General features: G+C 73.5%; 212 protein-coding genes (2 of these 212 only partly in view). 117 read left to right on the top strand and 95 right to left on the bottom strand.

The genetic code is table 11. The features are described from left to right. From mdlC to B9W62_RS37070, 3 genes are all read left to right on the top strand, one after another. Window positions 1-1,388, top strand: partial view of a benzoylformate decarboxylase gene (gene mdlC, locus B9W62_RS37080; protein ID WP_087811282.1) — the 3' portion only. It extends 193 nt beyond the left edge of the window; 1,388 of the gene's 1,581 nt are visible here — the last part of the coding sequence; the start codon falls outside the window, past its left edge; the stop codon is at window positions 1,386-1,388. A 137-nt stretch (window positions 1,389-1,525) separates the two neighbouring features. Continuing rightward, window positions 1,526-2,980 carry a benzaldehyde dehydrogenase gene (locus B9W62_RS37075; protein ID WP_087811281.1) on the top strand — a complete coding sequence of 485 codons (1,455 nt, stop codon included), beginning with the start codon at window positions 1,526-1,528 and terminating at the stop codon, window positions 2,978-2,980. Window positions 2,981-3,069: 89 nt separating this feature from the next. Next, complete coding sequence (locus B9W62_RS37070) at window positions 3,070-4,341, top strand: MFS transporter (protein ID WP_087811280.1); 1,272 nt, start codon at window positions 3,070-3,072, stop codon at window positions 4,339-4,341. Between the two features lie 92 nt (window positions 4,342-4,433). Here B9W62_RS37070 and B9W62_RS37065 read toward each other — a convergent pair whose 3' ends face one another. Further along, window positions 4,434-5,195 carry a PepSY domain-containing protein gene (locus tag B9W62_RS37065; RefSeq protein ID WP_087811279.1) on the bottom strand — a complete coding sequence of 254 codons (762 nt, stop codon included), beginning with the start codon at window positions 5,193-5,195 and terminating at the stop codon, window positions 4,434-4,436. 66 nt (window positions 5,196-5,261) lie between these two features. After that, a complete protein-coding gene (locus B9W62_RS37060) occupies window positions 5,262-6,248 on the bottom strand; it encodes a LysR family transcriptional regulator (protein WP_087811278.1) in 987 nt (328 codons plus the stop codon). Window positions 6,249-6,476: 228 nt separating this feature from the next. Between B9W62_RS37060 and snpA the strand changes: the two genes are divergently transcribed. Further along, entirely contained in the window at window positions 6,477-7,160 is a 684-nt protein-coding gene (gene snpA / locus B9W62_RS37055) for a snapalysin (RefSeq protein ID WP_087811277.1), read from the top strand. A gap of 73 nt (window positions 7,161-7,233) precedes the next feature. Here the strand turns inward: snpA and B9W62_RS37050 are convergent, their stop codons facing one another. Beyond that, entirely contained in the window at window positions 7,234-7,953 is a 720-nt protein-coding gene (locus tag B9W62_RS37050) for an adenosylcobinamide amidohydrolase (protein WP_087811276.1), read from the bottom strand. 176 nt (window positions 7,954-8,129) lie between these two features. On the opposite strand from B9W62_RS37050, the gene B9W62_RS37045 reads away from it, so the two are divergent. After that, window positions 8,130-8,480, top strand: coding sequence for a hypothetical protein (locus B9W62_RS37045; RefSeq protein ID WP_087811275.1), 351 nt, complete (start codon window positions 8,130-8,132; stop codon window positions 8,478-8,480). A gap of 51 nt (window positions 8,481-8,531) precedes the next feature. Here B9W62_RS37045 and B9W62_RS37040 read toward each other — a convergent pair whose 3' ends face one another. Together B9W62_RS37040 and nsrR are read right to left on the bottom strand one after the other, a co-directional pair. Continuing rightward, window positions 8,532-9,728: a globin domain-containing protein gene (locus tag B9W62_RS37040; RefSeq protein WP_087811274.1), complete on the bottom strand. Its 1,197-nt coding sequence runs from the start codon at window positions 9,726-9,728 to the stop codon at window positions 8,532-8,534. Between the two features lie 72 nt (window positions 9,729-9,800). Beyond that, window positions 9,801-10,247, bottom strand: coding sequence for a nitric oxide-sensing transcriptional repressor NsrR (nsrR, locus tag B9W62_RS37035; protein WP_087811273.1), 447 nt, complete (start codon window positions 10,245-10,247; stop codon window positions 9,801-9,803). Between the two features lie 151 nt (window positions 10,248-10,398). On the opposite strand from nsrR, the gene B9W62_RS37030 reads away from it, so the two are divergent. Then, complete coding sequence (locus tag B9W62_RS37030; RefSeq protein WP_087811272.1) at window positions 10,399-10,839, top strand: hypothetical protein; 441 nt, start codon at window positions 10,399-10,401, stop codon at window positions 10,837-10,839. Here B9W62_RS37030 and B9W62_RS37025 read toward each other — a convergent pair whose 3' ends face one another. Next, window positions 10,840-11,700 (bottom strand): helix-turn-helix domain-containing protein, encoded by an 861-nt coding sequence (locus B9W62_RS37025; RefSeq protein ID WP_087811271.1) that lies wholly within the window; start codon window positions 11,698-11,700, stop codon window positions 10,840-10,842. Window positions 11,701-11,813: 113 nt separating this feature from the next. Between B9W62_RS37025 and B9W62_RS37020 the strand changes: the two genes are divergently transcribed. After that, the gene (locus B9W62_RS37020) at window positions 11,814-12,713 is read left to right on the top strand and encodes an oxidoreductase (protein WP_087811270.1); all 900 of its coding nucleotides are present in this window, start codon (window positions 11,814-11,816) and stop codon (window positions 12,711-12,713) included. An 11-nt stretch (window positions 12,714-12,724) separates the two neighbouring features. Here the strand turns inward: B9W62_RS37020 and B9W62_RS37015 are convergent, their stop codons facing one another. Then, window positions 12,725-14,446: an MFS transporter gene (locus B9W62_RS37015; RefSeq protein WP_087811269.1), complete on the bottom strand. Its 1,722-nt coding sequence runs from the start codon at window positions 14,444-14,446 to the stop codon at window positions 12,725-12,727. Beyond that, entirely contained in the window at window positions 14,443-14,931 is a 489-nt protein-coding gene (locus B9W62_RS37010) for a MarR family winged helix-turn-helix transcriptional regulator (protein WP_087811268.1), read from the bottom strand. The genes B9W62_RS37015 and B9W62_RS37010 overlap by 4 nt, the downstream gene beginning before the upstream one ends. 112 nt (window positions 14,932-15,043) lie before the next feature. Here B9W62_RS37010 and B9W62_RS37005 point away from each other — a divergent pair, with 112 nt between their 5' ends. Next, the gene (locus tag B9W62_RS37005; protein WP_087811267.1) at window positions 15,044-15,736 is read left to right on the top strand and encodes a GAF and ANTAR domain-containing protein; all 693 of its coding nucleotides are present in this window, start codon (window positions 15,044-15,046) and stop codon (window positions 15,734-15,736) included. A gap of 73 nt (window positions 15,737-15,809) precedes the next feature. Continuing rightward, window positions 15,810-16,214: a hypothetical protein gene (locus B9W62_RS37000; RefSeq protein WP_087811266.1), complete on the top strand. Its 405-nt coding sequence runs from the start codon at window positions 15,810-15,812 to the stop codon at window positions 16,212-16,214. 56 nt (window positions 16,215-16,270) lie between these two features. Here B9W62_RS37000 and B9W62_RS36995 read toward each other — a convergent pair whose 3' ends face one another. Beyond that, complete coding sequence (locus B9W62_RS36995) at window positions 16,271-17,428, bottom strand: enolase C-terminal domain-like protein (protein WP_087811265.1); 1,158 nt, start codon at window positions 17,426-17,428, stop codon at window positions 16,271-16,273. Between the two features lie 151 nt (window positions 17,429-17,579). On the opposite strand from B9W62_RS36995, the gene B9W62_RS36990 reads away from it, so the two are divergent. Then, window positions 17,580-18,386, top strand: a complete 807-nt coding sequence (locus B9W62_RS36990) for a ribonuclease BN (RefSeq protein WP_087811264.1) — start codon at window positions 17,580-17,582, stop codon at window positions 18,384-18,386. Window positions 18,387-18,389: 3 nt separating this feature from the next. On the opposite strand, the gene B9W62_RS36985 is transcribed toward B9W62_RS36990, so the two are convergent. The 3 genes from B9W62_RS36985 to B9W62_RS36975 form a co-directional block, all read right to left on the bottom strand. Continuing rightward, window positions 18,390-19,433 (bottom strand): SDR family oxidoreductase, encoded by a 1,044-nt coding sequence (locus B9W62_RS36985; RefSeq protein WP_087811263.1) that lies wholly within the window; start codon window positions 19,431-19,433, stop codon window positions 18,390-18,392. Continuing rightward, on the bottom strand, window positions 19,430-21,232 hold the full coding sequence (locus B9W62_RS36980; RefSeq protein ID WP_087811262.1) for a thiamine pyrophosphate-requiring protein: 1,803 nt from the start codon (window positions 21,230-21,232) through the stop codon (window positions 19,430-19,432). Before B9W62_RS36980 ends, B9W62_RS36985 begins: the two co-directional genes overlap by 4 nt. A 138-nt stretch (window positions 21,233-21,370) precedes the next feature. After that, a complete protein-coding gene (locus tag B9W62_RS36975; RefSeq protein WP_087811261.1) occupies window positions 21,371-22,429 on the bottom strand; it encodes a LacI family DNA-binding transcriptional regulator in 1,059 nt (352 codons plus the stop codon). A 190-nt stretch (window positions 22,430-22,619) separates the two neighbouring features. On the opposite strand from B9W62_RS36975, the gene B9W62_RS36970 reads away from it, so the two are divergent. The 6 genes from B9W62_RS36970 to B9W62_RS36945 all read left to right on the top strand — a co-directional run bounded on the left by B9W62_RS36970 (window position 22,620) and on the right by B9W62_RS36945 (window position 29,663). Beyond that, window positions 22,620-23,546 carry a carbohydrate ABC transporter permease gene (locus B9W62_RS36970; RefSeq protein WP_087811260.1) on the top strand — a complete coding sequence of 309 codons (927 nt, stop codon included), beginning with the start codon at window positions 22,620-22,622 and terminating at the stop codon, window positions 23,544-23,546. Between the two features lie 7 nt (window positions 23,547-23,553). Beyond that, window positions 23,554-24,504, top strand: coding sequence for a carbohydrate ABC transporter permease (locus tag B9W62_RS36965; RefSeq protein ID WP_087811259.1), 951 nt, complete (start codon window positions 23,554-23,556; stop codon window positions 24,502-24,504). Window positions 24,505-24,589: 85 nt separating this feature from the next. Next, complete coding sequence (locus B9W62_RS36960) at window positions 24,590-25,945, top strand: ABC transporter substrate-binding protein (protein WP_087811258.1); 1,356 nt, start codon at window positions 24,590-24,592, stop codon at window positions 25,943-25,945. Window positions 25,946-25,971: 26 nt separating this feature from the next. Further along, window positions 25,972-28,017 (top strand): beta-galactosidase, encoded by a 2,046-nt coding sequence (locus B9W62_RS36955; RefSeq protein WP_087811257.1) that lies wholly within the window; start codon window positions 25,972-25,974, stop codon window positions 28,015-28,017. A gap of 93 nt (window positions 28,018-28,110) precedes the next feature. Beyond that, entirely contained in the window at window positions 28,111-28,758 is a 648-nt protein-coding gene (locus tag B9W62_RS36950) for a sugar O-acetyltransferase (protein WP_087811256.1), read from the top strand. Between the two features lie 113 nt (window positions 28,759-28,871). After that, on the top strand, window positions 28,872-29,663 hold the full coding sequence (locus B9W62_RS36945; protein WP_087811255.1) for an SAM-dependent methyltransferase: 792 nt from the start codon (window positions 28,872-28,874) through the stop codon (window positions 29,661-29,663). A gap of 24 nt (window positions 29,664-29,687) precedes the next feature. On the opposite strand, the gene B9W62_RS36940 is transcribed toward B9W62_RS36945, so the two are convergent. Further along, complete coding sequence (locus B9W62_RS36940) at window positions 29,688-29,864, bottom strand: hypothetical protein (protein ID WP_179235857.1); 177 nt, start codon at window positions 29,862-29,864, stop codon at window positions 29,688-29,690. A 165-nt stretch (window positions 29,865-30,029) separates the two neighbouring features. Between B9W62_RS36940 and B9W62_RS36935 the strand changes: the two genes are divergently transcribed. The 8 genes from B9W62_RS36935 (at window position 30,030) to proP (ending at window position 39,679) form a co-directional block, all read left to right on the top strand. Then, complete coding sequence (locus tag B9W62_RS36935) at window positions 30,030-31,205, top strand: spore photoproduct lyase family protein (RefSeq protein WP_087811254.1); 1,176 nt, start codon at window positions 30,030-30,032, stop codon at window positions 31,203-31,205. Between the two features lie 85 nt (window positions 31,206-31,290). Continuing rightward, a complete protein-coding gene (locus tag B9W62_RS36930) occupies window positions 31,291-31,863 on the top strand; it encodes an MSMEG_1061 family FMN-dependent PPOX-type flavoprotein (RefSeq protein WP_087811253.1) in 573 nt (190 codons plus the stop codon). Window positions 31,864-31,966: 103 nt separating this feature from the next. Beyond that, window positions 31,967-32,830: a siderophore ABC transporter ATP-binding protein CdtA gene (cdtA, locus tag B9W62_RS36925; RefSeq protein WP_087811252.1), complete on the top strand. Its 864-nt coding sequence runs from the start codon at window positions 31,967-31,969 to the stop codon at window positions 32,828-32,830. Beyond that, window positions 32,827-33,810 (top strand): siderophore ABC transporter substrate-binding protein CdtB, encoded by a 984-nt coding sequence (gene cdtB, locus B9W62_RS36920; protein WP_087811251.1) that lies wholly within the window; start codon window positions 32,827-32,829, stop codon window positions 33,808-33,810. The genes cdtA and cdtB overlap by 4 nt, the downstream gene beginning before the upstream one ends. 7 nt (window positions 33,811-33,817) lie before the next feature. Next, the gene (cdtC, locus tag B9W62_RS36915; RefSeq protein WP_087811250.1) at window positions 33,818-35,890 is read left to right on the top strand and encodes a siderophore ABC transporter permease CdtC; all 2,073 of its coding nucleotides are present in this window, start codon (window positions 33,818-33,820) and stop codon (window positions 35,888-35,890) included. Window positions 35,891-35,950: 60 nt separating this feature from the next. Continuing rightward, entirely contained in the window at window positions 35,951-36,547 is a 597-nt protein-coding gene (locus B9W62_RS36910; RefSeq protein WP_087811249.1) for a 3'-5' exonuclease, read from the top strand. Window positions 36,548-36,705: 158 nt separating this feature from the next. Then, complete coding sequence (locus B9W62_RS36905) at window positions 36,706-38,043, top strand: lipase family protein (protein ID WP_087811248.1); 1,338 nt, start codon at window positions 36,706-36,708, stop codon at window positions 38,041-38,043. A 148-nt stretch (window positions 38,044-38,191) separates the two neighbouring features. Then, a complete protein-coding gene (gene proP / locus B9W62_RS36900) occupies window positions 38,192-39,679 on the top strand; it encodes a glycine betaine/L-proline transporter ProP (protein ID WP_087812278.1) in 1,488 nt (495 codons plus the stop codon). Here proP and B9W62_RS36895 read toward each other — a convergent pair. Further along, window positions 39,643-40,581 (bottom strand): EamA family transporter, encoded by a 939-nt coding sequence (locus tag B9W62_RS36895; protein WP_087811247.1) that lies wholly within the window; start codon window positions 40,579-40,581, stop codon window positions 39,643-39,645. The two genes, proP and B9W62_RS36895, sit on opposite strands and share 37 nt — an antisense overlap. A 215-nt stretch (window positions 40,582-40,796) precedes the next feature. On the opposite strand from B9W62_RS36895, the gene B9W62_RS36890 reads away from it, so the two are divergent. Then, window positions 40,797-41,546, top strand: a complete 750-nt coding sequence (locus B9W62_RS36890; protein ID WP_087811246.1) for a hypothetical protein — start codon at window positions 40,797-40,799, stop codon at window positions 41,544-41,546. A gap of 5 nt (window positions 41,547-41,551) precedes the next feature. Here B9W62_RS36890 and B9W62_RS36885 read toward each other — a convergent pair whose 3' ends face one another. From B9W62_RS36885 to crtI, 4 genes are read right to left on the bottom strand one after another with little or no spacing between them, the layout of a single operon-like run. Next, entirely contained in the window at window positions 41,552-42,040 is a 489-nt protein-coding gene (locus tag B9W62_RS36885) for an MSMEG_6728 family protein (RefSeq protein ID WP_087811245.1), read from the bottom strand. A gap of 16 nt (window positions 42,041-42,056) precedes the next feature. Continuing rightward, on the bottom strand, window positions 42,057-43,079 hold the full coding sequence (locus tag B9W62_RS36880; protein WP_087811244.1) for a DUF5914 domain-containing protein: 1,023 nt from the start codon (window positions 43,077-43,079) through the stop codon (window positions 42,057-42,059). Further along, window positions 43,076-44,143 carry a phytoene/squalene synthase family protein gene (locus B9W62_RS36875; RefSeq protein WP_087811243.1) on the bottom strand — a complete coding sequence of 356 codons (1,068 nt, stop codon included), beginning with the start codon at window positions 44,141-44,143 and terminating at the stop codon, window positions 43,076-43,078. The genes B9W62_RS36880 and B9W62_RS36875 overlap by 4 nt, the downstream gene beginning before the upstream one ends. After that, window positions 44,140-45,657 carry a phytoene desaturase family protein gene (gene crtI, locus B9W62_RS36870; RefSeq protein ID WP_087811242.1) on the bottom strand — a complete coding sequence of 506 codons (1,518 nt, stop codon included), beginning with the start codon at window positions 45,655-45,657 and terminating at the stop codon, window positions 44,140-44,142. Before crtI ends, B9W62_RS36875 begins: the two co-directional genes overlap by 4 nt. 326 nt (window positions 45,658-45,983) lie before the next feature. On the opposite strand from crtI, the gene B9W62_RS36865 reads away from it, so the two are divergent. Then, on the top strand, window positions 45,984-47,186 hold the full coding sequence (locus tag B9W62_RS36865) for a lycopene cyclase family protein (RefSeq protein ID WP_087812277.1): 1,203 nt from the start codon (window positions 45,984-45,986) through the stop codon (window positions 47,184-47,186). Between the two features lie 282 nt (window positions 47,187-47,468). Then, the gene (locus B9W62_RS36860; protein ID WP_087811241.1) at window positions 47,469-49,040 is read left to right on the top strand and encodes an FAD-dependent oxidoreductase; all 1,572 of its coding nucleotides are present in this window, start codon (window positions 47,469-47,471) and stop codon (window positions 49,038-49,040) included. A 34-nt stretch (window positions 49,041-49,074) separates the two neighbouring features. Here B9W62_RS36860 and B9W62_RS36855 read toward each other — a convergent pair whose 3' ends face one another. From B9W62_RS36855 to B9W62_RS36845, 3 genes are all read right to left on the bottom strand, one after another. Further along, entirely contained in the window at window positions 49,075-49,965 is an 891-nt protein-coding gene (locus B9W62_RS36855; protein WP_087811240.1) for an SDR family oxidoreductase, read from the bottom strand. A 61-nt stretch (window positions 49,966-50,026) separates the two neighbouring features. Further along, window positions 50,027-51,646, bottom strand: coding sequence for a phytoene desaturase family protein (locus B9W62_RS36850; RefSeq protein ID WP_087811239.1), 1,620 nt, complete (start codon window positions 51,644-51,646; stop codon window positions 50,027-50,029). Then, window positions 51,639-52,145 (bottom strand): SRPBCC family protein, encoded by a 507-nt coding sequence (locus B9W62_RS36845; RefSeq protein WP_087811238.1) that lies wholly within the window; start codon window positions 52,143-52,145, stop codon window positions 51,639-51,641. The genes B9W62_RS36850 and B9W62_RS36845 overlap by 8 nt, the downstream gene beginning before the upstream one ends. Before the next feature lie 289 nt (window positions 52,146-52,434). Between B9W62_RS36845 and B9W62_RS36840 the strand changes: the two genes are divergently transcribed. Next, on the top strand, window positions 52,435-53,619 hold the full coding sequence (locus tag B9W62_RS36840) for a S1 family peptidase (protein ID WP_087811237.1): 1,185 nt from the start codon (window positions 52,435-52,437) through the stop codon (window positions 53,617-53,619). A gap of 96 nt (window positions 53,620-53,715) precedes the next feature. On the opposite strand, the gene B9W62_RS36835 is transcribed toward B9W62_RS36840, so the two are convergent. The 4 genes from B9W62_RS36835 to B9W62_RS36810 all read right to left on the bottom strand — a co-directional run bounded on the left by B9W62_RS36835 (window position 53,716) and on the right by B9W62_RS36810 (window position 60,162). Beyond that, complete coding sequence (locus B9W62_RS36835) at window positions 53,716-54,159, bottom strand: hypothetical protein (RefSeq protein ID WP_087811236.1); 444 nt, start codon at window positions 54,157-54,159, stop codon at window positions 53,716-53,718. A 276-nt stretch (window positions 54,160-54,435) separates the two neighbouring features. Further along, a complete protein-coding gene (locus tag B9W62_RS36830) occupies window positions 54,436-55,767 on the bottom strand; it encodes a cation:proton antiporter (protein WP_087811235.1) in 1,332 nt (443 codons plus the stop codon). Between the two features lie 1,461 nt (window positions 55,768-57,228). Beyond that, window positions 57,229-58,272 (bottom strand): polyprenyl synthetase family protein, encoded by a 1,044-nt coding sequence (locus B9W62_RS36820; protein WP_087811234.1) that lies wholly within the window; start codon window positions 58,270-58,272, stop codon window positions 57,229-57,231. A 648-nt stretch (window positions 58,273-58,920) separates the two neighbouring features. After that, window positions 58,921-60,162, bottom strand: a complete 1,242-nt coding sequence (locus tag B9W62_RS36810) for a cytochrome P450 (RefSeq protein WP_087811232.1) — start codon at window positions 60,160-60,162, stop codon at window positions 58,921-58,923. Between the two features lie 177 nt (window positions 60,163-60,339). On the opposite strand from B9W62_RS36810, the gene B9W62_RS36805 reads away from it, so the two are divergent. Both B9W62_RS36805 and B9W62_RS36800 read left to right on the top strand, forming a co-directional pair. After that, complete coding sequence (locus tag B9W62_RS36805; protein WP_087811231.1) at window positions 60,340-60,714, top strand: SH3 domain-containing protein; 375 nt, start codon at window positions 60,340-60,342, stop codon at window positions 60,712-60,714. A gap of 40 nt (window positions 60,715-60,754) precedes the next feature. Further along, a complete protein-coding gene (locus B9W62_RS36800) occupies window positions 60,755-61,129 on the top strand; it encodes a peptidase M23 (protein WP_087811230.1) in 375 nt (124 codons plus the stop codon). A 31-nt stretch (window positions 61,130-61,160) separates the two neighbouring features. Here B9W62_RS36800 and B9W62_RS36795 read toward each other — a convergent pair whose 3' ends face one another. Further along, window positions 61,161-61,574, bottom strand: coding sequence for an SRPBCC family protein (locus tag B9W62_RS36795; protein WP_087811229.1), 414 nt, complete (start codon window positions 61,572-61,574; stop codon window positions 61,161-61,163). A 197-nt stretch (window positions 61,575-61,771) separates the two neighbouring features. Here B9W62_RS36795 and B9W62_RS36790 point away from each other — a divergent pair, with 197 nt between their 5' ends. Continuing rightward, entirely contained in the window at window positions 61,772-62,923 is a 1,152-nt protein-coding gene (locus B9W62_RS36790; protein WP_373433752.1) for a PP2C family protein-serine/threonine phosphatase, read from the top strand. A gap of 19 nt (window positions 62,924-62,942) precedes the next feature. Here B9W62_RS36790 and B9W62_RS36785 read toward each other — a convergent pair whose 3' ends face one another. Next, entirely contained in the window at window positions 62,943-63,254 is a 312-nt protein-coding gene (locus tag B9W62_RS36785) for a hypothetical protein (protein ID WP_087811227.1), read from the bottom strand. 147 nt (window positions 63,255-63,401) lie between these two features. On the opposite strand from B9W62_RS36785, the gene B9W62_RS36780 reads away from it, so the two are divergent. The 3 genes from B9W62_RS36780 to B9W62_RS36770 are packed head-to-tail and all read left to right on the top strand — an operon-like array spanning window position 63,402 to window position 65,166. Further along, window positions 63,402-64,112, top strand: coding sequence for a nucleotidyltransferase family protein (locus tag B9W62_RS36780; protein WP_087811226.1), 711 nt, complete (start codon window positions 63,402-63,404; stop codon window positions 64,110-64,112). Next, window positions 64,109-64,441: a BON domain-containing protein gene (locus tag B9W62_RS36775; RefSeq protein WP_256976709.1), complete on the top strand. Its 333-nt coding sequence runs from the start codon at window positions 64,109-64,111 to the stop codon at window positions 64,439-64,441. Before B9W62_RS36780 ends, B9W62_RS36775 begins: the two co-directional genes overlap by 4 nt. Continuing rightward, a complete protein-coding gene (locus B9W62_RS36770; RefSeq protein ID WP_087811225.1) occupies window positions 64,438-65,166 on the top strand; it encodes a metallophosphoesterase family protein in 729 nt (242 codons plus the stop codon). The genes B9W62_RS36775 and B9W62_RS36770 overlap by 4 nt, the downstream gene beginning before the upstream one ends. Window positions 65,167-65,188: 22 nt before the next feature. On the opposite strand, the gene B9W62_RS36765 is transcribed toward B9W62_RS36770, so the two are convergent. Further along, window positions 65,189-65,833 (bottom strand): GNAT family N-acetyltransferase, encoded by a 645-nt coding sequence (locus B9W62_RS36765; RefSeq protein WP_179235855.1) that lies wholly within the window; start codon window positions 65,831-65,833, stop codon window positions 65,189-65,191. 109 nt (window positions 65,834-65,942) lie between these two features. Between B9W62_RS36765 and B9W62_RS36760 the strand changes: the two genes are divergently transcribed. From B9W62_RS36760 to B9W62_RS36745, 4 genes are all read left to right on the top strand, one after another. Continuing rightward, window positions 65,943-68,435: a nitrate reductase gene (locus tag B9W62_RS36760; protein WP_087811223.1), complete on the top strand. Its 2,493-nt coding sequence runs from the start codon at window positions 65,943-65,945 to the stop codon at window positions 68,433-68,435. Then, window positions 68,432-68,923: a hypothetical protein gene (locus B9W62_RS36755; protein WP_087811222.1), complete on the top strand. Its 492-nt coding sequence runs from the start codon at window positions 68,432-68,434 to the stop codon at window positions 68,921-68,923. Before B9W62_RS36760 ends, B9W62_RS36755 begins: the two co-directional genes overlap by 4 nt. A gap of 186 nt (window positions 68,924-69,109) precedes the next feature. Further along, window positions 69,110-69,643: a DoxX family protein gene (locus tag B9W62_RS36750; protein ID WP_087811221.1), complete on the top strand. Its 534-nt coding sequence runs from the start codon at window positions 69,110-69,112 to the stop codon at window positions 69,641-69,643. 84 nt (window positions 69,644-69,727) lie between these two features. After that, the gene (locus B9W62_RS36745) at window positions 69,728-70,291 is read left to right on the top strand and encodes a hemerythrin domain-containing protein (RefSeq protein WP_087811220.1); all 564 of its coding nucleotides are present in this window, start codon (window positions 69,728-69,730) and stop codon (window positions 70,289-70,291) included. A gap of 109 nt (window positions 70,292-70,400) precedes the next feature. Here the strand turns inward: B9W62_RS36745 and B9W62_RS36740 are convergent, their stop codons facing one another. Next, a complete protein-coding gene (locus B9W62_RS36740; protein WP_087811219.1) occupies window positions 70,401-71,510 on the bottom strand; it encodes an NAD-dependent epimerase/dehydratase family protein in 1,110 nt (369 codons plus the stop codon). A 474-nt stretch (window positions 71,511-71,984) separates the two neighbouring features. On the opposite strand from B9W62_RS36740, the gene B9W62_RS36735 reads away from it, so the two are divergent. Next, window positions 71,985-73,205 carry an MFS transporter gene (locus B9W62_RS36735; RefSeq protein WP_373433726.1) on the top strand — a complete coding sequence of 407 codons (1,221 nt, stop codon included), beginning with the start codon at window positions 71,985-71,987 and terminating at the stop codon, window positions 73,203-73,205. An 85-nt stretch (window positions 73,206-73,290) separates the two neighbouring features. Here the strand turns inward: B9W62_RS36735 and B9W62_RS36730 are convergent, their stop codons facing one another. Then, entirely contained in the window at window positions 73,291-73,821 is a 531-nt protein-coding gene (locus tag B9W62_RS36730) for a hypothetical protein (RefSeq protein ID WP_179235854.1), read from the bottom strand. Window positions 73,822-74,063: 242 nt separating this feature from the next. On the opposite strand from B9W62_RS36730, the gene B9W62_RS36725 reads away from it, so the two are divergent. After that, entirely contained in the window at window positions 74,064-75,410 is a 1,347-nt protein-coding gene (locus B9W62_RS36725; RefSeq protein ID WP_087811216.1) for an SLC13 family permease, read from the top strand. 33 nt (window positions 75,411-75,443) lie between these two features. On the opposite strand, the gene B9W62_RS36720 is transcribed toward B9W62_RS36725, so the two are convergent. Together B9W62_RS36720 and B9W62_RS36715 are read right to left on the bottom strand one after the other, a co-directional pair. Then, a complete protein-coding gene (locus B9W62_RS36720) occupies window positions 75,444-76,208 on the bottom strand; it encodes a maleylpyruvate isomerase family mycothiol-dependent enzyme (RefSeq protein ID WP_087811215.1) in 765 nt (254 codons plus the stop codon). Window positions 76,209-76,272: 64 nt separating this feature from the next. Next, complete coding sequence (locus tag B9W62_RS36715) at window positions 76,273-76,596, bottom strand: hypothetical protein (RefSeq protein ID WP_087811214.1); 324 nt, start codon at window positions 76,594-76,596, stop codon at window positions 76,273-76,275. Window positions 76,597-76,768: 172 nt separating this feature from the next. On the opposite strand from B9W62_RS36715, the gene B9W62_RS36710 reads away from it, so the two are divergent. Genes B9W62_RS36710 through B9W62_RS36700 form a run of 3 tightly spaced genes read left to right on the top strand, consistent with a single transcriptional unit; the run spans window position 76,769 to window position 79,342 of the window. Continuing rightward, window positions 76,769-77,437: a TetR/AcrR family transcriptional regulator gene (locus B9W62_RS36710; protein ID WP_179235853.1), complete on the top strand. Its 669-nt coding sequence runs from the start codon at window positions 76,769-76,771 to the stop codon at window positions 77,435-77,437. A gap of 10 nt (window positions 77,438-77,447) precedes the next feature. Further along, a complete protein-coding gene (locus B9W62_RS36705) occupies window positions 77,448-78,254 on the top strand; it encodes an SDR family NAD(P)-dependent oxidoreductase (protein ID WP_087811212.1) in 807 nt (268 codons plus the stop codon). Between the two features lie 47 nt (window positions 78,255-78,301). After that, window positions 78,302-79,342: an NAD(P)-dependent alcohol dehydrogenase gene (locus B9W62_RS36700; RefSeq protein WP_087811211.1), complete on the top strand. Its 1,041-nt coding sequence runs from the start codon at window positions 78,302-78,304 to the stop codon at window positions 79,340-79,342. 116 nt (window positions 79,343-79,458) lie between these two features. Here B9W62_RS36700 and B9W62_RS36695 read toward each other — a convergent pair whose 3' ends face one another. After that, window positions 79,459-80,988, bottom strand: coding sequence for a helix-turn-helix domain-containing protein (locus B9W62_RS36695; protein ID WP_087811210.1), 1,530 nt, complete (start codon window positions 80,986-80,988; stop codon window positions 79,459-79,461). 146 nt (window positions 80,989-81,134) lie between these two features. On the opposite strand from B9W62_RS36695, the gene B9W62_RS36690 reads away from it, so the two are divergent. From B9W62_RS36690 to B9W62_RS36680, 3 genes are all read left to right on the top strand, one after another. Continuing rightward, the gene (locus B9W62_RS36690; protein WP_179235852.1) at window positions 81,135-81,755 is read left to right on the top strand and encodes an L-threonylcarbamoyladenylate synthase; all 621 of its coding nucleotides are present in this window, start codon (window positions 81,135-81,137) and stop codon (window positions 81,753-81,755) included. A 48-nt stretch (window positions 81,756-81,803) separates the two neighbouring features. Further along, window positions 81,804-82,559, top strand: a complete 756-nt coding sequence (locus tag B9W62_RS36685; RefSeq protein WP_087811209.1) for a dienelactone hydrolase family protein — start codon at window positions 81,804-81,806, stop codon at window positions 82,557-82,559. Between the two features lie 91 nt (window positions 82,560-82,650). Then, window positions 82,651-84,153, top strand: a complete 1,503-nt coding sequence (locus B9W62_RS36680; protein WP_087811208.1) for a metallophosphoesterase family protein — start codon at window positions 82,651-82,653, stop codon at window positions 84,151-84,153. 28 nt (window positions 84,154-84,181) lie between these two features. Here B9W62_RS36680 and B9W62_RS36675 read toward each other — a convergent pair whose 3' ends face one another. Continuing rightward, window positions 84,182-85,195 carry a TauD/TfdA dioxygenase family protein gene (locus B9W62_RS36675; protein WP_087811207.1) on the bottom strand — a complete coding sequence of 338 codons (1,014 nt, stop codon included), beginning with the start codon at window positions 85,193-85,195 and terminating at the stop codon, window positions 84,182-84,184. A gap of 112 nt (window positions 85,196-85,307) precedes the next feature. Between B9W62_RS36675 and B9W62_RS36670 the strand changes: the two genes are divergently transcribed. After that, window positions 85,308-86,138: an aldo/keto reductase gene (locus B9W62_RS36670; protein ID WP_087811206.1), complete on the top strand. Its 831-nt coding sequence runs from the start codon at window positions 85,308-85,310 to the stop codon at window positions 86,136-86,138. A 53-nt stretch (window positions 86,139-86,191) separates the two neighbouring features. After that, complete coding sequence (locus B9W62_RS36665; RefSeq protein ID WP_087811205.1) at window positions 86,192-86,836, top strand: DNA polymerase ligase N-terminal domain-containing protein; 645 nt, start codon at window positions 86,192-86,194, stop codon at window positions 86,834-86,836. A 61-nt stretch (window positions 86,837-86,897) separates the two neighbouring features. Here the strand turns inward: B9W62_RS36665 and B9W62_RS36660 are convergent, their stop codons facing one another. The 5 genes from B9W62_RS36660 to B9W62_RS36640 all read right to left on the bottom strand — a co-directional run bounded on the left by B9W62_RS36660 (window position 86,898) and on the right by B9W62_RS36640 (window position 91,381). Continuing rightward, complete coding sequence (locus tag B9W62_RS36660; protein ID WP_179235851.1) at window positions 86,898-89,270, bottom strand: SpoIIE family protein phosphatase; 2,373 nt, start codon at window positions 89,268-89,270, stop codon at window positions 86,898-86,900. A 61-nt stretch (window positions 89,271-89,331) separates the two neighbouring features. Beyond that, a complete protein-coding gene (locus tag B9W62_RS36655; RefSeq protein WP_087811203.1) occupies window positions 89,332-89,799 on the bottom strand; it encodes a peroxiredoxin in 468 nt (155 codons plus the stop codon). After that, a complete protein-coding gene (locus B9W62_RS36650; RefSeq protein WP_087811202.1) occupies window positions 89,796-90,176 on the bottom strand; it encodes a DoxX family protein in 381 nt (126 codons plus the stop codon). The genes B9W62_RS36655 and B9W62_RS36650 overlap by 4 nt, the downstream gene beginning before the upstream one ends. A 9-nt stretch (window positions 90,177-90,185) precedes the next feature. Further along, window positions 90,186-90,650, bottom strand: coding sequence for an iron chelate uptake ABC transporter family permease subunit (locus B9W62_RS36645; protein WP_087811201.1), 465 nt, complete (start codon window positions 90,648-90,650; stop codon window positions 90,186-90,188). 74 nt (window positions 90,651-90,724) lie between these two features. After that, window positions 90,725-91,381, bottom strand: a complete 657-nt coding sequence (locus tag B9W62_RS36640) for a TetR/AcrR family transcriptional regulator (RefSeq protein ID WP_087812274.1) — start codon at window positions 91,379-91,381, stop codon at window positions 90,725-90,727. 246 nt (window positions 91,382-91,627) lie between these two features. Here B9W62_RS36640 and B9W62_RS36635 point away from each other — a divergent pair, with 246 nt between their 5' ends. The 4 genes from B9W62_RS36635 to hemC all read left to right on the top strand — a co-directional run bounded on the left by B9W62_RS36635 (window position 91,628) and on the right by hemC (window position 96,085). Beyond that, on the top strand, window positions 91,628-93,082 hold the full coding sequence (locus B9W62_RS36635) for an MFS transporter (RefSeq protein WP_087811200.1): 1,455 nt from the start codon (window positions 91,628-91,630) through the stop codon (window positions 93,080-93,082). Window positions 93,083-93,178: 96 nt separating this feature from the next. Then, entirely contained in the window at window positions 93,179-94,159 is a 981-nt protein-coding gene (ligD, locus tag B9W62_RS36630) for a non-homologous end-joining DNA ligase (RefSeq protein WP_087811199.1), read from the top strand. A 141-nt stretch (window positions 94,160-94,300) separates the two neighbouring features. Then, window positions 94,301-95,077, top strand: coding sequence for an NPP1 family protein (locus B9W62_RS36625; protein WP_087811198.1), 777 nt, complete (start codon window positions 94,301-94,303; stop codon window positions 95,075-95,077). Window positions 95,078-95,149: 72 nt separating this feature from the next. Then, complete coding sequence (gene hemC / locus B9W62_RS36620) at window positions 95,150-96,085, top strand: hydroxymethylbilane synthase (protein WP_087811197.1); 936 nt, start codon at window positions 95,150-95,152, stop codon at window positions 96,083-96,085. Between the two features lie 42 nt (window positions 96,086-96,127). Here hemC and B9W62_RS36615 read toward each other — a convergent pair whose 3' ends face one another. Further along, window positions 96,128-96,652 carry a hypothetical protein gene (locus B9W62_RS36615; RefSeq protein WP_087811196.1) on the bottom strand — a complete coding sequence of 175 codons (525 nt, stop codon included), beginning with the start codon at window positions 96,650-96,652 and terminating at the stop codon, window positions 96,128-96,130. Window positions 96,653-96,954: 302 nt separating this feature from the next. On the opposite strand from B9W62_RS36615, the gene B9W62_RS36610 reads away from it, so the two are divergent. Continuing rightward, on the top strand, window positions 96,955-97,746 hold the full coding sequence (locus tag B9W62_RS36610) for a SigB/SigF/SigG family RNA polymerase sigma factor (RefSeq protein WP_087811195.1): 792 nt from the start codon (window positions 96,955-96,957) through the stop codon (window positions 97,744-97,746). Here B9W62_RS36610 and B9W62_RS36605 read toward each other — a convergent pair. After that, complete coding sequence (locus tag B9W62_RS36605) at window positions 97,694-98,080, bottom strand: ANTAR domain-containing protein (protein WP_087812273.1); 387 nt, start codon at window positions 98,078-98,080, stop codon at window positions 97,694-97,696. The two genes, B9W62_RS36610 and B9W62_RS36605, sit on opposite strands and share 53 nt — an antisense overlap. Before the next feature lie 182 nt (window positions 98,081-98,262). Here B9W62_RS36605 and B9W62_RS36600 point away from each other — a divergent pair, with 182 nt between their 5' ends. Beyond that, window positions 98,263-99,066 carry a VOC family protein gene (locus tag B9W62_RS36600; RefSeq protein WP_179235850.1) on the top strand — a complete coding sequence of 268 codons (804 nt, stop codon included), beginning with the start codon at window positions 98,263-98,265 and terminating at the stop codon, window positions 99,064-99,066. Window positions 99,067-99,076: 10 nt separating this feature from the next. On the opposite strand, the gene glgX is transcribed toward B9W62_RS36600, so the two are convergent. Further along, on the bottom strand, window positions 99,077-101,224 hold the full coding sequence (gene glgX, locus B9W62_RS36595; protein WP_087811194.1) for a glycogen debranching protein GlgX: 2,148 nt from the start codon (window positions 101,222-101,224) through the stop codon (window positions 99,077-99,079). After that, the gene (locus B9W62_RS36590; RefSeq protein ID WP_087811193.1) at window positions 101,221-101,736 is read right to left on the bottom strand and encodes a pep a2; all 516 of its coding nucleotides are present in this window, start codon (window positions 101,734-101,736) and stop codon (window positions 101,221-101,223) included. The genes glgX and B9W62_RS36590 overlap by 4 nt, the downstream gene beginning before the upstream one ends. A gap of 292 nt (window positions 101,737-102,028) precedes the next feature. On the opposite strand from B9W62_RS36590, the gene B9W62_RS36585 reads away from it, so the two are divergent. From B9W62_RS36585 to B9W62_RS36560, 6 genes are all read left to right on the top strand, one after another. Beyond that, window positions 102,029-102,301, top strand: coding sequence for a DUF5133 domain-containing protein (locus B9W62_RS36585; protein WP_087811192.1), 273 nt, complete (start codon window positions 102,029-102,031; stop codon window positions 102,299-102,301). A gap of 61 nt (window positions 102,302-102,362) precedes the next feature. Beyond that, window positions 102,363-104,369, top strand: a complete 2,007-nt coding sequence (locus B9W62_RS36580) for an alpha-1,4-glucan--maltose-1-phosphate maltosyltransferase (RefSeq protein WP_087811191.1) — start codon at window positions 102,363-102,365, stop codon at window positions 104,367-104,369. Next, window positions 104,366-106,084 (top strand): maltose alpha-D-glucosyltransferase, encoded by a 1,719-nt coding sequence (gene treS, locus B9W62_RS36575; protein WP_087811190.1) that lies wholly within the window; start codon window positions 104,366-104,368, stop codon window positions 106,082-106,084. The genes B9W62_RS36580 and treS overlap by 4 nt, the downstream gene beginning before the upstream one ends. Before the next feature lie 28 nt (window positions 106,085-106,112). Further along, on the top strand, window positions 106,113-107,474 hold the full coding sequence (locus B9W62_RS36570) for a maltokinase N-terminal cap-like domain-containing protein (RefSeq protein WP_087811189.1): 1,362 nt from the start codon (window positions 106,113-106,115) through the stop codon (window positions 107,472-107,474). Window positions 107,475-107,477: 3 nt separating this feature from the next. Continuing rightward, window positions 107,478-109,703 (top strand): 1,4-alpha-glucan branching protein GlgB, encoded by a 2,226-nt coding sequence (glgB, locus tag B9W62_RS36565; RefSeq protein WP_087811188.1) that lies wholly within the window; start codon window positions 107,478-107,480, stop codon window positions 109,701-109,703. Between the two features lie 72 nt (window positions 109,704-109,775). Beyond that, complete coding sequence (locus B9W62_RS36560; RefSeq protein WP_087811187.1) at window positions 109,776-110,867, top strand: glutamate--cysteine ligase; 1,092 nt, start codon at window positions 109,776-109,778, stop codon at window positions 110,865-110,867. Between the two features lie 40 nt (window positions 110,868-110,907). Here the strand turns inward: B9W62_RS36560 and B9W62_RS36555 are convergent, their stop codons facing one another. After that, window positions 110,908-111,144, bottom strand: a complete 237-nt coding sequence (locus B9W62_RS36555) for a DUF6480 family protein (RefSeq protein WP_087811186.1) — start codon at window positions 111,142-111,144, stop codon at window positions 110,908-110,910. Window positions 111,145-111,298: 154 nt separating this feature from the next. Between B9W62_RS36555 and B9W62_RS36550 the strand changes: the two genes are divergently transcribed. Together B9W62_RS36550 and B9W62_RS36545 are read left to right on the top strand one after the other, a co-directional pair. Next, a complete protein-coding gene (locus tag B9W62_RS36550) occupies window positions 111,299-113,206 on the top strand; it encodes an AMP-dependent synthetase/ligase (RefSeq protein ID WP_087811185.1) in 1,908 nt (635 codons plus the stop codon). Between the two features lie 130 nt (window positions 113,207-113,336). Further along, a complete protein-coding gene (locus B9W62_RS36545) occupies window positions 113,337-113,771 on the top strand; it encodes an ATP-binding protein (protein ID WP_087811184.1) in 435 nt (144 codons plus the stop codon). Between the two features lie 10 nt (window positions 113,772-113,781). Here the strand turns inward: B9W62_RS36545 and B9W62_RS36540 are convergent, their stop codons facing one another. Further along, window positions 113,782-114,252: an ATP-binding protein gene (locus B9W62_RS36540; RefSeq protein WP_087812271.1), complete on the bottom strand. Its 471-nt coding sequence runs from the start codon at window positions 114,250-114,252 to the stop codon at window positions 113,782-113,784. A 423-nt stretch (window positions 114,253-114,675) separates the two neighbouring features. On the opposite strand from B9W62_RS36540, the gene B9W62_RS36535 reads away from it, so the two are divergent. The 10 genes from B9W62_RS36535 to B9W62_RS36490 all read left to right on the top strand — a co-directional run bounded on the left by B9W62_RS36535 (window position 114,676) and on the right by B9W62_RS36490 (window position 130,056). Continuing rightward, complete coding sequence (locus B9W62_RS36535; RefSeq protein ID WP_087811183.1) at window positions 114,676-118,395, top strand: HAMP domain-containing protein; 3,720 nt, start codon at window positions 114,676-114,678, stop codon at window positions 118,393-118,395. Then, window positions 118,392-120,857, top strand: coding sequence for a SpoIIE family protein phosphatase (locus B9W62_RS36530; protein ID WP_087811182.1), 2,466 nt, complete (start codon window positions 118,392-118,394; stop codon window positions 120,855-120,857). The genes B9W62_RS36535 and B9W62_RS36530 overlap by 4 nt, the downstream gene beginning before the upstream one ends. A gap of 130 nt (window positions 120,858-120,987) precedes the next feature. Further along, window positions 120,988-121,380, top strand: coding sequence for an STAS domain-containing protein (locus B9W62_RS36525; RefSeq protein WP_087811181.1), 393 nt, complete (start codon window positions 120,988-120,990; stop codon window positions 121,378-121,380). Between the two features lie 156 nt (window positions 121,381-121,536). Next, complete coding sequence (locus B9W62_RS36520) at window positions 121,537-122,436, top strand: STAS domain-containing protein (protein WP_087811180.1); 900 nt, start codon at window positions 121,537-121,539, stop codon at window positions 122,434-122,436. Then, window positions 122,433-122,864, top strand: a complete 432-nt coding sequence (locus B9W62_RS36515) for an STAS domain-containing protein (RefSeq protein ID WP_087811179.1) — start codon at window positions 122,433-122,435, stop codon at window positions 122,862-122,864. Before B9W62_RS36520 ends, B9W62_RS36515 begins: the two co-directional genes overlap by 4 nt. Next, a complete protein-coding gene (locus tag B9W62_RS36510; RefSeq protein WP_087811178.1) occupies window positions 122,864-123,304 on the top strand; it encodes an anti-sigma regulatory factor in 441 nt (146 codons plus the stop codon). Before B9W62_RS36515 ends, B9W62_RS36510 begins: the two co-directional genes overlap by 1 nt. Beyond that, window positions 123,304-124,365 carry an ATP-binding SpoIIE family protein phosphatase gene (locus tag B9W62_RS36505; RefSeq protein ID WP_087811177.1) on the top strand — a complete coding sequence of 354 codons (1,062 nt, stop codon included), beginning with the start codon at window positions 123,304-123,306 and terminating at the stop codon, window positions 124,363-124,365. The genes B9W62_RS36510 and B9W62_RS36505 overlap by 1 nt, the downstream gene beginning before the upstream one ends. After that, window positions 124,362-126,095: a PP2C family protein-serine/threonine phosphatase gene (locus B9W62_RS36500; protein ID WP_087811176.1), complete on the top strand. Its 1,734-nt coding sequence runs from the start codon at window positions 124,362-124,364 to the stop codon at window positions 126,093-126,095. The genes B9W62_RS36505 and B9W62_RS36500 overlap by 4 nt, the downstream gene beginning before the upstream one ends. Window positions 126,096-126,298: 203 nt before the next feature. Next, the gene (locus B9W62_RS36495; RefSeq protein ID WP_179235849.1) at window positions 126,299-127,675 is read left to right on the top strand and encodes an NAD(P)/FAD-dependent oxidoreductase; all 1,377 of its coding nucleotides are present in this window, start codon (window positions 126,299-126,301) and stop codon (window positions 127,673-127,675) included. A 134-nt stretch (window positions 127,676-127,809) separates the two neighbouring features. Further along, the gene (locus B9W62_RS36490) at window positions 127,810-130,056 is read left to right on the top strand and encodes an FUSC family protein (protein ID WP_179235848.1); all 2,247 of its coding nucleotides are present in this window, start codon (window positions 127,810-127,812) and stop codon (window positions 130,054-130,056) included. A 23-nt stretch (window positions 130,057-130,079) separates the two neighbouring features. Here the strand turns inward: B9W62_RS36490 and B9W62_RS36485 are convergent, their stop codons facing one another. The 5 genes from B9W62_RS36485 to B9W62_RS36465 form a co-directional block, all read right to left on the bottom strand. Further along, window positions 130,080-130,514 carry a hypothetical protein gene (locus B9W62_RS36485; RefSeq protein ID WP_087811174.1) on the bottom strand — a complete coding sequence of 145 codons (435 nt, stop codon included), beginning with the start codon at window positions 130,512-130,514 and terminating at the stop codon, window positions 130,080-130,082. 28 nt (window positions 130,515-130,542) lie between these two features. Further along, window positions 130,543-131,376 carry a DUF1206 domain-containing protein gene (locus tag B9W62_RS36480; RefSeq protein ID WP_087811173.1) on the bottom strand — a complete coding sequence of 278 codons (834 nt, stop codon included), beginning with the start codon at window positions 131,374-131,376 and terminating at the stop codon, window positions 130,543-130,545. A 168-nt stretch (window positions 131,377-131,544) separates the two neighbouring features. Next, window positions 131,545-131,796: a DUF5133 domain-containing protein gene (locus tag B9W62_RS36475; RefSeq protein WP_087811172.1), complete on the bottom strand. Its 252-nt coding sequence runs from the start codon at window positions 131,794-131,796 to the stop codon at window positions 131,545-131,547. 65 nt (window positions 131,797-131,861) lie between these two features. After that, the gene (locus tag B9W62_RS36470; RefSeq protein ID WP_087811171.1) at window positions 131,862-132,731 is read right to left on the bottom strand and encodes a SigB/SigF/SigG family RNA polymerase sigma factor; all 870 of its coding nucleotides are present in this window, start codon (window positions 132,729-132,731) and stop codon (window positions 131,862-131,864) included. Window positions 132,732-132,915: 184 nt separating this feature from the next. After that, window positions 132,916-133,374, bottom strand: coding sequence for an ATP-binding protein (locus B9W62_RS36465; protein WP_087811170.1), 459 nt, complete (start codon window positions 133,372-133,374; stop codon window positions 132,916-132,918). Between the two features lie 155 nt (window positions 133,375-133,529). Here B9W62_RS36465 and B9W62_RS36460 point away from each other — a divergent pair, with 155 nt between their 5' ends. The 3 genes from B9W62_RS36460 (at window position 133,530) to B9W62_RS36450 (ending at window position 136,022) form a co-directional block, all read left to right on the top strand. Next, window positions 133,530-133,745 (top strand): hypothetical protein, encoded by a 216-nt coding sequence (locus B9W62_RS36460; protein WP_087811169.1) that lies wholly within the window; start codon window positions 133,530-133,532, stop codon window positions 133,743-133,745. A gap of 48 nt (window positions 133,746-133,793) precedes the next feature. Further along, window positions 133,794-135,272: an aminotransferase class I/II-fold pyridoxal phosphate-dependent enzyme gene (locus B9W62_RS36455; RefSeq protein ID WP_087811168.1), complete on the top strand. Its 1,479-nt coding sequence runs from the start codon at window positions 133,794-133,796 to the stop codon at window positions 135,270-135,272. 294 nt (window positions 135,273-135,566) lie between these two features. Then, window positions 135,567-136,022 (top strand): cyclic nucleotide-binding domain-containing protein, encoded by a 456-nt coding sequence (locus B9W62_RS36450; RefSeq protein ID WP_087811167.1) that lies wholly within the window; start codon window positions 135,567-135,569, stop codon window positions 136,020-136,022. 7 nt (window positions 136,023-136,029) lie between these two features. Here B9W62_RS36450 and B9W62_RS36445 read toward each other — a convergent pair whose 3' ends face one another. Both B9W62_RS36445 and B9W62_RS36440 read right to left on the bottom strand, forming a co-directional pair. After that, the gene (locus B9W62_RS36445; protein WP_087811166.1) at window positions 136,030-137,364 is read right to left on the bottom strand and encodes an MFS transporter; all 1,335 of its coding nucleotides are present in this window, start codon (window positions 137,362-137,364) and stop codon (window positions 136,030-136,032) included. Between the two features lie 70 nt (window positions 137,365-137,434). Beyond that, complete coding sequence (locus B9W62_RS36440) at window positions 137,435-138,049, bottom strand: LysE/ArgO family amino acid transporter (RefSeq protein ID WP_087811165.1); 615 nt, start codon at window positions 138,047-138,049, stop codon at window positions 137,435-137,437. Between the two features lie 80 nt (window positions 138,050-138,129). On the opposite strand from B9W62_RS36440, the gene B9W62_RS36435 reads away from it, so the two are divergent. Together B9W62_RS36435 and B9W62_RS36430 are read left to right on the top strand one after the other, a co-directional pair. Next, window positions 138,130-139,029 (top strand): LysR family transcriptional regulator ArgP, encoded by a 900-nt coding sequence (locus B9W62_RS36435; protein ID WP_179235847.1) that lies wholly within the window; start codon window positions 138,130-138,132, stop codon window positions 139,027-139,029. A gap of 124 nt (window positions 139,030-139,153) precedes the next feature. Continuing rightward, window positions 139,154-139,405, top strand: a complete 252-nt coding sequence (locus tag B9W62_RS36430) for a WhiB family transcriptional regulator (RefSeq protein WP_087811163.1) — start codon at window positions 139,154-139,156, stop codon at window positions 139,403-139,405. 93 nt (window positions 139,406-139,498) lie between these two features. Here B9W62_RS36430 and B9W62_RS36425 read toward each other — a convergent pair whose 3' ends face one another. Both B9W62_RS36425 and B9W62_RS36420 read right to left on the bottom strand, forming a co-directional pair. After that, window positions 139,499-141,172, bottom strand: a complete 1,674-nt coding sequence (locus B9W62_RS36425) for an FAD-binding dehydrogenase (protein WP_087811162.1) — start codon at window positions 141,170-141,172, stop codon at window positions 139,499-139,501. A 24-nt stretch (window positions 141,173-141,196) separates the two neighbouring features. Further along, window positions 141,197-141,820, bottom strand: a complete 624-nt coding sequence (locus tag B9W62_RS36420; RefSeq protein ID WP_179235846.1) for a TetR/AcrR family transcriptional regulator — start codon at window positions 141,818-141,820, stop codon at window positions 141,197-141,199. 171 nt (window positions 141,821-141,991) lie between these two features. On the opposite strand from B9W62_RS36420, the gene B9W62_RS36415 reads away from it, so the two are divergent. The 3 genes from B9W62_RS36415 (at window position 141,992) to B9W62_RS36405 (ending at window position 144,686) form a co-directional block, all read left to right on the top strand. Beyond that, window positions 141,992-142,621, top strand: a complete 630-nt coding sequence (locus B9W62_RS36415) for an alpha-ketoglutarate-dependent dioxygenase AlkB (RefSeq protein ID WP_087811161.1) — start codon at window positions 141,992-141,994, stop codon at window positions 142,619-142,621. 76 nt (window positions 142,622-142,697) lie between these two features. Next, on the top strand, window positions 142,698-143,444 hold the full coding sequence (locus B9W62_RS36410) for an MBL fold metallo-hydrolase (protein WP_087811160.1): 747 nt from the start codon (window positions 142,698-142,700) through the stop codon (window positions 143,442-143,444). A gap of 9 nt (window positions 143,445-143,453) precedes the next feature. Beyond that, complete coding sequence (locus B9W62_RS36405; protein WP_087811159.1) at window positions 143,454-144,686, top strand: DUF4032 domain-containing protein; 1,233 nt, start codon at window positions 143,454-143,456, stop codon at window positions 144,684-144,686. Window positions 144,687-144,702: 16 nt separating this feature from the next. On the opposite strand, the gene B9W62_RS36400 is transcribed toward B9W62_RS36405, so the two are convergent. After that, window positions 144,703-145,575, bottom strand: a complete 873-nt coding sequence (locus B9W62_RS36400; protein WP_087811158.1) for a universal stress protein — start codon at window positions 145,573-145,575, stop codon at window positions 144,703-144,705. Window positions 145,576-145,787: 212 nt separating this feature from the next. Here B9W62_RS36400 and B9W62_RS36395 point away from each other — a divergent pair, with 212 nt between their 5' ends. From B9W62_RS36395 to B9W62_RS36350, 10 genes are all read left to right on the top strand, one after another. Further along, entirely contained in the window at window positions 145,788-147,464 is a 1,677-nt protein-coding gene (locus tag B9W62_RS36395) for an NAD(P)/FAD-dependent oxidoreductase (protein WP_087811157.1), read from the top strand. A gap of 11 nt (window positions 147,465-147,475) precedes the next feature. Further along, complete coding sequence (locus tag B9W62_RS36390) at window positions 147,476-148,963, top strand: ATP-binding protein (protein ID WP_256976708.1); 1,488 nt, start codon at window positions 147,476-147,478, stop codon at window positions 148,961-148,963. Next, window positions 148,960-149,313, top strand: coding sequence for a UBP-type zinc finger domain-containing protein (locus tag B9W62_RS36385; protein ID WP_087811155.1), 354 nt, complete (start codon window positions 148,960-148,962; stop codon window positions 149,311-149,313). The genes B9W62_RS36390 and B9W62_RS36385 overlap by 4 nt, the downstream gene beginning before the upstream one ends. Before the next feature lie 55 nt (window positions 149,314-149,368). Then, complete coding sequence (locus B9W62_RS41030; protein ID WP_087811154.1) at window positions 149,369-152,338, top strand: helix-turn-helix transcriptional regulator; 2,970 nt, start codon at window positions 149,369-149,371, stop codon at window positions 152,336-152,338. Between the two features lie 85 nt (window positions 152,339-152,423). Beyond that, window positions 152,424-153,728, top strand: coding sequence for a CAP domain-containing protein (locus B9W62_RS36375; RefSeq protein WP_087811153.1), 1,305 nt, complete (start codon window positions 152,424-152,426; stop codon window positions 153,726-153,728). Between the two features lie 11 nt (window positions 153,729-153,739). Next, window positions 153,740-154,417, top strand: coding sequence for an AIM24 family protein (locus B9W62_RS36370; RefSeq protein WP_087811152.1), 678 nt, complete (start codon window positions 153,740-153,742; stop codon window positions 154,415-154,417). 109 nt (window positions 154,418-154,526) lie between these two features. After that, on the top strand, window positions 154,527-155,486 hold the full coding sequence (locus B9W62_RS36365; RefSeq protein WP_087811151.1) for a threonine/serine dehydratase family protein: 960 nt from the start codon (window positions 154,527-154,529) through the stop codon (window positions 155,484-155,486). A gap of 175 nt (window positions 155,487-155,661) precedes the next feature. Beyond that, on the top strand, window positions 155,662-157,269 hold the full coding sequence (locus B9W62_RS36360; RefSeq protein WP_087811150.1) for a protein kinase domain-containing protein: 1,608 nt from the start codon (window positions 155,662-155,664) through the stop codon (window positions 157,267-157,269). Window positions 157,270-157,337: 68 nt separating this feature from the next. Beyond that, window positions 157,338-158,315: an LLM class F420-dependent oxidoreductase gene (locus B9W62_RS36355; protein ID WP_087811149.1), complete on the top strand. Its 978-nt coding sequence runs from the start codon at window positions 157,338-157,340 to the stop codon at window positions 158,313-158,315. A 93-nt stretch (window positions 158,316-158,408) separates the two neighbouring features. Further along, a complete protein-coding gene (locus tag B9W62_RS36350; RefSeq protein ID WP_087811148.1) occupies window positions 158,409-158,837 on the top strand; it encodes an SsgA family sporulation/cell division regulator in 429 nt (142 codons plus the stop codon). A 13-nt stretch (window positions 158,838-158,850) separates the two neighbouring features. Here the strand turns inward: B9W62_RS36350 and B9W62_RS36345 are convergent, their stop codons facing one another. Then, on the bottom strand, window positions 158,851-159,360 hold the full coding sequence (locus B9W62_RS36345; protein WP_087811147.1) for a DUF6328 family protein: 510 nt from the start codon (window positions 159,358-159,360) through the stop codon (window positions 158,851-158,853). 157 nt (window positions 159,361-159,517) lie between these two features. On the opposite strand from B9W62_RS36345, the gene B9W62_RS36340 reads away from it, so the two are divergent. Beyond that, entirely contained in the window at window positions 159,518-159,868 is a 351-nt protein-coding gene (locus B9W62_RS36340) for a hypothetical protein (RefSeq protein WP_087811146.1), read from the top strand. A gap of 27 nt (window positions 159,869-159,895) precedes the next feature. Here B9W62_RS36340 and B9W62_RS36335 read toward each other — a convergent pair whose 3' ends face one another. From B9W62_RS36335 to B9W62_RS36315, 5 genes are all read right to left on the bottom strand, one after another. Next, the gene (locus tag B9W62_RS36335) at window positions 159,896-160,879 is read right to left on the bottom strand and encodes an aldo/keto reductase (RefSeq protein WP_087811145.1); all 984 of its coding nucleotides are present in this window, start codon (window positions 160,877-160,879) and stop codon (window positions 159,896-159,898) included. 12 nt (window positions 160,880-160,891) lie between these two features. Beyond that, on the bottom strand, window positions 160,892-162,151 hold the full coding sequence (locus tag B9W62_RS36330; RefSeq protein ID WP_179235845.1) for an FAD-dependent monooxygenase: 1,260 nt from the start codon (window positions 162,149-162,151) through the stop codon (window positions 160,892-160,894). A gap of 115 nt (window positions 162,152-162,266) precedes the next feature. Then, window positions 162,267-162,968: a ribonuclease H family protein gene (locus tag B9W62_RS36325; RefSeq protein ID WP_087811143.1), complete on the bottom strand. Its 702-nt coding sequence runs from the start codon at window positions 162,966-162,968 to the stop codon at window positions 162,267-162,269. A 31-nt stretch (window positions 162,969-162,999) separates the two neighbouring features. Beyond that, the gene (locus B9W62_RS36320; protein WP_087811142.1) at window positions 163,000-163,797 is read right to left on the bottom strand and encodes a VOC family protein; all 798 of its coding nucleotides are present in this window, start codon (window positions 163,795-163,797) and stop codon (window positions 163,000-163,002) included. 34 nt (window positions 163,798-163,831) lie between these two features. Next, complete coding sequence (locus B9W62_RS36315; protein WP_087812268.1) at window positions 163,832-164,314, bottom strand: VOC family protein; 483 nt, start codon at window positions 164,312-164,314, stop codon at window positions 163,832-163,834. Between the two features lie 200 nt (window positions 164,315-164,514). On the opposite strand from B9W62_RS36315, the gene B9W62_RS36310 reads away from it, so the two are divergent. Together B9W62_RS36310 and B9W62_RS36305 are read left to right on the top strand one after the other, a co-directional pair. Beyond that, complete coding sequence (locus tag B9W62_RS36310; RefSeq protein WP_087811141.1) at window positions 164,515-165,168, top strand: ATP-dependent Clp protease proteolytic subunit; 654 nt, start codon at window positions 164,515-164,517, stop codon at window positions 165,166-165,168. A 1-nt stretch (window position 165,169) separates the two neighbouring features. Continuing rightward, window positions 165,170-165,772 carry a ClpP family protease gene (locus B9W62_RS36305; RefSeq protein WP_087811140.1) on the top strand — a complete coding sequence of 201 codons (603 nt, stop codon included), beginning with the start codon at window positions 165,170-165,172 and terminating at the stop codon, window positions 165,770-165,772. Window positions 165,773-165,823: 51 nt separating this feature from the next. Here the strand turns inward: B9W62_RS36305 and B9W62_RS36300 are convergent, their stop codons facing one another. After that, complete coding sequence (locus tag B9W62_RS36300) at window positions 165,824-166,264, bottom strand: helix-turn-helix domain-containing protein (protein WP_087811139.1); 441 nt, start codon at window positions 166,262-166,264, stop codon at window positions 165,824-165,826. 229 nt (window positions 166,265-166,493) lie between these two features. Between B9W62_RS36300 and B9W62_RS36295 the strand changes: the two genes are divergently transcribed. Next, window positions 166,494-167,369, top strand: a complete 876-nt coding sequence (locus tag B9W62_RS36295) for an RNA polymerase sigma factor SigF (protein WP_087811138.1) — start codon at window positions 166,494-166,496, stop codon at window positions 167,367-167,369. A gap of 40 nt (window positions 167,370-167,409) precedes the next feature. On the opposite strand, the gene B9W62_RS36290 is transcribed toward B9W62_RS36295, so the two are convergent. Next, a complete protein-coding gene (locus B9W62_RS36290; RefSeq protein ID WP_087811137.1) occupies window positions 167,410-167,865 on the bottom strand; it encodes an ATP-binding protein in 456 nt (151 codons plus the stop codon). Window positions 167,866-168,032: 167 nt separating this feature from the next. On the opposite strand from B9W62_RS36290, the gene B9W62_RS36285 reads away from it, so the two are divergent. The 3 genes from B9W62_RS36285 (at window position 168,033) to B9W62_RS36275 (ending at window position 170,438) form a co-directional block, all read left to right on the top strand. Further along, window positions 168,033-168,617 (top strand): PRC-barrel domain-containing protein, encoded by a 585-nt coding sequence (locus B9W62_RS36285; RefSeq protein WP_087811136.1) that lies wholly within the window; start codon window positions 168,033-168,035, stop codon window positions 168,615-168,617. Beyond that, window positions 168,614-169,030 carry a PRC-barrel domain-containing protein gene (locus B9W62_RS36280; protein ID WP_087812267.1) on the top strand — a complete coding sequence of 139 codons (417 nt, stop codon included), beginning with the start codon at window positions 168,614-168,616 and terminating at the stop codon, window positions 169,028-169,030. Before B9W62_RS36285 ends, B9W62_RS36280 begins: the two co-directional genes overlap by 4 nt. 133 nt (window positions 169,031-169,163) lie before the next feature. Continuing rightward, window positions 169,164-170,438, top strand: coding sequence for a streptophobe family protein (locus tag B9W62_RS36275; protein WP_179235844.1), 1,275 nt, complete (start codon window positions 169,164-169,166; stop codon window positions 170,436-170,438). 41 nt (window positions 170,439-170,479) lie between these two features. Here the strand turns inward: B9W62_RS36275 and B9W62_RS36270 are convergent, their stop codons facing one another. Then, window positions 170,480-170,890: a hypothetical protein gene (locus tag B9W62_RS36270; RefSeq protein WP_087811135.1), complete on the bottom strand. Its 411-nt coding sequence runs from the start codon at window positions 170,888-170,890 to the stop codon at window positions 170,480-170,482. Between the two features lie 364 nt (window positions 170,891-171,254). Here B9W62_RS36270 and B9W62_RS36265 point away from each other — a divergent pair, with 364 nt between their 5' ends. Further along, window positions 171,255-171,635 carry a nuclear transport factor 2 family protein gene (locus tag B9W62_RS36265; protein ID WP_087811134.1) on the top strand — a complete coding sequence of 127 codons (381 nt, stop codon included), beginning with the start codon at window positions 171,255-171,257 and terminating at the stop codon, window positions 171,633-171,635. Window positions 171,636-171,719: 84 nt separating this feature from the next. On the opposite strand, the gene mgrA is transcribed toward B9W62_RS36265, so the two are convergent. Then, on the bottom strand, window positions 171,720-172,712 hold the full coding sequence (gene mgrA / locus B9W62_RS36260; RefSeq protein WP_087811133.1) for an L-glyceraldehyde 3-phosphate reductase: 993 nt from the start codon (window positions 172,710-172,712) through the stop codon (window positions 171,720-171,722). Between the two features lie 128 nt (window positions 172,713-172,840). On the opposite strand from mgrA, the gene B9W62_RS36255 reads away from it, so the two are divergent. Both B9W62_RS36255 and B9W62_RS36250 read left to right on the top strand, forming a co-directional pair. Next, on the top strand, window positions 172,841-173,725 hold the full coding sequence (locus tag B9W62_RS36255) for a LysR family transcriptional regulator (protein WP_087811132.1): 885 nt from the start codon (window positions 172,841-172,843) through the stop codon (window positions 173,723-173,725). Window positions 173,726-173,765: 40 nt separating this feature from the next. Further along, on the top strand, window positions 173,766-174,281 hold the full coding sequence (locus B9W62_RS36250) for a mycothiol transferase (RefSeq protein ID WP_087811131.1): 516 nt from the start codon (window positions 173,766-173,768) through the stop codon (window positions 174,279-174,281). On the opposite strand, the gene B9W62_RS36245 is transcribed toward B9W62_RS36250, so the two are convergent. From B9W62_RS36245 to B9W62_RS41280, 6 genes are all read right to left on the bottom strand, one after another. Further along, entirely contained in the window at window positions 174,245-175,342 is a 1,098-nt protein-coding gene (locus B9W62_RS36245; protein WP_087811130.1) for an adenosine deaminase, read from the bottom strand. The two genes, B9W62_RS36250 and B9W62_RS36245, sit on opposite strands and share 37 nt — an antisense overlap. Before the next feature lie 112 nt (window positions 175,343-175,454). Continuing rightward, on the bottom strand, window positions 175,455-175,850 hold the full coding sequence (locus tag B9W62_RS36240) for a VOC family protein (protein ID WP_087811129.1): 396 nt from the start codon (window positions 175,848-175,850) through the stop codon (window positions 175,455-175,457). A 115-nt stretch (window positions 175,851-175,965) separates the two neighbouring features. Continuing rightward, window positions 175,966-176,865: an aldo/keto reductase gene (locus tag B9W62_RS36235; RefSeq protein WP_179235843.1), complete on the bottom strand. Its 900-nt coding sequence runs from the start codon at window positions 176,863-176,865 to the stop codon at window positions 175,966-175,968. Window positions 176,866-176,893: 28 nt separating this feature from the next. Then, on the bottom strand, window positions 176,894-177,784 hold the full coding sequence (locus B9W62_RS36230; RefSeq protein ID WP_087811127.1) for a glycoside hydrolase family 19 protein: 891 nt from the start codon (window positions 177,782-177,784) through the stop codon (window positions 176,894-176,896). A 219-nt stretch (window positions 177,785-178,003) separates the two neighbouring features. Further along, entirely contained in the window at window positions 178,004-178,570 is a 567-nt protein-coding gene (gene ssuE / locus B9W62_RS36225) for an NADPH-dependent FMN reductase (protein ID WP_087812265.1), read from the bottom strand. 315 nt (window positions 178,571-178,885) lie between these two features. Further along, complete coding sequence (locus B9W62_RS41280; protein ID WP_350891961.1) at window positions 178,886-178,969, bottom strand: putative leader peptide; 84 nt, start codon at window positions 178,967-178,969, stop codon at window positions 178,886-178,888. A gap of 222 nt (window positions 178,970-179,191) precedes the next feature. Between B9W62_RS41280 and B9W62_RS36220 the strand changes: the two genes are divergently transcribed. Then, the gene (locus B9W62_RS36220; RefSeq protein ID WP_087811126.1) at window positions 179,192-179,635 is read left to right on the top strand and encodes an SPW repeat protein; all 444 of its coding nucleotides are present in this window, start codon (window positions 179,192-179,194) and stop codon (window positions 179,633-179,635) included. Window positions 179,636-179,774: 139 nt separating this feature from the next. Continuing rightward, on the top strand, window positions 179,775-180,044 hold the full coding sequence (locus tag B9W62_RS36215; RefSeq protein ID WP_087812264.1) for a GlsB/YeaQ/YmgE family stress response membrane protein: 270 nt from the start codon (window positions 179,775-179,777) through the stop codon (window positions 180,042-180,044). Between the two features lie 11 nt (window positions 180,045-180,055). Here B9W62_RS36215 and B9W62_RS36210 read toward each other — a convergent pair whose 3' ends face one another. Next, the gene (locus tag B9W62_RS36210; RefSeq protein ID WP_087811125.1) at window positions 180,056-181,015 is read right to left on the bottom strand and encodes an SDR family oxidoreductase; all 960 of its coding nucleotides are present in this window, start codon (window positions 181,013-181,015) and stop codon (window positions 180,056-180,058) included. 141 nt (window positions 181,016-181,156) lie between these two features. Between B9W62_RS36210 and B9W62_RS36205 the strand changes: the two genes are divergently transcribed. After that, window positions 181,157-181,642 (top strand): nucleoside deaminase, encoded by a 486-nt coding sequence (locus tag B9W62_RS36205; RefSeq protein ID WP_087811124.1) that lies wholly within the window; start codon window positions 181,157-181,159, stop codon window positions 181,640-181,642. Window positions 181,643-181,687: 45 nt separating this feature from the next. Here the strand turns inward: B9W62_RS36205 and B9W62_RS41150 are convergent, their stop codons facing one another. Then, entirely contained in the window at window positions 181,688-182,416 is a 729-nt protein-coding gene (locus B9W62_RS41150; protein ID WP_087811123.1) for a chaplin, read from the bottom strand. A gap of 232 nt (window positions 182,417-182,648) precedes the next feature. Here B9W62_RS41150 and B9W62_RS36195 point away from each other — a divergent pair, with 232 nt between their 5' ends. From B9W62_RS36195 to B9W62_RS36180, 4 genes are all read left to right on the top strand, one after another. Beyond that, the gene (locus B9W62_RS36195) at window positions 182,649-184,280 is read left to right on the top strand and encodes an alpha/beta hydrolase (protein ID WP_087811122.1); all 1,632 of its coding nucleotides are present in this window, start codon (window positions 182,649-182,651) and stop codon (window positions 184,278-184,280) included. A 52-nt stretch (window positions 184,281-184,332) separates the two neighbouring features. Then, the gene (locus B9W62_RS36190; protein ID WP_087811121.1) at window positions 184,333-185,427 is read left to right on the top strand and encodes a baeRF3 domain-containing protein; all 1,095 of its coding nucleotides are present in this window, start codon (window positions 184,333-184,335) and stop codon (window positions 185,425-185,427) included. Between the two features lie 127 nt (window positions 185,428-185,554). After that, the gene (locus tag B9W62_RS36185; protein WP_087811120.1) at window positions 185,555-186,574 is read left to right on the top strand and encodes a Gfo/Idh/MocA family protein; all 1,020 of its coding nucleotides are present in this window, start codon (window positions 185,555-185,557) and stop codon (window positions 186,572-186,574) included. Between the two features lie 272 nt (window positions 186,575-186,846). Further along, a complete protein-coding gene (locus tag B9W62_RS36180; RefSeq protein ID WP_087811119.1) occupies window positions 186,847-188,127 on the top strand; it encodes a PAS domain-containing protein in 1,281 nt (426 codons plus the stop codon). Between the two features lie 35 nt (window positions 188,128-188,162). Here the strand turns inward: B9W62_RS36180 and B9W62_RS36175 are convergent, their stop codons facing one another. Continuing rightward, entirely contained in the window at window positions 188,163-189,671 is a 1,509-nt protein-coding gene (locus B9W62_RS36175; RefSeq protein WP_087811118.1) for a DNA-binding protein NsdB, read from the bottom strand. A gap of 297 nt (window positions 189,672-189,968) precedes the next feature. Here B9W62_RS36175 and B9W62_RS36170 point away from each other — a divergent pair, with 297 nt between their 5' ends. Both B9W62_RS36170 and B9W62_RS36165 read left to right on the top strand, forming a co-directional pair. Continuing rightward, the gene (locus B9W62_RS36170) at window positions 189,969-191,111 is read left to right on the top strand and encodes an aminoglycoside phosphotransferase family protein (protein WP_179235842.1); all 1,143 of its coding nucleotides are present in this window, start codon (window positions 189,969-189,971) and stop codon (window positions 191,109-191,111) included. Window positions 191,112-191,424: 313 nt separating this feature from the next. Further along, a complete protein-coding gene (locus B9W62_RS36165; RefSeq protein WP_087812262.1) occupies window positions 191,425-193,344 on the top strand; it encodes an N-acetylmuramoyl-L-alanine amidase in 1,920 nt (639 codons plus the stop codon). A 22-nt stretch (window positions 193,345-193,366) separates the two neighbouring features. Here B9W62_RS36165 and B9W62_RS36160 read toward each other — a convergent pair whose 3' ends face one another. From B9W62_RS36160 to B9W62_RS36140, 5 genes are all read right to left on the bottom strand, one after another. Beyond that, window positions 193,367-193,864: a hypothetical protein gene (locus B9W62_RS36160; protein WP_059297308.1), complete on the bottom strand. Its 498-nt coding sequence runs from the start codon at window positions 193,862-193,864 to the stop codon at window positions 193,367-193,369. Between the two features lie 58 nt (window positions 193,865-193,922). After that, the gene (locus tag B9W62_RS36155; protein ID WP_179235841.1) at window positions 193,923-194,525 is read right to left on the bottom strand and encodes an ABATE domain-containing protein; all 603 of its coding nucleotides are present in this window, start codon (window positions 194,523-194,525) and stop codon (window positions 193,923-193,925) included. 37 nt (window positions 194,526-194,562) lie between these two features. Next, window positions 194,563-195,465, bottom strand: coding sequence for a universal stress protein (locus B9W62_RS36150; RefSeq protein WP_087811116.1), 903 nt, complete (start codon window positions 195,463-195,465; stop codon window positions 194,563-194,565). A gap of 83 nt (window positions 195,466-195,548) precedes the next feature. Beyond that, the gene (locus B9W62_RS36145) at window positions 195,549-195,791 is read right to left on the bottom strand and encodes a DUF397 domain-containing protein (protein WP_030182473.1); all 243 of its coding nucleotides are present in this window, start codon (window positions 195,789-195,791) and stop codon (window positions 195,549-195,551) included. A 76-nt stretch (window positions 195,792-195,867) separates the two neighbouring features. Beyond that, window positions 195,868-197,367 (bottom strand): acyl-CoA synthetase, encoded by a 1,500-nt coding sequence (locus B9W62_RS36140; protein WP_087811115.1) that lies wholly within the window; start codon window positions 197,365-197,367, stop codon window positions 195,868-195,870. A gap of 172 nt (window positions 197,368-197,539) precedes the next feature. Between B9W62_RS36140 and B9W62_RS36135 the strand changes: the two genes are divergently transcribed. Then, window positions 197,540-199,318: a serine hydrolase domain-containing protein gene (locus tag B9W62_RS36135; RefSeq protein WP_087811114.1), complete on the top strand. Its 1,779-nt coding sequence runs from the start codon at window positions 197,540-197,542 to the stop codon at window positions 199,316-199,318. 45 nt (window positions 199,319-199,363) lie between these two features. Here the strand turns inward: B9W62_RS36135 and B9W62_RS36130 are convergent, their stop codons facing one another. The 5 genes from B9W62_RS36130 to B9W62_RS36110 all read right to left on the bottom strand — a co-directional run bounded on the left by B9W62_RS36130 (window position 199,364) and on the right by B9W62_RS36110 (window position 204,874). Next, entirely contained in the window at window positions 199,364-199,555 is a 192-nt protein-coding gene (locus B9W62_RS36130; protein ID WP_087811113.1) for a DUF2795 domain-containing protein, read from the bottom strand. Window positions 199,556-199,652: 97 nt separating this feature from the next. Further along, entirely contained in the window at window positions 199,653-201,224 is a 1,572-nt protein-coding gene (locus B9W62_RS36125; RefSeq protein ID WP_179235840.1) for a phytoene desaturase family protein, read from the bottom strand. Window positions 201,225-201,284: 60 nt separating this feature from the next. Then, a complete protein-coding gene (locus B9W62_RS36120; RefSeq protein WP_087811111.1) occupies window positions 201,285-203,537 on the bottom strand; it encodes a serine/threonine-protein kinase in 2,253 nt (750 codons plus the stop codon). A 22-nt stretch (window positions 203,538-203,559) separates the two neighbouring features. Beyond that, on the bottom strand, window positions 203,560-204,456 hold the full coding sequence (locus B9W62_RS36115) for an oxygenase MpaB family protein (RefSeq protein ID WP_087811110.1): 897 nt from the start codon (window positions 204,454-204,456) through the stop codon (window positions 203,560-203,562). 40 nt (window positions 204,457-204,496) lie between these two features. Beyond that, complete coding sequence (locus tag B9W62_RS36110) at window positions 204,497-204,874, bottom strand: four-helix bundle copper-binding protein (RefSeq protein ID WP_087811109.1); 378 nt, start codon at window positions 204,872-204,874, stop codon at window positions 204,497-204,499. 124 nt (window positions 204,875-204,998) lie between these two features. Here B9W62_RS36110 and B9W62_RS36105 point away from each other — a divergent pair, with 124 nt between their 5' ends. Both B9W62_RS36105 and B9W62_RS36100 read left to right on the top strand, forming a co-directional pair. Beyond that, the gene (locus B9W62_RS36105) at window positions 204,999-205,361 is read left to right on the top strand and encodes a DUF6479 family protein (protein WP_087811108.1); all 363 of its coding nucleotides are present in this window, start codon (window positions 204,999-205,001) and stop codon (window positions 205,359-205,361) included. Window positions 205,362-205,506: 145 nt separating this feature from the next. Continuing rightward, complete coding sequence (locus tag B9W62_RS36100) at window positions 205,507-207,177, top strand: cytochrome bc1 complex cytochrome b subunit (protein WP_087811107.1); 1,671 nt, start codon at window positions 205,507-205,509, stop codon at window positions 207,175-207,177. Here B9W62_RS36100 and B9W62_RS36095 read toward each other — a convergent pair. The 6 genes from B9W62_RS36095 to B9W62_RS36070 all read right to left on the bottom strand — a co-directional run bounded on the left by B9W62_RS36095 (window position 207,153) and on the right by B9W62_RS36070 (window position 215,148). Continuing rightward, window positions 207,153-207,563, bottom strand: a complete 411-nt coding sequence (locus B9W62_RS36095) for a cytochrome c oxidase subunit 4 (protein WP_087811106.1) — start codon at window positions 207,561-207,563, stop codon at window positions 207,153-207,155. The two genes, B9W62_RS36100 and B9W62_RS36095, sit on opposite strands and share 25 nt — an antisense overlap. Beyond that, entirely contained in the window at window positions 207,560-209,281 is a 1,722-nt protein-coding gene (ctaD, locus tag B9W62_RS36090) for an aa3-type cytochrome oxidase subunit I (RefSeq protein WP_087812261.1), read from the bottom strand. The genes B9W62_RS36095 and ctaD overlap by 4 nt, the downstream gene beginning before the upstream one ends. Before the next feature lie 94 nt (window positions 209,282-209,375). Further along, window positions 209,376-212,180, bottom strand: coding sequence for a hypothetical protein (locus B9W62_RS36085; protein WP_087811105.1), 2,805 nt, complete (start codon window positions 212,178-212,180; stop codon window positions 209,376-209,378). 135 nt (window positions 212,181-212,315) lie between these two features. Next, window positions 212,316-212,954: a GerMN domain-containing protein gene (locus tag B9W62_RS36080; RefSeq protein WP_087811104.1), complete on the bottom strand. Its 639-nt coding sequence runs from the start codon at window positions 212,952-212,954 to the stop codon at window positions 212,316-212,318. Beyond that, window positions 212,951-214,432 (bottom strand): sensor histidine kinase, encoded by a 1,482-nt coding sequence (locus B9W62_RS36075; protein WP_179236183.1) that lies wholly within the window; start codon window positions 214,430-214,432, stop codon window positions 212,951-212,953. The genes B9W62_RS36080 and B9W62_RS36075 overlap by 4 nt, the downstream gene beginning before the upstream one ends. Window positions 214,433-214,458: 26 nt before the next feature. Beyond that, window positions 214,459-215,148, bottom strand: a complete 690-nt coding sequence (locus B9W62_RS36070; protein ID WP_087811102.1) for a response regulator transcription factor — start codon at window positions 215,146-215,148, stop codon at window positions 214,459-214,461. A 113-nt stretch (window positions 215,149-215,261) separates the two neighbouring features. On the opposite strand from B9W62_RS36070, the gene B9W62_RS36065 reads away from it, so the two are divergent. Then, window positions 215,262-216,197: a DUF3152 domain-containing protein gene (locus B9W62_RS36065; protein WP_087812260.1), complete on the top strand. Its 936-nt coding sequence runs from the start codon at window positions 215,262-215,264 to the stop codon at window positions 216,195-216,197. On the opposite strand, the gene B9W62_RS36060 is transcribed toward B9W62_RS36065, so the two are convergent. The 4 genes from B9W62_RS36060 to B9W62_RS36045 are packed head-to-tail and all read right to left on the bottom strand — an operon-like array spanning window position 216,175 to window position 218,962. After that, a complete protein-coding gene (locus B9W62_RS36060; protein WP_087812259.1) occupies window positions 216,175-216,387 on the bottom strand; it encodes a hypothetical protein in 213 nt (70 codons plus the stop codon). The two genes, B9W62_RS36065 and B9W62_RS36060, sit on opposite strands and share 23 nt — an antisense overlap. Before the next feature lie 47 nt (window positions 216,388-216,434). Continuing rightward, the gene (locus tag B9W62_RS36055; protein ID WP_087811101.1) at window positions 216,435-217,454 is read right to left on the bottom strand and encodes a TerC family protein; all 1,020 of its coding nucleotides are present in this window, start codon (window positions 217,452-217,454) and stop codon (window positions 216,435-216,437) included. Between the two features lie 27 nt (window positions 217,455-217,481). Next, entirely contained in the window at window positions 217,482-218,528 is a 1,047-nt protein-coding gene (locus B9W62_RS36050; RefSeq protein ID WP_179235839.1) for an SPFH domain-containing protein, read from the bottom strand. 2 nt (window positions 218,529-218,530) lie between these two features. Continuing rightward, the gene (locus tag B9W62_RS36045; RefSeq protein ID WP_087812258.1) at window positions 218,531-218,962 is read right to left on the bottom strand and encodes an NfeD family protein; all 432 of its coding nucleotides are present in this window, start codon (window positions 218,960-218,962) and stop codon (window positions 218,531-218,533) included. A 612-nt stretch (window positions 218,963-219,574) separates the two neighbouring features. Here B9W62_RS36045 and B9W62_RS36035 point away from each other — a divergent pair. Then, window positions 219,575-220,030 (top strand): DoxX family protein, encoded by a 456-nt coding sequence (locus tag B9W62_RS36035; RefSeq protein ID WP_087811099.1) that lies wholly within the window; start codon window positions 219,575-219,577, stop codon window positions 220,028-220,030. 60 nt (window positions 220,031-220,090) lie between these two features. Here B9W62_RS36035 and B9W62_RS36030 read toward each other — a convergent pair whose 3' ends face one another. Continuing rightward, a complete protein-coding gene (locus B9W62_RS36030) occupies window positions 220,091-221,212 on the bottom strand; it encodes an FAD-dependent oxidoreductase (protein WP_087812257.1) in 1,122 nt (373 codons plus the stop codon). 149 nt (window positions 221,213-221,361) lie between these two features. On the opposite strand from B9W62_RS36030, the gene B9W62_RS36025 reads away from it, so the two are divergent. From B9W62_RS36025 to B9W62_RS36015, 3 genes are all read left to right on the top strand, one after another. Next, window positions 221,362-222,081 (top strand): TetR/AcrR family transcriptional regulator, encoded by a 720-nt coding sequence (locus tag B9W62_RS36025; RefSeq protein WP_087812256.1) that lies wholly within the window; start codon window positions 221,362-221,364, stop codon window positions 222,079-222,081. Between the two features lie 318 nt (window positions 222,082-222,399). Then, window positions 222,400-223,584 (top strand): beta-ketoacyl-[acyl-carrier-protein] synthase family protein, encoded by a 1,185-nt coding sequence (locus B9W62_RS36020; protein WP_087812255.1) that lies wholly within the window; start codon window positions 222,400-222,402, stop codon window positions 223,582-223,584. Window positions 223,585-223,755: 171 nt separating this feature from the next. Beyond that, window positions 223,756-224,010, top strand: partial view of a SpoIIE family protein phosphatase gene (locus tag B9W62_RS36015; protein ID WP_087811098.1) — the 5' end (the start) only. Its footprint extends 1,905 nt past the window's final position; only the first 255 of its 2,160 coding nucleotides appear in the window; its start codon is at window positions 223,756-223,758; its stop codon lies beyond the right edge, outside the window.

Below are 224,010 nucleotides of genomic sequence, written 5' to 3'. Positions count from 1 at the left end.
TGCTGGTCAACCTGCACGCCGCCTCCGGCTCGGGCAACGCGATGGGCGCCCTGACGAACGCCGTCGCCTCCCGGACGCCGCTCGTGGTGGTGGCCGGACAGCAGGTGCGCCCCGCCATCGGCCCGGAGGCCAACCTGGCCAGCGTCGACGCCCCCGCCCTGATGAAGCCGCTGGTCGGCTGGGCTGCGGAACCGGCGTGCGCCGGGGACGTGCCGCGGGCGCTCGCCCAGGCCGTCTTCGAGGCGCGGCTCCAGCGCCGGCCCACCTACCTGTCCGTGCCGTACGACGACTGGTCGGCCGAGGTCGACGACAACGCCCTGGCCGTGCTCGACCGGCGGGTCGTCCGGGGCTCGGTGCCGGGGGACGAGCAGCGCCGGTGGCTCGTGAAGCAGGTCGCCTCGGCCCGGCGCCCCGCGCTCGTGCTGGGCGGGGACATCGACTCGGCCGGCCGCTTCGACGACGCCGTGCGGCTGGCCGAGCGGCTGGGCGGCCCGGTGTGGGCGGCGCCCTCGCAGTTCCGGCTGCCGTTCCCGAACCGGCACCCGCGGTTCCGGGGCGTGCTGCCCGCCGGGATCGCGCCGATCTCGGCGGCGTTCGAGGGCCACGACCTGGTGCTCGTGCTGGGCGCGCCGGTCTTCCGCTACCACGAGCACCTGCCCGGCCGGTACCTGCCCGAGGGCACCCGGCTGATCCAGGTGACCGACGACGCCTCCGCCGCCGCGCGGGCGCCGATGGGCGAGGCGCTGGTCGCCGACCCCGGCGCCGTCGTGGACGTACTCCTGGAGGCGCTCGACGCCGCCGACGGGCCCGCGGAGGCGTACCGGCCCGTGCCCGAGCCGCTCACCGCCGAGGGACCCGCGCTCCATCCGGAGCAGGTCTTCGCCGCGCTGCGCGAGGAGATGCCCGGGGACACCGCGTACGTCGTCGAGTCGACGTCGACCAACGCGGCGTGGTGGCGCCAGATGGACCTGCGCCGCCAGGGCTCCTACTACTTCCCGGCGGCCGGCGGCCTCGGTTTCGGGCTGCCCGGCGCGGTCGGCGTCGCGATGGCCCAGCCCGGCCGTCCGGTGGTCGGCGTGATCGGGGACGGCTCGGCCAACTACGGCATCACCGCGCTGTGGACGGCCGCGCAGCACCGGGTCCCGCTCACCGTCGTCCTGCTGCGCAACGGCACGTACGGGGCGCTGCGCTGGTTCGGCGGGCTGCTCGGCGTGCCGGACGCGCCGGGCCTCGACATCCCCGGCCTCGACTTCACCCGCATCGCGGAGGGCTACGGCGTCCGCGCCCAGCACGTCGGCGAGGTGGCGGAGCTGCGCGCCGCGCTCGCCGAGACACCGGACCACCCCCGGCTGATCCAGGTGGACACGGCGCTCACCACGCCCTCCTGAACCGACGCGAACCCGACTCGAAGCCGACTCGAACCCGACGCGACCGAAGAACGCGATCGAAGCCCCCGGCCGAAGACCCCGACCGACCGAAGACCGGCCGAAGACCCCGACCGAAGATCCCGACGAGAGGGAAGACGATGACACTCCTGGACAGCGCCGTCTGGGGCGGGAAGTTCCACAGCGACGGCTGGCAGGACTCCCCCACCGAGCAGCCGGTGACCGAGCCCGCCACCGGCGACCGGCTCGGCACGGTGGGCCTGGCCACCGCCGAGGACGTGAACCGCGCCGCCGCCCGGGCCGCCGAGGCCCAGCGCGCGTGGGCGGCGACCTCGCCGCAGCAGCGGGCCGCCGTGCTGCGGCGCGCGGGCGAGCTGTTCACCGAGCACGCCGCCGAGATCGAGGACTGGCTGGTGCGCGAGGCCGGCTCGGTGCGGTCCAAGGCGGGCTTCGAGGCGGGGCTGGCGATCGGCGAGTGCTTCGAGTGCGCCGGGCTGCCCACGCATCCCCAGGGCGAAGTGCTCACCTCCGAGGACGCCCGCTGGTCGCTCGCCCGGCGCCGCCCCGCCGGTGTCGTCAGCGTCATCGCGCCCTTCAACTTCCCGCTCATCCTCGGCCTGCGTTCGGTGGCCCCCGCGCTGGCGCTCGGCAACGCCGTGCTGCTGAAGCCGGACCCGCGCACCGCGGTGAGCGGCGGCGTCGTCATCGCCCGGATCTTCGAGGAGGCGGGTCTTCCGGCCGGTGTCCTGCACCTGCTGCCGGGCGACGGGTCGGTCGGCCGGGCAGTGGTGGAGGCGCCCGAGGTCCGGGTGATCTCGTTCACCGGTTCCACTCCGGTCGGGCGGGCCATCGGCGAGCAGGCCGGACGGCTGCTGAAGCGGGCGCACCTGGAGCTGGGCGGCAACAACGCCCTGGTCGTGCTGCCCGGCGCGGACGTGGCGAAGGCGGCCTCGGCGGGCGCGTTCGGCTCCTATCTGCACCAGGGGCAGATTTGCATGACGACCGGCCGGCACATCGTGCACGAGTCGCTGGTGGAGGAGTACACCGCCGCACTCGCCGCGAAGGCCGAGGCGCTCCCGGTGGGCGACCCGGCGCGGGAGGACGTGGCGCTGGGGCCGATCATCGACCGCCGGCAGCTGGAGCGGGTGCACGGCATCGTCACCGACAGCGTCGCGGCGGGCGCCAAGGTCGCCGCGGGCGGCGAGATCGACGGCGCGGGCTACCGTGCCACCGTGCTGACCGGTCTGACGACGGACATGCCGGCCTGGCGCGAGGAGATCTTCGGCCCGGTCGCCCCCGTCATCTCCTTCTCCACGACGGAGGAGGCCGCGCGGATCGTCAACGACTGCGAGTACGGGCTGTCCGTCGGCATCCTCGGCGACGTGGGTACGGCGATGAAGCTCGCCGACCGGATCGACTCCGGCAAGGTGCACATCAACGAGCAGACGGTCAGCGACGAGCCGAACGCGCCCTTCGGCGGGGTCAAGGCCTCCGGCACCGGCTCCCGGTTCGGCGGCGCCGCGGCCAACCTCGAGGCGTTCACCGAGACCCAGTGGCTCACGGTCCGCCCGGACATCGCCGACTACCCGTTCTGATCCCTCCGGTCACCCGTACCGGTCCCGCCCGGCCGCCCCGGCCGGTCCGGCTCCGCTCACTCACACCCGTCCCCGGGGGGAGAGTCGTCATGGCTTCCACCACCACGTCCGGCGCGCCCGCGCAGACCGGCCGCGCCGTCAGCGGCACCTGGACGGTGGTCCTGTGCTGGATCACCGTTCTGCTCGAGGGCTACGACCTCGTCGTCCTCGGCGCCATCATCCCCACCCTGCTCAAGACCCACCATCTCGGCATGACCGCGGGTGACGCGACCACGATCGCGACGCTCTCCCTGGTGGGCGTCGCCATCGGCGCGGTCTGCGTCGGTCCGCTGGCCGACCGGCTGGGCCGGCGCCGCCTGCTCATCGGCTCGGTCGTGCTCTTCTCGGTCCTCACGATCGTGGTGCCGCTGGCGAACTCCGTCGCCATGTTCGCCGCGCTGCGCCTCCTCGCCGGTCTGGGTCTGGGCGCCTGCATGCCGGTCTCGCTCACGATGATGGCCGAGCACATGCCGGCCAGCCGCCGGGCGCGGGCCAGCACCCTGACGATGACCGGCTACCACACCGGTGCGGTGATCACCTCGCTGCTGGCGCTCCAGGTGACGGACAACTGGGAGATCCTCTTCTACCTGCTCGGCGTCGTCGGCCTGGTGATCGCCGCGATCCAGTGGTTCAAGCTGCCGGAGTCGGAGGCCTTCGTGCGGGCCAAGCAGGACGGGGCGCAGCGGGTGCCGTTCACCGAGCTGCTCAAGCCGGCGTACCTGCGTGCGGGCATCGGCATCTGGGTCGCCTCGTTCATGGGGCTGCTGCTGGTCTACGGCCTCAACACCTGGCTGCCGAAGCTGATGAACGACGCCGGCTACCCCGTGCCGACGGCCGTGACCCAGCTCCTGGTGCTCAACATCGGCGGCGTCGTCGGCCTGGTCCTCGGCGGGTACGTCGCCGACCGGCGGGGCATCAAGGGCACCACCATGGTCTGGTTCGCCGTCTCGGTGCTGATGCTGGGGTGTCTGAGCATCAAGATGGAGAGCGACCTGCTGCTCAACGTCGTGGTCTTCTTCACCGGTGTGTTCGTCTTCTCGGCCATGGTGCTGGTCTACGCCTACGTGACGCACTACTACCCGGCGTCCGTGCGCGGCACCGCGCTCGGGTCGGCGTCCGGGATCGGCCGGATCGGCTCGATCGTGGGCCCGTCGATCACCGGCGCGCTGGTCGCCTCGGGAGTCGGTCACCCGTGGGGCTTCTACTTCTTCGCCGCGGTGGCGGTCCTCGGCTTCCTGGCCGTACTGACGCTGCCGCGCGGCGGCGGGAGCGAGCCGGCCGGGGCCACCGCGACCGCGGCGCCCGCCGCGCCGGCCGGGTGACGCCCTGACGGCATGAGGAACGGGAGCAGTGGGCCGCGCGGCCCGCTGCTCCCGTCGGTGTCCGTGGGGGTGGTGTCTCAGGGGCTGATGTCTCAGTCCTTGTCGACCTTCTGGCTCAGCACCTTGCCGTTGGCCGCGTCGACCTCGACGGTGGTCTTGTTCCAGTTGCCCTTGTCGACCACGTCGACGCCCCAGACGGCCTGCTGGTTGTCGTTGTCGCCGAGTTCGACGTGGGTGACCGTGCCCTTGGCCTTGGCGGTGGCCGCCTTGACCGCCTGCTCCGGCGTCTGCTTGGCCTTGTCCAGCCACTCGCTGATCTGGGTCTTGTCGTCGGGGTCCTGGTCCGGGTCGACCATGGTGCGGAAGACCTTGCCGTTCACCGCGTCGATGTCGATGCGGTGCAGGGTGCCGTCGGACTGGGCGACCTTGGCCTCCCACTCCGGGGCGCCCTCGCTGGGCGCGGGGTTCGGCATGCTGGGGCTCGGGGAACCGGTCGGCGAGCCCGTCGGCGACGCGGTGGCGTCGGCCTCCACGCGCTTGAGTTCGAGGTCCACGAGCTTGCCCTCGGGGACCTCCTTGACGGCGGTGTCGGCGGCCTTGTCCCAGGTGACCTTCGTCGCGGAGACGAGGTCCTTGCGCTCGGTCTGGTCCTCGTTCATCGAGGGAGAGCCGGTGGGGGACGGGGACTGGGTATCGGTGCCGGTCGGGGAGGGGGACTCGGTCTGGGCCGCCTCCGCGACGCTGGAACGGGTCGTATCGGCGTTCGTGCAGGCCGTCAGCAGCAGGACGGAGGCGCCCAGGGCACCGGTCACGGCCAGCGAACGCAAGGGGGGAAGTCGTCGTGCAGAGCTCATGCTGCTGTCCGTAACCGATCCGTCACGCAGACACACCGGACCGGTGTGAAAATCACCCTATTGGCTTCAGCGGGCCCGCACGAACTCCACCCGGCCAGTTCCGGCGGCGGCCACCGGGCTCGGCGGCAGCGTCCGGATCCCGCCCCCTTCCAGCCACTCCCGGTAGGCGGTGGACTGGCGGGCTACCTCCCAGTAGGCGTCCTCCAGCGCCGGGAAGACGGCGTCCAGCTCGGCGCGGGTGCGGGCCGCCAGCAGCAGGCGTACGCCGAGGGGGTCGCCGCTCAGGCGCCGTACCGCCATGTCGGGGCGGGACTGGGAGCTGGGCTGGCAGACCGTGACGACCTCGCCGGTGGCGACCAGGGAGGCCGCGGTGTGGTAATCGCCGTGCAGCACCCGGGGATTGAGGCCGACGGCGCGCAGCATGCGGTGCACACCGTCCCATTCGCCGTCGACGGTGGGGTCGACCATCCACCGGTCGTCGGCCAGGTCGGCGAGCCGGACGACGGGCCGGACGGCCGCGGGGTGGTCGGCGGGCAGCATGACGAACTGCGGTTCGCGCTCGACCAGGACCCGCAGCCGCAGACCTTCGGGGATGTGCAGCGCGCTGCCCTCGACCTCGTGCACGAAGGCGACGTCGAGCTGCCCTTCGGTGACGCGGCGCAGCAGCGCGTTGGCGGAGACGTCCATTTGCAGGGTCGGTTCCAGACCCGGCCGTCTGAGCCGGCGCAGCCAGCCGGCCAGGGCGCGGCTGGCCGTGGAGCCGACCCGCAGTCTGCTGTCGCCGCCGGCCGCCGCGGCGCGGGCCTCGCGGACCAGGGTGCTCATGTCGGACAGCAGCGGCCTGGCCCGGCCGAGGACCGTCCGGCCGAGCGGGGTGGGGCGGCAGCCGGTGCGCTCGCGGGTGAACAGGGGGCCGCCCAGGGCCTGTTCGATGCGGGTCAGCTGGGTGCTCAACGTGGGCTGGGCGACACCCAGTTGACGTGCCGCCCGGTGCAGGCTGCCGGCGTCGGCGATGGCGCACAGTGCGCGTAGGTGCCTCACCTCGAGCTCCATGCAGGGAGCGTAAAGCGGAACAGTTGGTTGCGCCAGGTGAACAAAACGCGGCGGAACAGGGCGAGTTCTGCACACTGGGCAAAGCCGCAACGGGTGGCCGGCCCGGGCGGCCGGACGGTGGGTGATAGCCCGGCCCTATCACCTGTTGCCATCATCACAGCGGGCTCATGGCCGCCCCACACTCACCGATGACGACTTCTCCCCACTCCCCCACTCAAGGAGTCATCGATGCGTATCAGCCTGCCCCTGCTGTCCACCGCGGTCGGTCTCGGACTGACGGCGGCCGTGCTCGGCACCGGCCCCGCCGCGACGGCCGCGGCGCCCCAGGAGCCGGTCCGGGCGGCCCAGCTCGGCTACCAGCCCTCGGCCGGCTCGGGCGAGGACGCGGCCGCCAACCGCGCGTTCTTCGAGGCGGTCGTCAAGTCCGTCGCCGAGAAGCGCGCCGCCAACCCGTCGGCCGCCGCGGCCGTCACGGTCTACTACAGCGCCACCAACGCGCCGAGCTTCCGTTCGCAGATATCCCGCTCGGCCCAGATCTGGAACAGCTCGGTGTCCAACGTGCGGCTCGCGGAGTCGAGTTCGGGCGCGGACTTCGCGTACTACGAGGGCAACGACTCGCGCGGCTCGTACGCCTCCACCGACGGGCACGGCAGCGGGTACATCTTCCTCGACTACCGGCAGAACCAGCAGTACGACTCGACCCGGGTGACCGCCCACGAGACCGGGCACGTGCTCGGGCTTCCCGACCACTACTCCGGGCCGTGCAGCGAGCTGATGTCGGGCGGCGGCCCCGGCCCGTCCTGCACCAACCCCTACCCGAACTCCACCGAGCGCAGCCGGGTGAACCAGCTGTGGGCCAACGGCTTCCAGGCCGCCCTCGACAAGGCACTGGAGAAGGCCTCCCAGCGCTGACGTCCGCGGCGGACAACCGTGTGGGCGGCCCGGCCGGGCCGCCCACACCCGCGTGTGCCCGGGCCCGCCCCGCTCAGGGGTGCGCGACGGCGGGAAGCGCCGCGCCCACGGCCCGGTGGACGGCCCGGGCGAGCCGGGCGCCCCACTCGGACCGGGGCCCCGCGAAGGCGTGCACGTCGGCGCCGTCGCGTGGGGCCCGCGCCGCCACGCACACCGCGTCGGTGGGGGTGCCGGAGCAGTCGAGACCGGCGTCCAGAAGTGCCTGGACCTTGGCCTCGGTCGCCGTCATCACCGCGTTGACCAGGGCGGCGTCGCTCAGCGCGACGGGCAGCGCGACGACGATGTTGACGGTCCCGGGCGGCACGGCCCCGGTGGCGCACTCCTGCGGCGCGGCCCCGGTCGTGCACTCCTGCGGCGCGGCCGCCCAGCCGCGTACCGAGATGCCGGCGGTCGCCACGGCCTCCGTCCCGCCGTCCCGCGCCCGGCCGTGGGCGGACACGTCGGCGGCGGTCATCAGGCCCACGCCGGGTCCGCGGGCACCGGCGGCACGGGCCAGGCCGGCCAGGTGCCGTGCCGGGTCGGTGCGCCGGTAGCCGTGGGCGACCTGGGCGTTGAGCACCCACGCGCGCTCGGCGATCCCGCCGCCCAGCACCGCGCTGCTGACCATCCGCCAGCCCGGCCCCGGGCGCCACAGCAGCGCGTGCAGCCGTTCGCCGTCCTCCACCCGCGTCAGGTGTTCCGGGTCCAGCAGACGGGCGGCCCCGGTGCGGGGCGGCGGCAGGAGGGCGGGCACGGGTCGGGGTCTCCCAGCGGCGATCGGCGGAGGTCGGGGGCGGTCCGGACGATCGTACTCAGTGCCGGTGCCCGGGCGGCCGCCCGCCCGGTCCGTCGCGGGGCGCGTTGCGGACCCGGATCCGGGCACCTTCACTGAACACAACGTCGCCGCCGGGCGACGGATCGGAGGCCGCGATGCTGTCCCACACCCTGGAGCACGGGGTCCTGGTCATCACGGTGGACCGGGACCCGGGAATCGACGGGCGGGCCGCGCTGACCACGTACATCACCAACCTGGTCGACGCCCATCAGCCGACCCCCGTCGTCATCGTCCTGACCGAGCCGGCGGGCGGCCACGCCGCGGTCAGCGCGGTGCTCCGGGCGCACCAGTGGTGCGGGCGGCTCGGCGTCCTGATGTCCGTGGTCACCCACAGCGCGCCGGTCCGGCGGCTGCTGGAGGACAACGCCGACACCTCGGGCCCGCGCCTGGTGGTGCACGCCCGCGTCGACACCGCGATCAGCACCGCGTTCACCGCGGCGGCCTAACGCCCGTACCGGAGTTCCGCGCCGGCCGGCGGGGGCCGTCCGGCGCCTCGGCTACTGCCGTCCGAGCCAGAGGTCGGGGCCGAAGACCTCGTAGTGGATGGCCTCGGCGGGCACCCCGCGGTCCAGCAGCTGACCGCGGAGCGCGCGCATGAAGGGCACCGGGCCGCACAGGTAGGCCGTGAGGTGTTCGGGCAGGTCGAGACCGGTGAGGTCGGCGCGGCCGGTGGACGCCTCCGGTGCCTGGTCGCCGGGCTCCTCGTACCACAGGTGCAGCCGGGCGCCGGGCAGCGCGCGCACCAGGTCGAGCTGCTCCTGCCGGTGGGCGTGGCCGTCGGGGGTGCGGTCGGCGTGCACGACGGTCACCGGGCGGGTGGCGCCGCGCGCGGCCAGGTGGTCGAGCATGGAGAGGATCGGCGTGACGCCGATGCCGGCGGAGGCCAGCAGCAGCGGGCCGTCGTGCTCCGCCAGGGCCAGGTCGCCGGCCGGCAGTGACACGCTGAGCACGTCGCCCTTGCGGGCGTTCGCGTACAGCCAGGAGGAGACCTCGCCGTCCGGCTGCCCGTCGCCCCGGACGCGCTTGACGGTGATGCGCCGGCCGGACCTGCCGGGCGCGGCGGACAGGCTGTACTGGCGGATCTGCCGGGCGCCGTCGGGCAGTTCGACCTGGACGCTGACGTACTGCCCCGGCCGGAACGGTACGGCGGGACGGTCGTCGGCCGGTTCCAGGACGAGGGAGACCGCGTCGGCGCTCTCCTCGATCCGGTCGGCGACCGCCATGGACCGCCAGACGTCTCCCCCTTCGACGCCCTGGCGCTCGTAGAGGCGCGCCTCCAGGGCGATGAGCGCGTTGGCCATCAGCCAGTAGACCTCGTCCCAGGCCCGGGCGACCTCGGGGGTGACGGCGTCGCCGAGCACGTCGGCGACGGCGGCCATGAGGTGCCGGTGGACGATCGTGTACTGGTCGGGGGTGATGCCGAGCGAGACGTGCTTGTGGGCTATGCGCGAGAGCATCACGTCGGCGCGTTCGTCCGGGTGCTCCAGCAGCATGCCGGCGAACGCGGCGACGGAGCCCGCCAGGGCCCGCTGCTGCTCGCCGTTGGCCTGGTTCCCGCGGTTGAACAGGTCCCGCAGCAGCTCGGGGTGGGCGTCGAAGAGTTTGCGGTAGAACAGGTCGGCGATGTCGCCGATGGCCGCTCCAACGGCGGGAAGAGTGGCTCGGACCACGGGAACGGACTGTTCGGAGAGCACAGCGACTCCTTAATTGGTAGCTGAGATGCGTATTTTTGGTCGCGGCTGGACGTACTGCCGGGCCGCCGCCCGTCACCCCGAGGGGCGGTCCGTCAGGCCGATCAGGACCGGGCCGGTCGGCGAGGCCACCAGGTCGGTCACGGTCAGCGGGTCGAGCGCGGCGTAGAACGCCTCCTGGGCGTCGCGGAGCGCCCCGCGCAGCCGGCAGGCCCCGCGCAGCGGGCAGGGACTCTCCCCCTCGCAGTCGACCACCTCGCCGTCACCCTCGAGTTGGCGCACCAGCCAGCCCACCGAGGCGTTGCGCCCCCGGTCGGTCAGGGTCAGCCCGCCGCCGCGACCGCGCCGCGCCTCCACCACACCCAGGTGTTGCAGGCGGGTGATGGCCTTCGCCGCGTGCGTGTACGGCACACCGACCACCTCGGCCACCTCTCGGGTGGCCAGGGGATCGTCACCGTCTCTCACCACTGCCAGGCGCATGACCGAACGCAGCGCCAGGTCGGTGAACTTCGTCAACCGCACACCAGGACGCTATCAAATACGCATGCTAGGTTCGCGTTTACCCGGGCTGTCGGCCCTGTGCGGTGCGTCACCGGACGGCCGAACCCGGAGCGGACCGCTCAACAGGGCGGCGTACCGGAACGGTTGGGCACACGGAACGGCGGAACACCCGATGGCAGCGGAAGACGGCGACTCCCAGGGCCCGGCGGGCCCTCCCCTCCCCCGGGTGCTGTGCGACACGGCGCGGCTGCTGTCCCCGGGCGGCGACGCGCCGGCCGGCGCCCTGTGGAAGCTGGCGGAACCGGGACGGCAGCTCGACGCCAACGTCGTCCGCCTCCCCGCCGGAGGACGGGTGGACACCCACACCGAGCCCGACCTCGACGTCCTGCTCCTCGTCCTCGACGGAGCGGCCCGGCTGGAATCGGCCGACGGCGTGCACGCCCTGCGCGCGGGCGTCCTGACCTGGCTGCCGCACGGCTCGACCCGGGCCGTCCTCGCCGGGCCGGACGGGGTGACGTACCTGACCGTGCACCGCCGCCGTCCCGGCATGCGCATCCAGCCCCCGGAGGCCGCCGCCCGGCTGAGGCTGCCCCTCGGGGACGGCGACGCCTGATCAGACCTCGGGCGACGTCGGCGGACCGGCGGTCTCCGCGCGCGCGAGGGCCCGCAGCGCCGTGTCGTCCGCGCTGCCCGGCCGCGGGAAGTACACGTACAGCACCTGTCCTTCGGGGCCGGCGAGCGCGAACGTCTCGAAGTCGAGGCAGAGGATCCCGACGCCGTCGACCGCGAGGCGCTTGCGGCCCGTCACGCGGTCGTACACGTCGTGGGAGTCCCACAGGGCCCGGAATGCCTCGCTGCGCTCGCGCAGGGCCGCCACGAAGCCGGCGAGCTCCGCGGGCCTGGCGGCGGCGGTGGTGCGCAGGCCCGCGACCGCCTGGAGGCCGATCTCCTCCCAGTCCGGGTACACCTGCCGGGCCCGCGGGTCGAGGAAGGTGAATTCGACGAGGTTGTGTCCCGGGCTCCACGCCGGGTTGACGCGGTGCGCGAGAGCGGTGGCGGCCAGGACGTCGCGGTGCGGACCGACGACGAAGGCGGGCAGGTCGCACCAGCGGTCCAGCAGAATCCGCACCCCCGGTCGGACGGTGTCGGCCGGGGCCGGCGCCCTGCCGTTCGCGGGCGCGAGGGACGGCGCGACCAGGGACCAGAGGTAGGTCCGCTCGGTGTCGTCCAGGCGCAGCACGTCGGCCAGGGCCTGGAGAATCTCGCGGGAGGGATGCCGGTCCCGGCCCTGCTCGATACGGCTGTAGTAGGAGGGGCTCACCCCGGCGAGCAGCGCCAGCTCCTCGCGGCGCAGGCCCTTGACCCGCCGCCGCGTGTTGTCGACGACGCCCGCGGAAGCGGGGTCGATCCGCTCCCGGCGGCTGCGCAGGAAGGAACCGATCGGATTGCCGTCGGTGTGGTCGTCACGGGACATCGGCCCGACTGTACCGGTGCCGGACCACCGCGACGACGCCGCCGCCAGACCCTCCGGGGGCCACCCTCGAGGAGGTGTGGCACCGTCGTCCCGCGTCCGGCTGCAATGGGGGCATGAGAAATCGAACCACCGCACCGGACGACGACCCGGCCCGCACCTCCGGCGAGTTTGGTGGAACGCCGGTCTGGCTGATCACCGGATGCTCGGGCGGCCTGGGGCGCGCTCTTGCCCGGCACGCACTGGAGCGCGGCGACCGGGTCGCCGTCACCGCCCGTGACACGGCGGGCATCGCCGCCCTCGTGGACGCCCACGGCGACCGCGCGCTCGCCCTCCGCCTGGACGTCACCGACCCCGCCTCGGTCGCGGCCGCCGTCGAGGGGGCCGAGCAGGCGTTCGGACGCATCGACGTCCTGGTCAACAACGCCGGATACGGCTACCTCGCCGCCGTCGAGGAAGGTGAGGACGACGCGGTGCGCACCCTGTACGACACCAACGTGCACGGCGTGGTCACCGTCCTGAAGGCCGTGCTGCCCGGCATGCGGCGGCGCCGCTCGGGGCGGATCGTGAACATCTCGTCCTTCGGCGGTCTCGCGGCCTTCGCGGCGACGGGTCACTACCACGCGACCAAGTTCGCCCTGGAGGGACTGTCCGAGTCGCTGGCCGCGGAAGTCGCGCCGCTCGGCATCGCGGTCACCATCGTCGAACCCGGGGGTCTGCGCACGCAGTGGGCCGGAACGTCGATGCGGCAGTCGCCGACACGGCTCCAGGACTACGAGCAGACCGCGGGCAGGCGCCGGGCGGCGACCCTGGCGGTCTCCGGCCGCCAGCCCGGCGATCCCGTCCGCGCCGCCGCCGCGATCGCCACCGCCGTGGACTCGGCGACTCCGCCGCTGCGGCTCCTGCTCGGTTCGGACGCGCTCGCCGGTGCCCGCGCCCGCCTGGAACGGCTGCGGCACGAGATCGACGCCAACGAGGCCCTCACCCGCACCACCGACCTGGAGCGGACCTCCTGAACCGGGACCGCTCACCGTGCTTCGGTACGCAGCTCCGTGAGGGACCGCGCCGTCAGGGGGCGCGGCTCCTCGTCGGGGTCGACGAGGACGACGGTGCAGGTGGCGGTGTGGGTGAGGGCGCTGGTGAAGCTGCCGTCGGCGAACTGGGTGAGCGGTCCGCGCGGGGAGCGGCCGACCGCGACCGTGCGGGCGCCGACCTCGGCGGCGTGCCGGGCCAGGGCGCGGCCCGCGGCGGCGTGGTCGCCGACGCCGGTGAGGATCTGGCCGGTGGCGGCCACACCGAGGCCGACCAGCCGGTCGAGGTGCGCGGTGACGGCGGCCCTCGCCTCCGCTTCGGTCTCGGTGTCGGCGGCCTGTTCCTCGACGACGGCGGTCTGCCGTACGTGGACGACCTCGAGCGGGCTGCCGGTGTCGCGGGCGAGGCGTGCCGCGGCGTCCACGACGGCGGCGGCCCCGGGGTGGGCGCCGACCGCCACGACCACAGGTGGCGCGCCGGCCGGGACCGGGGTGCCGACGGGGGTCAGCGTCGGGGGCACGGATTCTCCCTCGCCGGTGTCCGTCTCGGCCCGGCGGAGCAGCCGGTGCCCGCTGGCCAGGACGGGGATGGCGAGGAGGAAGGTGGCGGCGCCGAGGTAGAAGGGGACGCTCAGGTCGGTGGCGTCGGCGAGCTTCCCGGCGACGTAGGGGGCCAGTCCGCCGCCGATGAAGCGCAGGAAGCCGTACGCCGAGGAGGCCACGGGACGCTCGACCGGGGAGACGAGCATGACGGCCTGGGTGGTGAGGGTGTTGTTGATGCCGATGAAGGCGCCGCTGACGACGACCGCGACGATCACGGTGGTGGGGTCGGCGACACCGGCGGCTATGACGGCCATGACGATGCCGAGGCCGAGCAGGTTGGCGTAGAGGACGGGCGCGGTGCCCCAGCGGGCCTGGAGACGGGGCGCGAAGAAGACGCTGAAGGCGGCGACCAGCAGGCCCCAGGCGGTGAAGACCAGGCCGAGTTCGTGGGCGTCCAGCTCCATCGGGTACGGGGCGTAGCCGAGCATGGTGAAGAAGCCCCAGTTGTACAGCAGGGCCATGATGCCCATGGTGAGCAGGCCGCGATGGCGCAGCGCCTTCAGCGGGGCGAGCGGTGAGGTGACCTTCTTGGGCCTCGGCAGGTCGGGGACAAGGGCGAGGGTGGCGATCAGGGCGACGGCCATCAGGGCGGCGACGCCGAAGAACGGGCCGCGCCAGCTGATGCCGCCCAGCTCGCCGCCGAGCAGGGGGCCTACGGCGATGCCGAGTCCGAGAGCGGTCTCGTAGAGGATGATCGCGCCGCTGAAGCCGCCGCTGGCGGAGGCCACGATGACCGCCAGGGAGGTGGCGATGAACAGGGCGTTGCCCAGTCCCCAGCCGGCCCGGAAGCCGACGATGCCGTTGATGGAGTCGGTGGCGCCCGCCAGTGCGGCGAAGACGACGATGACGGCGAGGCCGGTGACCAGGGTGCGCTTGGCGCCGATGCGGCTGGAGACCCAGCCGACGAAGAGCATGGCGACGGCGGTGACGATCAGGTAGCTGCTGAACAGCAGGGAGACCTGACTGGGGGTGGCGTCGAGGTTCTCGGCCAGCGCCGGCAGGATCGGGTCGACCAGGCCGATGCCCATGAACGAGATGACGCAGGCGAAGGCGACGGCCCAGACTGCCTTGGGCTGCCGGAAGGGACTGGCGGCCTTTCCGCGGGGTGCACTCATGCGCGGTCTTCCTCCGGGGGGTACGGGCGATTGCGGATGACCCGGGCCAGCGCCAGGAGCGCGGTGGTGGTGGCCTGCTGCTCCGGTCCGGTCATGTCCTCCATGAGCCGCTCAAGGGCCCGGGCACGCTCGGTGCGCCGCGCGGCCAGGACCTCGCGGCCGGTGGGCGTCACCGCCACGAGCACGCCCCGTCCGTCGCTCGCGTCGGCGGTGCGCCGGACCAGGCCCGCGCGTTCCAGACGCGTGACCAGCTGGGTCATGTTCGGCTGGGAGACGCCCTCGGCCCTGGCCAGCTCGGTCAGCCGCTCGGGGCCCTCGCGGCTCAGCCTGGCCAGGGCCGAGGAGGCGGCGGTGCTCAGCCCGCCGGTCCGGGCGCTCTGCCGCACGTACCGGATCATCTGCTCGACGGCGATGATCAGGTCGTCCGCGCTCGGGTCGTCCGGGGGCGGACCGTTCGGGCCGCGGCCCTGGGCCGGTGCGTCCATAAGCGCATTATGCATTTACGTGTACCGTGAAACAAGATGTGCCGCGGCAGCGTCCCCCGTTGCGTCCGGCCGCCCCCGGGGCACTCGTCAGGAGAGCTAGGGAGGAAGCGGTATGGACGACTGGCGCCAGTTCTCACAGCAGATGGCCTCTTTGGCACGCGATCTGCTGGCACAGGAATCGGTGAACGACACCCTGCGGCGGATCACCGCCTCGGCCACCGAGCTGGTGGCGGACTGCGACGCCGCCGGCATTCTCATCCTGCGCGGCGGCAAGGTGCAGTCGCTGGCTCCCACGGAGCAGGTGGTGATCGACAGCGACGAGTTGCAGGGCCGCGTCGGAGAGGGCCCCTGTTTCGACGCCGCCCGCACCTCCACCGGGGAGCGCCAGTTCCGGATCGTCGACTTCACCGACGAGGCGGTGCGCTGGCCCAAGTACGTCCCGGAGGCGCGCAAGCTGAACCTCGGCAGCATGATGGGCTTCCTGCTGTTCACCGAGGACGAGGACCTCGGCGCCCTGAACATGTACTCCTACCGGCCCGGCGCCTTCAGCGAGGCCGACGAGACGGCCGGCTGGCTGCTGGCCTCCCACGCGGCGGTCGCGTTCTCCAGCGCCCGCACCCACGCGCAGATGCAGGAGGCCATCGGCACCCGGCACACCATCGGGGAGGCCATGGGCATCCTCATGGGCAGGCACCGCCTCACCGAGGACCAGGCCTTCGCCACGCTGCGCCGGTACTCGCAGGACCACAACGTCAAACTCCGGGACGTGGCGGCCCGGGTCTGCGAGCGGGGCGCGCTGCCGTGAGCGGGCGCGGGGCGTTTGCTTCCCGCCCCGCGGGTAACTCCGGCATTCCGGACACCGATCCCCGGGAGTCGCCATGTGGAAGCGCAAGGGCAGGAAGGACCGCCGGACCGCCAAGCCGGTCCCCATGGAGCTGTGCGACCTGTGCGCCAGGGTCTTCCCCGAGGACGAGGCGGTGAGCGGCTACGTGCCGGACTCCTCCGCGGTGCACGAGACCAACGAGTGGTTCGACGGGCTGCGGCTCATCACCACGTGTTCCGACGACCACTTCGACGTGATCAAGGACGGGTACGCGCACCGGCCCTTCGTGGACGAGGAGCTGTGGGCGGCGAAGCTGACCCGGGCCCTGACCACCGGTCCGCCGGCCCTGTCCATGGACCAGCTCGGGTGCCGGACGGGCCTCCAGGAGCCCCAGATACGCGCGGCCGTCGCCTGGCACAACGAGCGCGTGCGGGAGGCGCAGGAGCGCAGCGACCCCTGAGGGCCGAAGCGCAGCGCCCCTGAGGGGCCGAGGTCAGCGCGGCCGCCGCACCCGGGTCAGCGCGGCGGCCGCACCCCGTGCACCCGGTAGGGCTCCGCGTCGGCCCACCTCACCTCCAGGCCGAGGCCCGGCCGGGAGGTGTCGGGGCGCAGTTCCCCGCCCTCGGGCGACAGGGTGCCGTCGAACAGCAGCCGCTCGACGCGGACGTGGTCGTGGAAATACTCCAGGTGCCGCAGCCGCCGCACGGCGCAGAAGGCGTGGGCGGACACCGCGGGCGCGCAGTGCGCGGACAGGTCCAGGTGCCGGACGGCGGACAGGCCGGCGACCTCCAGCACGCCGGTGATGCCGCCGCACCGGGTGACGTCGGCCTGGAGGCAGTCCACCGCGGGCGGCTCGGTCAGGTTGGCGAAGTCCTGGGCGGTGAAGGCGTACTCCCCCGCGGCGATCTCCAGCCGTGCCGGGCCGCGCTCGCGCAGCATCCGCAGTCCCTCCAGGTCAGCGGAGCCGACCGGTTCCTCGAACCACCGCACGTCCCACTCGTCGTGGAACCGGTGCGCCCAGTACAGCGCCTCCTTGCGGCCGAGCGCGCCGTTGGCGTCGGTGAACAGCTCCGTCCCGTCGCCCACCGCCCGCCGTACGGCGGTCAGGCGCCGCGGGTCGGCGTCCGGATCCCGTGAGGTCTTCAGCTTCACGCGTGCGATGCCCTGCCCGGCCCATCCGGCGAGCTGATCGGTGAGGCGGTCCAGGGGGTAGTTGGTGAAGCCGCCGCTGCCGTAGACGGGCACCCGGTCGTGGTGGGCCGGCAGGAGCTGGACCAGCGCAAGCCCCAGCAGCCGTGCCTTGAGGTCCCACAGCGCCACGTCCACGGCGGACCGGGCCATGGCGCCGACGCCCGGACGGCCGGCGTTGCGCATCCGCGCGCCCATCCGGTCCCAGAGGGCGGGCGGCGAGGAGACGGGGCGGCCCTCGACGACCGGCGCGAGCACGGAGTGGACGAAGGCCGCCACCGAGACGTCCCCGAAGGTGTAGCCGAGTCCGGTGCGGCCGCCGGCGTGCACGCGCACCAGGACCAGGGTCGTGGCGTCCCACTCCAGGGTGCCGTCCTGCTCGCGGCCCCCGGGGCCGTCGGTGGGGATCTCGAAGGCGTGCACGTCGACCGCGTCGATCACGCACTCGTCCAGGGTCCCGGTCTCCGGGCCGGTCAGCGGCGTCATCGCGCACTCCCTCGGCTTCGCGTACCCGGGCCGGTTCCCCACGCCGTCCGGTCCATGCGGGCCGTCCGGGTCAACCGACGTTTGTCCGGGCGCCGGCCGGGTCACTCAGTTCCCCGTCGCGAGCCATCGAAAGGACGCCCGAGGAGCACCCGTGAACCGGTTGTGGCGGCCGTTCCACCGTGTGTGGGACTGGCTGGCCGCGTCCGCCCTGGTCCGGCGCGGCCGGGACCTGGAGCTGATGCACCGGGCCATGGGCTTCGCCACCCTCGCCCTGGTCACGCTCGCTCCGCTGCTGATCGTGGTGGCCGCGGCCGACCCGCTGGGACGCGGGGGTTTCGCCTCCTGGCTGGCCGACGGCATGGGGCTGTCCGGGCGGTCGGCCAAGGTGCTGACCGACATCATCAGCCCGCCGACCAAGGTCGTCGGCACGACGAGCGTGTGGGGCGGGATCCTGCTCGGCGTGTTCGGCGTGTCCTTCGCGGCGAGCGTCCAGAACGGCTACGAGCGCATCTGGGAACTGCCCGCCGGCCCGTGGCACCGGATCTGGCGCCAGATGACCTGGGTGATCATGCTGACCGCCTACCTCTACCAGGAGGTGCAGACGCGGACCGCGCTGCACGGTTCGGCGCGGATCGCGCTGTCGACCGCCAGCGGCATGCTGTTCTTCTGGTGGGGCCAGCACTTCCTGCTGGGCGGTCAGGTCCGCTGGCGCGACCTGCTGCCGGGAGCGTTCGCCACGATGGTGGGCCTGATCGGCCTGCGCGGCTTCTCGTACCTCTTCTTCACCCCGCTCATCCTCGACAACGCCTTCAGCTACGGCGCGGTCGGCATCGTGCTGGTGGTGGAGTCCTGGCTGATCGGGGTCGGGTTCGTCGTCTTCGGCGGCGCGATGGTCGGGCACTGGTTCTGCGAGCACCACTGGTGGGCGCGGAACATCGACCGGAGACCGCCGGACTGACGGTCAGCCCGCGCGCCGGCGCAGGCTCCCGGCCAGGGTGGCGGCGACGGCCCCGGTCACGGCCGCGGCCAGGGCCAGCGGGCGGCGGTTGCGGGAGATCCAGAACTGGACGCTGCGCGGATGGGCCTCGTCGTCGAAGATCCCGTGTGCGCCGTAGTCGTCGGGGGCGGTGTCGTCCGGCGGCTTCCAGAGGTTGACGGGCCGCGACGGGTCGACGGGCTCGTCCGTCTGCTGCCCGTCGTAGCCGGTGCGGGCCAGGTAGCGGTCGAGGAGCCCCGGGGCGAACTTCTGGCCCAGCAGCGTGGCGACGGTGGAGCCGCCGACCCAGTACATGCGCCGCTCGGGATGGTCCGCGGCGTGCAGCACGGCCCGGGCGGCCACCTCCGGCTGGTAGACGGGGGCCACCGGGCGCGGATGGCGGGGCAGCCGGGTCAGGACCCAGCTGAACTGGGGCGTGTTGAGCCCGGGCATCTGCACCATGGTCACCCGCACCCCGCTGCGGTCGTGCAGCAGCTCGCAGCGCAGCGACTCGGTGAACCCCTGGATGGCGTGCTTGGCCCCGCAGTAGACGGCCTGGAGCGGGACGCTGCGTTCGGCCAGGGCGGAACCGACCTGGACGATGGTGCCGCGGTCGCGCGGTGTCATGCGCCGCAGGGCGGCCTGGGTGCCGTGGACGAAGCCGAAGTAGGTGACCTCGGTGGCCCGCCTCAGCTCCTCGGGCCGGATCTCCGCCACGGGCGCGAAGACGGTGGAGAACGCGGCGTTCACCCACACGTCGATCGGCCCGAACTCCTCCTCGACACGGGTGGCCGCCGCGTCCACGGCCTCCGCGTCGGCGACGTCCACGACCAGCGGCAGCGCGCGCCCGCCGGCCGCCTCGACCTCCTCGGCGGCCCGCCGAAGGGCGTGTTCGCCCCGCGCGAGCAGGGCCACCGCGGCCCCACGGGCACCGAAGGCGCGGGCGGTGGCCCGGCCGACGCCGCCGGTCGCGCCGGTGACGACGACGACCTCGGTGCCGTTCGCGCCCCGGTCCCGGGTGCCGCTCACTTCCTGCCCCGGCCGGGGAGGTGCTCCGCGTACTCGGTGAGCTTCTGCCGTACGCCCTTGGTGGCGATGCCGGTCAGCTCGGGGTCGTGCAGCGCCGCCTTGATGGCCTTCTTGCCCTGGTCCTTCATGATGTGCGGCGGGATCGGCGCGATCTCCGCGTCGACCTTGAACTCCAGGACCACGGGCCGGTCGGCGGCGAGCGCCTCGTCCCAGGCGGAGCCGACCTTCTTGGGGTCGGCGCAGACGATGCCCTTGAGGCCGAGGAGTTCGGCGTAGGCGGCGTAGGGGACGTCGGGGATGTCCTGGGAGCCCGGGTACTTGGGGTCGCCGGCCATGGCGCGCTGCTCCCAGGTGACCTGGTTGAGGTCCTGGTTGTTGAACACGCAGAAGATCAGCGGCGCCGACCCGGACAGGCGGTCCAGATAGCGCTTGACGGTGATCATCTCGTTCATGCCGTTCATCTGGAACGCGCCGTCCCCGATGAAGGCGATCACCGGGCGCTCGGGGTAGGCGAACCGCGCCGCGATGGCGTACGGCGTCCCCGGGCCCATCGTGGCCAGGGTGCCGGAGAGCGAGGCCCGCATGCCGTCGCGCAGCAGGAGGTGGCGCGCCCACCAGTTGGTGCCCGAGCCGGAGTCGGCCGTCAGGATGACGTCGTCCGGCAGCCGCGGCGAGAGTTCGGCGGCGACGGCCTGCGGGTTGATGGTCTTGCCGAAGTGCTCGCCCGCCCAGCGGTCGCACAGGTCGTGCCACTCCCCGACGTCCTTCTCGATCTTCTCCCGCCAGCCGCGGTCCTCCTTGCGCTGGAGCATCGGGATCAGGGCGCGCAGGGTCTCCCTGGAGTCGCCGACGAGGTGGGCGTCCATGGGGTAGCGGATGCCGATCATGCGGCCGTCGATGTCGATCTCGACGCCCCGGGCCTGCCCCTCCTCGGGCAGCCACTCCGAGTACGGGAAGCTGCTGCCGACCATGAGCAGGGTGTCGCAGCCCTGGATCATGTTGTCGCTGGCCTTGCTGCCCAGCAGGCCGATCGGCCCGGTGACGTAGGGCAGGTCGTCGGGCAGGACCTCGCGGCCGAGCAGGGCCTTGGCGACACCGGCGCCGAGCAGTTCGGCGACCTCCATCACCTCGGCCTCCGCGTTGGCCGCGCCCTGGCCGACGAGCATGGCGACCTTCTTGCCCGCGTTGAGGACGTCGGCGGCCTTGCGCAGTTCGTCGAGGTCGGGCAGGACCCGGGGCCTGCTCCAGCCGACACTGGAGAAGACGGAGCCGTGCTCCCTGGGCGGGGAGGGCTGGGCCTCCTCCTCCTGGATGTCGTTGGGGATGATGATCGTGGCGACGCCCCGGGTGGTCAGCGCGGTCTTGAAGGCCCGGTCGATGACGTGCCGGGCCTGGCCCGGGTGGACGACCATCTGGCAGTACTCGGAGACGTCCGCGAAGAGCTGGTCGAGCGCGATCTCCTGCTGGTAGTGGGTGCCCAGGGAGAGCCGTTTCTGCTGGCCCACCACCGCCACCACGGGCTGGTGGTCGAGCTTCGCGTCGTACAGCCCGTTGAGCAGATGCACGGCGCCCGGACCCGACGTGGCGACGCAACAGCCCACCTCGCCGGTGAACTTGGCGTGGCCGCAGGCCATGAAGGCGGCCATCTCCTCGTGCCTGGCCTGGATGAACTCCGGGTCGCCGTCGGCCCGGTCGAACGCGCCGAGCAGACCGTTGATGCCGTCGCCCGGATAGCCGTACACCCGCTTGACGCCCCACTCGGACAGGCGCTGGAGCACATAGTCGGCGACTTGGGTCATGGAGCTCTCCCAGGCGTGGGGGGACGACGGTCGGCTTGTGGGGTTACCTCCCCGGCTCCCTCTAAACCGCCGTGCCGCCCCCGGGGGCGCTTGGTGAACCGGCCGTCCGTCGCCTCCGGCCGCTCGCCCGCCCGCCCGCTACGCCGGCGGCGGTGCCGTGCTGGCCCGGGTCACCAGCCGGGTCGGCACCAGTGTCGTGCCCCGCTCCGGGCCGGCCGCGCGCATCTTGCGCAGCACGGCCCGCACGCACTGCCGTCCGACCTCGGCGAAGTCCTGGTGGACGGTGGTCAGCGGGGGCAGGAAGGAGCCGGCCTCGGCGATGTCGTCGAAGCCGATGACGCTGACGTCCTCGGGCACGCGCCGGCCGCGTTCGTGCAGGGCGCGCAGCAGGCCGAGGGCCATCTGGTCGTTGGCCGCGAAGACGGCGGTGCACTCCTCGCGCGCGGCGAGTTCCAGGCCCGCCCGGTAGCCGGACTCCGCCGACCAGTCGCCCCGGACGAGGGGCGGCGGGGTGCGGCCGGCCTCGGTGAGCGTCCGCCGCCAGGCGTCGGTGCGGCGCTGGGCGGCGAAGGAGCCCTCGGGGCCGCCCAGGTGCCACACCGTGTCGTGCCCTAGGTCGAGCAGGTGGCGCACGGCGGCGCGGCTGCCGCCCGCCTGGTCGGTGTCGACGACCGTGTAGGTGTCGCCGGCGTCGGAGTCGACCACGACGACCTGGACGTGCGGGGGCAGCGTGAGGGACGCCGCGTCCAGGAGGTGGACCTCCATGATGACGATGACCGCGTCGACGGCCAGTTCCTCCAGGCGCGAGAACGCGCCGCGCACCTCGTCCTGGGTGGGGACGGCGACCGGCAGCAGCGTCACCGCGTACCCCTCGCGCGCCGCGGAGGTCGCGATGGCCTCCAGGGTGCGCACGTTGCCGGTGGTGGCCAGTGTGAAGGTGATGACGCCGATGGTGCGGAACTCGCCGCGCTTGAGGGCGCGGGCGGCGCTGTTGGGCCGGTAGCCCAGCTCCTTCATGGCCGCCAGCACCTGCCGCCGGGTCTCCTCGGTCACGCCCGCGTAGCCGTTGGAGACGCGGGAGACGGTCTGCGAGGAGACACCGGCCAGCCGGGCCACGTCCGCCATGGAGGCCGTGCGGTCCCGGCCGCGGCGGCCACCCGTGGGTGTGCTCGTCGGGACTTCCTCAGCCGTGCTCACTCGCCGTCAGCCGCCTCTCCGTCGCTGTCGGGTCCCGGTGCGCGAGGACCCTTGACCGTCGTCATCGGGGCAGTGTAGACATGCCGCCATCAGATGTTTACGTAAACATAACAGCTCGGCACCTCTTCGCGGTGCGTGATGTTTACGCAAACATCAGCGAGGTTCCGGGACGCGGACGAGCGAGGACGACATGACGACGCTGCAACCACCGGCCGCCACCGAGGCGCCGCCGGTCCCGCCCCCGGTACGGCGGGACCGCCGGTCCTGGACGGGGTGGGGCTTCCTCGGTCCCTTCGTGGCCGTGTTCGCCCTGGTGTTCCTCGCGCCGATCGCCTACTCGGTCTACCTCAGCCTCTTCCGCGACCAGCTGATCGGCGGGACCACCTTCGTCGGCCTCGACAACTACGGCGAGGCGCTGAAGGACGAACGGTTCTGGGCCTCGCTCGGCCGGGTCTCGCTCTTCCTGGCCGTACAGGTGCCGGTCATGCTCGGCATCGCGCTGCTCGTGGCGCTGGCGCTGGACAGCGGCCGCCTCTACGGCCGGGACTTCTTCCGCATCTCGATCTTCCTGCCGTACGCCGTGCCCGCCGTGGTGGCCACCCTGATGTGGGGCTTCATGTACGGCACCCGCTTCGGCCTGGTCGGTGACATCAACGGCGCGCTGGGCGTCTCCCTGCCCGACCCGCTCTCCCCCGACCTGGTGCTGGCCTCCATCGGCAACATCGTGACCTGGGAGTTCGTCGGCTACAACATGCTGATCTTCTACGCGGCACTGCGTGTGGTCCCGCACTCGCTCTACGAGGCGGCCCAGATCGACGGCGCCGGCCAGATCCGCGTGATCACCGCCATCAAGCTCCCGGCCATCCGCGGGGCCCTGGTGATCGCCACCATCTTCTCGATCATCGGCAGCTTCCAGCTCTTCAACGAGCCGAGCATCCTCCAGCCCCTGGCGCGCAACGCCATCACCACGGACTACACGCCGAACTACTACACCTACGCGCTGTCCTTCAACGGACAGCAGCACAACTACTCCGCGACGGTCGCCATCGTCATGGGGCTGATCACCATGGTCGTCGCCTACGCCGTGCAGCTGCGCGGCATGCGCAAGGGAGTGTGAGACAGCGATGACCAGTCCCGTCGCCACCGTTTCCGACCGTCGTGCGACCGCGCCGTCCGGCACGTCGGGCTCCGTGCCCCGGCTGCGGACGCCCCGGCGCCGGCACTCGGCCGACCGGCCCCGGCGCAGCGTGCTGCTGACCGCGCTCACCTCTCTCGTGCTGCTGTACAGCCTGGTGCCGCTGGTCTGGCTCGCCATCAGCGCCACCAAGACGCAGGAGGGGCTGGCCCGTTCCGCGGGCCTCTGGTTCGACGGCGACTTCGCGCTGTGGGACAACATCACCGAGACGTTCACCTACGACGGCGGCGTCTTCACCCGCTGGCTGCTCAACACCCTGCTGTACGTGGGCCTCGGCGCGGGCGGCGCCACCCTCCTCGCCGTGCTCGGCGGCTACGCGCTCGCCAAGTTCGACTTCCCCGGCCGGCGTGCCGTCTTCGCCGTCGTCATCGGCGCGGTGGCGGTGCCGGGGACGGCACTGGCGGTGCCGACCTTCCTCATGTTCAGCGAGATGGGACTCACCAACACCCCCTGGGCGGTGATCGTCCCGTCCCTGATCTCGCCGTTCGGCCTCTATCTGATGTGGGTGTTCGCCACCGAGGCCATCCCCACCGAGCTGATGGAGGCCGCCCGCATCGACGGGGCGGGCGAGGTGCGCACCTTCTTCCGGGTCGCGCTGCCGCTGCTGGCGCCCGGCATCGTCACCGTCCTGCTGTTCACCATGGTCGCGACCTGGAACAACTACTTCCTGCCGCTGGTCATGCTCAAGGACCCCGACTGGTATCCGCTGACGCTCGGCCTCAACAGCTGGAACCAGCAGGCCGCGACGGCGGGCGGCGAGCCCGTCTTCAACCTGGTCGTCACCGGGTCGCTCCTCACCATCCTGCCGCTGATCGCCGCGTTCCTGCTGCTCCAGAGGTACTGGCAGTCCGGCCTCGCCGCCGGAAGCGTCAAGGAGTAGCCCTCCCCCGTTCCCGCCCCTCACCGACAACCCCGCCGACCCTCAACGGTGCCGGTCCCGGCCACGAAGAAGTGGAAGCACGCCCATGCCCACACATCTGTCCACGCACTCGCGCCGCCTCCTGCGCGGCACGGCCCTCCTCTGCGCCCTCGCCCTGGGGGCGAGTGCCTGCGGCGACTCCGACGACGGGGGGTCGGACCAGAAGGCGGTCTCCGAGGCGGACGTCCAGGCGGCCCTGAAGGAGGGCGGCACCATCACGGTCTGGGCCTGGGAGCCCACGCTCAAGCAGGTCGCCACCGACTTCGAGAAGGCACACCCGGGCGTCAAGGTGAACCTCGTCAACGCCGGGACCAACAAGGACCAGTACACGGCGTTGCAGAACGCGATCTCGGCGAAGAAGGGTGTCCCGGACGTCGCCCAGGTCGAGTACTACGCGATGGGCCAGTTCGCCCTGACCGAGCAGCTCACCGACCTCAAGTCCTTCGGCGCCGAGAAGCTGTCCGCCCAGTTCTCCCCCGGCCCGTGGAACGGGGTGAAGGCCGGTTCGGACGGCGTCTACGCGCTGCCCATGGACTCCGGTCCGATGGCGCTGTTCTACAACAAGAAGGTCTTCGACAAGTACCACATCAAGGTGCCCACCACCTGGGCCGAGTACCTGGACGCCGCCCGCGACCTGCACAAGGCCGACCCGAAGGCGTACATCACCGCCGACAACGGCGACGCCGGGTTCGCCACCAGCATGCTCTGGCAGGCCGGTTCGCGGCCGTACACGGTCGACGGCACCAAGGTGAAGATCGACTTCTCCGACCAGGGCGCCAAGACCTTCACCGGCACCTGGCAGCAGCTGATCGACGAGAAGCTGCTCGCCTCGGTCCCCGCCTGGACCGACGAGTGGTACAAGGGCCTCGGCGACGGCAGCATCGCGACGCTGGCGACCGGTGCCTGGATGCCCGCCAACCTGGAGTCCGGCGCGAAGTCCGCCTCCGGCGACTGGCGCGTCGCCCCGATGCCCCTGTGGAAGGCGGGCGACAAGGTCAGCGCCGAGAACGGCGGCAGCGCGCTCGCGCTCCCGGAGCTGGGCAAGAACGAGGCACTGGCGTACGCCTTCGTCGAGTACGCGAACGCGGGTGACGGCGTGCAGACCCGGCTGAAGAACGGCGCCTTCCCGGCGACCACCGCCGACCTTCAGTCCACGAAGTTCCAGGACACCGCGTTCCCGTACTTCGGCGGCCAGAAGGCCAACAAGATCTTCGCCGAGTCGGCCGCGGACGTTCCCGACGACTGGTCGTACCTGCCCTACCAGGTCTACGCCAACTCGGTCTTCAACGACACCGTCGGCAAGGCCTACGTCTCCGGCACCACGCTGGCCGAGGGCCTCGAGTCCTGGCAGGAGGCCTCGGTCAAGTACGGCGAGGAGCAGGGCTTCACCGTCGAGAAGTAGCGCACGCCCCCACCGGAAGGACCGCCATGATCTCCACCCTCCACTCCCGCCGGCACCGCGGGACGGACGGTGCGCCCGCCCCGCGTCTCGCCTACGGCGCCGACTACAACCCCGAGCAGTGGCCGCGTGAGGTGTGGGCGCAGGACGTACGGCTGATGCGGGAGGCCGGCGTGAACATCGTGTCGCTCGGCATCTTCTCCTGGGCCCGCATCCAGCCGGGCCCGGACACCTGGGACTTCGCCTGGCTCGACGAGGTGATGGACCTGCTGCACGAGCACGGGGTCGGCGTCGACCTGGCGACGGCCACCGCGTCCCCGCCGCCCTGGCTGACCACCGCGCACCCGGAGATCCTCCCGGTCACCGACCGGGGCGAGACGCTGTGGCCGGGAGCGCGCCAGCACTGGCGCCCGACCTCGCCCGTCTTCCGGGAGCACGCCCTGCGCCTGGTCCGGAAGCTGGCGACCCGCTACGCCGACCACCCGGCGCTCGTCGCCTGGCACGTCAACAACGAGCTGGGCTGCCACAACGTCTACGACTACTCCGACGACGCCGCCCGTGCCTTCCGGGACTGGCTGCGTGCGCGGTACGGCACGACGGACGCCCTCAACCACGCCTGGGGCACGGCGTTCTGGTCGCAGCGCTACGGCGCCTGGGAGGAAGTCCTGCCGCCGCGGCTGGCCGCGTCCCATCCCAACCCGACCCAGCAGCTGGACTTCAAGCGGTTCTCCTCGGACGCGCTCAAGGACCACCTGCGCGCGGAGCGGGACCTGCTGCGGGAGCTGACCCCGGACGTCCCGGTCACCACCAACTTCATGGTGATGCCCGGCACCAAGGGCATGAACTACGCGGACTGGGCCGGCGAGGTCGACTTCGTCGCCAACGACCACTACGTCGTCCCGCACCCGCAGGCCCGTGACGAGCTGTCGTTCTCGGCGAACCTCACCAGCGGCATCGCGGGCGGCCGCCCCTGGTTCCTGATGGAGCACTCCACCAGCGCCGTGAACTGGCAGCCGGTCAACCTGGCCAAGCGGCCGGGCGAGATGGCCCGGGACTCGCTGACGCACGTGGCGCACGGCGCGGACGCGGTCTGCTTCTTCCAGTGGCGCCAGTCGGCGGCCGGTGCCGAGAAGTACCACTCGGCGATGGTCCCGCACGCCGGTGCGGACAGCGACCTGTTCCGTTCGGTCGTCGCGCTCGGCGACACGCTGAAGACGCTCGCGCCGGTCGCCGGGAGCGAGCGGGAGCCCGCCGAGGTGGGCATCCTCTTCGACTGGGAGTCGTGGTGGGCGAGCGAGCAGGACTCGCACCCCACCTCGCTGCTCGACTACCACCGGGAGGCGCTCGACTGGTACTCGGCGCTGCTCTCGCTGGGCGTCCGCGCCGACGTCGTCACCACCGGCGCCGACCTGAGCCGCCACCGGGTGCTGATCGCGCCGGTGCTGCACCTGGTCCCGGCCGAGCTGGCCAAGGACCTCACGCGCTACGCCGAGCAGGGCGGGCACCTGGTCACCACGTACTTCTCGGGCATCGTGGACGAGAACGACCACGTCTGGCTGGGCGGCTACCCGGGCGCGCTGCGGGACCTGCTGGGCATCCGCGTCGAGGAGTTCGGCCCGCTGCCCGCCGGGCGGAGCGTGGAGCTGGACGGCGCGGGCAGCGGAAGCCTGTGGACCGACCGGATCACCGCGACCGCGCCGGAGACCGAGGTCCTGGCGCACTACCGCACCGGCGCCCAGGCGGGGCGCCCCGCCGTCACCCGGCGTCCCACGGGCGCCGGTTCGGCCGCCTACGTCTCCACCCGGCTCGGCGCCGACGGGCTCGCCGCGCTGCTGCCGCGGCTGCTCGGCCCGGCCGGGGTGGCGAGCGAACTGCCCGCCGGGGTGCGGGGACGGGTCGAGACCACGGTGCGCCGGGGCCCCGGCGGACGGTTCCTGTTCCTGGTCAACCGGACCGACGAGGCGGTGACCGTCCCGGGTCTCACCGGAGAGGTCCTGGTGGGCTCCGCCGGCGAGGACGGCGCCGTCGTCCTCGCGCCCGGGGGCGTCGCCGTCCTGCGCACGCCCACCGACTGAGCGCACCCATGCCCCCGCGGCCCTCGGAGCGGTACGCACGCCGCTCCGAGGGCCGTGCCTCCGGCCCACCCCGTACGGACACGAGGAGACCGCATGACCACCGACCCCCGTGAGCGCGAGGTCCGTCGCAGGATGGCGGCCCGGGAGCTGTACGCGGACGGCGCCCCGGGCCTGGAGGGCCTGGCGGAGGAGCGGCTGCGCGGCAAGGAGCTGGCCGACGCCTACAACCGGACCGGCGCGCGGGACGAGGAGGGCCGCCGGGCGCTCCTGAAGGAGCTGCAAGCGGCGCTGGGCACGGGCGTGTGGATCGAGCCGCCGCTGCACGTGGCCTACGGCAACCGGGTCCACCTGGGCGACGACGTGTACGCCAACTTCGGCCTCACCCTCGTCGACGACGTCGAGGTCTTCGTCGGCGACCGGGTGATGTTCGCCCCGCACGTGACGGTCAGCACCACCGGCCACCCCGTCCACCCGGACCTGCGCCGGGACGGCACGCAGTTCTCGGCGCCGGTGCGCATCGAGGATGACGTGTGGATCGGGGCCGGCGCGCTGATCATGCCGGGGGTGACCGTCGGCCGTGGCTCGGTGGTCGGGGCGGGCAGTGTGGTGACGGCCCACGTGCCGCCGATGACGGTCGTCGCCGGGACACCGGCCCGGGTGCTGCGCGAGATCACCGACGCCGACCGCGAGTGGACCTACCGTCCGCCCCGCACCCTGGGGGCCGGTCCGGGGCCGGGGTGACCGACCCGGGGTCCGGCAACTTCCGGCGGCCGTCCGGCACATGGCACGGCGGCACCGCAGTACGATGATCGAAAACTGCGGCGAGCGTCACCTCCCGGACCACGGAGCCTGCCATGACCACCGACCACACCCAGCCTCCCCAGATCGACACCGGCCGGGCCCACCCCGCGCGGGTCTACGACTGGCTGCTGGGCGGCAAGGACAACTACCCGGTCGACGAGGCGGTGGGCGAGACCCTGCCGCCCGAGGCCCGGGACGCGGCGCGGCAGAACCGCGCGTTCATGAACCGCGCGGTGGCGCACCTCGCCGCGCGGGGCATCGACCAGTTCCTGGACATCGGCACGGGCATCCCGACCGAGCCCAACCTGCACCAGATCGTCCAGCGGACGGTGCCGACGGCCCGCGTCGTCTACGCCGACAACGACCCGATCGTGCTGCGGCACGCGGAGGCGCTGCTGGTCAGCAGCCCCGAGGGCGCCACGGACTACATCCAGGCCGATGTCCGGGAGCCGGAGGAGATCGTGCGGCACGCGCGCGGGATCCTGGACTTCGACCGGCCGATCGCCCTGTCGCTGATCGCGCTGATGCACTTCGTCCCCGACGACCAGGACGCTCACGGCATCGTGCGGGGACTGGTCGAGACCCTCCCCGCGGGCAGCCACCTGGTCCTCTCGCACGCCGCGCTCGACCTCTTCCCCGAGCTGGCGGAGCAGGTGATCGCCCAGTACGCCAAGGGCGGCATCCGGCTCGGCTTCCGTACCCGGGCGGAGGTGGCCCGCTTCTTCGACGGTCTGGAGCTGGTGCCGCCCGGCCTGGTCACGGCCACCGAGTGGTACGGCGAGGGCCAGGAGCCGCCCGCGCGGGAGGAGAGCGGAATCTACGCGGGCGTGGCGCGCATTCCCTGACGGGTCACGAGAAGGCGGCAGTGGCTAGCGGCGGCGTCCGCGCGTCGCCCAGCCGCTGCCGATCCCCGCGACGTGCAGGGCCAGCAGGGCGAGGCCGATGAGCATGACGTTGGTGGAGGTGAAGACGTCGTTGGTCGACACCTCCGCCGCGTTGATCAGCCAGGCGATGAGGAACAGGACCGCCGCGATGATGGCGAGCACGGTGTACACCCCTTCGGATCGGCGGCACCGGGGCGGTGCCGTGTCTCGCGTATGCCCCCGACGGGCCGCGTGACACGGCGCAGGACACCGCGCGCTTCGTACAGTGGAGGAGGCGGCCCGCCCCGAGGCCGCCCGGTCACTCCCCCACACCGTCCCGGAGCCCTCATGCACGACCCGTCCACCGCGCCGGACGACGACGGTTTTGGCACGCTGTTCGGCCTGGACGCCCTCACGCCCGGTCCGCCGCCCGCCGCCGGGCCGCGCTTCCGGGACTCCGCCGCCGCCCGCCGGCTGCTGCCGGTACGGGAGATCCACGCCGAGCCGGCCGCGGCCGCGTCCCCGCGCGGCCGGCAGGTCCTCGCCCGGTTCCCCGGCGCCCGCGTGGTCGAGGTGGACTCCCACTGGGGCATCCCCGGGCTGCACGGCAACGAGGGCAACGTCGAGCGCTGGGTGCGGGTCAAGGGTGAGACGCTGGTCCTGGGCGAGCGGAAGACGCTCACCACCCGGCCCAACGGCCGTTCCGCGGACTGGATCGCGCCGGGCGCCTCCAACGGCTGCGCCATGGCCTGCGCCTACTGCTACGTGCCGCGCCGCAAGGGGTACGCCAACCCCGTCACCGTGTTCACCAACGTCGACCGGATCATCGCCCACCTCGGCCGCCACATCGCCCGGCAGGGACCCAAGCGCGAGCCGAACCAGTGCGACGCCGACGCCTGGGTCTACGACGTCGGTGAAAACGGCGACTGCTCGGTGGACGCCCTGATCTGCGACAACACCGCGGACCTGGTGCACGCCTTCCGGCAGTGGCCGACGGCGAAGGCGTCCTTCGCGACGAAGTTCGTCAATCCCGACCTGCTCGCCCTGGACCCGCGCGGCCGGACCCGGATCCGCTTCTCCCTGATGCCGCCGGACGACTCCCGGCTGCTGGACGTGCGCACCTCCCCCGTGGCCGAGCGCATCGCCGCGGCCGGCGACTTCCTGGACGCCGGCTACGAGGTGCACTTCAACCTCTCCCCCGTGGTGGTGCGGCCGGGGTGGGAGGAGGCCTGGACGGAGCTGCTGCGGCACCTCGACGACGTGCTGCCCGACCGGGTCAAGCGGCAGGCCGCCGCCGAGGTGATCATGCTGACGCACAACCGGGAGCTGCACGAGGTCAACCTGGGCTGGCACCCGCGGGCCGAGGAGGTGCTGTGGCGACCGGAGATCCAGCAGGCCAAGCGCTCGGAGAACGGCGCGCTCAACGTGCGCTACCGGGCGGACGTCAAGGCCGCGGCGGTCGCCCGGCTCCGTGCGCTGGCCGCCGCCCACACGCCCTGGCTGCGGATCCGCTACGCCTTCTGAGAGCGGCCCCCGATAATGTTGCGTGCGCAACAACCGCCGGAGGCGATGCTTCCGGCAGTTCCGCGAGCACACTGGGGAGCCGGCCTTGCCGCAGACGATCGACACGCACGCACACCGGCCGGACGCCGCCACCGCCACCACCGCAGAGGGCTGGGTCGAACTCGGCTCGCACGCCCAACTGCGCGAGGTGCTGGGCGAACCCTGGCCCGTCGTCATCGACAAGGTGCACGACCGGCTCACGGACGACGACCGGGACATCCTGACCCGCTCCTCCTTCTGCCTCCTGGCGACCTCCGACGCGGGCGGCAACTGCGACGTGTCGCCGCGCGGCGACGCCCCGGGCTTCACCCACGTCCTCGACTCCCGGACGCTCGCCCTGCCGGACCGGCCGGGCAACCGGCGCGGGGACAGCTTCCACAACATCCTCGACAATCCGCACGCCGGTCTGCTCTACCTGGTTCCCGGGGGCAAGGAGGTGCTCCGGGTCAACGGCAGGGCCCGCGTCCTCACCGACGCGCCCTTCTTCGACGCGATGGCGCGGGACGGAAGGCGCCCGGACCTCGCCCTGCTCCTGGAGATCGACGAGATCTACCTCCACTGCCCGATGTCCCTGAACCGGGCGGGGCTGTGGAACCCCCGGTCCCCGCAAGCGAGTTGAGACCCTCGCCCCGCCGTCGGGGCGACGGGGCGGGCCGCGGCGGCGCCGCCTGTGTGAGCCCCGTCTCTACCAGCACTTATTAGGGTAGGCTAACCTTCGCCACGTGAGATCACGTGAAGACGCAGCCGGTACCCCGAGCCTGCGCGGTCATGAGCTGTCGGCGACGGGCGTGACCGTCGCGTACGACGGTGTCGATGTCGTGCACGAGGCCGCGGTCCGGCTCAGGCCCGGTGAAGTGACCGTCCTGGTGGGTCCCAACGGCAGTGGGAAGTCGACACTGCTGCGGACCGTCGCCCGGTTGCAGCGGGCCCGCAGTGCCACGCTCAGCCTGGACGGCGCCACCGACGGGCTGGCGCTGACATCCCGTGAGTTCTCGCGGTACGTCGCCCTGCTGACGCAGGGACGCCCCACGCCCGGCGGACTGACCGTGCGGGACGTCGTCGAGTTCGGCCGCTACCCGTACCGGGGCCGCTGGGGGCGGCCCGATCCGGACGGCCCGGCCGCCGTCGACCGGGCGCTCGCGCTCACCGGCGTCGACGGCCTGGCCGACCGCGGCGCCGACCACCTCTCCGGCGGGCAGTTGCAGCGGGTGTGGCTCGCCAGCTGCCTCGCCCAGGAGACCGGCGTGCTGCTCCTGGACGAACCCACGACCTACCTCGACCTGCGCTACCAGGTCGAACTCCTCGACCTCGTCCGCGACCTGGCGGACCAGCACGGCATCGCCGTCGGTGTCGTCCTGCACGACCTCGACCAGGCGGCCGCCGTCGCCGACCGGATCACGCTCCTCGAAGCGGGCCGGATCGTCGCCGACGGCCCGCCCGAGGACGTGCTGACGCCGGAGCGGCTGACCGCCGTCTACGGCATCCGGATCGACGTCGACACCGACCCCCTCACCGGCCGGCTGCGCACCCGCCCGATCGGCCGCCATCACATACGAACCCCCGAAAGGCTCGGCACCACCTCATGAGACGCCTCCTGCTCACCGCGGCCGCCACCACCGCCGCGGCGCTCACCCTCGCCGCCTGCGGCACCACCGAACCCGCAGCGGACAAGACGGAGAAGAAGGCCTCCGAGGCGATCACGCTCAAGGACGGCAAGGGCACCGAGGTGAAGCTCGACGGTCCCGCCACCAAGGTCGTCGCCACCGAGTGGAACGTCGTCGAGAGCCTCGTCTCGCTCGGGGTCGACCCGGTCGGCGTCGCGGACGTCAAGGGCTACAAGACCTGGGACAGCGCCGTTCCGCTGAAGAACGAGCCCAAGGACATCGGCACCCGCGGCGAGCCGAGCATGGACACCGTCGCCTCCCTCGCCCCCGACCTCATCGTCGCCACCACGGACCTCACCCCGGCCGCCGTGAAGCAGTTGCGCGAGGTCGCCCCGGTGATCGAGGTGACGTCCGCCGACGGCACCGGCCAGATCGACCAGATGCTGGAGAACGTCGACCTCATCGCCAAGGCCACCGGCACCTCGGACCGGGCCAAGACCGTCCGCGCGGACTTCGAGGCCAAGGTCGCCGAGGGCAAGAAGGCCCTGGCCGACGCCGGGGCGGCCGGCAAGGACTTCGCCTTCGCCGACGGCTACGTCGCCTCCAACCAGGTCTCGATCCGCCCCTACACGGCGACCTCGCTCATCGGTGAGGTCAACGAGGCGATCGGTCTGAAGAACGCCTGGACGGTCAAGGGCGACGAGGCCTACGGGCTCGGCACCACCGACGTCGAGGGCCTGACCAAGCTGCCGAAGGACACCCAGTTCGCCTACATCGGCAACGACGACGACCCGAGCGCCACCCCGTTCACCGGTGAGCTGGCCAAGAACTCGGTGTGGAAGTCCCTGCCGTTCGTGAAGGCCGGGGACGTGCACCGCCTCGACGACGGCATCTGGATGTTCGGCGGTCCCGGGTCGATGGAGGCGTACATCGACGCCGTCGTCGGCGCCCTGACGAAGTAGCGGGGCCATGGCCGTCACCGCAACCGAACCCACCGCTGCCCCCGCGGCGGCGGTCCCCACGTCCCGGTCGGGCGCGGCCGCGGTGACGGCCGGAATCGTCCTGCTGGTCGCCGTCCTCGCCGTCGTCGACATCACGCAGGGCACCGCCGCCGTCGGGCCCTCCGAGGTCTTCAAAGCCCTGACGGGGCAGGCCGATCCGGACGACGCGTCCGTCGTCGTCGCCTCCCGGCTGCCCCGGATGACCGCGGGGCTCCTGGTCGGCGCCGTCCTGGGCATGGCCGGCGCCGTGCTCCAGGCGGTCAGCCGCAACGTGCTGGCCTCGCCCGACACCCTCGCGGTGAACGCGGGTTCCTACCTGGCGCTGGGGCTGGCCGGCGCCACCGGTGTCTCGCTGCCGCTGCTCGCCTCCTCCGGCGTCGCCTTCGTGGGCGGCCTGGCCGCGGCGGCCGTCGTGCTCGGGTTGTCCGGCCTCGGCACCGGCACCGTCCGCCTCGTGCTGGCGGGCACCGCGCTGATGCTGGGCCTGAACTCCATGACGGAGGGACTGCTGCTGCTCTTCCCCGAGCAGACCAAGGGCCTCTACGAGTGGAACCAGGGCAGCATCGCCCAGAACGGCTTCGACGGCGTCCTGCACATACTGCCGATCGCCCTGATCGGGCTGGCCGGGCTGATGCTGACGGCCCGCCGGGTGGACGCGCTGGCGCTCGGCGACGACGCCGCGCGCGGTCTCGGCGTCCCGGTACGGGCCACCCGCGTCACGGTCGTCGTGCTCGCGGCGCTGCTGTCCGCCGCCGCCGTCACGCTGGCCGGGCCCATCGGCTTCGTCGGCCTGTGCGCGCCCGCCCTGGTGCGTCCGCTCGCCCGCCGGTTCCGCGGCTTCGCCCGCTCCCGTACGGCGATGCCCGCGGCGGCGCTCACCGGCGCCGCCCTGGTGCTCGGTTCGGACGTGCTGCTGCGGGCCCTGATCGCGGACGACCGCGCGGTGTCCGTGCCCACGGGCGTGGTCACCAGCCTGGTCGGCGCCGTGTTCCTGGTCGCCATGGCGCTGCGCGTGCGGGACACCGCCGGGGCCGGGGCGCCCGACCGGCTGCGGATCCCGAGCCGGACGGTGTTCCTGGCCACGATCGCCGTCCTGGTCGTGGTGCTGGTGGGGCTCGTGATCGCCGCGGTACTGGTGGGCGACACCCGGCTGCTGCTCGGTGACGTCGTCAACTGGGCTCAGGGCCGGGCCGGGCGGACCGTCTCCTTCGTGCTGGACACGCGGGTGCCCCGGGTCCTCGCCGCGCTGGGCGCGGGCGCGGCGTTGGCCCTGGCCGGCACGCTCGTGCAGGCCGTCACCCGCAACCCGCTCGCCGAACCGAACGTCCTCGGCGTGACCGGCGGCGGCGCGCTGGGGGCGGTGATCCTCGTGACCACCGTGCCGGCCGCCGGGACGTGGGGGGTGGCGGGAGCCGCGTTCGCGGGGTCCGCCGTCACCGCCGTCCTCGTCTTCGGGCTCGCGGCCCGGGGCGGCTTCCGGCAGAACCGGCTGGTCCTCGTCGGCATCGGCGTGGCCTCCGGGACGGCGGCGCTGATCAGCCTGCTGATCGTGCTCACCGACCCGTTCAACGCGACCAAGGCGCTGACCTGGCTGTCGGGTTCGACCTACGGGCGGACCATGCCGGACGTCGTACCGGTCGCGCTGGCGCTGGTCGTCGGCATCGGCGTCGCGGTCGCCCGGCGCACCGAACTGGACCTGCTCTCGCTGGACGAGGACACCCCGCGGCTGCTCGGCCTGCGGGTGGCCCCGGGACGTCTCGGGTTCCTGGTGCTCAGTGTCGTCCTCAGCGCGACCGCCGTGGCCTGCGCGGGCACCATCGGGTTCGTGGGGCTGGTCGCCCCGCACGCCGCACGCGCCCTGGTGGGCCGGCGGCACGTGCGGGTCGTGCCGGTCGCGCTCCTCCTCGGCGCCACGCTGGTCTGCGCGGCCGACCTGCTCGGCCGCACGGTCATCGCCCCGGCCCAGCTCGGCGCGGGGCTGATGACGGCGGTGATCGGAACGCCGTACTTCCTGTACCTGCTGGTCCGGAGCCGTCGCTAGACGAGCCCCGGGCCGGAAAACTGGGTGCCCCGTGGTTCCGCGCCCCCGTACCGTGCCGCCATGGACCGGCGCGCAACGGACGGGGGCCGCACGGGCCTGCTGAACGTCATCGACCTGGAGGCCACCTGCTGGGACGGGCAGCCGCCGCCCGGCGAGGTGAGCGAGATCATCGAGATCGGCCTCGCCGTGGTCGACCTCGACGCCCGTGAACGGGTGGCCCGGCACCGGATCCTGGTGCGGCCCACCCGCTCCCGGGTCAGCGCCTTCTGCACGGAGCTGACCGGCATCACCCGGGCGGAGGCCGACCGCGGCGTGAGCCTCGCCCGGGCCTGCGACACGCTGGTGCGTGCACACGGCGCGGGCGCCCGGCCCTGGGCGAGCTGGGGCGACTACGACCGCAAGCAGCTCGTCCGCCAGTGTGCGGCCGACGGGGTTCCCTACCCCTTCGGCCACCCGGCCGAGCGCACGCACACCAACGCCAAGGCCGTCTTCGCCGAGGCCCACGGGCTGCGCCGGCGCCCCGGGATGGCGCGGGCCCTGGAGATCGCCGGGCTGCCGCTGACGGGACGGCACCACCGGGGCGTGGACGACGCCTGGAACATCGCGGCGCTGGTGCTCCGGCTGGCCGATCGGGGCGCCTGGCCCGGCTCTTGTTAGACGCGACGTCAAGTTACTGAACCGTAATGAGTCAGGTGCTACCCGTGGTAACCCCTGTCCGGTTACGGTCCCGTAACCCCACAGGAGCAGCGCGACCACGGCCTCGACCCCACGGGACCGCGGACGACCGGATCCGGCCCTTCCCCAGGAGGTTCGCCATGCCCCCACGTCCCCGCATGCTCGCCGCGGCCATCGTCGCCGCCCTCGCCCTCGGCGCCCAGGCCGCGGCGGCCGCGGCAGCCGACAACCCGGACGGCGACGCGGCGACCACGACGTCCCGCGGCGTCGAGATACCCGCCTTCTACACCCCGCCGTCCGAACTCCCGGGCGCCGACGGCACCCTGATCCGGCATGAACCGCTCCCCCTGGCGCTGAGCCTGCCGGGCATCGACGGCCCGCTCCCCGGCCGGGCGACCCGGCTGATGTACAAGTCCACCGACGCGAACGGCGAGCCGGTCGCCGTGACCGGCGCCTACATCGAACCGGCCGCGAAGTGGCGCGGCGACGGGCCGCGCCCGCTGGTCGCCGTCGCGCCCGGCACCATGGGCCAGGGCGACCAGTGCGCCGCCTCGATGGCCCTGGAGCACCCGCTGCGGCTCAACGGGCAGACGGTCTCGGTCGGTTACGAGGACCTGTCGGTCTACCGGCTGCTGCTGCGCGGCGTCGCCGTCGTCGTCACCGACTACGTCGGCCTGGGCACCACCGACCGGCTGCACACCTACGTCAACCGGGTCGACGGGGCACACGCCGTACTGGACGCCGTCCGCGCCGCACGCTCCCTGGACTCGGCGTCCGTCACCTCCGAGTCCCGGGTGGGTCTGTTCGGGTACAGCCAGGGCGGCGGTGCCACGGCGGCCGCGGCCGAGCTTCAGCCGTCGTACGCCCCGGACGTCCCGCTGGCCGGCACCTACGCCGGAGCCCCGCCCGCCGACCTCACGCAGGTGACGAAGGCGATCGACGGCAGCGATCTCGCGGGCGCCCTGGGCTGGTCGCTCAACGGCTTCCTCCAGACCGAGCCGGCCCTGCGGCCCATCGCCGACCGGTACATCAACGAGGCGGGCCAGGACGCGCTGAAGGACCTGTCGACCATGTGCGTGGGCGACGCGCTCTTCGGGTACGGCGGCGACAGCAGCACGGACTGGACGAAGACCGGGCAGTCGATCAGCGACGTCATCCGCGCCGAGCCCGCGCTACAGGCCTTCCTCGCCGAGCAGCGCATCGGCTCGCTCAAGCCCGCGGGGCCGGTCCGGGTGGCCACCGGCACCAGCGACGACCTGGTCCCCCACGGGCAGGCCCGCCGACTGGCCGTCGACTGGTGCGGCAAGGGCGCGCAGGTCACCTACGTCCCGGTGCTGCTGCCGGGCGTGGGCAGCGGTCTGCTCAACCACTTCGCGCCGTTGCTCACCGATCAGGGCAACGCCATCTCCTGGCTGACCGACCGGCTCTCCGGCGAGCCCGCCGGCTCCAACTGCTGGAGCATGCCCGTACAGCCCTGAGCCCCGGCCCCGTCGCGGCCCCGGCATGCGCCGACCCCGGATTCCTGCACAGAATTCGCTCAGGCGAATCGTGGCGGAGCGACGGAGAGGCGACGGTGTGGTGGAGGCGAAGCCCGACGGCGGGTCCGGTCCCCCGGGCGGGGCGAAGATGCCGAGCACGATCGCGCACCTGCCGCGGCAGGTGCGCGAGGAGCTGACCCGCCGGCTCCGCCGCACCAGGCGGGCCTTCCGCGAGGAGGACGTCCAGGTCGTCGAGGCACCGCTGCTCAAGCGCGCGGTCGGGGCCTCGGCGCTCGGGAACTGCATGGAGTGGTTCGACTTCGGCGTCTACAGCTACCTGGCCGCCACCATCGGGAAGGTCTTCTTCCCCGGCGCCTCCCCGGCCGCCCAGGTCATCTCCTCCTTCGCCACCTTCGCCGCGGCCTTCGTCGTACGCCCGCTCGGCGGCCTGGTCTTCGGGCCGCTCGGGGACCGCATCGGACGGCAGAAGGTGCTCGCCACCACCATGATCATGATGGCGCTCGGCACCTTCTCCATCGGCCTGATCCCCAGTTACGCCACCATCGGCATCGCCGCGCCGATCCTGCTGCTGCTCGCCCGAATGGTCCAGGGCTTCTCCACGGGCGGCGAGTACGGCGGCGCCACCACCTTCGTCGCCGAGTACTCACCCGACCGGCGGCGGGGCTTCCTCTCCAGCTGGCTCGACTTCGGCACCTTCGTCGGCTACGCCCTGGGCTCGGCGCTGGTCACCGTCCTCAACCTGGCGCTGACCGACGCCCAGATGCTCGACTGGGGCTGGCGGCTGCCATTCCTGATCGCCGGCCCGCTCGGCGTCATCGGGCTGTACATGCGGCTCAAGCTGGAGGAGTCGCCCGCCTTCCAGCAGCAGCTCGACGAGCACGAGAAGGGGCTGGCCCAGGAGTCGGCGGGAAGCGAGTTCAAGACCATCGTGCGCGAGCACTGGCGGCCGCTGCTCGTGTGCATGGGCCTGGTGCTGCTCTACAACGTCACCAACTACATGGTCACCGGCTATCTGCCGACGTACCAGACGGAGACCCTGGACCGCTCCAGCGGCTTCGCGGACGTGCTGGTGCTGATCGGCATGGTGTGGATCGTGCTGCTGATCACTTTCCTCGGCCGGCTCAGCGATCACGTCGGCCGCCGCCCGCTCTACGCCACCGGCGCCGCGGCGATGATCGTCCTCGCCGTCCCGGCGTTCCTGCTGCTCAAGTCGGACGGCGTCTGGGCGCCGGTCGCCGGGGTCCTGCTGCTGTCCACCCTGCTGGCCTGCTTCGCCGCGCCGAGCGCCGCGACCCTGCCGGCGCTGTTCCCGACCGCCGTGCGCTACGCCGCCATGGCCATCGGCTTCAACTTCGCCGTCGCGGCCTTCGGCGGCACTACTCCGCTGGTCGCGGAGGCGCTGGTGAGCATCAGCGGCGACGAGCTGATGCCCGCCTACTACCTGATGGCCGCGGGCGCCATCGGCCTGGTGACGGTGCGGTTCCTGCCCGAGAGTGCCCAGGTGCCGCTGCGCGGCTCGCAGCCCATGGTCGGCTCCCCGCAGGAACAGCGCGAACTGATCACCACCTCGAAGGACCTCTACAGCTTCTCCAAGGACCGCTCCGGCGCCCTGTGACGCCGTGCCGCGGGCCGCCGTCCGCGCACGAGCGGCAGTGCCGCGCCCGACCCCACGGCGACCCCGGCGAAGACCAGGGCGCTGCCCACGGCCTGGGCGGCGCCGTAGGAGCCGGTGCCGACGAGCGGTGCCGTGCAGGCGGCGGCGACCGGGATCAGCCCGGAGTACAGGGTGGCGCGCTCGGCCCCGATCCGCTGCACGCCCATGTACCAGCACACGAATCCGACGACGGTGACCACCACCGCCTGCCACAGCAGCGCGCCCGCCTCCACCGCGTCCGGCCGGCGCAGCCAGCCGGACCCGTCGGCCAGGACGCCCACAATCGCCGACTCGGCCGCCGCGATGCCGCACACCACGGTGGACAGCAGGCGCGGGCCCAGGGGCCGCAGCACGGGCACCGCCAGCACCGCGAAGCCGACCTCGCCGACCAGCGCGCACACGGAGAAGGCGATACCCGCGCCGTCGGTACGCCCCCAGCCCTGGACCGTGAAGGCACCCACGACCACGAACAGCGCCCCGTACAGGACGGCCCGTTGCGGCCCGCGGCCCTCCAGGAGGGGGACGACGACGGCGACCACCACGGGGGCGCAGCCCACGAAGACGCCGGGTACCGCGGGCTCCGCCGTGCGTTCGGCCGCGAGGACGGCCAGGTTGAAGCCGACCATGCCGACGGCCGCGAGCAGCGCGAGGCGCACCCACCGCCCGGCGCCGAGCGCCCGCAACCGGGCCGTCGCGCCGGGCCCGGCCAGCGGGAGGAGCAGCAGGAAGGCCAGGCCGTAGCGCAGGAACTGGCCGCCCGCGTACGGGTAGTCGCCGAGCAGGCTGTTGGCGGTGAAGGACCCTCCGACGAGGACACAGGCGAGCGCGGCGAGCAGGGCCCCGCGCGTGGTGGTGGCGTTCATGGCGACGACGCTAGAGAGCGCGGCGGCCCGCCACGGGGTCCACTTCGCATGCGCTGTCGGGGACCAATCGACGACCGGCGCACTCACCGGCTCGTCACGACTTCTCCACCACGTGCATGTCACGACGATCGCGGGTAGTCGGAAGGTCCCGGTGTCAACACATCGGTGAATCACGGGATTTGACGGCAATGTTCAGACATGCGGAAGGACGTGCAGTGCGTACCAGCAAAGTGGCAACCGCCGTGGCGGCCGTGAGCTTCTCCGTCGCATTACTGGCCGGCTGCGGCGGCGATTCGGGTGACGAGAGCAAGCCGTTCGACGGGCAGAGCGCGGACGACATCGCCGCGAAGGCCGTCGAGGCCACCCGGCAGGCGAAGTCCATGCACGTGAAGGGCGACACCCGGCTGGAGGACGGCAGCACCGTCACCATCGACGTCTCGGTCGACCAGGAGAAGAACTGTCAGGGCACCATCGGCACCGGCGAGACCAGCGCGGACGTGCGGCACACCGACGCGACCCTCTACCTGCGCGGCGACGAGCAGTACTGGCGGACCGCCCTGAAGCAGCAGCCCGGCGCGGCGCAGAAGATGGCGCCGAAGCTCCGGGACAAGTGGGTGAAGATGCCGGCGAACGACGCCTCGACCGCCGGAGTCTGCGACAAGCAGGGCTTCATCGCCGCCATGGACGAGGACGAGTCGGAGCGCCGGGGCATGAAGCGCGGCTCCACGACGGAGGTGAACGGCACGCAGGCCCTGGAGCTGACCAAGGACGCCTCCGGCGGCGAGAAGCTCACCCTCTACGTCGCCACGGAGGGCGAACCGTACATCGTGAAGACCACGACCGAGGGCGGCAAGAACCCCGGCAGCGTCACGTTCAGCGAGTACGGCGAGACGGTGGACCCGCAGCAGCCGCCGGCCGGCGAGACGGTCGACTTGAAGGAACTCGCGGGCGAGCAGCGGACCTGACCGGGCTACGCGTCGCCGCCCGCTTCGCCGCGCTCCCGGTCCGAACGCGGCCACACATAGGGCAGGTCGTCCGGGACCCCGGGGAACAGCGCGGCGTACACCTCGGGGTCCTTGCGGACCAGGGCCGAGCGGTGGCTGCGGTGGAAGGCCGCGTCGCCCAGCCAGGGCGGCAGTTCCCCGGCGGCCGCCAGCTCGGGCTGGTCGCGCACCGGCTCGCCGGGTCGGACCTCGGCGAGCCCGGCGACGAGTGAGGCCGCGCAGCTGTCCTGGTGGCCCTGCTCGCGCCAGACCCGGCAGATGTCCAGACCGTAGCGGACCAGTGCCTCCTCGTAGCCCGCCCACATCCGCACCGCCGGGTGGCGGCGCCAGCCGTAGCCGGGGACGGTCAGGCCGCGCAGCACCTGGAGCGCCTCCACCCGCTGTTTGCCGAGGCGGCGGCGGTCCAGGGCGAGGGCCGAGTCGTGGAAGCCGGGATGGGGCAGGAAGGTCTGCATGCCGGTGCCGCTCCGTTCAGCCGGGGAAGAGACCGCGGGCGCGCAGGTCCGTGCGCCGTTCGGCGTAGGCGAGGTCGTCGCGCCACAGGCGGCCGGCGGCGGCGTGCATCAGCGGGCGCAGGACCGGTGCCAGCCGGCGGGCCAGCGGGAAGCCGGGCCGGTCCGAGGTGGCGAGCACCGCCTCGACGACCGCGGTGCGCGGCCGGCCGCTCCCGTCGGGTCCGAGCGGCGTGGCATGGCTCTCCACCACCGACCCGGTGCCCTCGCCGTCGGTGATGCGCATGACCACGGTGCGGGGTTCGGGGGCGGTGAACTCGGCCCGTACGGGGACGACCAGACGGCCGGTCAGCCGGAAGGAGACGTCGACGAGGAAGCGATCGCCGCTCCCGTCGTCGCGCGGGGCCTCGCCGGGCGCCTCGACGACGGTGAGGTCCACGAAGGAGTACGGGTGGAACCAGGCTCCGTGCCACGGGTCGAGCCGGTTGGCGACGACGTCCTCGGGCTCGCAGGCCCCGACCCAGCGCCAGACGGACGTCAGGGCCGTCGCCCTCGGCGGCCGGGCGGGTACGAAGGGCGCCTCGGTCGGGGGCTCCTCCCCCGCGGTGTCCAGCCGCACCCACACCAGGACGCCGTCGTCGTGCACCGGCAGGGGTTCCCAGCCGGCGAACGGGGCGCCGTCCAGGGTGAGTCCGTGCCAGTGGCACACGAGGGTGCCGCACCGCACGGGGCTGTCGGCCAGCGGGGCGCCGAGGTGGGGGCAGACGCCGGGGCCGCCCACCAGGCGTCCGTGCGCGTCCCGCCAGACGACCACCTCGACGCCGCAGACGGTGCCGGACAGCGGACGCTTCGGGCCCGCGTCGGTGCTCGCGCCGAGGACGTACCAGTTGCCCGAGGGGCGTGCCAGGGCACGTGCGAGGGCGCCCGCGATGACGGCGGGGCGCGCCTCGCGCCAGGTCGGCCGCTGGTGCTGCCAGGGGACCGCGTGGCGTCGCAGTCGCAGGGGCAGGCGTCCCCGGCGCGGGCGGGGGTGCGTGCTCATCCGGGCTCCTTCGCGTCGAGGGCACCGCAGGGCGCCGGCGCGGGCGTGCGGGCACGGCGGGCGCCGAGCCGGGCGGACAGGACCCGTACCAGTCCGTCGGCCGCGACGCTCGCGCGGCGCCGGCGGGACACGACCGCGCGCCGGTGCAGGACCGCGTACCCGCTCTCGGCGATGGCGTCGAGGATGTTCCGGTACAGCAGGTACGCGGTGCGGATGCAGGGCCGTGCGACGGGGTCGAGCATGGCGAGGCCGGGCTCGGCCTCGCGGTAGACGGCCCGGGTGAGGTCTTCGGCGGCCCGCAGCGCGGCCGTGACGCGCGGGTCGCGGCGGCCGGTGTGCCTGCTCCAGAGCAGCAGGTCCCGGTGGACGCCGTGCGCGGCCAGCAGGTCGGCGGGGAGGTAGACCCGGCCGCGGTCCAGGTCCTCGCCGACGTCCCGAAGGAAGTTGGTCAGCTGGAAGGCGACACCCAGGGCGGCGGCGTGCGGGGCGGCCAGGGCGCGGGCGGTCACCGTGCCGAGGACGGGCAGCATCTGGAGGCCGATGACGGCGGCCGAGCCGTGCATGTAGGCGCGCAGGTCGGCGTAGGTGGCGTAGTCGGTGACCGTGAGGTCGGCGCGCATCGAGGCCATGAAGTCGGTGAAGTGCGCCGCTTCGATGGCGTACCGGTCGGCGGTGTCGGCCAGGGCGAGCACCACGGGTTCGTCGGTCGGCTCGGCGCCGGTGAGCGCCACGGGTTCGTGTGTCGGTCCGCCGCCGGTGCGCGCCACGGGTTCGTCGGCCGGTCCGCCGCCGGTGAGCGCCTGCCGCAGCAGGCGGTCGAGGCGGGTGAGGGCGGCGGCGCGCTCGGCCGGCGTGGTCTCGGCCCCGGTGTCGTCGACGATGTCGTCGGCCCACCGCGCGAACCCGTACAGGGCGTGCACGGCCGGTCGGCGGTCGGCGGGCAGGAGCCGGGTGGCCAGGAAGTAGGTGCGTCCGTGGCGGGCGTTGAGGAGCCGGCAGCGGGTGTAGGCGGCGCGCAGCCGCGGATCGGTGATGCCGGCCGCGTCGAGTTCCCGCCTCGTCATCGGTGCCCGCCTCCGGCCGCCGCGGGGCGGGCCCGCGTTCCGGTGATGCGGGCGGCGGCCAGCTTCCCGGAGATCAGGACGGTCGGTACGCCGACGCCGGGGGTGGTGCCGCAGCCGGCGAGGACGGCGTTGTCGGTGCCGCGCACCAAATTGCGGGGGCGGAAGGGCCCGGTCTGGGCGAAGGTGTGGGCCACCGAGAACGGGGTGCCGGCGGCGTGCCCCTGGGCCGTCCAGTCGGCGGGGGTCACCAGGCATTCCTGCTCGACCGCGGCGGCGATGCCGGTCAGCCCCCGGTGTTCCAGGGTGGCGAGCAGGCGGTCGCGGTAGCGCGGCGCGAGGTCGCTCCAGGCGCGGGCGCCGGGGCCGATGTCGGTGTTGGGGCAGGGTGCGAGGACGTAGTGGAGGTGGCGGCCCTCGGGGGCGAGGGTGGGGTCGTGGGCGGTGGGCCGGGTGATCAGCAGGGACGGGTCGGTCATGAGGGTGCCGGTCCTGGTGAGTTCGTCGAAGGTCCGGCGCCACGCGGCGCCGAAGGAGAGCGTGTGGTGCGCGAGGTGCGGCCAGGTACGGGTGGTGCCGGCGTGCAGGACGACGGCGGAGGGCGCGTGCCGCAGGGCGAGGGGGCGGCGCGGGCGGCGGCCCAGCAGGCGGTGCGCGACGGGCAGTTCGGGGGTGAGGACGACGGCGTCGCACGGGATGCGCTCGTGGTCGGTGACGACCGCGGTGACACGGGTGCCGGACCGCTCCAGGCGGGTGACGTCACGTCCGAGGCGCAGGTCGGCCCCGGCGTCGACGGCGGCAGCGGCCATGGCGCGGGGCAGGGCGTGCATACCGCCGCGCGGGAAGTACACGCCGGCGACGGTGTCCATGTAGGCGATGACGGCGTACGCGGCCAGCGCGCGGGCCGGTGCGACGCCGGCGTACAGGGCCTGGAAGGAGAAGACCCGCTTGAGCCGTTCGTCCGTCAGGAACCGCCCGATACGGGCGTCCAGGCGGCCGAAGCCGCCGAGGGCGGCGAGCCGGGCCAGGTCGGGGGTGAGCAGGCCGAGCGGCGAGTCGAAGTTGGCGTCGATGAACCGGCGCATCTGTACGGCGTAGAGCCGGCCGAGCCAGTCGCGCAGCCGCCGGTACCCGGCCGCCTCCCGGGCCCCGGCGAACCGTTCCACCTCCGCCTCCATCGCGTCGGCGTCCGTGTGGACGTCCAGGGCGGCGCCGTCGGCGAAGCGGGCGCGGTAGGCGGGGTGCAGGGGCAGGAGTTCGACGCGGTCGCGCAGCCGCTCGCCGACGGCCGCGAAGGCCTCGTCGGCCAGGTCCGGCATGGTCAGCACGGTCGGGCCGGTGTCGAGGTGGTAGCCGCCGAGTTCGCGCCGCCCGGCCCGGCCGCCGGGCAGCGGTTCGCGTTCCACGACGGTGACCCGCCGTCCCGCGCCCAGCAGGTGCAGGGCGGCGGACAGCCCGGCGAGCCCGGCCCCGACGACCACGACGTGGTCGGTGCGACCGGGCACCGTCCGCGTCATCGCGCGCTCCGGAGCGGGGGCGGTTCGTCCGGCCGGTGGTTGCCGTGCTCGACCGTGCTGGCGCGCATCGCGGGTCCTCTCGTCTGGTCGGCGTCATGCCTTCCCCCGTCGCTTCCGGCGCGACGCCGCCGGGGCCGGTTCCCGTCGGGCAGTCACCCGCCCGGCGGTATCGCGTCCCTGGACGGGTACCCGTGTCGCGCCGTCCAGCGCGCCGTATGTCCACGGAGGGCGTCGGGCGGAATACTCCGCCGAACCGGAGTCGACTCGGGCGAATCTAACCTAACCGGGTCGAATCGGAACGACGGACCGACGGGATGGAGGCGGGCGTGCTCGACGCGGACATCGTGATCGTCGGTGCGGGGGCGGCCGGCCTCTCCCTGGCGCACCGGCTCCCGGCGCGGGCGCCGTCCGGCGCGGTGTCCTCCGTCGTGCTGGTCGATCCGCCGCCGGGGCCGCTGCGGCCGCCGCGTCGCACCTGGTGCTTCTGGGAGACCGGGCCCGGCCGCTTCGACCGTGCGGCGACGGCGTCGTGGGAGTGGCTTCGGGTACGCGGCCGGGACGGCAGGGTCGTCCGGCGGCACCTCGCGCCCACCCGCTACAAGATGATCCGCTCGGACGACTTCGAGGCGCTGGTGGCACGGGACCTGAAAGACCGTCCGGGGCTGCGGCGCGTCGAGGCCACCGTCGGCGCCGTGACCGCGCTGCCGGACGCCCGCGTGCGGGTGGCGGCCACGGACGCCGCGGGGGCGGCCCTCGACCTGCGCGCCCGCTGGGTCTTCGACTCCCGTCCGCCGGAGCGGCTGCCGGCCGCCCGCACCCGTCTGCTCCAGCACTTCCGCGGCTGGTTCGTCCGCACCGACCGGCCGGTCTTCGACCCGGAGGCGGTCGACCTGATGGACTTCCGCACCGCGCAGCCGGCGCGCGGCCTGTCCTTCGGCTACGTGCTGCCGACCGGACGGCACACCGCCCTGGTGGAGTACACCGAGTTCGGCCCGGCGCCGCTGACGACCGAGGCGTACGACCGCGCGCTGGAGGACTACACGCGCCGTGTCCTGCGCACCGGCGCCATGGAGGTGCTGTCGACCGAGCAGGGGGTCATCCCGATGACCGACGCCGTGTTCGACCGGCGGGCCGGGGGCTGCGACCGGATCTTCCGGATCGGTGTCGCGGGCGGCGCGACCCGGGCGTCCACCGGCTACACGTTCGCCGCCGTGCAGCGGCAGTCCGAGGCCGTGGCCCGTGCGGTGCGCGCGGGCCGCCGTCCGGTGCCCCCTCCCCCGCATCCGGCGCGGGCCCGGCTGATGGACGCGGTGCTGCTGCGCGCGCTGGACACCGGCCGGGTCGACGGCCCCGACCTCTTCTTCCGGCTGTTCGACCGGGTACCCGCCGATCGGCTGCTGCGCTTCCTCGACAGCCGGTCGCGGTGGCACGAGGATCTCGCGGTCGGCCTGCGCGTCCCGGTCCTGCCGATGCTGCGCACGGCGGCCGAACTGCCGTGGCTGCGCCGCCGCCACCTGCCCCTGCGCTGAGCGCCGACCCACCCGGGAGCTTCCGATGCCCTTGCCACCCGCCGCCACACCGACCGCCGCCCCGGCCCTCGCCCCGGGCCCCGGGACGGCCCCCGGGACGGACCACCACCGCCGCCGCCCGCCGTTCCCAGGACCGGGCCGCCCGGCCGCCCCCCGCCGTCACGCCTGCGGGTGGCACGGCGCCCGCCGAACGGGCCTCGGGGCGCACGGTGGCAGCGGGCGTCGCGGTCCGCAGCCGGTCGGGGTCCCGCGAAGTGGCCTCGCACGCACCGGCGGTGCGCGGTGATCCGGCGCGGTGGGGTCGGGGCGGAGGGCGGGGCGCGGCTGCCGGGGCGGGACCGGCGGGCGCGGGTGCTGCGTCCGGCGGCGGGTCGGGAGCGGGTCGCGGGCGCTCCGCCGTCGGTGGCGGTGGTCGGCGGCGGAATCGCGGGCCTCGCGGCGGCGACCGCCCTGGCGGAACGCGGGGTGCGGGTCGTCCTGCACGAGCGTGAGCCCGTGCTCGGCGGCCGGCTCGGGGGCTGGACGACCGCCCTGCCGGACGGCACGCCGGCCACGATGAGCCGCGGCTTCCACGCCTTCTTCCGTCAGTACTACAACCTGCGGGCCCTGTTGCGCCGCTGCGATCCCGGCCTCGGCATGCTGACCGGCCTGCCCGACTACCCGCTGCGGCACAGCAGCGGACTGCGCGACAGCTTCCGCCGCGTCCCGCGCACGCCCCCGTTCAGTGCGCTGGCCTTCGTCGCCCTGAGCCCCAGCTTCGGACCGCGCGACCTGACGGCCCTGCGGCCCTCGGCCGCGCTGCCGCTCCTGGACGTCCGCACCCGCCGCGTCCACGAGCGCCTGGACGACGTCAGCGCCCACGAGTTCCTCGACTCCCTGCGCTTTCCCGCGGCCGCGCGGCACCTGGCCTTCGAGGTGTTCTCCCGGAGCTTCTTCGCCGACCCGCGCGAGCTGTCCGCCGCGGAGATGGCGCTGATGTTCCACATCTACTTCCTCGGCTCCAGCGAGGGGCTCCTGTTCGACGTGGTGCGCGAGCCCTTTCCGCGGGCGCTGTGGGACCCCCTGGCCGGGCATCTCGCGCGGCACGGGGTCCAGGTGCGCACGAGCACGTCCGTCGAGGCCGTCCGGCCCGGTCCGTCCGGCGGTCACCTGGTGGTCGACGCCGCCGGGGCCCGGCCGTACGACGCCGTGGTGCTCGCCCTGGACGTCGGCGGGCTGCGGGGCGTCGTGCGCCGGTCGCCGCACCTGGGCGACTCCGACTGGCGGGCACGGGTGGCACGGCTGCGGAACGCGCCGCCCTTCCTGGTCTCCCGGCTGTGGCTGGACCGCCCGGTCGCCACCGGCCGGCCGGGTTTCCTCGGCACGAGCGGGTACGGCTCGCTGGACAACGTCAGCGTGCTGTCCCACTGGGAGGGCGAGGCGGCCCGCTGGGCGGCGCGCACCGGCGGCAGTGTCGTCGAACTCCACGCGTACGCCGTGCCGTCGGGGGCCGTGCGGGAGGTCGAGGAGAAGCACCTCGTCGACCAGTTGCACCGCGTGTATCCGGAGACCCGTCGGGCCCGGGTGGTCGCGGCCCGGCACGAGTGGCGGGCGGACTGCCCGCTGTTCACGGTCGGCGGCTACCGCGACCGCCCCACGGTCCGCACCCCGGACCCGGCCGTCGTCGTCGCCGGGGACCTGGTCCGCACGGACCTGCCCGTGGCGCTGATGGAGCGGGCCGCGACCTCCGGGTTCCTCGCCGCCAACGCCCTGCTGGAGCGGTGGGGCGTGCGGGGCGAGACGCTGTGGACGGTGCCCGACCGGGGCCGGTCCGCGCCGCTGCGGGCCCTGGCGCGGCGCTTCGGGGCACACTGACGGGGGCGCACCGCCCGGAGGCTGCTCCCCCGTGCTACTCCCGCGTACCGCTCCGCGTGTCCGCCGCGCGGTCGGCGAGCCCGCCCGCGCCCAGCGGACCGGTGGGGCCCAGCGAGTCCTCGGCCTCCATCCGGGGCAGTTCGCGGCGGGACAGCCGCAGCACCACGGGCGGCAGGGACGCGCGCCCCAGCTGGACCAGGCGCAGCCAGCCCGGCACGTACACCGCGGTACGGCGGCGCTCCACGGCGTGGACCAGCCGGGCGGCGACGTCGTCCGCCGGGAAGGTGCGGCGGGCCGGGGGCGGCATGTGGGCGCGCAGCTCGCGCAGGACCGGGTAGCGGTCGGCGTCGCGGATCATGTCGGTGTCGATCCAGTTGAGGTAGGCGATGCCCACGGCGACGCCGCGGTGGCCGACCTCGGCCCGCAGCGAGTGGGCGAAGGCCTCCGCACCCGCCTTGGAGGCGCAGTAGGCGCTCATCATCGGGGCGGCGCCGAGCGAGGCCAGCGAGGCGATCTGGAGGTGGTAGCCCTGGGTGTCGAGCAGGTCCGGCAGGAAGGCCCGGGCCGTGTGGGCGCTGCCGGTCAGGTTCACGTCGACGACGCGGCGCCACTCGGCGGGGTCCGAGCCGGCGAACGGTCCGCCGTGCGCGACACCGGCGTTCGCCACCACGACCGACGGCCGCCCGAGGCGCCGACGCGTCTCGGCGGCCGCGTCGGCCAGCGCGGCGGGGTCGGTGACGTCGGTCTCGACGGCGAGCGCCGGCGTCGGCAGGTCCGCCGCCAGGGCGTCCAGTCGCGGCTTCTCCAGGCCGAGCAGCGCGAGCCTGGCGCCGCGCCGTGCGCACGCGCGGGCCAGGGCCGCGCCGAGTCCGCGCGCGGCGCCGGTCACCACGACGGTGCGGTTTTGCAGGGGGCTGTCGGTCACCGGTCGGCCCTTTCCTCGGGTTCCGCTGTTTCCCAGGGCTGCTGGACGGCTTCGCGGGCCCTCATCGCCGGTCACCGGTCCGGTCCCGGCGCGTCAGGGTCCGCTGGAGCCGGGCGAGTCCCGCGAACCGGTGCTGGCGCAGTGCGGCACGCGCGGCGTTGGCCCCGGGCGCGCCGTGCACCCCGCCTCCCGGGTGGGCGCCCGCGGAGGCGAGGAAGAGACCGGTCACCGGAGTCTCCGGCCGCCCGGTGCCGGGCACGGGCCGGAAGACGAGTTGCTGGTGCATGGCGGTCGTGCCGCCGTTGATGGCGCCGCCCTCCAGGTTGGCGTCCATGGCCTGGAGCGTGGCCGGGGCGAGCACGCGGCGGGCCCGGACGAGCGCGCGGAAACCCGGCGCGAAGCGTTCCACCTGGCGTTCGACCCGGTCGGCCATCAGTTCCCGGTCCCTGGCGTCCCAGTTGCCGGTGATGCCCTCCTCGCCCGCGTCGGCGCGGACGTCGTGGGGCACGTGGGTGTACGCCCAGGCGGACTCCGTGCCGCGCGGTGAGCGGGTCGGGTCGGTGGTGGTCATCTGGCCGAACAGCGAGAAGGGACGGTCGGGGACCTGCCGCATGGCGATCTGCGCGGCGAACCGGGTCAGTTCGTCGAGACCGTCGGACAGGTGCACGGTGCCGGCCCGCGCCGCGTCCTCGCACCGCCAGGGCACCGGTCCGTCCAGCGCCCAGTCCACCTTGAAGGTGGCGAAGTCCCACTGGAAGCGCCGCAGGTCGGCGAGGACCTGGTCCGGCAGGTCCGCCGGGGCGACGAGCCCGCCGTACAGGGCCGGGACGGAGACGTCCGCGAGGACGGCGCGGCGGGCGGTGACGGTCTCCCCGTCGGCGGTGCGTACGCCGACGGCGCGCCGGTCGCGGACCAGGACCCGTTCGACGCGCCGCCCGCAGTGCAGGGTGCCGCCCCGGGCGCGCAGCCGGTGCACCAGGGCCTCGGTGAGGGCACCGGCACCGCCGACCGGCACGGGGAAGCCGTACGTCTGCCCGAGCATCGACATCAGCCAGCCGAAGCCGCCGCTGCCGGCCGACTCGGGCGCGAGGTCGGCGTGCAGGGCGTTGCCCGCCAGGAGCAGTCTGCCGCCCTCGCCGCGGAACTCCTCCTCGCCCATGCGGCGCACCGGAAGGACCAGGGTGCGGGCGAGCCGGAGTCCGCCCGCGCCGCGCAGCCGCAGGGCCAGCCGGGCCCCGGCGCGCACCGGCGGGAAGGGCGTGAACAGGGCGTCCAGGATGTCGGGCCGGTAGCGGTCCCACACCTCGTGCAGGCGCTCCCAGGCGGCGCCGTCCCCCGGGGCGAAGGCGTCCAGGGAGGCGGCGGTGGTCGCCACGTCGCGGTCGAGGACGGCGCAGGTCCCGTCGGTCAGCGGGTGGGCCAGCACGTGGGGCGCGTGGGCCCAGCGCAGCCCGTGCTCGTGCAGCCGCAGTCCGCCGAGTACCGGGGAGGCGGCGGCGAGCGGGTAGAAGGAGCTGAACAGGTCGTTGACGAAGCCGGGGGCGACCTCCCTGTCGTGCCGCACCGCGCCGCCCGGCTCGGGCTGCTCCTCCAGGACGGTCACGCTCCAGCCGGCGTCGGCCAGCAGGTTCGCCGCCACCAGACCGTTGGGCCCCGCCCCGACCACGACCGCGTCAGGCACGGCCGGTTCCCGGACGGTACTCGACGGACCCGACCGCGTCGGGCGGGTCGGGACGGCACTGGTCACCGGCCTCGGACTCGCACAGGTTCGCGAGCCTGGCGAGCATGGCCCGGTGGCGCACCTGGATCAGCGCCTCCACGCCGACGTTGTGCAGCAGGCCCCCCGGCCCGCGCAGCGGGTGTTCGTCCACGATCACCAGGCACTGCTCGCCCCAGGGACGCAGTTCGACGGCGATCCGGGCCGTGCCGAGTTTGCCCGCCTTCGCCTCCAGCTCCAGCTCGGAGCCGGGCACGCAGCGTCTGACCACCGACTCGTTGTGGAGCCGCAGCGGCCCGAGCCGCACCTCGTACGCGATCGTCGCGCCCACCTGGGGCCACTGCCCGTCCCTGGGCGTGACCTCGGAGGGCCCCACGACCCACTCCACGTACAGGTCACCGTCCGCGAGGACGTCCCAGACCGCTTCCGGGGTCGCCTGGATGAGCCTGTGCCGAACCGCCACGCGTGCCTCCCACGCTCGGTGGCCGTCATGCGGCCGTCATTGCGAGGACGCAGCCTGAGTGCCCCGGAGACGACCGGCCAACCAACGGGAGGGGTCATCGATCGCGGAGAGCCGGTCACGGCGAGCCGACCGGGGAGAGCCGGCCACGGGAAAGGCCCTGCATTGGCATGGACCTGATGACGGATGGCTGGCTAAGCTCGAAGCGACCCGATGAGAGCGCTCTCAAACCGCGGTTGTTCCATGCCATCTGTTCCACCCCCACCTTGCTGGAACGACGAAGGGCAACTCCGTGAGACGCAGCAGACTCAGGCACCTCGGCCTGGCCGGACTCCTCGTGCTCGGCAGCCTGACCGCGGTCGGCACCCTGCCGGCCTCGGCGGCCGAAGCCCCCACCCACTCCCCTTCCTCCTCCGACTCCTCGTCCGAGCAGCCGGCCTCCGCCGGTCTGCTGGACGCCATGCAGAAGGACTTCGGCCTCACCCGGGCCGAGGCGGAGGACCGGCTCGCGGCCGAACGCGACGCCACCGGCATCGAGCCCGCGGCACGCCGGGCGGCCGGAAAGACCTTCGGCGGCTCGTGGTTCGACGCGGACGCCGGACGGCTGACGGTGGCCGTCACCTCGGACGCGGCACCCTCGACCCTGCGGGCGGTCCGCGCCACCGGCGCGCAGGTCCGCACCGTGGAGCACAGCGCACGGCAGCTCGACGCGGCCAAGGCACGCGTCGACCGGCTCGACGCACCGGCCGGAGTGAGCAGCTGGCGCGTCGACCAGGCCACCAGCAAAGTCGTCGTCGACGTGGTCGCGGCCGAGCGCGCTGACAACGATGTCCAGAACTTCCTGAAGCAGGCCCGCGAGGCCGCGCCGGTCACAGTGCGGACGGTGCCGTCGGCTCCGCAGACCTTCGCGGCGGGCACCGTCGGCGGTGACCCGTACTACACGGGCAACGTCCGCTGCTCCATCGGCTTCTCGGTGCACGGCGGATTCGTCACCGCCGGGCACTGCGGCCGGGCCGGCGCGGGGGTCAGCGGCTGGGACCGCTCGTACATCGGCACGTTCCAGGGCTCGTCCTTCCCCGACAACGACTACGCGTGGGTCAGCGTGGGGAGCGGCTGGTGGACGGTGCCGGTCGTGCTCGGCTGGGGCACGGTCTCCGACCAGCTCGTGCGCGGCTCGAACGTGGCACCCGTCGGCGCCTCGATCTGCCGCTCCGGTTCCACCACGCACTGGCACTGCGGCACCGTGCTCGCCCACAACGAGACGGTCAACTACAGCGACGGCTCGGTGGTGCACCAGCTGACCAAGACCAGTGTGTGCGCCGAGGGCGGCGACTCCGGCGGCTCCTTCATCAGCGGTGACCAGGCACAGGGCGTCACCTCGGGCGGCTGGGGCAACTGCTCCAGCGGCGGTGAGACCTGGTTCCAGCCGGTCAACGAGATTCTCAACCGCTACGGCCTGACCCTGCACACGGCCTGACCCGACAGCGGTGGGGAGGGCCGGCCCGGTCCACGGTCCGGCCCTCCCCGGCCGCGCTGCCAGGAGCACGGTCGCCTCGACGTGCCGGGCGGCGGCTCAGACGTCGCCGGAACCGGTCCCCGGCTCCGGCGCGTCGAGTCCCGTCGCCGTGGTCAGCCGACGGTAGGCGGCCCGGGCGTGGACCAGGCGCGCCAGCGCCGTGCCGACGAGGGCCGCACCGAGCAGACAGCCCAGCCAGACCGCGTCCCGCCGACCGGCCCAGGTGAGCGTGCCGGCCGGCGGTATGGCGAAGCCGTTGAGGGACAGCCAGCACAGCACGGCGGTCCCCGGTGCGGCCGTGAACCGGGCGCAGAGACCGAGCACGGCCGCCAGCAGGGAGAGCGCGACCAGGGCGAGTCCCGGACGCCCCGCACCCACGATCCCGTTGAGGAGCGCGACCAGGAGGAGGGCGCCGCCGAACGCTCCCGCCCACACCAGCGGAGCCGCGACCGGCCGGGGAACGGGTCTGGCACCGCTGCCCAGGGGCACCCACTCGATCATGCTGACGGCTCCTTCCGATCCCGGACGGGCCCGACCACGGCGTCGGACAACGACCCTGTGGGCAGATTGTCCCACCGGGGGCCTCGGCGCCGTGCCGCCCGGGGCGAGGTCCGGCCACCCACGGGCACCGCCGGGCGGGCTCTCGCTGGGCGCCCCTTCCACCCCGGCCCGCCGGCTTCCGCCCCTCCCGTCCTCCGGTCCTGCCGTCATCCCGTCATCCGGTCCTGCCGTCATCCGGTCTTCCCGTCCGCCTGGCCGCGACCCGCCCGTTCCCGGCTAGCGCTCCGCCTCGGTGTGCTCCAGGGAGGAAGACGACGCCCCGCAGGAGGCGGCCCGGGCCGACACCGGCACCGAGCCCGGTTCCAGGCTGCCGTCCCCCTCCGTCTTCGCGCGGGTTCCGCCACCCGGCACGGCGGCCGACGCCTTTGCCCCGGGCAGGAGTCCGGCGACGGCGCGCAGCCCCGCGGCGAGTACGTGGGCGCGTCCGGCGACGACCGGGCCGAGGACGGCGAGGACGAGCACGTATCCGGCGATGAAGGGGGCGAGCCGGGCGTCGAGTCCGGCGCCCGCGGCCATGGCGGCCAGGATCAGGGCGAACTCCCCTCGGGCGACGAGGGTGGTGGCGATCTCCGCGGCCGGCTGGGCACCGTAGTGGTAGACCCGGGCGACGCACAGACCGGCGACGACGTTCATGACGACGGTCAGTGCGGCCGCCGCGGCGACCGGACCGGCGACGGAGGCGAGGTCGCCGGGGTCGATGGCGAGCCCGAAGGCGAAGAAGAAGATGGCCGCGAAGGCGTCGCGCAGCGGGTGCACCAGTTCACGGATCCGCGGCCCCGAGGGGGTGCCGGCGAGGATGAGACCGACCATGAAGGCGCCGATGGCGTCGGCGACGCCCAGGACTTCGGAGACGCCGGCGACGAGCACCGCGGCGCCGAGGAAGCTGATGACGAGCAGTTCGTTGTCCCGCGTTTCGATCAGGCGCCCCACGAGCCGGGTGCCGTAGCGGGCCGCGGCGGCCAGTACCAGCAGGAAGCCGAAGGCCTTTCCGGCCTGGAGTGCCGTCTCGGCGACGCCGTGCGCGCCCGAGATGACCGGCTGGAGGGCGGCCAGGTACAGCGCGAGGAAGATGTCCTCCACGACGATGACACCGAGGATCAGGCGGGTCTCCGGGCGGCCGATCCGGCCCAGGTCGATGAGGATCTTGGTGACGATCGCGGACGAGGAGATGCCGAGCACGCCCGCCAGCACCAACGCCTCCCGCACGCCCCAGCCGAGGACGAAGCCGAAGCCGAGTCCGGCGCCGACGTTCAGGAGCAGGTAGATGCCCCCGGCGGTGAGCAGCCGTTTGCCGCCGCTCTTGAGGTCGTCGAGGTGGAACTCCAGGCCCAGGTAGAAGAGCAGCAGCACCAGTCCGAGCGCGGAGAGCATCTCGAAGTCGTGCGCGTCCTCCACCAGGACGAAGCCCGGGGTGTGAGGGCCGAGCATGATGCCGGCGAGCATGAACAGAGGGATCGTCGGAAGTCCGATCCTCCCGCCGAGGCGGGCGAGGAACGCGGCGGCGACGAAGGCACCGCCCATGGCGAGCAGGGTGTCAGCGTGTCCCACGGGTCACCGCCTTCGACCGCGCGGAGGTTCGGGAGGGCTTCACTTGACGGGGATGGATGCGGGTTCTCCTTCTTCGGGGATGCGTAGTCGTTCGGGGATGGGTCGTCGGACAGGCGGACGTGCGGACGTACCGACGGACACTCGGACGGTCCGGCGGACAGACAGGCGGACGGACAAGCAGGCGGACAAGCAGGCGGACAGGCGGGCGAATGCGTCGGCCCGGAGCGCCGGTGCTCCGGACACCGCCCCGGCACACGGAGCGCACAGCGCACGACGCACGACGACGCACAGCGCACGGCACACCCGGAACGGACGGACAACGCGGCGACACCCGTGAACGGGCGGGACGGACCTGCCCGCGCCCTGCCCCGGCACCCGGAGAGCCCCCGGGCGCGGCGTCGGTCCACGGTCACACGCCGGGACCCTGTACGGCCATCGGGGACGACACCCAAATGGTCCGGCGGCCGACACCCATCGTTCCGGCGCGGGGCGCCGCTCGGCGGCCGAAGCAGGATGCGCCGCGGCCGATTCGGGGATCCCGGCCGCGGCGCGTCCTGCCGCCCCGGGCGCGGGAGGACGACGCGCGCCGGGGCATGACCGGCGACTTCCCCGGCTCCCCGCCCTGACACTGCACCAACCGAGTGATCGTCAGGGAGCGTCCTCCGCTCCCTGATTACCGGGCCGGGGACGCCGGGCCAACCGCGGTGCCAACGCCCTCCTTTCGACTGACACCCGCTGAGGGCTGGCCCGGTCTGCCGACATTCGATCGGCCCCTTGCCCATGATCGCGAGCAAATCCCGTCCCCGACCGGAAGGTGCGTGTTTTTCAAGGGATCCGCCGGCGTCCCGCGTGTCCGGAGTGGTGAGCCGGTTTCGCGCACGCCCACCGCGCCTGGCGGCCTTGACGAGGTGCAGGAACGCCTCCTCCAGCGTGTCGCAGCCGGTGTGTTCGAGCAGGCTGCCGCGGTCGGCTCCGGCCAGCAGTCGGCCCGCACGCATCAGCAGCAGCCGGTCGCAGCGGTCGGCGTAGCTGACGCGGGTGCGCAGCGGCCAGGCCCCCGCCGTGTGGCCGAGTACCTGGACGTGGCCGACGCTCGGCTGCTGGACGCCGACCACGCAGCGCAGCAGGGTGGTCTTGCCGCAGCCGCTCGGGCCCAGCAGAGTCCGACGACGCGGCCGCGGGGGAGGGTGAAACTGATGTCGCACAGTACCGGACGGGTTCCCCGGTCCACCCGCAGCCCGTAGGCGGCCACGGCCGGGAGGTCGCCCTCGGGCGCTGCGCTGTGCTCGGTGTGCTGCACGGCTCCATTGTGTTTCGTCGGATCGGGTCCGCGGCGGGCGGCCGCGGTGCGGCCGGGGCGGGGGAACGCGGCGGTCGTCGGCAGGACAACGGTCCGCCGGGCGCCGGGTCACGCGCCGGTGCCCCCACCCGCCGCGGCCGGTGCGTGGGGCGGGGGCGGGGTCAGGACTCGCGGCGGGTCATCGCCCAGGCGATGTCGTGCAGTTGGCGGTAGGCGTCGGCGGTCGGCCGGGCCAGCGACAGGAACCGCATCGCGGCCGTCAGGTGGCGGCGTGCCTCCTCCTCGGCCGCCTGCCGGCCGCCGGCCTCCTCCACCAGCCGACGGGCCAGGTCCACATCGGTCTCCCCCGGCCGGTGCGGTGTGCGGTACAGCTCGCGCAGCCGCTCGGCCGCCGTGCCCCGGGCGGCGAGCGCCGCCACGACGGGCAGGGACTTCTTGCGTGCGGCGAGGTCGGCGCCGACCGGCTTGCCGCTGCGCGAGCTGCGGCCCCAGATGCCCAGGATGTCGTCCGCGCACTGGAAGGCCAGGCCGAGGCTCCGGCCGAACTCCCGCAGTCCGCCCACCCGGACGGTGTCGGCGCCGGCCAGTACGCCGCCCAGCGCGCAGGCACAGCCGATCAGGGAGCCGGTCTTGCCCGCGGCCATGCCCAGGTAGTCGGCGACCGAGACCTCCTGCGTCTGCTCGAAGGCGACGTCGCGGCTCTGCCCCTCCACCAGCTCCAGGAGGGTGCCCACGAGTTCCCGCACGGCCGCCCCGGCCCGGTCCGGTGGTGCCTGGGTCAGCACGCGCAGCGCCGCCACCAGCAGCGCGTCTCCGGTCAGCACGGCCGCGGGGGTCCCGAACATCAACCAGGCGGCGGGCCGGTGGCGGCGCAGCGCGTCGCCGTCGATGACGTCGTCGTGCAGGAGCGTGAAGTCGTGGACCAGCTCGACCGCGACTGCGGCGGGCACCGCCTGGGACGGGTCCGCCCCTACGGCCACCGCCGACAGCAGGGCGAGCGCCGGCCGTACCGTCTTGCCGCCGCCCGACGCGGCCGGCCGGGGCGTCCCGTCGGCCTCGCACCAGCCCCGGTGGTACCCGGCCACGAGGCTCTCCGCGGCCGGCAGCGACTCGACGGCGGACCGCAAGGCGGGTGACAGCACGTCGTCCACCCAGTCCAGCCGCGGGAAGGCACCAGCCGGGGCCGAGTCGGTGATCTGCGACACGTACTACTCCTCACGATGGCGGGGCACGAGGGGAACGGGTCGGGCGGCGCGCGGACGCGCCGCGCCGGCCGTGCCACCAGTCAATCGGCTGCCGGGGCACGGGGAGCGGGCCGCGGCGCCCCGCCCGTCGAAAGATCACCGCAGCGGCCCAGATCTACGGCCATGACCCCGGCCGGCAATCACGCCGACCTGGTCAGCCGTCCGCCCCGCCGCGGGATGCGACGGGGCGGACGGCTTGCGGACGGTCCGTCAGCACGGTGTGGTTGCCATCAACTTCTCGAACGAAGCCATGCAGTCCGGGCAGTGACGCGCCCGTTCACCGTCGGATGCCTCGATACGTTCGCGGAGCTGCTGTCCGCAGAGTGTGGCCGCGGCCTGTTTGGACAGGACGTGCCACACCAACGCTCCGCCCGCCTTCTCCGGGCCCACGCACATTTCGTACATGATCGGCCTCCCAGCCTGGACGCCGCTGACACACTCCAGGAGACACCGGTTCGGCCGTGACCAATAGCGTGCGGGGGCCATTCGGGTGACGGCCGCTTCGGCCGCCCGGGGCGGACGCACACCCGCAGGGCTGCAAACGATCAGCCAACCGGCCCTGTACGGGTGGCCGCGTGACGCGTCGTCCACGGGCCCTCTGACGCCTGGTCAGGGCGCGTGTACGCCGGTGACGACGAAGCCGCTGCGGGGGCGGGTGGGGACGCGGCGCAGCGGGATGCGCAGGTCCTGCTCGGGGACCGTGCAGTCCAGGCGTGCCAATCGCACCGCCAGGGACTCCAGCAGGCCGACGGTGACGCGCTCGCCGGGGCAGCGGTGACCGGTCGCGGCGTCGCCGCCGCCCTGTGGGATCAGTTCGTCGGGGGCGGGCGGCCGGTCCAGGAAACGCTCGGGCCGGAAGGCGTACGGGTCGCCCCACAGTTCCTCGTCGTGGTTCTGCCCGTAGACGTCGAGCAGCAGGATCCCGCCCGCCGGGACGGACTCGCCGTGCCAGGTCAGCTCCGTCACGGTGCGGCCGCCGAGGAACGGGGCGAACGGGTAGAAGCGGCGGACCTCCTGCGCGAAGGCCGTGGCGAACGCGCCGTCCGCGCCGCGCAGCCGCTCGCGGTGGGCCGGCCACCGGTGCAGGGCGTGGGCGGCGAAGGCCACGAACCAGCTCACGGCGACCGTGGGGCGCAGGACGTTCAGCAGTTCCACGGCCGCCGTGCGGGAGTCCAACGGGACCTCGGCCGTGTCGCGGTGCCGGGCCACCCGCTCCAGCATCGAGTCCGCCGGAGCGGTGAGGGCCCCCGCCCTGACGTCCTCGACCAGGCGGGCGGTCCTGGCCTCCTGCCGGGCGCGGGCGCGGCGGGCCCGCAGGTGGCGCGGCCCCGGGGTGGCGAAGCCGTCGACCATCGCGACCAGGTCCCGTGCCAGGGTTTCGGTGTCGACGGCCCGGGGCGGCAGCCCCGCCCAGTCGCAGACCCCGCGGGTGAGCACGACGGCCGCCTCGTCGAACAGCACGACCCGGGGGCGTCCGCTCCAGGAGCGCACGGCCTCGTCCCACGCCGCGGTGACGTGGTCGGTGAGGCGGGCCACGCGGTCGGTCTCCAGCAGCGGCAGGAACAGTTCCTTGCGGGCCCGGTGGGCGGCACCGTCGAGGGTGTGGACCGCGCCCTGCCCGAACAGGGTGTCCAGCACAGGTGCCGGGACGGCGCCGTGGCGGTGGACGTGCGACTCGTCGTAGAAGAAGCGCACGGCTTCCGGTCCCCGTACCGCCAGCGCGGGCCTGCCGAGCAGCCGGGTGCGCAGCGCGGGGCCCGTACGGTCGCGCATGCGGTTGGGCAGCCAGGCGTACCCCTCGGCCAGCAGTGCCGGGGTGCGGTCCATCAGCGGGCGGCGGTGAGCGTCCATGGCGGGTGGGTGCCCGCGGACGACGGGCGGACACCCGCGCCGCCGCCCGCGGAAGGTCTCCGGGACGCGGGGCACCCTGACAAGTGTCAGGGACACCACTGACCCGGTCGTCCCTAGAGTGCTGGGTGCGAGCCGGGTTCCGCCCGGCGGCACCATCGGCACAGGGGGAGTCACCACATGACCGTTCGCCCGATCACCAGGGTCGCGCTCGTCGGGGCCGGCGCGCTCGCGCTGCTCGGCCCGCTCACCGCGACGACCGCCGCCGCGGTCCCCGACGGCGGCCGGGGCACCGACCGCGTGCTCGCGGCGCCCTACGCGGTCGAGCCCTACGAGACCGTCAACGTCCGTTCCGGGCCTGCCCGTTCGTACGACAAGGTCGGCTCGGTCGCGGCCGGCCAGCCGCGCGGCGCCTACTGCTGGACGCGGGGCGAGACCATCAGCGACCACGGCTACACCAACGACGTCTGGGTGAAGCTCGTCGAGGGCTACGTCAGCGCCGTCTACCTCAAGGGCGACGCGTACGGCGACCTGCCCGCCTCGGCCACCTGCTGACCCGGACCCGACCACGACCACGACCATGGGGGAAACAGACATGAAGCGACTGACACGTCACTCCGTCACCGCGCTGGCCGCGGCCCTGCTCACCGCCGGCGCGCTCACCGCCACCGCCCAGGCCGCCCCGGCCGCGCCGAGCGGCGGGGACCCGACGCTGACCGACGTCTACATCTGGGCGACGGACGTCCGCCTGCGCCAGGAGCCCACCACCGACTCCAACGTGCTCGCGGTGCGCTCCACCTACTGGCTGGACGCCGTCTGCCAGAAGCAGGGGCAGTACGTGAACGACCCGGCCGTCGGCGGCAACAGCTGGTGGACGGCCGTGCAGGAGTTCTCGGGCAGTGACATCGCCTGGGTGAACAACCTCTATCTGAGGGGCGGCGAGAAGATCGCCGGCGTTCCGGACTGCTGAGTGACTGCTGAGCGGCGCCTCGTCGTCCTCCTCAGCCGGCCGCGTTGTCGGTGCGCATCCGCACCTGCTCCTCCAGCCGCCGCAGGCTGCCGTCGAGGGCCTCGGTCACCGTCCGCCGTCCCGGGTCGTGGCCCTCGTCGAAGAACGACAGGTGCACCGTGACCTCGCTGGCCCCGCTGTCGAGTCCGGCGACCTGGAGCCAGCCGGCGTAGCTGCCCTGCGCGCGGGTGCCCCACTCGAGCCGCATCTGCTCGGGCCGGGCACTCAGCAGCGCCGAGGTGTCCTGGTCGGTGCGGTCCTCGTGCACGGTGACGGCGGGCGGCTCCTCGGGCTCCACGTGCAGGTCCCGGGGCAGCCAGGTCTCCAGCTGTCCCACGTTCGCGGCCTGGTCGAAGACCTGCTCGGGCTGGGCGGGCATGGTGCGGGAACGCTCGTACTCGGTCATGCGGCACCACTCCTCGGCGCTCGGGGTCGTACGTGGTGACGCGTGCCCCTTCTGCCGGGACCGAAGCGCCGCACGGGTGAGCGGCCCGACGGGCGGGGTGCGGCGGGCGGTGCCAGACTGCTGGGCATCGTCCCCGCCGCGGCGGGCTCTCGACGAGAGGAGACGGGGTGTCCACGTCGGACCCGGACGACACGGGGCTGCGGAAGTTCCTCGCCGATCCGGCGCATCTCACCCTGGACCTGCGCACCGCCACGGCCCGCTGTGCCAAGGCACTGGGGCTGCGGCACGCCGTCGTCCACCTCGTCGACCTCCAGCAGCGCCACCTGGTCCCCCAGACGGCCGTGGCCCCGACCCTCCCGGTCGACGGCTCGCTGGCGGGGTGGGCGTACCGGACCCAGTCGCTGCGGGTCGAGGAGTCGGCGACGGGCGGCGGCATCACCGCATGGTTCCCGCTCCTCGACGGTGTGGAACGGCTCGGTGTGCTGGCCGTGCACGAGACGGCCCTCAACGCCTCCTCGCTGACCCGCGGCCGGGCGCTCGCCTCGCTGCTCGCCATGGTGATCACGTCCAAGCGGGCCTACGAGGACTCCTTCGTCCGGCGCACCCGCACCGAGCGCATGCAACTGCCCGCCGAGATGCTGCGCGCCCTGCTGCCGCCGCGCACCATCGGCAACGGGGACGTCGTGTCGACGGCCGTGCTGGAGCCCGCCTACGAGATCGGCGGCGACGCCTTCGACCACGCGCTGACCGAGACCACCCTGCACGTGGCCGTCCTGGACGCGATGGGGCACGACCTGGCATCCGGACTGACCACCACGGTCTCGCTGGCGGCCTGCCGCAACGCCCGGCGCACCGGTGCCGACCTGCCGGCGCTGGTGCGCAGCGTGGACGAGGCACTGTCCAGCTGGCTCCCGGACAAGTTCTGCACCGCGGTCGTCGCACAACTGGACCTGGCCACCGGGGTACTGCGCTGGGCCAACTGCGGACATCCCGCGCCCATCCTGATCCGCGGCCAGCGGCTGATCATCGACGCCATGGAGCGCGACGCCGACCCGCCCATGGGCGTCCCGGCCCTGCTCAGCACGCACGGGCGCCGCACGCACGAGATCTCGCTGGAGCCCGGGGACCGGGTGCTGATGTACACCGACGGTGTCGTGGAGGCCCGGACCAGGGAGGCCAAGCTGCTGGGCCTCGAACGCTTCGCCGACTACGTCATCCGGGCCACGGCCGGCGGTGAACTGGCGCCGGAGTCGTTGCGCCGGCTGATCCACTCGATCCTGGCGATGCAGGAGGGCCGGCTGCGGGACGACGCGACGCTGCTGATGTTCGAGTGGCGGCCGCCTTCGTGAGGCGGCACCGGTGTCCGCCTCACACGGCGTGCCCGCGGGCGCGCAGCCAGGCGTGCACGGTGTCCTTGTCCGCCGGCGTGATCCGCACGGGGCCCGCCACGTAGGGGCCCTCGTCCTCGGTGAAGCCGGTGTCCGTGACCCTGGCGGTGACCCAGGTGGCCAGGTCCTGCGCGGACCGGTCGGACAGCGCGTCGCGTTCCCATCCGTCCCGGGCCTCTGCGGCGGCCCGGGGATCGTGCCGCTCGGTCTCGGCCAGCCATGCCGCCACCAGCCGTTCCACGGTCCGGCGGTCGGCGGAGTCGGTCCGCTGTCGCATCCGCTCGTCGCTCATGCCGGCCGAGTGCCCGCGATCCCCGCGTGCCTCACACCGGCACGTGGCGCGGTGTCGGCGGTACGGCGCCGGGTACCCGTCCCACGAGAAGGGGAGGGCCGGTCCGGTCCGTTCCGCCGACGGCGACAGCCCGGGAAGGGGACAGCGATGAGGCAGCCCGCCGACGATCACGCGACCGGCCGACGGGGCGGTGTCTCCGAGCTGCGCCCGGCCGCCGGGGACCGGGGCCCGGTGCCCCGGCACGAGGCACCTCACGAGGATCTCCCGCTCGACCGCAACCAGGCGATCCTCCAGGCCGCCAAGCAGGTGGGCTCGACGCTGAAGAAGGCGGAGCACCCGTTCGCGCTGGCCGGCAGTGTCGCCGTGTACGCGCACGGCGGCACCCAGAACCTCCAGCACGACGTCGACTTCTGCATCCGTCCCGAGGACGCCGACGCCGTCGCCGCGACGCTGCGGGAGGCGGGGCTGACGGTGTACACACCGCCCGAGGACTGGCTGCTCAAGGCGGACTGCCTGGGGCAGCAGGTCGACCTGATCTTCGAGCTGGCCCATGAGCCGGTCACGACGGCGCTGCTGGACCGGGCCCCGGATCTGTCGGTCGACTCGGTCCTGATGCCGGTCCTGTCCCCGACCGACCTGCTGCGCGGTCTGCTGGCCGCCTTCTCGGAGCACCACTGCGACTTCGGTGCGGTACTGCCGATCGCCCGCACCCTGCGCGAGAAGATCGACTGGGAGGCGCTGCGCCGCGACTGCGGCGACGATCCGATGCCGGCCGCGTTCTTCTTCATCCTGGAACGGCTGGAGATCATCCCTCCGGCCGGTCCCTCGGCCACCGCCTCGAAGGAGGGTCGGCGATGAGCGACCCCGTCGGACACCAGGGCCCCGCGGCGAGCGGCCCCGCCACCGCGGCCGGAGTGCCCGGCATCCCCGTCAAGCCCGGGGACCCCGGGAACGTCGAGTACCGGGTGGCCCACCTCCAGGAGCGGCTCGCCGCGGAGGAACTCGGTGAGCTCGGCGTACGTGCCGAGGTCAGGGCCGGGTCGATCGCGCTGACCGGCACCGTGCCCTCGGCGCAGTGCCGCGAGGCCGTGCTGCGGCTGGCCCGCCAGGAGCTGGCCGGGCTGACCGTGCACGCCGACGTCGTGGTGGCGGAGACCACCCGCCCCGACCATGCGGAGGAGCTGTGACGATCCGTGTCGCGGCCGTCGGAGACATCCACATGGGACCCGACGGCGAAGGGCTGCTGCGGCCCGCGTTCGAGACCCTGTCCGACTGCGCCGACCTGCTGCTGCTCGCCGGGGACCTGACCCGGCACGGTACTCCCGAGGAGGCGCGGGTGGTCGCCCGGGAGGTGCGGGACCTGCCGGTGCCGGTGGTGGCGGTCCTCGGGAACCACGACCACCACGACGAACGGCCCGAGGAGGTCACCGCGATCCTCCGGGACGCCGGGGTCACGGTGCTGGAGGGCGGGGCGACCGTCGTGGAGTGCGCCGGGGGCCGGGTGGGGATCGCCGGGACCAAGGGGTTCGGCGGGGGGTTCGTGGGGCGCAGCGCCGGTGAGTTCGGCGAGCCGGTGATGAAGGAGTTCGTGCGGACCACCCGCCGTTCCGCGGACGCGCTGCACGCCGCGCTCAAGGAACTGGACCAGAGGGACTGCGCGGCGCGGGTGGCGCTGACCCACTTCTCCCCCGTCGCGGACACGCTCGCCGGGGAGCCGCCGGAGATCCATCCGTTCCTCGGCAGCTACCTCCTGGCGGAGGCGATCGACACGGCCGGCGCCGATCTGGCCGTCCACGGACACGCCCACCTGGGCACGGAGCACGGGATGACGGCGGGCGGAGTCCGGGTGCGCAACGTGGCGCAGCCGGTCATCCGCCGGGCCTTCAACGTCTACCGGCTGGGCGGGGACTGACCGCCCGTCCGTTGGTTCGGCGTCAGGTCGGTTCCGTGTCCTGCGTGGTACGTGCCAGGCAGGTGACGTCGGCGGGGTCGAGGCCCGCCGCGGGGATCTCGTGGAAGCCCAGGCGGTCGTAGAAGGCCCTGGCCGGGGTGTTGGCCGTCGCCATGACCAGGTGGACGGCCGGGACACCGCGTTCGCGCAGGGCCCTCCAGAACGTCCGCATCAGGGTCCGGCCGTGGCCCTGTCCCTGCCAGTCGGGCAGCAGGTCGATGTGCAGATGGGCGGGGTGGGCGGCCAGTTCCGGGATGATCATGCGCTCCGGATCGTGCAGCAGCCCGGCCATGACCTGGTCCGGAGTGCGGGTGCCGGGCGGGCCCTGCGGGGCCGGGTACCGGTCGGCGACGCGCGGCAGCCACGTGGTCCGGAACTCCTCGGCGAAGCGCGCGGTGTCCGCCGTGCCGAGGATGTAGCCGACCGCCCGCCCCTGTCCGTCGTCGAGTACGAAGGCCAGCTCCGGGTCCAGGTGGACGTAGGGGGCGGCGAAGACGGCCGGCAGGATCGCGGGGTCGGCGTACACGGGCCGGCTGTCCCGGCCGTTGTGCGCGGTCCGGATGCAGATGTCGTCGAGGGCCGGGGCGTCGGCCGGACGGTAGGGGCGTACGGAGGCAGTCGCTGTCACCGCAGCATCCTGCCCGCTTGGGAGCGCTCCCACAAGTGGTCCGCTTCGATCCGCGGCGCCCGGGTACCCGGCGGCCGGCACAGTGGCGGACGTCGGCGGGAGGCCGGGCATGGAGGAGGCGACGGACCGGATCGCGCGCCCGTGGGGGGCACGGGCGCCCTACGGACGGCACGAAACCTGGCCGGCCCGGGTCGACACGTACCTCGCGGACGGCGTGGAGCCCGGGGCCGTGCAGCGCTGGGTGCAGTCCGCGTCGATCCTGCACTCGGACGGCGACGCCATGGACATCGCGGTGGCCGACGGCCGCATGGTGGGCGTGCGGGGCCGGGACGTGGACCGGGTCAACCGGGGGCGGCTCGGTCCGAAGGACCTGTTCGGCTGGCAGGCCAACGCCTCTCGTGACCGGCTGACCCGGCCGCTGGTCCGGCGCAGCGGGCGCTTGGTGGAGACGGACTGGGACACGGCGATGGACCTGGTGGCCGCCCGCTCGCGCGAACTGCTGGACGCGCGCGGGCCGGGCTCCATCGGCTTCTACACCTCCGGGCAGCTGTTCCTGGAGGAGTACTACACGCTCACGGTCCTGGCCCGGGCCGGCATCGGCACCAACCACCTCGACGGCAACACCCGGCTGTGCACCGCCACGGCCGCGGAGGCGCTGAAGGAGACGTTCGGCTGCGACGGGCAGCCCGGCAGCTACGACGACTTCGACCACGCCGACGTGATCGCGCTGTTCGGCCACAACATCGCCGAGACCCAGCCCGTGCAGTGGATGCGGCTCCTCGACCGCCTGGAGGGCGCCGACCCGCCGCGGCTGCTGTGCGTGGACCCGCGCCCCACCCGCGTCGCCCAGCACGCCGCCGTACACCTCGCGCCGCGCATCGGCACCAACGTCGCGCTGCTCAACGCGCTGCTGCACGAGACCGTCCGGCACGAGCGGATCGACCGGGACTTCATCGCCGCGCACACCGTGGGCTTCGACGAGCTGGCCGCCCGGGTCGCCGACTGCACGCCCAAGTGGGCCGCGGAGATCTGCGACGTGCCCGCCGCCCGCATCGAGGAGGCGGCCGAACTCGTCGGCACCGCCGACGCGTTGGTCTCCACCGTCCTCCAGGGCGTCTACCAGTCCCACCAGGCGACCGCCGCCGCCGTGCAGGTCAACAACCTGCACCTGATCCGCGGGATGCTGGGCCGGCCCGGTGCCGGACTCCTCCAGATGAACGGCCAGCCCACCGCCCAGAACACCCGCGAGTGCGGGGCCAACGGCGACCTGCCGGGCTTCCGCAACTGGCAGAACGACGCCCACGTGGCCGACCTGGCCCGGGTGTGGAACGTCGAGCCGGAGACCGTCCCGCACTTCGCGCCGCCGACCCACGCGATGCAGATCTTCCGGTACGCCGAGCAGGGCTCGCTGCGGATGCTGTGGATCAGCGGCACCAACCCCGCCGTCTCGATGCCCGAACTGCCGCGCATCCGCTCGATCCTGTCGCAGGAGCGGCTGTTCACGGTCGTACAGGACCTCTACCTGACGGAAACGGCGCAGCTGGCCGACGTCGTGCTGCCCGCCGCGACCTGGGGCGAGAAGACCGGCGCGCTGACCAACGCGGACCGCACGGTGCACCTGTCCCGCAAGGCGGTGGAACCGCCCGGCGAGGCCAGGTCCGACCTGGACATCTTCCTGGACTACGCGCGGCGCATGGACTTCCGGGACAAGGACGGCGGACCGCTGGTCACCTGGGACGACCCGGAGTCGGCGTTCGAGGCGTGGAAGCGGTGCAGCGCGGGCCGCCCCTGCGACTACACGGGCCTGTCCTACGCCAAGCTGCGCGACACCAGCGGCATCCAGTGGCCCTGCGACGACCGGGCGCCCGAGGGCACCGCGCGGCTCTACACGGACGGCATCGACTGGGCCCATCCCGACCGGTGCGAGAGCTACGGCAAGGACCTGGAGACCGGGGCCTCGCAGGAGGTCGTGGAGTACCGCTCCCTCAACCCCGACGGCAGGGCGATGCTGAAGGCGGCCGCCTATCTGCCCCCGCACGAGGAGCCGGACGAGCAGTACCCGTTCCAGCTCACGACCGGCCGGACGCTCTACCACTTCCACACCCGTACGAAGACCGGACGGGCGCCCCAGCTGAACGCCGCCGCCCCCGACGTGTGGGTGGAGGTCTCGGCCGCGGACGCGGAGCGGCTGGGCCTCGGCGAGGGCGACCTGGTCGAGGTCAGCAGCAGGCGCGGCTCCCTGCGCGGACGGCTGCGGGTGAGCGGCATCCGCACCGGGCTGCTGTTCGTGCCGTTCCACTACGGCTACTGGGACACCGGCGGCGGGTCGGGTCCCGGCCCGGACACTCCCGGGCGGGCCGCGAACGAGACCACGATCACCGACTGGGACCCGGCCTCCAAGCAGCCCCTGTTCAAGACGGCCGCGGCGGCGCTCACCCTCGTGGAACGCGGGGACGGCCGGCCCTCCCCGGCGCCGACCACCACCGCGTCGGCACCGGTCGCCGTCGGTGCCGTCCCGCCCACCTCCGGGGGACCGGCGGCGCGGACGGCGCAGCAGGAGCCCACCGAGTTCCCGCACGGCCACGAGGAGGGCGCCCGGTGAACGGCATCAATCTGACCCTGCGCACGCTGCACCGCGGCGAGCGGCGGCTGGCCCACGAGCTGGTGGCCGTGGCCGGGCGGCACGCCACCGAGCACGAGGTCCGCCACGTCGCCACCGACCTCGCCCGCTGGTCCCGCGAGCACGTGCGGCGGCTCGCCGAGACCGCCGGGGAGCGCGGCGTGAAGCTGGGTGAGGCGCCCGACCCCTCCTCGGACGGAGTCTTCGCGACCCTGCGCGTGAAGGCGTCCGAGGCGGTCGTGCACCGGCCGGAGCCGGGTCTGCTCCTCCTGCGCGACCTGCGCGAGCTGCACGTGGCCGCTGCGGAGAACTCACTGCACTGGGAGATGCTGGCCCAGGCCGCCCAGGCGTCGAAGGACAGCGGCCTGCTGGCGCTCGCCTCCGCGTGCCACCCGCAGACACTGCGCCAGATGCGCTGGACCAACACCATGATCAAGAACTTGTCGCCCCAGATCCTCACCAGCCTGTGACCTGCGTGTCCCCGGGCGGTGCGGCGCCGGACGGCACCGGTCGGCCGGCGGACGCCGAATGGCGCCGGCCGGCCGGAGCACCTGATGATCCCCGTGGGGCACCAGCCCGCCGGCGTCCCCGGCGGCACCCTCCTCACCCGCACGACCCCACCCATGAGAGCACCCGGAAGAGAGCGAGACAGCGTCATGAGTCTTCTGCGTCTGGCCGGCCGGCCGATGCTCGCCTCGATGTTCGTGGCGGGCGGTCTGCACTCTTTGCGCAGGCCCCAGGACGTGGCACCGGCGGCCGAGCCGATCGTGCGGCCGGTCGCCGACCGCGTGCCGGTCCTGCCGGACGGCACCGAACAACTCGTACGGCTCAACGGCGCCGTCCACGTGGTCGGCGGGATCATGCTCGGGCTCGGCCGCTGTCCGCGGCTGGCCGCGCTGGCCCTCGCGGTGACGCTGGTCCCCACCACGCTGGCGGCACACCGGTACTGGGAGGTGGAGGACCCCGCCGACCGCGCCCAGCAGCGCATCCACTTCCTCAAGAACGTTTCCATGTTGGGCGGGCTGCTGATCGCGGCCGACGACACGGGCGGCGCACCGTCGTTGCTGTGGCGCGGCCGGCACGCCGCCCACGACCTGCGGCACGACGCCCACCTGGTGCACCGTTCGGTGCGGGCCGCGGCCGGCCCCGCGGCCCGGGCGGGGGGTGTCCGGGCCAGGCTCGGAGTCTGACCGGGCGTTGACCCGCCTCCCGTGGGGACCCGTCGTCCGTGGTGGTCGGTCCCGCGACCGCCACGACTCTCTTGGAGGTGGACCATGGGACACGGAGGAAACGTCATCGACGAGCTGACGACCGATCACCGTGAGGTCGAGGAGCTCTTCGGCAGGATCGAGGCGCTGCCGCCCGGTCACAAGGACCGCAAGCTGTACGCCGATCAGGCCACGATCGAGCTGATCCGGCACTCGGTGGCGGAGGAGGCGTACCTCTATCCGGCGGTTCGTGAGCACGTGGCGGGCGGAGGTGCTCTTGCGGACAAGGAGCTGGCGGACCACGCCCAGGCCGAGCAGATCATGAAGGACCTGGAGAGCCGTGGGGCGGACGACGCCGAGTTCGACCGGTTGATCGGCATGCTGATGAGCGAGATCCGTGAGCACGTCGCCGACGAGGAGGGCAACCTGTTCCCGCGGCTGCGCGAGGCGTGCCCCGCGCAGGCCCTGGACGAGCTGGGCGACAAGGTCCGTCAGGCGAAGCGGACGGCGCCGACCCGACCCCACCCGTCGGCACCGGACAAGCCCCCGATGAACAAGCTCCTGGCCCCCGGCGCGGGCATGGTCGACCGGGCGCGGGACGCCCTGTCGGGGCGGGGCAAGCACGGCTGAGCGACCGCCGCCGGACCTTGTGGGGGCCCGTCGCCGCGGCGACGGGCCCCCACAAGGTCCGGCGGTGTGTCCGGACAGGGTCCGGCGGTGTGTCCGGCGGATCAGGCCCTCACGCCCACCACTCCTGACCCGCCCGCCCGTCCGTCGTCTCCTCGCCCGGCGCCGGGAAGGGCTCGGTCCGTCCGCGGAAGGCGGCGACGGTGCGCTCCAGACCGTCCTGCCAGGTCACGCTCGGCAGCCAGCCGAAGATCTCCCGGGCGAAGCCGGTGACCGGCCGGGGCCGCGCCCGCCCGCACCCCGCGTCCTCGACGAAGGCCAGCGGCGAGTCGGAGCCGGTCAGCTCGATCACCAGGCGGGCGACCTCCGCGGCGGTGGGCTCCTCGTCGCCGCCGAGGTCCACGGGCCGCACCGATCGGCCGGCCGCGACCAGCAGTACGCCGTCGACCATGTCGTCGACGTAGCACAGGGAGTGCGTCCCGCTCCCGTCCCCGGGGACGGTGACCGGCCGGCCGGCCAGGGCTGCCTCGATGAGGGCCGCCGGTGTTCCCGCGCCGTCCGCCCGCATACCGGGTCCGTAGCCGTCGAACAGCCGGACGATCCCGGCGTTCGAGCCGTGGGCGCCCGCGTGCGCCGCGACCAGGGCCTCGGCGAACCGGACGGCCTCGGCGCAGGCGCGGTGCGGACCGAGCGGGTCCGCGTTGTCCAGGGCGTCACCGCGGGCTTCACCACGGGCGTCACCATGTGCGTCACCGCGGGCTTCACCACGGGCGTCACCGCGGTCGTCACTGCGGGCTTCGGGGGTTTCCGGGGGTGAGGAGGCGAGCAGGAACCGGGCGCCGTCCCGGCCGGCGACGGCCAGCGCGGTACGGGTGCCCAGGCTGCCCGCGTCCAGGGCTTCGACGGGCCGGTCCGGCCGGGCGGCCGGGGACGCGGGGCCCGCCAGGTGCAGGACCAGGTCGTAGGGGCCGGTCAGCGCGTCCGCGCAGCCGGGTGCGGAGATGTCCCGCTCCAGGAAGCGGAAACCGGGGCGGCCCGCCAGGTGGGCCACCTTCTCGGCCCGCCCCGTGGAGAGGTTGTCCAGGCAGTCGACCTCGGCCCCCGCGTCGAGCAGCCGGGTGCACAGGTGGGAGCCGAGGAATCCGGCGCCGCCGGTCACCAGGACACGGTCCCACGGGGCGCGGGACTCCCCCCGCGGGCTGAACGCCGCCATCGGCATCATGAGGACGACCTTTCTCCCTCGCAGCGCCCCTCGGAGCGCTGAACAGCGTGCGCCGAGTGCCCCACCGAGGCACTCACATGCTCCGACGCCCACCGCCGGGATCACGCGCCGTGACGGCGGTCACGGCCGGTGGGTACGACGGCGCCCTCGGGGATCGCTGTGATCAAGCACACTCGTGCGCTCAAGTACGCCGGGGCCATGGGTGATTGGTCCGTCTGGTCGGCGGGCGGGGGCGCGGACCGGCGACGACTCGCCGGTCCCTTCTGCCACGATGGTCGGCGCCGTGTCCGGATCGATGGAACAGCCGCGCAGCGCAGCCGGCCAGCTCGTTCCCGTCCGTTTCCCCTACGGGTCCCGCGACCCGCCTTCGAGTGGCGCACTGTGTCTTCTTCCTCCGTCTCCGCCCCGCCGCCCCCTGCCGCCTCGCCGTCCGCACCCTCCCGGTCGCCGTGGCGGGCCCTGAGACACCGCAGCATGCGCTGGTGGTCGGTCGCGAACTTCGTGTCGAACGCCGGTACGTGGATGCAGCTCACCGTGCAGAACCTGCTGGTCCTGCACATCACCGGCTCCGCCGCCGCGACGGGTCTGTCGATGTCCGTCCAGGCCGCGCCCGCGCTGCTGATCAGTGTGTTCGGCGGCGCGGCCGTCGACCGCTGGCCGCGGAAACTGACCGCCGCGGTCAGCCAGGCACTGCTCGGAGCGGTCGCGTTCGTGACCGCGCTCATGGTGGCGCTCGACCGGCTCGACATGGCCTCCCTGATGGTGCTGGCCGCCGTCACCGGCGTCATCGCCACGGTCGACGGCCCGGCGTGTTCCCTGCTGGGCAACGACCTCGTCCCGCGCGAGGACGTGCCTTCCGCGATCGGGGTGGGCGCCCTGGTGCACCAGGCGGGCCGGCTCACGGGGGCCGCGCTCGCGGGTGTGACGGTCGGTTTCCTCGGCACGGCCGCCGCGTACGTCGCCAACGGCCTGTCGTTCCTGTTCGTGGCCTCGGTCATCCCGTTCCTGCGCCCGGCGCGCGGTGCGGTCCGGCAGGTGGTGGCGGCGAAGGACCGCGGCGCGAAGGACACCATGAGTGTGCGCGAGGGGCTGGCCTTCTTCGCCCGCCGCCCCCGACTGCTGGCGCTGGCCGGTGTCACCGGCGTCAGCGCGGTCTTCGGGCGCAACTACCAGCTGACCCTGGCCGTACTGATCACCGGGCCGCTCGCGGGCGGCGCGGGGTCCTTCGGGACCGTCTCCACGGTGCTGGCGGCCGGCGGCATCGTCGGCGCCGTCCTGGGTGCCCGACTGCGCCGCCCGTCGGTGCGGCTGGTGGGCGCGCTGGCCGCGGCGGGCGGGCTGCTACAGGTGGTGGCGGGGCTGTCGCCGTCGCTGGCCGTCCTGCTGGTGATGGTGCTGCCCATGGCCGTCGTGGAGTCCGTCTCCGACACCGCCGGTACGGCGGTGCTCCAGACCGACCCGCCCGCACACATGCGGGGCCGGGTGCTCGGGGTGTGGGGCAGCATCGGCACGGTGTGGGGCCTGGGCGGGCCGCCCGCGCTGGGCCTCCTGATGGAGCTGGCCGGTGCCCGCGGCGCCCTGATCGCGGGCGGGCTGATCATCGCCGGCACGATCGGCGCGGGCCATCTCCTGCGCGAACGCCGGGCGGCGGTGCCGAGGGTGTCGCCGGTGGCGAACCTGGAGACGGCGGCCTGAGGCGCCCGCCTTTCGGGTCCGCCCGCGTCTCCTCGCCGGCCGCGGCACGGAGCGGACGGGACTCCCGCACCCGTCGCGTCGCGGATCAGGCGACGAGGGCCTGGCCCGGATCCAGTCGGGCCGTCAGCCCGGCGTGGTGCAGGGCGGCGACGGGCGCGACGAGGTCCGGGTGGCGCAGCAGGGCCGCCGCCCGGAGGTCGGTGTCGTCGGGTGCGAGCAGGCGGCGGAACTCCGCCGGTGTCCCGGCCGAGGGGCCGCCCCCGGCCGCCAGCGCGGCCACGGCCGGCTCGGCGAGCGCCGGGTCGGTCAGCAGGCAGGCCGCCCAGCTGGCGACGACCTCGTCCACCCAGGTCCGCCAGACGTCCGCGTCCGCGTCGATGGGCGTCGCGCCGTCGGCGCCGGTGATCCGGTCGAGCCGGGCGGAGCCTCCGGGGCCCGCCACGCCCAGCAGGGCCACGTCCATCGGGGTCGGGTAGCGCAGCCGGGCCGCGACCGTCACGGCCTGCCGGGCCTGCACCTCGCACAGGGCTTCGGCCAGGGCGCCGCCGGACGCCGGGTAGGCGCGGGTGAGCCACTGGGCGGTCGCCGCGATGACGGGGGAGAGATCTGTGTGCACTGCCGGGCCGTCCGAACTGCTCGTCGTGGGGAACACGGGGTCCGTGGAAACGGTAGCCCGCGGCGCACCGCGCGGAACATGGCCAGGACCTCGCCCCGGGCGTGGCCTCGGCCACACCACGCCGTGAGGATCCGCCCCCGCCCGGGGATGCGACCCTGTACCCCGTTCGCCGATCACCGGGTTCCCGCCCGGCCCACCGGTGTGGAGGAGAAGTCCTGAGTACCACCGTCCTCTCCGAGGCCGTGCCCGTCGTCCTGCTGCTGGGCGTGCTGGCCTTCGCCGTGCTGCGTCCGCGGGGGCTGCCGGAGGCGGTGGCCGCCGTGCCCGCCGCCGTGCTGGTCGTGGCGCTCGGCACGGTGTCCCCGCACCGGGCGTGGGAGCAGACCCGTACGCTGCTGCCGGTCGTCGCCTTCCTCGCGCTGGTGCTGATGCTGGCGTACCTGTGCGCCAAGGAGGGCCTGTTCGAGGCCGTCGGCGCGGCCGTGGCCCGCCGGTGCGGGGGCAGCCCGCGGCGGCTGCTGGCCGGGGTGTTCGCCGTGGCCTGCGCGGTCACGGCCGTGCTCAGTCTGGACGCCACCGCGGTCCTGCTGACCCCGGTGGTGCTGGCCACCGCGTCCCGGGCCGGTGCGCGGGCCCGCCCGCACGTGTACGCGACGGCGCACCTGGCGAACTCCGCCTCGCTGCTCCTGCCGGTCTCCAACCTGACCAACCTGCTGGCGTTCACGGCCAGTGGTCTGTCCTTCACCCGGTTCGCCGCGTTGATGGCGCTGCCCTGGCTGGCGGCGATCGCCGTGGAGTACGCCGTGTTCCGCCGCTTCTTCCGCGCGGACCTGGCCGAGCCGGTGTCCGCGGCCCCCGCGCGCGTCGGTGCCGTGCCCGTCGCCTCCGCACCCGCTCCTCCGGCGGCCGCGAAGACGCCGGGCGGCTCCCCCGGTGAGGGGCCTGGTGAGGCACCGGGTACGGCGCCCTCGGCTGCGCCCGCGCCCGCCGTACCGCGTTTCACCGTGGTCGTCGTGGCCCTGACCCTGGCCGGGTTCGCCGTGGCCTCGCCCGCCGGGGTGGACCCCGCCTGGGCGGCCCTCGGCGGCGTGCTGGTGCTCGGGGTGCGGGCGCTGGCCCGGCGCCATGTCACGCCCCGCGAGATGGTGGGCGCCGCCGCGCCGCTGTTCTGCCTGTTCGTCCTGGCTCTCGGCATCGTGGTGCAGGGGGTGGTGGCGGGCGCGCCGGCGACCGGGCTCGGGCGGCTGCTGCCGGACGGGGACTCGCTGCCGGCGCTGCTCGGGGTGGCGGCGGTCGCCGCGGTGCTGGCCAACCTGGTCAACAACCTGCCGGCCGTCCTCGCCCTGCTGCCGCTGGCCGCGCCCGGCGGACCGGCCCAGGTCCTCGCCGTGCTGATCGGCGTGAATCTGGGCCCCAACCTGACCTACGTCGGTTCGCTGGCGACCCTGCTGTGGCGGCGCATCCTGCACCGGTACGGCATCGAGGTGGAGCTGGGCCGGTTCACCGTGCTGGGACTGCTCACCGTGCCGGCCACGGTCGCCGCGTCCACGGTGGCGCTGTGGGGTGCGGTGCGCCTCATCGGTGTCTGACGGCCGGGGCGCCGCCGGGTGCCGGGCGTCCGCTCACTGGGTCGCGACGACGATGCAGCGCCGCAGTTCCGCCAGGGCCGCGGGATCGCCCTCGGCCGTCACACCGCGGTCCCCCTCGGCACCCGCCCGGTTCCAGAGCGAGCGCAGCACGCCCTCCGGGGAGCCGCTCAGTGTCGCGTCGGCCGCGCCGTCGCCCGCGCCGTCCGTGACGGTGAACTCGCCCGGGCCGGTCCGCACCCGCCACGACTCGCCGCCCGCCCGCACCAGGAACGTGTGCCCCGGCGAGCCGTCCAGGATCTCGGCGAAGTACTCGCCCCACTCGGCCACGGCGTACGCCGCGAAGACCTTGAGCAGTTCGTCGACCCCGTCCACGGCGAGGTCGTCCGGTACGGGGGTGACGGGCGCCCCGGTGGCGAGTTCGGCGTCGATGCGGTGGACGACGGTCTCCTGCGCCATCCGCCGGATCCAGAAGCCGACGCTCTGGTCCGGGCCGTACCAGGTGCCGGCCGGGTCCTCGGGGGCGCGGGTGGCGAACTCGGCGCGCAGCGCGGTGTAGCCCCGGTCGAGCAGCGCCGTCGGCGCCTGGTCGGCGAACTCCTTCGGCGGCCAGGGCTCGGGCTCGGCCCCGTCGCGCATGGCGGCGGTCTTGTGCAGGTAGACCTCGCCGACGTGGCGGGTCAGGTCGGCGACCGTCCAGCCGGGACAGGTCGGGACCGGGGCGCCGGCGTCGGTGCCGACGACGGCCCGCAGCCGGTCGTGGTCGGCCGCGAGGCAGTCGAGCAAGCGGGTGAACTCCATGCGGTCGAGCCAAACACAGGTTCAGATCGGAGGCACGGAGTTTTCCGCGCTCACCGGGCCGTGCTCACCAGGCCGCGCTGGGCACCGCGGGGCGGCGGACCGCCTCGGCGGCGTCCCGCAGGTGCAGGGCGACGGAGATCAGGGCGCGCAGCGCGGAGGGCCGCAGGCTCTGGGCGCTCTCGGCGGCCAGCACCAGCAGGCAGCCCGCGGCCTGCTCGACGACCGGGACGGAGAACGCGAAGTCGTCGCCGTCGGCCCCGCGGAAGGCGCGCCACGGCGTGGCGGCACCGTCGATGGCCTTGTGCACCGCCTGTTCGAGGTGCTGCGCGGCCTGGCGGCACACGGGGGCGGGCAGGACGATGGTGCGGTGAAACGCTGAACTGGTCATAGTCCCATTGCTCCCCCGCGTCCGGGCCGTCCGATCGGCGCACCGGGCGGATTTCACCGGGTCGGCGGCAGCCGGGCCACGCCACGGCCGCGTCACGGTCCAGGGATCTCCTGCTGATGTCCCAATGGGTCACATGTCCCACTGGGACATTTCCAGGTGTACGCTCGAAGGCATGACGGCAGCGAAGCCCTCCCCCACCACCGAGGACCGGCGGCAGCGCAAGGCGCGGCAGACCCGCGACGCGCTGGCCACCGCCGCCTGCGACCTGATCCTGGAGCGCGGTTCGGCGGCGACCACGGTGGAGGCGATCGCCGAGCGCGCGGACGTCACCCGCCGCACGTTCAGCCGGCACTTCGCCGGGAAGGAGGACGCGGCGCTCGACTTCGTCCGCCGGGACGGCGACCGGATCAACGCACTGCTGCGCTCCCGCCCCGCCGAGGAGCCGCCCCTGCTCGCCTATCGCAGGGCGGTCCGGGACTGGCTGGCCGACCGCCGGGACCCGGCGTGGCACGTGCGCCCGCGGATGCGCCGCCTGCTGGCCCTGGCGGACACCGAGCCCGGGCTGTTCGCCGCCTACCAGCGCATCCGGGTCGACGCCCAGGAGGAGTCGATCCGCATCGTCGCCGCCCGGCTCGGCAGCGACGACGCCCGGGACGTGCGCCCGGCCGCCGTCGTCGACGCCGCCGCCGGGGTTCTGATCGCCGCCCTGCGCCTGTGGGCGCGCGGCGGAGAGGGGGACTCGGGAGCCGCAGACCTCGCCGCCCTCGTGGAGCGGGCCTACGACGCCCTGACCTCGGAGGCCGCAGCCGCGACCCCCGACAGCACCACCACCGAAGAGTGAGAACAGCACCATGAGCACTACCGGCACCACCCCCGCCACCGCACCCGCACCCGCGCCCGCGCCCGCCACCGAGTTCGCCGGACGTACCGCTCTGGTCACCGGCGCCGCCTCCGGCATCGGCCTGGCCACCGCCCGCCGGCTCGCCGCCGGCGGCGCCCGGGTCGTCGTCGCCGACTACAACGCCGAGGGCGCCGAGAAGGCCGCCGCCGACCTGCGGGCCGAGGGCGTCGAGGCCGCCGCGGTCGCGCTGGACGTCACCCGTCCGGAGTCCGTCGAGGCGGCCGTCAAGTTCACCCTGGACACGTACGGCTCGCTGGACCTCGCCGTCAACAACGCCGGCATCGGCGGCCCCAGCGCCCCGACCGGCGAGTACGACGTGGAGGCCTACCAGCGCGTCGTGCGCACCAACCTCGACGGCGTCTTCTACTCGATGCGCTACGAACTGCCCGCCATCGAGGCGGCCGGCAAGGGCGGCTCGATCGTGAACGTCGCCTCCATCCTCGGTTCGGTCGGCTTCGCCGGCTCGCCCGCCTACGTCGCCGCCAAGCACGGCGTGGTCGGGCTGACCAAGGCGGCCGCCGCCGAGTACGCCGCCCGGGGCATCCGGATCAACGCGGTCGGCCCGGGCTTCATCGACACCCCGCTGCTGAAGACCATGGACGAGGCCGCCTACAACGGCCTGGTCGCCCTGCACCCGGCCGGCCGCCTCGGACACGCCGAGGAGGTCGCGGAGCTGATCGCCTTCCTGCTGTCGGACCGCGCGTCCTTCGTCGCCGGCAGCTACCACCTGGTCGACGGCGCGTACACCGCCGTCTGAGCAGCGCTCATCCGTCTCGGGGGGAGAGAGAACAAAGGAGTTCGATCATGAAGGCATTGCAGTACCGCACCATCGGGGCCCCGCCCGAGGTCGTCACCGTCCCGGACCCGGAACCGGGCTCCGGTCAGGTGCTGTTGAAGGTGACCGCGGCCGGCGTCTGCCACTCCGACATCGCGGTGATGGGCTGGCCCGCCGAGGGCTTCCCGTACGAGCTGCCGCTCACCCTCGGCCACGAGGGCGTCGGCACCGTGGCCGCGCTCGGCGCCGGTGTGACCGGGCTCGCCGAGGGCGACGCGGTCGCCGTGTACGGGCCCTGGGGCTGCGGTACCTGCGCCAAGTGCGCGGAGGGCAAGGAGAACTACTGCCTGCGCGCCGACGAGCTGGGCATCCGCCCGCCGGGGCTCGGCCGTCCGGGTTCGATGGCGGAGTATCTGCTGATCGACGATCCCCGGCACCTGGTCCCGCTGGACGGGCTCGACCCGGTGGCGGCGGTGCCGCTCACCGACGCCGGGCTGACGCCGTACCACGCGATCAAGCGGTCGCTGCCCAAGCTGGTCCCCGGCTCGACCGCGGTCGTCATCGGCACGGGCGGTCTCGGCCACGTCGCCATCCAGCTGCTGCGCGCCCTGACCTCCGCCCGGGTCGTCGCCCTGGACGTCAGCGAGGAGAAGCTGCGCCTCGCCCGCGAGGTGGGCGCGCACGAGGCGGTGCTGTCGGACGCGAAGGCCGCGGACGCGGTGCGCCGGATCACCGGAGGCCTCGGCGCCGAGGCCGTGTTCGACTTCGTCGGCGTGGCGCCCACCGTGAAGACCGCCGGTGCCGTCGCGGCCGTCGAGGGTGATGTCACCCTGGTCGGCATCGGTGGCGGATCGCTGCCCGTCGGATTCGGCATACTGCCGTTCGAGGTGTCGGTCAACGCCCCGTACTGGGGCAGCCGCAGCGAGCTGATCGAGGTCCTGAACCTGGCCCGGTCGGGTGCCGTCTCGGTGCACACCGAGACCTACTCCCTGGACGACGCGCCGCTCGCCTACGAGCGGCTGCACGAGGGCAAGGTCAACGGCCGCGCGGTGATCCTGCCCCACGGCTGAGGGCCGAGGGGGCGCGACCGGTCCCCCGTTCCGGTCGTGCCCCCGTCCCGTCGAACCTACGTGGACGGGTCCGCCGTTGTGAATCGTGCCGATGCCCGCTGCCGGGCCCGGAGGACTCACTCGTGCACAGGTGAGTCCGGATGACCCGGTTTCGTCCCGTGCAGGACCGGCTGGTCGAGGTCACCGGCGGCCAGGTGGGCCAGCACGACCTCGTACAGGTCGCTGCCGGCGGCGAGCAGCTGGCGTTCCAGGACGGGCTCGGCGCTGCGGACGTGCTCACGGACGGTCTGCGCATGCACGCCGAGCTTCTGGGCGGCACGCTCGGCGTTGCCGCCCGCGGCGATCCAGGTGCGCAGGCTGCGCCGCAGGTCCCGGCCGTCCGGATCGAGGCGGCCGAGCAGGTCGACGGCCCAGGTGCGCAGCGCGGGCCCGGACAGCAGGTCGGTGAGCCGGGCGGCGCCCACCCGCGTGCCGGCGCCCGGCGGGGGTTCGGCGAGGCCCAGCTGGGCGTTCAGGGCCAGGTGGACGGCGGCCCGCACGGTCAGGTCGGCGAAGTCCGTGCGCAGCAGCGACTCGACCCGGTCCATGCGGGCGCGCACCGTGTTGCGGCTGACGCCGAGGACCTTGGCCGTGTTGACCGCGGTGAACTCCAGGCCGAGCCGGGTGGTGGCGAGCAGTTCGGCGCGGGTGTGGTGGGACAGGCTGTCGAGCGGGCTCAGCACGTCGGCCGTCCAGTCGTGCAGCCGCGCCGGGTCCATCAGCCGCTCGGGGCGGGTCCGCTCGGCGTACAGCGCCGCCTTCTCCGGCCGGAACCGGGCCACGGCCAGGGCGCTGACGGCCTGTCCGTAGGCGGTCGCGGTGCGGGCGAGGCCCTGCCGGGCGCTGCCGCCGACGAACACGCCGGGGCGGCGGCCGACCAGCGAGCGCAGCTCCTGCCCGGCCGTGTCGCGCGGGGCGAGCACGATGACGTGTCCGTCCACCGCCGGGCACCGCACGACCAGCGCCCGCTCCCCCGTCGCCGTCAGGCACTCCTCGGCGAGCCGGTCCCGTTCGGCGGGGCTGCTCTCCACCACGTACACGTACGCCGTGTCGGTGTCGAGGAGGCCGGGCCAGAGTCCGGCGGCCACCCGGCGGGCCGAGACGGTGTCCTCCACCATCAGCAGTTGCAGGATGGCCAGCCGCAGGTCCGAGGTGGCGCGCCGCAGCCGGTGGCCGGCCGCGGTGGACTCGTGGCCGGCCAGCAGCAGCTCCACCACCTGGGCGGCGTGGGTGACGATCTCGGAGACGCGCCGGTCGAAGGGTCTGTCGCGGGCCACCGCGAGGACGGCGGCCGACGCCGGACGGGACCGCTCCACGCGCACGAGCCGCAGGTGGCGGCCGCGGTCCTCGAGGGCGGCGGACGCGATCCGGCCGGAGGTGACGTCGGCGACCAGCGCCTCGTCCAGCGGGACGCGGGTGCCGGCCAGCAGCCGGCCGGTGCCGTCCTGGAGCGAGACGGTCGCGTGCGCGGTGTCGCCGAGCCAGGCCACGACCCGGTTCAGGTCGCGGCCGGCCGGCCGCAGGTGCTCGAGCAGCTCCCGCGCCCATCCCGCGTGCTCACCGGCCCCGGTCGCCCGCTGCCGTCCGCCGTCCGCTCGGCCCGCCACGTCGGCCTTCTCCTCGTCTCGCCCCGTCTCCGGCCCAGGTCGGGGACGTTACCTCATGGCGGTGTGCGCCGGCCCCCGCCGGCGTCGGCGGCCGGGCCGCGCCGGGCCTGTCGGGCGGGGCGGGCGAGCGGGCATAAGCTCGGTGAATGGCGAAGTACTTCGACGTGCACCCCGACAACCCCCAGCCCCGCAGCATCGCCCAGGTCGCGGACAGCGTCCGCGCCGGCGCGCTGATCGCGTATCCGACGGACTCCTGCTACGCGCTGGGCTGCCGGCTGGGCAGCCGCGACGGCATCGACCGCATCCGGTCGATCCGTCAGCTGGACCACCGGCACCACTTCACCCTCGTCTGCCAGGACTTCGCGCAACTCGGGCAGTTCGTGCAGATCGACAACGACGTGTTCCGCGCGATCAAGGCGTCGACGCCCGGCAGCTACACCTTCATCCTGCCCGCCACGAGGGAGGTGCCGCGCGCGCTCCAGCACCCGAAGAAGAAGACCGTGGGCGTGCGCATCCCCGACCACGTCGTCACCCAGGCGCTCCTCGCCGAGCTGGGCGAACCGCTGCTGTCCAGCACGCTGCTGCTGCCCGACGAGGAGGAGCCGATGACGCAGGGCTGGGAGATCAAGGACCGGCTCGACCACGTGCTGGACGCGGTCGTCGACTCCGGGGACTGCGGCACCGAGCCGACCACGGTCGTGGACTTCTCCGGCGGCGAGGCGGAGATCGTGCGGCGGGGCGCGGGCGACACCACCCGGTTCGAGTAGCAGACCGTCCACCCGGCCGCAGCACGTGAGAGAGGCAGACCACACCCGATGACCCCCACCGTGGGAACCGCCGTCGACGTCCCCACCGACGACGGCACCGCCGATGCCTACCTGACCCGTCCCGCCGACGGCGGACCGCACCCCGCCGTCCTTGTGTACATGGACGCCTTCGGGCTGCGTCCGTCCCTGCGGGCGATGGCCGACCGGCTGGCCGGTGCCGGGTACACCGTCCTGGTGCCGAACGTCTTCTACCGCAGCGGGCGGGCTCCCGTCGTGGAACTGCCCGGGTTCATCGACCCGGGGGCACGGCCGGAGATCTTCCAGCAACTCGGTCCGATCATGCGGTCGCTGACCCCGGACCGGGCGGTGCGGGACGCCGATGCCTACCTGCGCCGGCTGTCCGGCGGTCCGGAGGCGGCCGACGGTCCGGTCGCGCTCGTGGGCTACTGCATGGGTGCCGGGCTCGCCCTGCGCACCGCCGGCACGTATCCGGACCGGGTCGCCGCGGTGGCCGGGTTCCACGGCGCGAACCTGGCGACGGACGGGCCGCACAGCCCGCACCTGGTGGCCGGGGACATCACCGCCGAGGCCTACTTCGCCCACGCGGACCAGGACCCGGGCATGGACGCCGAGCAGCAGGAGCGCCTGGCGGCGGCCCTGACGGCGGCCGGTGTACGGCACCGGTGCGAGGTCTACGCCGGCGCCCACCACGGCTACACGCAGTCCGACACCGCCGCCTACGACGCGGAGGCGACCGAGCGGCACTGGGCGGCCCTGCTCGACCTGCTGCGGCGGACGTTCTGACGCCCGGCCACCGAAACCTCCCGTCCGGGGCCGCAGTTGGGCGCGTCTCCCCGCGCCGGGCCCCGGGCGGGGGCGTTGTTACCGTGCCCGGGTGTCCAACTCCTCACGCGATTCCGCCGAAGGCGCCGGCTGGGGCTCCGCCGAACCCGGCGCCTACCGGGCGCTCATGCCCGCGCGCACCGAGAAGCTGTCCTGGCTGAACCCGAGTACGCTGTGGGCCGCCCGCAACGGCGTCCTGGCCTCCTGGTTCGGTGATCCCACGGGCCACACCCGCTCCCGCTGGGTGGCGCGGCGCGTGGCGGCCGGGGCACCGGCCGACAAGGTGATCCGGCGCGACGACCCCGCCCGGTTCTCGTTCCTGGTCATCGGTGACACGGGCGAGGGCGACGACCCCCAGTACGCCGTCGTGCCGGGGTTGTTGAAGGCGGGCCGGGACACCCGGTTCGCTGTCCTCGCCAGCGATGTGATCTACCCGGTGGGCAGCGCCGACGACTACGGCTCGAAGTTCTTCCGCCCCTACCGCGACTACCGGGCGCCCATATACGCGATACCGGGCAACCACGACTGGTACGAGGACCTCGGCGGTTTCATGCGCGTCTTCTGCGACGACGCCCCGCCCCTGCCACCGGAACCGCGGCCGCGCCCGCTGACCCCCGCGTGGCTGCGGTCCCTGTTGTGGCACCGGCCGCGCCCGGACGACGGCCGGCACCTGGACGAGGCGCGCAAGCTGCGCGCGGACCCCGCCCAGCAGGCCGTCCAGCCCGGACCGTACTGGGCCGTCGACGCCGGTCCGGTGCGGATCGTCGGCATCGACACGGGGCTGCTGGGCACCGTCGACGCCGAGCAGGCCGCCTGGCTGCGCGAGGTGTCGGCGGGAGACCGGCCGAAGATCCTCGTCACCGGCTCGCCCCTGTACGTGGACGGCGAGCACCACCCGTGCGCCATCGAGGGCGGCGGCACCGTCGACGACATCGTGCGCGACCCCGCCCACCGCTACGTCGCGGCGATCGGCGGCGACATCCACAACTACCAGCGCTACCCGGTCGACGTGGACGGCCGCACCGTGCAGTACGTCGTGGCGGGCGGCGGCGGCGCGTTCATGCACGCCAGCCACACCATCCCGCGCGTCTCGGTGGCCGGTGTCACCGAGGACGACTTCCGTTCCTATCCGCTGCGCGGCGACTCGCTCGCCTTCTACAGCGCGCTGTACGGCCGCCGGCTGCGGCTGCGGCGCCTGTTCACCCTCACGGAGGCCGAGGCGACGGCCGTGATCGCCGAACGCCTCGGCATCCGCACCGGCCGCGCCCCGGGCGAGGGCGCGCGGGTCACCTGGCGCACCCGGCTGGTGGCCGGGCTGCTCGGCACCGCACGGCGGCCCGAGCGCCGCAAGCGGTTCCGGCTGCCCGTGCGCAAGCTCTACACGTCGGTGTTCTCGCCGGGTTCGGCGACGTACAGTCCGCCCTTCTTCAAGTGCTTCCTGCGCCTGGACGTGACGCCGGAAGCGGTCCGGCTGCGCTGCTACGCGGCCACCGGCAACCGGGCGCAGGAGGAGGACCCGCCGGTCGAGGACGAGGTGACGATCCCGCTGGTGTGACCGGCGCCCGCCCCTTCGGGGCCCCGCGTCACCAGCGGCCCGCCTCGCTGCCGACGACCGCCTCGGACGGGGTGCCGTCGACCCCCACCGGTACGTCGCCGGTGAGCATCACCCGGTGCATGGTCCTGGGGTGGTCGAGATGGGCGTGGTCGCCGGGGGCGAGGTGGATGGTGGCGCGGTTGTCCCAGAAGGCGACGCTGCCCGGCTCCCAGCGGAAGCGGACCGTGTACTCGGGGCGAGTGGCCTGCTCGACGAGGAGTTCCAGGATCGCCGCGCTCTCGGGGCGGGAGAGCCCGGTGATCTGTTCGACGTAGTAGCCGTTGACGAACAGCACCCGCTCCCCCGTCTCCGGGTGGACCCGGACCAGCGGGTGCACGGTCGCGCTCTGGTGGTCCAGGAGGTGCCGGACGTAGGCGTCGTCTCCGGGCCGGGGCTGGTAGCCGACGCCGAGGCGGTGTTCGGCGCGCAGTGTGTCGACGAAGGCGCGCAGCGGGGCGGACAGCCCGGCGTAGGCGGCGGCGAGGTTCGCCCAGGTGGTGTCGCCGCCGTAGGGGGGCACCGTCTCGGCGCGCAGGATCGTCGCCGCCGGCGGGTCGACGCGGGCGCCGTGGTCGCAGTGCCAGCCGCGCAGCAGCGTGTGGCGCCGGCGCCGCAGCCACTCGTCGTGCTCCATCCCGAACCGGCCGCCCAGTTCCAGCCGGTCGGCGGTCGTCTCGATCTCCGGGAAGCCGGCCGGGGAGGCCTTGCCGCGCCGGGGCAGGACGACCGGCTCGCCGAAGAGGCGGGCGAACGCGACGTGTCCGGCGTGGTCGAGGCGCTGGTCGCGGAAGAACACCACCTTCCAGCGCAGTACCGCCGCGCGCACCGCCGCGACCTGTGCGGCGTCGAGACCCGCCGCGAGATCGACGCCGTGGATCTCGGCTCCGATGTGCCCGGCGACGGGTTTCACCTCGATGTCCGCCGCCCCGGCCGCCGTGCGGTGTGCCGTCGGCCCGTCGGTCGTCCGGTGTGCTGCCGTGTCCTTCGCGTGGTCCGTCGTCATGCGGAGATCGTGGCAGACCCCCCGCGGCGCCGTCCGGTTGATCACCGGTCCCCGCGTGGGCGAGGCTGGACGGGCGGCACACCGCCGCGCACAGTCGAGGGAAGGTCCCACGGTGATCAGCATCCCGGCGTACACGCTCAACGACGGCACCACACTCCCCGCCCTGGGCCTGGGCACCTGGCCGATGGGGGACGACGAGGCCGAGCGGGCGGTCCGCGAGGCCGTCGAGGCGGGGTACCGCCTGATCGACACGGCGACGAACTACCGCAACGAGACCGGCGTCGGCCGCGGGATCGCCTCCGCCGGTCTCCCCCGCGAGGAGATCGTCGTGACGACCAAGCTGCCCGGCCGGCACCACGGCTACGAGGAGACGCTCGCCTCGTTCGAGGAGTCCCGGGCGCGGCTCGGGGTGCAGTACGTCGACCTGTACCTGATCCACTGGCCGCTGCCGCGGGTGGACAAGTACGTCGACTCCTGGAAGGCCATGGTCAAGCTGCGCGAGGACGGCCTCGTGCGGTCGGTGGGGGTCTCCAACTTCACGGCGGAGCACATCGAGCGGCTGGAGAAGGAGACGGGTGTCCTGCCGTCCGTCAACCAGATCGAGCTGCACCCGCTGTTCCCGCAGGACGAGCTGCGCGCCTACCACGAGCGCAAGGGCATCCGCACCGAGAGCTGGAGCCCGCTGGGCCGGGGCAGCGACCTGCTCGACGATCCCGCCGTCGCCGCCGTCGCCGCGGCGCACGGTGTGACCCCCGCCCAGGCGGTCCTGCGCTGGCACACCCAGCTGGGCGCGGTGCCGATCCCGAAGTCCGCCGACCCGGCGCGGCAGCGGGCGAACCTGGACGTCTTCGGCTTCGAGCTGGACGCCGGCCAGCTGCGCGCGGTGGCGGACCGCGCCCACCGGCGGATCGGCGGCGACCCGGAGGTGCACGAGGAGTTCTGAGCGGGGTACCCGGCCCCGGCGGTAACCGAGGGTCTTCCGGGAAGGAGTGCCAGGTGGACGGCGAGGGCGGCGACGGGCTGCGGGACTACCACGGCAAACGGGACTTCGGCCGGACCGGCGAGCCCGCGGGGCGGGAGGCGCGGGGCGCGGGCGGGCCCGCCGGTGAGGGCGGGGCGCCGCGCTTCGTCGTGCAGATCCACGACGCGAGCACCCTGCACTTCGACTTCCGGCTTCAGGTGGCCGACGTACTGAAGTCCTGGTCGGTGCCGAAGGGGCCGTCGGCGGACCCGAGCGACAAGCGGCTCGCGGTGCCGACGGAGGACCACCCGCTGGAGTACGAGGAGTTCGAGGGCGTGATCCCGGCGGGTGAGTACGGGGGCGGCACGGTCATCGTCTGGGACCACGGCACCTACGAGCCGCTGAGCCACGACCGCCGGGGCCGGCCGGTCGACTTCGCCGAGTCGCTGGCGCACGGGCACGCCAGGTTCCGGCTGCACGGCGCGAAGCTGCGCGGCGAGTACGCGCTGACCCGGTTCCGCGGCGGCCCGGACGGCGGCGCCGGTGCGGACGCGGCGTGGCTGCTGGTGAAGACGGCCGGCGGCGGACGCGGGCACGGCACCCCGGATCCCCGGCGGGCCCGGTCCGCGCGCACCGGCCGCACGCTGGCGCGGGTGGCGGCGGAGGAGGGCGGGGAGTAGCGGCCCGCGGTGCAGGGCCGCACCCGGCGGGGGCCGTACCCGGGGGGTCCGTGCGGCCGGCTCACTGGACGGGCAGCGCCTGTTCGGCCCAAATGGTCTTGCCGGTGTCCGTCTGGCGGCTGCCCCACCGCTGGGTGAGCTGGGCGACCAGAAGCAGCCCCCGGCCGCCCTCGTCGAAGGCGTGGGCGCGGCGCAGGTGGGGCGAGGTGGAGCTGGCGTCGGACACCTCGCAGATGAGCGCGGTGTGACGGATGAGGCGCAACTGGATGGGCGGCTCGCCGTACCGGATCGCGTTGGTGACCAGTTCGCTGACGACGAGTTCGGTGACGAAGGCCGTGTCGTCCAGCCCCCACGCCGTCAGCTGTTCGCCGACCGACCGCCTGGTGGCGGCCACTCCGGCGGGGTCCAGAGGGACGTCCCAGATGCGTACCCGGTCCTCGCCCAGCGCCCGGGTGCGGGCCAGCAGCAGGGCGACGTCGTCGCCGGGCTCCTCGGGCAGTACGGCCTTGAGCACGCCGTCGCACAGGGCGTCCAGGGAGGTCGCGGGAGCGGCCAGCGCCCGGCACAGTTCCGTGGTGGCGTGGTCGACGTCGCGGTCGCGGTCCTCGACCAGTCCGTCGGTGTAGAGGGCGACGACGGAGCCCTCGGGCACCTCCAGCTCCGTCGCCTCGAAGGGCAGTCCGCCGACGCCGAGCGGCGGTCCTGCGGACATGGCGACGAGGCGGGTGGTGCCGTCCGGGAGGAGGAGTGCGGGCGCGGGGTGACCGGCGGCGGCCAGGGCCAGGCGGCGGGAGACGGGGTCGTACACGGCGTACAGGCAGGTGGCGCCCAGTTCCGCGGTCTCCGCCTCGCCGCCGTCGTTCGCGCCGCCGGCCGCGAGGTGGGTGACGAGGTCGTCGAGGTGGGTGAGGAGCTCGTCGGGGGGCAGATCGACGTCGGCGAGGGTGCGGACGGCCGTGCACAGGCGGCCCATGGTCGCCGTGGACGGGATGCCGTGGCCCACGACGTCGCCGACGACGAGGCCGACGCGGGTGCCGGAGAGCGGGATGACGTCGAACCAGTCGCCGCCGATGCCCGCCGCAGACGCGGAGGGGAGGTAGCGGTGGGCCACCTCGACCGCGGCCTGACCGGGCAGGTCCCTGGGGAGCAGGCTGTGCTGGATCGCCAGGGCCGTGGAGCGCTCGCGCGCGAAACGGCGGGCGTTGTCCACGGAGACGGCGGCCCGGGAGACCAGTTCCTCGGCCAGCACGGCGTCCTCCGTGGCGTACGGCTCCCTGGGTACGGTCCGGGCGGCCAGCGCGACGCCCAGGGTGGTGCCGCGGGCGCGCAGGGGCACGGACAGGGTCGAGCAGACCGCTTCGCGGAACGGGCGGTTGTGCGGGGTCTCGGCCTCGCGGGCCCGCATCCACCGGTCGAATTCCGGGTCGCCGGGCCCGCTGAGGACGACGCGGCCCTCCCGCACGGCCCGGGCGGGCGGGCTGTCGGCCGGGTGGACCTCCTGCCCGCCGAGGTGCACGGCGGGCGTGGGGAATCCCTCGGTGGCGGAGGCGTGGGCCACCCGGCGCAGTTCGCCGGTCCCGGTCGGCCCGGCGAGGGGTTCTTCGGTGCCGAGCACCCAGTCGAGCAGGTCGACGCTGGCGAAACCCGCGAACCGGGGCACGAGGAGCCCGACCAGTTCCTCGGCGGTACGGACCACGTCGAGGGTGCTGCCCACGGCGCCGGCCGCGTTCAGCAGGGCCAGCCGCTCCCGGGCCCGGTGCTGTTCGGTGCTCTCCAGCGCCGCCATGGCGACGGCGACGAGGGTGCCGGACGCGTCGTGGACCGGCCAGATCTCCACGGTCCAGGCGTGCGGGCAGCTGCCGGCCGGCGCGGGGGCGTAGCTCTCGTACTGGACGGCCTGCCCCCGGTCGGCGACGACCCGCAGATGGTGCAGGAAGCTCCGCGCGTCGCCCTCGAAGTCGGCCAGCGTGTCGGAGAGGCCGCGGCCGAGCAGTTCCTCGGCCGACCGGCCAAGCATCCGGCACGCGGTGTCGTTGACGTGCACGAAGCGCAGTTCGGGGTCGAGGACGGACATGGACAGGGAGGCCTGCCGTACGGCGTCGTCGATCAGGTCGGGCGCGGGGCCGCCGGGTGCGTCGGCGGTCGCCAGGTAGCCGCCGGGAGCGCCGTCGGCGCCCCGCAGGGGGCAGACGCGCACTCTGAGGCCGACCGGGCGGCCGTCGCGGTGGCGGACCACCACGGTGCCGGACAGCGCGGTGCCGGCCGGGTCGGTGCGGGACAGGGGGCGGGTGGGGGCGTCCCGCGCGAGCAGGTCCCGCGCGGGACGCCCCACGACCTCCTCGGCCGCGTGTCCGGTGAGCCGCCGCGCGCCGTCGCTCCAGCCCGTCACCAGTCCGCGGGCGTCGACGGTCATCGCGGCGGAGGAATCCTCCATGCCGTCCAGGATCATCCCAGGACGATGCGGTATCAACCGGGGCGGGTCGCGGGTGGTCCCGTCACCGCCGGTGGGCGCGGAGCGCGGCGAGGGCGCGGTCGGCGTGCGTGTTCATCCTGAGCTCACTGCGGACGACCTCCAGCAGGGTGCGGTCCTGCCCGACGACGAAGGTGACCCGCTTGGTGGGAGCCAGGCTGAGGCCCCGCTTCACCCCGAACCGCTCGCGGACCGTGCCGTCGGTGTCGGACAGCAGCGGCATGCCCAGGGTGTGGCGCCCGGCGAACTCCTGCTGCCGTTCGACGGCGTCACCGCTGACGCCGACGGGGCGGGCGCCGACCGCGGCGAACTCGGCGGCGAGGTCGCGGAAGTGACAGGCCTCCGCGGTGCAGCCGGTGGTCAGGGCGGCGGGGTAGAAGAACAGGACGACCGGGCCGTCGGCGAGCAGGTCGGACAGGCGGCGCGGGGTGCCGTCCTGGTCCGGCAGCGTGAAGTCCTCGACGGTGTCGCCCACGGCGGGCAGCGCGCTCATGACCGGCTCCCGCTGCTCTGGGCGACGGCGCGGGCCCACAGCACCAGCGGCACCTGCACGGGCAGCCGTCCGAGCGCGGCGGCCTTCTGCGGGGCGGGGCGGTGCCGCCAGTCCCAGGCCATCTTGACGTTGGCCGGGAACACCCCGACGAAGAAGGCGGCGGCGGTCAGCGCGGCGGCCTTGCGGGTGCGCGGCACGGCGAGTCCGGCGGCCAGCGCGAGTTCGGCGACGCCGCTGGCGTACGTCCAGGTCCGGGGGGTGCCCGGCAGGGAGCGCGGGACGGTGGCGTCAAACGGGCGGGGCTGGGCGAAATGGGCGACGCCCGCGGTGGCCAGCAGGCCGGCGAGCAACAGGGGCGAGCGTTCGGACCGTGACACGGTTCCTCCTCAGGGGGCCTGGCGCGCGATATTACTCGACGGTAAGGAGCGGTGGGCGGCGAGAGCGGCGAGGGCAGGGAGTCGGCACGTACGCGCGGGGCGCCGTTCAGCCCGTCGACGGCACGGGTTCCGGACGACTCTCAGGCGCAGCCGCCGCCCGTACACCGGGACGACCGGGACGACCGGGACGACCGGGACGACCGGGACGACCGGGACGACCGGGACCAGCACCACCAGTCCGAGCGCCGCGACGCGCACGTCGGCCCGGTCGCGGGCGTCGAGCGAGCCGATCATCCAGCTCGCCGCCCGCGCCGCATTGCCGATGTCGGCGCGCACGCAGAGGAAGCCGGTCGCCGAGCCCAGCACGACGGAGGCGCCGACGCCGACGCCGACGAGCACCAGCCGGTAGCCGTGCACGCCCCGCTTCCGCACCGGCAGGCGGACGCCGACCGCGGTGGCCGGGCCGCCGCACACCGCGCGACCGGGCCTACTCGGTCGTACCGCAGCGCAGCGCGACACGACCGCGCCGCTTCACCTTCCGGCGCCCGTCACTTTCCGCCCCGGGGCGTGACGGGCGCCAGCCACATGCCCACGATCGCGTCGACGAGGCCGTCGGCCGCGTCCTGCCAGCTGGCCCGCGGGGTCGGCCGGTTCTCGGCCAGGGCACGCTCGCGCTCCTCCGCGGTGTGCACGATGAGATGGCGGGCCATGTCGCCGCGCTCCGCACTGACCTCGTCCGGCAGCGCGGGCATGCACCGGCTGCGTCCCTCGATGATCGCCCGCAGGGATACGGAGGCGCGGGACTCCTCGGTCAGGATCTCCCGCAGCGCCGGGTCGGTCATGACCTGGGCGCAGAACCGCGCGTACCACGTGGGGCTGCCCAGCGCCGCCAGGTGGTCGAACTGGGGACGGACCAGGCAGTCCACCCAGTCCCGCAGGTCGGGCGAGTCGCCGAGGGCGGCGAGCTGCCGGGCGCGCAGTTCCTCGACGCGTGCCGAGTGGCGCTGGGCGATGGCCCGGACGAGGTCCGTTTTGGTGCCGAAGTGGTAGCCGACGGCGGCGTTGTTGCCCTGCCCGGCGGCCTCGCTGACCTGGCGGTTGGAGACCGCGTACACCCCGTGCTCGGCGAACAGCCGCTCAGCGGTGGTGAGGATCAGCTGCCGGGTCGCGCTGACCTGTTCCGTCCGGACCGCTCTGCCCGCCATGATCACCACCGCGCCGGGACTTTCTCCGTACCGCCCGCGACGACCAGTCCCTTCGAGTCGTCGCAGGTCCGCCGAGGTGCGGCGCGTTCGCACGAAAGCCTACGGCGCGGCGTCGCCGGGTCGCCGCCCGGCCCGGACGGGCGTTCGCCCGCCACACCCCGTAGGATACTTCAAGCGACTGACTTAATTAGCTCGCGTTCCGGTTTCCCCACCCGTCGCACGACTCACTGCTCGAAAGGCTCCTCCATGCCCGCTTCCCCCGCCTCACCACGGCCGAACGCCGTGGTGGCGGTACTGGCCCTGGCCGGAATCGTCGTCGCACTGATGCAGACCCTGGTCATCCCGATCATCCCGGAGCTGCCGAAGCTCCTGGACGCGTCGGCCTCGGACGCGGCCTGGGCGGTGACCGCCACGCTGCTCGCCTCCGCGGTGGCCACCCCGGTCGTCGGCCGGCTCGGCGACATGTTCGGCAAGCGGCGGATGCTGCTGCTCAGCCTGGTGCTGCTGATCGCCGGTTCCGTGGTCTGCGGACTGAGCGACGCGCTGGTCCCGATGGTCGCCGGACGCGCCCTGCAAGGCCTGTCCGCCGCCGTGATCCCGCTCGGCATCAGCATCATGCGCGACGAACTGCCGGTCGAGCGGCTGGCCGGCGCCACCGCCGTGATGAGCGCCTCCCTCGGGGTCGGCGGCGCGCTCGGCCTGCCCGCCGCCGCGCTGATCGCGGACAAGCTCGACTGGCACATGCTGTTCTGGCTCTCCGGCGCGCTCGGTGCCGTCTCCCTGGTGCTGGTACTGACGCTGGTGCCCGAGTCGGCGGTACGCACCGGCGGCCGCTTCGACCTGCTCGGCGGCGCCGGCATGGCCGCCGGTCTCGCGAGTCTGCTGCTGGCCATCTCCAAGGGCGCCGACTGGGGCTGGTCCTCGGGCACCACCCTCGGCCTGTTCGCGGCCGCGGTGGTGATCCTGCTGGTGTGGGGCTGGTGGGAGCTGCACACCCCGGAGCCCCTGGTGGACCTGCGCACCACCGCCCGCCGCCAGGTGCTCTTCACCAACCTGGCGTCCATCGCCATCGGCTTCTCGATGTTCGCGATGTCCCTGGTCCTTCCGCAGCTGTTGCAGTTGCCCGAGGCCACCGGTTACGGGCTCGGCCGCTCCCTGCTGACCACGGGTCTCGTGATGGCGCCGTCCGGTCTGGTGATGATGGCGTTCGCCCCGGTCTCCGCGAAGGTCTCCAAGTCCAGGGGCCCGAAGGTGACGCTGATGATCGGCGCCCTGATCGTGGCGGCCGGCTACGGCCTGAACATCGTGCTGATGGCCGAGGTCTGGCACCTGGTCCTGGTCTCCTGCGTCATCAGCGCCGGCATCGGCTTCGCCTACGGTGCCATGCCGTCGCTGATCATGGGCGCGGTGCCGCCGAGCGAGACGGCCGCCGCCAACAGCCTCAACACCCTGATGCGGTCCCTGGGCACGTCGGTCGCCAGTGCCATCGCCGGTGTGATCCTGGCCCAGCTGACCATCGACCTCGGCGGCTTCGCCCTGCCGTCCGAGAACGCGTTCAAGGTGGTCATGGCCATCGGCGCCGGCGCGGCCCTGCTGGCCGCCGCCATCGCGTCCTTCATCCCCCGGCACCGTCCGGCCGGCCCCGTGACGGGCCCGGCACCGGCCGACGGCGCCGCGACGGAGCCCGCCTCCGTACGCTGACCGCGACGGCGCCGGTCCCGCCCGGGACCGGCGCCGTTCAGGCGAACCTGGCGGGCGGCGCGCGTGACGGCGGCCGGGCGGGTCGAGTACTGACCCGTGGAGCTGCCGCTGATCCCCCCGATGCTGGCCACCCCCGGCGCCCTGCCGTCCGCCGGGCAGGACGCGCGCTGGGCCTACGAGACCAAGCAGGACGGGCAGCGCGTGGTGGTCTACCTGCCCGGCGACGGGAGCGTCCTGCTGCGCGCCCGCTCCGGCCAGGACATCACCGCCGCCTATCCGGAGCTGGCGCCGCTCGCCACCGCGCTCGGCGCGACCCCCGCAGTGCTGGACGGCGAGGTGCTGGCCCTGGACCAACAGGGCCGCGCCGACTTCCAGTTGCTCCAGTCCCGGATGGGCCTCGCGCACGCCCCCGGCCGGGCCGCGCACCGGGCGGCGAGGGCCCCCGTCCACCTGGTGCTGTTCGACGCCCTCCACCTGGCCGGGCGCTCCCTGCTGCGCCTGCCCTACACCGCCCGCCGGGAGCAACTGACGGACCTCGGCCTCAGCGGGCCGTCGTGGTCGACCCCGGCCGCGCTGGTCGGACACGGCGAACAGGCCCTGCGGGCCACCCGCGAACACGGCCTGGAGGGGCTGGTCTGCAAGCGGCTGGACTCGGTGTACGAGCCCGGGGTCCGCTCCCGGGCCTGGATCAAGATCCGCAACATGCGCAGCGAGGACGTCGTGGTCGGCGGCTGGCTCCCCGGCAAGGGACGGCTCGGCGGCCTGCCCGGCGCCGTCCTGGTCGGCCAGCGCGCCGCGGGCCGGCTGCGCTACGTCGGCGGGGTCGGCACCGGCTGGAGCGCGGGCGAGCGCGCCGAGCTGGCCGCGCTGCTGGCCGCCGCCGCGAGTGACGTCTGCCCCTTCGACCCGGTGCCGCGGGTGCCGGGGGCCCGCTGGGTGGTGCCCCGGCTGGTCGGCGAGGTCCGCTACAGCACGCGCACCCGGGAGGGCATGCTGCGCCAGCCCTCCTGGCTCAGGCTCCGCCCGGACCTGGCGCCCGAGGAGTCGGCCGCGGACGTTCCGGACGACCTGGTGTGAGCGTGTGACGCGGGGTCAGCTGTTGGGCTGCCCTTCACCGCGGTGACGCCTGTGCACCCTTGGCGCCGGAGGAAAAAGAGGGGAACCTGAACTCCCCTTCCCCCCACAGCCGTTGGGCTGCGCCAGCCTGAGGAGGACGCGATGTCCCCGCGTACCACCGCGACGTCCCGCCGGAGATGGCTCACCGTGCCGCTCGGTGCCCTCGCCCTCGTCGTCGCCTTTCCCGCCACCGCGTTCGCCGCCCCGCCGCCGGGGCTGCCCGGCAACGCCGACAGCCTGGAGCGGGCGTACCAGCCCGCCTACGACTACGACACCGACGGCTGCTACCCCACCCCGGCCATCGGCGCCGACGGAGCGGTCAACGGCGGACTGAACCCGACCGGCGCCCTCAACGGCAACTGCCGCGACGCCGTGGACCTGGACAACACCAACGGCTACGCGCGCGCCAAGTGCGACGGCGACTGGTGCGCCTACATGTACGGCCTCTACTTCGAGAAGGACCAGGCGCTGCCCGGCACGAGCCTCGGCGGCCACCGGCACGACTGGGAGCACGTGGTGGTGTGGGTGCGGGACGGCACCGTGCAGTACGTGTCGACGTCCAACCACGGCTCGTTCAGCGTGCACGAGCGCTCCGCCGTCCGCTTCGACGGCACCCACCCGAAGATCGTCTACCACAAGGACGGCATCAGCACGCACTGCTTCCGCCTGGCGACCTCGGGCGATGAGCCGCCGGAGAACCACGAGGGGACCTGGCAGTACCCGGCCCTGGTGGGCTGGAACGGCTACCCTGCGGGCCTGCGCGAGAAGCTGAGCGCCTACGACTTCGGCAGCGCCAACTTCGGTCTGAAGGACGGCAGTTTCGCCTCCCACCTGGCCGCCGCCAAGCCCGCCGGCATCACCTTCGACCCGAACGCCTGACGCGAGGGGGCGGGCCGGGGCCGGTCGGGCGAAGCGTGCGCCCCAGGCGCCCCGGGGCACTATCGTGTCCGCATGTCCGCCCCCGAACTGATCCGCATCGTCTCCCGCGACTCCCCCATGGCGCTGGCTCAGGTCGAGCGCGTCCGGGCCGAGCTGGCGGCCCTCCACCCCGGCGTGCGCACCGAGGTCGTCCCGGTGAAGACCACCGGCGACAAGTGGCTCGGTGATCTCTCGCAGGTGGAGGGCAAGGGGGCGTTCACCAAGGAGGTCGACGCCGCCCTGCTGTCGGGCGAGGCCGACCTCGCGGTGCACTGCGTCAAGGACGTGCCCGCCGACCGGCCGCTGCCCGCCGGTACGGTGTTCGCCGCGTTCCTGGAGCGGGACGACGTGCGGGACGCGCTGGTCCACCCGGACGGGCTCACCCTGGACGAGCTGCCCGACGGGACGCGCGTGGGCACGTCCTCGGTGCGCCGGGTCGCCCAGCTGGCCGCCACCCACCCGCACCTGCGGTGCGTGCCGTTCCGCGGCAACGCCAACCGGCGGCTGGCGAAGCTCGCCGCGGGCGAGGCGGACGCGCTGCTGCTCGCGGTCTCCGGTCTGGAGCGCATCGGCCGCGGTGACGTGATCAGCGAGGTCCTCTCCCCCGAGGCGATGATGCCGCCGATCGGCGCGGGCATCCTCGCGCTCCAGTGCCGGGAGGGCGACAGCGCCCTGATCGACGCGGTGAGCGGCCTCGGCCACGCCGCGACGCACCGGGAGGCGACGGCGGAGCGGATGTTCCTGCACGTCCTGCAAGGGCACTGCAACAGCCCGATCGCCGGCTACGCCCGGGTGGACCGCGGCGGCGAACTCTCCCTGAGCGCCTGCGTGTTCACCCCGGACGGCAAGGTCCGGCTGAACGCCCACGAGTGGGCCGGCCGACTCGACCCGGCGACGCTGGGCACCTCGGTCGCGGTGGCCCTGCTGCGGCAGGGCGCCCGGGAGATCATCGACGGCATCGCGCACTAGCCGGGTCCGGTCGGGCCCCAGTGGGGGCGGCCGCCCGGCGGGTCAGGCCGAGCCGTCCTCCGACTGGCCCCGCAGGAAGGCGCTCACCTGGTGGGCGAGGCCGTCGTCGCGTACCGCGCCGCACGGGGTGGCGCCGGCACCGTCGGGCAGCCCGAGGGCGCCGCTCCACAGCCTGCGCTCGGCCCACTCCTCGTCCACCCGCACCTGCACCTGGACGTCCACCTGGCTCAGGCTCGCCTCCGGCCCGGCCGCGTAGAGCACGGCCGTGGCCCGGCGCAGCGGGTAGACGTCGAAGCCCTCGATGAACTGGGAGTTGCGCCAGTCGAGGAAGGCGCTCTCCCCGTCGGGGCCGATCCGCACGTCGATCTGGCCGTCCTCCAGGTGGATGCCCAGGTGCCGCCCGCCCCGGTTCTCGACGGTCACCCGGATCCGGAAGTACGTCAGCCCCTCGGCGGCGTCGTCACGGCCACGCGGCGGCTCGGCCGGCTCAAGACGGTGGACGCGGACCCGCAGGCCGGCGTGCTCGTCGTACTCCTGCCAGTCCCCGACCACGTTCGGCTCGTACACGGTGCCCCTCTCGACCTCTCGACGCTGCTTCCTATCCGTACGTTCAGCGCACTGTCAAATGAGCGGAATGCGCTGTGGCCAGGGGCTTCGTCCCGTTTGATCGGTGATCAAGCGTTGCGCAGGGACGATCCGCCGGCACCGGTCCGCACGATCACCGGGAGCGTGCCGCACATCACGTCCCGCGACCGGGCGGCCGTCCGGTCACCGGTGTGCGGCCGTTCGAGTGGCCGTTCGGGGCATTCGCGCTCAGTATCCATATATACGAGGACTTGCCAGCACCCCTGCTGAGGGAGGTGCGCGTGATGCGTGTCGCCGGCAGAACCCAGCCCCACCCGCACGACGACGCTCCCGACACGGCCGCGGCGTTCGAGCGGCTCGCCGGGCTGCCCGAGGGACCGGAGCGCAAGGCGCTGCGGGACGAATTGATCCGGGTCTGGCTGCCCATGGCGGAGCGGATCGCCGTCCGCTTCCGGGGCCGCGGCGAGAACCTGGAGGACCTCTATCAGGTGGCGGCCCTCGGCCTGGTCAAGGCCGTCGACCACTACGACCCCGAGCGCGGCCACGCCTTCGAGGCGTACGCGGTGCCGACCGTGACCGGCGAGATCAAACGGCACTTCCGCGACCACATGTGGACGCTGCACGTGCCGCGCCGCATCCAGGACCTGCGCAACCGGGTCCGCAGGTCGGCGAAGGAGCTGGCGCAGACCACGCCGGGGCGCGCCCCGACCGTCGAGGAGATCGCCGAGCACGCGCAGCTGACCACGGTCGAGGTGCGCACCGGCATGGAGGCACTGGAGTGCTTCACCGCCCTGTCGCTGGAGGCGGAGATGCCCGGCACCGACGGGTACGCCCTCGGCGACGCGCTGGGCGGCCCCGACCCGGCCTTCGACGCGGTCGTCGACCGGGTGGCCGTGCGGCCCTGCCTGGAGGCACTGCCCGAGCGCGAGCGCACCATCCTCTACCTGCGTTTCTTCGGAGGAATGACCCAGAGCCGCATCGCCCAGCAGCTGGGCATCTCCCAGATGCACGTCTCCCGGCTGCTCACCGGCTGTTTCGACCGGATACGCGAGGAGATCCTGACGGAGGCCCGCTGAGCGCGGGCCCGCCGCACACGGGCCGCCCCAGCCGGTCCTCCAGGGCGGTCAGGATCTCCGGCGGCATCACTCCGGTGCGCCCCCAGATGAGTACCGTTTCCGCCACATTGCGGAGTTTGATGTTCGTATGCTGGGAAACTTCCTTCAGGACGATCCACCCCTCGTCCGGCGTCACCCCGCCGAGCGCGATGACCACGCCGATCGCCTGGTCGACGACGGCGTGCGAGACGACGGCCTCCTTGAGCTGCCGGACCTGCTCCTGCAACCGGAAGATCTGGTCCGAGTCGGAATCCGGGTCCGGTCCGGGGGCCGGGGCCGCGTCGATGGGGGGCATGGTCACCTCCGGGTCTCCATCCTCGGCAGCCGGGCGCCATCGCGCCACTGGGCCGTCCGGGGCGGGTGCGCCACCGTTTCGGCGCCCTGTGCGGGGTACTCGCCAGGCGCCCGCCGCACTCCCGGCCGGACACTGGTGTGGAGCCGGTGGCTGCCGGTGGACGAGACCAGGACACGACTGACATGAACCACGACACGACCTCCTCCACCCGCGGGGAGAGCCTCCTGTCCACGCACTCCGTGTACGGGGCCCCCTGCTGGGTGAGTCTCACCAGCCGTGATCTCGAGGCCACCGAGGAGTTCTACTCCGCCGTGCTGGGCTGGCAGTGGCGGCCCGCCCGGCTGGGCGAGCCCTTCCGGATCGCCCTGGCCGACGGGGTGCCGGTCGCCGGGATCGCCGCCGTCGCCGCGATGTGGCAGATGGCGGTGGCGTGGACGCCGTACTTCGCCGTGCGCAGCGCGGACGAGGCCGTGTCGCGGGCGCAGGAGCGCGGCGGCACCGCGGCGGTCGGGCCGATCTCCCTGCCGCCGGGCCGGGCGGCCCTGCTCGCCGACCGGGACGGCGCGACGTTCGGCATCTGGGAGGGCGAGCTGTTCTCGGACTGGGACACCTGGCGCACCAAGCGTCCCGCCTTCATCCGGCTGCACACCCGCGACGCCTTCGACGCCGCGATCTTCTACGGCGAGATCTTCGAGTGGGCGTCGGGGCAGGGCTGCTGCGAGGTCCGGTACGAGGGCGACGAGGTGGTCCTGCGCCACGAGGGCGAGGTCGTGGCCCGCATCGAGTCGGGAGCGCTCGGCGCCGCGCCCGACCCGGCCGTCCGGCCGCACTGGCAGATCCACTTCGCGGTGGAGGACGTCACGGCCTGCGCCCGCACCGCGGAACGGCACGGCGGCAGCGTGCTGCGGCTGGACGCGGACGAGGCGGTGCTCCGGGACGCCGACGGCGCGCAGTTCACGGTGACCGCGCGCCGTCTCGGCAGCTGACCTCACCGGCTCACCGGCCGGTGCGGGAGGGCCTGGAGAGCAGCACCAGACTGCGCTGCTCGACGGTCAGCCGGGTGCCCGCCTTGTGCTCGGCCTCGTCCGGGACGCCCTCCGGGTCGGCGGTGTCGACCAGGGCCGTCCAGCGTTCGCCGTAGGCCGCGTCGGGCAGGCGGAAGACGGCCGGCTCCCAGTGGCTGTTGAGCAGCAGCAGGAAGGAGTCGTCGACCACGGGCCGGCCGCGGGGGTCGGGTTCGGCGATCGCGTCCCCGTTGAGGAAGACGCCGACGGTGTGCGCGTCGGAGCGCTGCCAGTCGTCGTCGGTCATCTCCCGCGCGTCGGGCAGCAGCCACACCAGGTCGGGCAGCGGCTGCCCGGCGTGGGTGAGGGTCTCCCCCCGGAAGAAGCGGCGCCGGCGCAGCACCGGGTGGTCGGCGCGCAGCGCGATCAGGCGCCGGACGAAGTCCAGCAGCGCACGCTGCTCGCCGTCGAGCCGCCAGTCGACCCAGGAGATCTCGTTGTCCTGGCAGTAGGCATTGTTGTTGCCGCGCTGGGTGCGGCCCAGTTCGTCGCCGTGGCAGATCATCGGGATGCCCTGCGAGAGCAGGAGCGTGGCCAGGAAGTTGCGCTGCTGGCGACCGCGCAGCTCCCGGACGGCCGGGTCCCGGGTCTCGCCCTCGACGCCGCAGTTCCAGGAGCGGTTGTGGCTCTCGCCGTCCCGGTTGTCCTCGCCGTTGGCCTCGTTGTGCTTGTCGTTGTACGAGACGAGGTCGCGCAGCGTGAACCCGTCGTGCGCGGTGACGAAGTTGACGCTGGCGCGGGGGCGGCGGCGGCTGTGCTGGTACAGGTCGGAGGAGCCGGTCAGCCGGGAGGCGAACTCGCCGAGCGTGTGCTCCCCGGCGCGCCAGAAGTCCCGTACGGCGTCGCGGTACTTGCCGTTCCACTCCGACCACAGCTGCGGGAAGTTGCCCACCTGGTAGCCGCCCTCGCCGACGTCCCAGGGCTCGGCGATCAGCTTGACGCGGCTGATCACCGGATCCTGCTGGATCAGGTCGAAGAACGCGGACAGCCGGTCCACCTCGTGGAACTGCCGGGCCAGAGTGGCGGCGAGGTCGAAGCGGAACCCGTCGACGTGCATCTCGGTGACCCAGTACCGCAGCGAGTCCATGATGAGCTGGAGCACGTAGGGGTGGCGCATCAGCAGGCTGTTGCCGGTGCCGGTGGTGTCGTAGTAGTGCTGCCAGTCGCCGTCCACCAGGCGGTAGTACGAGGCGTTGTCGATGCCGCGGAACGAGAGGGTGGGGCCCTTCTCGTTGCCCTCGGCGGTGTGGTTGTAGACCACGTCGAGGATGACTTCGAGGCCGGCCTCGTGCAGGGTCTTGACCATCGACTTGAACTCGCTGACCTGCTGGCCGCGGGTACCGAGGGCGGCGTAGCCGTTGTGGGGCGCGAAGAAGCCGATGGTGTTGTAGCCCCAGTAGTTGGCCAGGCCCCGGTCCTGGAGCACGCCGTCGTGGACGAACTGGTGCACCGGCATCAGTTCCACCGCGGTCACGCCGAGGGACGTCAGGTGCTCCACGACCGCGGGGTGCGCGAGGCCCGCGTAGGTGCCGCGCAGTTCCTCGGGCACGTCGGGGTGGGTGCGGCTGAGTCCGCGGACGTGGGCCTCGTAGACGACGCTCTCCGAGTACGGGCGCCGGGGCGGACGGTCGTCGCCCCAGTCGAAGAAGGGGTCGGTGACCACACCGAGCATGGTGTGCCCGGCGCTGTCGCCCGGGTCGGCCTTGCCCCTGGCCCGCTCGAAGAGGGAGGCGTGGTTGTCCACCAGCCCGTCCACGGCCCGCGAATAGGGGTCGAGGAGCAGCTTCGCCGGATTGCAGCGGTGGCCGACGGCCGGGGCCCACGGACCGTGGACCCGGTAGCCGTAGCGCTGGCCCGGGCCGACGCCGGGCAGGTAGCAGTGCCAGACGAAGCCGTCGACGTCGGGCAGCGGGATGCTGCTGTGGTTGCCGTCGTCGTCGACGAGCACCAGGTCGACCCGCTCGGCGACCTCGCTGAACAGGGCGAAGTTGGTGCCCTGTCCGTCGTACGTCGCCCCCAGCGGGTAGGGGTGCCCGCTCCACACGGGCGACCCCTTCCAGTTCGGCCTGGCGCGGGTCACCGGGCCTCCTCCAGAACGGCGTCGCGGGTACGTGCCCATCCGGCCACCCGGGCCACCGGCATGATCTCTCGCGGCACTTCCAGCCCCTCCTGGGTGATCGGCTCGGGCGACCGCTCCACCAGCGGGACGCGTTCGCCGGCGCGGGCGCGGCGTGAGAACCAGATGACCTTCGCCCCGGTGTCGGTGGCGCAGCAGCCCCAGCCGTCGCTGTTGGCGGCGAGGTGCTGGAGGCAGTTGCGGAGGTCCTGGTCGGGACGGAGCGCGTGGTCGTTGCCCGCTACGGCTGTGATCAGGTGCTGGCGGTTCCACCACATCTCGATCGACGTGTTCTTGTCGCTCGCGTGCTCGTCGATCGCCCGGAGCAGCATCTCGGCGCCCGAGCAGACGGGTTCGACCAGGTTCTCCAGGTTCCAGAACCGGAGGTGAGCGGCCAGGATGCGCCTGACCTGTCCGACCCGTTCCGGGCTCACTTCCACGTCGAGGTGGTAGTAGCAGGGCACTGCGGTCTTCATCGTCGTGGCTCCTCACCGCGAAGGCTCTCGCTCCTCCTCGTCCCTTGGGGGACGGGCTCCCCGATCACGAAGCGTGAGCGCTGATCGCTTCTGAGTCACTCCAGAGTGGGAGCGGTAGCCCATTCGTGCAACACGAGCAGCTCGGGGCCGGAATACGGGCGGAAACGGGTGCCGCAAAGCAGTTGAAGATCCAACAAGACGGGGCGTGACCGTCCATGCACCATGTGTGAAGAACTCGACCGTCCAGAACCCGATCGTCCGTACCACCGGACCGCCCGGAAGGTGACCGGCCATGCTGCTCCCCGCGAAGAGCGAAGTCGCCCAGCAGCTGCGGCATTACCGCGCCTGGGAACGCTCGATGCTGGCGTCCCCCACGGACGTCACCGTCCGGACCACCTTCGAGGACTCCGGCTACACCCTCTGCGTGCTGATGGGGAAGCGCTGCGCACGCGAGGCCGCGGACGCCGCCGAAAGGTATCTGCGGACGAACCTGGTCACCCATGCGCAGGAGCAGCCGGAACGGCTCGCCCCGTCGGGGCACAAGGCCCCCTCGGGCGCGGTGTGACCCGATCGGCCCAACCCAATCGGCCGGGCGCGCGCCCGGCCCCGAGCACGGCGGAGGTGAGATGCGGATGAGCGCGACCGTGGGGATCGGACGTATCCCGGTCCGGGACGTCCAGCCGGTGGTGGAGCACGGCAGGCGTCCGGCGAAGGCGGTGACGGGAGAGACGTTCGAGGTCACCGCCACCGTGTTCCGCGAGGGGCACGACGCGGTGGCCGCCAACGTCGTGCTGAAGGACCCCGAGGGCCGGCCGGGCCCCTGGACGCCGATGCGGGAGCTGGCCCCGGGCAGCGACCGCTGGGGCGCCGAGGTCACGCCGGGCGCACCGGGCGACTGGACGTACCGGGTGGAGGCGTGGAGCGATCCCGTCGCCACCTGGCGGCACATCGCGCGAATCAAGGTCCCGGCCGGCATCGACGCCGGCCTCGTGCTCGAGGAGGGGGCCGAGCTGTACCGGCGGGCCGCCGCGGGGGTGCCGAAGGAGGCGGGGCGGGCGGTGGTGCTGGACGCGGCGAAGACGCTGCACGACGACTCGCTGCCCGTGGCCACCCGGCTGGCGGCGGCGTTGACGCCGGAGGTGGACGCGGTCCTGGCCCGCCACCCCCTGCGGGACCTGGTCACCTCCTCCGAGCCGCTGCCCCTGCTGGTCGAGCGGGAACGCGCCCTGTACGGCGCCTGGTACGAGTTCTTCCCCCGCTCCGAAGGCACCCCCGCCCAGCCCCACGGCACCTTCCGCACCGCCGCCCGCCGCCTCCCCGCGATCGCCGCCATGGGCTTCGACGTCGTCTACCTCCCCCCGATCCACCCCATCGGCACCACCCACCGCAAGGGCCGCAACAACACCCTCACCGCCTCCGCCGACGACGTCGGCGTCCCCTGGGCCATCGGCTCCCCCGAAGGCGGCCACGACAGCATCCACCCCGCCCTGGGCACCCTCGACGACTTCGACCACTTCGTACGCGAAGCCGCGAACCTCGGCCTGGAGATCGCCCTCGACTTCGCCCTCCAGTGCTCCCCCGACCACCCCTGGGTCCACAAACACCCCGACTGGTTCCACCACCGCCCCGACGGTTCGATCGCCCACGCCGAGAACCCGCCCAAGAAGTACCAGGACATCTACCCCGTCGCCTTCGACACCGACCCCGACGGCCTCCACGCCGAAACCGTCCGCATCCTGCGCCACTGGATGGACCACGGCGTGCGCATCTTCCGCGTCGACAACCCCCACACCAAACCCGTCGCCTTCTGGGAACGCGTCATCGCCGACATCAACCACACCGACCCCGACGTCATCTTCCTCGCCGAGGCCTTCACCCGCCCCGCCATGATGGCCACCCTCGCCCAGATCGGCTTCCAGCAGTCCTACACCTACTTCACCTGGCGCAACACCAAGCGGGAACTCACCGAGTACCTCACCGAACTGTCCGGGGAGGCCGCCGCCTACATGCGGCCCAACCTGTTCACCAACACCCCCGACATCCTGCACGCCTACCTCCAGCACGGCGGCCGCCCCGCCTTCGAGGTCCGCGCCGTCCTCGCCGCCACCCTCTCCCCCACCTGGGGCATCTACAGCGGCTACGAACTCTGCGAGAACACCCCCCTGCGCGACGGCAGCGAGGAATACCTCGACAGCGAGAAGTACCAGCTCACCCCCCGCGACTGGACCCGCGCCGCCCGCGAGGGCACCACCATCGCCCCCCTCATCACCCGCCTCAACACCATCCGGCGCGCCCATCCCGCGCTGCACCGGCTGAGGAACCTCCGCTTCCACCAGACCGACAACGACGCGCTCATCGCGTACAGCAAGCGCGCCGGGTCCGACACCGTCCTGGTGGTCGCCAACCTCGATCCGCACCGCACCCAGGAGGCCACGATCTCGCTCGACATGCCGCAGCTCGGCCTGGACTGGCACGAGTCGGTGCCGGTCCACGACGAACTCACGGACGAGACCTACCACTGGGGCCGCACGAACTACGTGCGCCTGGAGCCCGGCCGGGCCCCCGCCCACGTCTTCCACCTCCGCCGGCCCTCCGCCGCCGCGCCCCGGAACGAAGGGTCCGCAGCCTCATGACCGTGAACGAGCCCGTGCCGGACAAGTTCGAGGACACCCCTGCCAAGGACCGGGACCCGGACTGGTTCAAACGAGCCGTCTTCTACGAGGTCCTCGTCCGCTCCTTCCACGACAGCAACGGCGACGGCGTCGGTGACCTCAAGGGCCTCACCGCCAAACTGGACTACCTGCAATGGCTGGGCGTGGACTGCCTCTGGCTCCCGCCCTTCTTCAAGTCGCCCCTGCGCGACGGCGGCTACGACGTCTCCGACTACACCGCCGTGCTGCCCGAGTTCGGCGACCTCGCCGACTTCGTGGAGTTCATCGACGCGGCCCACCAGCGGGGCATGCGCGTGATCATCGACTTCGTCATGAACCACACCAGCGACCAGCACCCGTGGTTCCAGGAGTCCCGCACCAACCCCGACGGCCCCTACGGCGACTACTACGTCTGGGCCGACGACGACACCCGCTACGCCGACGCCCGCATCATCTTCGTCGACACCGAGGCCTCCAACTGGACCTACGACCCGGTCCGCGGCCAGTACTACTGGCACCGGTTCTTCTCCCACCAGCCGGACCTCAACTACGAGAACCCGGCCGTGCAGGAGGAGATGCTGGCCGCCCTGAAGTTCTGGCTGGACCTCGGGGTCGACGGCTACCGTCTGGACGCCGTGCCCTATCTGTACGCGGAAGAGGGCACCAACTGCGAGAACCTGCCGGCCTCGCACGCCTTCCTCAAGCGGGTGCGCCGCGAGATCGACGCGCAGTACCCGGACACCGTGCTGCTGGCGGAGGCCAACCAGTGGCCGGAGGACGTGGTCGACTACTTCGGCGACTACGCCACCGGCGGCGACGAGTGCCACATGGCCTTCCACTTCCCGGTCATGCCGCGCATCTTCATGGCCGTGCGCCGCGAGTCCCGCTACCCCGTCTCGGAAATCCTCGCCAAGACCCCGGCCATCCCGTCCGGCTGCCAGTGGGGCATCTTCCTGCGCAACCACGACGAGCTGACCCTGGAAATGGTCACCGACGAAGAGCGCGACTACATGTACGCGGAGTACGCCAAGGACCCGCGCATGCGCGCCAACATCGGCATCCGCCGCAGGCTCGCCACCCTGCTGGACAACGACCGGGACCAGATCGAGCTGTTCACGGCCCTGCTGCTGTCCCTGCCCGGCTCGCCGATCCTCTACTACGGCGACGAGATCGGCATGGGCGACAACATCTGGCTCGGCGACCGCGACGCCGTCCGCACCCCCATGCAGTGGACCCCGGACCGCAACGCCGGGTTCTCGACCTGCGACCCCGGCCGCCTCTACCTGCCCACGATCATGGACCCGGTCTACGGCTTCCAGGTGACGAACGTCGAGGCGTCCATGGCCTCGCCCTCGTCCCTGCTGCACTGGACCCGCCGCATGATCGAGATCCGCAAGCAGAACCCCGCCTTCGGCCTCGGCACCTACACCGAGCTGCCCTCCTCCAACCCCGCCGTCCTCGCCTTCCTGCGGGAGTACGAGGACGACCTGGTGCTGTGCGTGAACAACTTCGCGCGGTTCGCCCAGCCCACCGAGCTGGACCTGCGCGAGTTCGCCGGACGCCATCCGGTCGAGCTGTTCGGCGGGGTCCGCTTCCCCGCCATCGGTGAACTGCCGTACCTGCTGACCCTCGGGGGCCACGGCTTCTACTGGTTCCGGCTCACCCGAGTCGCATCCCGCATCGGCCGCCGCGCTTGAGCGTGGGCCGAGGAAAGGACGCGTCACCATGCCGAAGACCGCACCCCTGCGCACGAGACGCGGGCAGCTCGCCGAGCCGATGGCGTCGCTCGGCGAGTTGCTGCGCCAGTGGCTGCCGCGCCAGCGCTGGTTCGCGGGCAAGGACCGGCCCGTGGCCGAGCTGGGCCTGCTGTCGATGACCGAGCTGTTCCCGGGCTGTCTGCACCTCCTGGTGCACACCGGACAGGGCTCCGCGGCCTTCCCGGGCGGCGCTCCGTCGGCCGGGGACTGCTACCAGTTGCTGCTCGGCGTGCGCGAGCAGCCGTCGCCGCGGCTGGGCCGGGCCGTCATCGGGCAGGTGCAGGACGGGCCGCTGGCCGGGCGGACGGTCTACGACGCGCTGCACGACCCCCGGACCGCACAGCTGCTCCTGGAACGGCTCCGGCACCCGGGGAAGGCGGGCCCCCTGCGCTTCGAGGCCGACCCCGCGCGGCCGGTGCCCGGCGGTCTCGCGCCGCGGCTGCTGGACGCCGAGCAGTCCAACTCCTCGCTGATCTACGGCGACGAGTTCATCCTGAAGCTGTTCCGCCGCATCCAGCCCGGCGTCAACCCCGACCTGGAGGTACCCGACGCGCTGGCCCGGCAGGGCTGCGGCCGGGTGCCGGCGCCGGTGGCGTGGATGCGCACGACCCATCCGTACCAGGCGACGCTCGGCGTGCTCCAGCCCTTCCTGCACGGCGCCTCCGACGGCTGGACCCTGTCCCTGAACGCGCTCGCCGCCGGGGACGAGTTCACCGTGCAGGCCCACGAGCTGGGGCAGGCGATGGGCGACGTGCACCTCGCGCTGGCCTCCGCCTTCCCGGTCGGCGCACCCGGCGAGAACGGCCGCACGGCGGCGGCGATGACCGAGCGGCTGACGGCGGCGGCGCACTGCGTCCCGGCGCTCCAGCCCTTCGTCCCGGGCCTGCGCGCGGCGTTCGCGGCACTGTCGACCTGCGACTCGGGGCCGCCCGCCCAGCGCATCCACGGCGACCTGCACCTGGGTCAGGTGCTGCGGGCCGGCCGGGACTGGTTCGTCATCGACTTCGAGGGCGAGCCCTCGCGCCCGCTGGCCGAGCGGCGCAGCGCCCACTCCCCGGTGCGGGACATCGCGGGCATGCTGCGTTCCTTCGACTACGCCGCCCGGCAGCGCCGCCCGTGGCGTCCGGAGTGGGCGCGGCGCTGCCGTGAGGCGTTCTGCGCGGGCTACGCCGCCCGCGCCGGATGGGACCCCCGCAAGAAGCACGGTCTGCTGCGCGCCTACGAGACCGACCGTGCCGTGTACGAGGTGCTGTACGAGGCCCGGCACCGCCCCGACTGGCTTCCCGTACCCATGGCGGCGATCGAACGACTCGCCGTGAGAGGAGACTGACCCGTGGCCCTCCGCGACACCTCGATCCCCGAGCCGTCCGGTCCCGTCGCGCCCGCACCCGGTGCGTGCGCGACCGCGCCGCCCCTGGACCCCCACGACCGGGGGCGCCTGCTGGCGGGCGCCCACCACGACCCGCACGCCCTGCTGGGCGCCCACCCGGTACCCGGTGGCATCGCCTTCCGGACGCTGCGCCCCTTCGCCCGCGAGGTGAGCGTGGTCGTGGCCGGCGAGCGCCACGTTCTCGGGTCGGAGGGGGACGGCCTGTTCTCCGGCGTGCTGCCGCTCACCGAGATCCCGGCGTACACGCTGGCGGTGGCGTACAAGCAGGGCGAGCCGCAGGAGACCCACGACCCGTACCGCTTCCTGCCCGCACTCGGCGAGCTGGACCTGCATCTGATCGCCGAGGGCCGGCACGAGCAGCTGTGGCAGGCCCTCGGCGCCGAGCCGATGACGCACGAGGGGGTCACCGGCACCCGGTTCACGGTGTGGGCGCCGAACGCCCAGGGCGTGCGGGTCGCCGCCGACTTCACGCACTGGGACGGCACCGCGTTCCCGATGCGCTCGCTGGGTTCGTCCGGGGTGTGGGAGCTGTTCCTGCCGGGCGTCGGCGAGGGCACCCGGTACAAGTTCGAGATCCACTCCCGGTACGGGCACCGGTTCCTCAAGGCCGACCCGATGGCCCGCGCGGCCGAGGAGCCGCCGAACACCGCGTCCGTGGTCACCGCCTCGCGCTACGAGTGGGGCGACGCGCAGTGGATGCGGACCCGCGCCGACACGCCCGTGCACGAGGCGCCGTTCTCGGTGTACGAGGTGCACCTGCCGTCCTGGCGGCCCGGTCTGACCTACCGCGAGCTGGCCGAGGAACTGCCCGCGTACGTGAAGGACCTGGGCTTCACCCACGTCGAGCTGATGCCGGTCGCCGAGCACCCCTACGGGCCGTCCTGGGGCTACCAGGTCACCGGCTTCTACGCGCCGACCGCCCGCCTGGGCTCGCCCGACGACTTCCGCTTCCTGGTCGACGCGCTGCACCGGGCCGGACTCGGCGTGATCATGGACTGGGTGCCGGCGCACTTCCCGAAGGACGACTGGGCGCTGGCCCGCTTCGACGGGGATCCGCTGTACGAGCCCGGGGACGACCGGCGCGCGACCCACCCGGACTGGGGGACGTACACCTTCGACTTCGCGCGGACCGAGGTGCGCAACTTCCTCGTGGCGAACGCCGTGTACTGGTGCGAGGAGTTCCACATCGACGGGCTGCGCGTGGACGCCGTCGCCTCGATGCTGTACCTGGACTACTCGCGCGACTCCGGCCAGTGGGAGCCCAACCAGTACGGCGGCCGGGAGGACCTGGCGGCCATGGCCTTCCTCCAGGAGATGAACGCCACCGTCTACCGGCGCTGCCCCGGTGTGGTCACCATCGCCGAGGAGTCGACCGCGTGGGGCGGGGTGACCCGGCCGACCGACACCGGCGGGCTGGGTTTCGGCCTGAAGTGGAACATGGGCTGGATGCACGACTCGCTGGAGTACGTCGCGCACGAGCCGGTGCACCGCAAGTACCACCACCACGAGATGACGTTCTCGATGGTGTACGCCTACAGCGAGAACTACGTGCTGCCGATCTCCCACGACGAGGTGGTGCACGGCAAACAGGCGCTGGTGTCGAAGATGCCGGGCGACTGGTGGCAGCGGCGGGCGAACGTGCGCGCCTACCTGGGCTTCATGTGGGCCCACCCCGGCAAGCAGCTGCTCTTCATGGGCCAGGAGTTCGCGCAGGGCGCGGAGTGGTCGGAGAAGCAGGGCCCGGAGTGGTGGCTGCTGGACGAGGGGTACCACTCGGCGTCCGACCACCGCGGGATCCAGGACCTGGTCCGCGAGCTGAACACCCGCTACGCGCGCACGCCCGCCCTGTGGCAGCGCGACACCGACCCGGCCGGCTTCCGGTGGGTCTCGGTGGACGCGGCCGAGGACAACGTCTTCGCGTTCCTGCGGTACGGCGCGGACGGCACTCCGCTGCTGGCGGTGTCGAACTTCTCGCCGGTGGTGCGGGACGCGTACGCGCTCGCCGTCGGCGACGAGGCCGACGCGTGGCAGGAGGTGCTCAACACCGACGCCGAGGAGTACGGCGGCAGCGGTGTGGCCAACCCGGACCCGGTGAAGCCTCAGGACGGGAGCATCCGGATCACGCTGCCTCCGCTGGCGACGGTGTGGCTGGTGCCGTACGCCCTGTGAGCCGACCAGGTGTCCGACCGGCTGTCCGGGGCAGTCGGTCGGTGACACCGGCCCGCAGAGAGGCGGCACCACGTGCGCACCGTCGGAGTGGAGGAGGAACTCCTCCTGGTCGATCCCGCGACCGGCGATCCCCGGGCTCTGTCCGCCGCCGTGCTCGCCCGGGCCTTCCTGGACGACTCCGGTCAGGAGGTGTTCGAGAAGGAGCTGCACGAGCAGATGCTGGAGTTCGCCACGCATCCGCAGTCGGACATGGAGCTGCTCCACGCGGAGATCGTCCGCTGCCGCGAGGAGGCCGGCCGGCATGCCGGGGGGATCGGCTGCGCCGTGGCCGCGCTCGCCACCTCGCCGCTGCCGGTGACGCCCTCGATCGGTGTGAACCGGCGCTACGAGTGGATGGCCGAGCAGTACGGCGTCGTGGTCCAGGAACAGCTGGTCCTGGGCTGCCACGTGCACGTGTCGGTCGAGTCCGACGAGGAGGGCGTCGCGGTGATCGACCGGGTCCGGCCCTGGCTGCCGGTGCTGGCCGCGCTCAGCGCGAACTCGCCGTTCTGGCAGGGCCGGGACTCCTCCTACAGCAGCTATCGCAGCCGGGTCTGGCAGCGCTGGCCGTCGGCCGGTCCCACGGAGCTGTTCCGCTCGGCGGAGCGCTACCACCGCCGGGTCGCGGACATGCTGGCGACCGGGACGATCCTGGACGACGGGATGGTCTACTTCGACGTCCGGCTCTCCCAGCGGTATCCGACGGTCGAGTTCCGGGTCGCGGACGTCTGCCTGGACGCCTCCACGGCCGTCGTCCTCGCCGCACTCGCCCGCGCGCTGGTCGACACGGCCGCCGAGGAGTGGCGCCGGGGCAAGGAACCGGCCGAGGACAGCGTGAGCCTGCTCCGCCTCGCGGCGTGGCGGGCCGCCCGCTCGGGGCTGACCGGGGAGCTGCTGCACCCGGCGACGATGCGGCGGATGCCGGCCGCGACGGTCGTGCGGGACCTGCTCGAGCATGCCGGGGAGGCTCTCGCGGCCGCGGGTGACCTGGACCGGGTGCGCGAGGGTGTCGACACGCTGCTGCGGCACGGCAACGGGGCCCGCGTGCAGCGCGAGCTGCTGGAGCGCACGGGCAGCCTGCGGGAGGTCGTCGCCGCGTGCGTGCGCCGCACCCAGGCGGCCTGAGGCGTCACCCCGGGCGTCGGTGGAGGGCGGTGGAGGGGCGTCAGTAGATCAGGGCCAGGGCGTAGCCCAGGAGACCCACCGCGAAGATCAGCACGACCGCGGCGATCACGGTCATCGGCCCTTTGCTCCAGCCCTTGGCCGGGTTGCTGAGCAGGTCCTGGGGGCCTGCCTCGGGCATGCTGCTCTCCGCCGGCGGGGTCTCCCCGGGCGGCACGCCGCCGCCGGGCTCCAGACCGGTGCTGAGCCGGGGTTCGGGATCGGGATTCACGTACGTCATGTCCCCCCGAGTCCCCCGATCCGGCCGGATCACCGGGTGGGAACACTTCTGCGTTCCCGGCCCCCCGTCGCCTGCGGCTGAGCTAGCCTCCGAGCACCGTCGACCACGGTGTTCGTCGGCGGCGTCACCGTCCGTACACGTCAGGAGCAGGCGCATGCGCGAGACCGCACTCGCTCCCCGGGCCGTCCCGCCGCTGACCGGCTCGCTCGCCGACAGCCTCTTCGAGACGGCCGCCCGCACACCGACCCTGCCGATGCTCGCCCGGCGCCGCGGCCCCGGCTCGGCGGTCTGGGACGAGGTGACGGCCGTGGAGTTCCGCGACGAGGTGGTCGACCTCGCGAAGGGCCTGATCGCGAGCGGGATCTCGCCCGGCGACCGGGTGGCGATCCTCGCCCGCACCCGGTACGAGTGGACGGTCTTCGGCTACGCCCTGTGGACGGTGGGCGCCGAGATCGTGCCGATCTATCCGACCTCCTCGCGCGAGCAGGTCGAGTGGATCCTGCGGGACGCGGGCTGCGTGGGCGTGCTGGTCGAGGACGAGCAGAGCGTGATGACCGTCGGCTCGGTGTGCGCGTCGCTGCCCGCGCTGCGCCACGTCTGGCAGCTGGACGCGGGCGCGCTGGACACCCTGGTGGCGCGCGGCGAGTTCCTCCCGTTCGCCACGGTCGACTCCATGCGCCGCATCGTGCTGCCGGACTCCACCGCGGTGGTGGCCTACACCTCCGGCACCTCCGGTCGCGCCCTGGGCTGCGCGCTGAGCCACCGCGGGCTGGCCGCCCCGTGCGACACGCTGCTCGCGGGCTGGGGCCACACGGCGGCGCCGCCGGGCGTGCAGGGCGCGGTCCTCGCCTACCTCCCCTTCTCGCACGTGTACGGGCTGATGATCCAGACCCTGTGCGTACGGGGCGGGCTGCTGATGGCGCACGAGCCCGTGATGACCGGGGAGGCGCTCTCCTCGGCGCTGCGCTCCTTCCGGCCGACGTATCTGTACGCCGTTCCGTCGGTCCTGGAGAAGATCTACAAGAACTTCCTGCGCACCGCCCAGCAGTCCGGCCGCGGTGCCCTGTTCGAGCGGGCCGCGGACACGGCGCGGGACTTCGCCGCCGCACTGGAGCGCCGGCGCCTGGGCCGTGGGGCCGGACCCGGTCTCGACCTGCGCATGCAACACGCCCTGTACGAGCGGACGGTGTACCGGCGGCTGCGCGACGCGCTCGGCGGCCGGGTGAGCCGGGCGACGTCCGGCGGTTCGCCGCTCAGCAGGGAGCTCTCCCTCTTCTACGAGGGCATGGGCGTCTACGTACACGACGGCTACGGTCTGACGGAGACCAGCGGCGGACTGACGATGCAGCCGCTGGGCCGGGAGAAGTCCGGCACCGTGGGGCAGCCGCTGCCCGGCACGGAGATCCGGGTGGCCGACGACGGGGAGATCCTGGTGCGCGGGCCCTCGCTGTTCCAGGGGTACGTCGGTGACGAGGCCGCCACCCGCGAGGTGCTGCGCGGCGGCTGGCTGGCCACCGGCGACCTCGGGCACCTGGACGACGAGAACTACCTGGCGATCACCGGCCGCAAGAAGGACGTCATCATCACCAGCGGCGGCAAGAGCGTCGCCCCGGCCGCCCTGGAGCAGCGGCTGCGGATGCACCCGCTGGTCCACCAGGCGGTGCTGGTCGGCGACAACCGGCCCTGCGTCGGTGCGCTGATCACGCTCGACCCGGAGTTCCTGTCGCACTGGCGGGCGTCGCTGGCCCTGCCGGGCGACGCCCCCGCCCGGGAGGCACGCGAGGAGAACGCGCTGCGGGAGGAGATCGCGCGGGCCGTGGCCGCGGCCAACAGCGCGGTGTCGCGCTCGGAGTCCATCAGGGTCTTCCGCGTCCTGCCCGACCCCTTCGACGTGGCCGGCGGACTGCTCACCCCGTCGATGAAGCTCCGCCGCGACGCGATCGTACGGGCCTACTCGCTGGAGATCGACGCGATGTACGAGGCGCGCTCGCACGGTCGGCCGGTGCGGCCGCCGGAGGAGCCGGCCGCCTGGGAGGACGCGGACAACGTGTTCCTGCGCTGATCCGGGGCCCGTCCCGCCGTCGGACCCGCACACCGGCGCGACTAGGTTCAGCCGACACGGGAACTTACCAACGAAGGGGATCCGCAGAAGAAGGGACGGAGCCCGGCCGGTGCCGGGCCGGGAAGGCGCAATGGCAGCCGAGTCGCGTTGGGACAGGACACTGGCTTCCGAGGAGATCACGAACCGCACCGCCAGCTTCACCGGGGAGCTGCACAACGTGACCGGTGCGCGGCTGGTCGCGGAGGAGTTCCTCTACGACCTCGCCCGTGCGGCGCCGCCCGCGGCGCCCGAGCACTGGGACGACATCCTCCTCGTCGTCACCGAGCTGGCGGCCAACGCCGTGCAGTACGCTCCGGGGCCGTTCCAGCTGCGGCTGCGCCGCACCTTCGACGGCGTGCACGTCGTGATGCACGACACCAGCACCACGGAGCCCGCGCCGCGCCCCTTCCATCCGAGCAAGGGCGGCGGCGGCATCGGCTGGCATCTGATCCACACCCTGTCCGACCAGGTGAGTGTGGTCACCGGGGAACGGGGCAAGGACATCCACGTCTTCCTGCCCTGGTGACCGGCGCGGCTCACGGGGCCCCGGACCCGCGCAGCGGCACCAGCGCACTGATCGTCTTGCCCCCGTCGGGACGCACCTCGACCGCGATGTCCCGGGCGAGGCGGGCGACCAGCGGCCAGCCGTAACCGCCTCCGGGGTGCGTGGTCGGAAACGCGTACGCGGCCCGCGGCACCACCGCGCTGTGGTCGTGGACGGCGATCCACAGTCCCTCGTCGGTGGGCCGGGCCTCGAAGCCGGCCAGCCCGTCGCCGTGCCGGATCGCGTTGGTCACCAGTTCCGAGACCACGAGCAGCAGGTCAACGACGTCCTCCTCGCGCACCCGGCGGCCGGGGCCGCCCCAGCCGGTGCGCGCCACGGACTCCGCGTACGCCCGTGCGGCCGCGGCACCCGCCCCGTCGCCGGGCGCCGGTACGGCGAAGGGCGCGAGGCGGGGTGCTGCCGTGGCGGCGGCTGTCGTGGTGGTCCGGTCGGCTGGTTCCATGTCAGTGGTGTCCCCGGTTTCCCGCGTGCTGTCGTACGGTCCGGTCGGGTCGCGGAGCTTTCCCGCGGCGACCGCCGGCCGGGCGGACGCGACGGGCCGGACCGGCTCCACGGCAGCGGATACCCGTCTCCGGCCGCCGCATTCGGCCCGGCGGGCCCTCGGGCGGCGCCGGGACGACGAGCGGGTGCGCGCCGCCGGTGCCGCCCGCCAGACGTGACCCGTGCGGGGGTACGCGTTCGCCCGGGTGACACATCGCTTTGTCCGCGCCGGGGACCTGGGTTAGCCTCGGGCGTATTTTTCTCCCGGGGGCGAATCCGTGAACTGCGCGAACGCGGAGCCGGGAGGCCGGACCGCCCGAACGGTCCGGCAGGGGGTGGTGGGTCCTCGCCGCGAGGACCCCCGGGGAGCGGAACGAGGGTACGCATGACCAGCGACAGCACCGGATCCGTCGACGCGGTTCCGGGCGATCAGGAGTTGCGCCGCCTCCTGGCGGGCCTGACGGCCGTGCGGGACGGCGACTTCGGCACCCGTCTGCCGGACGACGCGGACGGGCTGATGGGCGACATCGCCAAGGTCTTCAACGGCATGGTGGACCAGTTGTCCGTGTTCACCTCCGAGGTCACCCGGGTCTCCCGGGAGGTCGGCACGGAGGGCGCCCTCGGCGGGCAGGCGAGGGTGCCGGGGGTCTCGGGCACCTGGGCCGACCTGACGGACTCGGTGAACGCCATGGCGGGCAACCTCACCACCCAGGTCCGTGACATCGCCCACGTGGCCACCGCCGTGGCCAGGGGCGACCTGTCGCAGAAGATCGACGTGGACGCCCGCGGCGAGATCCTGGAACTGAAGAACACCATCAACACCATGGTCGACCAGCTCTCCGCCTTCGCCGACGAGGTCACCCGCGTGGCCCGCGAGGTGGGCACGGCCGGGAACCTGGGCGGGCAGGCCCGGGTGCGCGGGGTGTCGGGCACCTGGAAGGACCTCACCGACAACGTCAACGTGATGGCGTCCAACCTGACCGGTCAGGTGCGCTCCATCGCCCAGGTGGCCACCGCGGTCGCCCGCGGCGACCTGTCGCAGCGCATCACCGTCGACGCCGAGGGCGAGGTCGCGGCGCTGGCCGACGTGATCAACACCATGGTGGACACGCTGTCGGCGTTCGCCGGCGAGGTCACCCGGGTCGCCCGCGAGGTCGGCACCGACGGGCGCCTGGGCGGCCAGGCGAACGTGCCGAACGTCGCCGGCACCTGGAAGGACCTGACCGACAACGTCAACTCGATGGCCAACAACCTCACCAACCAGGTGCGCAACATCGCCCTGGTGACCACCGCGGTGGCCAGGGGCGACCTGTCGAAGAAGATCGACGTCGACGCGCGCGGCGAGATCCTCGAACTGAAGACGACGATCAACACGATGGTCGACCAGCTCTCCGCCTTCGCCGACGAGGTCACCCGGGTGGCCCGCGAGGTCGGCACCGAGGGCAGGCTCGGCGGCCAGGCCGAGGTGGAGGGCGTCTCGGGCACCTGGAAGCGCCTCACGGAGAACGTGAACGAACTGGCCGGCAACCTCACCCGGCAGGTCCGCGCGATCGCCGAGGTCACCTCCGCCGTCGCCGAGGGCGACCTGACCCGCTCGGTCACCGTGGAGGCGTCCGGCGAGGTCGCCGAGCTGGGGGACAACATCAACGCCATGGTGGAGTCCCTGCGCGAGACCACGCGGGCCAACCAGGAGCAGGACTGGCTCAAGACCAACCTCGCCCGCATCTCCGGCCTGATGCAGGGCCACCGCGACCTGCCCGTGGTCGCCGAGCTGATCATGGACGAGCTGGTGCCGCTGGTGTCGGCCCAGTACGGCGCCTTCTACCTGGCCGAGGACGGGGACGACGGTCCCGAGCTGCGGCTCGTGGGCTCCTACGGCTACCCGGAGGACACGGCCAGACCCACCCGCATCGCCTTCGGCCGCACCCTGGTCGGCCAGGCCGCGCGCAGCAGGCGCACCATCATGGTGAACGAGCTGCCGCCGGGCTACCTGACCATCTCGTCCGGGCTCGGCGAGGTGGTGCCGGCCGCGCTGGTGCTGCTGCCCATCGTGGTCGAGGGACAGGTCCTCGGCGTCATCGAACTCGCCTCGGTCGCCCCGTTCTCCCAGATCAACCAGGACTTCCTGGAACTGCTGATGGAGACCATCGGCGTGAACGTCAACACGATCGTGGCCAACGCCCGTACCGACGAACTTCTCGCCGAGTCGCAGCGGCTGACCGGCGAACTCCAGGCCCGCTCCGCGGAGTTGCAGTCGCAGCAGGAGGAGTTGCAGCACTCCAACGCCGAGCTGGAGGACAAGGCGTCCCTGCTCGCCGCGCAGAACCGGGACATCGAGGCGAAGAACCTGCAGATCGAGCAGGCCCGGCAGGAGCTGGAGGCACGCGCCCAGCAGCTGTCGCTGGCCTCGAAGTACAAGTCCGAGTTCCTGGCCAACATGAGCCACGAGCTGCGCACCCCGCTCAACAGCCTGCTCATCCTGGCCCAGCTGCTGGCGCAGAACCCCTCGCGCAACCTCACCCCGAAGCAGGTCGAGTACGCCGGCATCATCCACTCGGCGGGCTCGGACCTGCTACAGCTGATCAACGACATCCTGGACCTGTCGAAGGTCGAGGCGGGGAAGATGGACGTGTCCCCCGAGCGGGTGACGCTGCGCCAGCTCATCGAGTACGTCGAGGCCACCTTCCGGCCCATGACGAGCCAGAAGGGCCTGGAGTTCAAGGTCACCACGGCCCCCGGCGCCCCGGCGGACCTGCTGACCGACGACTCCCGGCTGCGGCAGGTGCTGCGCAACCTGCTGTCCAACGCGGTGAAGTTCACCGAGCGGGGCGGCGTGGAGCTGGCCGTCGAACCGGCACCGGACGGCGAGGTGCCCGCGGGTGTGCTCCGGGGCGGGCCCGTGGTGGCCTTCCGGGTGAAGGACACGGGCATCGGCATCCCCGAGCAGAACCTGGAGTCGATCTTCGGCGCCTTCCAGCAGGCGGACGGCACGACGAGCCGCAAGTACGGCGGCACCGGGCTCGGCCTGTCCATCACGCGGGAGATCGCCCAGCTGCTCGGCGGCGCCGTCACGGTGGACAGCACGCCCGACCGGGGCAGCACCTTCACGCTGTACCTGCCGGTGGCCCGGCCCGACTTCGAGGACCTGCTGGCCCGCGGCCCCGAGCACCTCCCCGCCGACGCGGCCGCCGACGTCCTCGACCGCCCGGCGCCGGTGGCCGAGCTGACCGGCGGCCACCGGCAACGGCCGCGGCGCCTGCTGGTGGTGGAGGAGCGTCCGCGCGGTCTGCTCACCCTGGTCGCGGAGAGCGTGGTCGCCGATCTGACGCACGGGCGGGACGACGCGGGCGACCGGCCCCCGCTGGACGTGATCACGGCCGTGGGTGCCGAGGAGGCCGCCGGCGCGCTGGCGGCCGAGCCGTGCCACTGCGTCGTACTGGAGCTGGGCATGCCGGACGACGAGGCGTCCCGGTTCCTGCACGCCCTGCGGGGCGACTCGGCGCTGGCGAGCGTGCCGGTGCTCGTGCACAGCGGGCACCGCGCGGACGCCGCCGTGGAGGAGGATCTGCGCTCGCACTCGGCCGGCCGGACCCTCGAGTTCCTGGCCGGCCTGGACGAGCTGCGCGAGCGCATCGCCCTGCACCTGGCCGCCGAGGAACCCGGGGACGTGCTGTCCCTGGTGCGGCCGGAGGAGCCGCCGCGCCCGGACCCGCGGGCCGGTCAGGATCCGCCCGCCGGGCGCACCGTCCTGGTGGTCGACGACGACGCGCGCAACCTGTTCGCGCTCAGCGGGATCCTGGAACTGCACGGTTTCCGGGTGCTGCACGCGGAGAACGGCCGCCGGGGCATCGAGATGCTCGTGGACCACCCGGAGGTGTCGCTGGTCCTGATGGACGTGATGATGCCGGAGATGGACGGCTACACGGCGACGGCGGAGATCCGCAGGATGCCGCGGTACGCCGAGCTGCCGATCATCGCGGTCACCGCGAAGGCGATGCCCGGCGACCGGGAGAAGAGCCTCGCCTCGGGCGCCAGCGACTACGTCACCAAACCCGTGGACACCCAGGACCTCATCGCCTGCGTCCGACGGTGGCTGCCCGTATGAGCGCCTCCGAGCGGTCCGGCGGACCGGCCGGCGCCCTCGGGCGCGACGGCTCCGACCCGGTCGGCCTGACGCCGCTGTCGCCCGTGGGCAGGCTGGCGGCCACGGTGGACCGGCTCAGCCGCGAGGTGCGGGCCGCCCAGGCGGAGGCCGAGGGCCGGGCGCTGATCGAGCTGGCCAAGGGGATCCTGGTCGCGCGGCTCGGCTGCGGTCCGGCCGAGGCCGCCCGGCAGCTCGCCGAGCTGGCCGAGCAGTCCCAGGTGACGCCGCTGGAGTTCGCGGTCGACGTCATCAACCAGGCGGCCCGGGACCGCATGTCGGAGGTGACGGACGCGTTCCTCGCGGCCACCGCCGCCGTACGCACCGCGGGCCCGGAGGAGGACACGGACGGCGGGGCCACCGCGGGAGCCGGGGCGGCCGCGGAGGCGGTGGCCGAGTCCGCGGCCGTACGGCTGCGGGCGGCCGAGAGCGGCGCGCTGGCCGCGAACGACACCCAGGCCGTCGCGGACGCCCTGCTGGAGCAGGCGCTGCGCCCGCTCGGCGCGGTCGCGGTGGCCATCTGGGCGGCCGGGTACGACGGGTCGCTCACCCTGGTGGGCAGCGCCGGGTTCCCGCCCGCCGAGGCGGCCCGCTGGCGGTACGTGCCGCCGGACGTGGCGACGGTGGCCCGCTGCGCACTGACCGAGCGCTCGGGGCAGTGGTTCGCCTCCCTCGCCGGGACGGGGCTGCCCAGCGTGGGCCGGCACCAGTACCCGGACAGCGGCAGGGTCGCCGTGCCCGCCGGCACCGGGGGGCGCATCCACGGCGTGCTGGAGATCGCCTGGCCGGTGCCGCTGGCCCCGCAGCCGCCCCAGGTGGTCCGTCAGGTGGAGGCGCTGGCGGAGCTGTGCGCGCACACCCTGGAGTCGTACACGCCGCCGCGCGAGCCCGGGCAGGAGCCGCGGGCGATGCCGGACGCGGTGGAGCTGATGGACCTGGCCGACGGGCTGCACGACCCCGCTCTGGTGCTGGTGCCGCACCTGGACGCGGCGGGGCACCTGGCGGACTTCCGCATCCAGCACGTGAACAAGCGCTTCATGGATCCGGCCGGACGGCCGCGGGCCGTGGTGGGCGGTGCGCTGCTCCTGGAGGCCTACCCGATGGCCGCCGGGGACAGCGAGCTGTTCCGGAGCGTGGAGCGGGTGTACGCCACGGGCGAGCCGTTCCGGGCCCGGCACATGAACCTGACCGCCCTGGTGGACCAGGTGCCGCTGTCGGCGGTGGCGGACATCAGCGTCAGCCGGCACGGCAACGCGGTGCTGCTCATCTGGCGCATCGAGGACGAGACGGCCCGGCTGGCCAGTCTCCTCCAGCACGCCCAGCGGCTCGGCCGCATCGGCGGTTTCGAGGAGAACCTGCTGACCGGCGAGATCACCTGGAACGGGCAGCTGTTCGACCTGTACGGGCGCCCGCACACCAGCACGCCGGTGCCGCTGGAGGAGCTGGCCGCCCACGCCCACCCGGACGACGCCGTCGCCATCGGCCGGTTCCTGCGCACGCTGCTGCACCACCGGCGGCCGGCGTCGGCGGCGTTCCGGCTGCGGCGGCCCGACGGGGTGACCCGGCACGTGCGGGTGGTGGCCGAGCCGGTCCTGGACACCGACGACCGGCTGCTCCTGGTCCGCGGGGCCTGCCAGGACATCTCGGCCCAGCACTGGACGGAGGTGGCGCTCGCCGCCACCCGCGACCAGCTGGCGCACACCGAGCAGCAGGCCATCGAGCGTGCCCGGCTCACCCTGCAACTGCAACACGCGATCATGCCGCCCGAGCAGACCCCGCTGAGGGTGCCGGACCTCCAGGTGGCCGTCCGGTACCGGCCCGCGGAGACGGAGCAGCTGGTCGGCGGCGACTGGTACGACGCGGTGATGCTGCCGAGTGGGCGGGTGCTGCTGTGCGTCGGGGACGTCGCCGGGCACGGGATAGAGGCGGCGACCAGCATGGTGGTGCTGCGCAACGCGCTGCGCGGACTCGCGGTGACCGGGGCAGGCCCAGGACAGCTGCTGTCCTGGCTCAACATCGTGGCCCACCATCTGACGGGCGGGGTCACCGCCACGGCGGTGTGCGGCCTGTACGACCCGGCCCGGCGTACGCTGCGCTGGGCCAGGGCGGGACACCTGCCGCCGGTGCTCGTACGGGGTCCGGGGGCCGCGCCGCTGCCGCTGGTCAAGGGCATGCTGCTGGGCGCGGTGGCGGAGACGGCGTACGAGGAGGCCGAGGCGGAGCTGGCCGCCGGGGACACGCTGCTGATGTACACCGACGGTCTGATCGAGCGCCGGGACCGGCCGGTGGAGGAGGCGCTGACCCAGCTGCTGAGCACGGTGCGCCCCACGCCGAGCACCCTGGACCAGCATCTGGACCGGCTGCTCACCTACAGCAGGTCGGACACGGACGACGACACGTGTCTGGTGGGCATCCGGGTGGGGTGACGCACCGGGCGCGGGCGGGGGCGCGAACCGGGTCCGGTCCGGCAGGTGTGGAGTCGGGTTTCAGGGGTATCCGGCGGGCGCGGTGGGCCACCCGACGGTCCGCCGCGCCGCCGCATTGTTGGAGGTAGACGTGCCCATAGCCCAGAACCCGCTGTCCGTCGAAGTGACGCTGCCCCGGGAGGACGTCGCGCTGCTCAAGGTGGAGGGTTACCTGGACGTCGACACCGCGACCGAGTTCCAGCACCATCTGGCCAACCAGCTCCACCACGGCCGACGGCACTTCCTGCTGGACCTGTCCGCGGTGCCGTTCATGGACTCGTCCGGCATGAACATCATTCTGCGGGTCTACCAGGAGGCCCGTGACCTGCCGGGCAGCGTGCACATCATCTCGCCGGCCCCGGCGGTGCTGCGCGTCCTGGACCTGACCGGGGTGAGCATCACCGTGCCGGTCTCGGACAGCCTCGACGAGGCACTCTCCCGCGTCGACGCCGAGCCGGAGGGTCCGCGGGTGCCCGAAGCCTGAGCCGCCACGCCCGCACCCCTCCGGACCGGTCGTCCGGAAGCAGGTGACGCGCCAGGTCGGCGGGTGGTTAGAGTTGTCGACCGGCTGGGTCACGTCGCCGGCGCGTCACCCCGTGGGGGGTGAGGTGCGGCGCTACGCGGATGAGGAGTGGGACAGGTGCCGGAACAGGCGGAGGGAACGGCGGGAGTGCCGACGCGCGAGGTCAGGGACTTGCTGCGGCGTCGCCGTGAGCAGATCGCCCAGCGGTGGGCCGACGAGCCGCTGTTCCGGGCCGTGTTCACCGTCTCGCGCGACGAGGCGGTGGAGGCGGGCAAGGCCGTCGTGGACGCGCTGGCACAGGTCGCGGACGCGGCCCGGGTCGAGGACCCGGACGCCGCCGGATTCACGGCGGTGCGCGAGCAGTTGGCGCGGATGGGCGCGGCCCGCTCGCGCTCCGGGCTGAGCACCGCGCAGGTGTCCAACGAGGTGGCCGCGCTGCGTCCGCCCGTGGAGAACCTGCTGGTGGCCGACCTGCCGGAGGACGCGCCCACCGAGCACGTCCGGGACTGTGTCACCACGCTGAGCGTGCTGATGGGCACCCTGCGGGTCGTGGTCATGCAGACCGCGCTCAGCGAGGGTCAGGCACTCATCGACCGCCAGCGGCTCCAGCTGCTCGAGGTGGCCACCCCGGTCATCAAGCTGTGGGACGGCATCGTGGCCGTGCCCCTGATCGGCACGCTGGACAGCGCGCGCAGCCAGGTGGTGATGGAGACCCTGCTGGAGTCCATCGTGGAGCAGCAGGCGCGCTACGCGATCCTGGACATCACCGGTGTGCCGACCGTGGACTCGCTGGTCGCCCAGCACCTGATGAAGACGGTCGCGGCGGCCCGGCTCATGGGCGCCGAGTGCATCGTCTCCGGCATCCGGCCGGCGATCGCCCAGACCATGGTCCACCTGGGTCTGGACCTGGGCACGGTGGTCACCCGGGCGAGCCTCGCCGACGCGCTGGGGTACGTGCTGCACCAGCTCGGGGTCGGCATCGTGACGCCCGGCACGAACGGTGCGGTCGCGCGGTGAGCCAGGCATGGCCCGGGCCCCACGGGGCTCCGGTGACGGGGCACGTTCCGGTCCTGCGGCTCGGTGAGGTCCTCCTGGTCACCCTCCAGGGGGACCTGCACGACAGCACGGCGCAGCAGCTCCAGGAGGATCTCGCCGAGACGATCGTGCGCAGCGGTGCCACCGGCGTGGTCATCGACGTCTCCGGTGTGGAGATCGTCGACTCCTTCCTGGGCCGGATCCTGGCCGAGATCGCCGGTCAGACCGGCCTCCTGGCCGCGCGGACCGTACTGGTCGGCATGCGGCCGGCGGTCGCCATCACCCTGGTGGAGCTGGGTCTGACGCTGCCGGGCGTGCACACCGCGCTCAGTACCGAGGTGGCCATGGAAGTCCTGAGCCGGCAGGCCCCTTCGTCCCGTTTCGGCGGCCTCGGCCAGGAGCGTTTGTGATGCACACTGCCGCGGGCTCCCAGGCCCGCCTGCCGATCCGTTCGGACATGGATCTGGTGTGGGTGCGACAGCATGTGCGGCAGGCGGCCGCCCAGCTCGGCTTCGGTCTGGTGGACCAGACGAAGCTGGTCACGGCGGCCAGTGAGCTGGCCCGCAACACGCTCGTGTACGGCGGTGGCGGGACCATGGACACGGAGCAGCTCGTCGAGGGGACCACGCACGGGCTGCGGCTGACGTTCAGCGACGAGGGACCGGGTATCCCGGACCTGGAGCAGGCGCTCAGCGACGGTTTCACGTCCGGCGACGGGCTCGGCATGGGGCTGGGCGGCGCACGGCGCCTGGTGCACGAGTTCGGGATCGAGAGCGCCCCGGGCTCCGGGACGACCGTGCGGGTGACGTCCTGGGTGGGCCGGCCGCCGCGCCCGCGTGAGGAGTCCTGATGCCCCGCGTGTGGGATGTCCCGGTGCACGACTCCACCCGGGTGCGCGACGCCAGGGTGGCCGCGGAGCACGCGTCGGCCCTGGCCGGTCTCGACGAGCAGCGGACCTCGACGGCGGCGCTGGTGGCGACCGAGCTGGCCACCAACCTGCTCAAGCACGCCGGGGGCGGGCGGGTCGTCGTCGACGTGGTCGCCCCGCCCGTCCTGGCGGCCGGGTCCCCGGGGAGTCCTCGGGTGCAGATCGTCACGGTCGACCACGGGCCCGGCATCGCCGACGTGTCCGCCGCGCTGCGCGACGGTTTCACCACCACCGGCTCCCTCGGTGCGGGTCTGGGCACCTGTGCGCGCCTGGCCGAGGACTTCGACCTGCACAGCGTCCCGGGCCGGGGCACGGTGGTGGTCGCCCGGGTCGGCCTGCCCGCGGCCCGTGCCACCGACACCGGTCCGGCGGGCCGGTTGCGGGCCGGTGCGGTGAACGTCCCGTTCGGCGGCGCCGAGTACTCGGGCGACGCCTGGGCCTGGGTCCGGGACGGCGACCTGGTCACGCTGATGCTGGCCGACGGTCTCGGTCACGGTCCCGAGGCCGCCCGTGCCTCGGACGCCGCCGTGGAGGCGTTGCGCGCGGCCGCCCACCTGCCGCCGGCCGAGGCGGTGCGACGGCTCGACCGGGCGCTGTCCGGCACCCGCGGCGCCGCCGTCGCGGTGGCCCAGGTCGACACGCGGGCCGCGGTGCTCCGCTTCACCGGCGTCGGCAACATCGGGGCGCGGCTGTGCGAGGGCGGCACCTGGCGGCACCTGGTGTCGCGGCCCGGCATCGTCGGCACCCACCGGCCCACCACGCTGCGCGAGGAGCAGGCGCCGTGGGCGGACGACCGGGTGCTGGTCCTGCACAGCGACGGCCTGCCGAGCCGGTGGTCGCCGACGTCCGACACGTGCCGCACGGCGGCCGACCCGGCGGTGACCGCCGCCGTCACGATCCGTGATGCCAGCAGCCCGGCCCGTCCCGTACGGGACGACACCGCCGTCGCCGTGCTGGCCCCGATCCCGTCGGACGGACCATGACCCGAACCTGGCAGATCAGCGATGTCACCGACGCGGCGCGGGCGCGCATCGGCACCGCGCGCCTGGCGGCGGCGTTCGGCGTGCCGCCCGTGGAGCGTGCCCGGCTGACGGCCTCGCTCGGTGCGCAGCTGCGGCTGTGTCTGGCCAAGGGCGGCAGCTGGCGGCTCACCCTGGAGACGGGCACGGTCTCGCGTCCCGGGCCGGGAGCCGGGGAGAGCGTGCTGCACGCCGTGGTGACGCCGTCGCGCCGGGCAGCGGCCGCCGGGCAGCCGCCGTGGCGGGTCACGGTGCCGTGCCCCGAGGCGGCGGCGGACGTGGACGTCGGCGCCGTGGCGAACGATCCGGTGCTGCTGGCCGAGGCCCTGCTGGGCACCGACGAGGACACCGCGCTGGTGCTGGAGCGGCTCACCGAGCAGGAGGGCCTGGTCGAGTTCCACCGGGAGGAGCTCCAGCAGACGAACCAGGGCGTGGTGGCGCTGCACGCCGAACTGGACGCCGCCGGACGGGCCCAGCGCGAGGCGTTCGCGGCCGAGCGCAAGGCCCGTACGGAGGCGGAGAACGCCCGGCGCAGGCTGACGTTCCTGGCGGACGCGAGCGCGGTGCTGACCGCGTCGCTGGACCACCACGAGATCGTGCGGCGGCTGCCGGAGCTGCTGGTGCCCGAGTACGCGGCGAGTATCGACATCTGGCTGTTCGACCAGGACGGCGACCGGCCGGGACCCGCCCACGCGGCCGCCGCGGTGGTCGCCGCCCGCACCGGGCGCCCGCAGTACGCGGCCGCCCACCCGGGAGGTCTGCCCGGCGTCGACGACCAGCCGCCCTCGGCGCTGGCGCCCGACCGGCCCCTGCTGTGCATCCCGCTGCCGACCCGGCAGGCGCCCCTGGGGGTGGTGACCCTGTCCCCGCCCGGGGAACGCTGGGACGCGGACGACGCCGTGATGCTGGTCGAGCTGACCCGGCGGGCCAGCATCGCGATCGACCACGCCCAGCGCTACCAGCACAACCGCGACATCGCCGAGACCCTCCAGCGGGCCCTTCTGACGGAGTTGCCGACCCCGCCCGGGCTCTCGCTGGCCGCGCGTTATCTGCCGGCCACCCACGGACTGAACATCGGCGGCGACTGGTACGACGCGTTCCGGCAGCCCGACGGGGGTGTCATCGCCGTGGTCGGGGACGTCACCGGGCACGGGCTGCGGGCGGCGGTGATGATGAGTCAGCTGCGCACCGCGCTGCGCGCGTACGCGGTCGACGGCGGCAGCCCCGGGCAGTTGCTGACCCGGCTGCACATCTTCCTGCACCACCTCCAGCCCGATCTGTTCGCCACCGCGGTCATCGCGCGCTTCCACCCCGACGACCCGACGGTGACGTGGGCGGCCGCCGGCCATCCGCCGCCGGTGCTGCGTACCCCGGACGGGCGGGTGCGCACGCTGGACGCCAAACCCGGTGCGATGCTCGGCATCCCGCTGCGGCAGGAGATCGCGGACCACACGGTGCCCATGGCGCCCGGTTCGACGCTTGCCCTGTACACGGACGGTCTGGTGGAGCGCCGCGCCCGCGGCATAGACCCGGGCATCTCGCGGCTGGCGGACGCGCTGGGGTCGTTCGGCCCGGCGGAACTGGACGCGGACCTTGAGGGTTCGGCGGACGGGATCCTGCGTCCGATGCTCAGCGACTCCGAGCGGGACGACGACGTGTGCCTGCTGCTGTGCCACCTGCCCGGCACGGACTGACCCGGCGTTTCCACGCGGTTCGCTCCCGCCCGGTGCGCTCCGGGCCCGGGCGGGGCATGGTGGTGATCCGGAGGCGTCGCCTGCCTGCCGCACCCGGCTGGCCGGGCGGGATCGGGCGCGGTGGGATGGGCGAGGTGCGAAGCGGCGATCCCCGGGCAGGCGAATGGCGTTCGCGGCAGTCCGCCCGGGAGCCGCAGAAAGGGATGAACACCGTGACACGACCCAGGATCCTGGTGGTCGGCGCAGGTTTCGCCGGCGTGGAGTGCGTCCGTCGTCTGGAGCGGCGGCTCTCCCCCGACGAGGCCGACGTCACCTTGGTGACGCCGTTCTCCTACCAGCTCTATCTGCCGTTGCTCCCGCACGTCGCCGCGGGGGTGCTCACCCCCGAGTCGATCGCACTCTCCCTGCGGCGCAGCAGCCGCTACCGGACCCGGATCATCCCGGGCGGCGCCATCGGGGTGGATCTCAAGGCGAAGGTCTGCGTGGTGCGCACCATCACCGACCGGATCGTCAACGAGCCCTACGACTACATCGTGCTGGCGCCGGGCAGCATCACCCGCACCTTCGACATCCCCGGGCTCACCGACAACGCGTTCGGCATGAAGACCCTGGCGGAGGCCGCGTACATCCGCGACCACGTCATCTCGCAGCTGGACCTCGCCGACGCCAGCCAGGACCCCGTGGAGCGGGCCTCCCGGCTGCAATTCGTCGTGGTGGGCGGCGGCTACGCGGGCACCGAGACCGCGGCCTGCCTCCAGCGGCTGACGCACGCGGCCGTCAAGCGCTACACCCGGCTGGACCCGGCCCTGATCAAGTGGCATCTGATCGACATCGCGCCGAAGCTGATGCCGGAGCTGGGCGAGAAGCTCGGCCGCGACGCGCAGCAGATCCTGGCCCGGCGCGGCATCGACATCTCGCTGGGTGTCTCCATCGCCAAGGCCGCACCGGAGGAGGTCACCTTCACGGACGGCCGGGTGGTCCCCACCCGCACGCTGATCTGGACGGCGGGCGTGGTCGCCAGCCCGCTGATGGCCACGCTGGGGGCGGAGACGGTCAAGGGCCGTCTCGCGGTCACCGCGGAGATGTGCCTGCCGGACCACGACGGGGTGTTCGCGCTCGGCGACTCCGCGGCCGTGCCCGACCTCGCCAAGGGGCAGGAGGGCGCCGTCTGCCCGCCGACCGCCCAGCACGCGATGCGGCAGGGCAAGCACGTCGCCGAGAACCTCATCGCCGCCCTGCGCAACCAGCCGATGCGGCCGTACGTCCACAAGGACCTGGGGCTCGTCGTCGATCTGGGCGGCACCGACGCGGTCTCCAAGCCGCTCGGGGTGGAACTGACGGGCCTGCCCGCGCAGGCGGTGGCCCGCGGCTACCACTGGTCGGCGCTGCGCACGGGCGTGGCCAAGGCCCGGGTGGCGGCGAACTGGGCGCTCAACGCGGTCGCGGGCGACGATTTCGTCCGCACCGGCTTCCAGGCCCGCAAGCCCGCGAAGCTGAAGGACTTCGAGTACACCGACGCCTATCTGACACCGGAGCAGGTGCGGGAGCGGGTGGCGGAGGCGGACCGGGCGAAGCCCTGACCCCGGTCCGCCCCCGCGTCCCGTGACGGACCGGGGCATGACATGCTGAGAAGTGGATCTCGGCGTGAACCGGCCGGGACATGGCTGGAACCGGCCGTGAGGGCCGGCTGTGAATCGGGAGAGTGTACGGCGGCGTGAAGGCAGCGGGACGCTCGGCGCGGACACGGCTGCGGGACCGCGTCGCCGCGTCCGATCCGGGGCTGTTGCGGCTGACGGCGGGTTTGCGGACGGTGGGCGCCATCGCGCTGACGCTGGGCGTGCTCGCCGTGTTCGGCGTGGACGTCAAGCATCTGGTGGCGGGCGCCATGGCGGCGATGGTCGCGACCTTCGCCATCCGGGAGAAGGAACCGGGCCCGCAGGCCGTCACGCTGGCACTGGGCCTGCCGGTCGCCCTGGCCTCGGTCTCGCTGAGCACGCTGCTCACCTCCCGGGTCGTCCTCGGCGACGCGTTCTTCGTCGTCCTGATCTTCTGCGCGGTCTTCGTCCGCCGGTTCGGCGACCGGGGCACGGCGCTCGGACTGATCGGCTTCCAGGTCTACTTCGTGTCGCTGTTCGTCGGCGGGAAGGTGTCCGGGCTGCCGGGACTGTGGGTCGCCGTCGCCGTGGCGTTCGCGTCCAGCGCGGTGGTGCGCTTCGGGGTGGTCCCGGCGACGCCGGCGCGCATCCTGAGTCTGCTGCGGCAGGCCTTCCGGGCCCGGCTGGCCCAGCTGATCGCCACGCAGCTCGATCTGCTGGACGCCGGTCCCGACGACATCGACAAGACGCTGGAGCGCCTGCGGGACGGCACCGCGCGCCTGCACGAGACCGCCCTGATGATCCAGTCCCGGCTGGACGAGGGCACGCCCGACGCGTCCACGGCGCGCCTGGTGCAGCGGCGCATCGCCGACGCCGAGATCGCCGCCGAGCGCCTGGGTCTGCTGCTGCTCACCGCGCGCAGCGCCGAACGGGCCGACACCCTGACGCTGCACCTGCCGGGCGCTCCGGCCCCGGCGGTGGGCCGCTCCCCGGCGCCCGGCGAGGCCACGGAGACGCTGCGCCGCGATCTGACGGCGCTGCGCACCCTCGTGCTGCGCCCGCCCGCGGAGGCGCGCGGGACGGCGCTGTCGCACCTGCGCAACCGGCTGCTCGGCTACCGCGACGAGGAGAACCTGCCCGAGGCGACCGCGGCCGTCCAGGACGTGTTCCGCGGCATCGGTGAGACGGCGCGCGCGGTGATGGGCCTCAGGATCGCGCTGGACGGGCCGCAGGACGAGTCCGACGACTCACCGGCCACCGCCCGTTCCCGGGAGGAGCTGGACGCCGAGGACGCGGCCATCGACGCCGGTGAGGAGGCGGCCGAGGAGGAGGAGCAGACCGGGCTGCGGCGGCCCACCACCCGCGCCGCGGTACAGGTGGCCGTGGGGTCCTCGCTGGCGATCGTCGGCGGGGAGTTCCTGTCCTCGCAGCGCTGGTACTGGGCGGTGCTCACCTGCTGGATCGTCTTCATCAACACCGCCTCCACCGGCGAGATCCTGGTCAAGGGCTACCGCAGGCTGCTCGGTACGGTGCTGGGGGTGGTGGCGGGCATCGTGCTGGCCGGCCTGGTGGGCAACCACACCTGGACGGCGTTCGCACTGGTGCTGGTGCTGATCTTCGCGATGTTCTACACCGCGCCGCTGTCCTACACGCTGATGTCGTTCTTCGTCACCGCGATGCTCGGGTTGCTGTACACGCTGCTGCACACCTACAGCCTGTCGGTCCTGGTGCTGCGCATCGAGGAGACGGCGCTCGGCGCGGCCTGCGGGATCGTGGCGGCCGCGCTGGTGCTGCCGATACGCACCGACCGGCGTACGAACGAACTTCTCGGGACGGTGCTGGAGCGGCTGACCGATGTGACCGAGGGCGCCGTCGACCAGCTCAGCGGCGGGCCGGAGGCCGACCTGCTGGACACCGCGCGGGAGCTGGACCAGGCGCTGGGCGATCTGCGCGCCGCCACCCAGCCGCTCACCCATCCGATCACGCCGTTGCGGGCCCGGCGCGACACCGCCCAGTACGTGGTGGCGCTGCTGGAGACCTGTGCCTATCACGCGCGGTCGCTGGCGGCGACGGCCGAGCTGCTGCCCACCCATCCGTCGATCGCGGCCGACCCGCGGCTGCGCGGCGCGGTGCGGCGCACGGTGCGCAACATCGAGGCGATCGCCGCCCACGTCACCGACGAGAACGCCGTGGGGCAGGTGGAGACCGGGCCGAGCATCGCCTCGCTGCTGGAGCCGGACGCCGCCGGAGTGCCGCGCTACGGCCGCATCACGGGCCGGGTGCTGCGGCACCTGGAGCGGCTGGACGAGGCGGTGGTCGGCCTCGCCCGGCCGCTGGGGGTGACCGTCAGGGCGCCGCAGCGCTGACCGGGCCACCGATGCGGTGAGGGTCAGAAGTCGCTGGGCAGACCGCTCGCCTCGGCGATGCCGCGCAGTTCCTCGTTCTGCTGGTGGCGTTCCTTGAGGTAGTCCGCGATCTCACCGAGGCGCTCGGGGTCGGAGGCGGTGGCCGCGTCGGTGACGACCCGGACCGGTCCGGTCTCGTCGGTGCTGATCTCGACGACCTCGTTGTCGAGACGTCCGGTGACGGCGGTGGCGATGACGAGGGCGGCCTCGTCCCTGATCTCCTGGGGCAGCGCCTCGGTGCTGTCCCCGTCCAGCGAGAAGTCGATGGTCGGCATCTGCTGCTCGTCGATCGCCTGGAGGACCGGTTCCACCACGCTGAGCAGCAGCTGGTAGTCGTCGCTGGCCATGCGTACGCGCAGGAGGTCGAGGTAGACGTCCACGGGACGTCCGTCCGGCGGAGGAATCTCGTGTTCGTTCATTCGCCCCGTGTTCCCCGTCCCCGCGCTCTCAGACTCTCCGCCAGCGGGCGAGGGCGAAGGAGAAGACGCCGAACAGCACCAGGCCCGCGGCGACACAGGCCAGCAGCCAGGGACCGAGGGAGGTGTCGGCGAAGGAGCGGAGGGTGTCGTCCAGTCCCTTCGCCCGGTCGGGTGCGTAGTCGACGGCGGCCCGTACGGCGAAGGCCCCCGCCGCGGCGAACACGATGCCGCGGGCCGTGCCGCCGCCGACGCCGGTGACGTCGACCAGCAGCCGGGCCCGGTGGCCCAGCCCGCCGAGCTTCATCTTCTTGCGGTAGCTGCGGCGCAGCGCCTGGACGCCGATCACCACCCCGGCGACGACGATCGCGGCCCCGGCCGCACCCACGAGCCACCGGCCGGCGGGCATTTCCATCACCCGGGCGGTGACGTCCCGGGACTGCCGGTCGCTGGAGCCGCTGCCGCCCGCTCCGGCGGCGAAGGCCAGTACGGAGTAGGCGACGAAGGCGTAGAAGACGCAGCGGGCGGCGGCCGGCAGCCGCTTCTTCGCCGTGTGCCCGTCCTTTCCGGTGACCCCGAAGAGCGCCTCGGACAGCCGCCACAGGGCCATGCCGACGAGTCCGGCGCCCAGCGCCCACAGCAGCACCGCGCCGAAGGGCCGGTCCGACAGCTCGGCCAGGGCGCCGCCCCGGTCCGCCTGCCGGTCTCCGCTGCCGAAGGCGATCCGCAGGGCCAGGATGCCGACCAGCAGGTAGATGATGCCGCGGGCGGTGAGCCCGGCCCGGGCGGCCCCCTCGGCCGCCGATCCGTTCGCGGCCCGCCGGGCGTGGCCTCGGCCGGTACGTGCCATGACACGTGCGTTCATGTGGACCTCCCCTCCCGGACTCCGGATGCCCCGGCTTCGGCCGCGCACACCGCGGTGGCGTGGACGGACGACCGCCCGTACACCGACTGGTCGTGGACGGACGACCGCCCGTACACCGACTGGTGGTGTACGGGCGGTCGTCCGTCGTGCCCCTGGCCGTCCCCGGCGTCAGTCCGCCACGCCCGCGTGCGCGCCGCCGGCCACGGGCGCCGGTGGCGTCACCGGCGCGTCCGCGAGGTGGCGCCGGGCGGCCTCCAGCGCCCGCCGCACGTCACGGGTACCGGTGGACACGCACAGCGTGTACGCCAGGTCCCGGGTCCGCGGGCCCGGTCGGCCCGTCGCGTCGACGGGTTCGTCGACCGCGGCCGCCTCGTACTCCGCCAGGAGTCCGCGCAGCACCGCGGGGTGTGGCATCAGCATTCGTTCCGTCCCTCCCGGTGTGCCCGGTGTTCCCGTTCCGTCCGGCTCGTCGCCCCGTCGGCCCATCAGGTCCGCGCCGGGTGTCCGGGACGGACCGTGTGCTCGCCCAGCGCCTCGTCGCGCACGCGCGCGCAGCTGCGGCTGATGAGCCGCGAGACGTGCATCTGCGAGATGCCCAGGCAGTCGGCGATCCGGCTCTGCGTCATGTCCTCGAAGAAGCGCATGTAGAGAATGGCGCGCTCTCGTTCGGGCAGCCTGCGCAGGCCCTCCTTGGCGGACTCGCGGTCGATGACCGTGTCGTACGAGGCGTCGGCCGCGCCGAGGGTGTCCGCGAGGCTGTAGCCGTCGTCGCCGGCCGACAGCTCGGCGTCCAGCGACAGGGTGCTGAAGCTCTCCAGCGCCTCCATCCCGGCGCCGACCTCGTCCTCGGTCAGCCCGGTGTGGGCGGCGAGGGCGGCCACCGAGGGTTGGGGGCTGCCCGGGCTCTGGGCGAGTTCCCGGCGGGCGACGCGCACCTTGTTGCGCAGCTCCTGGACCCGGCGGGGCACCCTCAGGGCCCACATGCGGTCGCGGAAGTGGCGCTTGACCTCGCCGGTGATGGTGGGCACGGCGTAGCTCTCGAATGCCCCCCGTTCCGGGTCGAAGCGGTCGATGGCCTTGACCAGGCCGAGCGCCGCGACCTGGCGGAGGTCCTCGATGGATTCGCCGCGGTCCCGGAACCGCCCGGCGATCCGGTGGGCCATGGGCAGCCAGGCCGTGACCAGTTCGTCGCGGACGGCGTCGCGCTCGGGTCCGTCCGCGAGCCCCGCCAGGCGGCCGAAGAGGGCCATGGTGTCGGGGGCGTCGTCGTGCCGACGGCGGGCCGGAGCGTTCGGAAGGTCGGCGGGCCGGGTGGATTCGGGGGTGCCTGGGGTGGTGTGCGTTTCTATGAGCATGCGGATCCGCTCCTGAACGGTGGTCTCAGGGGACATTCCGCGGGAACGTCGCTGTCCGGAGCACCCGGGCACAGCCGGGGCACCGAAGCAGCCGTACCGCTCCCGCTGCTGCGCCTCCGGTCCGAAGCACGAATCTGCGACTGCCCCTGCGCCGGTGGAACAAACTCCGCTTTTCGAAAAGTCATCAGGACAGCGGTACGACCACGGTGATGCACTTGCCTCCGGAGGGAAGATCTGCGACCCGTACCTCGCGCGCCAGCCGGCAGACGATCGGCCAGCCCCGGCCCCCGAGGCGCCGGCGGCCGCGGTCGTCCGTGGCGGGCACGGCCACCGGCAGGTCGTGGCTGCGGTCGCACACCGACAGCCGTACTTCCGCCCGCGCCCCGGGGTCCACGACGTCGACCCGGAAGTCGGTGACGCCGCCGCCGTGCAGGATGGCGTTGGTGGTCAGCTCGGAGGCGACGAGCACGGCGTCCGACAGGGCACCCGGGTCGCACGGCGCGCGGCCGGGTGTGCCGCCGCACTCGGTGACGGCGCGTTCGACCGCCCTGCGCGCGTCGGCGGGCCGGCACGGCGGGCACCGGCGGCAGGTGTCCGTGCCGCGTTGTTCGACGACGGGTTGAGTCGTGTCCCTGTCACGCATCCGTCAGCTCCCTGTTCGTGGGACGGTCCGGTCGGGCCGTTGGCGCGCCGCGCGGCCTCGTCACTGTCGGCTGACCTCTGCGGGTACCGGCAAACCTCCGGTCCTCCGTGCGGCCCAAGGGCCATCCGAGCGCCCAGCGGGGGTACGCGGGAGGCATGACGGATGTTGTGGACTCGGACGAACTGCTGCGCCGGATGCACCGCGCGAGGAGCCGCGCGCTGGAGGAGAGGCGGCACTGGCGGGCGCGCAGCGAGGAGCTGCGGTCGACCGACCCGGAGGCCTCGCGAGAGGCGGCCGTGCGGACGGTGGCGTACGAGGCCGTCCTGCGGGTGCTCGACGAGGTGCTGACCCCGGGCCGGAACGCGCGGTGACGGACCGCGGGACGGATTGACGCGGCGCCGGACGGGAAACCGGTCGGCATGACAGCCGACCACAGCCGAGCACCGGTCCTGGAAGCCCTCGTCGAGTACCGCCGCGAGGGGCGGCTGTCGTTCACGCCGCCCGGGCACAAGCAGGCGCGCGGGGCGGATCCCGCGGTGCGCGAGGTGCTGGGTGACGCGGTGTTCTACGGCGATGTGCTGGCGACGGCCGGGCTCGACGACCGGCTCACCCGGGGACGGGTGCTCCAGCGCGCCCAGGAGCTGATGGCGGACGCCGTGCACGCCGATCACACGTTCTTCTCGACGTGCGGGAGTTCCCTGTCGGTGAAGGCGGCGATGCTGGCGGTCGCCGGGCCGCACGAGAAGCTGCTGATCGGCCGGGACGCCCACAAGTCCGTGGTCTCGGGGCTGATCCTGTCCGGCATCGAACCGGTGTGGGTGGAACCGCGCTGGGACGCCCGGCGGCATCTGGCCCATCCGCCGTCCGCCGAGGCGTTCGAGGAGGCCTTCGCCGCCCATCCCGACGCCAAGGGTGCCCTGGTCACCAGCCCGACGCCGTACGGCGCGAGCGCCGATCTGCGGGCCGTCGCCGAGGTCTGCCACCGGCGTTCGGTGCCGCTGATCGTCGACGAGGCGTGGGGGGCGCACCTGCCCTTCCACCCCGATCTGCCGTCCTGGGCGATGGACGCGGGTGCCGACATCTGCGTGACCAGCATCCACAAGATGGGCAGCGGCCTGGAGCAGGGCTCGGTGTTCCATCTGCGCGGCGACCTGGTGCAGCCGAAGCTCCTCGGCATGCGCGCCGACCTGCTGAGCACCACCAGCCCGTCGGTACTGATCTTCGCCGGTCTGGACGGCTGGCGCCGCCAGATGGCGCTGCGCGGGCACGAGCTGATGGGCGGCGCCCTGGAACTGGCGGCCGGTGTCCGGGCGGCCGTCGAGGAGATCGACGGCATGCACGTCAACGACCGGGACGACTTCTGCGGCCCGGGGGCCGCCCACGGCTTCGATCCGCTGCCGGTCGTCATCGACCTCGACGGGCTGGGCGTCTCGGGCTTCCAGGCAGCGGACTGGCTGCGGGAGAACCGCGGCGTGGTCGCCCACATCACCGACCACCGCCGCATCGGCGCGCAGATCAGCCACGGCGACGACCGGGAGACCACCGGCGAGCTGCTCACCGCGCTCAAGGACCTCGCCCGTGCCGCTCCCGGCCTGCGCCCCGCACCGCGCGTCGAGGTGCCCTCGCCGGCCGGGCTGCGGATGCCGCAGGTGTGCCTGCCCCGGGACGCGTTCTTCGGTCCCACCGAGGACGTGCCCCTGGACCGGGCCGCCGGCCGGGTGGCGGCGGAGATGATCACGCCCTATCCGCCCGGCATCCCGGCCGTGCTGCCCGGTGAGCGGCTGGCCGAGCCGGTCCTGCGCTATCTGCGCAGCGGCCTGGACGCGGGGATGTACCTCCCCGACCCGACCGATCCGGCGCTGGAGACGATCAGGGTGGTCGCGGAGCCCGGCGAGTGAGACGGATCACGTGTCGGGGTGCCGGTTTCCCTGAACACCCAGAGATGGTTTAGCGTTCATCCATACGTGGCGACGGAGTCGACCGAAATGTCCTCCGCGGTCACCGCTTACGGCCCTGGCCGGCCTCCCCCGTCCGGCCAGGGCTTTTTCATGCCCTGACGCCACCGTCCCCGGTTCGGGCACGGAATCCGTACGGGATCCCGCCGTCCGCCGAGGTGCCCGGTTGGGCGACAGCGACTGAAATGGGCATAGGGAAAGCCCCGGAACCGAATCGCCGGCGAGGAGTCCCCTGCCATGACCAAAGCGATCAAACTCCTGACCGCCCTCCCCCTCCCCCAGCGCGCGCGGCTGATGGAGCTGGCCCAGGAGGTCTCCTTCCCGGAGGACGACCGGATCTTCGAGGCGGGGGGCCGGGCGGACCGCTTCTGGGTCGTCCGCTCCGGCGCGGTCTCCCTGACCCAGCAGGTGACGTCCGTGCAGCGGGTCACGGTCGCCAGCCTCGGCGTGGGCGACCTCCTCGGCTGGTCCTGGCTGTTCCCGCCCTACGAGTGGGACTTCGGCGCCGAGGCGTTCAGCCCGGTGCGCGCCTACGAGTTCGAGGCGGCGTCGGTGCTCGACCTGTGCGAGCGCGACCCGCATCTGGGCATCGTGCTGGTGCGGTCGGTCGCGGAGATCCTCGCGCACCGGCTGGAGTCCACCCGGGGCCGGCTCATGGAGCACTACGCCCTGCACGGACGCGGCTCCCTGTGAGGCGCGGTCAGAGGCGGTAGCGGCGCAGCGCCGGCATCGCGACGGCCAGGGCCAGCATCACCGCCACGACGAGCAGCCCGCCGCCGGCCGCGGCCTCGCGCGCGCCGAAGGCGGAGCCCGCACCGCCGTGCAGGACGTCGGCCAGCCGTGGGCCGCCCGCCACGACGACGGTGAACACGCCCTGCATGCGCCCGCGCATCTCGTCGGTGGCCGCGGACAGCAGGATCGCCCCGCGGAACACCATGGAGACCATGTCGGCCACACCGGCCACGGCCAGGAACGCCACCGCGAGCCACAGGCTGCCGCTCAGCCCGAATCCGGCGATGGCGGCGCCCCAGACGACGACCGCGCCGATCACCATCCAGCCGTGCCGGCGGGCCCGCGAGAAGGTGCCGGAGAACAGGCCGCCGGCCACCGCGCCGATAGGGATCGCCGCGAACAGCAGGCCGAGCGCGAGCCCCTCGCCGTAGGGGGCGTACGTCTCGGCGGCGAGTTGCGGGAACAGGGCGCGGGGCATGCCGAGGACCATGGCGACGATGTCGGCCAGGAAGGACAGCAGCAGCACCTTGTGCCCGGCGATGTAGCGGAAGCCGGCCACCACCTCGCGCACGCCCGCACGCCGGACCCCGGTGCCCGCCGACGGCGGCAGTGCGGGCAGCTTGTAGACCGCCCACACGGTGACGCACAGGGCCAGGGCGTCGATCAGGTACAGCTCCGGCAGTCCGATCACCGGGATCAGCGCACCGGCCAGCAGCGGGCCGACCACCTGCCCGGTCTGCATGACGGTCGACCCGAGGGCGTTGGCTGCGGGCAGTTCCCCTTCGGGCACCAGACGGGCGATGGAGGCGTTGCGGGCCGGGGCGTTCAGCCCCCAGAAGGCCTGTTGCAGTGCGAGCAGGAGCATCAGCGCGGCCACCGACTCCATGCCGGTGACCGCCTGGATCCAGAAGAGCAGCGAGGTCACCGCGATGCCGGTGTTGGTGATCAGCAGCAGCTTGCGGCGGTCCATCGTGTCGGCCACCGCGCCGCCCCACAGCGCGAACACGATGAGCGGCAGCAGACCGGCGAGGCTCGCGGCGCCGACCCAGGCCGAGGAGCCGGTGATGTCGTAGATCTGCTTGGGCACGGCGACCGCGGTGAGCTGGCTGCCGACGGCCGTGACGATGGTCGAGGACCACAGCCTGCGGTAGGCCGGGCGGCGCAGGGGGCGGGTGTCCATGGCCCAGCGGCGCCACCCCCGCTGCCGCTCCCCGTCCGGCGCCGGGGCCTTCGCCCCGGTTTCGGTGCCGCTCTCGCCACTGCTCTCGCTGGTGTCCACGCGCTTCCTACATGCTCGGTACATCTTTCGCCTGCGGGGATCACTATCGCAGGTCCGTTCGAGCCCGTCCGGCCGCGCGTGACCGGATCCGGACTCAGGCCCCGGCGACGAGAGAGAGACCGAGGACGATCATGGTGGCGGCCACCAGGCCGTCGAGGACCCGCCAGGCCGCGGGCCGGGCCAGGAAACGGCCGAGGTAGCGGGCGCCGAAACCGAGCGCGGCGAACCAGACCAGGCTGGCGACCGCGGCCCCGAGACCGAAGGTCCAGCGCAGCGGCCCCCGGTCCGCGGCGACGGAACCCAGCAGGAAGACGGTGTCGAGGTAGACGTGGGGGTTGAGCCAGGTCAGGGCCAGGCAGGTGAGCACGGCCCGGCGGCGCGAGCCCGCGGCGTCGCCGTCCGCCCGCAGCGCGCCGGACGGACGGAACACCCGCCGGGCGGCCAGGGCGCCGTAGCAGAGCAGGAACGCACCGCCGATCCAGCCGACGGCGGTCAGCGCACCCGGCCAGGCCACCACCACGGCACCGACCCCGCCGACGCCCAGGGCGATGAGCAGGGCGTCGGACAGCGCGCAGATCCCGACCACGGCGAGGACCGCGTCGCGGCGGATCCCCTGACGCAGGACGAAGGCGTTCTGGGCACCGATGGCGACGATGAGCGAGAGGCCGGTGCCGAAACCGGCGGCGGCAGCCGTGAGGGCGTTGTTCATGCCCTCGACGCTAAGCGGGCGATCACAGGGCGTACAGCTAAAGATTCTTACGTAACATTAGCTCTCGTGATGACGACGTGATGCCGCCTTTCGCGGAACTCCCGCTGGACCACGTGCGCACCCTGCTGGCCGTGGTGGACGAGGGCACGTTCGACGCGGCCGCCGCCGCCCTGCACGTGACGCCGTCCGCGGTCAGCCAGCGGGTGAAGGCACTGGAGCAGCGCACCGGCCGGGTGCTGCTGCTGCGCACCAAGCCGGTGCGGGCGACCGAGTCCGGCGCGGTGCTGGTGCGGCTGGCCCGCCAGGTGGCCCGGCTGGAACGGGACGCCTCGGCCGAGCTGGGCCTGAGGGGGGAGGGCGAACCGACCCGGGTGTCGGTGGCGGTGAACGCGGACTCGCTGGCGACCTGGTTCCTGCCCGCCCTGACCCGGCTCCCGGAGGAGCCCGCCCTCTGCTTCGAACTGCGCCGCGAGGACGAGGGCCACACGGCGACCCTGCTGCGGGAGGGCGCGGTGATGGCGGCGGTGACGTCCTCGCCCGAACCGGTGCCGGGCTGCGCGGTGCGGGCGCTGGGCCGGCTGCGCTATCTCCCCTGTGCCGCCCCGGACTTCGCCGCCCGGCATCTGGCGGGGCCGCCGCGGGAGGCCGTCACCGGCGCTCCGGTGGTGGTCTTCGACCGGCGGGACGACTTCCAGGACGCCTTCGCGCGGCGGCTCGGTCACGACGGCGCGAGTGCCGCACGGCACTACGTGCCGACCTCGGAGGGTTTCGTCGAGGCCGTCGCCGCCGGTCTCGGCTGGGGCATGGTGCCGCAGCCGCAGGCCGATCCCCTGCTGCGCACCGGCCGGCTCGCCTGCTTCGCCCCGGACCTGGCGGTGGACGTCACGCTGTACTGGCAGCAGTGGAAGCTCGACTCCCCGGCGCTGGCCGCGGTGGCGGACGCGGTGGTGGCGGCCGCCGCCCGGGCGCTGCGCCGGTAGGCGCCCGGCGCCGTAGGCGGCACAGCGGGCGTCCGCCCGGTTTCGCACCGCTGTCGACAGGTCACCCGCAGGGGAGTAGAGCCATGCACGAGGACGCGAACGATACCGATCGCAGGTGACTTTGATGGACAACTGGCGAGAGCACGCCGCATGCCGGACGGAGGATCCCGACCTCTTCTTCCCGATCGGCACCACCGGGCCGGCCGCCTTGCAGACCGAGCAGGCGAAGGGGGTCTGCCGGACCTGCCCGGTGCAGGAGCAGTGTCTGCGCTGGGCACTCGACACCGGGCAGACCATCGGCGTCTGGGGTGGCACCAGCGAGCTGGAACGCCGGGCGCTCAAGCGGCGCGAGGCCGCGCGCCGCAGGTCCGGCTGACCCGCGGCGCCCGCGCCGGAGGTGGCACGGTCCGGCGCACCACAGGTGGCGCGGCCGGCCGCGGCCGGGGCCCCGGTGGGAGTCTCACGCCGCTCAGGCGGTCTCCCGGGCCGCGGCCCGGCCCGCCGCCCGGCCGGAGAACAGGCAGCCGCCGAGGAAGGTGCCCTCCAGCGCGTTGTACCCGTGCACCCCTCCCCCGCCGAAGCCGGCCACCTCACCGGCCGCGTAGAGGCCCTCGACCGGGGTGCCGTCGGCGCCCAGCGCGCGGGAGTCCAGGTCGGTCTGGATGCCGCCGAGGGTCTTGCGGGTGAGGATGTGCAGCTTGACGCCGATCAGCGGGCCGGCCGCCGGGTCGAGGAGGCGGTGCGGGGTGGCGACCCGGCCGAGGCGGTCGCCGATGTAGCGGCGGGCGTTGCGGATGCCCTGCACCTGGGCGTCCTTGGCGTAGGGGTTGGCCAGTTGCAGGTCCCGGGCCTCGATCTGCCGCCGCAGTGCGGCGGCGTCCAGGAGCGGCTTGTCGGTCAACCGGTTCATCTTCTCCACCAGTTGCTCCAGGTCCGGCGCGGTCACGAAGTCGGCGCCGTTGCGCAGGAACGCGTCCACCGGGGCCGGGGCGCCCTTGCCGAGCAGGCGTTCGCGCAGGAAGCCCGCGCGGTCCTTGGCGGTGATGTCGGGGTTCTGCTCGGAACCGGAGAGCGCGAACTCCTTCTCGACGATCTTCCGGGTGAGGACGAACCAGGAGTGGTCGTGTTCCGCGAGGCCCTCGGCCGTGCGCAGGTGGCGCAGGGTGCCGAGGGTGTCGTAGCCGGGCAGGTACGGTTCGGGCAGCCGGCGGCCGAGCGCGTCGAACCACATCGAGGACGGTCCGGGCAGGATGCGGATGCCGTGGCCGGGCCAGATCGGGTCCCAGTTGCGCACGCCCTCGGTGTAGTGCCACATCCGGTCCCGGTTGACCAGGCGGGCGCCCGCCTCGGCGCTGATGCCGAGCATCCGTCCGTCGACGTAGGCGGGGACACCGGTGACCATCTCGGCGGGCGGGGTGCCCAGGCTCTCGGGCCAGTGGCGGCGCACGATGTCGTGGTCGGCGCCGATGCCGCCGGAGGTGACGATCACGGCCCGGGCGGTGAGTTCGAACTCCCCGGCCGCGTCGCGGCTGGAGGCGACGCCGCGCGGTGAGTCGTCCGGGGCGAGGACCGTGCCGCGCACCCCGCGCGCCGTGCCGCCCTCGACGACCAGGTGGTCGACGCGGTGGCGGTGGTGGAAGGTGAGCAGCCCGTCGCGCGCGGCCTGCTTCGCGTACCGCACGAAGGGCTCGACGACCCCCGTGCCGGTGCCCCAGGCGATGTGGAAGCGGGGTACGGAGTTGCCGTGGCCGCCCGCCCTCAGGTCGCCGCGCTCGGCCCAGCCGACGGTGGGCAGGAAGGTGATGCCGTGCCCGGCCAGCCAGGACCGCTTCTCCCCCGCCGCCCACTCGACGTACGCCCGTGCCCAGCGCACCGCCCAGGAGTCCTCGTCCTCGGTCCGGTCGAATCCGGCGCTGCCCTGCCAGTCGTTCCAGGCCAGGTCGAGGGAGTCCTTGACGCCGAGCCGCCGCTGCTCCGGGGAGTCGACGAGGAAGAGGCCCCCGAAGGACCAGAAGGCCTGCCCGCCGAGGTTGGCCGCGTTCTCCTGGTCGACCAGGGCGACCCTCCTGCCCCGGCTGGTCAGCTCGTGGGCCGCGACCAGGCCCGCCAGACCCGTTCCGACCACGATGACGTCGGCATCCATGGCGACCGTCCCCTTCCTGTTCCGTCATTGGCGCGTGCTGCCGTCGGTGAGCAGCGCGGTGAGCAGCTGTCCCAGCCAGAGCCGGGCGCCCGCGGCGTCCCGGTCCAGGAGCAGTTGGGTGGTGACCCCGTCGTACGCGGCGACCACGGCGTGCGCGGCCTCCTCGGTGTCGCCGAGGACCGCGGGCAGTGCGGTGTGTCCACGGGCCCGGGCGAGCCGGTCGGCGATCGCCCGCCTGAGCCGGGCCCGGTGCTCGAGCAGGGTCCGGGCGACCTCCGGGTCGCGGGCGGCGTGCACCAGGAAGTCCGTCTTCACCAGGAGCCAGTCCCGGTCGAGGAGCAGCACCTCGGTGACGCGTTCCACCGCGGCGGGCACGTCCAGGCCGGGACCGTCGGAGGCGAGGGCGGCGGACACCTGCTCGGCGATCAGGTCGGCCCGCTGCCGGTAGAGGGCGAAGAACAGCTCGTCGAGGCTGCCGAAGTTGGAGTAGAAGGCGCCCCGGCTGTACCCGGCCGCCTCGCAGACCTCCTCGATCGACACCCGCCCGAAGCCCTTGGCGGCGAACACCGCGAACGCGGCGTCCAGGAGGTTCGCGCGGGTGTGCACGCGCCGCCTGGTCACCCGCCCGGTGACCGCCTTCGGCACCATGCCCGGCTCCTTCGCTCGGTTCGATGCGCGAATGTATCGGATACACCGACGTATCGAAAGGGGCCGGTCACGGAAAGGGGGATGGAGAGGCGGCGGCGGGTGGGAGCGGGTGACGAGGGCGACAGCCGCACCCTTAGAACATGTTTTCGAATCAGGAGTACGCTGGTCCCCATGACCAGGCACCTCCAGGGATCGCTCTTCGACCAGACCGACGAGGTCCGGCTGAACCCGCTCGACGGACTGCGCCGCACCCACCTCGGCTCCGGAGCCTGGATCGACCTGCTCCCCGGGTGGCTGAGCGGCGCCGACGCGCTGTTCGAACGGCTGGCCGCCGAGGTTCCCTGGCGCGCCGAGCGGCGTGAGATGTACGAGCGCGTCGTCGACGTGCCCCGGCTGCTGGCCTTCTACGGCGCGGGCGACCCGCTCCCGCACCCGCTGCTGACCGAGGCGCGCGACGCGCTCTGCGCGCACTACGCCGAGGAACTGGGCGAGCCGTTCACCACCGCGGGACTGTGTCACTACCGCGACGGCCGGGACAGCGTCGCCTGGCACGGCGACCGGATCGGGCGCGGCGCGCGCCGGGACACGATGGTCGCCATCCTCTCGGTGGGCGCACCCCGGGACCTGCTGCTCCGCCCCGCGGGTGGGGGCGGGCAGACCGTGCGCCGCCCGCTGGGCCACGGCGACCTGATCGTGATGGGCGGCTCCTGCCAGCGCACCTGGGAGCACTGCATCCCCAAGAGCACCCGCGCCGCCGGTCCCCGCATCAGCGTCCAGTTCCGCCCGCACGGCGTGCGCTGAGGGCCGGCGATCGTCCGCCCGCCACTTCTGGTTGGCTGTAGCGCGCGGGGGCATCCGACCTGGAGCGCGGGAGACCATGAGCGCGGACGTACGACAAGTGGCCGACGGCACCTACCTGGTGCACGGCGGCCACACCAACTGGGTCATCCTCACCGACGGCGACGGGGCGACACTCGTCGACACCGGATACCCCGGCGACCGCCGGGCGCTGCTGGACTCCCTGGCCGCCGTCGGGAGTTCGCCCGAGGCGGTGGCGGCCGTGCTGATCACCCACGCCCACAACGACCACCTGGGCTCGGCCGAGTACCTGCGCGCCACCCACGGCACTCCGGTCCTGCTGCACGAGTCCGAGGTGCCGCACGCCCGCCGCGACGTCCTGCAGCAGGTGTCGGTCGGCACGGTGCTGCGCAACGCCTGGCGGCCCGGCGTGCTGCCGTGGATGGTGCACGTGCTGCGCACCGGCGGCACCGAGCAGCATCCGGTGACCGCGCCCGCGCCCTTCCCGGCGGACGGCGCCCTCGACCTGCCCGGCCGGCCCGTTCCGGTGCACACCCCCGGGCACACCGACGGCCACTGCGTCTACCACCTGCCCGACGCCGGAGTGGTGATCTCCGGCGACGCGCTGGTGAGCGGGCACGCCCTCGCCCGGACCGAGGGACCGCAGCTGCTGCCCGACCTGTTCCACCACGACCGGGCTGGCGCGGTCGCCTCGCTCGACGTCATCGCCGGTCTGGAGGGCGACCTGCTGCTCCCGGGACACGGTCCCGTCCACCGCGGGCCGGTGAAGGACGCCGCGCAACGGGCGCGGGAACGGGCGTTCTAGAGTCGGGGCATGGCCTTGCAGATCAGCGCCACCAATCCGGAGCACCCCGCGCTCCTGCTCGAACTGCCCTGGCAGCTGCCGCTGGAGCAGTGGCCCGAGGAGTACCTCGTGCCCCTGCCGCGCGGCATCTCCCGGCACGTGGTCCGCTACGCGCGCGCCGGGGACGAGGTGATCGCCGTCAAGGAGCTGGCCGAGCGGCCCGCGCTGCGCGAGTACCAGCTGCTGCGCGACCTGGACCGGCTCGCCATCCCGGCGGTGGACGCGCTGGCGGTGGTCACCGGCCGCTCCGACGCCGCCGGCGAGGCGCTGGAACCGGTGCTGGTCACCCGGCACCTGGGCGGCTCGCAGCCGTACCGGTCGATGTTCGAGACGACGCTGCGCCCGGCGACCATGCACCGGCTGATGGACGCCCTCGCGGTGCTGCTGGTCCGGCTGCACCTGGCCGGGTTCGCGTGGGGCGACTGCTCGCTGTCCAACACGCTCTTCCGCCGCGACGCGGGCGCCTACGCCGCCTACCTGGTCGACGCCGAGACCGGGGAGCTGCACCCGCGGCTCAGCGACGGCCAGCGCGACTACGACCTCGACCTCGCCCGGGTGAACATCAGCGGGGAACTGCTCGACCTGGAGGCCTCGGGGGCGCTGCACCCCTCCGTCGACCCGGTCGAGTTCGGCACCGAGATCTGCGCCCGCTACCGGAGCCTGTGGCAGGAGCTGACCCGCACCTCCGTCTATCCGGCGGGCAAGTACCACTACATCGAGCGCCGCATCCGGCGGCTGAACGACCTCGGTTTCGACGTGGCCGAGATGCAGATCGAGCACGCCTCCAACGGTGACACCGTCACCTTCGTGCCCAAGGTCGTCGACGCCGGTCACCACCAGCGCCAGCTGCTGCGCCTGACCGGCCTGGACGCCGAGGAGAACCAGGCCAGGCGGCTGCTGAACGACCTGGAGAGCTGGATGGCCACCCAGGACGACTACGCCCCGGGCGACCCCCTCGGCGCCCGACCGGAGGTCCTCGCCCACCGCTGGGTGCGCGAGGTCTTCCGGCCCACCGTGCGCGCCGTGCCGGTGGAGCTGCGCGGCGCGATGGACCCGGCGGAGATCTACCACGAGCTGCTGGAGCACCGCTGGTACCTGTCCGAGCGGGCCCAGCACGACATCGGCCTGGACACGGCCGTCGAGGACTACCTCGTCACCATCCTGCCCAGGGCCCGGGAGACCCTCCAGCCCACGGAGGACTGAGCGGCGCGGCCGGGTCTCAGGTGTGCGGGACCACCGCCACCGGGCACTCCGCGTGGTGCAGCACGCCGTGCGCCACCGAGCCGATCCGGGCGCCGACGGCCGTCCGCCGGGCCCGGCGGCCGACCACCATCAGCTGGGCGTTCGCGGACACCGACAGCAGCACCTGGCCCGCGCTGCCCATCTCCACGTGCTCCACCACCGGGACGTCGGGGAAGCGCTCGCGCCACGGGGCGAGCGCCTCGCCGAGCGCCTTGCGCTCGTACTGCTCCAGGCCCCCGGCCTCGTCGGCGAGCGCCATCGAGCCGGGGCTGTAGGTGAAGACGGTCGGCAGGGTCCAGGCCCGAACGGCGCGCACGGTGGCACCCCGGGCGGCGGCCGCCTCGAAGGCGAACCCGATGACGTCGGCGCTGTCCTCCGGCTCGCCCTGCTGGCCCACGACCACCTCGCGGCCCCCGGCCTCGGCGGCGGCCTCGTCTCCGGCCCGCACCAGGACGACCGGCCGGGTCGCCTCGGCGATCACCTGCTGACCGACCGAGCCGAGCAGGAAGCCGACGACCGCCCCGTGCCCGCGCGAGCCGAGGACCAGCGTCTCGGCGCCGGCCGCGGCGCCGAGCAGGGCCGATACGGCGTCCCCCTCGCGGACGTCGGTGGTCACCGTGAGGCCGGGGTGCCGTTCGGTGACCGTCCCGACCGCCTGGGAGAGCGCATCGCGCGCCCAGCCCTCCTGCGTGTCCCGGTCCACCGAGCCGGCCACGCCCTGCCCCTGGAACCGCCAGGCGTGCACGACGTGCAGCGGGGCGCGGCGGCGGACCGCCTCCCTCGCCGCCCAGGCCAGTGCGGCCAGGCTCTCCTCCGAACCGTCCGAGCCTGCCGTGATCGGGCGCGTCATGCGGGTCCCTCCCTGGGGTCGCGGGAACGTCGTTCTCGTAGGCCAGTCTTCCCCAAGCCGTCCGCACGGCCGCGCGGGGGGAGCGTACGGGCGCCGGGCGCCCCGCCCCCGCCGCCCGAGCGAGGTCCCGCGATCGAACATACGATGGGCGCAGGCCGGTGCGGTGACGGGGACGCCGTGCCGTGAATCCGGCCGCTCGACGTGGGGGACGTATGGCACAGGCCGACGGGGAGACACGGACCGTCATCATGACCGTGGACGACGATCCGGGGGTCTCCCGCGCCGTCGCCCGCGACCTGCGGCGGCGCTACGGCGCGACGTACCGGATCGTGCGCGCGGAGTCCGGCGAGTCGGCGCTCGGCGCACTGCGGGAACTGAAGCTGCGCGGCGACCTGGTGGCCGTGATCCTGGCCGACTACCGGATGCCGCAGATGAACGGGATCGAGTTCCTCGAACAGGCCCTCGACGTGTACCCGGGCGCCCGGCGGGTGCTGCTGACGGCCTACGCGGACACCAACGCGGCGATCGACGCGATCAACGTCGTCGACCTGGACCACTACCTGCTCAAGCCCTGGGACCCGCCCGAGGAGAAGCTCTATCCGGTCCTGGACGACCTGCTCCAGGCCTGGCGCACCGGCGACCACCGTCCGGTGCCCAGCACCAAGGTCGTCGGGCACCGCTGGTCGGCGCGGTCCTCGGAGGTCCGGGAGTTCCTGGCCCGCAACCAGGTGCCCTACCGCTGGTACTCCGCCGACGAGCCGGAGGGGCGGCGGCTGCTGTCGGCGGCCGGGCAGGACGGGCAGCGGCTGCCGGTGGTGGTCACGCCGGACGGGACCCCGCTGGTGGAGCCGGAGGCGCCCGAGCTGGCGGCCCGGGTGGGTCTGGCGACCACGCCGACGGCCGACTTCTACGATCTGGTGGTGATCGGCGGCGGCCCGGCGGGGCTCGGCGCGGCCGTGTACGGGGCCTCGGAGGGGCTGCGCACGGTGCTGGTGGAGCGGTCGGCGACCGGGGGCCAGGCCGGGCAGAGCTCGCGCATCGAGAACTACCTGGGCTTCCCCGACGGGGTCTCCGGCGGCCAGCTCACCGAGCGGGCCCGGCGGCAGGCGGCGAAGTTCGGCGCCGAGATCCTCACCGCACGCGAGGTGACCGGCCTGGAGGCGAACGGCGCGGCGCGCGTCGTCCGGTTCTCGGACGGCTCGGCGATCGCCGCGCACAGCGTCATCCTGGCGACCGGCGTGTCCTACCGGCAGCTGACCGCGCCGGGCACCGAGGACCTGGCCGGCTGCGGGGTGTTCTACGGCTCGGCGCTGACCGAGGCGGCCTCCTGCCAGGGCCACGACGTGTACATCGTCGGCGGCGCCAACTCGGCCGGGCAGGCCGCGATGTACCTGGCCCGGGGTGCCAAGTCCGTGACGCTCCTGGTGCGCGGCGAGTCCCTGGCGGCGTCGATGTCGTACTACCTGGTCCAGCAGATCGAGGAGACGCCCAACATCCGGGTGCGCTGCGGCACCGTCGTCGAGAGCGCGCACGGCGACGGCCACCTGGAGCGGCTCACCCTGCGCGACGCGGTCGGCGGCGCCACCGAACTCGTCGACGCGCAGTGGCTGTTCGTGTTCATCGGCGCGGCCCCGCTGACCGACTGGCTGGACGGCACCGTGCTGCGCGACGAGCGGGGCTTCATCCTCGCCGGGCCGGATCTGACCCCCGACGGGCGGCCGCCGGCCGACTGGGAGCTGGACCGGCCGCCGTACCACCTGGAGACCAGCGTCCCGGGCGTGTTCGTGGCGGGCGACGCCCGCGCGGAGTCCGCCAAGCGGGTCGCGTCCGCCGTCGGAGAGGGAGCCATGGCCGTGATGCTCGTCCACCGGTACCTGGAGCAGTCGTGAGCGGGCGGCCGATGCCATGCAGCCCCGAGGAGATCGGGAAGCTGTTCCTGTTCGAGAAGCTGACGCCCGAGCAGCTGGGCCGGCTGTGCGCCGAGGGCCGGGTGGAGCTGTTCGACCCGGGCCCGGTGTACGCCGAGGGCGAGGACGCCACCTGCTTCTACGTGATGCTGGAGGGGACGGTCGTACTGACCCGCCGGGTCGGCGGGGACGACGTGGAGACCAACCGCACCTCGCAGCCCGGGGTGTACGCGGGCGCGATGCAGGCGTACGTCGGCGACCGGGTGCCGCAGGTCTACAACAACTCGATGCGGGTCACCGAGCCGACGCGGTTCTTCGTGCTCCCGGCGGACACCTTCGCGGCGGTCATGCGGGAGTGGTTCCCGATGGCCGTGCACCTGCTGGAGGGGCTGTTCTTCGGGTCCAAGAACACCCAGCGCGCCATCGGCCAGCGCGAGCGGCTGCTGGCGCTGGGCTCGCTGTCCGCGGGTCTCACCCACGAGCTGAACAACCCGGCGGCGGCCGCGGTCCGGGCCACCTCGTCGCTGCGGGAGCGGGTGGCGAAGATGCGGCACAAGCTCGCGGTGATCGCCGAGGGCCCGTTCTCCCGCGACGCGCTCGCGGGGCTCATCGACATCCAGGAGCGCACGGCGGAGCGGGTGGCCAAGGCGCCCTCGCTCAGCCCGCTGGAGGCGGCCGACCGGGAGGACGTCCTCGGCGACTGGCTTCAGGACCACGGGATCGAGCAGGGCTGGCAGCTGGCGCCGACCTTCGTGCAGGCGGGGCTCGACACCGAGTGGCTGGAGCAGGTCGCGGCGGCCGTGGACGCGGAGATCCTGCCGGGAGCGGTCGGCTGGCTCAACTACACGGTCGAGACCGAGCTGCTGATGAACGAGATCGCGGACTCCACCGCCCGCGTCTCCCACCTGGTGGACGCGGCCAAGCAGTACGCGCAGCTGGACCGGGCGCCGCACCGGACGGTCGACGTCCACGAACTCCTCGACAGCACCCTGCTGATGCTCTCCGGGAAGATCGGTCCGCGGATCGAGGTCGTCAAGGAGTACGACCGTACGGTGCCCCGGGTCCCGGCGTACCCGGCGGAGCTGAACCAGGTGTGGACCAACCTGATCGACAACGCGGTCGCCGCGGTGAACGCGGCGGGCGGCGAGGGGACACTCACCGTGCGGACGGCGCTCCACCACGACCGGCTGCTGGTGGAGTTCCGGGACACCGGCACCGGGATCGCCCCGGAGATCCGGGAGCGCATCTTCGACCCGTTCTTCACCACCAAGCCGGTGGGCGAGGGCACCGGGCTCGGACTGGACATCTCCTGGCGGATCGTGGTCAACAAGCACCACGGCAGCCTTCAGGTCGAGTCCGTGCCGGGGGACACCCGTTTCCAGGTGCTCCTGCCGCTCACCGCCACGGAAGCCGATCCGGCCGATGCGGCCGATGCGGGCGAACCGACCGATCCAGCCGAACCTACCGAGGAGCCGGTATGACCAGCGACACCGGAATCGACCCCACCGTCCCGCCGAGCGGCACCGGCTGCGCCGAGTGCGACGCGGCCGGCGGCTGGTGGTTCCACCTGCGGCGCTGCGCGAGCTGCGGCCACGTCGGCTGCTGCGACAGCTCGCCGGGGCAGCACGCGACCGGCCACTACCGCTCCACCGGGCATCCGGTGGTGCAGAGCTTCGAGCCGGGCGAGGAGTGGTACTGGGACTACGCGACCAACGAGGTGCGCGAGTCGGGCCCGGATCTCGCCCCGCCCGGCAGCCACCCGGCCGACCAGCCGTCCCCGGGCCCGGCGGGCCGGGTCCCGGCCGACTGGGCGAGCACACTCCACCGCTGACCCGGGCCGCCGGCCCGGGAAACGGGGAGGCCCGCCGTCGGACCCGCGTGTCAGGATGGGCGGCGTGCCGCAGACCTCACTCACCAGCCCGCTCGTCGGCCGCGAGGACGAACTCGCGCGTCTCACCGGCGTGCTGGACCGCGCCCGCGCCGGTGAGGCCCGCGCGGTCCTGGTGGCCGGGGACGCCGGGGTCGGCAAGACCCGGACCCTGGACGAGGTCGCCGGGCGGGCCGCGGCGGCCGGGACGACGGTGCTCACCGGTCACTGCGTGGACCTGGGCGACGTGGGTCTGCCGTATCTGCCGTTCACCGAGATCCTGGGTCTGCTCGCCGCCGACGAGCGGTTCGCCGCCGTACTCGCCGGGCATCCGGTGGCGGACCGGCTGCTCGGCGGCGGCCCGGACGACGGAACCGACGCCGCGCCCTCCCGGCTGCGGCTCTTCGAGGGCGTGGCCGCCCTCCTGACCGACCTGGCGGACGTCGCACCGCTGCTGCTGGTCCTGGAGGACCTGCACTGGGCCGACCAGTCCTCCCGGGACCTGTTGAGGTTCCTGCTCGGGCGGGGGGTCTTGCAGCGCCCGGCGGGCGGGGCCCCGGGCCACCGGCTCGCGCTGTTCGCCTCGTACCGGGCGGACGACCTGCACCGCCGCCATCCGCTGCGCCCGCTGCTGGCCGAGCTGGTGCGCCTGCCCGGCGTGGAGCGGCTGGAGCTGCGCCCGCTGCCGGACGCCGACGTGGCCCGGCTGGTGCGCTCGCTGCGGGATCGGCGGCTGCCCGACAGCACCGTGCGCCGGATCGTGGAGCGGGCCGAGGGCAACGCCTTCTACGCCGAGGAACTGGTCGCCGCCACGGACGCGCCGGCCGGGGGCGTCCCCAGCGGGCTGGCCGACGTCCTGCTCATCCGGTTCGAGCAGCTGTCCGAGACCGCCCAGCAGGTGCTGCGCACCGCCGCCGTGGCGGGCCGCCGGGTGGGACACGTCCTGCTGCGGGACGCCGTCGGGCTGCCCGAGGAGGAGCTGGAGTCGGCGCTGCGCGAGGCGGTGGAGCGGCAGGTGCTGGTCTCCGGCGACGGGGACACCTACTCCTTCCGGCACGCCCTCGCCCGGGAAGCCGTCTACGCGGACCTGCTGCCCGGTGAACGGGCCCGGCTGCACGGCGCCTTCGCCCGGCTGCTCGCCGGTCCCGACCGCCGGCCGGACCACGCGGCAGAGCGCGCGCACCACTACCGCGAGAGCCACGACCTGCCCGAGGCGCTCGCCGCGTCCCTGGAGGCCGCCGACCACGCCCAGCGCATCGGCGCGCCCGCCGAGGAGCTGCGGCACGTCGAGGCGGCGCTGGACCTGTGGACGGCGGTCGACGCCGCCGCGCGGCCCGCCGGACCCGACGCGGTGACGCTCACCCTGCGTGCCTCCGCGGCCGCCGTGCACGCCGGTGAACTGCACCGCGCGGTCTCCCTCACCCGCTCCGCGCTGGCCGGCCTCGGCCAGGACGCGGACCTGGAGCTGGCCGCGCGCGTCCGCTACACCCTGGCCGGCAATCTGCTCAGCGTCGACAACCTGGAGTCCGCGTACGCCTACAGCAGCGAGGCACTCGGCCTGATCCCCGCCGAGCCGCCCTCCTCGACGTGGGTGTGGGCGGCGGCCACGCACGTGACGGCGGCCCGCCAGGTCGGTGAGAACGCGACGGCGCTGCGGGTGGCCCGCCGGGCGCTGGAGGTCGCCGGGGAGCTGGAGGTCATCGACGCCCGCGCCGACCTGCTGATCTCCCTGACCAGCCTGGAGGGCCACAACCGCGCCACCCCCGAGGGCCGGGAGCGGCTCCTGGAGGCACGCGAGCTGGCGCGGCGGGCGGGCAACGCCCCCGTGGAGCTGCGCGCGCTGTTCAACCTCGCCATCGGCTGCTTCGAGTCCGGCGACCTGGAGGAGTGCCTGCCCTGGGCGTCGGAGGGACTGGACCGGGCCCGCCGCTCCGGGCTGCTGTCCTCGCCGTACCCGCGGGAGATGCGGTATCTGCGGCTGCTCGTGCGGTACACGCTGGGCCACTGGGACGAGGTGCTGCGCGAGTCCGCCGAGGACGCCGGGGAGCGGTCGGCCGTGGACGGTCACGCCCTCGGGCCGGGGCTGTACGTGGCGCTGGCGCGCGGTGACCGGGGGGCGGCCGACCGGGCCCGCGCCCTGCTGAGCGGGCCGTTCGACTGGATGGCGCGGATGGTCGCGGCGGTCGTGCTGACCGACGCGGCGGCGCTGCGCGGGGACGCGGAGGACGCCGTGCGGTGGATGCGGTCCAGTGTCGAGACGCTCACCGAGGCGGGCACGCGGCCCACCGTGACCCTCCGCCTGGCCACCCTCGCGCTGTCCGCCGTCGCCGACACCGTGACCGAGCTGCGCCGGGCCGGGGACGACGCCGGGGTGGCCCGCTGGTCGGACACGGCGGCCGAACTGCTGGCCGACGCCCGCTGGTCCGCCGGGCACGGCTACGACGACATGCCGCAGGGCCCGGAGGGCCAGGCGTGGCTGGCGCGCGCGGAGGCCGAGTGGTCCCGGGTGGCCGGCGCCGCGCCGGACCCGGCCGCCTGGGAGAAGGCGGTGGCCGCCTTCACGTACGGCGACGCCTACGAACGCGCGCGGTGCAGGCTGCGGCTGGCCGAGGCGCTGCTGGCCGCCGACCGCCGCGAGGAGGCGGCCGCCGAGGCGGACACCGTGCGCCGGGAGGCCGACCGGCTCGGCGCGACGGTGCTGCGCGAGCGGCTCGACGACCTGGCCCGCCGCGGCCGGCTCACGGGCGGCCCGGCGGCGGCCGGGGCGGGCACCGCGGCCCTGACCGCCCGCGAGCAGGACGTCCTGCGGCTGCTCGCCCTGGGTCACAGCAACCGCCGGATCGGCGAGGAGCTGTTCATCAGCGCCAAGACGGCGAGCGTCCACGTGTCCAACATCCTCGCCAAACTGAACGCGGCCAGCCGCACGGAGGCGGTCGCGGTCGCCCACCGGCAGGGCCTGGTCGCCCCGGAGCCGACGTCGCCGCACTGAGGCGGCCTCCGGGAACCCCCGCCGCCCGGCGGACGTTGACCCGGCACCGGCATCCGGAGCGCGCACCACGACACAGGGCGGCACGATGAGCGACTTGGTCCCCGGGGGCAACGTCCCTCTGCCGGGCGGCCCCGTGAGCGTACGGGTGCCCGGCGGCTTCGACGTGTCGGCACTCGTCACGGACGACGGCGGCAAGGTCGGCGGCGACGAGGACTTCGTCTTCTACAACCAGCCGGAGGCACCCGGAGCGCGGCTGCGGGACGACACGCTCACCGTCGATCCGGCGCGGCTGCGGCCGGGCGCCACCCGGGTGACGGTGGCGGTCAGTCCGTCGGACCCCGGCACCGTGCTGAGCGCGCTCCCCTCCCCCACGGTCCGGGTCGCCGACGCCCGCGGCCGGGCCGTCGCCCGGTTCACCCCCGCGCGTCCCGGCCAGGAGACGGTGCTGCTGCTCCTCGAGTTCTACCGGCGGGGCGCGGGCTGGAAGGTGCGCGCCCTGGGACAGGGCTATGCGGACGGACTGGCCGGACTCGCCCGGGACTTCGGCGTGGAGGTGAGCGACGACGCGCCGCCCCGGCCCGCCGCGGCGCCGGAACCGGCCGGGCCCGGGGGCCCGTCCGACGCGTTGCTCGACCTGGTCAACTCCGCCCGTGCCACGACCGGTTCGCCCTCCGTACGGACCGACCCCCGGCTGCTCTCCGCGGCCCGCGCCCACGCCGCCGCCATGGCCGCCGCGGGCACGCTGAGCGTCGAGACGCGGGACGGCGTCTCGGTCCACCAGCGCGTCGTCTCCGCCGGATTCGCCTATCTCACCGTCGGCGAGCACCTGGTCTCGGGCCCGCGCACGCCCGCCGAGTTCGTCGCGTACTGCCTCGGCACCGAGCGCACCCGGCGCACGCTGCACGACGCCCGCTTCACGCACGCCGGGTGGGCGCACGTCACCGGCGGGCCGTCGGGTGACACCTACTGGACGGCGCTGTGGGCCGTGCCGCTCACCCCGGACGGCCTGGCCCGCACGACGGCGGAGGTCGTCGGCCTCACCAACCGGGAGCGGGCCGGGGCGGGACTGCCCGCCCTGGCCGTCGACGCCCGGCTGACCACCGCGGCGCAGGCGCACAGCGCGGACATGGTGGCCCGCGACTTCTACTCCCACACCGACCCGGACGGCGGCAAGCCCTGGGACCGCGCCGCCGCCGCGGGCGCCGCCGGGCGCACGGTCGGCGAGAACATCGCCTGCGGCCAGCGCTCCCCCGCCGACGTCGTGGAGGGCTGGATGAACAGCCCGGGGCACCGGGCCAACATCCTCAAGTCCGACTTCACCCGCATCGGCGTCGGCCTGGCCGGCGGCGGCCGGGCGGGCACCTACTGGACGCAACTCTTCGGCGGCTGAAGGATGAGGGCATGAAGGGTGACCTCTTTTCCAGCGAGCACATGGTGCAGCCCGCCACGGCGCCGGGCATGACCGTCGAGAACTCCAAGTGCGTCCGGTACACGGTGAACGGCGAGATGCTCGCCCGGCAGGGCGCGATGATCGCCTACCGGGGCAGTCTCCAGTTCGAGCGCAAGGGCCAGGGCGTGGGCGGCATGCTCAAGCGCGCGGTCACCGGGGAGGGGCTGCCGCTGATGGCGGTGCGCGGACAGGGCGAGGCCTGGTTCGCGAACGAGGCCCAGAACTGCTTCATCGTCGAGGTGGAGCCGGGTGACGAGTTCACCGTCAACGGCCGCAACGTCTTGTGCTTCGACGCGTCGTTGTCCTACCGCATCGCCACCGTCAAGGGCTCGGGCATCGCCGGTGGCGGACTGTTCAACAGCGTCTTCACCGGGCACGGCAGGCTGGGCCTGGTGTGCGAGGGCAATCAGCTGGTCATCCCGGTCTCGCAGCAGTACCCGGTCTACGTCGACACGGACGCGATCGTCGGCTGGTCCGCGGGACTCTCGACCTCCCTGCACCGGTCGCAGTCGATCGGCTCGATGCTGCGCGGGGGTTCGGGCGAGGCCGTCCAGCTGCTGCTCCAGGGCGAGGGCTTCGTCGTCGTACGGCCGAGTGAGGCGACGCCGCAGAAGACGCAGCAGCACTGAGCCCTCCTTCCTTCGCCCCGGCCCCCGGGGTCCGTGTTGACCTTGGGGGCGTCGCGCGAAAGGGTGCGAAGGGGCGCGGATCACCGCCCGCGCCGGAAGGAAGACTGCCTTGATCGGGATCACGGAGATCGAAGCCGCGGCCGAGCGGATCGCCGGACATGTCCTACGCACCCCGACCGTGCCCAGCCCGGGGCTGTCCGCGCTGCTCGGCGTCCCGGTCACCGCCAAGCTGGAGCTGCTCCAGCGCACCGGCTCCTTCAAGGCGCGCGGTGCCACGGCGAAGCTCCTGTCGCTGACCGGGGCCGAGCGGGCCGCCGGTGTCGTCGCGGTCAGCGGCGGCAACCACGGCATCGCGGTGGCGGTGATGGCGGCCGCCCTCGACGTGAAGGCCACGGTGGTCATGCCGCGCACGGCACCGGCCCGTTCCGTGGAGATCGCCGAGGAGGCGGGCGCGGTGGTGCGCCTCACCGACGGCATGGACAGCGCCTTCGCGCTCGTCGCCCGGCTCCGGGAGGAGGGGCTGACCCTGGTCCATCCCTTCGACGACCCCGTGGTGATCGCCGGTCAGGGCACCGTGGGACTGGAGTTCGCCGAGGACGCCGCCGGCCTCACCGACGTGCTGGTGAGCATCGGGGGCGGCGGGCTGATCGCGGGCGTGGCGGCGGCGCTGCGGGCGCTGCGGCCCGGGGTGCGGATCTGGGGCGTGGAGACCGAGGGCGCCGAGGCCATGTCCCGGGCGCTCGCGGCGGGCGGGCCGCTCGCGGTGCCGCTGTCCTCGGTCGTCACCACGCTCAGCGCGCCGGCCGTCTCCCAGGTGACGTACGACCATGTGTCGGAGCTGGTCACCGAGGTGCTCGTGGTGTCGGACCGGGAGGCGGTGGAGGGCTCGCTCGCGCTCGCCGAGCACGCCAAGGTGTGGACCGAGCCGGCCGCCGGCTGTCTGCTCCCGGCGGCCCGGCGGGTGGTGGAGCGGGTCGGCGGCGACGCCCGGATCGGGCTCGTGGTGTGCGGGGGCAATGCCACGGTGGCCGACATGGCGGTGTGGGCGGACCGCTTCGGACTGCGCTGACACCGGGCAGGGCCGGGGCCGTGCGAGTGCCGCGGCCGGGTGCCGCACCCGGGTGCCGCGCCTGCCGTTCTTGAAGAAGGGTCAGAAACCGGGCCGAGGGGCGCGTTCGCTGAACGCGCCCCCGTCCCCGCGACGTACCTCTGGTCGAGCAGTGAGCCGGCGGTGCGAACGAGGGATGGCCATGGGCAGGGCGCACGTCTCCACACACGAGCTGGTCGCCGGACGCTACCGCCTGTTCGAGGTCGTCCAGCGCGAGGCGAACCGGGTCTGCTGGTCCGGGGAGGACGCCACGACGGGCCGCCCGTGCCTGGTCACGCAGATCGCGCTGCCGGAGGAACCCGCCGGTGAGGCCGCCTGCCGGGCCCCGGGCCGGGTGATCCGCACCGGCGAGACCATGGCGTCGCTGTGCCCCGGGCGGATCGCCGTGGTACTCGACGCGGTGGTGCTGGACGGCATGCTGTGGACGGTGACCGAATGGGTCGCCGGTGTTCCCCTCGGTGACCTCCTCGACCGCCGGGGCGCCTTCAACTACGCCAGGGCCGCGCGCGTCGGACTGGAGTTGCTCGCCGTGCTGGACGCGGCGCACACCCACGGCGTGACGCACGGCGAGCTGAGCCCGGGGCAGGTGTTCGTGCGCGAGGAGGGCTCCGTCGTCGTCACCGGCTTCGGGCTGGCCGGCGCCACCCTCGCCCCGCGGCTGACGGCACCGCAGTACGCCTCTCCCGAGCAGGCCCGGGACGAGCGGATCGGACCCGCGGCCGACCTGTGGACGCTGGGCGCGATCCTCTACACGATGGTCGAGGGCCGGCCGCCGTTCCGTGACCGGGGCCGGCCCGAGGCCACGCTGAAGGGGGTGGACCGGCTGCCGCTGCGCACGCCGGTGCGCGCCGGTCCGCTCGCCCGGGCCGTGCAAGGGCTGCTGCGCAAGGACTCCCGGGAGCGGCTGACCCACCCCGTGGTGCGCGCGGCCCTCACCCGGGCCCTGGCGGAGGAACCCGGCACCACCGCCGAGGTGACCACCCGGCCCGGACTGCGCGGCGTGTACGCCGCCGCCCGGCGGGCGGGCCGCGACCGGTCGCGGCGGACCGTGGTCGCCGGGACCGCGCTGGCCCTCGCGACGGTCACGGTCGCCGTGCTCGCGGTCCTCGCCGCCACCGACGAGCGCCCCGGCACCGGTGACGGCGCCGCCACGGGCGCCCGGCCGCGCCCCTCGACGCCGTCCGCCCCACCCACCGGATCCGGCTTGCCCGCCTCGCCCTCCTCCCCGTCCGGCGGGCCGGCCGCGAGCGCCTCGCCCTCCCGGCCGGGTGTCCCCGCTCCGGCGGGCTTTCGCCGCTACGACGCGCCGGAGGGCTTCTCCGTCGCCCTGCCCGGCGGCTGGCGGCGGCTGGACACCGCACGCGTGCCGGGCGGCGCGTACCGGGTGGTGTTCGGCGCGTCCGGCGATCCGCGCACCCTCGCCGTCACCTACAGCAGGAAGGCGGGCGCGGACCCGGTGGCCGTCTGGCGCGACGACGTGGAGCCGCAGCTGGCACGCTCGGACGGCTACCGGCGGATCGGCGAGATCCGCGCGACCACCTACCGCGGGCGTGCGGCGGCCGACATGGAGTGGCTGGCACGGGACGACGGCTCCCGGGTCCGCACCTTCGGCCGCGGGTTCCTGCTCGGCGGCGGGCGCAGCTTCTCGCTGCGCTGGACGACTCCGGCCGGCGACTGGGACGACACCGCGAACGAGCGGGCGCTCGCCGCCTTCCTCGGCACCTTCCGGGAAGACGTGGCCTGACCCCTTCCGCCCCGTCTTCCTCTGCTTTCCCCCTGTTTTCCCTCGGGCCGGGCGGGGACTCGGGCGCCATGGCGCACATCGGATACACGATGATGACCGAGCAGGCCGGCCCGCGGGAACTCGTCGGCCATCTGGTGCGGGCCGAGGAGGTGGGGTTCGACTTCTCGGTGACCTCGGACCACTACTTCCCCTGGCTGCGCGCGCAGGGCCACGCGCCCTACGCCTGGAGCGTGCTGGGCGCCGCGGCGCAGGCAACCTCCCGGATCCCGCTGATGACGTACGTGACGTGTCCGACGTTCCGGTACCACCCGGCGGTGGTGGCGCAGAAGGCGGCGACGCTTCAGCTGCTGTCCGAGGGCCGGTTCCGGCTGGGTCTCGGCTCGGGCGAGAACCTCAACGAGCACGTGGTGGGCGGCGGCTGGCCGTCCGTCGACGTACGGCACGAGATGCTCAAGGAGGCCGTGGAGATCATCCGGGCGCTGTTCGCGGGCGGCCACGTCAACCACCGCGGCACGCACTTCGACGTGGAGTCGGCCCGGCTCTGGGACCTGCCGGAGACGGCACCGCCCATCGGTGTCGCCGTCTCCGGGGAGCGCTCCTGCGAGCTGGCGGGCGAGTTCGCCGACCTGGTGATCGCCACCGAGCCGAAGGCGGGTCTGCTGGAGTCCTTCGACCGGCACGGCGGATCGGGCAAGCCGCGCGTGGGGCAGCTTCCCGTCTCCTACGACCCGGACCGGGACACCGCGATCAAGCGGGCCCACGCGCAGTTCCGCTGGTTCGGCAGCGGCTGGAAGGTCAACTCCGAGCTGCCGCACCCGGACTCCTTCGAGGCGGCCACCCAGTTCGTGACGCCCGACGACGTCGCCGAGTCCATCCCCTGCGGCGACGACCCGGACGCTTTCGTGGCGGCCGTACGTCCGTACGTCGAGGCCGGGTTCACCGAGATCGCCCTGGTGCAGATCGGCGGCGAGTCGCAACCCGCCTTCCTGGACTGGTCGGAGAAGACCCTGCTGCCCGCGCTGCGCGAGGAGTTCGGCCGCGACTGAAACCCGGGGCCGGGCGAATCACCCGGACGACTGAGCATCTCGCCGCTGTGCGGGGTACTAGAGGGCTCTACGTCCGTCCTCCTGGAGGCTCCCGTGAACACCGCCGTGCACAAGACCCTGGTCGTGCAGCTCCAGGCGGGCGACACCGCCGACCGGTTCCCGGTGCTCGCCCACCTCGCGTACGACGCGGCGGACCCGTTCGCCCTCACGGTGCTCTTCAGCCACGACGGCCGGGTACTCGCCCGCTGGACGCTGGACCGGGAGATGGTCGCCGAGGGGCTCACCCGTCCGGTGGGCGTGGGCGACGTACGGCTGCGGCCGGAGTCCCGGGGCATGTGGGACGAGCTGCGCATCGAACTGCTGGGCGACGACCGGGCCGACGGGGACCGGCACCGTGCCGTGGTGTTCGTGTGGGCCGCGGCCGTCGAGGCCTTCCTGCACGAGACGCACACGGTGGTCCGGCCGGGGCGGGAACGCGTCTGCGTCGACGACTTCCTCGCCGAGCTGACGGCGGAGGGCTGATAGCCGCCGGGTTTCAGCGGGCCGTGTGGCGGTGCCGGGTCCAGAGCGGAATGCCAAACCAGCACAGCAGGTACCAGAGCACCACACCGGTGACGATGTAGGGCACCCAGCCGTCGTGGGTCGCGACGCGCAGGATGAGCAGCAGCGAGCAGGCCGTGGTGGCGAGCAGCAGCACCAGGCCGAGCACGGTCAGCCGGGACGCCCACCGCACCGCCTGGGGCTTGACCCGCCGTCCGGAGACGAGGCGGTGCAGGGACACCGGGCCGATCAGGGCGCCGGTCGTCACGGCACCGAGGACCACCGTGATCAGGTAGATCGTCTGATCGGTGTCCGAGAGGCTCTCGTACTTCGGCTGGAAGACGACCGTCAGCAGGAAGCCGAACAGGATCTGCACGCCCATCTGCGCGACGCGGACCTCCTGGATCAGCTCCGTCCACATCCGGTCCGCCCGCTCCTCCTCGGTCTCGTTGCGGCCCCTGCGCCGGACCTGCCCCTCAGCCGCTCCCGAGTCCGAGTCCGTCACGTCTACCTCCCGTTGCCCGTCGGCTGCGTCCCCTTCCCCTCTTCCCGGGATCCCGGTACTCAGGCGCGGGTCCGGGCGGGCGACGCCCGGTTTGGGTGATCGGGAGGCGGTTACACGGGCCGGGACCGACCGAGGCGCGGCAAAGGAAGTGCGAAGGATGTCCGACACTCAGCTCACCGTGACGCTCGACGGCGGCGGCATCGACGACGCGCGGGCGATCGTCCGCGCCCTGGAGGGCGTCTTCGGGACGTCCGACGGCCCGCCCGCCGACGAGGGTGCGACGGTGCGCACCGCGACCTTCGACTCCCCGGACACTCCGCAGGCCGCCGCGGCGCCCTCGGGGGCAGCGGGCGACACGCTCTCCGCGCCGGTGACGGTGACCGTGCAGGGCACGCCGCAGGCCGTGGAGGCGGCGAGCGAGACGCTGTCCCGCGCCTTCAACGCGCGCGACGACGGGGCGGCCTCGGGCGACCAGGAGCGGGAACGGCAGTTGCTCCTGGTGCCGTGAGGCCGGGACCCGTCGCCCGCGAAACGCCTACCAGCGGCCCTCGACCTGGTCCTTGACGCGGCGGTCGTAGAGGTCGCGGATCGCGGCGAGGGTGTCGTCGGACAGCTCCGGCAGCCGGGCGGCGTCGGTGTTGGCGCGGGCCTGCTCGGGCGAACGGGCGCCCGGGATCACGGTTGTCACGCCGGGCTGCTGGACGATCCAGCGCAGCGCCAGCTGGGCCGGGGTGTACCCCTCGGGGGCGAGCGCGGCGAACTCGGCGGCGGCCTCCACCCCGGTGGCGTAGTCGACGCCGGAGAAGGTCTCGCCCTGGTCGAAGGCTTCGCCGTGCCGGTTGAAGTTCCGGTGGTCGTTGGCCGCGAAGACGGTGTCCTTGGTGTACTTGCCGGTCAGCAGGCCGGACGCCAGCGGCACCCGGGCGATGATGCCGACGCCGGCCTCCCGGGCCGCGGGCAGGACCTCGCGCAGGGGCTTCATCCGGAACGGGTTGAGGATGATCTGGACGCTCGCCACGTTCGGCCGGGCGATCGCGGTCAGCGCCTCGGCACAGGTCTCCACGCTGACGCCGTACGCGGCGACGCGCTCCTCCTCGACCAGGGTGTCCAGGGCGTCGAACACCTCGTCGCTGGAGTAGACGGCCGTCGGCGGGCAGTGCAGTTGCACCAGGTCCAGGCGGTCGACGCCGAGGTTGCGGCGGGAGCGGTCGTTCCACTCCCGGAAGTTGTCCAGGACGTAGTTCTGCGGGATCTGGTCGACCCGGCGACCCATCTTGGTGGCGACCAGTACGTGCAGGTCGGGCCTGCTCGCGAGGAACGTCGCGATGGTCTGCTCGCTGCGGCCGTCGCCGTAGACGTCCGCCGTGTCGAAGAAGGTCACCCCCGACTCGGCCGCCGCCTCCAGTACCGCGAGGGCCTCCTTGTCGTCGACGTCTCCCCAGTCGGCGCCCAGTTGCCAGGTGCCGAGGCCGACGACCGACGCGTGCTGATCCGACCTGCCGAAAGTGCGCTCGTCCATGGCGTCAGTGTGTCATCCGCGGTGCGCGGGCACCGCGCCGGGACGCCGGGAGGGGTCCGGCCCGTCGCCGGTGGCGAGCCTGCGTGCCTGGGCCGTGCGCGCGATCACGGGCCCCAGCCGGCGCTTGACCCTGCGCAGCGTCTCCAGCCGGCCGGCCGCCCGGTCGATCCGGTAGTACAGGCGGGGCGGGAGGTACGGCAGCAGCGGCGAGTGGCGCTGGCCGAGCAGGGCGAACATCTGCTCCGGCGGCAGGTGGATGTAGCGCGGCAGGTTCTCGTACCACTGGGCGCTGAGCCGGGCCGCGCTCTGCACCGGCAGCAGGGCCGCCCGGCGTTCGCGTTCGTAGTGGGCGAGGGCCTGCGGGAGGGTGGCCCGCTCGTGCAGTGCCGCCGACAGCGCCATGGCGTCCTCCAGGGCGAGCGTGGTGCCGGCGCCGATAGAGTAGTGCGTGGTGTGGGCGGCGTCGCCGAGCAGCACGAGGTTGCCCCGGGACCAGGTGCGGTTGGTGAGGGTGCGGAAGGTGCGCCACGGGGTCCCGGCCCGTCCCGAGGACCGCGCGGTGAGGGGGTGTCCGGCCAGCAGGTCGGCGAAGAGCTTCTCCAGCAGGACCAGTGCCTCGGCCTCGTCGGCCCGGTCCAGGCCGAGTCCGGTCCAGGTCGCGGGCGCGCACTCGACGACGCAGGTGCTGCCCTCGGGGCCGAAGCCGTAGCCGTACGCCCAGATCCAGCCGTGGCCGGTCTCGACGAAGGCGAAGGTGAAGGCGTCGAAGACCTTGGTGGTGCCGAGCCACACGTAGGGGTTGCGGCCGCCGGTGATCTCGGTGCCGAAGTGTTCGGCGTGCTGGGCACGCAGGGCACTGCCCGCTCCGTCGGCCGCCACCACCAGATCGGCGGCGGGCGGGTTCGCGCCGGTGACCGGGTGTTCGTGCTCCAGGCGGACGCCCAGCTCGCGGGCGCGGGCGGCGAGGATCGCGAGGAGCCGGTGGCGGCCGATGCCGAAGCCCTCGTCACCCTGGTGGCGGGTGGACCGGTCGCCGACGTGGGCGACGCCGTCCCGCCAGCGCACGGAGTGCTGTTCGACGGTGCGCGCGGAGGCGGGGTCGTGCTCCTGGAGCCGGTCGAGCAGTCCGCGCCAGTAGGTGACGCCCCAGCCGTAGGTGGAGCCCTCCGGGTCGCGTTCGTGGACGGTGACGTCGTGGTTCGGGTCCCGCAGCTTCAGCAGGATCGACAGATACAGTCCGGCGGGCCCACCGCCGACGCAGGCGACCTTCACACACACCCCTGGTATGCACTCATAACGGTCATTCGGGACCGCAGAGTAACAAGGGAGGGGGCGCGGGCCGGTGCCGCGCGGCCGTGGGCGAGTGCGGTGTGTCGGGCGCCGCGGTCTATCCGGCGGTCGCCGTGCGGCACTCCGGGTGGCCCCAGCCCCGGTCGTTCTTGGCGATGGACTCCCCCGCCGCGTACGAGCGGCCGCACAGGCAGCGCCCGGCGAACTTGGCCTTGATGGTGCGCGCCGAGGAGCCGCCGCCCTTGCGGGCCGCACCCGACGCCCGGCGCGGCGACTTGCGGGTCGCCGGGGCGTCCGGTGCGGGCGGCGGCTCCGGCGAGCCGAGAGCGCTGCCCGCCGCTTCCTGCACGACGGCCGCCTGGCTGGCGGCGCGGTCGGCGAAGTCGTTGAGCCGGTCGCCGTCGACCTGGTGGGCGGGGACGTAACGGAACTCGACCGAGCGGCCGTCGAGCAGCTCGTCGATGCGCACGACCAGCTCCTGGTTGGCCACCGGCTTGCCGGCGGCGGTCTTCCAGCCGTTGCGCTTCCAGCCGGGCAGCCAGGTGGTGACGGCCTTCATGGCGTACTGCGAGTCCATGCGGACCTCGAGCGGTACGCCGGGGTCGGTCGACGCCAGCAGGCGCTCCAGCGCCGTGAGTTCGGCGACGTTGTTGGTGTTCCTGCCGAGCGGGCCGGCCTCCCAGCGGACCGGGTTCTCCGACGCGTCGGCCACCACCCAGGCCCAGCCGGCCGGACCCGGGTTTCCCTTCGAAGCCCCGTCGCACGCGGCCACCACACGTTCACGCATGCGCCCGATCATGCCATGGCCCGGCGGGGTGTCCGGACAGGGTCTAGGTGACGTCCGCGACCTTGGGCACCTCCCCCTCGGTGGTCGTGATGTCGATCACCGAGAAGTCCGCGCCCTGCGGGTCGCTCAGCGCCGCGAACCGGCCGAACGGGGTCGTCATCGGGCCGAATCGCAGGTTGCCGCCGAGCCCGGTGGCGCGGGCCACGGCGTCGTCGCAGTCGCCGACGGTGAAGTAGACGTCGATGTGGGGCGGGGTCTCGGGCGGGGCGTCGTCCGTCATGGCCATGCGGCCCAGGACGGGGTCGCCGCCGAGGTCGAAGAGGCGGAAGTCCACCTGGTCGTCCTGCATCTGCCGGGCCCGGTAGGAGAAGACCGCCGGGAAGAAGGCGTCCGACTTCGCGGGCTCGCGGGTGACGACCTCCGCCCAGCAGTACGCGCCGGGCACGGCCGTCGCCTCGAAGCCCTCGTGCCGGTCGCCCTGCCAGACGCCGAAGACCACTCCACTCGGGTCGCGGGCCAGACACATGGTGCCGAAGTCGCCGACCTTCATCGGTTCGAGGAGCAGTTCCCCGCCGGCCTCACGGATCCGGCCGGCGGTCGCCGCCGTGTCCGGGGAGGCGAAGTAGAGGCACCACTGCGACCGGTCCTCGTGACCGGGCGGGGGCGGGACCACGGCGGCCACCGCCCTGCCGTCCGCGTAGCACTGGGTGTAGTCGCCGAACTCCGTCGACGACTCGCCGAAGGTCCAGCCGAGCACGTCGCCGTAGAAGCTCTTGGCTCCCTCGACGTCGGTGAACATCGCGTCGGCCCAGCAAGGGGCCCCTTCGGGTTGCACGGCCATGACTGCCGCCTCCTGCGTGTACGTGGGTGTGGGGTCACTGCCCGGCGTAGGCCCGCTCCAGCGCGTCGATGTCGAGCTTGCCCATCGACATCATGGCCTTGTTGGCGCGCGCCACCTTGGCGGGATCGGGGTCGCGGAACATCTCCTCGAGCCGGCGCGGGACGACCTGCCAGGACACGCCGAACCGGTCCTTGAGCCAGCCGCAGGGCCCGCCCTCGCCGCCGCCCTCGGTGAGCCTGGTCCAGTAGTGGTCGACCTCGTCCTGGTCCTCGCAGGTGATCTGGAAGGAGATCGCCTCGTTGAACCTGAACTGCGGCCCGCCGTTGAGGCCCACGAACTTCTGGCCGTTGGCGGTGAACTCGACGGTGAGCACCGAGCCGGCGGGCTGCGGTGCTCCCTCGGGGTAGCGGGTGACGGCGCCGACGCCGGAATTCTTGAAGACGGAGACGTAGAAGTGCGCGGCGTCCTCGGCGTCGCCGTCGAACCACAGGCAGGTGGTGAATCCGTCGGTGCTCATGAGTACCTCCAGGGAGCGGAACACGGTCACCACTGTCGACCGGCGCGGACCGCGGAACTCATCGCTCTGCCGGTGGCGAATCTGCCGCGGGCAGAGAAACCCCCGGCGGGGGCCGTTGCGGACCGAGAGTGGGGGGACCGCGGCGCCATCGGCCGCGGCCCGACCCTCTCCCACCGACCACGACTCGACAAGGAGCGCCGATGTCTCCACTCACCACCGGACCGGCCCCGGCCCGCACGCCCAGGGCCGAGGAGGGCGACACCCCCGCGACCCGGTTCGACGACCGGCTCGCCGAGCAGTTGCTCGACCAGCGGATCGTGCTGCTGGGCACCCAGGTCGACGAGGTCTCCGCGAACCGGGTCTGCGCTCAGCTGCTGATCCTGTCCGCGCAGGACCCGCGCACCGACATCAGCCTGTACATCAACAGCCCCGGCGGTTCGGTGCACGCGGGGCTCGCCATCTACGACACGATGCGGCTGATCCCCAACGATGTCTCGACACTCGCCATGGGGTTCGCCGCCAGCATGGGGCAGTTCCTGCTGAGCGTCGGCACGGCGGGCAAGCGCTACGCCCTGCCGAACGCGCGGATCATGATGCACCAGCCGTCGGCGGGCATCGGCGGCACCACCGCGGACATCGAGATCCAGGCGGACAACCTGGAGTTCACCAAGCGGACCATCGAGCGGATCACCGCCGAGCACACCGGTCAGAGCCCGGAGGTCGTCTCCCGGGACGGCGACCGCGACCGCTGGTTCACGGCCGAGGAGGCCAGGGAGTACGGAATGGTGGACCAGGTCGTGCAATCCCTCGCGGACGTGCGCCCGGCCGCCGCCAAGCGACGGATGGGGCTGTGACATGGGGAGCTACACGATTCCGAACGTCGTCGAACGGACCCCGCAGGGCGAGCGGTCCTACGACGTGTTCAGCCGGCTGCTGTCGGAGCGGATCATCTTCCTGGGCACCGAAATCGACGACGGCGTCGCCAACGTCGTGATCGCGCAGCTGCTGCATCTGGAGTCGTCGGCCCCGGAGAGCGAGATCGCGATCTACATCAACTCCCCCGGCGGCTCGTTCACGTCGCTGATGGCGATCTACGACACGATGACCTTCGTGCAGGCGCCGATCTCGACGTTCTGTGTCGGGCAGGCGGCATCCACGGCGGCCGTGCTGCTGGCGGGCGGGGACCCCGGGCGGCGGTTCGTGCTGGAGCACGCGCGGGTGCTGCTCGGGCAGCCGGCCAGCGGCGGCCGGCAGGGAACCGTCTCCGACCTCGCGCTCCAGGCCAAGGAGATGGTGCGGATCCGCTCCCAGGTGGAGGAGGTACTGGCCCGCCACACCCACCACGACGTGGCGACGCTGCGCGCCGACATGGACCGCGACAAGGTGTTCAGCGCGCGGGAGGCGGTGGCGTACGGGCTGGCCGACGAGGTGCTCGCCCAGCGCCTGGCACGGGTGTGAGGGGTCGGGCCGGCGTCCCGCACCGTGCGGGGCGCCGGCCCGTGCGGGTCCTCAGGCGGCCAGGCACATCCCGTCGAACCGCGTGCCGGGCGTGCCGCGGCCCGCACCCGCGCCGGTGTGCCGGGAGGTGAGGCGGACCAGCTCGCCCTGCGCGCGGGCCAGCAGGTCGCCCAGGCCCAACCCGAGGGCGCCCGCGGCGGCGGCCAGCACCTCCGAGGACGCCTCCTTGCGGCCGCGCTCCACCTCCGAGAGGTAGGGCATGGAGATCCGGGCGGCCTCGGCGACCTCCTTCAGGGTGCGCTCCTGCTCGAGGCGCTCCCGGCGCAGGACGTCGCCGACCAGGTCGCGCCACAGGGGCTCCCGCACGGTGGGCGGCCTTCGCTCCGGGGAGACCGGCGAGGCGGCGGGGCGCGCCGCGGGGCTCGCCGCGGGGCGCTCGGCCCGTGGGCGCAGCGGAAGGACGCGGGCTTCGTTCGGCACGTGGCTGGTCACCTCCTCAGCCTAGGGTTCCGGTCGCGTCGCGGAAGGGGGCGGCGTTCCGCCCTCAGGAGAATCCCGGTGCCCCTGGTACTCCCGGGGCCCCCGGAGCGTCCCCGGATGCCGGAATCCGTCCGCGGGACTACGCTGAGCAGAAACGGGGGCATGAGCCGTCGCGACCCGGGTACCCGCAAGCGCGAAAAGCCTAGGGAGACGTCGAACCGTGACTTTCGTGGGAGAGGCAATGGAGACCGCCGTGGTCCGGCCGGAAACGCAGGACGCCGTGGACACCCGCACGGACGCCGTGGACACCCGCACCGTGGACCCGCGCACCGTGGCTCCGCGCGACGCACGGCAGTTGTCCCGCCAGTTCTTCCGGCGCCTGACGGAACTCGAAGAGGGCACGCACGAGTACCAGTACGCGCGCAACACGCTGATCGAGATGAACATGTCGCTCGTGCGGTTCGCGGCGGGCCGCTTCCGCGGTCGCGGGGACGACATGGAGGACATCGTCCAGACCGGCATGATCGGCCTGATCAAGGCCATCGACCGGTTCGAGCTGTCGCGCGAGGTCGAGTTCACGTCGTTCGCGCTGCCGTACATCGTCGGCGAGATCAAGCGCTTCTTCCGGGACACCACCTGGGCGGTGCACGTGCCGCGGCGGCTCCAGGAGCTGCGCGTGGAGCTGGCCCGGGCCCGCGAGGAGCTCTCCTCCCGCCTGGACCGCGAGCCGACCGTCGCCGAACTCGCCACGCTGATGAACATCGGCGAGCGCGAGGTGATCGAGGGCCAGATCGCGTCCAACGGCTACAACTCCTCCTCGCTGGACGCCGCCCTGACCGGCGAAGGAGCCGAGAACGGCGAGTCGGTCCTGGCCGACTTCATCGGGGTCGAGGAGGACGAGCTGCGGCTCGTCGAGGACTTCCACTCCCTGGCGCCGCTGATGGCCGAGCTGAGCGAGCGCGACCGGCAGATCATTCACCTGCGGTTCGTGGAGGAGGCCACCCAGGCGGAGATCGGCGAACGGCTCGGCTGCTCCCAGATGCACGTGTCCCGGCTGATCAAGCGGATCATCACCCGGCTGCGCGAGGGCATGCTGGGCGAACTCGGCTGCGCCTGAACCCGGCCCGCGACGAAGACGGTGACGACGGTGGTGTCCTTCACTCCTCGGTGAGGGGCACCACGGCGCGTACGCGTTTGCCGACCGGGACGCGCTCGACGACGACCGTGTCGACCAGGGCGTGCACGATCTCCAGACCGTGCCGGCCGACCCGCTCGGGATCCCGGGGGAAGCGCTCCGGCACCGCGCCGCTGCTGTCGTACACGGTCACCGTGACCGCACTGCCCGTGCCCTCGAGCTCCAGGATGTACGGCCCCCTGCTGTGCCGGTCGGCGTTGGTGACCAGCTCGCTCACCACCAGGAGCACCGCGCCGTCGGCTCGGGCGCCGATCGTGGCGCACCACTCGGTCCTCAGCTGTTCGAGGAAGAGCGAGGCGAAGGAACGCGCCTGCGCTATGCATCCCGGCTCGCCGGAGTAGTGCGCCGCCCGCCGCAGCGGTTCAACGGGTACGTCGAAACCAGTCGGTATCACTGCCCCGTCCAGGTACTCGGTCATGCGTGTCTCTCTCGGAAGCCGGGCTGGCCGGACTCTGTTGCACCTGTCCTCGTACCCCGAGCCGCGCATCGCAGTCCCCGTCTCTTCGCAGTGCGGGCATCGTCACAGTCGTGCGGGGAACCCGAAGATACGTCAGGGGTGTGCGAGCGGGTGGGGAAGGGTGTGCGATGAACGAACTGATGGCCGCACGAAGCCTCACCACCCGGCCGGTGGTGACGCTCGGCGGCGATGCCGTCGCCCAGGTCAAGGACACCGTATGCGACGCCGCCGCGGCCCGGATCACCGGATTCACCCTGACCGGACGCGGCCTGCTGTCCGGCCCGCTGAAGGAGGGCCTGCCCTGGTCGGCCGTGCACGCGCTGGGCCACGACGCGGTGATGATCCGGGACCGGCGGGGCCTGGTGGCCGCGGCGGCGATGACGGCGCACCAGCAGAACCTGCGGGCCCGGTTGCTGGGGGCGAGGGTGCTGACCGAGGCGGGGGCGGAGATCGGCACCGTGCTGGACGTCGTGGTGGAGGGCGGCACCGGTGGGCGGGTCGTCGGCTTCCGGGTGGCGGCGAGCCGGCGGTTCGTGCCCGGCCACTCCCGCCACCGGCGCCGGGTGTACGTGCCGCGCGGCGAGACGCTCACGGTCACCGGCCGGGCCCTGGTGCTGCCCGACGACGCGGTCCGGCACGTCGCGGACGACCTGCCCGGCTTCACCGCCCTGGTCGGTGGTGTGCCCGGCGGGTGGAGGGGCTCGCTGCCGTGATGCTGTTCACCGAGGTGCGCGGGCTGCCGGTGGTGCCGCCGGACGGGGCCGGGCCGCTCGGCGCCGTGACGTCCCTGACCGTCGACGTGGTCTCCGGGACCGTCAGCCATGTCCGGTGGCGCGGCGGCCGGTTCGGCCGGGAGACGGCGCTGCCCTGGGACGCGGTGAGCGCGGTCGGACCGGGCGCCGTCCGGGTGGGGTCCGCCGCCGCCGACACGTCGGCGCCGCCCCACCACGACCTGCTGGGCCGCCGGATCCTCACGGACACGGGCACCGGCTACGGCACGGTGCTGGACGTCGCGTTCGACACCCGCACCGCCCGTCTCCTCGCGCTCTTCACCACCCGGGGTGAACTGCCGGCCGACCGGCTGCTGGGCCTCGGCGACTACGCCCTGATCGTGCGGGCGGACTGACCGCCGTCCGGTACGGGCGGAGCCGGACCCCGCCGTCCGACGCGTACGGCCCTGTCGGCGGGCGGGCCCGGCGGGGGCTGCTTAGCGTGGCACCGTGAGTCCGCGAACCCCCGCAGAGCCTCCCGTACCCCCCATGCCCTCCGGTCCTCCCGGCACCTCCGGCCGGGCGGTCGCCCGCCACGGCTGGGCGCAGGCCCTGGCCACGGTGCTGGCGGGGCTGGTCGCCATGGGGGCCGTGGCCGCGCTCGGGCTGTGGGCGGCCGGTGCCGCGGACCTGCCGGACGACGCCTTCCCGCGGGTCGTGACGGCGACCGTCGTCACCGCGGTGGGCGGCGTGCTGGAGATGTCGGGGGACGCGGGCGAGCTGGCGGCCACCGACGCGGGGCTGACCGTGATGCCGCTGTCCGTGACCCTGACCGGTGCGCTGGTGATCGCCCGGGGCTTCCTGCGTCCGCTGCGCCACCGGGCCGTGACCGGTGTCCCGGAGCTGGCCGGCTGGGCCGGGCGGATCGCCGTCCTGTGGCTGGCCGCCCTGCTCGGGACGGCGTTCGCGGCGCGGCAGACCTTCGAGGTCTCACTCGGGGAGGGCCTGCTGAACGACCTCGGCGACCTGTTCGGCGTCAGTCCGACGGTCGGTTTCACCACGGACGTGCCGCTGACCGTCCTCTTCGGTCTGCTGTGGCTGGCGGGGGTGCTCGTCCTCGCGCTGCTGGTCTCGCACCGGGCGCCGCTGCCCGGGCGGCTGCTGCGGCTGCGGACGTCGGTGCGGCCGGCCGCGTACGCGATGGTCGCGCTGCTGCTCGCGTACGTGGTGATCGGCGTCGTCGTGGCCCTGGTCGCCGCCGGGACGCGGGGCAGTCCCGCGGACACCTTCGCCGTGCTGCTGCTCGGGCTGCCGAACCTGGCCTGGCCCGCGCTCACGATCGGCCTCGGGGCGACCTGGAACGGTCGGGTGGAGGGGCCGTTCGGGCTCCCGATGCCGCGGGTGCTCGACGAGGTGCTGCGCACGCCGGACGTCTCGACGGTGAACGTGGGCACGCTCGCCGAACACGACGGGCGGATGTGGTGGCTGCTGGTCGCCGCGGCGGTCCTGGTCCTGGCGGCCGGATTCCTGATGGCGGCCCGCTCCCCGGCCGGGATGCCGGCCTGGCTGCACGCCGTGCACATGGCCGTCGTCCTGGCCCTCACGGTCCTCGTGATCGGCCTGATCGGCCGGATCTCCGCCCACTACGGGCTGTCGGTGCTCGGCATCGGCGACCTGGGCGGCGGGCTGTCCGGGCAGGTGTTCCTGCGGCCGCGGCTGTGGGGTGCGGTGGGTCTCGCGCTGCTGTGGGGACTGGTCGCCGGGTTCCTGGGCTCGCTGCCGGCGCGGCGGATGAGCGGGAGGTCCGGCAGGGTGCGGTCCTGAAGCGGGCCGGGGGGCGGCCCTGAGGGCCGGGCGCGGCCGGTTCAGGCGACGGGGACGACGAGGAGCGGCGCGGCCCGCTGCATGCGCAGCGCGTCCACGGACTCGGCCATCAGCTCGTACTCGGTGGTCTCGTCGCTGGTCGCGACGCGCACCAGGTGCCCCGCGGCCAACTCGTCGGCGACCAGCTCCTGTTGTACGTCGTCGGCGCACCAGGAGCGCAGCATGCGCGGCACGTCGGGCGCGTCGTCGGCGACGGGAGTCAGGGCGCCGCGCGGTAAGTGCGGGGTGTCGGGCTGCGGATCCAGCCGCTCGGCGATCCACGACGCCCGGTCCCGCAGCCACCACAGGGCCAGGGCGAGAGTGGGGGCCCGGTAGGTGCCCAGGGGGACACCGATGCGCCGACCGTCACAGACACCGTAGGCGGTGACATGGCACAGGAACTCGTCGTGCACTGCTGCCCTCCCCGTCACGCCCGCCTGCCGGTCGGGCGGCGCGTCCGTGCGGCTCGTGTGCTCTGCGTGAGGGCGCTGTCGCATGGTGTGAAAGGCCCTAGTGGTGAGTATGTTCACTACTGAACCACTGTCACCATGAATTTCCGGCCAGTCTCCTGGCATATTCGCGGCACCGGTTGGCCGAAATGCCGCACCACCGCCGCACCACCGCCGCACCACCGCCGCTCCACCGCCGCACCGCGTGAGCATGACCCCGCGGGTAATCGACGGTTCCGACCGCCGCGGGCAGGGTGGTCCCACCGGGTCACCGAGACCGGGACCCGGCCCCAGACCAGCGCACCCACCTCATCGGAGGCTGATCGCCATGTCCACTCCCACCCGTCGTTACGAGGACGCCGTCGCCCGCTACTTCGAGGCCTGGAACGCGGGCCCGGACGCGGTGGCCAAGGCGGTCGCCGCGGCCTGGACCGAGGACGGCGGCTACACCGACCCGCTGGCCGATGTGCGCGGCCACGAGCAGATCGCCGCCGTGATGGCGGCGGCGCACGAGCAGTTCCCGGGCTTCTCCTTCCGGCTGTCGGGTGCGGTCGACGGGCACCACGACACCGCGCGCTTCTCCTGGGAGCTGGTGAACGAGGCCGACGGCTCGGCGCCGGTGGCCGGGTTCGACGTGATCACCCTGGACGGCGAGGACCGCATCCGGTCGGTGTTCGGCTTCCTGGACCGGGTGCCCGCGGGGGCGTGAGAGGGCCGGGAACGCGCGCGAGCCGGATCCGGAGGCGGTGTGGCACCGCCTCCCGGACCCGGCTCGCCCCGCTCGGGCGGTGTTCTAGCCCTGGACGACCTTGTCGATGCGGGTCAGTTCGTCGGCGTCGAAGTCGAGGTTCCCGATGGCCGCGACGCTGTCCTCCAGCTGCCGCGGGCTGCTCGCGCCGACCAGGGCCGAGGTCACCCTGCCCTGCCGCAGTACCCAGGCCAGGGCCAGCTGCGCCAGTGACTGGCCGCGGGACCCGGCGATCTCGTTCAGGGTGCGCAGCTTGCCGACCAGTTCCCCGGTGACCGCGTCGGAGTTGAGGAAGGGGCTGTCGCTCGCGGCCCGCGAGTCCTCCGGGATGCCGTTCAGGTAGCGGCCGGTCAGCAGGCCCTGCTCCAGCGGTGAGTAGGCGATGGTGCCGACCGTCAGCTCGTCGAGGGCGTCCAGCAGGCCGCTGGTCTCGGGGCGCCGGTCGAGCATGGAGTAGCGCGGCTGGTGGATCAGCAGCGGGGTGCCCAGCTCGGCGAGGATGCGGGCGGCCTCGCGGGTCTGCTCCGGCGAGTAGTTGGAGACGCCGACGTAGAGCGCCTTGCCCTGCTGCACCGCCGTGTGCAGGGCGCCCATCGTCTCCTCCAGCGGAGTGTCCGGGTCGGGGCGGTGCGAGTAGAAGATGTCGACGTACTCCAGGCCCATCCGGGACAGGCTCTGGTCCAGGGACGACAGCATGTACTTGCGCGAACCCCACTCGCCGTACGGGCCGGGCCACATCAGGTAGCCGGCCTTGGTGGAGATCACCAGCTCGTCGCGGTACGGCGCGAAGTCGGCCTTGAGTGCCTCGCCGAGCGCGGACTCGGCGGAGCCGGGCGGCGGGCCGTAGTTGTTGGCGAGGTCGAAGTGGGTGACGCCGAGGTCGAAGGCGCGGCGCAGGATGGCGCGCTGGGTCTCGACGGGGCGGTCCGGGCCGAAGTTGTGCCACAGGCCGAGCGAGAGCGCGGGGAGGTTCAGGCCGCTGCGTCCGGTGCGCCGGTAGGGCATCTCCGCGTAGCGGTCGGGGTGTGCGGTGTACAACGCGACTCCAGAGGGGTTGGCCCCCGAGGTACGGGGCTTGGGTGGAACCGTCCTCCACTCTCGCGTGACCTGGGCACAGTGGTCCAACAGAAGAATCCGATGGGATTGCGCGGTTACGCTTCTCAATCATGGAACTGCGTCATCTTCAGCACTTCGTGGCGGTCGCCGAGGACCAGCACTTCACCCGCGCGGCGGAACGGCTGCTGGTGTCCCAGTCCGGCCTGTCGGCGTCGATCCGGGCCCTGGAGCGGGAGCTGCGGGCGCCGCTGTTCGTGCGCACGACCCGCCGGGTGACGCTGACGGAGGCGGGGCGGGCGCTGCTGGGCGAGGCGCAGCGCATCCTGGCCCAGGTGCGGTCGGCGCACGAGGCGGTCGCCGCGGTGCAGGGGGTGCTGCGCGGGACGCTGTCCCTGGGCGCCGAGCAGTGCATCGCCGGGGTGCCGGTGGCCCGGCTGCTGGCCGCGTTCCGGCGCGGCCACCCGGACGTGGAGATCCGGCTGCGGCAGGCGGGCTCCGGGGAGCTGGCCGAGGAGGTCGCGGCGGGGCGGCTCGATCTGGCCTTCGCCTACCGCACCCAGGCGGACACGGACCAGCTGCGCTCGGTGTCGCTGGCCGGCGAGCCGATGACGGTGCTGTGCCATCCCGGCCACCGGCTCGCGGCGGACGGCGCGGTGCTCACCCCGCACGACCTGGCCGACGAGGTCTTCGTCGACTTCCACCCGGACTGGGGTCCGCGCCGCGTGACCGACGCCGTCTTCGCCGCGGCGGGCGTGCGGCGGACCGTACCGCTGGAGGTGAACGACGTGCACGGGCTGCTCGACCTGATCGACGAGAACCTGGGCATCGCGGTCGTGCCGCGGCACTTCCGGCACAAGCGCGCCGCTCTGACCTCGCTGCCCCTCAAGGACGCGGGCGGGACGGAGTACGAGACGATCGCGCTGCTCCCGCCCGCCCAGGCCACCAGTCCGGCGGCGCGGGCGCTGATGGGGCTGCTGGAGACGGGAAGCGGGTGAACGGGGGGCGCGGGCGGCCGGACTGCGCGATGGTGGACGTATGCATGCGAAGGACATCCTCATCGAGGCCTACGGCCGCATCCGGGAAGAAGTCCACGCCGCCGTCGAGGGCCTGGACCCCGACGGCCTGAACGCCCGCCCCGCCGCCGACGCCAACTCCGTCGCCTGGCTGGTCTGGCACCTCACCCGCGTCCAGGACGACCACGTCGCCGACGCCTTCGGGCTCGACCAGGTGTGGCTCACCGGGGAGTGGGAGAAGCGCTTCGGCCTGGAGCTGCCCCGCCGCGACACCGGGTACGGCCACAGCCCCGCCGAGGTCGCGAAGGTGCGGGTCGACTCGGGCGAGCTGCTGACCGGCTACCACGACGCCGTGCACGAGCAGACGCTCACCGCCCTGCGCTCGCTGACCGCGAAGGACCTGGAGCGGGTCGTCGACGACACCTGGGATCCGCCGGTCACACTCGCCGTGCGGCTGGTCAGCGTCCTGTCCGACGACCTCCAGCACGTCGGACAGGCCGCCTATGCGCGCGGGCTCGTTCGGAGCGCGGCCGCGTAGCCCGGCAGGACCACGTCCCGGATGAGGGCGTTGCGCTCGTCGAAGGGGAGGAAGGCGCTCTTGAGGGCGTTCACGGTGACCGTGCGCAGGTCCTCGACGCCCCAGCCCGCCTGCTCGACCAGCAGGGACATCTCGCGCGTCATCGTCGTGCCCGACACGAGGCGGTTGTCGGTGTTGAGGGTGACACGGAAGCCGAGGTCCTTGAGCGCCGTGATCGGGTGCTCGGCGATCGAGCCGGCGGCGCCGGTCTGGAGGTTGGAGGTCGGGCACATCTCCAGGGCGATACGGCGGTCGCGCACCCAGGCGGCGAGCCGGCCGAGCTTGCCGGCCGCGAGGTCGGGGATGTCGTCGGTGATGCGCACACCGTGGCCGATGCGCTGGGCGCCGCACACCTGGAGGGCCTGGTGGATGCTGGGCAGTCCGTGCGCCTCGCCGGCGTGGATGGTGAAGGGCACGTTCTCGCGGCGCAGGTGCGCGAAGGCGTCGAGGTGGTCGGCGGGCGGGAAGCCGTCCTCGGCGCCCGCGATGTCGAAGCCGACGACGCCGGCGTCCCGGAAGGCGACGGCGAGGTCGGCGGCCTCGCGGACCCGGTCGAACATCCGCATGCCGCAGAGCAGGGTGCCGACCCGGACCGGCGTCCCGGCGGCGGCCGCCTTGGCCATGCCTGCGGCGAGCCCCTCCTGGACGGTCTCCACGACCTCCGGCATCGACAGCCCGCCCCGGGTGTTCAGCTCGGGGGCGTAGCGGACCTCGCCGTAGACGACGCCGTCGGCGGCGAGGTCCAGGACGTACTCCTCGGCGGTGCGCAGCAGTCCCTCGCGGTTCTGCATCACGGCGAGGGTGTGCTCGAAGGTGGCGATGTAGCGGACCAGGTCACCGGAGTTTGCGGCCTCGTAGTACCAGGCGGCCAGCTCGTCGGGGTCGGTGGTGGGCAAGGTGTGGCCGACGCTCTCGGCCAGCTCCACGACGGTCGCCGGGCGCAGGCCGCCGTCGAGGTGGTCGTGCAGGACCGCCTTGGGGAGGCGGCGGAGGGTCTCGGAGTCTATGCGCGTAGATGACATGTGCGGCGGTTCCTCGGCGGTTCGGTGCGGAAAGCGGGGACGAGTGCGGGACGGATGCGAGTGCGGGACGGATGCGAGCGCGGGACGGATGTCGCTGCGGGGCCGGGACGGATCAGGGTGCGGCGGGCTGGAGCAGGTCCCAGCGGTTGCCGTACAGGTCCCGGAAGACGGCGACCGAGCCGTAGGGCTCGTGCCGGGGCTCCTCCAGGAAGGTCACGCCCGCCGCGGTCATGCGGGCGTGGTCGCGGGCGAAGTCGTCGGTGTGCAGGAAGAACCCGACGCGCCCGCCCGTCTGGTCGCCGACCCGGGCACGCTGGTCGTCCCCCTTGGCGCGGGCCAGCAGCAGGGCGGTGCCGCCGCCCGGCCCGCCGGGCTCGACGACGACCCAGCGGGAGCCGTCGGGCCGGGGCGTGTCCTCGGCGAGGCGGAAGCCGAGGGCCTCGGTGTAGAAGCGGATCGCCTCGTCGTAGTCGTCGACGACGAGGGCGACCAGGGCGATGCGTGTCATCGGCACCTTCCGGGACGAGCGATTGACGGGAGAGGTTATACGTAAAACTCCTCGGGCGCCAAGTCCCCTCCTCCGAGGCCGGCGCTTCAGCGGTGCGAAGTCAGCCCGTGCGGGGTCAGCCCGTGCGGGCGCCGTCCAGTCGTGCCGCTTCCTCGTCGGTGAGGCGCAGCGCGCCCGCGGCGACGTTCTCGGCGAGGTGGTCGGGGTTGCCGGTGCCGGGGATGGCCAGGACGTGCGGGCCCTGGTGCAGGGTCCAGGCGATGCGGACCTGTGCGGGGGTCGCTCCGTGGGCCCGGGCCACGGAGCGCACCTCCGCCTCGTGGGCGGTGCCGGCACCCTGCGGTCCGGCCTCGCCGGCGATGGCGTAGAACGGCACGAAGGCGATGCCCTGCGTGCGGCACTGGGCGAGGAGCGCGTCCGTGGCGGGGTCGTGGAAGCCGAGGCCGTACCGGTTCTGGACGCTCACCACCGGCGCGATGGCCTGCGCCTCGGCCAGGTGCCGGGGCTCCACGTCGGACAGGGCGAGGTGGCGGATCAGACCCGCCGCACGCAGCTCGGCCAGGGCCCCGAAGTGCTCGGCGATCGAGTCCTGGCGCATGCGGCGCAGGTAGACGACGTCGAGGTGGTCCCGGCCGAGCTGGCGCAGGTTCTCCTCGACGTGGCCGCGCAGGTCCTCGGGGCGGGCGGAGGTGCCCCACTCCCCCGACCAGTCGCGGTACGGGCCGACCTTGGTGGCGATGACCAGGTCGTCGGCGTAGGGCGCGAGCGCGCTGCTGATCAGTTCGTTGGCGGAGCGCAGGGAGGAGAAGTAGAAGGCGGCGGTGTCGATGTGGTTGACGCCGAGTTCGACGGCCCGGCGCAGTACGGCGAGGGAGCGTGCGCGGTCGCTCGGGGTGCCGAGGTGGAAGGCGGCGCTGCCCGTCAGCCGCATCGCGCCGAAGCCGACGCGGCGGACGGGCAGGTCGCCGAGGTGCCAGGTGCCCGCGGACTCCGCGGTGATCGTTTCCGAGGTCATCGGCGGAGTTTCGCACACCCGGGAGGTGTCAGCAGTACAGGTTCCCACCCGGGGAGACACCGAGGATCTGGCTGAACTGCTGGTACTTGGTGACCCGGCTCTGGACCTGGGCGGGGTTCTTGCCGTCGCACTCCAGCGAGCCGTTGATGGAGCGGATGGTCTGGCCGAAGCCGGCGCCGTTGACCATGGCGTTGTGCGGGGTCATGGTGCCGGGCCCGGACTGGGTGTTCCAGTACCACAGGCCGGTCTTCCACGCCACGGCCGCGTCGTTCTGCACCAGCCAGGGGTTGCCCAGCAGGTCGATGCCGAGCGCGTCCCCCGCGGCCTTGTAGTTGAAGTTCCAGCTGAGCTGAATGGGCCCGCGCCCGTAGTAGGCGGCCTGGCCCGCCGGGCAGCCGTAGGGCTGGTTCCAGTCGCAGTAGTGGGGGTAGTTGGCGGTGTTCTGCTCGACGATGTGCACGAGGCCGCCGGTCTCGTGGCTGACGTTGGCGAGGAAGGCCGCGGCCTCCTGCTTCTTGGTCGTGTCGCTGCCGGTGTTGGCGAAGCCGGGGTAGGCGCTGAGTGCGGCGGTGAGGCCTCTGTAGGTGTAGAAGGAGTTCCGGCCCGGGAACATCTGGTTGAACTGGGCTTCGCTAACCACGAAGTTGCCGACCGGCGTCTGCGAACCGCCGTCACAGGCGTACGGCTCCCAGTACCAGGTGCTGATGAGCGGGTCGTAGCCCGGGTTGGCGTGCTCGGCGATGTAGGCCTTGCCGTCGGTGTAGCGGACGATGTCGCCGGTGTTGTAGTTCGCGTCGGCCGACCAGGCGGGGTAGCTCGAACACGCGGCGGCGGAAGCCTCGGTGGCCGGCATGAGCAACGGCACTGCGCCGGCCAGGGCGAGAGCGGTCACCAAAGCGGATATGCGGCGCCTCGACACAGGTTGTCTCCTTCTGCGGAGCACGGCCGCTCCCGTACAAGGGCAGGATGGAGCGGAACCTTGTGCGCACGTGCCGGTCGGACCGGCCACGGCGTGGGGGCGGCCGTGGAGGGGGGTGTGAGGCATACTCAACCGCCTTGGTCTGTACCAGTCAAGGGTGTAGACCAATCCAATCCGCCTGACCGGTCGAGGAGTTGACCTGGAACCGTGATGGGCCGCTCAACTCGCCGCGGCCAGCGCGGGGGTCGTCGGCACGGGGACGGCCGGGCGGGCGGACAGGGCCGCCGAGAACTGGTCGACCACATGGGCGAGGGCCTCCGCGGCACCCGGGGCGACGGTGACCGTGCCGTCCTCGGGCACCGTGATGTCCCGGTCCAGGGTGAACCAGCCCGGCACGACGTGCGCCGCGCCCATGGAGTGGAGCACCGGCCGGAGCGCGTAATCGATCGCCAGGACGTGGGCGGTGGAGCCCCCGGTGGCGAGCGGCAGCACCGTCTTGCCGGTGAGGGCGTACTGCGGGAGGAGGTCGAGGAGGGCCTTGAGAACACCGGAGTACGACGCCTTGTAGACGGGCGTGGCGACGACGACACCGTCGGCACGCGCGAAGAGTTCGGCGGCCCCGGTGATCGCGGGGTGCCCGAAGTCCGCGCCGAGCAGGGCCTCGGCGGGGACGGTGCGGACGTCGAGCGGTATCACCTCGTGGCCCCGCGCGGTCAGGCGGTCGTCGAGGTGGCGCAGCAGCCGGTTGGTACGGGAGGAGGCGGAGGGACTGCCGGAGACGGACAGGACGGTGGCCCTGGGTCCTCTTTCGGGTCTTCGAGCGGGGCGGCGGGCACGGCGGCAGGACCGGCGGGGTCTCCTGCGGGAGTTCGCCGAGCGGGGCGCGGAAGGGCGGTTGGGGGCAGCGGGCCCCACCGGACCGGACCGGGCCGCGGCCGGGTTCGGGCGGTACGGGAGGCACAGGGCGACTCCGGGCCGACGCGGCGTGAAACGGGACGGGGCGGGGCGGCGCGGCGTGAACGGAACGGGGCGGAACGGAACGGGGCGGAACGGAACGGGGCGGAACGGAACGGGGCGGAACGGAACGGCGGACCGGCGAAATCAGGCCGCAGTGCGACAGGAGGCGCTGGAGACGCGCGCGAGGTCGACGTGGCGTCGCCTCGTGAGATCCGGTCGCGTGGTCATGCCGACGATCGTGGCAGCGCCGGTCGAGGGCGGTCAAGGAGAACCGGATCCGGTCTCGTGCCGCGGTCCGGGATTTCACACGGGCGTGACAATGCGGATCGTCGGGATCCCGACCCGCCCACCACTACACATAAGGGAGAAATAAGAGCAGAATGCTCTTATGCGGCGCTACCGCACACCGCACCAGAAGCGGTCGGCCCTGCAAGTCGAAGGAGACGACTCATGGCCAACGTCTCGCACTCCCGAGGTGACATCACCAGCCACCCGGACGCCCCGGAAATGCAGGCGCGCTACGCGCGCGTGCTCGGTGGTCGCGACGTGGCACTCGTGGACGGGCCGGTGTTCCTGCTCGGCCTCTACTGTGCCGTGTCCCCGTGGATACTCCACTTCACCACCAGCCAGCCCTCACTCGTGGCCCACAACCTGATCGTGGGCATCGCCATCGGTCTGCTGGCCCTCGGATTCACCCGCGCCCCGGAGCGCATGTACGGCCTCAGCTGGGCCATGTGCGCGATCGGAGTCTGGATGATCATCTCGCCCTGGATCGTCGGCACGAGCCCGGACGCCGGTGTCATCTGGAACAACATCGTCATCGGCGCCCTGGCCCTGATGCTGGGCATGGTCTGCGCCGGTACGGCGGCGCGGAGCGCGCCACGCAGGCCCTAGACACACAGGAAGGAAACGGCACGGGCCGGCCCCGCACCCGCGGGCCGGCCCGTCACCCGTGCCGCCGCCCCATCGGCGGACTGCACCCGCCCGCAGCGGGCAGACGCACAACAGCGGAGGTCCTGCAAAAGGGGTGGACATGGAGATCGACGGAATAATCAGCGCCATCGTCATCGGTGTGGTGATCGGCGTGCTGGGCCGGCTGGTCGTTCCGGGCCGGCAGCGCATCGGCGTCCTGTGGACGATCCTCGTCGGCATCGTGGCCGCGCTCGTCGGATCGTGGGTCGCGTCGGCGTTCGACGTGGCCGACACCGACGGCGTCGACTGGGTCGAGTGGCTCATCCAGATCGGCCTGGCCGCGGTCGGCGTGGCCGCACTGGACCGGTCCCGGTCACGTCCGGGCCGTTGAGGGCCTGACCGTCACCGGCTGCGGAGCCACGCCTCGTACCAGGTGACGGTCGCGTCCACCGTGTCCTCGAGCGGCGTCGGGGCCACGTCAAAGAACCGCTCGAAGGCGCCGGAGTCCATGATCTGCGGCTCCGTGTGCTGGTAGAACATCTCCTCGTACTCGGCCATCATCTGCTCGTCGAAGGGGCCGAAGGGACGGGGCCGCTCCAGCACGACGACGTTCAGCGGCCTGCCCACCCGCTTCTCGACCATCGCGTGGATCTCGCGCGTGCTGACGGCCGGCGCGGTCGGCAGGTGCCACACGCGGCCGTCGCCCTCGGGATGCTCGCCGAGGGTCGCGAGACCGGCCGCCACGTCCTCGATGCCGGTGTAGCTGTGCGGCAGGTCGATGTCGCCCATGGCCACGACGTCCCCGCCGGTGAGCGCGCCGGGGAAGACCGCGGCACCCAGGGACGAGTTGAGGACGCCCGGTCCGACGAAGTCGGCGCTGCGGCCGAGGACCACGCGGGCCCGGCCGGACCGGTGGGCGGCGAGGTAGCGCTCGTCCAGCTCGGCACGCATCCGCCCCTTGCGGCTGGTCGCGTTCCAGGGGCTGTCCTCGGTCATCACCGCTCCCCCGGTCTCGCCGTACGGGTAGAGCGTGTCGAGCACCACCAACCGGGCGCCGCTCGCCTCGACGGCGGACAGGACGGCCTCCTGGACCCGGGGCATCACCTCTACCTGGAGGTGGTAGGCCACGTTGACGCAGTGGTACACGACGGCGGCGTCCCGTATGGCGGCGCGCGCACCGTCGGCCGTGCCCACGTCGGCGGCGACGCGCTCGACGCCCTCGATCGCGGGACCGGCGGCGCCGCGGTCCACCAGGCGCACGGGGTGGCCCCTGCGCACCAGCTCACGGGCGAGCGCGGTGCCGGCGGGGCCGGATCCCAGGACGACGTGCGGGGCGGGCGACTGCGGAGTGGTGGTGGACATGGCGCTCCTCTGATCTCGTTCGCTATCGATGCTCGCTTTCGTTAGACACTATAACGCTCGTGATTGTGGCTAGCAAGATGGTTCGAGCCGGGGAGCCTAGGGTGGGCGGAAAGGATCACGTCACGAGGAGGGCGGTACGCCATGGTCGTGAAGGACGTCGAACTGCCGCACCTGCGCCGTTGTGTGGAGCTGGCCGCCACGGCATTGGAGGCCGGCGACGAGCCGTTCGGGTCGGTGCTGGTGGGCGGGGACGGCACGGTGCTGGCCGAGGATCACAACCGGGTGGCCTCCGGCGACCGGACCCGTCACCCGGAGTTCGAGCTCGCGCGCTGGTCCGCCGCCCGGCTGACCCCCGAGGAACGGGCCGCGGCCACGGTGTACACGTCGGGCGAGCACTGCCCGATGTGCGCCGCCGCTCACGCGTGGGTGGGCCTGGGGCGCATCGCGTACGTCGCCTCGTCGAAGCAACTGGTCTGCTGGCTGACGGAGTTGGGCGTCCCGGCAGCGCCGGTGCGGCCGCTCCCGGTGCAGGAGGTGGCGCCTGGCGTGACCGTGGAGGGCCCGGTGCCGCAACTCACGGACGAGATCCACGCGTTGCACCGGCGTTTCCACACGGGACGCGGCTGAGCCGGGGCGCCCGTCGGGGGGGGCGGACGGGTGCCCCGGCCGCGGTCAGCTCTCGGAGCCGGTACGGAAGCGCCGGTAGAGCGCTGCTCCACCCAGCACGAGTGCGGCGCCACCGGCGAGCGCCGACACCGTGTGGTCCGCCCCTGTGTGGGCGAGAGACACCTCTTCCCGGGGCGCGGCGGCCTGCGGGGACGGTTCGGGCCCGGCGCGCTCCTCCTCGGGGGCGGACGGCTCCGGCTCCGCCGGGGGCCGTGCGGGCTCGGGGTGGTCGCCGGAGCCGTTGGCCGACTCGTTGCCGACGGCCGGGTTGCCGATGCCGACCACGTTGACGCTGTTGCCGCTGACGTTCACCGGCAGGTGCACCGGCAACTGCACCCCGTTGCCGGAGAGCACGCCGGGCGAATCCTTTCCGCTGCCCTCGGCGACCGCGCCGCCGGACGTCCCCCCGGACCGGCCGCCGGACGCACCGTCCGAGGCGCCCGTGTCCTTCTTCGACGCCCCCGTGCGGGACGCCCCCGCCTCACCGGTGTTGGCGCAGCTGTTGCCCGCGGCCGGGTTGAGGAGCCCCGCCACGTTCACGGTGTTGCCGCACACGTTGACCGGCACGTCCACCGGGAGCTGGACGGTGTCGCCGGAGATCAGCCCGGGCGAACCGGCCGCGGATCCGTCGGCGCCGGCCCCGTCGGACGCGAACGCCGCGCACGCCGGCATCGTCACGGCCAGCGCGCCTGAGGCGGCGACGGCGAGCACACCGTTTCGGGTAACCCTTCTCATGAGTTCCCTGCCTTCCAGACATGGTCGCGGGCACTCGCCCGCACCGGTTAAAACGCGGGCGCACCATCCGAGTTATGGCTTATCGGCCTTTCACCCCATCGAGTGGACGGTTCATCGAACAAGCGGTGCGCCGTCCGGTGCGCTGCCGCCCGGAGGCGCCGGTGGGGAAGCCCGCTTATGGTGAGCGAGGGCGCCGACCACCGGTCCGCGACGGGGCGCCCGGGAGGCATCGATGCAGGCCAAGGTGGAGACTCGGCCCTCGGTCCGGCGCTGCGCGGTCGGCGGAGCACTCGGCCTGGCCCTGCTGGGTGCGGGACTGCCCGCGGCGAACGCCGCGAACGCCGCGACCACCGCGACCACCGCGACCACCGCGACCACGCGGGACGCCGGGCCCGGCATGTCGCGGTTCTACGACCAGAAGGTCACGTGGTCCGCGTGCGAGGGCACGGACATGCCGAAGGACTTGCAGTGCGGCAAGGTCACCGTCCCCCTCGACTACGCGCGGCCCGAGGGGCGGACCCTGGACGTGGCCCTGGCCCGTTACCGGGCGACCGGTGACTCGCGGGGCTCGGTCCTGCTGAACTTCGGCGGCCCCGGCGGTTCCGGCGTCAGTGAACTCGCCATGGGCGGCAAGGAGTTCATGCACCTCACCAACGGCTACGACGTGGTGACCTTCGACCCCCGCGGCGTCGGCCGCTCCTCCCCGGTGTCCTGCGGACCGGCCACCATGAAGATCATGGAGGCGACGGACGGGGACGGAGGGCTGACCGACCCGGAGGACGTCCTGAAGCGGCTGCGGGACGCCGCGGCCGAGTGCGCCAAGTACTCAGGCCCCGTGCTGCCCCACATAGGCACGGTCGACGCCGCCCGCGACATGGAGGTGATGCGCCGGGCACTCGGCGACGACCGGCTCAACTACCTGGGCTTCTCCTACGGGACCCGGCTCGGGGCGGTGTACGCGGCCCGGTTCCCCGACAAGGTCGGCCGGATGGTCCTGGACGGGGTGGACACGCTGACGGAACCGCTGACCGAGCAGGGGCTGGCCGGGGCACGGGGGCAGCAGACCGCGCTGGAGAACTTCCTCGACTGGTGCGTCGAGGACATCGCCTGCCCGTTCGGCCGGGACGCCCGCGCCGCCCGCGACCAGGTCGAGCGCCTGGTCGCCTCCCTCGACTCCGACCCGGTGCCGTCGGCCTTCGGCGAGCCCTTCACCGGGCAGGACATGGTCGGCGCGATCGGTCAGGCGCTGTACAGCCGGGAGCTGTGGCCGTCGCTGGAGCGGGCGCTCGCGCAGTTGCTCGAGGACGGCGACACCCGCGGCCTCCAGGGCTTCTCGTCGGGCGGTGTCACCTTCCCGGTGCGCGGGGACAAGGGCGCCGGCCTCACCGACGAGGAGGACGTCCCCATGGACAACCTCCCGGCCGCCCTGATGGCGATCAACTGCGCGGACGACCCCGACCGCCCCACCGCCGCCCAGGTCACCGCGTCCCTCGGCCGGCTGCGCGCACGCTACGAGGAGGCCTCACCCGTCTTCGGCCGGTACCGGCTCACCCAGGTGCTCATGTGCTACGGCCGGCCCAAGGGCACGGACTACATCCGGGACGGCGTGAAGGACCTCGACACCGCGAGGATGCTCCTGGTGGGCACCCGCGGCGACCCGGCCACGCCGTACCGCTGGACGACCGAGACGGCCGGCCGGCTCGGCCCCTCCGCCGTGGTCCTGGACAACCGCGGCGAGGGGCACACCGGCTACGCGTCCTCCGAGTGCGTGCACCGCAAGGTCGACGACTTCCTGCTGTACGGCTCCCTGCCGCCCGACGGCAGTTCCTGCGGCCCCGAGTCGGCCGGCACCGGGTCCGACTGAGCGGCGTTCTGCTCCGAATGCCTGATATGCCGGAGAGGCCTATCGTGCTGACATGGAGCACGATCTGAGTCCCGCCACCCTCGCCGAACTGCGGCGCCCCCGCCCGTACCCGGCCGTGTCCGTCCTGACGCCGACGCATCGCCGCGAGCCGGACAACGCCCAGGACCGCGTCCGGCTGCGCAACGCGGTCGCCGCGGCCAAGAAGCAGCTGGAGGAGGATCCGGCGGTCAGCCGCGACCGCCGCACGGAGGTGTCCCGCGAGCTCGACCGGGCGCTGGCCGAGATCGACCTGACGTACGCCGAGGACGGTCTGGCGATCTTCGCCGCTCCCGGTGAGCACCAGGTCTGGACCCTGAGCCGTTCCGTGCCCGAGCGCGTGGTCCTCTCGGACACCTTCCTGACCCGCAACCTCGTCGCCGCACAGACCGCCGAGCGGCCGTTCTGGGTGCTGTCGGTCGCCGCCGACCGCGTGAAGCTGTGGAGCGGCGGCGCGGGCCGGGTCGTGGAGGAACACCTCGGCGGCTTCCCGCTGGACCGGCCCGCGGAGGACTTCGACCCCGAGCGCCAGGAGCGGATCGGTGACGCGCCGAGCACCTTCCGGGACGAGGGCACCCGCAGGTTCCTGCGCGACGCCGACAGCGCGATGGGCCGGGTGCTGCGCGCGCACCCGCGGCCGCTGTACATCACCGGGCCCGAGCCGGCACTGTCCCTCTTCGACGAGGCGGGCGCGCTGGCCGCGGCCGCGGTGCTGGTCCCGCACGGCGGGCTGGCGCACGGCACCGCCGAGGCCGTGTGGCAGGCGGTGCGGCCGGTGCTCGAGGACGAGGCGCGCGGGCAGGTCGAGGCGGTGGCCAGGGAACTGGACGCGGCCCGCGGCCGCAAGGACTTCGCGGCCGGGGTGGACGAGCTGTGGGAGAGCGCGCACACGGGCCGCGTCCGGCTGCTGGCCGTCGAGGAGGGCTTCAAGGTGACGATGCGCGACGACTGCGAGCACCTGCTCCCGGCGGCCGACGGCGACCTCGACGCCCGCGAGGACATCGTGGACGAGATCGTCGAGCAGTGCCTGGAGACCGGCGCCGACGTCCGCTTCGTGCCGGACGGCGCGCTCCGGGACGCGGACGGCATCGCGGGGGTGCTCCGGTACTGAACGCCCGCCGCCGCGCCCGGAGGCAGCACGTCCGCCCCGTGCCCCTTGACGCACGTGAAAGCCTGTTCGCCGTACACGTACCCGCTGCCCGCGGGTGCGCGGCGGACGGCGAAGGAGCGTACGCAGCGTGAGCGAACTTCTGGGTGTGGCGGTCCTGGGTGCGGGCCACATGGGCGCCGACCACATACGACGCCTCGACCGTGTGGTGAGCGGCGCCCGGGTCGCCGCGGTGGCGGACCCCGACGCGGAGCGGGCCAAGGAGGCCGTGGGCGGAATCGGCGGGGTCACCGTGCACACGGACGTCGAGGCCGCCCTGGACGCGCCGGGCGTCGAGGCGGTCCTGATCGCCTCGCCCGGCGAGGCGCACGAGGAGGCCCTGCTCGCCGCCTTCGCCCGGGGACTGCCGGTGCTGTGCGAGAAGCCCATGGTGCCGGACGCCGCGGGGGCGCTGCGGGTGGTGGAGGCGGAGGCACGCCTCGGCCGGAGGCTGGCGCAGATCGGTTTCATGCGGCGGTACGACGCCGAGTACCAGGGCCTGAAGTCCCTCCTGGACGGCGGACGCCTCGGCCGGCCCCTGATGCTGCACTGCGTGCACCGCAACGTCTCCTCTCCGCCGCACTTCACCTCGGCGATGCTGATCAACAGCTCCGTCTCGCACGAGATCGACGCGGCCCGCTGGCTGCTCGGCCAGGAGCTGGGCGCGGTGACCGTGCTGCGGCCGCGGCCGTCGGCCGGTGCGCCCGAGGGCCTGCTGGATCCGCAGTTCGTGCTCTTCGAGACCGAGGGCGGCGCCGTGGTGGACGTGGAGGTCTTCGTCAACTGCGGCTTCGGCTACGAGGTGCGCTGCGAGGCCGTCTGCGAGGCGGGCAGCGCCCGGATCGGCGCGGCGCACACCATGGTGGTGACGGCCGCGGGCGACGCGCGGGAGGAGGTGCCGCAGGACTACCTCGTACGCTTCTCCGACGCCTACGACCGCGAGGTGCAGAGCTGGGTCGACGCCACCCGCCGGGGCGGGGTCACCGGGCCGGGCACCTGGGACGGGTACGCTGCCGCAGCCGTCGCCGAGGCCGGGGTACGGGCGTTGGAGACGGGCGCACGCACGCCCGTCGAACTGGCGCCCCGTCCGGCCCTCCACGACCCGGCATAGAACGAGAGTCCGACGAACACCAGAGCGACGACCTCCGTGAGCCCCCACGCCCGCCAAGTCCCGTAGTCGGCCTACGACTTGCCGCGACTCCCGGGTGCGTCGAAGGCGTACCGGAGTCACTCCGGGAAGACGGTGGCATATGCCGGAAGCACCACCGTATCGTGTGTTGCCGAATCCCTTACGGGGCATGGCGGGCTGTGCAACAGTCGTAACGGTCCTTCCGTCAGCCTCGGTTCCACCTTGGTCGTACCGTCAGCACATCGGAGTGCGTCATGTCGTCCCATCTCTCCGCGGACCACCCGGCCGCCCAGCCACCGGGACCCGGCTCGGTCGAGGCGCTCATATCGCAGACGCGGCGGCTGCGGGGCGACGTGGACGCGGTACGGCGCGACAGCCAGGACGACGCGACGGACCCCCGGGGCCGCTGGCAGCGTGCCCTGTACGACCTGGCGCTGCACCAGCTCACCGACCTCGACGCGCACTTGGCGCAGCTGCGGGACGGTCCCGCTCCCGCGCCGCGCGCCGGTTCGCTGCTCAGCCGTGTCGGCAGCGCGGAGTGGAACCTGCTGACGGACGAGGCGGAGTGGTCCGGGGAACTGTTCCGCATCCTGGGCCGTGACCCCGCCTCCGTCCCGCTCAGTCTCGACGAACTCCCGTCCCTGGTGCTCACCGAGGACCGCCCGAAGCTGACCGCGATGGTCACGGACTGCCTCGTCGACGCCCGGCCCATCGACGGCGAGTTCCGCGTGGTGCGCCCGGACGGAACCGTACGCACCGTGCACATGATGGGCGAGCCCGTCCTCGACTGCGACGGCAGCACCGCCTCGATGTGGGCGGTGCTGCGGGACGTCAGCGAACTGCGGCGCAGTCAACGGGCGGTGAGCGAGACCAGCGACTCCCTGCGGCATCCTCCGCCGCCGCCCTGGCAGGGCCTGCTGCGGTTCCCGCAGGAGGGGCGGCCCGGCCTGGACCTGGCCGCCGCACACCTCCCTACGCCGTCCGCGACGGGGCCGCGGTCGGGACACGGCGGGTGGTACGACGCGTGTCCCCTCGGCACCGACGGCGAAACCCTGCTCACCGTCGGCGACTTCGGCCGCCCGGAGAGCGAGGGGCCCGGCCCGGCGGTGCTGATCGGCGCCGTGCGCGGTCTGGCGCTGGCCGGCACCCGGCCCGAGCGGCTCCGGGAAAGACTCGGCGAACTGCTCCGGGACACCGCCCTGCCACCGGTGCGCGGCGCCGTCCACTGCGGCTACCGGCCGGACACCCGTGCCCTGACGTGGGCCCACGACACGTGCCCCGCCCCGCTGCTCTTCCGCGGCGGGACGGGGCACGCGCTGTCCGGGCAGGCCGAGACGACCCTGGAGGCGGGCGACCTGCTGCTCCTGCACACCGGGGCACTCGAACCGGCGGCCGTGGAGCACCTCCTCTCGCTGGCCCCCCGGCTGACCGGGGCGCGCTCGGCGCAGGACGGCGTAGCGGTCGTCACGCGGGAACTCGGTGAGTTTCCGGACCGTGCGGACGCCTGCCTGCTGCTGGCCCGGGTGACGCGGTGAGACCTGTGGGGATCCGGCGCGCGACGCGCCGGCGCCTACGCGGACGCGACGCTGCCGCCCGGCCCCTTCCCCCTGGGTGACCTGCCCTTGGGCAGGGCCAGCTTGATCTCCTCCCGCAGTTCCTGGATCTTCGGGTAACCGGCGTACTCGGCGGTGAGCCGGTACATCTGGCGCAGCCGGTCCCAGGTCCGCTGGGAGGAGTTCGAGCCCATCGACACCAGGGCCAGGCGCGCGTACCGGTCCGCCTGTTCGGGGTCGTCGGCGATGAAGCAGGCGGAGGCCATCGACAGGTAGTCGAAGATCTTCGACCGCTGCCGGCCGTCGATCCTCAGGGCCAGGGCCTTGTCCGCATAGTGCTGGGCGTGCGCGGCGGCCCCCGGTTCGAACTCGGCGAGCGTCCGGTAGGCGAGGGCCTGCATGCCGTACAGGTCCTCCTCCTTGAACGTCTGCATCCAGTCCGGGGGCGGTACGTCCGCCTTGTCGGAGACGAAGAGGTCCTCGGCCCGTCCCAGGGTGCGGCGCATCGCCTGGCCCTTGCCCATGGAGGCCTGCGCCCAGGCCTCGATGGTGTAGAGCATGGCCTTGGTGCGCGGCAGCACCTGCTCGCCGGAGCCGGACTGGGCGAGCTTCATCAGGTCCAGGGCCTCGTCGGGCTTGCCCAGGTGCACCATCTGGCGGGCCGCCCGGGAGAGCGCCTCGCCCGCCCGGGGCCGGTCACCGCCCTCGCGTGCCGCGTGTGCGGCGATGACGAAGTACTTCTGGGCCGTGGGTTCCAGGCCGACGTCGTGCGACATCCAGCCCGCGAGTACGGCGAGGTTGGCGGCGACGCCCCACAGGCGCCGCTGGAGATGGGGGGGGTGGTGGTAGGCGAGCATGCCGCCCACCTCGTTGAGCTGGCCCACCACGGCCTTGCGCTGGAGGCCGCCGCCGCGGGCGGCGTCCCAGGCGCGGAACACCTCGACCGAGCGCTCCAGTTCCTCCACTTCCTGCGACCCGATGGGGGCGGCCTCGTAGCGGTCGAACCCGGCGGGGTCGGCGTGCAGGGGTTGGTGGGGGTCGGGGGCGTCGGCCGCCAGGGCCGGGTCGGCGTGCAGCCAGTCGTGCATGGCGCTGCTGAGTGCGGAGCCCGCGGCGAGCGCGGCGCCCGCGCCCACCAAGCCGCGTCGGTTGAGCATGAGGTCCATTCCCGTGAATTCGGTGAGGACCGCCGCGGTCCGCTCGGGCGCCCACGGCACGCCGTCGGGATGCTCTTCGCTCCCGCCGGGTGGCCGTTTCCCCGCACGCCCGTGCCGGACCAGACCGAGGTCCTCGATGGTCACGACACGGCCGAGACGCTCGGTGAACAGGGCTGCCAGCACCCGCGGCACCGGATCGCGCGGGATCTCTCCCATGTCGATCCACCGCCGCACCCGCGAGGTGTCGGTCGCCAGCTGGGGGTGGCCCATGGCCGCCGCCTGCCGGTTGACCAGCCTCGCGAGTTCGCCCTTGGACCAGCCGGCCAGGCCGAACAGGTCCGACAGACGGGTGTTGGGTTCTCCGCTCACGTCAAGCCCCCAGGTTCTCGGCTGAGTTGACAGTAGCCCCGTGCGGGTTGCCGGGCGACTATTCGCCACCGTTCGCCAGGGTGCGCCAGATGGTGTGCCACGGGCGGCCGGGTGTCAGGTAGGAATGCGCCACCCCGACCCGGTCGCCGTGGGGGTACTCCCCAGGGTGGCCCCGGGCGGCCGGTCGGGCGGCGCGACGACTTTCGGAAGATCTGCCCTCCGGCAGCGAACGGGCTGGACCGGAACGGCACTTCTTCAGGCAGGCACAGCAGGCACACGAAGGGATCTGTCTCGCCCATGTACGCAGCATCGTCCTCCGTGTCCGCCCCGCAGCGCTCGCTGCACCCCCGCCCGACGGCGGGTGGCGGCCCCTACCTCGCCCCCGCGCGTCCGGCGGCCCCGGTGCTCGGGGCCGGCAGGGCGCGGCTCGGCGCGGGGCCCGGCACCCAGCCGCTCAGCGGAAGAATCGACCTGTCCGGCCCCCAGGGGGCCCAACTGCGCACGGCGATCGCCGCCGTGCACCGGATCTGCCCCGAGTTCTCCCCCGTGCAGGTGCTGCGGCGCAGCGGGCGGTCCGTGCTCCTGGTCGGCACGACCGGGCGCAGCACGGCGGTGGCCAAGTGCTTAGTGGACCACTCCCCCGCGTGGGCGGAACGCAGCAGGCACGAGATAGGGGCGTACCGCTCGTTCGTCCGGCAGCGCCCCCCGGTGCGGGTGCCGAGACTGATCGCGGCGGACCCGGACAACGGCACACTGGTCATCGAGCGGATGCCCGGGCGGGTGGCGGCGTTGCAGCGGCACCCGCTGGAGGCACCGCCGCGGGCCGACATCAGGGCGGCCATCGGTGCGGTCTGCCGGCTCAACGCCTGGCGGCCGCCGGCCGGCACCTTCGACGCCCCGCTGGACTACGCGGCCCGTATCTCCCGCTACCACGAGCTGGGTCTGCTCACCGACCGGGACCTGGGCGACCTGCAAAAGCTGCTGCACGGCATCGCCCACGCGGGCGGCCGTCAGGGCATGGGCCAGTTCTGTCACGGTGACGCGCTGCTGTCCAACGTCCTCATGTCCCCGGCCGGTCCGGTGCTGGTGGACTGGGAGCACGCGGGCTGGTACCTGCCGGGGTACGACCTGGCGACGCTGTGGGCGGTCCTCGGGGACGCCCCGGCGGCCCGCCGCCAGATCAGCCAGATCGCCCAGTCCACGGGCACGGCGGCGCGTGACGCCTTCCTGGTGAACCTGATGCTGGTGCTGACCAGGGAGATCCGTACGTACGAGACGGCCGTGCAGCGTTCGATGCACGACCCGGTCGTGGCACCGCCGGCGCCGGCCCATCCGGGTGCCGCGCCGACCGGCGAGGAGCAGCGGCTGCTGCTGCGCCGACTGCACGACGACTGCCAGATGGCCCGGCGGGCCGTGCGGGCGGCGGTCGGCACGCGCTGACGGCAGGGCCGGGACGAGGCGACAGTCCGCGGTGCGTCACCCCAGACGGGGGGCGCACCGCGGTTTTCGTGTCTGCGCCACCCGGGTGTGTGCAGGGGCCATTGGTGTACGCCACTGACGCCGCGCAGGCCGGTGGGCCGCCGCCACGAAACTCGCCGAACCCCGTGCTGACGTGGGAAATCGCCGCCATGACGGCATGATTGACGGATCGTCCGACCGCCGGGTACCACTGACCCACGCCCGGCCCCGCACCCCCGTCACGCCCCGTCTTGCCCGACCGTCCCAGGAGGCCGCTTTGCGAGGATCCCCCGTCCTGCCCGCCCTGGCCACCGCTGCGCTGCTGCTGCCGCTGCTCGGCGCGGCACCGTCCGCCGCCGTGCCCCCGGACGCGCCACCCGCCCCGGACCGCCTCCAGCGGGCCTTCGCCGCCGCGGCGGCCGAGTACCACGTGCCGCCGAGCGTCCTGCTCGGCGTCTCCTACCTCCAGTCCCGCTGGGACGCGCACGGCGGCGCGCCGAGCGTGACCGGCGGCTACGGCCCACTGCACCTCACCGACGCCCGTACCGCCCTGGCCGGGGCGTCGCACCACGGCGAGGGCGCCGAGGACCCGCGCGGCGACGACGCGCGTGCCGCGCTGCACCCGGTGGACGGCGCCGCCGCGCCGCCCACCGATCTGCCGGCCCGGCTGACCACCCTGCCGAGGGCCGCCGAGCTGACCGGGCTGAGCCCCGAGGCGCTGCGCACGGACCCGGCCGCGAACGTGTCCGGCGGTGCCGCGCTGCTCGCCGCCGCGCAGCGGGAGCTGGGCGAGCCGCTCAGTGCCGACCCGGCGGACTGGTACGCGGCGGTGGCCCGTTTCTCGGGCGCGGAGGACTCCGCGACGGCGGCGGCGTACGCGGACGACGTGTACGAGGTCATCCGTACGGGTGAGCGGCGCACCACGGACGCCGGTCAGCGGGTCTCCCTCGCCGCTCGGCCCGACGTGGCGCCGCAAGTTTCTCGGCTGGACGACGCGGGCCTGCGCGCCGCGTCCGCCGCCGGCACCGAGTGCCCGGCGTCGGTGTCCTGCGAGTGGGTCCCCGCGCCGTACGAGGAGTTCGGCGACGGCGACTACGGCAACCACGATTTGGGCGGCCGCCCGGCCTCCCAGCGGATCCGCTACATCGTCGTGCACGACACCGAGGGCACCTGGAACGGGGTCCTCAACATGGTCCAGGACCCCACCTATGTGTCCTGGAACTACACCTTGCGCTCCACCGACGGTCACATCGCCCAGCATGTGAAGGCGAAGGACGTGGCGTGGCACGCGGGCAACTGGTACGTCAACGCGGGGTCGATCGGCCTGGAGCACGAGGGCTTCCTGGCGGAGCCGGACGCCTGGTACACGGAGGCGATGTACCGGTCGTCGGCGCGGCTGGTGAAGTACCTCGCGAAGAAGTACGACATCCCGCTGGACCGGCAGCACGTCCTCGGCCACGACAACGTCCCCGGCACCACCACGGCGACGATCCCCGGCATGCACACCGACCCGGGCCCGTACTGGGACTGGCGGCACTACTTCCAGCTGCTCGGCCGCCCCTTCGAGCCGACCGCGGGCAAGAAGTCCGCTCTGGTGACGATCCGCCCCGACTACGAGGCGAACCGTCCCGCGTACACCGGCTGCGAGAAGGCGGGCGAGCCCTGCGCGGCGCACGGCTCCAGCGAGGTGCGGCTGTACTCCGACCACGACGTGAACGCGCCGCTGATCAAGGACATCGGCCTCGGCACCACCCCGACGACCGGGGTGAACGACCTGTCCTCCCGGGTCTCCACGGGCCAGCAGTACGCGGTGGCCGACCGGTGGGGCGAGTGGACGGCCATCTGGTACCTCGGGCAGAAGGCGTGGTTCCACAACCCGCCGAAGAGCCCGGCGGCGGTGCCCGCCTCCGGACGGGTGCTCACCCCGCGGAAGGGCCTGGCGAGCGTCCCGGTGTACGGGCGCGCGTACCCGGAGAAGGCCGCCTACCCGGCGGACGTGCCCGCCCAGGCGGTGTCGCCGCTGCCGTACACCCTGCCCGCGGGGCAGAAGTACGTGGTCGGTGAGAAGGTGCCCGGCGAGTACTACTACGCGGTCACCTTCGACGAGGCCTCCCACCGGGTGGTGACCGGCAAGGACCAGTACTACGAGATCCAGTACGGCCACCGGGTCGCGTACGTGCGCGCCGCCGACGTGACGGTCTCGGCCGCGCGCTAGGACCGGACCGGGCAGCCGGGTCTCAGCCCTGCTGGAAAAGCTCCGCCGGGAGCGGCTTCAGCAGGGCGTACAGGTCGTCGGTGATGGGGCGGTCCCAGGCGGCGATGGTCACCAGGACGCCGTCGCTGCGGTCGAACTGCACGCAGGAGATCCGGCCCTCGGAGAGCTTGAGGCGGCGCACGATGAGCAGGTTGTCGCCCTGCATCACGGGGACGTCCTCGGCGCCGACGACGGTGATCTCCTCGTCGTTCTCCAGTGCGAGCAGCAGCTGGGCCACCTCGAAGGGGATCTCCCCTTCGGGGACCTCGCGGGCCGGGGAGCCCTCCGGGAGGTTGCCGATGATCATCGCGGGGCCGCGGCCGCCGAACAGGTCGTAGCGCAGGAAGACGCCCTGGCAGCTGCCGTCGGGCGCGGGCAGCAGGCCGGCGCCGAGATTGCCGGGCCAGTCGCCCGGGTCCATGGCCAGGACGTCGAAGTCGGGCCCGGCGGGCGTGGCGCTGCGGCGGCGGAGGAACGACATGCCGCAATGGTACGTGGCCGGGGGCCGCGGGCGACGTGCGGGCGGCTGCCCGGCCGGGCTACCCGGCCCGCCGGTGCCGGTCCTGGTGGCGGGCCACCCTGGCCCGGTTGCCGCAGGAGGGCTTGCACCACTCCTGACGCGGGTGCTCCTTGAGGAAGTAGCGCACGCAGCGAGGTGCGTGGCAGGCCCGCAGCCGCTGCCGGTCCGGGCCGGCGAGGAAGCCGATCACGGCCTGCGCGAGGGTGGCGGCGAGGTCGGCCCGGGCACCCTGCGCGGGCGCGGCACGCACGACGGGATCGGCGGCGTCGGCCCAGGCCAGGACGGGGACCGTGGGGGTGAGGGCGGCGGCCTCGTTCAGCCGCCGCAGGGCCTGGGGCACGGGCAGCAGCCGGGTGGCGTCGGCGGAACTCGGCTCGCCCGGGCGGACGGCGCGGGCGAAGAGGGCGCGGGCGGCGGCCCGTACGTCGCGTACGGCGGCCAGGGTGGGCGCGTCCGCGGCGAAGGCCCCGGCGTCGGGCACGGCGTCGGGGTGCGCCGCGACCCAGGCGGTGAGCCCGGCGGGGTCGGTCAGGTCGTCGGCGATCCCGCCGTGCCCGTCGTGCCGGACGGTCAGCGCGAGGGCGAGCGCGATCCGGGTGTCCGTGCGGGGCGAGTCGTGCATGCGGCCGATGATAGGCACGCCGGGACCGGCGGAGTGTTCACTCCTGCGGGGGAGCGGGCGGCACCACCGCGATCGGGGCCGCGGCGTGCAGCAGCACGGCGTGGGTGACCGAGCCCATCATGCGGGCGGGTGCCAGCAGGCGCCGGCGGTGCCGGCCGACGACGACCAGGTCGGCGTCCTTGGAGGACGCGACCAGGTTCCCGGCGGCGTCACCGGGCAGGGCGTGGGTGTCGACCCGGACGCCGGGGTGGCGTCCGCGGTAGGGGGCGAGCAGGCCGTCGGCCAGGACCCGTGTCTCGCTCTCGACGGAGACCTCGTCGATCACCAGGGGCATCATCTGCCCGGCGGCGGCCCAGGTCTGCACCGGCCACGGGTAGGCGGCGACCACCTGGAGGCGGGCACCGCGCAGCTCGGCCTCGGTGAAGGCGAAGGAGAGCGTGGCGTCGTCGGGACTGTCCACGTGCAGGCCCACCACCACCCGCGGACCGGGTTCGTCCGGCGCCTCGCCGTGGACCTCGCGTCCGGGGCGGGGCACCACGACGACGGGGCATGCGGCGTCGCGGGCGGCGGCCATGCCGTTGGAGCCGAGCAGCAGGCCGGCGAAGCCGCCCCGGCCCCGAGAGCCGAGGACCAGCAGCTGGGCGTCGGCGCCGAGCTCCGGCAGCAGGGCGCCCGGTACCCCTTCCATGCCCACGTACTCGGTGGGCACCGCGAAGGCCCGCCCCTGGAGGTGCGCGCGTGCCTGGTCGAGCGCCGGGTCCTCGGCGGTGCCCGGCGGGCCCGCCACCAGGACGTCGGTCTGGGCCCAGGCGGCGTACTGGCGCACGTGCACCACCCGCAGGGGTGCCTCGCGCCGGTGGGCGGCGTCGAGCGCCCAGTCCAGGGCGCGCAGGCCGTCGTCGGAACCGTCGACCGCCGCGATGACCGGCAGGGTGCTCATGGGTCCTCACCTCCGGAGTACGCACTTCCCCCCGGCGGCGGACCGGACACCCGGGTTCGGCCGGTCGGCGCACGCCGCGGTGGCTACGTGAGGTCGAACTCCCCTTCCCGCGCTCCCGAGACGAACGCGCCCCATTCCGCCGGGGTGAAGATCAGGGAGGGGCTCTGCGGGCTGCCGCTGTTCCGCATGGCGATGAACCCCTCGACGAAGGCGATCTGGACATCCCCCAGGCCCCGGCTGCTGGACTGCCACTGCGCGTTGCTGAGATCCAGCTCGGGCTTGTCCCAGCCCATGAGCGGGCGCTGGTGGGTGGTGCTCTCGGCCACGTCCGTGCTCCTCCCGGTTTCGTCGTCCGCGGCCAGCCTAGCGATCGGGTCGGACCGCCGACAGGCCGTCGCGGTGTCAGGAGCCGGCGAAGCGGTCCCGCAGCTCCCTCTTGAGGATCTTGCCGCTGGCGTTGCGCGGCAGGGCGTCCACGAACCGCACCCGCTTGGGCGCCTTGAACGCGGTGAGCTGCTCGCGGACGTGCGCGATCAGCTCGTCCTCGGTGACCTCGCCGCGCGGGACGACGACGGCGGTGACGGCCTCGACCCACCGCTCGTCGGGCAGGCCGATCACGGCCGCCTCGGCGACGGCGTCGTGCGTGTAGAGGGCGTCCTCGACCTGGCGGGAGGCCACCAGGACGCCACCGGAGTTGATGACGTCCTTCACCCGGTCGACGATGGTGAAGTAGCCGTCGGCGTCCCGTACGGCGAGGTCGCCGGAGTGGAACCAGCCGTCGCGGAAGGCGGCCCCGGTCTCCTCGGGCTTGTCCCAGTAGCCGTCGCACAACTGCGGGGAGCGGTAGACGACTTCACCGGGGGTGCCGTCGGGCACGTCCTTGCCGTCCTCGTCGACCACGCGCGCGTCGACGAACAGGACGGGGCGGCCGCAGGAGTCCATGCGGCCCTCGTGCTCGTCCGGGCCGAGGACGGTGGCGAGGGGGCCGATCTCGCTCTGCCCGAAGCAGTTGTAGAAGGCCAGGTGCGGCAGGCGTGCGCGCAGCCGCTCCAGGACGGGCACCGGCATGATCGACGCGCCGTAGTAGGCCTTGCGCAGGCCGTCGAGGTCGCGGGTGGCGAAGTCGGCGCGGTTCGCGAGGCCGATCCACACGGTGGGCGGTGCGAAGAGGCTGTCCACGCGGCCGGCTTCGATCAGGTCGAAGAGGCGGTCGCCGTCGGGTGCGTCCAGGATGATGTTGGTCGCGCCGACCGCGAGGTAGGGCAGCAGGAAGACGTGGGTCTGCGCCGAGTGGTAGAGCGGGAGCGCGTGCACGGGGCGGTCGCCGGCCCGGAGGTCCAGGGCGGTGATGGCGCTCAGGTACTCGTGCACCAGCGCCCGGTGGGTCATCATGGCGCCCTTGGGCAGCGCGGTGGTGCCGGAGGTGTAGAGCAGCTGCACCAGGTCCTCGGCGCCCGGTTCGGGGCCGTCGTGGACGGGCGCCGAGGCGAGGCGGGCCAGGAGCGAGCCGTCGGCGTCGCGCAGCGGCAGGGTGCGGGTGCCGCCGGGGAGCCGGGCGGCGAGGTCGGGGTCGGTGAGGACCAGCGCGCTGCCGGACTGGCCGACGAGGTAGGCGAGGTCGTCGCCGGTGAGGTTCTGGTTGACCGGGACGTGCACCAGGCCCGCGCGGGCGCAGGCCAGGAACGCGATCAGGTAGGCGTCGGAGTTGTGGCCGTAGGCGCCCACCCGGTCGCCGGGGACCAACCCCTCGGCGAGCAGGACGCTCGCCGCCCGGGAGACCGCGGTGTCCAGTTCCTCGTACGTCCAGGAGCGGTCGCGGTACTCCACCGCGACGCGTGCCGGGGTGCGTCGGGCGCTGCGCCGCAGCACCCCGTCGACCGTGCTGCCGTGTCCGGGCGTCATGCCCCGATCCTCGGCCGGTCGCGGGGGCGGGTCAAGCGGTGCGCGCGGTCCGCCGGCTTCTCGCATCCGCTCCGTACGCCCCATTGACACGACCCGTCACTGACAGGAAAGTTTCACTCCGCACGGCGATCCGGGAAAGATACTTTCAGCTTCGGCGGCGGGAGACTCTTCGATGGCCGGTCGGTCGACGAACGGATGGACACGGCGTCAACTGGGCGCCGGCGCCCTGGCCCTGGGGGGTGCGCTGGCCATCGCCCCGTTCGCGGCCGGGCCGGCCGCGGCCCTCTCCGGGCAGGGGCACCGCCGCCCGACCCTGCGGCACGGCTCCGCCGAACGCGCCGGACTGCTCCCGGGCCACCTGCGCCGGCTCGTCACCGACGCCGAGGCGTTCCTCGGCCCGTCCCCCGAGCACCCCTGGTACGCGGGCGCCGTGCTGCTCGCCGGCCGGGGCGGCACGGTGGCCCTGCACGAACCGATCGGCATGGCGGTGCGCTACCGGGCCTACGACGAGGCGACCGACACCGGCGTGGAGTTCCCGGCGGGCGAGCAGATCCCGATGGCCCGGGACACGGTGTTCGACCTCGCGTCGATCTCCAAGCTGTTCACCTCGATCCTCGCCGTGCAGCAGCTGGAGCGGGGCACGCTGGAGCTGGAGGCGCCGGTCGCCTCGTACCTGCCGGACTTCGGCCGGGCGGGCAAGCAGGACGTGACGGTCCGCCACCTGCTCACGCACACCTCGGGCTTCAAGGCCTGGATCCCGCTGTACAGCGCGCCCACGTACGAGGAGAAGGTGCGGCTCGTCTACGACGAGGCGCCGGTGAACGCCCCCGGCACGGCGTACCTGTACTCGGACCTGAACATGATCTCGCTCCAGCTGGTGCTGGAGCGGGTCACGGGCCGCGCCCTGGACGTGCTGCTGCGCGAGGAGATCACCGCGCCGCTCGGTCTCGACCGCACCCGCTACAACCCGCCCGCCTCCTGGCGGCCGGGGATCGCCGCCACCGAGGACGCCCGCAAGCCCTGGTCCGGTCTGGACCGCGGGCTGGTGTGGGGCGAGGTGCACGACGAGAACGCCTTCAGTCTCGGCGGCGTCGCCGGTCACGCGGGGGTGTTCTCCTCGGCGTGGGACCTCGCGGTCCTCGGCCGTACGCTGCTCAACGGCGGCTCCTACGGCCGGGCCCGCATCCTGCGGCCGGAGTCGGTGGAGCTGATGTTCACGGACTTCAACACCGACTTCCCCGGCGACGAGCACGGCCTGGGCTTCGAGCTGTACCAGCACTGGTACATGGGCGCGATGGCGACTCCGCGCACGGCCGGGCACACCGGCTTCACGGGTACGTCGCTGGTGCTGGACCCGACGACCGACTCGTTCCTCGTCGTCCTCGGCAACTCCGTGCACCCGGTGCGCGGTTGGCGCTCCGGATCGGCTCCGCGGGTGGCGGCGGGCACCAACCTGGCGCGGGCGGTGCCGGTCCGTCCGGCGGAGGGGCGGACGGCGTGGTTCTCGGGGACGGCGAGTTCCGCCGCGGCCACGCTCACGCTGCCCGCCCTGGACACGTCCGCCGGCCGGGCCCGGCTGCGCTGTGCGCTGTGGTGGGACACCGAGCCCGGGTCGGACGCCCTGGTCCTGGAGGCCTCCACCGACGGAGGCGCCGGGTGGCGGCCGGTCCCGTTCACCACCACGCGTCGCGGCGAGGCCCCCGGGGAGCACCCGGACGGCTCGGCCACCGGCTGGTCGGGACGCGTCTGGCACCGGCTGAGCGCCGACCTGCCGGCCGCGCGGCGGCTCACCCTGCGCTGGCGGTACACGACCGACCGGCTGTACGTGGGCCGCGGGGCGTACGTCGACGGGCTGCGCGTGGAGGCGGCCGGTGACGTCCTGTTCCGCGACGCGCGCCCGGCCGACGCGGCACGCGTGGAGAGGGCGGGGTGGACGGCGTCGGCCGACTAGCCGGGCCGGTACCGGTGCCCTCGGGCCCGGGCCCGGGCGGGTCCGTCAGCCGTTGAAGACGGCCTTCTGCACCTCGTTCGGACCGTCGAAGCTGTTCTCCTTCAGTCCGTCGAGACGGCTGACCACCTTGTCGCCGGCGTTGTTCTTGCGGGCGCGGTCGACGAGCGACTTCTTGTCCGCCGGGTAGTCCATGCCGTTGAGGGCCTTCTGGAGGTCGATGGGGCTGAGGTCCGCCATGACGGGCTCCTTCGTCGTACGGGGGTCGCGGCACGGATGCCGCATACGGAATATCCGTTATGTCGCGGTACCCGGCCCGGTCCCGTGCATGCGCCCGTCAGGTCCCGGTCCCGTCCAGCACCGCCATCGCCGCGTTGTGCCCCGGCACCCCGCTCACCCCTCCCCCGCGCACCGCGCCCGCGCCGCACAGCAGGACGTTCGGCTGCCCGGTCTCCACGCCCCAGTGACCGGTGCCGTCCTGGGCGTGGGGCCAGGACAGCTCGCGGTGGAAGATGTTCCCGCCGGGCAGGCGCAGGTCGCGTTCCAGGTCGAGGGGCGACCTGGCCTCGATGCAGGGCCGCCCGTCGGCGTCGGTCGCCAGGCAGTCGGCGAGCGGCTCGGCGAGGTGGGCGTCGAGCTGGGCGAGGGTCGACTTCAGGAGTTCCTCGCGCACGGCGTCGTTGTCGCGGGCGAAGAGGCGCGCCGGCGTGTGCAGGCCGAACAGGGTGAGGGTGTGCATGCCCCTGGCGGCCAGGCCGGGGGCGAGGATCGTGGGGTCGGTCAGCGAATGGCAGTAGATCTCGGAGGGCGGCGTGTCGGGCAGTTCCCCGGCGGCCGCCCGGGCGTGCGCGGCGGCCAGCTGCGCGTAGCCCTCGGCGATGTGGAAGGTGCCCGCGAAGGCCTCGCGCGGGTCGGCCTCGGGGTCGCGCAGCCGCGGGAGCCGGTTCAGCAGCATGTTCACCTTGAGCTGGGCGCCCTCGGCGGGCGGGGGCGGCGCCTGGCCCGTGAGCGCGGCCAGTTCCCGCGGGGAGGCGTTGACCAGGACGTGCCGGGCGGCGGCGACGCCCTCGCCGTCGGCCGTGCGGTAGGTGACCTCGGCCGTGCGGCCGTCGGCGTCGATCCGCACCGCCTCGTGACCGGTGGCGAGCACGGCACCGGCGGCACGGGCCGCGTCGGCCAGCGCGTCGGTGAGGGCGCCCATGCCGCCGACCGGCACGTCCCAGGCGCCGGTCCCCCCGCCGATCACGTGGTAGAGGAAGCAGCGGTTCTGGAGCAGGGAGGGGTCGTGGGCGTCGGCGAAGGTGCCGATCAGGGCGTCGGTGAGGGCCACGCCCCGGACCAGGTCGTCGGCGAAGTGCTCCTCGATCGCGACGCCGACCGGCTCCTCGAACAGGGCCCGCCAGGCCGTCTCGTCGTCGACCCGGCGGCGCAGTTCGTCCCGGGTCGGCAGCGGCTCCGTGAGGGTCGGGAAGACCCGCTGGGCCACCCGGCCGGTCATGGCGTAGAAGCGCTGCCAGGCGGTGTACTCCCGCTCCGAGCCGGTGAGCCGGGCGAAGGACTCGCGGGTGCGGCGCTCTCCCCCGCCGACGAGGAGCCCGGTGGGCCGCCCGCCGCGCTCGACGGGCGTGTACGAGGAGACGGTGCGCGTACGCACCCGGAAGTCCAGGCCGAGGTCCCGCACGATCTTCCTGGGCAGCAGGCTGACCAGGTACGAGTAGCGCGACAGCCGTGCGTCGACCCCGGCGAACGGCCGGGTGGACACGGCCGCTCCGCCGGTGTGGTCCAGCCGTTCGAGGACCAGTACGGTGCGGCCGGCCCGGGCCAGGTAGGCGGCGGCGACCAGACCGTTGTGGCCGCCGCCGACGACGACGGCGTCAAAGGTGCGGGGCGTGCTGGGCGGGGTCGTCATGGCTCTTGGTAGCACGCTGCGATCGGGGGCGGCCAGCCCGCCGTCGCGCACCGTCCGCGGTCAGCGTGCCGCCCCGCGCACTGCCGCGACCCGGCGGTACAGGTCCGCGGCCTCGGTGGCGCGGCCGAGCCGTTCGAGGCAGTGGGCCTCGTCGTCGCGGGCGACGAGGGTGTCGGGGTGATCGGGGCCCAGGGCCCGTTCGCGCGCGGCGGCGACCAGGCGGTACTCGATGAGGGCGGGGGACCAGCGGCCGAGCCAGCCCAGGGCGACGGCGACCTCGCGGTGGCTGACCAGGGTGTCCGGATGGTCCGGTCCCAGCACGCGGTCGCGGATCGCGCACACCTCGCGGGCTTCGGCCAGCGCCTCCTTCCAGCGGCCCAGCCTGCCGAGGTTGACGCCCAGGCCGTGCCGGGCGCGCAGGGTCTCGGGGTGCTCGGGTCCCTGGGCGCGGGCGCGGTCGCCGATCAGCTCCTCGTACACGCTCAGCGCTTCGGCGCAGCGGCCGAGGCGGCCGAGGGCGACGCCGGTCTCGTAGCGGGCGGCGAGCGTGTCCGGGTGACGAGGGCCGAGCGCGCCGGCTCGGGCACCGGCGACGTCGCGGTAGGTCGCCAGGGCCTCCTCCCAGCGGTCCAGCCGCCCGAGTTCGTAGGCCACCTCGTAGCGGGTGACGAGGGTGTCGGGGTGGTCGGGGCCGAGTACGCGGGCGCGGGCCGCGGCCACCTCGCGGGCCGTGCGGTGGGCGTCCTCGGTACGGCCGAGCCGCCCGAGGTTGAAGGCCAGGTTGTGGCGGCAGCGCAGGGTGTCGGGGTGGTCGGCGCCCATGGTGCGCTCCCGGGCGGTCAGGACCGAGGTGTACACCTGGTGTGCGTCGGTGTGGCGGCCCAGCCGGCCCAGGGTGTAGGCCATCTCCTGACGGACGGCGAGGGTGTCGGGGTGATCGGCCCCCAGCATCCTGATCCTGGCCTCGGCGACGCCCTTGTACGCGCGCAGCGCCTCGGCGGCGCGACCGGTGCGGCCGAGGGTGAAGGCGTTCTCGTAGCGGCTGGCGAGCGTGTCGGGGTGGTCGGGGCCCAGCAGGCGCTCGCGTTCGGCGGCGACCGCGCGGTGCACCTCGCCTGCCTCCTCCCAGCGGCCGAGCCGGCCCAGGCCCAGCCCCGTTCTGTGCCGTGCGGCCAGTGCGACGGCGGCCTCGGGTGCCGGGTCCGGCCGCTTCTCCGGCGCGGGCCCGGCGGTGGGGGCGTCGGCGGGCGGGTCGCCGGCGGGCCGTGGGATCCACGCTCCGGACAGGCCCGCCGCGGGGTCCGGGGGTGTGACGCGCGGGCCGGTGCCGGTCGCCTTGTGACCGGTGGTCATGCCCCGGGTCCAGGACGGCATCCCGGCGCGTCCCCCGGCCGGCCGAGGCGTCCGCGACCGGGCGGGCGACGGCACCGGCGGCGACGGCGGAACCGGTGCCGCTGCCGCCGCCGTGCGGCCCGCGGTGATCCGGCGGCCCAGTTCGCGGGCGTCGTGCGGGCGCTGCTCGGGCCGCTTGGCCAGCAGGTCCAGGATGATCCGGTCCAGGTAGCCGGGCAGTTCGGCGCGGCGGGTGCGGGGCGGTGCGGGCTCGGTGTCGCGGTGGCCGACGAGGATCGCCCAGGCGTCGTCGAGGTCGAACGGCGGGGCGCCGGTGGCGATCTCGTAGAGCACACAGCCCAGGGAGTACAGGTCGCTGCGCCGGTCGACCTCGTCGCCGCCGATCTGCTCGGGCGACATGTAGTGCGGGGTGCCCATGGCGATGCCGGTGCCGGTCAGCCGGGCGGTGAAGCCCGGGTCGTGGCCGAGCCGGGCGATGCCGAAGTCGCAGATCTTCACGGTCCCGTCGGCGGTCCGCACGATGTTGGCCGGCTTGAGGTCGCGGTGGACGATGCCCTGCTCGTGGGTGTGGGCGAGCGCCGAGGCGACCTGTTCGGCGATGTCGACGACGTCGGCGACCGGCAGCGGGTGGCCCTTGTTGTCCTCCAGGAGCCGGCTCAGGTCGTGCCCTTCCAGCAGCTCCATGACCAGGAAGAGCACGCCGTCCCAGTCGCCGAAGTCGTGGACGACGGTCACCCCGCGGTGCTGGAGCGCGGCGGCGACCCGGGCCTCGCGCCGGAATCTCTCCCGCAGGACGCGGGTGAAGGAGTGGTCGTGCGGTGTGCCCAGTGGTTTGAGGCACTTGACGGCTATCCGACGGCCCAGTGACTCGTCCCGCGCCCGCCACACCTCTCCCATGCCGCCGCGCCCGATCCTTTCGAGCAGCCGGTACCGGCCCTGGATCAGCGTGTCGTCCCCCATGACGTCGCCCCGCCCCCGTGGTTCAGTCCGCCCCGCCCTCCCCTGGCCGGTCCAGTATGGCCGCTTGTCGTCCGATTTTGTATGGCGCCGGGCGCGCGGCCGGGCCGAGCCGTGCCATGGCGCGCAGGATGTGCTGGGGCGGCAGCTGCCAGCGCAGACGTGCCGGTACCCGGCGCAGCAGGGCGCCCGTGGCGCGCAGCCGGCGGGTGACGGTGGCGGGGGCGGGCGCCGGTCTGCCGTAGAGCTCGTGCGCGTACGGCGGTAGTGAGTCGTACGCGAGAGAGGCGACCCGCCGCCACAGCAGCTCGCGGGCCGGGACCAGGAGGGGGTGGACGGGCGGGCGGAGCAGGAAGTCGTCCACCTCGTGCGCCTCGGGGCCCGCTGCCAGTTCGGGCCGCACCCGCGTGAAGTAGGCGGCCAGCTCGGCCCGGTTCGCGGGGACGGAGCCGGGGTCGAGGCCGACGAGACGGGCGCTGTGCCGGTGTTCGGCGAGGTAGCGGTCGGCGTGGGCGTCGGTGAGCGGAAACCCGGAACGGCGCAGGACGTGCAGGTAGGAGCCGATTTCGGCGCAGTGCACCCACAGCAGCAGGGCGGGCTCGTCGAGGCCGTAGCGCTCCCCCGTCCGCGGGTCCGTGGCGCCCAGCATGCGGTGGATCTTCCGTACCCGGGCGCCGGCCCGCTCGGCGGCCTCGGTGGTGCCGTACGTCGTGGTGCCGACGAAGCCCGCGGTGCGCATCAGCCGGCCCCAGGCGTCGCGTCGGAAGTCGCTGTTCTGCATCACGCCGCGCACGGCGCGCGGGTGCAGGGCCTGGAGGTAGAGGGCGCGGACGCCGGCCACCCACATCATCGGGTCGCCGTGCGCCTGCCAGGTCACGGAACTCGGACCGAAGAGCCCCGGATCGCCGTCCGTCGCCGCCATACGGGCAGGCTAGCGCGTCGCGCCGCGCGCTCCCAGGGCCTCAGCGCAGGGTGGCGAGGAACTCTCCGCAGGCGCGGGCGCAGTCGCGGCAGGCCCGCGCGCTCTCCTCGGCGCCCGGGTGGCCGTCGAAGACGTGCGCGCTCTCCAGGCACACCTGGCGGCACCACTCCAGCTGGGCGCGGATGGCGGCCTCGTCCACCTGGTTCTGCTCGGACAGCACCCGGCAGGTCGCGTCGCAGACCTCCGCGCACATGATGCCCCTGCGCCGTACGAGTTCCTGGTTCTCGGTCCCGTCCGGGTCCACGAGGCTCGCCCGCAGGGCGCAGGCCCGGGCACACTCGGTGCACGCCTGCGCGCACGCGAAGCGGTCCTCGAGGAAGCGGAACAGTTCCTGCTGGGAAGTCGTCGTCGATGTCACACCGCGCGGGTTGCCGCCGGTTGCGGCGCCAAACGTCCGGGAGTACGGCGAGGGCGAGCGGCGCACCGGGCGAGGGAGTCGTGGTGAGCAGGTTGGTCGCGCGGGCCGGGGGTACCCGCGCTCCATGACCAACGCATGGATGGACCTGGCCGCGAGCGGCTCCGGCGGTTTCCCCGTCTGGCTGATCATCGCGGCCGTGGTGGTGGTGGCCGTGCTGATCGGCGCGTTCGCCTTCGGCAGTCGGCAAAAGCGCCGGGAGCCGCCGCCCCCGCGTCCCGAGGAACAGCCCCGTATGCCCGACGGCGGTCCCGTCCGCGAGGAGCGGCAGCGCAGGGAGCCCGACGAGATGCCGCGCAGCGACGAGCGCACGCTGCCGCACGAGATGGGGCACCAGGGCAGCCGTACCGCCTCCGACCAGGAGCGGCCCCGCTGGGACGAGGGCAGCAGCGGCTCCTTCGGCAGCGGCGGCCCGGGCGGACGGCGCTGACGGACGCCGCCCGCGCAGGGTGCCGCACTCCCGGAGCAGGGACAGGGGCGGACAGGGGTCCACGGGACCGGCGGGTCAAGCCGAAGGGTGACCGCACCTGAGCGGAGCGTAGTTTCCGGTACCGGCGGCGGGGAACCCATGCGCCGTGCTGTTGCAGAGGAGAAGGGCCCGCGCGGGTGCGCGGGCCCGTCACGCGGGCGAACACACCGTCAACTGGGCCGACGGGCGGTTTCCCGTCTCCGAGGGCGGGCGGCTGCTGCGCAAGGCCTTCCCCGAGCACTGGTCGTTCCTGCTGGGCGAGATCGCCCTGTACAGCTTCGTCGTGCTGCTGCTGACGGGGGTCTGGCTGACGCTGTTCTTCAAGCCCTCGATGACGGAGGTCGTCTACGACGGCTCGTACGAGCCCCTGCTGGGGGTGAGTATGTCGGAGGCCTACCGCTCGACGGTGGACATCAGCTTCGACGTCCGCGGCGGGCTGCTGATCCGGCAGGTCCACCACTGGGCGGCGCTGGTGTTCCTGTCCGCCATCGGGGTGCATCTGCTGCGGATTTTCTTCACCGGGGCGTTCCGCCGACCGCGTGAGGTGAACTGGCTCATCGGCGTCACGCTCTTCGTGCTGGCGCTCGCCGAGGGCTTCGCCGGCTATTCGCTCCCGGACGACCTGCTGTCCGGGACGGGGCTGCGCATCGCGCAGGGGATCATGCTGTCCATCCCGGTGGTGGGGACGTACGTCAGCATGTTCGTGTTCGGCGGCGAGTATCCCGGTGAGGACATCGTCCCGCGGCTGTACTCGGTGCACATCCTGCTGCTCCCCGCGCTGCTGGTCGCGCTGGTCACGCTCCATCTGATCCTGGTGTTCTACCTGAAGCACACCCAGTGGGCGGGCCGCGGGCGCACCCACCGCAACGCGGTGGGCAAACCGCTGTTCCCGCAGTTCATGACGAACTCCACCGGCCTGTTCTTCATGGTCTTCGGTCTCCTGACCGTGCTGGCGGCGGTGGCCGAGATCAACCCGATCTGGACGTACGGCCCCTACCGCCCCGACATCGTCTCCACGGGCTCGCAGCCGGACTGGTACGTCGGGTTCCTGGAAGGCTCGCTGCGGCTGATGCCGCCGTTCGAGACGGCGGTGGCGGGCCATACCGTCATGTGGAACGTGCTGGTGCCGGCGGTGCTGCTGCCGGGCGCCCTGTTCGCGGTGCTGTACGCCTACCCCTTCTTCGAGCGGTGGGTGACGGGCGACCACGAGGAGCACCACCTGTGCGACCGCCCCCGGGACAAGCCGGTACGCACCGGTCTCGGCGTCGCCGCGATCGTCTTCTACGGCGTGCTGCTGCTGGCCGGCGGCAACGACATCCTCGCCCACACCTTCCACGTGTCGCTGAACCTGCTCACCTGGATCTTCCGCGTGTCCCTGGTGCTGGCGCCGCCGCTGGCCTTCGCCGCGACCAAGCGCGTCTGCCTGGCGCTCCAGGAGCACGACCGCGAGCGGCTGGCCGAGGGCGAGGAGACGGGCGAGGTGCACCAGACCCTCGCGGGCGGCTACGCCGAGCGTCACGGGCCCCTCGACCCCGAGGAGCGTTACGTGCTGCGATCGCGCAGGCAGCCCGAGCCGCTCGCGCCGTCCCCGAAGGAGGGCGACGCCCCGCACGTGGGCCGCCTGCGCGCGACGCTCAGCGAGTGGTACTACGGCGACCGGGTCGACGTCGAGGAGAAGGACCCGGGAGCGGAGACGGGGCGGGGGTCGGCGCCGGAGGCGGCAGCGACCGCGGAAGCGGCGGGACGGGATTCCTACTCGGGCGAGCCGGAGCGCTGAACGCCGCGGTCCGCGTACTGGAAGACCAGTCCGCAGACGCCCATGGCGAGCAGGCCGAAGCCGATCAGGGCCAGCCACAGGCCGAAGACGATACCGAACGCGAGCACCGCGGCGGCCAGCGCGATGGTGATCGGCCAGGCGCTGTGCGGCGGGAAGAAGTCGAGCGGACCCGCCGTGTCGGCGGCCTCGCCCTCCCCGCGGTCCTGGGCCCGCAGCCCGCGCCTGCGGTACTGCACGCGCAGGAAGAACCCGACGAGCGAGGCCATCAGGAAGGCGAGGACGAGCGCGGCGGTGCCGGCGGGCTCGCGCGACCACCAGCCGTAGAGCGCCGCCTCGGCGCCGAAGAAGACCGCGACACCGGTGAACAGACGGGATTCGGTCCTCACTGCACATGCCTCTGATCGTGTCGGCTGACGTCGGGGTGGTGCAGGTCGAACGCCGGGGACTCGGAGCGGATCCGGGGCAGCGACGTGAAGTTGTGGCGCGGCGGCGGGCTGCTGGTGGCCCATTCGAGGGAACGGCCGTAGCCCCAGGGGTCGTCCTGCCCGACCTTCGTCCCGTAGTGGTGGGTGCGCCACACGTTGTAGAGGAACGGCAGGGTGGACAGCCCGAGGAGGAAGGCGCCGATGGAGCTGATGGTGTTCAGCGTGGTGAAGCCGTCCGCGGCCAGGTAGTCGGCGTAGCGCCGCGGCATGCCCTGCTCGCCGAGCCAGTGCTGGACGAGGAAGGTGGTCTGGAAGCCGACGAAGAGCGTCCAGAAGTGGATCTTCCCGATGCGTTCGTCGAGCATCTTGCCGGTGAACTTGGGCCACCAGAAGTAGAAGCCGGCGAACATCGCGAAGACGACCGTGCCGAACAGCACGTAGTGCAGGTGGGCGACGATGAAGTACGAGTCCGTCAGATGGAAGTCGAGCGGAGGTGAGGCGATGAGGACGCCGCTCATGCCGCCGAGCAGGAACGTCACCAGGAAGCCGCACGCCCACAGCATGGGGGTCTCGAAGGAGAGCGAGCCGCGCATCATGGTGCCGATCCAGTTGAAGAACTTCACCCCGGTCGGCACCGCGATGAGGAACGACATGAGGGAGAAGAACGGGAGCAGCACGGCGCCGGTGGCGAACATGTGGTGGGCCCACACCACCGCGGAGAGCATGGTGATGGCGATGGTGGCGCCGACCAGGCTGACGTAGCCGAAGATCGGCTTGCGGCTGAAGACCGGGATGATCTCGGTGACGATGCCGAAGAACGGCAGCGCCACGATGTACACCTCGGGATGGCCGAAGAACCAGAACAGGTGCTGCCACAGCAGCGCCCCGCCGTTGGCCGCGTCGAAGACGTGCGCGCCGAACTTCCGGTCGGCCTCCAGCATCAGCAGCGCGGCGGTGAGCACGGGGAAGGCGGGCAGCACCAGGATCGAGGTGAACAGGATGTTCCAGGTGAAGATCGGCATCCGGAACATGGTCATGCCGGGGGCGCGCAGGCAGATGATGGTGGTGATGAAGTTGACGGCGCTGAGCGTGGTCGACACGCCGCTCACCACCAGGCCCATGGTCCACAGGTCGCCGCCCGGCCCCGGACTGAAGGTCGCGCTGTTCAGCGGCGCGTAGGCGAACCAGCCGAACGAGGCCGCTCCCCCGGGTGTCAGGAAGCCCGCCACCACCATCAGGCCGCCGAACAGGTACATCCAGTATGAGAGCGCGTTCAGGCGGGGGAACGCCAGGTCGGGGGCGCCGATCTGCAAGGGCATGATGACGTTGGTGAATCCGGCGAACAGCGGGGTCGCGAACAGCAGCATCATGATGGTGCCGTGCACGGTGAACAGCTGGTTGTACTGCTCGTTGCTGAACAACTGCAATCCCGGCCGGGCGAGTTCGCTGCGCATCAGCATGGCCAGGACGCCGCCGAGGAGGAAGAAGCCGAACGACGTCGCCAGGTAGAGATGACCGATCACCTTGTGATCGGTCGTCGTGGCCCACCGCACCAGCGCCCGGCCCAGCGTGCGGTTCGTCCGCTGCCGAGCCGGTGTCCGGCGCGGCGGCCCGGTCCTTCTGTCCACCGCCATGCGGCGGAGAGTACCCAGGCGCCATAGGCGCAGACGTACGACCACGCCGAGGCCGGTGCCGGGGTCCGGCGGATGGGTCACCGGGGCGGGCGGGTGCGGACCGGACGGTGCCGGGCCGCACCCGCGCGCGGGGGCCGGGTTACGAGGCGTCGAGCACGGTGCCGGTCAGCACCGGGCCCTGCGGCTCGCCCCCGTCGTCGGTGTTGCGCAGCCCGAGGTACTCCGTGGGCTCCGCGACCTCGTCGGTGACGGTGGGCACCGTCACCTCGGCGTCCGTCTCGCCGGGCGGGACCGAGGCCCAGAGCGCGAAGTAGTCCAGCCGAGACAGCGGGACCTCCTCGTCGGGGACCTCCCCGACCGTCTCCAGGAGCCAGTCCTGGTCGACGTCCTTGGTGGACAGTTCGGGACGCGAGCCGTCGGGGACCGGCACCAGCACCGTGCCGAGGTCCACGTCGGCGGGCTCCGACAGGGAGACCCGCCAGCGCAGCGGCTGCCCCTCGGTGACCTCGTCCGCTACGGGTGTCACGCGGATCTCCGGCATCGGGTCGTCCTCCTCGACCGACACGCCACCGGCGTAGGAGCCTACGACCGAGCCGTGTACCGCCTTGACCAGCAGGTTGTGGTGGGTGTTGCCGCCGTACCGCTGATTGCCCGTCACCTTCACGGCGACATCGGTGAAGGGGCTCCCGGAACGCACGGTGACCAGACGCTCCTCGGCTCCCCAGCCCGACGGATCCATCACGTACATCCGGACCGTGCCGGTGCCTTTGCCGGAGACCCGCACTGGCACGCGATAGGTGCGCACGCCGGAGTCGCCCTCCTCGACCGTCGTCCGGCCGACGTCGACGCGGGCCAGCGGGGCCGGTCGCACCGCGGGCGTGCCCGGCTGCCAGGCGTGGGCGTCCATCAGCCAGGCCGTGCCCGCCCGGGAGCGCGGCGTCAGTTCCAGCGTGGTGACGCGGCGCAGGTCGACTCCGGCGCGGGTGGCTGCGGTGAGCGGTACGCGTCGTTCCTGCGCCCAGTAGGACGCGGTGCGTTCGCTGCCCGGGAGGCCGTCGGCGCGGACGGCGCCGAGGGTGGCGCGCCGGCCGGCGGCGTCGGTGACGGACACGTCGAGCCGGGTGCCGGTGCTGCCCGGCGGCACGATGACGCGCAGGGCGAGGCTCTTGGCGCCCTTCAGGGAGACGGGGGCGCCGGGGTGGATGCGGGTCGCGGTGCCGGGCGCGGACCAGTCCAGGGCGACCGCGCCGCGGCCGCTCTCGCGGTCCGGGAGCCAGTACGCGAAGTGCGGTGAGGAGCCGCGCGCGTCCTCGCCGAGGCAGGCGGCGCCCGGGTCGGGGTCGACGGCGGAGCACAGGTGTCCGCCGCCGGTCACCCGCAGGCCGTCGTCCGGCAGGAACCCGGCGCCGCGGCCGGCGCCGACCGCGTGGGTCAGCACCCGCGCCGGGTCGGCCGAGGGGGCGCGGCGGCCCGTGCCGTCGATCAGCTCGCGCACCCGGTCGTCACCGGCGACGAACAGCCGGGCGGCGGTGGCGATGTAGGTCGCGCCGGCCCGGTGCTGCTGCCCTGCGGTGAGCCGGGTGGGGCTGTCGATGGAACAGACCGGGTCGGGGTCCTCGGGGTCCTCCCAGAAGTCGTCGGAGGCGGGGGCCTCGGCCCGGCCGGGTGTCCACTCGCTGTTGAAGTAGTTGTGGTTGGCGCCCGTGATGTGGACCGCGCTGTGCAGCGCGCGGCCCCGGCTCACCCCTCGGGTGCCGTCGACGTAGAGCTGCCCCTGGAGGTCGGAGACGTCGCCGTCGCAGCCCGGCAGGACGGTCAGGGACGGCACGTCGGGCACCGGGTTCTGGCCGAAGGCGGTGGGGCCGACGAGTACGGTGCCGCGGATGGTCCAGCGGGCCCGTCCCTGTGTGCCGTCCTGGTCGGCGGGCGGCGGGTACAGGCTGTCCATGGCCGCCCGGTCGACGCCCTCGCCGCCGCGGGAGTGGCCGACGAGCAGGACGCGGGACGGGTCGGCCTTCGGGCCGCGGCGCACGGCGTCCGGAGCGGCGGAGGTTTTGGCGGCCCAGTCGGCCCAGCGGGCCAGGTGCGCGCGCACCAGTGACGAGCGTGCCTGGGCGCCACCGTCCTCGAGGGCGCCGTCCTGGCCGTTGATGCCGTTGGCGGAGATCGAGACGGTCACATAGCCCTGGGAGGCCAGCAGTTCCTGGTCCTGGCGGTAGCCGCGGTGGCTGGGGATGGGCTTCGCGTCGTCGGCGCAGGGCCAGTCGATGGTGACGGACTCCTCGCCCTGGCCGGGGACGTAGCAGGTGGCGTGCCGTCCGTGCAGGAAGAGCGCGAGGGGGCGCTTGCCGGTCGTGCCCTTCGGTGCGACGACCAGGCCGCGCATCTCGACCGGCGCGGACAGGCCGGGCAGCCGGACCGGGTCGAGCGTGTACTCGCCGGTGGTGGTGTCGTACCGGCCGGGCCGGCCCGGGTCGACGGTGCCGGCGGGGAGTCGGGGCGGGAGTTTGGCCGGGGGTGCTTCGGCGGGGCGGCGCTGCCGGGCGGCGGCGCCCGGTTCCCGGTCCAGCCGGCGGCCGGCGGCGCGGACCTGGAGGCCGGTCAGCCCGTGCGGTGCGGCCGCTCGGGTCGCGTCCAGCGGTAAGCGGAAGGTCCTGCCGTCGCGGTCCGGTTCGGGTACGCCCAGCAGGCGGCCGCCGGAGTGGAACTCCACTCGTGCGTCACCGGGCGGAACGGCCCGCGGGGAGCGCCACTCCAGGGCTCTCGCCGTACCGTTGCCGGTGATCCGCCAGCCGGGCGGCAGGTCGGCGGTGCCGGTCGGTGCCGCCCGCACGGAGGTGGCGCCGCCGGGTGGTTGCGGTGCGGCCTGGGCCGCGGCGGGTGCGACGCCCACCAGGGTCAGGGCCGCCGTCGCGGCGGCCCACAGCGTTCGAGCACGTATCAAGAATCCGCTCCTCAGTACCTCGGTGGTGCCTCGGTCCGGGGGAACGCCCGTGCGGGCGCCCCCGGTTGGAGGAGGGGAGGGAGATCCTTGGGGTTGCCTGTGAGCCGCCGGCCACCGGCCGTCGGCTGTCGGCCGTCAGCCGCCGGTGCCGCCGACGGCCGTGCCGGTGCCGGGGTCCGCCCCGGTCTCGGCGGTCCCGGGCTTCGAGGGTGTCCTGCGGGTCGCCGCGTCCACCGGGCAGTCCTCGCTGGAGCGGCCCGCCAGCCGGCCGCCGGGCTGCTCCACCGTCACCTGCGCGCTCCCCAGTGCCGGGTCCTGGCGCAGCCGGGCCACGGCTACGGTGCAGGCCAGTTGGTCGACGGCCGTGTCACTGAGGCTTCCGGCACCGCGCGGCAGCTGGACGTTGACGCCGGTGCCGTCGGTGCGGATGGTGGGGGCCTCGGCGGCGGGCGGCAGTTCGGTGGTCAGCCCCCTCCCGCGCTCCTTGTCGTCGGGCCCCTTGAACAGCATGAGCACGGTGCTGCCGAGGTCGGTCGAACCCGGCACCGTGCGGTCCACCGCGACCAGGGCCCCGCCCTCGACGAAGTAGAGCGGGACGTTGACCAGGGGCACCGCCTCGGGCACGGACTCCGACGGCGCGGACGTGACGCCCGGGTCCAGGACGCCCGTCGCGGGTTCGCCCGCCTCGACCACTCCGGTCTCGGGGATGCCGCACGCGGAGAGCGGAAGCAGCGCGGCGAGCAGCAGCGGGAAGGCGCGCGCCGACGGTTTCATGTGCGGTCCTCCTTCTGCGGGGGCGGGGTCCGGTCCTCCGCCGCGTCCGGCCGCAGCGGCAGGACGACCGTGAAGACGGCGCCGCCCTCCGGGTGGTTGGCCGCCCGGACGGTACCGCCGTGCAGGCGTACGTTCTCCGTGGTGATGGCCAGGCCGAGGCCGCTGCCCTCGCTCCGGGCGCGGGCGTCGGCCGACTTGTAGAAGCGGTCGAAGACATGGGGCAGGACGTTCTCGGGGATGCCGTCCCCGCCGTCGCGGACCGTGACGACCGCCTGTCGTCCGGCGCGGGGGTCGTCCTGGGCGCGGAGGTCCAGGCGGACCGGGGGCGCGCCGTGCCTCAGGGCGTTGGCGACGAGGTTCGCCACGACCACGTCGAGGCGGCGCGGGTCGACGCGGCCGCGAAGCTCCCCCGGTTCCGGCAGGCCGGTCTCCACGGTGTCCTGCCAGCCGCGCGAGGCGAGCGTGCGCCGCAGGGACTCGGCGAGGTCGATCTCGTCCAGGTGCAGGGCGGCCGCGCCCGCGTCGAACCGCGAGATCTCCATCAGGTCGTCCACCAGCTCGGCCAGTTTCGCGGTCTCCGTGCTGATCAGGCGTACGGCCGTCGCGGTGTCCTCGTCCAGTCCGGCGGCGTCCTCGTCCAGCACGTCGGTGACCGCCGACATCGCCGCCAGCGGGGTGCGCAGTTCGTGGGAGACGTCGGCGGCGAAGCGCCGGGCGCCGGCCTCCATGCGCCGCAGTTCCGCGACCGAGCCCTCCAGTGCCGCGGCGGTCTCGTTGAAGGTGCGGGACAGATCGGCCAGTTCGTCGGAGCCGTGCACCGCGAGCCGGGTGTCGAGGCGCCCCTCGGCGATGCTCCGGGTCGCCCGGCGCAGCGCCCGCACCGGACGCAGTACGCCGCGAGCGGCCAGCAGGGCGATCAGGACGGCCAGCACCAGGGCCGGTACGGTGGCCCGTTCGATGGCGGTGACCAGCGCGTCGACGTATCCCTGTTCCTCGCGCTGCGGCACCGTGAGGTAGACCTCGAGTCCGGAGGCGCTCCGCTCGGTGCTGTACTGGCCGGCGAAGGTGACGGGCATGCCGACGACCAGCGAGGAGTGGCCGTCGTGCGACACCCGCTGGAACACGGTGGCCCGGCGGGAGCGCACGGACTCGCGCATCGCCGGGGACAGTTCCGCGAACGTGTCCCCGGGCACGGACGTGGCGCTCGCCTCCCGGTAGGCGACCAGTACCCGCCACGGCTGGGACCGCCCGCCCCTGGACACGTCGTCGGCGAACGACTCGAGGGCGGCCGCGTCGGGCGGGAACCGGTAGTTGGGCACCAGGGTGTTGACGCGGTGCCGGAACTCCTCGATCACCGTGTCCTGGCTCTGTTGCAGGACCCCGGTCCGTGCCTCGCGGAAGGTCAGCGCGCCGGTGGTCACCGTGGCCACGACCGCGACGAGGGTGAAGGTCACCACCAGCCGCAGGCGCAGCCCCATCAGCGCCCGCAGTACCCGGGGAACTCTCACCGGGGCCCGAAACGGTAGCCGAAGCCGCGCACGGTGTGGACGTAGCGCGGACTGCCCGACGGCTCACCGATCTTGGACCGCAGTCGCTTGACGCAGGCGTCCACGAGCCGTGCGTCCCCGTGGTAGTTGTGCTCCCACACGGCTTCCAGGAGCTGCTGGCGGCTGAACACCTGCCCGGCCGAGGCGGACAGGGTGAGCAGCAGCCGCAGTTCGGAGGGGCCGAGGGCGACGGGCCGTCCCTGGTGGGTGACGGTCAGCCCGGCCCGGTCGATGACCAGGTCGCCGTGGTGTTCGGTGCGCGGTGTGCCCTGGTCGTCCGTCGTGCCGCCCACGCGGCGCAGCACGGCGCGTATGCGTGCGTCCAGCACGCGGGCGCGCACCGGTTTGACGACGTAGTCGTCGGCGCCGGACTCCAGGCCGACGACGATGTCGGTGTCGTCGCCGCGTGCGGTGGCCATGATGATCGGCACCTGGTCGTGGGCGCGTATGCGGCGGCACACCTCCAGGCCGGACATGCCCGGCAGCATCAGGTCGAGGACCACGGCGTCGGGCCGGAACGACCGGAGCTGCTCGAGCCCGTCCTCGCCGGTCGCGGCCGCGGCGACCTCGTGCCCCTGCCGGCGCAGGGCCAGTCGCACGCCGTCCCGGACGGCGCGGTCGTCTTCGATGATCAGGACCCGTGGCATGGACCTCAGTATGGGGGTGGGCGGGCGGCGGACCACGGCCGGGTGACGGCTGTTACACAGCGGTCCAAAAGCCGTCCACGGACGATCACACGGCCCCGGCAGGCTTTGTGATCATGAACGAGCGCCGCCGACCGACTCCCCCACCGTCCTCCGCCACCGCGGGCCGCCGACGCCGCGACGGCCGCTCCCGCCGCCGACGCGGCGGCCGGCCCCGGCTGTTGTGGCCGGGGCTCGCGGCCGGGGCCGTCCTGGTGCTCGCCGGCGGTCTGGCCCTCAGGGGCGCGACGGAGCCCTCCGGCGGCTCGTCCGACACGGCCGGTGCGTCCTCGTCGGCCCCGGGGGGCGAGGCGCCCCTGGCCGGGGCGACGGAGGAGGGTTCCACGGCCGCGCCGACGAAGGAGAAGGAAGCACAGGAGGAGAAGGAGAAGGGCAAGGGGAAGGACGGGAAGGGGACGGAGGAGAAACCGGACCCCGACTCGATTCCGTCGTCCGGACCTGGGACGTTCGCCACCGCGGGCGGCGGCGGTGACCTGGTCGGCGGCAGCGGGCGGACGCTGACGTACGTGGTGCAGGTCGAGGACGGCATCGGGATCCCGGCGCCGGACGTCGCGGCCGAGGTGGAACGCGTTCTGGCCGACGAGCGGGGCTGGACCGCCGACGGGAAGGTCGGGTTCCGGCGGGTGTCCGGGGGCGCGTCCGACTTCCGGGTACGGCTCGCCACGGCGGGGACGGTGGACGACATCTGCGGTCAGTACGGCCTGGACACCGGCGGCGAGGTCAACTGCAACGTGGGCCAGGACGTCATGGTCAACCTCAAGCGGTGGCTGCTGGCCACGCAGTACTACGCGGACGACGTGACGTCGTACCGGGCGCTGATCATCAACCACGAGGTGGGGCACTTCCTCGGCCACGGCCATGAGGGCTGCCCCGGGGCCGGGCGTCCGGCCCCGGTGATGATGCAGCAGATCAAGGGCCTGCACGGCTGCCGCACCAACGTCTGGCCCTACGACGCCGACGGGCGTGCGATCACGGGCCCGGCCGTCGGCTGACGGTGTCGCCGTCGGGTTTCCCGCAGTCCGGGTTCCGGCAGGTGCCGGGGCCCCAGACCGGGACGTTGATCCCCAGCGTCTTGTGCCGGTGGATCTCGGCGGGGACCCGGTGGCCGCAGGTCGGGCAGATCTCCTCGTACTTCGCGTCGACCTGTCGCGGCCTTCTCGTCTTCTGCGTGTGACTGCTCATGGTGACCACACCCACGCTCGTGAGACCGGCTGAACGGTTCTTTGCCTTTACTTTACCTTACGCGGAGAGGGCCCGCGCAGCGCGTCCGCGTCCTCCCCGTCCGTCCCGTCTCCCCCGTCCCTCCCCTCCTTCGCGTCGGCGGGCCGGCGCAGGCTCAGTGTCACCGAGATTGCCAGGACCACGACGATGACCGCCAGGCTCACCGGGGAGGGGATCTCCGGCACGGCGGGGCTGACCATCTTGTGCGTCGCCTGGAGGATGAGTTTGACGCCGATGAAGCCGAGGATGACCGCCAGGCCGGTGCTCAGGTAGTGGAAGCGCTCCAGCAGCCCCGACAGCATGAAGTAGAGGGCGCGCAGGCCGAGGATGGCGAAGGCGTTGCTGGTGTAGACGATGAAGGTGTCGTCGCTGACGGCGAGCACGGCCGGGACGCTGTCCACGGCGAAGATCAGGTCTGCCGCCTCGATCGCGGCGACGACGGCGAGCAACGGGGTCGCCACGTGCTTGCCCGCTTCCTTCACGAAGAACTTCTGACCCGCGTAGGTGTCCCGCACGGGGACGAACTTGCGCAGCAGCCGCACGGCGAAGCTCCTGCCGGGGTCGAAGCTCTCCTCCTCGCCCTTGAGGATCTTGTAGACGCTGTAGAAGAGGATGGCCGCGAAGGCGAACAGCACGGCGGTGAAGCGGTTGACCACGGCCACGCCGGCGGCGAGGAAGACGCCGCGGAACACGAGGGCGCCGATGACGCCGAAGAACAGCACGCGGTGCTGATAGGCACGGGGCACCTGGAAGTAGGCGAAGATCAGGGCGAAGACGAAGAGGTTGTCGACCGAGAGGCTCTTCTCCAGCAGCCACGCGGTGGTGTACTCGGTGCCCGCCGTGCTGCCGAGGACGAGGAAGACGACCGCGCCGAAGGCGAGGGCCAGGCCCACCCACAGACCGCTCCAGGCGGCCGCTTCCCTGAAGCCGATGACGTGGGCGCTGCGGTGTGCCAGCAGGTCCACGGCGAGCGAGACGACGACGGTGGCGGCGAAGACCACCCAGAGCCAGAAGGGCACATCGAACATGGGGGCCTCGCAATGAGCTGGGGGGTGTCAGCGGTCCTCGGCGACGGGCGCCGGCCGCATCGCCTCGGTGGGCACGCCGTTGGCCCTGGCCGCGTCGGCGAGGGCCTGTGCCGCGGCCTCGGCGGCCTGCGCCGTGTCGCTGGCCGCCTGGGCGGCTCCGTCGTCCGAGGGGCTCTCCCGGGTGGCCGGCGATTGCGGCAGCGCCTCGGTGAAGGCGCGGGAGACTCCCTGGAGGGCGGAGGTGACTTCGCTGGGGATGACCCAGAACGTGCTGCCCGAGCCCTGCGCCAGCTGGGGCAGCACCTGGAGGTACTGGTAGGCGAGGAGCTTGGGGTCGGGGTCGTTGCGGTGGACGGCCTGGAAGACCTCGTCGATGGCCCGGGACTGTCCCTCCGCCTTCAGGATCTCGGCGGTGCGGTTGCCCTCGGCGCGCAGGACGGCGGCCTGCTTGTCGCCCTCGGCGGTGAGGATCTGCGACTGCCGCTGGCCCTCCGCGCCGAGGATCGCGGCCCGCTTGTCCCGCTCGGCCCGCATCTGCTTCTGCATGGCGTCCTTGATGGACTGCGGCGGGTCGATCGCCTTGATCTCCACCCGGTTCACCCGCAGCCCCCATTTGCCGGTGGCCTCGTCGAGCACCCCGCGCAGTTGGCTGTTGATGGTGTCGCGCGAGGTGAGGGTCTTCTCCAGGTCCATGGATCCCACGACGTTGCGCAGGGTGGTGACGGTGAGCTGCTCGACCGCCTGGAGGAAGTTCGCGATCTCGTAGAAGGCCGCACGCGGGTCCGTGACCTGGAAGTACAGCACGGTGTCGATCTCGACGACCAGATTGTCCTCGGTGATGACCGGTTGGGGCTTGAAGGAAACGACCTGCTCGCGCAGGTCGATCACCGGATAGACCCGGTCGATGTACGGAATGACCACGCTGAGCCCGGGTTTCAGCGTGCGGTGGTAGCGGCCGAGCCGTTCGACGTTTCGGGCGCGCGCCTGCGGCACGATGCGCACCGCCCGCACCACGGTGAAAACCGCGAGAAGCGCGACGATCACACCGGCGATGAGGAACGCCGAGGCTTCCATGGTCACTCCCGGGGATAGACGAATGCGGTGGTGCCGCTGATCTCCAGGACGTCGACGGTCGCGCCCGGGGGAATCACCAGCGTCTCGTCGTAGGAACGGGCCGTCCATTCCTCGCCGCCGATACGGACCCTGCCTTCTCTTCCGGTCACTTCGGAAAGGACGTACGCGGCCTGCCCGACCAGGGCGTCCACCCCGAACCGCTGGGTCTGGGGCTGGACGAGGTGGCGCAGGGCGACGGGGCGGAGGAAGAAGAGGGTGATCGCGGAGACGACCGTGAACACGAGGAATTGAAAAGGCGTGGAAAGGCCGGCCGCCGCGGATCCCGCCGTGATGAGAGCGGCCGCTCCCAGCATTCCGAGCGCGGCGGTCAGGGTGAAGATCTCCGCCACGATCAGGACCGCCGAAATGATCAGCCAGATCAGCCACGGGTCCATCACGGCCCCCTTCCCGCTTTTGAATTATTTTACCGGCTTTCCAGAAAAGCGGCCCCGTTCGTCAGCGGCGGGCGCCGGGAGGCGCGGGGGGCCGGCGCGCGCCGCGGTCGGTGCGCGCCGGCCGTCGCGCTCACGCGGTCGCGCAGGCTCCGAGGTCTTCCCAGACGCCCCATTCGCCGGTGGTGCCGGGCTCCTCGCCCCGCCAATCTTCTGGTTGCCGATGAAGTACTGCCAGTCGGCGGTGGCGTGCCGCGCCGTGTGGTGCCAGGTGAAGGTGTGCGCGGTGCCCACCGGCGTGACCCGCCAGCCCTCCGATACAGGTCTAGACCTGACGTGTTCAGGCCTAGACCATAGCGGCAAACCCGGTGCGGTCAAGGGCTCGCGCAACATCAACCAGCTTGCAGTGAAGGGGATTTGACGGGACGTCCGGCGTGCGCAACTCGTTGCGCTATTGGTCTAGACAAGGGTCGTCGTGATGGTTAAAAGTCGAATGGGTCGTGCGTCTCCCCCCTCCCTCGGGACGCCCTCGGACCCAGCCCCCGTGCTGCGCACCATCCCCACCGGCCGCCCGGTCCCGATCCGCGGCCGCTGCGCAAGAGAGGAGCACCACCGTTGGAAGCGTTGGAGAAACGCAGGGAGCACGTGATCGCGCTCTTCCGCATCGTCGTGGGCCTGCTGTTCGCCTGCCACGGAGCCGCCACCCTGTTCGACGTCCTGGGCGGCCCGCACGGCGCCGCACCCGACGTCGCCGAGTGGCCCGGCTGGTGGGCCGCCGTGGTGCAACTCGTCGGCGGCACACTGGTCCTGTGCGGCCTCGTCACCCGCACCGCGGCCGTCCTGTGCTCCGGGTCCATGGCGTACGCCTATTTCGTGGAGCACCAGCCCGACGGACTCTTCCCCATCGAGAACGGCGGGGAGTCGGCGGCCATGTTCTGCTGGTCCTTCCTCCTGGTCGCCGCCCTGGGCCCGGGCCGCTGGAGTCTGGCTTCGCGCCTGCGCCCCCGCAGAGGGGCCGGCGGCCGAGCGGTCACCGGGCCGATGCCCACGGACACGCCGACGTCCGTCTGAGGCGGGGCCCGCCCGACCGGCGCGGAGCGGTGGTCACCCCGGGGACCGCCGCACCGCCGCCTACTCCCCGCCGGCGAACATCCTGATCAGGCCGTGCGGTGTGTCGTCGCCGAACATCAGGGCGTGCAGCCGGGACGCCTCGGCGGCCTCCGCCGCACCGCGCGGGAACAAGTCCCGCTCGTACGCGGCGAGCGCGGCCTCCACGTCGCCGGGGTGCGCGGCGAGAGCCCTGCCGAGTTCGGCGCCGTCGTACATGGCCAGGTTGGCGCCTTCGCCGGACGGCGGCACGAGGTGGGCCGCGTCACCGAGCAGGGTGACGCCGGGCACCCGCTCCCAGCGGTGCCCGGCGGGGAGGGTGTACAGCGGACGCACGACCGGCGCGGTGTCGGCGTCGGTGATCATCGCCGTCAACTCCGGCGCCCATCCGGCGAACTCCCGCGCCACCCGCGCGACGCCCGCCGCCTCGGCGAGGTCCATGCCGTCGAACCACTCCCGCGGCTTGCGCAGGGCCACGTAGCCGTGCAGAGTCCCGCCGCTCTCCCGGTGGGCCTGGATCGCCTTCCCCGGCGCGAGGGCGAGCATCGCACCGTCGCCGACCGCCTTCGCGGTCGCCGGGTGCCGGACCTCGGCGTCGAACAGAAAGGTCTCGACGAACGACATGCCGACGTACTCGGGTGCGGCGCCGGACAGCAGCGGACGCACCCGGGACCAGGCGCCGTCCGCGCCGACCAGCAGGCTCGAGACGACGGAGCCGCCGTCCGCGAACTCCACCTCGTGGCCGCCGCCGCCCAGGGAGCGGACGGCGCGGACCTTGTGCCCCCAGCGGACGGTGCCGGGCGGGAGCGACTCGAGCAGTATCCGCCGCAGTTCACCGCGCATCACCTCGGGGCGGCCGCCCGTGCCGTCGTCGCCCTCCTCGAACAGGACCGTCCCGTCCGGCGCGAGGGCCCGCGTCGCCTGCCGGCCCTCCAGGACGAGACCGCGGAACTCCTCGGACAGGCCCGCGGCGCGCAGCGCCGTCCGGCCGTTGTGGTCGTGGATGTCGAGCATCCCGCCCTGGGCGCGGGCCGCCGCCGAGGCCTCGGCCTCGTAGACCGTGGCCGGGATTCCGTGGACGTGCAGGACGCGGGCGAGCGTGAGGCCGCCGAGTCCGGCGCCGACGATCGTGACGTGCGTGGTCATGGCCATACCTCCTGATCGCGGCCCCCGCGGACCGGGAAGCCGACGGGACCGACTGGGTCTGGAACGGTGTTCCAGTACTTCTAGGGTGGAACGCCGTTCCAGTCGCTGTCAAGCTGGAACGACGTTCCAGGAGGTCTAGGATGAAGGGCATGGCACCCAGGTCGCGCCGCCCTGAACGGCGGCAGGAACCCCTCTCGCGGGAGCGGATCGTCACCGCCGCCGTCGAACTGCTCGACACCGTGGGCGAGCGCGGCCTCACCTTCCGCGCGCTGGCCGAGCGCCTCTCGACCGGCCCCGGGGCGATCTACTGGCACATCACGGGGAAGACAGAACTGCTCGGCGCCGCCACGGACGCGGTCGTCACCGCCGCGGTGACCGCCGGGCCCGCCGGCACCGCCGACTCGCCCCAGGACGCCGTCCGTGCCGTCGCGCTCGGCCTGTTCGACGCGACCGAGGCGCACCCGTGGCTGGCCACGCAGCTCGCGACGCAGTTGTCCCGCACCCCCTGGGGGACGGTGGCGCCCCGGATCTTCGAGAGCCTCGGCCGCCAGGTCCAGGCGATGGGTGTGCCCGAGGCCCACTGGTTCACGGCGTCCTCGGCACTGATGCACTACATCCTCGGCGCCGCCGGCCAGAACGCCGTGAACTCCGCGAGCGCCGCCCACGCGGGCCCGTCGGGGAGCGACGTGGACCGGGACGAGTTCCTCGGCACCGTGTCGACGGCGTGGGAGGGGCTCGACCCGGACGCGTACCCGTTCACCCGGGCCGTGGCGGACCAGGTGCGCGGTCACGACGACCGCGAGCAGTTCCTCGCCGGGATCAGCCTCGTCCTGGCCGGCATCACGGCACTTCACCGGCCCGCCCGCTAGCCCGGGGCGCAGCCGCTCGCCGTCGGGGCGGCCTTCGGCGTGTGCGCCGTCTCACTCATCCCGCAGTCGCCCACGTTGCGTGGGTCACTGCGGAAATGCCCCTTTCGCGGCCATGCTCGATGTGAGAGGCGCCGCGCGAAGTCGCGCACAGCGTCGTCGACTTGGCCGCGCCGCGGTCAAGTGAGCCATGCCACAGCGCTCGTGACGCCGCCCCTTCCTGCTGCCTCTTCTGCCTCCTTCTCCCCCCTCCCTCCCCCACCGTTCCCCTTCCTCAGCTGCGCCCCCGCTCACTGCGGAATTCGTAGAAAGGTGCCGATCGTGGCCGCTTACCTGTGCGCTCCCGCCGTGATACACGGCGAGCACTCCGTGAAGACCAGCGACATCGTGGCCGAAGTACGCGACCGGCACCCGGACGCGGCGTGGGCGCCGCGGATCGACGGCATCGCCGCCAGTACGGGCATCGAGTCCCGCGGCTGGATGCTTCCGCTGGAGGCCGCCGTCGCACCCGGCCACGGCGGCGTCCTGGGGACCGCCGGTCCGGAGGCCGCCCGCGAGGCGCTGGCCCGCCACGGGTTCGGCGAGCAGGACGCGGACCGTGTGATCGCCGCCCTCGGGTCGGCGCCCGCGTCCCAGACCGTCCAGGAACGCACCGCCCCGGCCTGGGAGGCCGTCCAGTCCTACGGGGAACGCGCGGCGCGCGGGGCCCTGCAAATCGCCGGGCTGGACGCCGCGGACGTCGACTGCCTGATCACCAGCAACTCCACCACCCCGGCGCTGCCCGGCCTCGACGTGGCCCTGGCCAACCGGCTGCCGCTGCGCGGCGATGCCATGCTGCTGCCGGCCACCCAGTGGGCCTGCGTGGCCGGGACCCGTTCCCTGGCGCTGGCGGCGGACCTCGTGGCGGCGGACCCCGACCGGGTGGTCCTGGTCGTGATCTCCGAGGCGCTGAGTACGACCTACCAGCCCGCCGACGACACCCTGGAGTCCCTGATCGTCCGGCTGCTGTTCGCGGACACCGCGGTCGCCGCGGTGGTCACGGGCCGCCCGAGGCGCGAGTCGGTGCTCCGGCTGGACGCCGCCTGGCACCACACCCTGCCGGGCACACGGGACCTGCACCGGCTGGAGACGCGGGCGGACGGCACCCACTTCGTGATGGACCGGCGCGGTCCGCGAGCGGTGCAGGAGACGGTCACCGCGATGTGGGAGTGGCTCCGCGTCCGCTACGAGGACGACCCCGCCTCCTGGCACCCCGACGTCCTGCTCGCGCACCCCGGCGGGACCCGGGTGCTGGAGTACATGGAGCAGACGATGCCCGACGCGTGGCCGTCGGGGCTCCTGGAGTACAGCCGGGACAGCTACACCAGCGGCAACCGCGGGGGCGCCGCCGTCTTCGACATCCTGCGCCGGGCGCACGACGCGGGGCAGCAGGCGGGCAGCCGTGCCGTCCTCTACGCGGCCGCCCCCGGCCTCACGGCCACCGCCCTGGAAGGGGAGTGGCTCTAGCCACCCGACCGGTCACCCTCCGTGACCGCCGTGCGGTCCGCTGATGTGGGCGAAGCGTCCGCCGGTGTTATTGAATGGGGTGTGCGGTCGGGGTCTCGGGGGCCCTTCCGCACGGGTTCGAGTACGGCCCCGGCACTGTGCCGGGGTTGGCGAGCGAGCTGAGGGAGCCGCATGGACTCCACACCCTCCCCTTCGTCCTCGTCGCCGTTCGACCTGGTCAGCAGCGCTCTCGGGCGCTACATCCCGCGTGGCGGAGCGGCGGCGGCCGGTTCTGCCGAGGCGCGGGGCGACCCCGCGGGGGGTCGGCCGGAGCACGGGCATCCGGCAGGGGGCCGGGCGGAGCAGATCCTCGGTGCGGTCAATGTGGACCGGGAGCTGAGGGTCACCCACCGCAATCTGGAAGCCCCCGTCTTCGCCGGGCTGGAC

The sequence above is a fragment of the Streptomyces sp. CS113 genome (assembly GCF_002188365.1).
Classification (GTDB): domain Bacteria; phylum Actinomycetota; class Actinomycetes; order Streptomycetales; family Streptomycetaceae; genus Streptomyces; species Streptomyces tendae.
The sequence above is the reverse complement of the archived record's forward strand: the minus strand, read 5'-3'. Positions and strand labels throughout refer to the sequence as shown.

What these genes read in the sequence shown, in the direction of transcription:
- B9W62_RS36530 (WP_087811182.1), top strand. Translation starts at nt 118,392, where the DNA reads ATGAGCGCCTCCGAGCGGTCCGGCGGACCGGCCGGCGCCCTCGGGCGC.
- B9W62_RS36625 (WP_087811198.1), top strand. Translation starts at nt 94,301, where the DNA reads ATGTCCCCGCGTACCACCGCGACGTCCCGCCGGAGATGGCTCACCGTG.
- proP (WP_087812278.1), top strand. Translation starts at nt 38,192, where the DNA reads ATGCCGAGCACGATCGCGCACCTGCCGCGGCAGGTGCGCGAGGAGCTG.
- B9W62_RS36600 (WP_179235850.1), top strand. Translation starts at nt 98,263, where the DNA reads ATGAACCACGACACGACCTCCTCCACCCGCGGGGAGAGCCTCCTGTCC.
- B9W62_RS36235 (WP_179235843.1), bottom strand. Translation starts at nt 176,865, where the DNA reads ATGACCTCGGAAACGATCACCGCGGAGTCCGCGGGCACCTGGCACCTC.
- B9W62_RS36410 (WP_087811160.1), top strand. Translation starts at nt 142,698, where the DNA reads ATGAGCGCGGACGTACGACAAGTGGCCGACGGCACCTACCTGGTGCAC.
- B9W62_RS37000 (WP_087811266.1), top strand. Translation starts at nt 15,810, where the DNA reads ATGTGGAAGCGCAAGGGCAGGAAGGACCGCCGGACCGCCAAGCCGGTC.
- B9W62_RS36250 (WP_087811131.1), top strand. Translation starts at nt 173,766, where the DNA reads ATGCATGCGAAGGACATCCTCATCGAGGCCTACGGCCGCATCCGGGAA.
- B9W62_RS36500 (WP_087811176.1), top strand. Translation starts at nt 124,362, where the DNA reads ATGACCCGAACCTGGCAGATCAGCGATGTCACCGACGCGGCGCGGGCG.
- B9W62_RS36735 (WP_373433726.1), top strand. Translation starts at nt 71,985, where the DNA reads ATGCGCTGGTGGTCGGTCGCGAACTTCGTGTCGAACGCCGGTACGTGG.
- B9W62_RS36470 (WP_087811171.1), bottom strand. Translation starts at nt 132,731, where the DNA reads ATGCTCATAGAAACGCACACCACCCCAGGCACCCCCGAATCCACCCGG.
- B9W62_RS36275 (WP_179235844.1), top strand. Translation starts at nt 169,164, where the DNA reads ATGCCCTCCGGTCCTCCCGGCACCTCCGGCCGGGCGGTCGCCCGCCAC.
- B9W62_RS36400 (WP_087811158.1), bottom strand. Translation starts at nt 145,575, where the DNA reads ATGACGCGCCCGATCACGGCAGGCTCGGACGGTTCGGAGGAGAGCCTG.
- B9W62_RS41030 (WP_087811154.1), top strand. Translation starts at nt 149,369, where the DNA reads ATGGGCGGCGTGCCGCAGACCTCACTCACCAGCCCGCTCGTCGGCCGC.
- B9W62_RS36980 (WP_087811262.1), bottom strand. Translation starts at nt 21,232, where the DNA reads ATGACCCAAGTCGCCGACTATGTGCTCCAGCGCCTGTCCGAGTGGGGC.
- B9W62_RS36220 (WP_087811126.1), top strand. Translation starts at nt 179,192, where the DNA reads ATGGCCAACGTCTCGCACTCCCGAGGTGACATCACCAGCCACCCGGAC.
- hemC (WP_087811197.1), top strand. Translation starts at nt 95,150, where the DNA reads ATGTCCGCCCCCGAACTGATCCGCATCGTCTCCCGCGACTCCCCCATG.
- B9W62_RS36030 (WP_087812257.1), bottom strand. Translation starts at nt 221,212, where the DNA reads ATGACCACGCACGTCACGATCGTCGGCGCCGGACTCGGCGGCCTCACG.
- B9W62_RS36195 (WP_087811122.1), top strand. Translation starts at nt 182,649, where the DNA reads ATGCAGGCCAAGGTGGAGACTCGGCCCTCGGTCCGGCGCTGCGCGGTC.
- B9W62_RS37075 (WP_087811281.1), top strand. Translation starts at nt 1,526, where the DNA reads ATGACACTCCTGGACAGCGCCGTCTGGGGCGGGAAGTTCCACAGCGAC.
- B9W62_RS36970 (WP_087811260.1), top strand. Translation starts at nt 22,620, where the DNA reads ATGACGACGCTGCAACCACCGGCCGCCACCGAGGCGCCGCCGGTCCCG.
- B9W62_RS36635 (WP_087811200.1), top strand. Translation starts at nt 91,628, where the DNA reads ATGCCCGCTTCCCCCGCCTCACCACGGCCGAACGCCGTGGTGGCGGTA.
- B9W62_RS36290 (WP_087811137.1), bottom strand. Translation starts at nt 167,865, where the DNA reads ATGACCGAGTACCTGGACGGGGCAGTGATACCGACTGGTTTCGACGTA.
- B9W62_RS36335 (WP_087811145.1), bottom strand. Translation starts at nt 160,879, where the DNA reads ATGGACGAGCGCACTTTCGGCAGGTCGGATCAGCACGCGTCGGTCGTC.
- B9W62_RS36115 (WP_087811110.1), bottom strand. Translation starts at nt 204,456, where the DNA reads ATGGCGGCGACGGACGGCGATCCGGGGCTCTTCGGTCCGAGTTCCGTG.
- B9W62_RS36320 (WP_087811142.1), bottom strand. Translation starts at nt 163,797, where the DNA reads ATGGCCGTGCAACCCGAAGGGGCCCCTTGCTGGGCCGACGCGATGTTC.
- B9W62_RS36160 (WP_059297308.1), bottom strand. Translation starts at nt 193,864, where the DNA reads ATGTCGTTCCTCCGCCGCCGCAGCGCCACGCCCGCCGGGCCCGACTTC.
- B9W62_RS36285 (WP_087811136.1), top strand. Translation starts at nt 168,033, where the DNA reads ATGAACGAACTGATGGCCGCACGAAGCCTCACCACCCGGCCGGTGGTG.
- B9W62_RS36660 (WP_179235851.1), bottom strand. Translation starts at nt 89,270, where the DNA reads ATGGAGGATTCCTCCGCCGCGATGACCGTCGACGCCCGCGGACTGGTG.
- B9W62_RS36905 (WP_087811248.1), top strand. Translation starts at nt 36,706, where the DNA reads ATGCCCCCACGTCCCCGCATGCTCGCCGCGGCCATCGTCGCCGCCCTC.
- B9W62_RS36435 (WP_179235847.1), top strand. Translation starts at nt 138,130, where the DNA reads ATGCCGCCTTTCGCGGAACTCCCGCTGGACCACGTGCGCACCCTGCTG.
- B9W62_RS36065 (WP_087812260.1), top strand. Translation starts at nt 215,262, where the DNA reads ATGAACGAGCGCCGCCGACCGACTCCCCCACCGTCCTCCGCCACCGCG.
- B9W62_RS36355 (WP_087811149.1), top strand. Translation starts at nt 157,338, where the DNA reads ATGGCGCACATCGGATACACGATGATGACCGAGCAGGCCGGCCCGCGG.
- B9W62_RS36070 (WP_087811102.1), bottom strand. Translation starts at nt 215,148, where the DNA reads ATGCCACGGGTCCTGATCATCGAAGACGACCGCGCCGTCCGGGACGGC.
- B9W62_RS36440 (WP_087811165.1), bottom strand. Translation starts at nt 138,049, where the DNA reads ATGAACAACGCCCTCACGGCTGCCGCCGCCGGTTTCGGCACCGGCCTC.
- cdtB (WP_087811251.1), top strand. Translation starts at nt 32,827, where the DNA reads ATGAGACGCCTCCTGCTCACCGCGGCCGCCACCACCGCCGCGGCGCTC.
- B9W62_RS36475 (WP_087811172.1), bottom strand. Translation starts at nt 131,796, where the DNA reads ATGCTGATGCCACACCCCGCGGTGCTGCGCGGACTCCTGGCGGAGTAC.
- B9W62_RS36455 (WP_087811168.1), top strand. Translation starts at nt 133,794, where the DNA reads ATGACAGCCGACCACAGCCGAGCACCGGTCCTGGAAGCCCTCGTCGAG.
- B9W62_RS36750 (WP_087811221.1), top strand. Translation starts at nt 69,110, where the DNA reads ATGAGTCTTCTGCGTCTGGCCGGCCGGCCGATGCTCGCCTCGATGTTC.
- B9W62_RS36395 (WP_087811157.1), top strand. Translation starts at nt 145,788, where the DNA reads ATGGCACAGGCCGACGGGGAGACACGGACCGTCATCATGACCGTGGAC.
- B9W62_RS41150 (WP_087811123.1), bottom strand. Translation starts at nt 182,416, where the DNA reads ATGAGAAGGGTTACCCGAAACGGTGTGCTCGCCGTCGCCGCCTCAGGC.
- B9W62_RS36150 (WP_087811116.1), bottom strand. Translation starts at nt 195,465, where the DNA reads ATGAGCACCCTGCCGGTCATCGCGGCGGTCGACGGTTCCGACGACGGC.
- B9W62_RS36580 (WP_087811191.1), top strand. Translation starts at nt 102,363, where the DNA reads ATGCGGATGAGCGCGACCGTGGGGATCGGACGTATCCCGGTCCGGGAC.
- B9W62_RS37010 (WP_087811268.1), bottom strand. Translation starts at nt 14,931, where the DNA reads ATGGACGCACCGGCCCAGGGCCGCGGCCCGAACGGTCCGCCCCCGGAC.
- B9W62_RS36895 (WP_087811247.1), bottom strand. Translation starts at nt 40,581, where the DNA reads ATGAACGCCACCACCACGCGCGGGGCCCTGCTCGCCGCGCTCGCCTGT.
- B9W62_RS36170 (WP_179235842.1), top strand. Translation starts at nt 189,969, where the DNA reads ATGTACGCAGCATCGTCCTCCGTGTCCGCCCCGCAGCGCTCGCTGCAC.
- B9W62_RS36875 (WP_087811243.1), bottom strand. Translation starts at nt 44,143, where the DNA reads ATGACGAGGCGGGAACTCGACGCGGCCGGCATCACCGATCCGCGGCTG.
- B9W62_RS36540 (WP_087812271.1), bottom strand. Translation starts at nt 114,252, where the DNA reads ATGGAACCAGCCGACCGGACCACCACGACAGCCGCCGCCACGGCAGCA.
- B9W62_RS37015 (WP_087811269.1), bottom strand. Translation starts at nt 14,446, where the DNA reads ATGAGTGCACCCCGCGGAAAGGCCGCCAGTCCCTTCCGGCAGCCCAAG.
- B9W62_RS36360 (WP_087811150.1), top strand. Translation starts at nt 155,662, where the DNA reads ATGGCCATGGGCAGGGCGCACGTCTCCACACACGAGCTGGTCGCCGGA.
- B9W62_RS36880 (WP_087811244.1), bottom strand. Translation starts at nt 43,079, where the DNA reads ATGAGCACGCACCCCCGCCCGCGCCGGGGACGCCTGCCCCTGCGACTG.
- B9W62_RS36510 (WP_087811178.1), top strand. Translation starts at nt 122,864, where the DNA reads ATGCACACTGCCGCGGGCTCCCAGGCCCGCCTGCCGATCCGTTCGGAC.
- B9W62_RS36465 (WP_087811170.1), bottom strand. Translation starts at nt 133,374, where the DNA reads ATGCGTGACAGGGACACGACTCAACCCGTCGTCGAACAACGCGGCACG.
- B9W62_RS36685 (WP_087811209.1), top strand. Translation starts at nt 81,804, where the DNA reads ATGACCCCCACCGTGGGAACCGCCGTCGACGTCCCCACCGACGACGGC.
- B9W62_RS36960 (WP_087811258.1), top strand. Translation starts at nt 24,590, where the DNA reads ATGCCCACACATCTGTCCACGCACTCGCGCCGCCTCCTGCGCGGCACG.
- B9W62_RS36610 (WP_087811195.1), top strand. Translation starts at nt 96,955, where the DNA reads ATGCGTGTCGCCGGCAGAACCCAGCCCCACCCGCACGACGACGCTCCC.
- B9W62_RS36180 (WP_087811119.1), top strand. Translation starts at nt 186,847, where the DNA reads ATGTCGTCCCATCTCTCCGCGGACCACCCGGCCGCCCAGCCACCGGGA.
- B9W62_RS36760 (WP_087811223.1), top strand. Translation starts at nt 65,943, where the DNA reads ATGGAGGAGGCGACGGACCGGATCGCGCGCCCGTGGGGGGCACGGGCG.
- B9W62_RS36325 (WP_087811143.1), bottom strand. Translation starts at nt 162,968, where the DNA reads ATGATCGGGCGCATGCGTGAACGTGTGGTGGCCGCGTGCGACGGGGCT.
- B9W62_RS36780 (WP_087811226.1), top strand. Translation starts at nt 63,402, where the DNA reads ATGAGGCAGCCCGCCGACGATCACGCGACCGGCCGACGGGGCGGTGTC.
- B9W62_RS36715 (WP_087811214.1), bottom strand. Translation starts at nt 76,596, where the DNA reads ATGACCAGTTCAGCGTTTCACCGCACCATCGTCCTGCCCGCCCCCGTG.
- B9W62_RS36535 (WP_087811183.1), top strand. Translation starts at nt 114,676, where the DNA reads ATGACCAGCGACAGCACCGGATCCGTCGACGCGGTTCCGGGCGATCAG.
- B9W62_RS36445 (WP_087811166.1), bottom strand. Translation starts at nt 137,364, where the DNA reads ATGTACCGAGCATGTAGGAAGCGCGTGGACACCAGCGAGAGCAGTGGC.
- B9W62_RS36945 (WP_087811255.1), top strand. Translation starts at nt 28,872, where the DNA reads ATGACCACCGACCACACCCAGCCTCCCCAGATCGACACCGGCCGGGCC.
- B9W62_RS36785 (WP_087811227.1), bottom strand. Translation starts at nt 63,254, where the DNA reads ATGAGCGACGAGCGGATGCGACAGCGGACCGACTCCGCCGACCGCCGG.
- B9W62_RS36995 (WP_087811265.1), bottom strand. Translation starts at nt 17,428, where the DNA reads ATGACGCCGCTGACCGGCCCGGAGACCGGGACCCTGGACGAGTGCGTG.
- B9W62_RS36120 (WP_087811111.1), bottom strand. Translation starts at nt 203,537, where the DNA reads ATGGGGGACGACACGCTGATCCAGGGCCGGTACCGGCTGCTCGAAAGG.
- B9W62_RS36745 (WP_087811220.1), top strand. Translation starts at nt 69,728, where the DNA reads ATGGGACACGGAGGAAACGTCATCGACGAGCTGACGACCGATCACCGT.
- snpA (WP_087811277.1), top strand. Translation starts at nt 6,477, where the DNA reads ATGCGTATCAGCCTGCCCCTGCTGTCCACCGCGGTCGGTCTCGGACTG.
- B9W62_RS36140 (WP_087811115.1), bottom strand. Translation starts at nt 197,367, where the DNA reads ATGACGCCCGGACACGGCAGCACGGTCGACGGGGTGCTGCGGCGCAGC.
- B9W62_RS36805 (WP_087811231.1), top strand. Translation starts at nt 60,340, where the DNA reads ATGACCGTTCGCCCGATCACCAGGGTCGCGCTCGTCGGGGCCGGCGCG.
- B9W62_RS36910 (WP_087811249.1), top strand. Translation starts at nt 35,951, where the DNA reads ATGGACCGGCGCGCAACGGACGGGGGCCGCACGGGCCTGCTGAACGTC.
- B9W62_RS36415 (WP_087811161.1), top strand. Translation starts at nt 141,992, where the DNA reads ATGACCAGGCACCTCCAGGGATCGCTCTTCGACCAGACCGACGAGGTC.
- B9W62_RS36055 (WP_087811101.1), bottom strand. Translation starts at nt 217,454, where the DNA reads ATGTTCGATGTGCCCTTCTGGCTCTGGGTGGTCTTCGCCGCCACCGTC.
- B9W62_RS36505 (WP_087811177.1), top strand. Translation starts at nt 123,304, where the DNA reads ATGCCCCGCGTGTGGGATGTCCCGGTGCACGACTCCACCCGGGTGCGC.
- B9W62_RS36480 (WP_087811173.1), bottom strand. Translation starts at nt 131,376, where the DNA reads ATGAACGCACGTGTCATGGCACGTACCGGCCGAGGCCACGCCCGGCGG.
- crtI (WP_087811242.1), bottom strand. Translation starts at nt 45,657, where the DNA reads ATGACGCGGACGGTGCCCGGTCGCACCGACCACGTCGTGGTCGTCGGG.
- B9W62_RS36255 (WP_087811132.1), top strand. Translation starts at nt 172,841, where the DNA reads ATGGAACTGCGTCATCTTCAGCACTTCGTGGCGGTCGCCGAGGACCAG.
- B9W62_RS36310 (WP_087811141.1), top strand. Translation starts at nt 164,515, where the DNA reads ATGTCTCCACTCACCACCGGACCGGCCCCGGCCCGCACGCCCAGGGCC.
- B9W62_RS37025 (WP_087811271.1), bottom strand. Translation starts at nt 11,700, where the DNA reads ATGTCCCGTGACGACCACACCGACGGCAATCCGATCGGTTCCTTCCTG.
- B9W62_RS36125 (WP_179235840.1), bottom strand. Translation starts at nt 201,224, where the DNA reads ATGACGACCCCGCCCAGCACGCCCCGCACCTTTGACGCCGTCGTCGTC.
- B9W62_RS37065 (WP_087811279.1), bottom strand. Translation starts at nt 5,195, where the DNA reads ATGAGCTCTGCACGACGACTTCCCCCCTTGCGTTCGCTGGCCGTGACC.
- B9W62_RS36640 (WP_087812274.1), bottom strand. Translation starts at nt 91,381, where the DNA reads ATGGCGGGCAGAGCGGTCCGGACGGAACAGGTCAGCGCGACCCGGCAG.
- B9W62_RS36375 (WP_087811153.1), top strand. Translation starts at nt 152,424, where the DNA reads ATGAGCGACTTGGTCCCCGGGGGCAACGTCCCTCTGCCGGGCGGCCCC.
- B9W62_RS36190 (WP_087811121.1), top strand. Translation starts at nt 184,333, where the DNA reads ATGGAGCACGATCTGAGTCCCGCCACCCTCGCCGAACTGCGGCGCCCC.
- B9W62_RS36390 (WP_256976708.1), top strand. Translation starts at nt 147,476, where the DNA reads ATGCCATGCAGCCCCGAGGAGATCGGGAAGCTGTTCCTGTTCGAGAAG.
- B9W62_RS36340 (WP_087811146.1), top strand. Translation starts at nt 159,518, where the DNA reads ATGTCCGACACTCAGCTCACCGTGACGCTCGACGGCGGCGGCATCGAC.
- B9W62_RS36050 (WP_179235839.1), bottom strand. Translation starts at nt 218,528, where the DNA reads ATGGAAGCCTCGGCGTTCCTCATCGCCGGTGTGATCGTCGCGCTTCTC.
- B9W62_RS36045 (WP_087812258.1), bottom strand. Translation starts at nt 218,962, where the DNA reads ATGGACCCGTGGCTGATCTGGCTGATCATTTCGGCGGTCCTGATCGTG.
- B9W62_RS36305 (WP_087811140.1), top strand. Translation starts at nt 165,170, where the DNA reads ATGGGGAGCTACACGATTCCGAACGTCGTCGAACGGACCCCGCAGGGC.
- B9W62_RS36965 (WP_087811259.1), top strand. Translation starts at nt 23,554, where the DNA reads ATGACCAGTCCCGTCGCCACCGTTTCCGACCGTCGTGCGACCGCGCCG.
- B9W62_RS36795 (WP_087811229.1), bottom strand. Translation starts at nt 61,574, where the DNA reads ATGACCGAGTACGAGCGTTCCCGCACCATGCCCGCCCAGCCCGAGCAG.
- B9W62_RS36570 (WP_087811189.1), top strand. Translation starts at nt 106,113, where the DNA reads ATGCCGAAGACCGCACCCCTGCGCACGAGACGCGGGCAGCTCGCCGAG.
- B9W62_RS36370 (WP_087811152.1), top strand. Translation starts at nt 153,740, where the DNA reads ATGAAGGGTGACCTCTTTTCCAGCGAGCACATGGTGCAGCCCGCCACG.
- B9W62_RS36545 (WP_087811184.1), top strand. Translation starts at nt 113,337, where the DNA reads ATGGCAGCCGAGTCGCGTTGGGACAGGACACTGGCTTCCGAGGAGATC.
- B9W62_RS36025 (WP_087812256.1), top strand. Translation starts at nt 221,362, where the DNA reads ATGGCACCCAGGTCGCGCCGCCCTGAACGGCGGCAGGAACCCCTCTCG.
- B9W62_RS37070 (WP_087811280.1), top strand. Translation starts at nt 3,070, where the DNA reads ATGGCTTCCACCACCACGTCCGGCGCGCCCGCGCAGACCGGCCGCGCC.
- B9W62_RS36135 (WP_087811114.1), top strand. Translation starts at nt 197,540, where the DNA reads ATGGCCGGTCGGTCGACGAACGGATGGACACGGCGTCAACTGGGCGCC.
- B9W62_RS36245 (WP_087811130.1), bottom strand. Translation starts at nt 175,342, where the DNA reads ATGTCATCTACGCGCATAGACTCCGAGACCCTCCGCCGCCTCCCCAAG.
- B9W62_RS36105 (WP_087811108.1), top strand. Translation starts at nt 204,999, where the DNA reads ATGACCAACGCATGGATGGACCTGGCCGCGAGCGGCTCCGGCGGTTTC.
- B9W62_RS36205 (WP_087811124.1), top strand. Translation starts at nt 181,157, where the DNA reads ATGGTCGTGAAGGACGTCGAACTGCCGCACCTGCGCCGTTGTGTGGAG.
- B9W62_RS36590 (WP_087811193.1), bottom strand. Translation starts at nt 101,736, where the DNA reads ATGAAGACCGCAGTGCCCTGCTACTACCACCTCGACGTGGAAGTGAGC.
- B9W62_RS36210 (WP_087811125.1), bottom strand. Translation starts at nt 181,015, where the DNA reads ATGTCCACCACCACTCCGCAGTCGCCCGCCCCGCACGTCGTCCTGGGA.
- B9W62_RS37005 (WP_087811267.1), top strand. Translation starts at nt 15,044, where the DNA reads ATGGACGACTGGCGCCAGTTCTCACAGCAGATGGCCTCTTTGGCACGC.
- B9W62_RS36585 (WP_087811192.1), top strand. Translation starts at nt 102,029, where the DNA reads ATGCTGCTCCCCGCGAAGAGCGAAGTCGCCCAGCAGCTGCGGCATTAC.
- B9W62_RS36450 (WP_087811167.1), top strand. Translation starts at nt 135,567, where the DNA reads ATGACCAAAGCGATCAAACTCCTGACCGCCCTCCCCCTCCCCCAGCGC.
- B9W62_RS36775 (WP_256976709.1), top strand. Translation starts at nt 64,109, where the DNA reads ATGAGCGACCCCGTCGGACACCAGGGCCCCGCGGCGAGCGGCCCCGCC.
- B9W62_RS36550 (WP_087811185.1), top strand. Translation starts at nt 111,299, where the DNA reads ATGCGCGAGACCGCACTCGCTCCCCGGGCCGTCCCGCCGCTGACCGGC.
- B9W62_RS36155 (WP_179235841.1), bottom strand. Translation starts at nt 194,525, where the DNA reads ATGCACGACTCGCCCCGCACGGACACCCGGATCGCGCTCGCCCTCGCG.
- B9W62_RS36675 (WP_087811207.1), bottom strand. Translation starts at nt 85,195, where the DNA reads ATGACGACGGACCACGCGAAGGACACGGCAGCACACCGGACGACCGAC.
- B9W62_RS36700 (WP_087811211.1), top strand. Translation starts at nt 78,302, where the DNA reads ATGAAGGCATTGCAGTACCGCACCATCGGGGCCCCGCCCGAGGTCGTC.
- B9W62_RS36130 (WP_087811113.1), bottom strand. Translation starts at nt 199,555, where the DNA reads ATGGCGGACCTCAGCCCCATCGACCTCCAGAAGGCCCTCAACGGCATG.
- B9W62_RS36460 (WP_087811169.1), top strand. Translation starts at nt 133,530, where the DNA reads ATGACGGATGTTGTGGACTCGGACGAACTGCTGCGCCGGATGCACCGC.
- B9W62_RS36080 (WP_087811104.1), bottom strand. Translation starts at nt 212,954, where the DNA reads ATGAAACCGTCGGCGCGCGCCTTCCCGCTGCTGCTCGCCGCGCTGCTT.
- B9W62_RS37030 (WP_087811272.1), top strand. Translation starts at nt 10,399, where the DNA reads ATGGCAGCGGAAGACGGCGACTCCCAGGGCCCGGCGGGCCCTCCCCTC.
- B9W62_RS36075 (WP_179236183.1), bottom strand. Translation starts at nt 214,432, where the DNA reads ATGGGGCTGCGCCTGCGGCTGGTGGTGACCTTCACCCTCGTCGCGGTC.
- B9W62_RS36315 (WP_087812268.1), bottom strand. Translation starts at nt 164,314, where the DNA reads ATGAGCACCGACGGATTCACCACCTGCCTGTGGTTCGACGGCGACGCC.
- B9W62_RS36495 (WP_179235849.1), top strand. Translation starts at nt 126,299, where the DNA reads ATGAACACCGTGACACGACCCAGGATCCTGGTGGTCGGCGCAGGTTTC.
- B9W62_RS36950 (WP_087811256.1), top strand. Translation starts at nt 28,111, where the DNA reads ATGACCACCGACCCCCGTGAGCGCGAGGTCCGTCGCAGGATGGCGGCC.
- B9W62_RS36705 (WP_087811212.1), top strand. Translation starts at nt 77,448, where the DNA reads ATGAGCACTACCGGCACCACCCCCGCCACCGCACCCGCACCCGCGCCC.
- B9W62_RS36690 (WP_179235852.1), top strand. Translation starts at nt 81,135, where the DNA reads ATGGCGAAGTACTTCGACGTGCACCCCGACAACCCCCAGCCCCGCAGC.
- B9W62_RS37020 (WP_087811270.1), top strand. Translation starts at nt 11,814, where the DNA reads ATGAGAAATCGAACCACCGCACCGGACGACGACCCGGCCCGCACCTCC.
- B9W62_RS36240 (WP_087811129.1), bottom strand. Translation starts at nt 175,850, where the DNA reads ATGACACGCATCGCCCTGGTCGCCCTCGTCGTCGACGACTACGACGAG.
- B9W62_RS36060 (WP_087812259.1), bottom strand. Translation starts at nt 216,387, where the DNA reads ATGAGCAGTCACACGCAGAAGACGAGAAGGCCGCGACAGGTCGACGCG.
- B9W62_RS36740 (WP_087811219.1), bottom strand. Translation starts at nt 71,510, where the DNA reads ATGATGCCGATGGCGGCGTTCAGCCCGCGGGGGGAGTCCCGCGCCCCG.
- B9W62_RS36800 (WP_087811230.1), top strand. Translation starts at nt 60,755, where the DNA reads ATGAAGCGACTGACACGTCACTCCGTCACCGCGCTGGCCGCGGCCCTG.
- B9W62_RS36420 (WP_179235846.1), bottom strand. Translation starts at nt 141,820, where the DNA reads ATGGTGCCGAAGGCGGTCACCGGGCGGGTGACCAGGCGGCGCGTGCAC.
- B9W62_RS36430 (WP_087811163.1), top strand. Translation starts at nt 139,154, where the DNA reads ATGGACAACTGGCGAGAGCACGCCGCATGCCGGACGGAGGATCCCGAC.
- B9W62_RS36655 (WP_087811203.1), bottom strand. Translation starts at nt 89,799, where the DNA reads ATGAGCGCGCTGCCCGCCGTGGGCGACACCGTCGAGGACTTCACGCTG.
- B9W62_RS36215 (WP_087812264.1), top strand. Translation starts at nt 179,775, where the DNA reads ATGGAGATCGACGGAATAATCAGCGCCATCGTCATCGGTGTGGTGATC.
- B9W62_RS36935 (WP_087811254.1), top strand. Translation starts at nt 30,030, where the DNA reads ATGCACGACCCGTCCACCGCGCCGGACGACGACGGTTTTGGCACGCTG.
- B9W62_RS36605 (WP_087812273.1), bottom strand. Translation starts at nt 98,080, where the DNA reads ATGCCCCCCATCGACGCGGCCCCGGCCCCCGGACCGGACCCGGATTCC.
- B9W62_RS36485 (WP_087811174.1), bottom strand. Translation starts at nt 130,514, where the DNA reads ATGAACGAACACGAGATTCCTCCGCCGGACGGACGTCCCGTGGACGTC.
- B9W62_RS37060 (WP_087811278.1), bottom strand. Translation starts at nt 6,248, where the DNA reads ATGGAGCTCGAGGTGAGGCACCTACGCGCACTGTGCGCCATCGCCGAC.
- B9W62_RS36405 (WP_087811159.1), top strand. Translation starts at nt 143,454, where the DNA reads ATGGCCTTGCAGATCAGCGCCACCAATCCGGAGCACCCCGCGCTCCTG.
- B9W62_RS36720 (WP_087811215.1), bottom strand. Translation starts at nt 76,208, where the DNA reads ATGGAGTTCACCCGCTTGCTCGACTGCCTCGCGGCCGACCACGACCGG.
- B9W62_RS36265 (WP_087811134.1), top strand. Translation starts at nt 171,255, where the DNA reads ATGTCCACTCCCACCCGTCGTTACGAGGACGCCGTCGCCCGCTACTTC.
- B9W62_RS36810 (WP_087811232.1), bottom strand. Translation starts at nt 60,162, where the DNA reads ATGGACGCTCACCGCCGCCCGCTGATGGACCGCACCCCGGCACTGCTG.
- B9W62_RS36955 (WP_087811257.1), top strand. Translation starts at nt 25,972, where the DNA reads ATGATCTCCACCCTCCACTCCCGCCGGCACCGCGGGACGGACGGTGCG.
- B9W62_RS36555 (WP_087811186.1), bottom strand. Translation starts at nt 111,144, where the DNA reads ATGACGTACGTGAATCCCGATCCCGAACCCCGGCTCAGCACCGGTCTG.
- treS (WP_087811190.1), top strand. Translation starts at nt 104,366, where the DNA reads ATGACCGTGAACGAGCCCGTGCCGGACAAGTTCGAGGACACCCCTGCC.
- B9W62_RS36710 (WP_179235853.1), top strand. Translation starts at nt 76,769, where the DNA reads ATGACGGCAGCGAAGCCCTCCCCCACCACCGAGGACCGGCGGCAGCGC.
- cdtC (WP_087811250.1), top strand. Translation starts at nt 33,818, where the DNA reads ATGGCCGTCACCGCAACCGAACCCACCGCTGCCCCCGCGGCGGCGGTC.
- B9W62_RS36835 (WP_087811236.1), bottom strand. Translation starts at nt 54,159, where the DNA reads ATGATCGAGTGGGTGCCCCTGGGCAGCGGTGCCAGACCCGTTCCCCGG.
- B9W62_RS41280 (WP_350891961.1), bottom strand. Translation starts at nt 178,969, where the DNA reads ATGACCACGCGACCGGATCTCACGAGGCGACGCCACGTCGACCTCGCG.
- B9W62_RS36425 (WP_087811162.1), bottom strand. Translation starts at nt 141,172, where the DNA reads ATGGATGCCGACGTCATCGTGGTCGGAACGGGTCTGGCGGGCCTGGTC.
- B9W62_RS36885 (WP_087811245.1), bottom strand. Translation starts at nt 42,040, where the DNA reads ATGCAGACCTTCCTGCCCCATCCCGGCTTCCACGACTCGGCCCTCGCC.
- B9W62_RS36295 (WP_087811138.1), top strand. Translation starts at nt 166,494, where the DNA reads ATGGAGACCGCCGTGGTCCGGCCGGAAACGCAGGACGCCGTGGACACC.
- B9W62_RS36385 (WP_087811155.1), top strand. Translation starts at nt 148,960, where the DNA reads ATGACCAGCGACACCGGAATCGACCCCACCGTCCCGCCGAGCGGCACC.
- B9W62_RS37045 (WP_087811275.1), top strand. Translation starts at nt 8,130, where the DNA reads ATGCTGTCCCACACCCTGGAGCACGGGGTCCTGGTCATCACGGTGGAC.